Origin of the sequence: Thiothrix subterranea (assembly GCF_016772315.1) — a bacterium.
GTDB classification, from domain to species: Bacteria; Pseudomonadota; Gammaproteobacteria; order Thiotrichales; family Thiotrichaceae; genus Thiothrix; species Thiothrix subterranea.
Genome location: NZ_CP053482.1, coordinates 2,128,091 through 2,358,776, shown reverse-complemented (window position 1 = coordinate 2,358,776; position 230,686 = coordinate 2,128,091). Strand labels below are relative to the sequence as shown.

General features: G+C 52.4%; 225 protein-coding genes, 1 tRNA gene, 3 pseudogenes and 1 riboswitch (2 of these 230 cut by a window edge). Of the genes and pseudogenes, 113 read left to right on the top strand and 116 right to left on the bottom strand.

Annotated elements, in window-relative coordinates; genetic code table 11:
• Positions 1–194, bottom strand: partial view of a TetR/AcrR family transcriptional regulator gene (locus HMY34_RS11585; protein WP_202715649.1) — the 5' portion only. Its footprint begins 472 nt before the window's first position; 194 of the gene's 666 nt are visible here — the first part of the coding sequence; its start codon is at positions 192–194; the stop codon falls past the left edge of the window.
• 241 nt (positions 195–435) lie between these two features.
• On the opposite strand from HMY34_RS11585, the gene HMY34_RS11580 reads away from it, so the two are divergent.
• The 10 genes from HMY34_RS11580 (at position 436) to creD (ending at position 13,428) form a co-directional block, all read left to right on the top strand.
• A complete protein-coding gene (locus HMY34_RS11580; RefSeq protein WP_202715648.1) occupies positions 436–1,158 on the top strand; it encodes an outer membrane protein OmpK in 723 nt (240 codons plus the stop codon).
• 76 nt (positions 1,159–1,234) lie between these two features.
• On the top strand, positions 1,235–2,719 hold the full coding sequence (xdhA, locus tag HMY34_RS11575) for a xanthine dehydrogenase small subunit (RefSeq protein ID WP_228287830.1): 1,485 nt from the start codon (positions 1,235–1,237) through the stop codon (positions 2,717–2,719).
• Positions 2,716–5,022, top strand: coding sequence for a xanthine dehydrogenase molybdopterin binding subunit (gene xdhB / locus HMY34_RS11570; protein ID WP_202715647.1), 2,307 nt, complete (start codon positions 2,716–2,718; stop codon positions 5,020–5,022). Before xdhA ends, xdhB begins: the two co-directional genes overlap by 4 nt.
• Positions 5,019–5,861: a xanthine dehydrogenase accessory protein XdhC gene (gene xdhC / locus HMY34_RS11565; RefSeq protein ID WP_202715646.1), complete on the top strand. Its 843-nt coding sequence runs from the start codon at positions 5,019–5,021 to the stop codon at positions 5,859–5,861. The genes xdhB and xdhC overlap by 4 nt, the downstream gene beginning before the upstream one ends.
• A complete protein-coding gene (locus HMY34_RS11560) occupies positions 5,858–7,393 on the top strand; it encodes an ABC transporter ATP-binding protein (RefSeq protein ID WP_202715645.1) in 1,536 nt (511 codons plus the stop codon). Before xdhC ends, HMY34_RS11560 begins: the two co-directional genes overlap by 4 nt.
• Positions 7,383–8,453 (top strand): ABC transporter permease, encoded by a 1,071-nt coding sequence (locus tag HMY34_RS11555; RefSeq protein WP_202715644.1) that lies wholly within the window; start codon positions 7,383–7,385, stop codon positions 8,451–8,453. The genes HMY34_RS11560 and HMY34_RS11555 overlap by 11 nt, the downstream gene beginning before the upstream one ends.
• Positions 8,450–9,379, top strand: a complete 930-nt coding sequence (locus HMY34_RS11550; protein WP_202715643.1) for an ABC transporter permease — start codon at positions 8,450–8,452, stop codon at positions 9,377–9,379. Before HMY34_RS11555 ends, HMY34_RS11550 begins: the two co-directional genes overlap by 4 nt.
• Before the next feature lie 17 nt (positions 9,380–9,396).
• Positions 9,397–10,500: a BMP family ABC transporter substrate-binding protein gene (locus HMY34_RS11545; protein ID WP_202715642.1), complete on the top strand. Its 1,104-nt coding sequence runs from the start codon at positions 9,397–9,399 to the stop codon at positions 10,498–10,500.
• A 59-nt stretch (positions 10,501–10,559) separates the two neighbouring features.
• Complete coding sequence (gene guaD / locus HMY34_RS11540) at positions 10,560–11,864, top strand: guanine deaminase (RefSeq protein ID WP_202715641.1); 1,305 nt, start codon at positions 10,560–10,562, stop codon at positions 11,862–11,864.
• Positions 11,865–12,006: 142 nt separating this feature from the next.
• The gene (gene creD, locus HMY34_RS11535; protein ID WP_202715640.1) at positions 12,007–13,428 is read left to right on the top strand and encodes a cell envelope integrity protein CreD; all 1,422 of its coding nucleotides are present in this window, start codon (positions 12,007–12,009) and stop codon (positions 13,426–13,428) included.
• On the opposite strand, the gene HMY34_RS11530 is transcribed toward creD, so the two are convergent.
• Both HMY34_RS11530 and HMY34_RS11525 read right to left on the bottom strand, forming a co-directional pair.
• On the bottom strand, positions 13,361–15,145 hold the full coding sequence (locus HMY34_RS11530) for an ABC transporter ATP-binding protein (RefSeq protein ID WP_202715639.1): 1,785 nt from the start codon (positions 15,143–15,145) through the stop codon (positions 13,361–13,363). The genes creD and HMY34_RS11530 overlap by 68 nt on opposite strands.
• 89 nt (positions 15,146–15,234) lie before the next feature.
• On the bottom strand, positions 15,235–16,125 hold the full coding sequence (locus HMY34_RS11525; RefSeq protein WP_228287829.1) for a c-type cytochrome: 891 nt from the start codon (positions 16,123–16,125) through the stop codon (positions 15,235–15,237).
• A 225-nt stretch (positions 16,126–16,350) separates the two neighbouring features.
• On the opposite strand from HMY34_RS11525, the gene HMY34_RS11520 reads away from it, so the two are divergent.
• Together HMY34_RS11520 and HMY34_RS11515 are read left to right on the top strand one after the other, a co-directional pair.
• Positions 16,351–16,426: transfer RNA gene (locus HMY34_RS11520), tRNA-Arg, on the top strand.
• Positions 16,427–16,593: 167 nt separating this feature from the next.
• Positions 16,594–19,749 carry an Eco57I restriction-modification methylase domain-containing protein gene (locus HMY34_RS11515; protein ID WP_202715638.1) on the top strand — a complete coding sequence of 1,052 codons (3,156 nt, stop codon included), beginning with the start codon at positions 16,594–16,596 and terminating at the stop codon, positions 19,747–19,749.
• Positions 19,750–19,818: 69 nt separating this feature from the next.
• Here HMY34_RS11515 and HMY34_RS11510 read toward each other — a convergent pair whose 3' ends face one another.
• The gene (locus HMY34_RS11510) at positions 19,819–20,163 is read right to left on the bottom strand and encodes a metalloregulator ArsR/SmtB family transcription factor (RefSeq protein ID WP_202715637.1); all 345 of its coding nucleotides are present in this window, start codon (positions 20,161–20,163) and stop codon (positions 19,819–19,821) included.
• A 154-nt stretch (positions 20,164–20,317) separates the two neighbouring features.
• Here HMY34_RS11510 and HMY34_RS11505 point away from each other — a divergent pair, with 154 nt between their 5' ends.
• Together HMY34_RS11505 and arsJ are read left to right on the top strand one after the other, a co-directional pair.
• Entirely contained in the window at positions 20,318–21,316 is a 999-nt protein-coding gene (locus HMY34_RS11505; RefSeq protein ID WP_202715636.1) for an ArsJ-associated glyceraldehyde-3-phosphate dehydrogenase, read from the top strand.
• Positions 21,313–22,506: an organoarsenical effux MFS transporter ArsJ gene (arsJ, locus tag HMY34_RS11500; protein ID WP_202715635.1), complete on the top strand. Its 1,194-nt coding sequence runs from the start codon at positions 21,313–21,315 to the stop codon at positions 22,504–22,506. The genes HMY34_RS11505 and arsJ overlap by 4 nt, the downstream gene beginning before the upstream one ends.
• A gap of 7 nt (positions 22,507–22,513) precedes the next feature.
• Here the strand turns inward: arsJ and HMY34_RS11495 are convergent, their stop codons facing one another.
• Entirely contained in the window at positions 22,514–22,978 is a 465-nt protein-coding gene (locus HMY34_RS11495; protein ID WP_202719182.1) for a YaiI/YqxD family protein, read from the bottom strand.
• Positions 22,979–23,077: 99 nt separating this feature from the next.
• On the opposite strand from HMY34_RS11495, the gene HMY34_RS11490 reads away from it, so the two are divergent.
• From HMY34_RS11490 to uvrD, 6 genes are read left to right on the top strand one after another with little or no spacing between them, the layout of a single operon-like run.
• Positions 23,078–23,341: a hypothetical protein gene (locus HMY34_RS11490; RefSeq protein ID WP_202715634.1), complete on the top strand. Its 264-nt coding sequence runs from the start codon at positions 23,078–23,080 to the stop codon at positions 23,339–23,341.
• A complete protein-coding gene (locus tag HMY34_RS11485) occupies positions 23,335–23,688 on the top strand; it encodes a type II toxin-antitoxin system PemK/MazF family toxin (protein WP_202715633.1) in 354 nt (117 codons plus the stop codon). Before HMY34_RS11490 ends, HMY34_RS11485 begins: the two co-directional genes overlap by 7 nt.
• Positions 23,689–24,432: a DNA cytosine methyltransferase gene (locus HMY34_RS11480; RefSeq protein ID WP_202715632.1), complete on the top strand. Its 744-nt coding sequence runs from the start codon at positions 23,689–23,691 to the stop codon at positions 24,430–24,432.
• On the top strand, positions 24,422–24,826 hold the full coding sequence (locus HMY34_RS11475) for a DNA cytosine methyltransferase (RefSeq protein WP_202715631.1): 405 nt from the start codon (positions 24,422–24,424) through the stop codon (positions 24,824–24,826). The genes HMY34_RS11480 and HMY34_RS11475 overlap by 11 nt, the downstream gene beginning before the upstream one ends.
• A complete protein-coding gene (locus HMY34_RS11470; RefSeq protein ID WP_202715630.1) occupies positions 24,819–25,775 on the top strand; it encodes an AvaI/BsoBI family type II restriction endonuclease in 957 nt (318 codons plus the stop codon). The genes HMY34_RS11475 and HMY34_RS11470 overlap by 8 nt, the downstream gene beginning before the upstream one ends.
• Positions 25,772–27,988, top strand: a complete 2,217-nt coding sequence (gene uvrD, locus HMY34_RS11465) for a DNA helicase II (RefSeq protein ID WP_228287828.1) — start codon at positions 25,772–25,774, stop codon at positions 27,986–27,988. Before HMY34_RS11470 ends, uvrD begins: the two co-directional genes overlap by 4 nt.
• A gap of 27 nt (positions 27,989–28,015) precedes the next feature.
• Here the strand turns inward: uvrD and HMY34_RS11460 are convergent, their stop codons facing one another.
• From HMY34_RS11460 to msrA, 7 genes and pseudogenes are all read right to left on the bottom strand, one after another.
• Entirely contained in the window at positions 28,016–28,660 is a 645-nt protein-coding gene (locus HMY34_RS11460) for a precorrin-8X methylmutase (RefSeq protein WP_202715629.1), read from the bottom strand.
• Positions 28,657–29,484, bottom strand: a complete 828-nt coding sequence (locus HMY34_RS11455) for a DUF3298 and DUF4163 domain-containing protein (protein ID WP_202715628.1) — start codon at positions 29,482–29,484, stop codon at positions 28,657–28,659. Before HMY34_RS11455 ends, HMY34_RS11460 begins: the two co-directional genes overlap by 4 nt.
• Positions 29,485–29,493: 9 nt before the next feature.
• Positions 29,494–29,958, bottom strand: coding sequence for a methyltransferase family protein (locus HMY34_RS11450; RefSeq protein ID WP_202715627.1), 465 nt, complete (start codon positions 29,956–29,958; stop codon positions 29,494–29,496).
• The gene (pdxH, locus tag HMY34_RS11445; protein WP_202715626.1) at positions 29,955–30,590 is read right to left on the bottom strand and encodes a pyridoxamine 5'-phosphate oxidase; all 636 of its coding nucleotides are present in this window, start codon (positions 30,588–30,590) and stop codon (positions 29,955–29,957) included. Before pdxH ends, HMY34_RS11450 begins: the two co-directional genes overlap by 4 nt.
• A gap of 190 nt (positions 30,591–30,780) precedes the next feature.
• Positions 30,781–31,077 (bottom strand): hypothetical protein, encoded by a 297-nt coding sequence (locus HMY34_RS11440; RefSeq protein ID WP_202715625.1) that lies wholly within the window; start codon positions 31,075–31,077, stop codon positions 30,781–30,783.
• A 108-nt stretch (positions 31,078–31,185) separates the two neighbouring features.
• Positions 31,186–32,235 (bottom strand): tRNA epoxyqueuosine(34) reductase QueG, encoded by a 1,050-nt coding sequence (gene queG / locus HMY34_RS11435; RefSeq protein WP_202715624.1) that lies wholly within the window; start codon positions 32,233–32,235, stop codon positions 31,186–31,188.
• Positions 32,236–32,723 (bottom strand): annotated as a pseudogene (gene msrA / locus HMY34_RS11430) (peptide-methionine (S)-S-oxide reductase MsrA).
• A 98-nt stretch (positions 32,724–32,821) separates the two neighbouring features.
• Between msrA and hisA the strand changes: the two are divergent.
• The 15 genes from hisA to HMY34_RS11360 are packed head-to-tail and all read left to right on the top strand — an operon-like array spanning position 32,822 to position 44,150.
• Positions 32,822–33,562: a 1-(5-phosphoribosyl)-5-[(5-phosphoribosylamino)methylideneamino]imidazole-4-carboxamide isomerase gene (gene hisA, locus HMY34_RS11425; RefSeq protein WP_202715623.1), complete on the top strand. Its 741-nt coding sequence runs from the start codon at positions 32,822–32,824 to the stop codon at positions 33,560–33,562.
• Positions 33,562–34,434, top strand: coding sequence for a hypothetical protein (locus HMY34_RS11420; protein WP_202715622.1), 873 nt, complete (start codon positions 33,562–33,564; stop codon positions 34,432–34,434). Before hisA ends, HMY34_RS11420 begins: the two co-directional genes overlap by 1 nt.
• Position 34,435: 1 nt before the next feature.
• On the top strand, positions 34,436–35,665 hold the full coding sequence (locus HMY34_RS11415; RefSeq protein WP_202715621.1) for a site-specific DNA-methyltransferase: 1,230 nt from the start codon (positions 34,436–34,438) through the stop codon (positions 35,663–35,665).
• Positions 35,665–36,438: an imidazole glycerol phosphate synthase subunit HisF gene (hisF, locus tag HMY34_RS11410; RefSeq protein ID WP_202715620.1), complete on the top strand. Its 774-nt coding sequence runs from the start codon at positions 35,665–35,667 to the stop codon at positions 36,436–36,438. Before HMY34_RS11415 ends, hisF begins: the two co-directional genes overlap by 1 nt.
• 5 nt (positions 36,439–36,443) lie before the next feature.
• Positions 36,444–36,968: a hypothetical protein gene (locus tag HMY34_RS11405; protein WP_202715619.1), complete on the top strand. Its 525-nt coding sequence runs from the start codon at positions 36,444–36,446 to the stop codon at positions 36,966–36,968.
• An 18-nt stretch (positions 36,969–36,986) separates the two neighbouring features.
• Positions 36,987–37,307 (top strand): phosphoribosyl-ATP diphosphatase, encoded by a 321-nt coding sequence (locus HMY34_RS11400; protein ID WP_202719180.1) that lies wholly within the window; start codon positions 36,987–36,989, stop codon positions 37,305–37,307.
• Between the two features lie 17 nt (positions 37,308–37,324).
• Entirely contained in the window at positions 37,325–37,567 is a 243-nt protein-coding gene (gene tatA, locus HMY34_RS11395) for a twin-arginine translocase TatA/TatE family subunit (protein WP_202715618.1), read from the top strand.
• 23 nt (positions 37,568–37,590) lie between these two features.
• Positions 37,591–37,890: a Sec-independent protein translocase protein TatB gene (tatB, locus tag HMY34_RS11390; protein WP_202715617.1), complete on the top strand. Its 300-nt coding sequence runs from the start codon at positions 37,591–37,593 to the stop codon at positions 37,888–37,890.
• Positions 37,874–38,917 (top strand): twin-arginine translocase subunit TatC, encoded by a 1,044-nt coding sequence (tatC, locus tag HMY34_RS11385; protein WP_202715616.1) that lies wholly within the window; start codon positions 37,874–37,876, stop codon positions 38,915–38,917. Before tatB ends, tatC begins: the two co-directional genes overlap by 17 nt.
• Positions 38,914–40,485 carry a 2,3-bisphosphoglycerate-independent phosphoglycerate mutase gene (gene gpmI / locus HMY34_RS11380; RefSeq protein WP_202715615.1) on the top strand — a complete coding sequence of 524 codons (1,572 nt, stop codon included), beginning with the start codon at positions 38,914–38,916 and terminating at the stop codon, positions 40,483–40,485. The genes tatC and gpmI overlap by 4 nt, the downstream gene beginning before the upstream one ends.
• A 2-nt stretch (positions 40,486–40,487) precedes the next feature.
• The gene (thiS, locus tag HMY34_RS20200) at positions 40,488–40,688 is read left to right on the top strand and encodes a sulfur carrier protein ThiS (RefSeq protein ID WP_228287827.1); all 201 of its coding nucleotides are present in this window, start codon (positions 40,488–40,490) and stop codon (positions 40,686–40,688) included.
• An 18-nt stretch (positions 40,689–40,706) separates the two neighbouring features.
• A complete protein-coding gene (locus tag HMY34_RS11375; protein WP_228287826.1) occupies positions 40,707–41,489 on the top strand; it encodes a thiazole synthase in 783 nt (260 codons plus the stop codon).
• A 14-nt stretch (positions 41,490–41,503) separates the two neighbouring features.
• The gene (trmB, locus tag HMY34_RS11370) at positions 41,504–42,193 is read left to right on the top strand and encodes a tRNA (guanosine(46)-N7)-methyltransferase TrmB (RefSeq protein WP_202715614.1); all 690 of its coding nucleotides are present in this window, start codon (positions 41,504–41,506) and stop codon (positions 42,191–42,193) included.
• 6 nt (positions 42,194–42,199) lie between these two features.
• Entirely contained in the window at positions 42,200–43,063 is an 864-nt protein-coding gene (gene purU / locus HMY34_RS11365) for a formyltetrahydrofolate deformylase (protein WP_202715613.1), read from the top strand.
• A 25-nt stretch (positions 43,064–43,088) separates the two neighbouring features.
• Entirely contained in the window at positions 43,089–44,150 is a 1,062-nt protein-coding gene (locus HMY34_RS11360) for an alkene reductase (protein ID WP_202715612.1), read from the top strand.
• Positions 44,151–44,174: 24 nt separating this feature from the next.
• On the opposite strand, the gene HMY34_RS11355 is transcribed toward HMY34_RS11360, so the two are convergent.
• From HMY34_RS11355 to tkt, 6 genes are all read right to left on the bottom strand, one after another.
• A complete protein-coding gene (locus HMY34_RS11355) occupies positions 44,175–44,693 on the bottom strand; it encodes a hypothetical protein (protein WP_202715611.1) in 519 nt (172 codons plus the stop codon).
• 184 nt (positions 44,694–44,877) lie between these two features.
• Positions 44,878–45,942 carry a class II fructose-bisphosphate aldolase gene (gene fba / locus HMY34_RS11350; RefSeq protein ID WP_202715610.1) on the bottom strand — a complete coding sequence of 355 codons (1,065 nt, stop codon included), beginning with the start codon at positions 45,940–45,942 and terminating at the stop codon, positions 44,878–44,880.
• A gap of 45 nt (positions 45,943–45,987) precedes the next feature.
• Positions 45,988–47,430 (bottom strand): pyruvate kinase, encoded by a 1,443-nt coding sequence (pyk, locus tag HMY34_RS11345; protein WP_202715609.1) that lies wholly within the window; start codon positions 47,428–47,430, stop codon positions 45,988–45,990.
• A gap of 109 nt (positions 47,431–47,539) precedes the next feature.
• Positions 47,540–48,721: a phosphoglycerate kinase gene (locus HMY34_RS11340; protein WP_202715608.1), complete on the bottom strand. Its 1,182-nt coding sequence runs from the start codon at positions 48,719–48,721 to the stop codon at positions 47,540–47,542.
• A 107-nt stretch (positions 48,722–48,828) separates the two neighbouring features.
• A complete protein-coding gene (gene gap / locus HMY34_RS11335; protein ID WP_202715607.1) occupies positions 48,829–49,833 on the bottom strand; it encodes a type I glyceraldehyde-3-phosphate dehydrogenase in 1,005 nt (334 codons plus the stop codon).
• Positions 49,834–49,911: 78 nt separating this feature from the next.
• Positions 49,912–51,909, bottom strand: a complete 1,998-nt coding sequence (tkt, locus tag HMY34_RS11330) for a transketolase (protein WP_202715606.1) — start codon at positions 51,907–51,909, stop codon at positions 49,912–49,914.
• A 256-nt stretch (positions 51,910–52,165) separates the two neighbouring features.
• Positions 52,166–52,243: riboswitch (S-adenosyl-L-homocysteine riboswitch) on the top strand.
• 26 nt (positions 52,244–52,269) lie between these two features.
• On the opposite strand from tkt, the gene metK reads away from it, so the two are divergent.
• The 4 genes from metK to HMY34_RS11310 all read left to right on the top strand — a co-directional run bounded on the left by metK (position 52,270) and on the right by HMY34_RS11310 (position 56,535).
• Positions 52,270–53,433, top strand: coding sequence for a methionine adenosyltransferase (metK, locus tag HMY34_RS11325; protein WP_202715605.1), 1,164 nt, complete (start codon positions 52,270–52,272; stop codon positions 53,431–53,433).
• Between the two features lie 21 nt (positions 53,434–53,454).
• Complete coding sequence (gene ahcY / locus HMY34_RS11320; protein WP_202715604.1) at positions 53,455–54,861, top strand: adenosylhomocysteinase; 1,407 nt, start codon at positions 53,455–53,457, stop codon at positions 54,859–54,861.
• Between the two features lie 70 nt (positions 54,862–54,931).
• Positions 54,932–55,804: a methylenetetrahydrofolate reductase [NAD(P)H] gene (gene metF / locus HMY34_RS11315; RefSeq protein WP_202715603.1), complete on the top strand. Its 873-nt coding sequence runs from the start codon at positions 54,932–54,934 to the stop codon at positions 55,802–55,804.
• Positions 55,804–56,535, top strand: a complete 732-nt coding sequence (locus HMY34_RS11310; RefSeq protein WP_202715602.1) for a 16S rRNA (uracil(1498)-N(3))-methyltransferase — start codon at positions 55,804–55,806, stop codon at positions 56,533–56,535. The genes metF and HMY34_RS11310 overlap by 1 nt, the downstream gene beginning before the upstream one ends.
• 2 nt (positions 56,536–56,537) lie before the next feature.
• Here the strand turns inward: HMY34_RS11310 and HMY34_RS11305 are convergent, their stop codons facing one another.
• From HMY34_RS11305 to hemL, 3 genes are read right to left on the bottom strand one after another with little or no spacing between them, the layout of a single operon-like run.
• A complete protein-coding gene (locus HMY34_RS11305; RefSeq protein ID WP_202715601.1) occupies positions 56,538–57,497 on the bottom strand; it encodes an FHA domain-containing protein in 960 nt (319 codons plus the stop codon).
• Positions 57,485–58,750 (bottom strand): S1 family peptidase, encoded by a 1,266-nt coding sequence (locus HMY34_RS11300; protein ID WP_202715600.1) that lies wholly within the window; start codon positions 58,748–58,750, stop codon positions 57,485–57,487. Before HMY34_RS11300 ends, HMY34_RS11305 begins: the two co-directional genes overlap by 13 nt.
• Positions 58,751–58,768: 18 nt before the next feature.
• On the bottom strand, positions 58,769–60,049 hold the full coding sequence (hemL, locus tag HMY34_RS11295) for a glutamate-1-semialdehyde 2,1-aminomutase (RefSeq protein ID WP_202715599.1): 1,281 nt from the start codon (positions 60,047–60,049) through the stop codon (positions 58,769–58,771).
• Between the two features lie 67 nt (positions 60,050–60,116).
• On the opposite strand from hemL, the gene HMY34_RS11290 reads away from it, so the two are divergent.
• Complete coding sequence (locus HMY34_RS11290; RefSeq protein WP_202715598.1) at positions 60,117–61,616, top strand: hypothetical protein; 1,500 nt, start codon at positions 60,117–60,119, stop codon at positions 61,614–61,616.
• Here HMY34_RS11290 and thiE read toward each other — a convergent pair.
• Positions 61,537–62,166: a thiamine phosphate synthase gene (gene thiE / locus HMY34_RS11285; RefSeq protein ID WP_202715597.1), complete on the bottom strand. Its 630-nt coding sequence runs from the start codon at positions 62,164–62,166 to the stop codon at positions 61,537–61,539. The two genes, HMY34_RS11290 and thiE, sit on opposite strands and share 80 nt — an antisense overlap.
• A gap of 208 nt (positions 62,167–62,374) precedes the next feature.
• Here thiE and HMY34_RS11280 point away from each other — a divergent pair, with 208 nt between their 5' ends.
• Both HMY34_RS11280 and HMY34_RS11275 read left to right on the top strand, forming a co-directional pair.
• Positions 62,375–62,560 carry a hypothetical protein gene (locus tag HMY34_RS11280; protein ID WP_202715596.1) on the top strand — a complete coding sequence of 62 codons (186 nt, stop codon included), beginning with the start codon at positions 62,375–62,377 and terminating at the stop codon, positions 62,558–62,560.
• Entirely contained in the window at positions 62,550–62,966 is a 417-nt protein-coding gene (locus HMY34_RS11275; RefSeq protein ID WP_202715595.1) for a PIN domain-containing protein, read from the top strand. The genes HMY34_RS11280 and HMY34_RS11275 overlap by 11 nt, the downstream gene beginning before the upstream one ends.
• Positions 62,967–62,977: 11 nt before the next feature.
• On the opposite strand, the gene thiD is transcribed toward HMY34_RS11275, so the two are convergent.
• Together thiD and HMY34_RS11265 are read right to left on the bottom strand one after the other, a co-directional pair.
• The gene (thiD, locus tag HMY34_RS11270; RefSeq protein ID WP_202715594.1) at positions 62,978–63,781 is read right to left on the bottom strand and encodes a bifunctional hydroxymethylpyrimidine kinase/phosphomethylpyrimidine kinase; all 804 of its coding nucleotides are present in this window, start codon (positions 63,779–63,781) and stop codon (positions 62,978–62,980) included.
• Positions 63,775–66,486 (bottom strand): bifunctional acetate--CoA ligase family protein/GNAT family N-acetyltransferase, encoded by a 2,712-nt coding sequence (locus HMY34_RS11265; RefSeq protein ID WP_202715593.1) that lies wholly within the window; start codon positions 66,484–66,486, stop codon positions 63,775–63,777. The genes thiD and HMY34_RS11265 overlap by 7 nt, the downstream gene beginning before the upstream one ends.
• A gap of 93 nt (positions 66,487–66,579) precedes the next feature.
• Here HMY34_RS11265 and HMY34_RS11260 point away from each other — a divergent pair, with 93 nt between their 5' ends.
• The 6 genes from HMY34_RS11260 to HMY34_RS11235 all read left to right on the top strand — a co-directional run bounded on the left by HMY34_RS11260 (position 66,580) and on the right by HMY34_RS11235 (position 73,382).
• Positions 66,580–67,509 (top strand): histone deacetylase family protein, encoded by a 930-nt coding sequence (locus HMY34_RS11260; RefSeq protein WP_202715592.1) that lies wholly within the window; start codon positions 66,580–66,582, stop codon positions 67,507–67,509.
• Between the two features lie 253 nt (positions 67,510–67,762).
• Positions 67,763–69,043: a CoB--CoM heterodisulfide reductase iron-sulfur subunit A family protein gene (locus tag HMY34_RS11255; RefSeq protein WP_202715591.1), complete on the top strand. Its 1,281-nt coding sequence runs from the start codon at positions 67,763–67,765 to the stop codon at positions 69,041–69,043.
• A gap of 1 nt (position 69,044) precedes the next feature.
• Positions 69,045–71,261 (top strand): hydrogenase iron-sulfur subunit, encoded by a 2,217-nt coding sequence (locus HMY34_RS11250; RefSeq protein WP_202715590.1) that lies wholly within the window; start codon positions 69,045–69,047, stop codon positions 71,259–71,261.
• 13 nt (positions 71,262–71,274) lie between these two features.
• The gene (locus HMY34_RS11245) at positions 71,275–71,910 is read left to right on the top strand and encodes a 4Fe-4S dicluster domain-containing protein (protein WP_202715589.1); all 636 of its coding nucleotides are present in this window, start codon (positions 71,275–71,277) and stop codon (positions 71,908–71,910) included.
• Positions 71,911–71,926: 16 nt separating this feature from the next.
• A complete protein-coding gene (locus tag HMY34_RS11240) occupies positions 71,927–72,826 on the top strand; it encodes a CoB--CoM heterodisulfide reductase iron-sulfur subunit B family protein (RefSeq protein ID WP_202715588.1) in 900 nt (299 codons plus the stop codon).
• A gap of 79 nt (positions 72,827–72,905) precedes the next feature.
• Positions 72,906–73,382 carry an FKBP-type peptidyl-prolyl cis-trans isomerase gene (locus tag HMY34_RS11235; RefSeq protein ID WP_202715587.1) on the top strand — a complete coding sequence of 159 codons (477 nt, stop codon included), beginning with the start codon at positions 72,906–72,908 and terminating at the stop codon, positions 73,380–73,382.
• Here the strand turns inward: HMY34_RS11235 and HMY34_RS11230 are convergent.
• The 11 genes from HMY34_RS11230 to HMY34_RS11180 all read right to left on the bottom strand — a co-directional run bounded on the left by HMY34_RS11230 (position 73,379) and on the right by HMY34_RS11180 (position 83,657).
• Entirely contained in the window at positions 73,379–73,870 is a 492-nt protein-coding gene (locus HMY34_RS11230; protein ID WP_202715586.1) for a metallophosphoesterase family protein, read from the bottom strand. The two genes, HMY34_RS11235 and HMY34_RS11230, sit on opposite strands and share 4 nt — an antisense overlap.
• Positions 73,871–73,978: 108 nt before the next feature.
• Positions 73,979–74,305, bottom strand: coding sequence for an RNA-binding regulator (gene rbp / locus HMY34_RS11225; protein WP_202715585.1), 327 nt, complete (start codon positions 74,303–74,305; stop codon positions 73,979–73,981).
• A 179-nt stretch (positions 74,306–74,484) separates the two neighbouring features.
• Positions 74,485–75,402: a YkgJ family cysteine cluster protein gene (locus HMY34_RS11220; protein WP_202715584.1), complete on the bottom strand. Its 918-nt coding sequence runs from the start codon at positions 75,400–75,402 to the stop codon at positions 74,485–74,487.
• Positions 75,403–75,499: 97 nt separating this feature from the next.
• On the bottom strand, positions 75,500–76,759 hold the full coding sequence (locus tag HMY34_RS11215; RefSeq protein WP_202715583.1) for a 6-phosphofructokinase: 1,260 nt from the start codon (positions 76,757–76,759) through the stop codon (positions 75,500–75,502).
• Positions 76,760–76,805: 46 nt separating this feature from the next.
• On the bottom strand, positions 76,806–77,159 hold the full coding sequence (locus tag HMY34_RS11210) for a hypothetical protein (protein ID WP_202715582.1): 354 nt from the start codon (positions 77,157–77,159) through the stop codon (positions 76,806–76,808).
• Between the two features lie 18 nt (positions 77,160–77,177).
• Positions 77,178–77,690: an FKBP-type peptidyl-prolyl cis-trans isomerase gene (locus tag HMY34_RS11205; RefSeq protein WP_202715581.1), complete on the bottom strand. Its 513-nt coding sequence runs from the start codon at positions 77,688–77,690 to the stop codon at positions 77,178–77,180.
• Between the two features lie 82 nt (positions 77,691–77,772).
• Entirely contained in the window at positions 77,773–78,426 is a 654-nt protein-coding gene (adk, locus tag HMY34_RS11200; RefSeq protein WP_202715580.1) for an adenylate kinase, read from the bottom strand.
• Positions 78,427–78,541: 115 nt separating this feature from the next.
• Positions 78,542–80,569, bottom strand: coding sequence for an adenylyl-sulfate reductase subunit alpha (gene aprA / locus HMY34_RS11195; RefSeq protein WP_202715579.1), 2,028 nt, complete (start codon positions 80,567–80,569; stop codon positions 78,542–78,544).
• A 41-nt stretch (positions 80,570–80,610) separates the two neighbouring features.
• Positions 80,611–81,081 carry an adenylyl-sulfate reductase subunit beta gene (gene aprB, locus HMY34_RS11190; protein ID WP_202715578.1) on the bottom strand — a complete coding sequence of 157 codons (471 nt, stop codon included), beginning with the start codon at positions 81,079–81,081 and terminating at the stop codon, positions 80,611–80,613.
• A gap of 116 nt (positions 81,082–81,197) precedes the next feature.
• Complete coding sequence (gene sat, locus HMY34_RS11185; RefSeq protein WP_202715577.1) at positions 81,198–82,391, bottom strand: sulfate adenylyltransferase; 1,194 nt, start codon at positions 82,389–82,391, stop codon at positions 81,198–81,200.
• 306 nt (positions 82,392–82,697) lie between these two features.
• On the bottom strand, positions 82,698–83,657 hold the full coding sequence (locus HMY34_RS11180) for an MBL fold metallo-hydrolase (RefSeq protein ID WP_202715576.1): 960 nt from the start codon (positions 83,655–83,657) through the stop codon (positions 82,698–82,700).
• A gap of 132 nt (positions 83,658–83,789) precedes the next feature.
• Between HMY34_RS11180 and HMY34_RS11175 the strand changes: the two genes are divergently transcribed.
• Positions 83,790–84,362, top strand: a complete 573-nt coding sequence (locus tag HMY34_RS11175) for a thioredoxin family protein (protein ID WP_202715575.1) — start codon at positions 83,790–83,792, stop codon at positions 84,360–84,362.
• Positions 84,363–84,377: 15 nt separating this feature from the next.
• Here the strand turns inward: HMY34_RS11175 and HMY34_RS11170 are convergent, their stop codons facing one another.
• From HMY34_RS11170 to HMY34_RS11160, 3 genes are all read right to left on the bottom strand, one after another.
• Positions 84,378–85,211, bottom strand: a complete 834-nt coding sequence (locus tag HMY34_RS11170) for a sigma-54-dependent transcriptional regulator family protein (RefSeq protein WP_202715574.1) — start codon at positions 85,209–85,211, stop codon at positions 84,378–84,380.
• 55 nt (positions 85,212–85,266) lie between these two features.
• Entirely contained in the window at positions 85,267–86,019 is a 753-nt protein-coding gene (locus HMY34_RS11165) for a hypothetical protein (RefSeq protein ID WP_202715573.1), read from the bottom strand.
• A 132-nt stretch (positions 86,020–86,151) separates the two neighbouring features.
• Positions 86,152–87,345 carry a GAF domain-containing protein gene (locus HMY34_RS11160; protein WP_202715572.1) on the bottom strand — a complete coding sequence of 398 codons (1,194 nt, stop codon included), beginning with the start codon at positions 87,343–87,345 and terminating at the stop codon, positions 86,152–86,154.
• Between the two features lie 178 nt (positions 87,346–87,523).
• On the opposite strand from HMY34_RS11160, the gene HMY34_RS11155 reads away from it, so the two are divergent.
• From HMY34_RS11155 to HMY34_RS11140, 4 genes are all read left to right on the top strand, one after another.
• Positions 87,524–89,626: a type I restriction-modification system subunit M gene (locus tag HMY34_RS11155; protein WP_202715571.1), complete on the top strand. Its 2,103-nt coding sequence runs from the start codon at positions 87,524–87,526 to the stop codon at positions 89,624–89,626.
• Positions 89,627–89,634: 8 nt separating this feature from the next.
• Positions 89,635–90,882 (top strand): restriction endonuclease subunit S, encoded by a 1,248-nt coding sequence (locus HMY34_RS11150; protein ID WP_202715570.1) that lies wholly within the window; start codon positions 89,635–89,637, stop codon positions 90,880–90,882.
• A gap of 81 nt (positions 90,883–90,963) precedes the next feature.
• Positions 90,964–91,236, top strand: a complete 273-nt coding sequence (locus HMY34_RS11145) for a hypothetical protein (RefSeq protein WP_202715569.1) — start codon at positions 90,964–90,966, stop codon at positions 91,234–91,236.
• A 66-nt stretch (positions 91,237–91,302) separates the two neighbouring features.
• The gene (locus tag HMY34_RS11140) at positions 91,303–91,545 is read left to right on the top strand and encodes a YhfG family protein (protein WP_202715568.1); all 243 of its coding nucleotides are present in this window, start codon (positions 91,303–91,305) and stop codon (positions 91,543–91,545) included.
• On the opposite strand, the gene HMY34_RS11135 is transcribed toward HMY34_RS11140, so the two are convergent.
• Genes HMY34_RS11135 through HMY34_RS11125 form a run of 3 tightly spaced genes read right to left on the bottom strand, consistent with a single transcriptional unit; the run spans position 91,480 to position 92,579 of the window.
• Positions 91,480–91,716: a FitA-like ribbon-helix-helix domain-containing protein gene (locus HMY34_RS11135; protein ID WP_202715567.1), complete on the bottom strand. Its 237-nt coding sequence runs from the start codon at positions 91,714–91,716 to the stop codon at positions 91,480–91,482. The two genes, HMY34_RS11140 and HMY34_RS11135, sit on opposite strands and share 66 nt — an antisense overlap.
• A gap of 39 nt (positions 91,717–91,755) precedes the next feature.
• Entirely contained in the window at positions 91,756–92,253 is a 498-nt protein-coding gene (locus tag HMY34_RS11130; protein ID WP_202715566.1) for a PIN domain-containing protein, read from the bottom strand.
• Positions 92,250–92,579 carry a UPF0175 family protein gene (locus tag HMY34_RS11125; RefSeq protein ID WP_202715565.1) on the bottom strand — a complete coding sequence of 110 codons (330 nt, stop codon included), beginning with the start codon at positions 92,577–92,579 and terminating at the stop codon, positions 92,250–92,252. The genes HMY34_RS11130 and HMY34_RS11125 overlap by 4 nt, the downstream gene beginning before the upstream one ends.
• A gap of 124 nt (positions 92,580–92,703) precedes the next feature.
• Between HMY34_RS11125 and HMY34_RS11120 the strand changes: the two genes are divergently transcribed.
• Positions 92,704–95,973: a type I restriction endonuclease subunit R gene (locus HMY34_RS11120; RefSeq protein ID WP_202715564.1), complete on the top strand. Its 3,270-nt coding sequence runs from the start codon at positions 92,704–92,706 to the stop codon at positions 95,971–95,973.
• Positions 95,974–96,060: 87 nt separating this feature from the next.
• Positions 96,061–97,416, top strand: coding sequence for a prephenate-dependent tRNA uridine(34) hydroxylase TrhP (gene trhP / locus HMY34_RS11115; protein WP_202715563.1), 1,356 nt, complete (start codon positions 96,061–96,063; stop codon positions 97,414–97,416).
• On the opposite strand, the gene HMY34_RS11110 is transcribed toward trhP, so the two are convergent.
• Positions 97,411–97,740, bottom strand: a complete 330-nt coding sequence (locus tag HMY34_RS11110; RefSeq protein WP_202715562.1) for a DUF3301 domain-containing protein — start codon at positions 97,738–97,740, stop codon at positions 97,411–97,413. The two genes, trhP and HMY34_RS11110, sit on opposite strands and share 6 nt — an antisense overlap.
• Before the next feature lie 74 nt (positions 97,741–97,814).
• Between HMY34_RS11110 and proC the strand changes: the two genes are divergently transcribed.
• The 3 genes from proC to HMY34_RS11095 are packed head-to-tail and all read left to right on the top strand — an operon-like array spanning position 97,815 to position 99,529.
• On the top strand, positions 97,815–98,657 hold the full coding sequence (proC, locus tag HMY34_RS11105; protein ID WP_202715561.1) for a pyrroline-5-carboxylate reductase: 843 nt from the start codon (positions 97,815–97,817) through the stop codon (positions 98,655–98,657).
• A gap of 28 nt (positions 98,658–98,685) precedes the next feature.
• Positions 98,686–99,234, top strand: coding sequence for a YggT family protein (locus HMY34_RS11100; RefSeq protein WP_202715560.1), 549 nt, complete (start codon positions 98,686–98,688; stop codon positions 99,232–99,234).
• Between the two features lie 4 nt (positions 99,235–99,238).
• Positions 99,239–99,529, top strand: coding sequence for a DUF167 family protein (locus HMY34_RS11095; RefSeq protein ID WP_202715559.1), 291 nt, complete (start codon positions 99,239–99,241; stop codon positions 99,527–99,529).
• Positions 99,530–99,564: 35 nt separating this feature from the next.
• On the opposite strand, the gene rbp (HMY34_RS11090) is transcribed toward HMY34_RS11095, so the two are convergent.
• Both rbp (HMY34_RS11090) and gshA read right to left on the bottom strand, forming a co-directional pair.
• On the bottom strand, positions 99,565–100,071 hold the full coding sequence (rbp, locus tag HMY34_RS11090) for an RNA-binding regulator (RefSeq protein ID WP_202715558.1): 507 nt from the start codon (positions 100,069–100,071) through the stop codon (positions 99,565–99,567).
• A gap of 239 nt (positions 100,072–100,310) precedes the next feature.
• Positions 100,311–101,909, bottom strand: coding sequence for a glutamate--cysteine ligase (gene gshA / locus HMY34_RS11085; protein WP_202715557.1), 1,599 nt, complete (start codon positions 101,907–101,909; stop codon positions 100,311–100,313).
• 166 nt (positions 101,910–102,075) lie between these two features.
• Between gshA and HMY34_RS11080 the strand changes: the two genes are divergently transcribed.
• The 12 genes from HMY34_RS11080 to HMY34_RS11025 all read left to right on the top strand — a co-directional run bounded on the left by HMY34_RS11080 (position 102,076) and on the right by HMY34_RS11025 (position 109,967).
• Positions 102,076–103,497, top strand: a complete 1,422-nt coding sequence (locus HMY34_RS11080) for a M48 family metalloprotease (protein WP_202715556.1) — start codon at positions 102,076–102,078, stop codon at positions 103,495–103,497.
• 215 nt (positions 103,498–103,712) lie between these two features.
• Positions 103,713–104,123, top strand: coding sequence for a sulfur oxidation c-type cytochrome SoxX (gene soxX / locus HMY34_RS11075; RefSeq protein WP_202715555.1), 411 nt, complete (start codon positions 103,713–103,715; stop codon positions 104,121–104,123).
• Between the two features lie 35 nt (positions 104,124–104,158).
• Positions 104,159–104,614 (top strand): thiosulfate oxidation carrier protein SoxY, encoded by a 456-nt coding sequence (soxY, locus tag HMY34_RS11070; protein ID WP_202715552.1) that lies wholly within the window; start codon positions 104,159–104,161, stop codon positions 104,612–104,614.
• 17 nt (positions 104,615–104,631) lie between these two features.
• On the top strand, positions 104,632–104,940 hold the full coding sequence (soxZ, locus tag HMY34_RS11065; protein ID WP_202715554.1) for a thiosulfate oxidation carrier complex protein SoxZ: 309 nt from the start codon (positions 104,632–104,634) through the stop codon (positions 104,938–104,940).
• A 12-nt stretch (positions 104,941–104,952) separates the two neighbouring features.
• Entirely contained in the window at positions 104,953–105,810 is an 858-nt protein-coding gene (gene soxA / locus HMY34_RS11060; RefSeq protein WP_202715553.1) for a sulfur oxidation c-type cytochrome SoxA, read from the top strand.
• 154 nt (positions 105,811–105,964) lie between these two features.
• Positions 105,965–106,420 carry a thiosulfate oxidation carrier protein SoxY gene (gene soxY, locus HMY34_RS11055; protein WP_202715552.1) on the top strand — a complete coding sequence of 152 codons (456 nt, stop codon included), beginning with the start codon at positions 105,965–105,967 and terminating at the stop codon, positions 106,418–106,420.
• Between the two features lie 18 nt (positions 106,421–106,438).
• Positions 106,439–106,747: a thiosulfate oxidation carrier complex protein SoxZ gene (gene soxZ / locus HMY34_RS11050; protein WP_093065341.1), complete on the top strand. Its 309-nt coding sequence runs from the start codon at positions 106,439–106,441 to the stop codon at positions 106,745–106,747.
• A gap of 112 nt (positions 106,748–106,859) precedes the next feature.
• Positions 106,860–107,810, top strand: coding sequence for an MBL fold metallo-hydrolase (locus tag HMY34_RS11045; protein ID WP_202715551.1), 951 nt, complete (start codon positions 106,860–106,862; stop codon positions 107,808–107,810).
• A 49-nt stretch (positions 107,811–107,859) separates the two neighbouring features.
• Positions 107,860–108,429 (top strand): DsrE family protein, encoded by a 570-nt coding sequence (locus HMY34_RS11040; protein ID WP_202715550.1) that lies wholly within the window; start codon positions 107,860–107,862, stop codon positions 108,427–108,429.
• A gap of 69 nt (positions 108,430–108,498) precedes the next feature.
• Positions 108,499–109,221, top strand: a complete 723-nt coding sequence (locus tag HMY34_RS11035) for a DUF4395 domain-containing protein (RefSeq protein WP_202715549.1) — start codon at positions 108,499–108,501, stop codon at positions 109,219–109,221.
• Positions 109,222–109,278: 57 nt separating this feature from the next.
• Entirely contained in the window at positions 109,279–109,533 is a 255-nt protein-coding gene (locus tag HMY34_RS11030) for a type II toxin-antitoxin system Phd/YefM family antitoxin (protein ID WP_202715548.1), read from the top strand.
• A complete protein-coding gene (locus tag HMY34_RS11025) occupies positions 109,533–109,967 on the top strand; it encodes a type II toxin-antitoxin system VapC family toxin (protein ID WP_202715547.1) in 435 nt (144 codons plus the stop codon). Before HMY34_RS11030 ends, HMY34_RS11025 begins: the two co-directional genes overlap by 1 nt.
• Here the strand turns inward: HMY34_RS11025 and HMY34_RS11020 are convergent.
• A complete protein-coding gene (locus HMY34_RS11020) occupies positions 109,952–110,647 on the bottom strand; it encodes a hypothetical protein (RefSeq protein ID WP_202715546.1) in 696 nt (231 codons plus the stop codon). The genes HMY34_RS11025 and HMY34_RS11020 overlap by 16 nt on opposite strands.
• Entirely contained in the window at positions 110,644–111,183 is a 540-nt protein-coding gene (locus HMY34_RS11015) for an RNA polymerase sigma factor (protein WP_202715545.1), read from the bottom strand. Before HMY34_RS11015 ends, HMY34_RS11020 begins: the two co-directional genes overlap by 4 nt.
• A gap of 70 nt (positions 111,184–111,253) precedes the next feature.
• Here HMY34_RS11015 and soxB point away from each other — a divergent pair.
• Positions 111,254–113,130: pseudogene (gene soxB, locus HMY34_RS11010) on the top strand (thiosulfohydrolase SoxB); the annotation flags it as partial.
• Here the strand turns inward: soxB and HMY34_RS11005 are convergent.
• A complete protein-coding gene (locus tag HMY34_RS11005; protein ID WP_202715543.1) occupies positions 113,128–113,427 on the bottom strand; it encodes a hypothetical protein in 300 nt (99 codons plus the stop codon). The pseudogene soxB and the gene HMY34_RS11005 overlap by 3 nt on opposite strands.
• A 99-nt stretch (positions 113,428–113,526) precedes the next feature.
• On the opposite strand from HMY34_RS11005, the gene HMY34_RS11000 reads away from it, so the two are divergent.
• The 3 genes from HMY34_RS11000 (at position 113,527) to HMY34_RS10990 (ending at position 116,169) form a co-directional block, all read left to right on the top strand.
• Positions 113,527–114,186, top strand: coding sequence for a protein-L-isoaspartate O-methyltransferase family protein (locus HMY34_RS11000; RefSeq protein WP_202715542.1), 660 nt, complete (start codon positions 113,527–113,529; stop codon positions 114,184–114,186).
• A gap of 2 nt (positions 114,187–114,188) precedes the next feature.
• Positions 114,189–114,503: a rhodanese-like domain-containing protein gene (locus HMY34_RS10995; RefSeq protein WP_202715541.1), complete on the top strand. Its 315-nt coding sequence runs from the start codon at positions 114,189–114,191 to the stop codon at positions 114,501–114,503.
• 82 nt (positions 114,504–114,585) lie between these two features.
• The gene (locus tag HMY34_RS10990) at positions 114,586–116,169 is read left to right on the top strand and encodes a TolC family outer membrane protein (RefSeq protein WP_202715540.1); all 1,584 of its coding nucleotides are present in this window, start codon (positions 114,586–114,588) and stop codon (positions 116,167–116,169) included.
• Positions 116,170–116,172: 3 nt separating this feature from the next.
• Here the strand turns inward: HMY34_RS10990 and HMY34_RS10985 are convergent, their stop codons facing one another.
• Positions 116,173–116,577 carry a hypothetical protein gene (locus HMY34_RS10985; protein ID WP_202715539.1) on the bottom strand — a complete coding sequence of 135 codons (405 nt, stop codon included), beginning with the start codon at positions 116,575–116,577 and terminating at the stop codon, positions 116,173–116,175.
• Between the two features lie 126 nt (positions 116,578–116,703).
• Between HMY34_RS10985 and HMY34_RS10980 the strand changes: the two genes are divergently transcribed.
• The 7 genes from HMY34_RS10980 to HMY34_RS10950 all read left to right on the top strand — a co-directional run bounded on the left by HMY34_RS10980 (position 116,704) and on the right by HMY34_RS10950 (position 130,778).
• A complete protein-coding gene (locus tag HMY34_RS10980) occupies positions 116,704–118,125 on the top strand; it encodes a complex I subunit 4 family protein (protein ID WP_228287825.1) in 1,422 nt (473 codons plus the stop codon).
• A 76-nt stretch (positions 118,126–118,201) separates the two neighbouring features.
• On the top strand, positions 118,202–121,390 hold the full coding sequence (locus tag HMY34_RS10975; RefSeq protein WP_202715538.1) for a DUF2309 domain-containing protein: 3,189 nt from the start codon (positions 118,202–118,204) through the stop codon (positions 121,388–121,390).
• Positions 121,383–122,939: a proton-conducting transporter transmembrane domain-containing protein gene (locus HMY34_RS10970; protein ID WP_202715537.1), complete on the top strand. Its 1,557-nt coding sequence runs from the start codon at positions 121,383–121,385 to the stop codon at positions 122,937–122,939. Before HMY34_RS10975 ends, HMY34_RS10970 begins: the two co-directional genes overlap by 8 nt.
• A 13-nt stretch (positions 122,940–122,952) precedes the next feature.
• A complete protein-coding gene (locus HMY34_RS10965; RefSeq protein WP_202715536.1) occupies positions 122,953–126,192 on the top strand; it encodes a putative inorganic carbon transporter subunit DabA in 3,240 nt (1,079 codons plus the stop codon).
• The gene (locus HMY34_RS10960) at positions 126,185–127,744 is read left to right on the top strand and encodes an NADH-quinone oxidoreductase subunit 5 family protein (protein ID WP_202715535.1); all 1,560 of its coding nucleotides are present in this window, start codon (positions 126,185–126,187) and stop codon (positions 127,742–127,744) included. Before HMY34_RS10965 ends, HMY34_RS10960 begins: the two co-directional genes overlap by 8 nt.
• Positions 127,745–127,749: 5 nt before the next feature.
• Positions 127,750–129,285 carry a complex I subunit 4 family protein gene (locus tag HMY34_RS10955; RefSeq protein ID WP_202715534.1) on the top strand — a complete coding sequence of 512 codons (1,536 nt, stop codon included), beginning with the start codon at positions 127,750–127,752 and terminating at the stop codon, positions 129,283–129,285.
• Positions 129,285–130,778, top strand: coding sequence for a complex I subunit 4 family protein (locus HMY34_RS10950; protein WP_202715533.1), 1,494 nt, complete (start codon positions 129,285–129,287; stop codon positions 130,776–130,778). Before HMY34_RS10955 ends, HMY34_RS10950 begins: the two co-directional genes overlap by 1 nt.
• A 2-nt stretch (positions 130,779–130,780) precedes the next feature.
• Here the strand turns inward: HMY34_RS10950 and HMY34_RS10945 are convergent, their stop codons facing one another.
• Positions 130,781–131,299, bottom strand: a complete 519-nt coding sequence (locus tag HMY34_RS10945) for an Lcl C-terminal domain-containing protein (protein ID WP_202715532.1) — start codon at positions 131,297–131,299, stop codon at positions 130,781–130,783.
• A 285-nt stretch (positions 131,300–131,584) separates the two neighbouring features.
• Here HMY34_RS10945 and bioD point away from each other — a divergent pair, with 285 nt between their 5' ends.
• Positions 131,585–132,244 carry a dethiobiotin synthase gene (gene bioD / locus HMY34_RS10940; protein WP_202715531.1) on the top strand — a complete coding sequence of 220 codons (660 nt, stop codon included), beginning with the start codon at positions 131,585–131,587 and terminating at the stop codon, positions 132,242–132,244.
• Here the strand turns inward: bioD and HMY34_RS10935 are convergent.
• The 3 genes from HMY34_RS10935 to HMY34_RS10925 form a co-directional block, all read right to left on the bottom strand.
• A complete protein-coding gene (locus HMY34_RS10935) occupies positions 132,241–133,371 on the bottom strand; it encodes a PilT/PilU family type 4a pilus ATPase (protein ID WP_202715530.1) in 1,131 nt (376 codons plus the stop codon). The two genes, bioD and HMY34_RS10935, sit on opposite strands and share 4 nt — an antisense overlap.
• On the bottom strand, positions 133,368–134,525 hold the full coding sequence (locus tag HMY34_RS10930) for a PilT/PilU family type 4a pilus ATPase (protein ID WP_202715529.1): 1,158 nt from the start codon (positions 134,523–134,525) through the stop codon (positions 133,368–133,370). Before HMY34_RS10930 ends, HMY34_RS10935 begins: the two co-directional genes overlap by 4 nt.
• 66 nt (positions 134,526–134,591) lie before the next feature.
• Positions 134,592–135,626 (bottom strand): type IV pilus twitching motility protein PilT, encoded by a 1,035-nt coding sequence (locus HMY34_RS10925; protein WP_202715528.1) that lies wholly within the window; start codon positions 135,624–135,626, stop codon positions 134,592–134,594.
• Positions 135,627–135,687: 61 nt separating this feature from the next.
• Here HMY34_RS10925 and HMY34_RS10920 point away from each other — a divergent pair, with 61 nt between their 5' ends.
• Complete coding sequence (locus tag HMY34_RS10920; protein ID WP_202715527.1) at positions 135,688–136,374, top strand: YggS family pyridoxal phosphate-dependent enzyme; 687 nt, start codon at positions 135,688–135,690, stop codon at positions 136,372–136,374.
• On the opposite strand, the gene HMY34_RS10915 is transcribed toward HMY34_RS10920, so the two are convergent.
• The 5 genes from HMY34_RS10915 to HMY34_RS10895 form a co-directional block, all read right to left on the bottom strand.
• Positions 136,375–136,872 carry a DUF4124 domain-containing protein gene (locus tag HMY34_RS10915; RefSeq protein WP_202715526.1) on the bottom strand — a complete coding sequence of 166 codons (498 nt, stop codon included), beginning with the start codon at positions 136,870–136,872 and terminating at the stop codon, positions 136,375–136,377.
• Positions 136,873–136,941: 69 nt separating this feature from the next.
• Complete coding sequence (locus HMY34_RS10910; protein WP_202715525.1) at positions 136,942–139,767, bottom strand: TIR domain-containing protein; 2,826 nt, start codon at positions 139,765–139,767, stop codon at positions 136,942–136,944.
• A gap of 73 nt (positions 139,768–139,840) precedes the next feature.
• A complete protein-coding gene (locus HMY34_RS10905) occupies positions 139,841–140,242 on the bottom strand; it encodes a DUF3037 domain-containing protein (RefSeq protein WP_202715524.1) in 402 nt (133 codons plus the stop codon).
• Complete coding sequence (locus tag HMY34_RS10900) at positions 140,239–140,973, bottom strand: HipA family kinase (RefSeq protein WP_202715523.1); 735 nt, start codon at positions 140,971–140,973, stop codon at positions 140,239–140,241. The genes HMY34_RS10905 and HMY34_RS10900 overlap by 4 nt, the downstream gene beginning before the upstream one ends.
• Positions 140,970–144,143 carry a hypothetical protein gene (locus HMY34_RS10895; protein ID WP_202715522.1) on the bottom strand — a complete coding sequence of 1,058 codons (3,174 nt, stop codon included), beginning with the start codon at positions 144,141–144,143 and terminating at the stop codon, positions 140,970–140,972. Before HMY34_RS10895 ends, HMY34_RS10900 begins: the two co-directional genes overlap by 4 nt.
• A gap of 171 nt (positions 144,144–144,314) precedes the next feature.
• Between HMY34_RS10895 and HMY34_RS10890 the strand changes: the two genes are divergently transcribed.
• The 3 genes from HMY34_RS10890 to HMY34_RS10880 all read left to right on the top strand — a co-directional run bounded on the left by HMY34_RS10890 (position 144,315) and on the right by HMY34_RS10880 (position 146,448).
• Positions 144,315–144,620, top strand: coding sequence for a ribbon-helix-helix domain-containing protein (locus HMY34_RS10890; protein WP_202715521.1), 306 nt, complete (start codon positions 144,315–144,317; stop codon positions 144,618–144,620).
• Positions 144,617–145,033, top strand: coding sequence for a putative toxin-antitoxin system toxin component, PIN family (locus HMY34_RS10885; RefSeq protein WP_202715520.1), 417 nt, complete (start codon positions 144,617–144,619; stop codon positions 145,031–145,033). Before HMY34_RS10890 ends, HMY34_RS10885 begins: the two co-directional genes overlap by 4 nt.
• Before the next feature lie 224 nt (positions 145,034–145,257).
• On the top strand, positions 145,258–146,448 hold the full coding sequence (locus tag HMY34_RS10880; protein ID WP_202715519.1) for an ATP-binding protein: 1,191 nt from the start codon (positions 145,258–145,260) through the stop codon (positions 146,446–146,448).
• Here the strand turns inward: HMY34_RS10880 and glnE are convergent.
• From glnE to HMY34_RS20385, 4 genes are all read right to left on the bottom strand, one after another.
• Positions 146,445–149,099 (bottom strand): bifunctional [glutamate--ammonia ligase]-adenylyl-L-tyrosine phosphorylase/[glutamate--ammonia-ligase] adenylyltransferase, encoded by a 2,655-nt coding sequence (gene glnE, locus HMY34_RS10875; protein ID WP_202715518.1) that lies wholly within the window; start codon positions 149,097–149,099, stop codon positions 146,445–146,447. The two genes, HMY34_RS10880 and glnE, sit on opposite strands and share 4 nt — an antisense overlap.
• 39 nt (positions 149,100–149,138) lie before the next feature.
• A complete protein-coding gene (locus HMY34_RS10870) occupies positions 149,139–150,761 on the bottom strand; it encodes an ATP-binding protein (RefSeq protein ID WP_202715517.1) in 1,623 nt (540 codons plus the stop codon).
• A complete protein-coding gene (locus HMY34_RS10865; protein WP_202715516.1) occupies positions 150,758–151,897 on the bottom strand; it encodes an FIST signal transduction protein in 1,140 nt (379 codons plus the stop codon). Before HMY34_RS10865 ends, HMY34_RS10870 begins: the two co-directional genes overlap by 4 nt.
• Before the next feature lie 206 nt (positions 151,898–152,103).
• Positions 152,104–152,226, bottom strand: coding sequence for a hypothetical protein (locus tag HMY34_RS20385; RefSeq protein ID WP_266096929.1), 123 nt, complete (start codon positions 152,224–152,226; stop codon positions 152,104–152,106).
• Between the two features lie 239 nt (positions 152,227–152,465).
• Between HMY34_RS20385 and hslV the strand changes: the two genes are divergently transcribed.
• The 3 genes from hslV to HMY34_RS10850 are packed head-to-tail and all read left to right on the top strand — an operon-like array spanning position 152,466 to position 154,744.
• Positions 152,466–152,999 carry an ATP-dependent protease subunit HslV gene (gene hslV, locus HMY34_RS10860; RefSeq protein WP_202715515.1) on the top strand — a complete coding sequence of 178 codons (534 nt, stop codon included), beginning with the start codon at positions 152,466–152,468 and terminating at the stop codon, positions 152,997–152,999.
• On the top strand, positions 152,999–154,366 hold the full coding sequence (gene hslU / locus HMY34_RS10855; RefSeq protein ID WP_202715514.1) for an ATP-dependent protease ATPase subunit HslU: 1,368 nt from the start codon (positions 152,999–153,001) through the stop codon (positions 154,364–154,366). Before hslV ends, hslU begins: the two co-directional genes overlap by 1 nt.
• A 12-nt stretch (positions 154,367–154,378) precedes the next feature.
• Positions 154,379–154,744, top strand: coding sequence for a gamma-butyrobetaine hydroxylase family protein (locus HMY34_RS10850; protein ID WP_202715513.1), 366 nt, complete (start codon positions 154,379–154,381; stop codon positions 154,742–154,744).
• Here HMY34_RS10850 and HMY34_RS10845 read toward each other — a convergent pair.
• Both HMY34_RS10845 and HMY34_RS10840 read right to left on the bottom strand, forming a co-directional pair.
• Positions 154,741–156,525, bottom strand: a complete 1,785-nt coding sequence (locus HMY34_RS10845) for an AAA family ATPase (protein ID WP_202715512.1) — start codon at positions 156,523–156,525, stop codon at positions 154,741–154,743. The genes HMY34_RS10850 and HMY34_RS10845 overlap by 4 nt on opposite strands.
• A gap of 52 nt (positions 156,526–156,577) precedes the next feature.
• The gene (locus tag HMY34_RS10840) at positions 156,578–157,246 is read right to left on the bottom strand and encodes a glutathione S-transferase family protein (protein WP_202715511.1); all 669 of its coding nucleotides are present in this window, start codon (positions 157,244–157,246) and stop codon (positions 156,578–156,580) included.
• 94 nt (positions 157,247–157,340) lie between these two features.
• Between HMY34_RS10840 and hisI the strand changes: the two genes are divergently transcribed.
• Both hisI and HMY34_RS10830 read left to right on the top strand, forming a co-directional pair.
• Entirely contained in the window at positions 157,341–157,727 is a 387-nt protein-coding gene (gene hisI, locus HMY34_RS10835) for a phosphoribosyl-AMP cyclohydrolase (RefSeq protein WP_202715510.1), read from the top strand.
• A complete protein-coding gene (locus HMY34_RS10830) occupies positions 157,727–158,461 on the top strand; it encodes a sulfite exporter TauE/SafE family protein (protein WP_202715509.1) in 735 nt (244 codons plus the stop codon). Before hisI ends, HMY34_RS10830 begins: the two co-directional genes overlap by 1 nt.
• Positions 158,462–158,539: 78 nt before the next feature.
• On the opposite strand, the gene HMY34_RS10825 is transcribed toward HMY34_RS10830, so the two are convergent.
• A complete protein-coding gene (locus HMY34_RS10825) occupies positions 158,540–159,007 on the bottom strand; it encodes a Dps family protein (protein ID WP_202715508.1) in 468 nt (155 codons plus the stop codon).
• Positions 159,008–159,099: 92 nt separating this feature from the next.
• Entirely contained in the window at positions 159,100–159,768 is a 669-nt protein-coding gene (locus tag HMY34_RS10820; protein WP_202715507.1) for a response regulator, read from the bottom strand.
• Between the two features lie 166 nt (positions 159,769–159,934).
• On the opposite strand from HMY34_RS10820, the gene HMY34_RS10815 reads away from it, so the two are divergent.
• From HMY34_RS10815 to HMY34_RS10790, 6 genes are all read left to right on the top strand, one after another.
• A complete protein-coding gene (locus HMY34_RS10815) occupies positions 159,935–160,966 on the top strand; it encodes a bifunctional nicotinamide-nucleotide adenylyltransferase/Nudix hydroxylase (RefSeq protein WP_202715506.1) in 1,032 nt (343 codons plus the stop codon).
• A gap of 97 nt (positions 160,967–161,063) precedes the next feature.
• Positions 161,064–162,446, top strand: a complete 1,383-nt coding sequence (locus HMY34_RS10810) for a nicotinate phosphoribosyltransferase (RefSeq protein ID WP_202715505.1) — start codon at positions 161,064–161,066, stop codon at positions 162,444–162,446.
• 71 nt (positions 162,447–162,517) lie between these two features.
• Positions 162,518–163,402 carry an AAA family ATPase gene (locus HMY34_RS10805; protein WP_202715504.1) on the top strand — a complete coding sequence of 295 codons (885 nt, stop codon included), beginning with the start codon at positions 162,518–162,520 and terminating at the stop codon, positions 163,400–163,402.
• Complete coding sequence (locus tag HMY34_RS10800; protein WP_202715503.1) at positions 163,402–163,827, top strand: PIN domain-containing protein; 426 nt, start codon at positions 163,402–163,404, stop codon at positions 163,825–163,827. The genes HMY34_RS10805 and HMY34_RS10800 overlap by 1 nt, the downstream gene beginning before the upstream one ends.
• Positions 163,824–164,078, top strand: a complete 255-nt coding sequence (gene yidD / locus HMY34_RS10795; RefSeq protein WP_202715502.1) for a membrane protein insertion efficiency factor YidD — start codon at positions 163,824–163,826, stop codon at positions 164,076–164,078. The genes HMY34_RS10800 and yidD overlap by 4 nt, the downstream gene beginning before the upstream one ends.
• Before the next feature lie 102 nt (positions 164,079–164,180).
• The gene (locus tag HMY34_RS10790; protein ID WP_202715501.1) at positions 164,181–164,894 is read left to right on the top strand and encodes a hypothetical protein; all 714 of its coding nucleotides are present in this window, start codon (positions 164,181–164,183) and stop codon (positions 164,892–164,894) included.
• A gap of 2 nt (positions 164,895–164,896) precedes the next feature.
• Here HMY34_RS10790 and HMY34_RS10785 read toward each other — a convergent pair whose 3' ends face one another.
• The 3 genes from HMY34_RS10785 to HMY34_RS10775 form a co-directional block, all read right to left on the bottom strand.
• Positions 164,897–165,553, bottom strand: coding sequence for a thiopurine S-methyltransferase (locus HMY34_RS10785; protein ID WP_202715500.1), 657 nt, complete (start codon positions 165,551–165,553; stop codon positions 164,897–164,899).
• On the bottom strand, positions 165,486–165,806 hold the full coding sequence (locus HMY34_RS10780) for a helix-turn-helix domain-containing protein (RefSeq protein WP_202715499.1): 321 nt from the start codon (positions 165,804–165,806) through the stop codon (positions 165,486–165,488). Before HMY34_RS10780 ends, HMY34_RS10785 begins: the two co-directional genes overlap by 68 nt.
• A 112-nt stretch (positions 165,807–165,918) precedes the next feature.
• Positions 165,919–167,103, bottom strand: coding sequence for a ChaN family lipoprotein (locus tag HMY34_RS10775; protein ID WP_202715498.1), 1,185 nt, complete (start codon positions 167,101–167,103; stop codon positions 165,919–165,921).
• Here HMY34_RS10775 and HMY34_RS10770 point away from each other — a divergent pair.
• The 6 genes from HMY34_RS10770 to HMY34_RS10745 all read left to right on the top strand — a co-directional run bounded on the left by HMY34_RS10770 (position 167,086) and on the right by HMY34_RS10745 (position 172,056).
• Positions 167,086–169,077, top strand: a complete 1,992-nt coding sequence (locus HMY34_RS10770) for a M1 family metallopeptidase (protein WP_202715497.1) — start codon at positions 167,086–167,088, stop codon at positions 169,075–169,077. The two genes, HMY34_RS10775 and HMY34_RS10770, sit on opposite strands and share 18 nt — an antisense overlap.
• A gap of 114 nt (positions 169,078–169,191) precedes the next feature.
• Positions 169,192–169,725, top strand: a complete 534-nt coding sequence (locus HMY34_RS10765) for a hypothetical protein (RefSeq protein WP_202715496.1) — start codon at positions 169,192–169,194, stop codon at positions 169,723–169,725.
• Positions 169,710–169,883: an SPOR domain-containing protein gene (locus tag HMY34_RS10760; protein ID WP_202719179.1), complete on the top strand. Its 174-nt coding sequence runs from the start codon at positions 169,710–169,712 to the stop codon at positions 169,881–169,883. The genes HMY34_RS10765 and HMY34_RS10760 overlap by 16 nt, the downstream gene beginning before the upstream one ends.
• Before the next feature lie 48 nt (positions 169,884–169,931).
• On the top strand, positions 169,932–170,648 hold the full coding sequence (locus tag HMY34_RS10755) for a Bax inhibitor-1/YccA family protein (RefSeq protein ID WP_202715495.1): 717 nt from the start codon (positions 169,932–169,934) through the stop codon (positions 170,646–170,648).
• A 90-nt stretch (positions 170,649–170,738) separates the two neighbouring features.
• Entirely contained in the window at positions 170,739–171,575 is an 837-nt protein-coding gene (locus HMY34_RS10750; protein WP_202715494.1) for a symmetrical bis(5'-nucleosyl)-tetraphosphatase, read from the top strand.
• Complete coding sequence (locus HMY34_RS10745) at positions 171,568–172,056, top strand: hypothetical protein (protein WP_202715493.1); 489 nt, start codon at positions 171,568–171,570, stop codon at positions 172,054–172,056. The genes HMY34_RS10750 and HMY34_RS10745 overlap by 8 nt, the downstream gene beginning before the upstream one ends.
• Here HMY34_RS10745 and HMY34_RS10740 read toward each other — a convergent pair.
• From HMY34_RS10740 to HMY34_RS10645, 20 genes are all read right to left on the bottom strand, one after another.
• Positions 172,048–172,545, bottom strand: a complete 498-nt coding sequence (locus HMY34_RS10740; protein ID WP_202715492.1) for a chemotaxis protein CheW — start codon at positions 172,543–172,545, stop codon at positions 172,048–172,050. The genes HMY34_RS10745 and HMY34_RS10740 overlap by 9 nt on opposite strands.
• Positions 172,542–175,766 carry a hybrid sensor histidine kinase/response regulator gene (locus HMY34_RS10735; RefSeq protein ID WP_202715491.1) on the bottom strand — a complete coding sequence of 1,075 codons (3,225 nt, stop codon included), beginning with the start codon at positions 175,764–175,766 and terminating at the stop codon, positions 172,542–172,544. The genes HMY34_RS10740 and HMY34_RS10735 overlap by 4 nt, the downstream gene beginning before the upstream one ends.
• Before the next feature lie 47 nt (positions 175,767–175,813).
• The gene (locus HMY34_RS10730) at positions 175,814–177,634 is read right to left on the bottom strand and encodes a FimL-related protein (RefSeq protein ID WP_202715490.1); all 1,821 of its coding nucleotides are present in this window, start codon (positions 177,632–177,634) and stop codon (positions 175,814–175,816) included.
• Between the two features lie 13 nt (positions 177,635–177,647).
• Positions 177,648–178,787 carry a methyl-accepting chemotaxis protein gene (locus tag HMY34_RS10725; RefSeq protein ID WP_202715489.1) on the bottom strand — a complete coding sequence of 380 codons (1,140 nt, stop codon included), beginning with the start codon at positions 178,785–178,787 and terminating at the stop codon, positions 177,648–177,650.
• The gene (locus HMY34_RS10720) at positions 178,787–179,314 is read right to left on the bottom strand and encodes a chemotaxis protein CheW (RefSeq protein ID WP_202715488.1); all 528 of its coding nucleotides are present in this window, start codon (positions 179,312–179,314) and stop codon (positions 178,787–178,789) included. The genes HMY34_RS10725 and HMY34_RS10720 overlap by 1 nt, the downstream gene beginning before the upstream one ends.
• A complete protein-coding gene (locus HMY34_RS10715) occupies positions 179,307–179,693 on the bottom strand; it encodes a response regulator (RefSeq protein WP_202715487.1) in 387 nt (128 codons plus the stop codon). Before HMY34_RS10715 ends, HMY34_RS10720 begins: the two co-directional genes overlap by 8 nt.
• Before the next feature lie 10 nt (positions 179,694–179,703).
• On the bottom strand, positions 179,704–180,183 hold the full coding sequence (locus HMY34_RS10710; RefSeq protein ID WP_202715486.1) for a response regulator: 480 nt from the start codon (positions 180,181–180,183) through the stop codon (positions 179,704–179,706).
• A gap of 144 nt (positions 180,184–180,327) precedes the next feature.
• Positions 180,328–181,191 (bottom strand): metallophosphoesterase, encoded by an 864-nt coding sequence (locus tag HMY34_RS10705; protein WP_202715485.1) that lies wholly within the window; start codon positions 181,189–181,191, stop codon positions 180,328–180,330.
• Positions 181,192–181,206: 15 nt separating this feature from the next.
• Positions 181,207–181,821, bottom strand: coding sequence for an NAD(P)H-dependent oxidoreductase (locus tag HMY34_RS10700; RefSeq protein WP_202715484.1), 615 nt, complete (start codon positions 181,819–181,821; stop codon positions 181,207–181,209).
• Between the two features lie 71 nt (positions 181,822–181,892).
• Complete coding sequence (gene dsrE2, locus HMY34_RS10695) at positions 181,893–182,357, bottom strand: sulfur carrier protein DsrE2 (RefSeq protein ID WP_202715483.1); 465 nt, start codon at positions 182,355–182,357, stop codon at positions 181,893–181,895.
• A gap of 89 nt (positions 182,358–182,446) precedes the next feature.
• On the bottom strand, positions 182,447–182,779 hold the full coding sequence (locus HMY34_RS10690; RefSeq protein WP_202715482.1) for a rhodanese-like domain-containing protein: 333 nt from the start codon (positions 182,777–182,779) through the stop codon (positions 182,447–182,449).
• 99 nt (positions 182,780–182,878) lie between these two features.
• The gene (gene ppx, locus HMY34_RS10685; RefSeq protein WP_202715481.1) at positions 182,879–184,378 is read right to left on the bottom strand and encodes an exopolyphosphatase; all 1,500 of its coding nucleotides are present in this window, start codon (positions 184,376–184,378) and stop codon (positions 182,879–182,881) included.
• A 3-nt stretch (positions 184,379–184,381) separates the two neighbouring features.
• Positions 184,382–184,765: a deaminase RidA gene (gene ridA / locus HMY34_RS10680; RefSeq protein ID WP_202715480.1), complete on the bottom strand. Its 384-nt coding sequence runs from the start codon at positions 184,763–184,765 to the stop codon at positions 184,382–184,384.
• Positions 184,766–184,773: 8 nt separating this feature from the next.
• A complete protein-coding gene (locus HMY34_RS10675) occupies positions 184,774–186,654 on the bottom strand; it encodes a RelA/SpoT family protein (protein WP_202715479.1) in 1,881 nt (626 codons plus the stop codon).
• A gap of 92 nt (positions 186,655–186,746) precedes the next feature.
• Entirely contained in the window at positions 186,747–186,965 is a 219-nt protein-coding gene (gene rpoZ, locus HMY34_RS10670) for a DNA-directed RNA polymerase subunit omega (RefSeq protein WP_202715478.1), read from the bottom strand.
• A gap of 64 nt (positions 186,966–187,029) precedes the next feature.
• On the bottom strand, positions 187,030–189,207 hold the full coding sequence (locus HMY34_RS10665) for an exonuclease domain-containing protein (RefSeq protein WP_202715477.1): 2,178 nt from the start codon (positions 189,205–189,207) through the stop codon (positions 187,030–187,032).
• Positions 189,204–189,578, bottom strand: a complete 375-nt coding sequence (locus HMY34_RS10660) for a response regulator transcription factor (protein WP_202715476.1) — start codon at positions 189,576–189,578, stop codon at positions 189,204–189,206. The genes HMY34_RS10665 and HMY34_RS10660 overlap by 4 nt, the downstream gene beginning before the upstream one ends.
• A gap of 22 nt (positions 189,579–189,600) precedes the next feature.
• The gene (locus HMY34_RS10655; RefSeq protein ID WP_202715475.1) at positions 189,601–192,252 is read right to left on the bottom strand and encodes a sensor histidine kinase; all 2,652 of its coding nucleotides are present in this window, start codon (positions 192,250–192,252) and stop codon (positions 189,601–189,603) included.
• A gap of 3 nt (positions 192,253–192,255) precedes the next feature.
• Positions 192,256–192,453, bottom strand: coding sequence for a hypothetical protein (locus HMY34_RS10650; protein ID WP_202715474.1), 198 nt, complete (start codon positions 192,451–192,453; stop codon positions 192,256–192,258).
• Positions 192,454–192,477: 24 nt separating this feature from the next.
• Positions 192,478–194,166, bottom strand: a complete 1,689-nt coding sequence (locus HMY34_RS10645; RefSeq protein WP_202715473.1) for an AAA family ATPase — start codon at positions 194,164–194,166, stop codon at positions 192,478–192,480.
• Between the two features lie 119 nt (positions 194,167–194,285).
• On the opposite strand from HMY34_RS10645, the gene HMY34_RS10640 reads away from it, so the two are divergent.
• Positions 194,286–197,693, top strand: a complete 3,408-nt coding sequence (locus tag HMY34_RS10640; RefSeq protein ID WP_202715472.1) for an nSTAND1 domain-containing NTPase — start codon at positions 194,286–194,288, stop codon at positions 197,691–197,693.
• Positions 197,694–197,829: 136 nt separating this feature from the next.
• Here the strand turns inward: HMY34_RS10640 and HMY34_RS10635 are convergent, their stop codons facing one another.
• The 12 genes from HMY34_RS10635 to rplU all read right to left on the bottom strand — a co-directional run bounded on the left by HMY34_RS10635 (position 197,830) and on the right by rplU (position 209,102).
• Positions 197,830–199,062: an ATP-binding protein gene (locus HMY34_RS10635; RefSeq protein ID WP_228287824.1), complete on the bottom strand. Its 1,233-nt coding sequence runs from the start codon at positions 199,060–199,062 to the stop codon at positions 197,830–197,832.
• Positions 199,063–199,200: 138 nt separating this feature from the next.
• Positions 199,201–200,613: a DUF294 nucleotidyltransferase-like domain-containing protein gene (locus tag HMY34_RS10630; protein ID WP_202715471.1), complete on the bottom strand. Its 1,413-nt coding sequence runs from the start codon at positions 200,611–200,613 to the stop codon at positions 199,201–199,203.
• 33 nt (positions 200,614–200,646) lie between these two features.
• A complete protein-coding gene (locus tag HMY34_RS10625; protein ID WP_202715470.1) occupies positions 200,647–202,518 on the bottom strand; it encodes a DUF294 nucleotidyltransferase-like domain-containing protein in 1,872 nt (623 codons plus the stop codon).
• 82 nt (positions 202,519–202,600) lie between these two features.
• A complete protein-coding gene (gene waaF / locus HMY34_RS10620) occupies positions 202,601–203,587 on the bottom strand; it encodes a lipopolysaccharide heptosyltransferase II (protein WP_202715469.1) in 987 nt (328 codons plus the stop codon).
• Between the two features lie 5 nt (positions 203,588–203,592).
• On the bottom strand, positions 203,593–203,799 hold the full coding sequence (locus tag HMY34_RS10615) for a zinc-finger domain-containing protein (protein WP_202715468.1): 207 nt from the start codon (positions 203,797–203,799) through the stop codon (positions 203,593–203,595).
• Positions 203,800–203,819: 20 nt separating this feature from the next.
• Entirely contained in the window at positions 203,820–204,740 is a 921-nt protein-coding gene (locus HMY34_RS10610; protein ID WP_202715467.1) for a branched-chain amino acid transaminase, read from the bottom strand.
• Between the two features lie 110 nt (positions 204,741–204,850).
• A complete protein-coding gene (locus HMY34_RS20485) occupies positions 204,851–205,696 on the bottom strand; it encodes a lytic transglycosylase domain-containing protein (RefSeq protein ID WP_202715466.1) in 846 nt (281 codons plus the stop codon).
• Positions 205,697–205,806: 110 nt separating this feature from the next.
• Positions 205,807–206,190, bottom strand: coding sequence for a Co2+/Mg2+ efflux facilitator ApaG/CorD (gene apaG, locus HMY34_RS10600; protein ID WP_443080396.1), 384 nt, complete (start codon positions 206,188–206,190; stop codon positions 205,807–205,809).
• Between the two features lie 85 nt (positions 206,191–206,275).
• Entirely contained in the window at positions 206,276–207,382 is a 1,107-nt protein-coding gene (proB, locus tag HMY34_RS10595) for a glutamate 5-kinase (RefSeq protein ID WP_407701830.1), read from the bottom strand.
• A gap of 4 nt (positions 207,383–207,386) precedes the next feature.
• Positions 207,387–208,412: an Obg family GTPase CgtA gene (gene cgtA / locus HMY34_RS10590; RefSeq protein ID WP_202715464.1), complete on the bottom strand. Its 1,026-nt coding sequence runs from the start codon at positions 208,410–208,412 to the stop codon at positions 207,387–207,389.
• A 90-nt stretch (positions 208,413–208,502) separates the two neighbouring features.
• Positions 208,503–208,775, bottom strand: a complete 273-nt coding sequence (gene rpmA, locus HMY34_RS10585; RefSeq protein ID WP_202715463.1) for a 50S ribosomal protein L27 — start codon at positions 208,773–208,775, stop codon at positions 208,503–208,505.
• 12 nt (positions 208,776–208,787) lie between these two features.
• Positions 208,788–209,102: a 50S ribosomal protein L21 gene (rplU, locus tag HMY34_RS10580; protein ID WP_202715462.1), complete on the bottom strand. Its 315-nt coding sequence runs from the start codon at positions 209,100–209,102 to the stop codon at positions 208,788–208,790.
• 165 nt (positions 209,103–209,267) lie between these two features.
• On the opposite strand from rplU, the gene ispB reads away from it, so the two are divergent.
• Together ispB and HMY34_RS20480 are read left to right on the top strand one after the other, a co-directional pair.
• Complete coding sequence (gene ispB, locus HMY34_RS10575) at positions 209,268–210,236, top strand: octaprenyl diphosphate synthase (RefSeq protein WP_202715461.1); 969 nt, start codon at positions 209,268–209,270, stop codon at positions 210,234–210,236.
• Positions 210,236–210,730: pseudogene (locus HMY34_RS20480) on the top strand (7TMR-DISMED2 domain-containing protein); the annotation flags it as partial. The gene ispB and the pseudogene HMY34_RS20480, both read left to right, overlap by 1 nt.
• Positions 210,731–210,871: 141 nt before the next feature.
• On the opposite strand, the gene HMY34_RS20190 reads toward HMY34_RS20480, so the two are convergent.
• Together HMY34_RS20190 and HMY34_RS10565 are read right to left on the bottom strand one after the other, a co-directional pair.
• A complete protein-coding gene (locus HMY34_RS20190) occupies positions 210,872–211,567 on the bottom strand; it encodes an IS630 family transposase (protein ID WP_202715967.1) in 696 nt (231 codons plus the stop codon).
• Positions 211,564–212,007 carry a helix-turn-helix domain-containing protein gene (locus HMY34_RS10565; RefSeq protein ID WP_202715459.1) on the bottom strand — a complete coding sequence of 148 codons (444 nt, stop codon included), beginning with the start codon at positions 212,005–212,007 and terminating at the stop codon, positions 211,564–211,566. Before HMY34_RS10565 ends, HMY34_RS20190 begins: the two co-directional genes overlap by 4 nt.
• A gap of 89 nt (positions 212,008–212,096) precedes the next feature.
• Between HMY34_RS10565 and HMY34_RS10560 the strand changes: the two genes are divergently transcribed.
• Complete coding sequence (locus HMY34_RS10560; RefSeq protein WP_228287823.1) at positions 212,097–213,785, top strand: response regulator; 1,689 nt, start codon at positions 212,097–212,099, stop codon at positions 213,783–213,785.
• 3 nt (positions 213,786–213,788) lie between these two features.
• Here the strand turns inward: HMY34_RS10560 and HMY34_RS10555 are convergent, their stop codons facing one another.
• The 3 genes from HMY34_RS10555 to HMY34_RS10545 form a co-directional block, all read right to left on the bottom strand.
• Complete coding sequence (locus tag HMY34_RS10555) at positions 213,789–214,370, bottom strand: DUF3501 family protein (RefSeq protein WP_202715457.1); 582 nt, start codon at positions 214,368–214,370, stop codon at positions 213,789–213,791.
• Between the two features lie 11 nt (positions 214,371–214,381).
• Complete coding sequence (locus tag HMY34_RS10550; RefSeq protein ID WP_202715456.1) at positions 214,382–215,725, bottom strand: (Fe-S)-binding protein; 1,344 nt, start codon at positions 215,723–215,725, stop codon at positions 214,382–214,384.
• 130 nt (positions 215,726–215,855) lie between these two features.
• Positions 215,856–216,275 carry a rubrerythrin family protein gene (locus HMY34_RS10545; protein WP_202715455.1) on the bottom strand — a complete coding sequence of 140 codons (420 nt, stop codon included), beginning with the start codon at positions 216,273–216,275 and terminating at the stop codon, positions 215,856–215,858.
• A 140-nt stretch (positions 216,276–216,415) separates the two neighbouring features.
• On the opposite strand from HMY34_RS10545, the gene HMY34_RS10540 reads away from it, so the two are divergent.
• On the top strand, positions 216,416–217,642 hold the full coding sequence (locus tag HMY34_RS10540; RefSeq protein WP_202715454.1) for a DUF3530 family protein: 1,227 nt from the start codon (positions 216,416–216,418) through the stop codon (positions 217,640–217,642).
• A 58-nt stretch (positions 217,643–217,700) separates the two neighbouring features.
• On the opposite strand, the gene HMY34_RS10535 is transcribed toward HMY34_RS10540, so the two are convergent.
• The 3 genes from HMY34_RS10535 to HMY34_RS10525 all read right to left on the bottom strand — a co-directional run bounded on the left by HMY34_RS10535 (position 217,701) and on the right by HMY34_RS10525 (position 219,940).
• Complete coding sequence (locus tag HMY34_RS10535) at positions 217,701–218,291, bottom strand: C40 family peptidase (protein WP_202715453.1); 591 nt, start codon at positions 218,289–218,291, stop codon at positions 217,701–217,703.
• Positions 218,292–218,586: 295 nt separating this feature from the next.
• The gene (gene speD / locus HMY34_RS10530) at positions 218,587–219,405 is read right to left on the bottom strand and encodes an adenosylmethionine decarboxylase (RefSeq protein WP_202715452.1); all 819 of its coding nucleotides are present in this window, start codon (positions 219,403–219,405) and stop codon (positions 218,587–218,589) included.
• A 115-nt stretch (positions 219,406–219,520) separates the two neighbouring features.
• The gene (locus tag HMY34_RS10525) at positions 219,521–219,940 is read right to left on the bottom strand and encodes an OsmC family protein (protein WP_202715451.1); all 420 of its coding nucleotides are present in this window, start codon (positions 219,938–219,940) and stop codon (positions 219,521–219,523) included.
• A gap of 125 nt (positions 219,941–220,065) precedes the next feature.
• On the opposite strand from HMY34_RS10525, the gene HMY34_RS10520 reads away from it, so the two are divergent.
• Positions 220,066–220,311, top strand: a complete 246-nt coding sequence (locus HMY34_RS10520; protein WP_202715450.1) for an HP1242/YdcH family protein — start codon at positions 220,066–220,068, stop codon at positions 220,309–220,311.
• 10 nt (positions 220,312–220,321) lie between these two features.
• Here HMY34_RS10520 and gshB read toward each other — a convergent pair whose 3' ends face one another.
• From gshB to HMY34_RS10490, 6 genes are all read right to left on the bottom strand, one after another.
• Positions 220,322–221,281 carry a glutathione synthase gene (gene gshB / locus HMY34_RS10515; RefSeq protein WP_202715449.1) on the bottom strand — a complete coding sequence of 320 codons (960 nt, stop codon included), beginning with the start codon at positions 221,279–221,281 and terminating at the stop codon, positions 220,322–220,324.
• 36 nt (positions 221,282–221,317) lie between these two features.
• Positions 221,318–222,325, bottom strand: coding sequence for an NAD(P)H-dependent glycerol-3-phosphate dehydrogenase (locus tag HMY34_RS10510; RefSeq protein WP_202715448.1), 1,008 nt, complete (start codon positions 222,323–222,325; stop codon positions 221,318–221,320).
• Positions 222,322–222,777 carry a protein-export chaperone SecB gene (gene secB / locus HMY34_RS10505; RefSeq protein ID WP_202715447.1) on the bottom strand — a complete coding sequence of 152 codons (456 nt, stop codon included), beginning with the start codon at positions 222,775–222,777 and terminating at the stop codon, positions 222,322–222,324. Before secB ends, HMY34_RS10510 begins: the two co-directional genes overlap by 4 nt.
• Before the next feature lie 20 nt (positions 222,778–222,797).
• Positions 222,798–223,061, bottom strand: coding sequence for a glutaredoxin 3 (gene grxC / locus HMY34_RS10500; RefSeq protein ID WP_202715446.1), 264 nt, complete (start codon positions 223,059–223,061; stop codon positions 222,798–222,800).
• A complete protein-coding gene (locus HMY34_RS10495) occupies positions 223,058–223,483 on the bottom strand; it encodes a rhodanese-like domain-containing protein (RefSeq protein WP_202715445.1) in 426 nt (141 codons plus the stop codon). Before HMY34_RS10495 ends, grxC begins: the two co-directional genes overlap by 4 nt.
• A gap of 99 nt (positions 223,484–223,582) precedes the next feature.
• A complete protein-coding gene (locus tag HMY34_RS10490) occupies positions 223,583–223,927 on the bottom strand; it encodes an ArsR/SmtB family transcription factor (protein WP_093065357.1) in 345 nt (114 codons plus the stop codon).
• 145 nt (positions 223,928–224,072) lie between these two features.
• On the opposite strand from HMY34_RS10490, the gene HMY34_RS10485 reads away from it, so the two are divergent.
• The 4 genes from HMY34_RS10485 (at position 224,073) to HMY34_RS10470 (ending at position 227,950) form a co-directional block, all read left to right on the top strand.
• Positions 224,073–225,314 (top strand): murein hydrolase activator EnvC family protein, encoded by a 1,242-nt coding sequence (locus HMY34_RS10485; protein ID WP_202715444.1) that lies wholly within the window; start codon positions 224,073–224,075, stop codon positions 225,312–225,314.
• A 187-nt stretch (positions 225,315–225,501) separates the two neighbouring features.
• Positions 225,502–226,938: a S41 family peptidase gene (locus HMY34_RS10480; protein WP_202715443.1), complete on the top strand. Its 1,437-nt coding sequence runs from the start codon at positions 225,502–225,504 to the stop codon at positions 226,936–226,938.
• Between the two features lie 14 nt (positions 226,939–226,952).
• Positions 226,953–227,435: a cyclic pyranopterin monophosphate synthase MoaC gene (gene moaC, locus HMY34_RS10475; RefSeq protein ID WP_202715442.1), complete on the top strand. Its 483-nt coding sequence runs from the start codon at positions 226,953–226,955 to the stop codon at positions 227,433–227,435.
• Between the two features lie 236 nt (positions 227,436–227,671).
• The gene (locus tag HMY34_RS10470) at positions 227,672–227,950 is read left to right on the top strand and encodes a hypothetical protein (RefSeq protein WP_202715441.1); all 279 of its coding nucleotides are present in this window, start codon (positions 227,672–227,674) and stop codon (positions 227,948–227,950) included.
• A gap of 53 nt (positions 227,951–228,003) precedes the next feature.
• On the opposite strand, the gene HMY34_RS10465 is transcribed toward HMY34_RS10470, so the two are convergent.
• Positions 228,004–229,767, bottom strand: coding sequence for a SulP family inorganic anion transporter (locus HMY34_RS10465; RefSeq protein ID WP_202715440.1), 1,764 nt, complete (start codon positions 229,765–229,767; stop codon positions 228,004–228,006).
• A gap of 160 nt (positions 229,768–229,927) precedes the next feature.
• Positions 229,928–230,686, bottom strand: partial view of a glutamine--fructose-6-phosphate transaminase (isomerizing) gene (gene glmS, locus HMY34_RS10460; RefSeq protein WP_202715439.1) — the 3' portion only. 1,080 nt of this gene lie beyond the right edge of the window; 759 of the gene's 1,839 nt are visible here — the last part of the coding sequence; the start codon falls outside the window, past its right edge; the stop codon is at positions 229,928–229,930.

Here is a 230,686-nt window from a genome sequence, read left to right as displayed (position 1 = left end):
AATTTAGAACCAAAGTAGTAATGGATATTGGCTTTGGGCAACCCGGCATGGTCGGCAATGCTTTGCATACTTGCGCCTTTGTAGCCGTGGCGGGCAAATTCGGCTTCGGCGGCGGCAATGATTTTGCATTCATTGCCTTTGCGAATACGCCCTGCCAAGCCATTGGGGGTGTGTGAGTCAAGCTCAATAAACATGGAAAGCTAACCTTTTTGCCGATTCGCCATGCACCATGACGATTATGTTACGCACTAATCAAGCGCATTATTTTACAGGGAGTTGCTAGACGATAACGTAAAAACTTACCCAATCTAAGACATATCTAAGGTTATCGGGGAATATTGCACGCTCATGCAAACAGTTGGCGCGATTATTGCTTTTTCATCAAAAGCTGTCCAGTTGGTCAGGTTTTGATGAATAGCAACGAGGTGAAATTTTATGCCAAACAAAGCGTTTTTCAGCGTCGTGGTGACGTGTGGTGTGCTGGCTTCTCCAGCAGTGCTGGCAGAACAATTATGGAGCGATGCCAGCCTGACCTATATTAATGGTCAAAATTACAAAGTCGGCGATGATAAGCGTCAAGTCATGACCTTTGAACACGCCAGTGGTCACAACTGGGGCGACACTTTTTTCTTCGCCGATCATTTGCGTTCCGAAAACGGCACGAAAGAAACCTATTTTGAACTTGCCCCGCGTGTCAGCTTAAGTTACTTGACCGGCAAAGAACTGAAAACCGGCCTTATCAAGGATGTGTATCTGGCGGGAACGCTGGAAGGTTCGCCCAGTTTTGACAACTACCTCGCCGGGGTCGGCGTGGGTTTGAATGTCCCCAAATTCAAATACGTCAACGTCAATCTGTACAAGGTCAATAACGAAAAAATCGCCGATGACGAACAAGCCACGGTTACTTGGGCGTTACCTTTCAAAGTGGGCAAAGCCGAATTCCAATACGACGGTTTTATTGATGCCAGCACCGCACAAGACGACCATGCCGCCGAAACCAACTTCACCTCGCAAATCAAGTGGGATGCAGGCAAGCAATTGTTCAACACCAAAAAGCCGATTTACGTAGGGATTGAACACGCCGAATGGAAAAACAAATTCGGGATTGACGGCGTAAACGAAAGCAACCCGGCGTTCATGATCAAAGCCCATTTCTAAGATGTAGCGTGTAAATTTTTCTTCGAGTCGTTGGGGGCAGAATCTTCTGCCCTCCCTTCTTAGCAGAGGACAGCGGATGAATGCAGGCGAGGTCACAGTCAAACACAGCATCACCTTCATGCTCGATGGGCAAGCGCACACCCCGCCGCCATTCGCCCCCGATACCACTTTGCTCAATTACCTACGTGAACACTTGTACCGCAAAGGGACAAAAGAAGGTTGTGCCGAAGGCGATTGCGGCGCGTGTACCGTCGTGGTCGCCGACCTGCAACACGGGCGTTTGCGTTATCGCGCCTTGAATGCCTGCATTCAGTTGCTGGCAACGCTCGACGGCAAAGCCCTGTTTACGGTCGAAAGCCTGCAACGCGGCAAGCAACTGCATCCGGTGCAACAAGCACTGGTCGATTGCCACGCCTCGCAATGCGGCTTTTGCACACCCGGCTTCGTCATGTCATTGTTTGCCTTGTACCAGAATCAACCCAATGCCAGCCGCCTGCAAATTAGCCAAGCCCTGTCTGGCAATTTGTGCCGCTGCACCGGCTACCGCCCCATTCTGGATGCGGGGGAACGCATGTATGAATACGCCCACGCATTTCCAAACGATGATTTTGCCGAAACAGCATTGATTACCACCCTGACGCAATGGGCGCAACAACCCCACAGCCTGCTACTGGAACACGACGGCAAACGCTTTTGCGCCCCCACCAGCCTTGGCGAACTTGCCATCTTGCTGGAACGCTATCCCGATGCCACCTTACTGGCAGGCGCAACCGATGTTGGCTTGTGGATTACCAAACAACACCGCGATTTACCCACCTTGATTTCCTTGAACAAAGTCGCGGGGCTGGATCAAATCACCACACAAGATGGCTGGCTGGAAATCGCCGCTGCGGTATCGTTGGAAGCCGCTTTTCAAGCCATCGTCGCCCATTACCCGCCTCTGCGCGAATTGCACGAACGCTTTGCCTCATTGCCAATCCGCAATGCCGGTACATTGGTAGGCAATATTGCCAACGGTTCGCCCATCGGTGATTCCATGCCTGCGCTGCTGGTGCTGGGGGCGCGAATCCGCTTGCGCAAAGGTGAGGCAACCCGCGAACTGCCACTGGAAGCGTTTTATCTGGCTTACCAACAAAAAGATTTGGCTGCGGGTGAATTCATAGAAGCGGTACGGATTCCCTTGCCGAATGCGGCAACTGGCTTGCTGCGCTGCTATAAAATCTCCAAACGTTTTGAGCAAGACATTTCCGCCGTGTGCGCCGCGTTCCACATTCAACTCGATGCACAACAACACGTCACTGAAGCCCGTATTGCCTACGGCGGCATGGCAGGCATTCCCAAACGCGCCAGCCATTGCGAAGCGGCATTAAGCGGGCAAGCGTGGGAACAAGCCAGCGTCACCGCAGCGATGAAGGCGCTGGAACACGATTTCCAACCGCTTACCGATATGCGGGCTTCCGCCACCTACCGCATGAGTGTGGCGAAAAACTTGCTGCTGAAATGCCTGCTGGAAACCACCGGCGAATCGCTTTCCCTGTACACAACGGGGGTGCAAGCATGAGCGTTGGCAAACCCATCAAACACGACAGTGCCGAATTGCATGTCACGGGCGCGGCGCATTACACCGATGATTTGCCCGAACCCCGCGATACTTTGTACGCCGCCATCGGTATCAGCCAACAAGCCCATGCCCGTTTGCGCAGCGTGAATCTGGATGCAGTGCGCCAAGCAGCGGGGGTAATCGCCGTCATCACCGCCGCCGATATTCCCGGCGTGAATCACCTTGGTGGGGCGATGCAGGATGAGCCAGTATTTGCCACCGACACCGTGGAATACATCGGGCAAGCCATTTTCGCCGTGGCTGCCACGTCTGTCGAAGCTGCCCGCCGTGCGGCGCGTTTGGCAGTCATTGATTACGACTCCTTGCCGCACAACCTCGATATTCAACACGCCATCGAGCAACAGCAATTCGTCTTGCCTAGCAAACACCTGCAACGCGGGCAACCCGAAACCGCCCTGCAACAAGCCCCCCATCGCCTCAGCGGGCATTTTCAATTGGGCGGGCAGGAACATTTTTATCTGGAAGGCATGATTGCCTTTGCCTTGCCGCGTGAACACGGCGATGTGCTGATCTATAGCTCTACCCAGCACCCGCACCACGACCAAAAAACCCTCGCAAGCGTCTTAGGGCTAACCGAGAAAGACATTGTGCTGGAATGCCGCCGCATGGGTGGCGCATTCGGTGGCAAAGAAAGCCAACCGGCACTGTTTGCCAGCATTGCCGCGCTGCTTGCGCTGAAAACCCAACGCCCAGTGAAACTCCGGCTGGATCGGGACGATGACATGACCATCACTGGCAAACGCCATTGTTATGACATCCATTACGAAGCCGGTTTCGATGACGCAGGTGTGCTGCAAGGCGTAAAGCTGGTGTATGCCTCACGCTGCGGCATTTCCGCTGACCTCTCAGGGCCGGTGAATGACCGCAGCATGTTCCACGCCGACAATGCCTATTACTTGGAGCATGTGGATATTGTTTCGCACCGTTGCAAAACCAACTCGCAATCGAATACCGCGTTTCGTGGCTTTGGTGGCCCGCAAGGCATGATGGCGATTGAATACGTGCTGGATGATGTGGCGCGTTACCTGCAATGCGACCCGTTGGCAGTGCGTCGTGCCAATTTCTACGGCACGAACGGTGTGCGTAGCCAAACACCGTATGGCATGGCGGTCGAAGACAATATTATCCAGCGCATTGTCGATGAACTGGCAAGCAGTGCCGACTACCAACAACGCCGCGCCGACATTATTGCCTTCAACCATAACAGCCCTTGGTTGAAAAAAGGCATGGCGCTCACCCCCGTCAAATTCGGCATTTCCTTTACCGCCACCTTTTTCAATCAGGCAGGCGCATTGCTGCACATTTACAGCGACGGTTCGGTACAGCTCAATCACGGCGGGCTGGAAATGGGGCAAGGCTTGTACACCAAGGTGGCGCAAGTGGTGGCGGAAGAATTGCAAATTCCGCTCAGTCAAATCCGCTGCACCGCTACCCGCACCGATAAAGTGCCGAATGCGTCGGCAACAGCGGCCTCCTCCGGTTCTGACCTCAACGGCATGGCAGCGCAAGATGCAGCACGTACCTTGAAACAACGCCTCACCGAATTTGCCGCCAGCCACTACGGGGTGGATGCTGCCGCCATTGTGTTTCAGGACGGGCAAATCCATCTCGGCACGGCAAACACCGTGAGTTTTGCGCACCTAGCACACGATGCTTGGATCAATCGCATTTCGCTATCAGCCACGGGCTTTTACCGTACCCCGAAAATCCATTACGACCCGCAAACCATGACCGGGCGACCGTTCTATTATTTTGCGTATGGTGCTGCTGTGTCTGAGGTGATTATCGACACCTTGACCGGCGAAAATCGGGTAGTGCGCGTCGATATTCTGCACGATGTGGGCAGTTCACTGAACCCGGCACTGGATACGGGGCAAATCGAAGGCGGTTTCATTCAGGGCATGGGCTGGCTGACCACGGAACAATTGTGGTGGGATAACAGCGGGCGTTTGCGTACTCATGCGCCATCCACCTACAAAATTCCGGTGGCGGGCGATATTCCCGCGCAGTTTACGGTGAAGCTGCTGGACGATAATGCCAATGTGGAACACACCATTTACCGTTCCAAAGCCGTAGGCGAACCGCCGCTCATGCTGGCGATGTCGGTGTTTTTTGCGCTGCGGGATGCGGTTGCCAGCGTCGGCGATTACCGTTGCAGCCCGCCGTTGCAAGCACCGGCAACACCGGAAGCCATTCTGAATGCGGTGCAAGCCGTGCGTGACACCATGCAGGGCAACGCATGATTCCAGCCGCCTTCATTATTGCCCGCATTACCGATACGCAAGGTTCAACCCCGCGTGAAAACGGGGCGTACATGCTGATTGCCGCGCAAGAATTATTGGGCAGTATCGGTGGGGGGAAGCTGGAACAGCAGGTGATGGCAGAAGCGCGGGCGTTGTTAGCAGTAGCAGAACGTGAAGAGGGCGACCGCCGGTCGCCCCTACAGGGGACGGTCTTCGTAGGGGCGACCGGCGGTCGCCCTCTTCAACTCCAACGCGAATTCACTCTCGGCACGACGCTTGGGCAATGCTGCGGCGGGCGCGTCCACATCCACTACGAATACTGCGCTGACCCGCAGCAATGGCAACACCCCGATGCCGTCAACGCCAACCAATTCCCAATTGTGCTATTCGGTGCAGGGCATGTCGGGCAAGCACTTGCGGCAATACTAGCAACCCAACCCTGCCGTTTGTATTGGGTCGATAGTCGTGAGGAGCAGTTCCCCGCCGAATTGCCCACCAATGCCAAAGCCTATATTGCCCCCAATCCTGCCAGCCTGATCGAAGCCTTACCCGCCAACGCCTACCTGCTGGTGATGACGCACGACCACGCGCTGGATTTGGCAATTTGCGATGCCGCCTTGCGCCACAACTGTTTCCGCTTTCTGGGGCTGATCGGTTCGCAAACCAAGCTCGGCAAATTCCGCAAGCACTTGCTGGATAAAGGGCATAGCCATACGGCGCTGGAACGCCTCACCTGCCCCATTGGTATTCCGCAGATTCGCAGCAAGCAGCCCGCCCACATTGCCCTTGCCGTCGCCGCGCAATTGCTGGCATTACACCTACAGGAGAACCCGCTATGACAGCACCCCGCCTCGAATTGCGCGGTATCAGCAAGTATTACCCCTCGGTTATCGCCAACGAAAACGTCAACCTCACGGTCATGCCCGGTGAAATTCACGCCTTGCTGGGTGAAAACGGCGCGGGCAAAAGCACCCTGATGAAAGCGGTGTATGGCGTGGTCAAACCCGATAAGGGCGAGATTCTCTGGAACGGCGAGCCAGTCAATATCCACAGCCCCGCGCAAGCCCGTAAGCTGGGCATTGGCATGGTATTCCAGCATTTTTCGCTGTTTGACACCCTCAGTGTTACCCAAAACATTGCACTGGCAATGGATGCTAAGCAAAACCTGAAAGCACTGGCGCAACAAATCGAAGAAGTATCCGAGAGTTATGGCTTACCCCTCAACCCGCACCGCTTGGTACACGACCTGTCCGTGGGCGAACGTCAGCGAGTGGAAATCGTGCGTTGCCTATTGCAAAACCCGCAATTGCTGATCATGGACGAACCCACCTCCGTGCTCACTCCGCAAGCGGTGCGCAAGCTGTTTGAAACCCTGCGACGACTGTCGGATGAAGGATGCAGCATCCTCTACATCAGCCACAAGCTCGAAGAAATCCGCGAACTCTGCCACAAAGCCACCGTATTACGCATGGGGCGCGTCAGCGGTGAAGCCGATCCGCGTCGGGAAACCGCCAAAAGCCTTGCTGAAATGATGGTCGGCAGAGAGCTTCCCGTGTGCGAACACGCCCCCGCCCGCACCGACGGCGCAGAACGCTTGGTAGTCAAACAACTGTCGCGGGTATCGGAAGATCCGTTTGGCACGGATTTGCACGACATCAACCTCAGTGTGCGAGCCGGGGAAATCTTCGGCATTGCGGGCGTTTCCGGCAATGGTCAGCAGGAATTGCTGTATGCCCTCAGCGGTGAAAAACCCTCGCCACACGCCAACGATATTCTCATCAAAGGTCAACCCGCCGGACGCTTAAACCCCGCGCAACGCCGCAAACTGGGGCTGCGTTTCGTACCGGAAGAACGGCTGGGGCGCGGCGCAGTTCCCGCCATGTCACTGGCTTACAATGCCTTGCTCACTGGGCATGAAGACGGCATGTCGAACACCGGCTTTATCAGTCACAAACGAATGCGGGACTTTTCACGTCATTGCATTGATCGCTTCAGTGTCAAATGCTCAGGCGACCATGCCGAAGCCAAAAGCTTGTCGGGTGGCAATGTGCAGAAATACATAGTGGGGCGCGAATTGCTGCTCAAACCGGAGGTGCTGATTATTGCGCAACCGACATGGGGCGTAGACGTGGGCGCTGCCAGCTTTATCCGTCAAACGTTGGTGAATTTGCGCAAGGACAATGTGGCCATTCTGGTGGTATCCGAAGAGCTGGATGAGTTGTTTGAAATTTGCGACCGCATCGCCGTTATTCACCACGGCAAACTCTCCCCTGCCATGAATGCCCGCAGCTCCACGCTGGAAGACATTGGCATCCTAATGGGCGGGGGCAGTTTGGTTGAGCAAACGGAGGATACTGATCATGCTATTTAAATTACAACCACGCCCGCAGCCGTCCCAACGCATGGTTTGGTTATCGCCATTGCTGGCGATTGCACTGATGTTGTTGGTCGGCATGGTCATTTTCACCTTGCTGGGGCAAAGCCCGCTCAAGGCATTTCATGCGTTTTTCATCGAGCCTATCAATGATATGTACGGCTTGGGCGAATTGCTGATTAAAGCCTCGCCGTTGGCGCTGATTGCCTTGGGATTGTCGGTGGGTTTTCGCGCCAATGTGTGGAATATCGGGGCGGAAGGGCAATTAACTATCGGCGCGATTGCCGCCGGAGGCGTGGCGCTGTGGTTTTACGAAAGTGACAGTGCTTGGGTGTTGCCGCTGATGTTTATGGCAGGCGCATTGGGCGGCATGGTGTGGGCAGCGATTCCGGCGGTGTTGCGTACCCGTTTTCATACCAGCGAAATTTTGGTGAGTTTGATGTTGGTGTATGTGGCGCAACTGTTGCTCAGTTGGTTGGTGCATGGGCCTTGGCGTGACCCGGATGGCTTTGGTTTTCCGCAATCGCGGCAGTTTACTGAATCCGCAATTCTGCCGATTATGTTGGAAGGCACGCGCACCCATGCGGGCATTTGGCTAACGCTAATAGCGCTGGTAATGGTGTTTGTGTTCATGCGTTGGAGTGTGGTGGCGTTTCAAATGCGGGTGGCGGGGCTTGCTCCTAGAGCAGCGGATTATGCCGGGTTCAATGCCAAACGCACCATCTGGATTGGCTTACTCACGGGCGGTGCGGCGGCTGGTATTGCGGGGATGAATGAAATCGCAGGCCCCATTGGACAATTGAGTATGCCGCTGTCTCCGGGCTATGGTTTTGCCGCGATCATTGTGGCGTTTGTAGGGCGCTTGCATCCCATTGGTATTTTGCTGGCAAGCCTGTTAATGGCATTGCTGTACTTGGGCGGTGAATCGGCACAAATGCAATTGGCGCTGCCCGCTGCGGTGAGTGGCGTGTTTCAGGGCTTGCTGCTGTTCTTTTTGCTAGCAACTGATGTGTTAATCCATTTTCGCCTAACACCCACTTGGAGGAGCAAAGCATGAATGCTGATACCGTTATTCTCATTTTGGTGGCGACGATTACCGCCGGTGTGCCGCTGATTTTTGCCGCATTGGGCGAGCTGGTGGTGGAAAAATCCGGTGTCCTGAATTTGGGCGTGGAAGGCATGATGATTGTCGGCGCAATCAGCGGTTTCATGGTGGCTGCCGAATCCGGGCAATTATGGCTGGGCGTGCTGGCTGGCGCTGGGGCGGGTATGTTGATGGCACTGATTTTCGCGTTCATCACCTTGACCTTGATGGCAAATCAGGTGGCTACTGGCTTGGCATTAACCATTTTTGGCATTGGTTTGAGTGCTTACATGGGGCAGGCGTACAGCAGTGTGGCGTTGGAAGGCATCAAATCCCTGCATATTCCGCTGCTGAGTGATTTGCCGGTGTTGGGTCAATTGCTGTTTAGCTATGACCCGCTGGTGTATCTGGCGTTGCTGCTGTTTCCGCTGTTGGTGTGGTTTTTGTATCACAGTCGGGGTGGTTTGGTATTGCGAGCCATTGGTGAATCGCCGACGTCGGCACACGCACTGGGCTATCCGGTGATTCGCATCCGTTATTTAGCGGTGCTGTTTGGCGGGGCAATGGCGGGGATTGGCGGCGCATACTTGTCGCTGGCGTATACTCCACTGTGGTCGGAAGGCATGACCGCTGGGCGCGGCTGGATTGCGCTGGCATTGGTGGTGTTTGCCACTTGGCGACCGGGGCGAGTGCTGTTGGGCGCGTTCCTGTTCGGCGGTGTGACCATTGCTCAGTTTCACGTTCAGGGGCTGGGAGTGGATATTCCCTCGCAGTTCTTATCCATGTTGCCGTATTTGGCAACGATTGCGGTATTGGTGCTGATTTCACGCAATGCCAAGACTATTCGCCTGAATGCCCCCGCGTCATTGGGGCAGGCTTTCCATCGTGAAGTTCATTAACGTACAGGAGATTGATGATGACAAACCCGTTCACTACTCAGCGTAAACCACGACTGAAAACCCTGCTGGGGTCGGTACTGGTTGCCAGTTCGCTGCTGTTGGGCGCGGCACAGGCTGAAGATAAGCTCAAAGTCGGTTTCATTTACGTTAGCCCGATTGGGGATGCTGGCTGGACATACCAGCATGACACCGGGCGCAAAGCACTGGAGGAAAAGTTCGGCGACAAAATCGAAGTCAAGGTTTTGGATACGATCCCTGAAGGTGCTGAAGCGGAACGTGTTACCCGTGAACTCGCCAGCAGCGGTTACAAGATGATTTTCGGCACGTCATTCGGTTACATGAACCCGATGCTCAAAGTTGCCAAGACATTCCCGGATACGCATTTTGAACATGCGACAGGTTACAAAACCACCGATAATCTGGGCAATTACAATGCACGTTTCTACGAAGGCCGTTATCTGGCGGGCATGGTCGCAGGGTCAATGACCAAGGATAACAAGCTGGGTTATGTAGCCGCTTTCCCAATCCCCGAAGTATTGCAGGGGATTAATGCCTACATGCTGGGGGCGCAGAGCGTTAATCCGAAAATCGAGATGAATGTGGTGTGGGTGAACTCATGGTTCGATCCGGGTCGTGAGCGTGAAGCGGCGGATACTCTCATTGACCAAGGTGCAGATGTTATTACGCACCACACCGACTCCACTGCTGCTGTCATTGCCGCGCAGGAAAAGAAGAAGTACGCCATCGCTTACCATTCCGATATGTCCAAGTACGGCAAGGATGCACACCTGACGGCTGTTACCCATCACTGGGGTGACTATTACATCAAGCAAGTGCAAAGCCAATTGGATGGTACGTGGAAACCCGGCAGCATCTGGGGCGGTATCAAGGATGGCATGGTGGATTTAGCGCCCATGAATGACGCGGTTCCTGCCGACGTTAAAGCCAAGGTGGAAGAAGCTAAAGGCAAAATCAAGGATGGCAGTTTGCACCCATTTGCAGGGCCAGTCGTTGATCAAGACGGTAAGGAAATCGTCGCCGCTGGCAGCAATATGTCGGACGAAGATATGTCGAAAATGGCGTTTTACGTCAAAGGGATTACTGGCAAATTGCCGAAATAAGAAGACCCCTCACCCTAACCCTCTCCCTCAAGGGGAGAGGGGATAAGCGAGAAACCACCATGACTCAAATAAAAGCGTTTCGGGCTGCCATTGTTCATCTGCTGGACGATCCGGGGTATGACTTGCACCCTACACCTCCGGCGGTTGAATACTTTGAAGACGGCATTCTGTTGGTGGAAAACGGTCATGTAAGTGCGGTAGGGGCTGCCAGCGCGTTACTGCCACACTTGCCGGAAGGCTGCGAATTGCTGGAGTTCCCTGATCATTTGATCATTCCCGGCATGATCGACACCCATATCCATTATCCGCAAACCGACATGATTGCGTCTTATGGCGAACAATTGTTGGAATGGCTGGAAACTTATACCTTTCCCACCGAACGCCAGTTTTCAGACCCACTCCATGCCCGTGAAGTCGCGGATTTCTTTCTGGGGGAATTACTGCGTAACGGTACGACGACGGCGTGCGTATTCGGTACGGTACACCCCGAATCGGCGGAGGCTTTTTTTGCCGCTGCCGAAACCCGCAACCTACGCATGATTGCCGGAAAGGTGATGATGGATCGCAATTGCCCGGATTATCTGCAAGATACCCCGGAAAGTGCGTATCAGGACAGCAAGGCATTGATTGAAAAGTGGCACGGGCGCGGGCGTTTGTCTTACGCTGTGACGCCGCGTTTTGCCCCTACGTCGACACCGGAGCAACTCAGCAAAGCAGGGCAATTGTTGCAGGAATTTCCTGATGTTTACCTGCATACCCACGTTGCTGAAAATAAAGCGGAAGTGGCATGGGTGCAGGAACTGTTTCCCGACAGCCGCAGCTATCTGGATGTGTATCACCAGCATGGTTTGCTGAAACCGCGTTCCGTGATGGCGCATTGCATTTATCTGGATGAGGCGGATAAGCAGTGCATGGCAGAAACCGGCGCGGCGGTGGCGTTTTGCCCCACGTCCAACCTGTTTATCGGCAGCGGGCTGTTTGATGTGATGGATACCAAGGCGCATGGAATCCGGGTCGGCATGGGTACGGATGTGGGCGGCGGTAGCAGTTTTAGCTTGCTGCAAACCGCGAACGAAGCCTATAAAGTGACCCAGTTGCGCGGCAACAAACTGTCAGCGTTCCAGATGCTGTATCTGGCAACACTGGGTGGAGCAAAGGCGCTGTATCTGGATGACAAGATCGGCAATTTCGCCCCCGGTAAAGAGGCGGATTTTGTATTGCTGAACCCCAAAGCGACACCGTTGTTGGAACGGCGTTTGCGGCATTGTCAGGGTATTGCGGAATTGCTGTTTGTGCTGATGATGTTGGGGGATGATCGGGTGGTGAGTAAGGTGTGGGTTATGGGGGAGGAAGCATCCAATTAACCGGCATTCTGCCGTTTGCCTGCAAAAACGCTGCACCAAACCTGCACCTGCCTACACCCTTTTTCCACACCGCCCGCATCAAACCTCCATTATTCTTATTTATGATGATGCTCAATCCCATCACTAGTTCAAGGAGCATCCCGTGTCGAACCAGCGTTATTACCTCAAACTGGTCATTATTGCCTGCCTGATTTTGTTTTTGCTGATCCCGCAAGCCTTTATGTTGGGGCTGGTCGGCGAACGTGTCAGTTGGCGACATCAAGCTTACAGCAGCATCGAACAAAGTTGGCCGGGGATGCAAACCCTTGCTGGCCCCTTGCTCACCATCCCCTATCAACTCACTTACAATGTCAAAGAACTGGTCAAAGACAAAGATGGCAAAGAACGCGAAATCCTGCGCGAAGTCACCGACCAAGACGCGCTGCACCTGATTCCCAACCAACTTGACATCACCAGCACCTTAGACAGTTTACTGCGTTACCGAGGCATTTACGACGTGCCGGTTTACAGCAGCGGCTTGCAAGTCAGCGGCACATTCAACACCCAACCCTTGCTCGATTTAATCGCTGACACCAAGGGCAAACAAATCCGCTGGGAAAATCCACAACTCGCCGTCATGGTACGCGACCAACGCGGCATTGCTGCCCCACCCAGCCTGCAATGGAACGGCGCAACCGTCAATTTCAAACCCGGCAATAACCTGCCCGGCAGTGCCAGCGCGGGGATGCACGCCAAATTGCCCGCATTCGACCTCAACCAAGCCAGCCGTATCCCGTTTCAATTTGAGCTGGAATTGCGCGGAATGCGCTCCATGAATTTCGCCCTGCTCGCCGAAAACAGCGCGGTAAAACTCGCTGCCAACTGGCCACACCCCAGCTTCAGCGGTGAATTACTGCCCGAAACCCGTGACATCCATGCCAATGGTTTCAATGCCTTGTGGAAAGCGTCGTCATTTTCCTACAACGTCAGCGGGGCGTTAGAGCAATGCCGTGCCGGTGAATGCAGTGGCTTGCTGGAGCGGGCGGTCGGTTTCGAGCTAATCCAGCCGGTGGATGTGTATCAGCAATCCGAACGCAGCATTAAATACGCCGCCCTGTTCATTATTCTCACCTTTGTGGTGCTGATTTTGTTTGAACTGCTGAAAAAACTGCGGGTGCATCCAGTGCAATACACCTTGGTGGGATTTGCGCTGCTGGTGTTCTACCTGTTGCTGATTTCATTGTCAGAACACGTCGATTTCCTGCGAGCGTACACAGCGGCGGCATTCGCCAGCACCGGCTTGCTCACCCTGTATTTTGGGGCAATTTTACACAGCCACAAACTGGGATTGCTGCTGGGCGCGGGACTGGCGGGTTTGTATGCCCTGCTCTACCTGATTTTGCAGGCAGAGGAAAACGCCTTGCTGATGGGTAGTGTGCTGATTTTTGCGGTACTCGCGCTGCTGATGTTAGCCACCCGCCACTTCGACTGGTACGCGCTGACAGCAGGGAATTCGCCTAACCGTACAGTTTTCGGTACAGACCACCCTGTTCCAGCAACTCCTGATGACTCCCCTGTTCGCTGATGCCGCCGTCTTCAAACACGAAAATGTGATCGGCTTGGCGCACCGCACTCAAGCGGTGTGCCACGATCAGGGTGGTGCGCCCTTGCAGGAATTCGCTCATCGCGGCGTGGAGTTTTTGCTCCGTTGCCGTATCCAGCGCCGAAGTCGCTTCATCCAAAATCACCACGCTGGGGTTGGATAAAATCATCCGCGCAATCGCCAGCCGCTGGCGTTGCCCACCGGATAAACGGATGCCTTGCCGCCCTACAATCGTTTCCAAACCTTGCGCCTGTTCACGAATGGTGTCATCCAATTGCGCAATGCGTAAGGCTTCCCACAATTGATCATCCGACGCTTGCCGCCCCAAGGTCAGGTTGGCGCGTACCGTGTCATTGAAGAGCGCGGGTTGTTGCAATACTGTAGCAACGTGTTCGCGCACCACATCCAAACCGATTTCCGTGACGGGTACACCGTCAAAATACAATTGCCCCTGCTGCGGCTGATACAAGCCTAATAACACTTGCACGAAGGTCGATTTGCCACCGCCGCTTGCGCCCACCAGCGCAATTTTCTGCCCCGCCTGAATCGTCAGATTCACATCACGCAAGACCGGCGGCTTGTCACCGTAAGCAAAGGTGATGTGTTCCGCTCGCACGCTGACCGTGGTTTTGCCTGCAAACGGGTTGTGCGTGTGCGGGTAAGCGGGTTCGGGTTGCATTTCCAGCAAGGTATTAATGCGCTGTAACGCGGCTTTTGCGCCGTACCAGCCGTATTGAATCGCCAACACTTCTTGCACCGGCCCCATCATGAACCACAGGTAGCTGAACACCGCGAACATTTCGCCAATGCTAAGATCGGAAAACACCACCATTAACATGCTGACCGCACGAAACAGGTCAAACCCCGCAATGAATACCGTAAAAGACAAGCGGCTGGCGGCATCGCTGCGCCAGGCAAATTGCCCCGCGTGTTGTTTCACCTGTTGCGCGTGTTCGGTGACACGCCCGAAAAAACTGCTGGCGCGGTTACTGGCACGGATTTGTTGGATGGTATCGAGGGTTTCGGTCAAGGCTTGCTGGAATAATTCAAACGCGCTGTTTTCTTGCTTTTTCAAGTCTTTGACATAAGAACCCAGCTTGGTGGTCAGCAAGATGACCAGCGGATTCAGCAGCAAAATGAACAACGCCAATTGCCAATGCAACCACAGCAACACTGCTGTTACCCCGATCAGGGTGAGAACCGCAACAATCGACTTGCTGATACTGATGCCGAGGAAATTGTCGATGGTTTCCACATCCACCACCAACCGCGAGCTGACTGTGCCGCTGCCGAGGGTTTCGTATTCGGTCATTTCCACTGTTTGAATATGCCCGAGCAACCGGCGGCGGATGCTGTAGGTGAGTTCCTTGCTGATCAGGGTAAATTCGCGGTTTTGCCAGACGCCTGCTGCCAGCGCGATTAAACGCATGAGCACGGTTAACACGCTAATGAACGTGATGTACAGCACTGCGCCGTGCCATTCGGTGGGGAATAAACCGTTCATCCACGCGACTAACCAGCCGGGTTTATCGAGCAATACCTCATCAACCAGCAGCGGAATCAATAGCGGAATCGGTACGCTAATGAGTACCGCGAAAATCGCCACGAGGTTGGCAATCACCAGTTCTTTGCGGTGCGTGAGCATCCGCTGAAACAGTTCTTGCCAAGAATAGGTGTGTAAAGTGCTAGGTGTTTTCATGCGGGCATACTACCCGCTATTGCGTGCGTTGCAAAAAAGAAAGGCGCTTTGTAGCGCCTTTCGATAGTGTGCCGATTGGCTGCACGCCATTACTTGCCGTTAGCGACCATGTAATCCACGGCTGCTTTGACTTCAGCATCTGACAGTGCTGGGTTGCCGCCTTTAGCAGGCATCGCACCCTTACCGTTGAGTGAGGAGGCATACAAGGCTTCAGCGCCAGTAGCAATGCGTGGTGCCCATGCAGCCTTGTCACCAAATTTAGGTGAACCGGCAACGCCGACATCGTGGCAAGAGAAGCAAATGCCTTTGTAGACTTTTTCACCGTCGATAGCAGCAACCGGTGCGGCGGCTTGAACCGGGGCAGCTTCAGCAGCAGGCGCGGCGGCTTGAACCGGGGCAGCTTCAGCAGCAGGTGCGGCGGCTTGAACCGGGGCAGCTTCAGCAGCAGGCGCAGCAGCAACGGCGGCGGCGGGTGCTGCACCTGCTGCTGGCTTGGCTTGTGCAGACAAATCATGCCCGGCTTTGTCTGTCATATAAATAATGGCATTGGTCAGCTCTTCATCGGTAATGGACGGATCGCCACCACGCGCAGGCATATTATTGATGCCGTTGACGGCGTTTTTCATCAAACCATCCAAGCCTTGTGCTACCCGTGGATCCCATGCGGCTTTGTCATCAATCTTGGGAGCGCCGAGCACACCAGCCGCGTGACATGAGGTACAAACAGCCGTGTAAACCGCTTCGCCAGAACGTGCTACCTTGACGATAGACTTATCCACGGCGTTAACTTTACCAATGGGTGCAAGATTGGCATCCGCCACCGCTACTTGTGCAGTGGTGTCGATTTCACCTTTGATGGAATTTTTATCAATAGTAGTGAACAAGTTGGAAACCAATACGGCCACTGTTGTGCCGATCAAAACGAGACCACCAATCAGCATTGGTGTAGCCATAGGGTCTTTAGGTGTAGAGTGAGCCACGTGTATCCTCCTGTAGACTGGGCGTTAAGCGCCTAACAATCTGTGAATCTTAAAAGCTAAAAGCATCAGAAAATCATAAACCGACGGATTATATTCAAAATCCCTAATATTCGCTATGTGTCGGCAACGAAAACTTGACCTGAATCATACTAAACAATGCAAGTTTCCGCACTAACCGATGATAGACGTGACGGCGCTCCTTGGGTATGATGCACTCTCTACAACGCACCCGTAGCTCAGGGGATAGAGTATCGGCCTCCGAAGCCGAGGGTCGCTGGTTCGATTCCAGCCGGGTGCGCCAATATTTTCAAAGACTTACCTCAGAAAAATTCAATTAAGAATTAATCAAGTCAGCACTGAGTTACCATTAAAGTGCTTATCTAAAACCATCACAACAAATAAATTCGATTGATTCAGTGCCGTATAAAGTTCAAAATATCGCCACATTAATTGCTGTCATGGTTTGTCATGCCCCTGTTCCAACCGAAGTTACTCGAAAAACACCTGACTATTCCCGCTGTAGTGCCGCCTGAGCATTTGCAGGCCATACGCGAATGGCAGCGTGACATAACCAATGGCAAGTTAGGAAAATTGGGGGAAGTATCCGCCCATAACCTTTTCATCCAGACAATTTTAGTGCGCTTGCTGGGGTATACCGTTGAAGGCGATGAATGGACTGCCTACCATGAATGCCCAGTGCAGCGGGATAGCATCGACGTCGGTTTAGGGAAATTTACCGCCAAAACCACCCGCATTATCGCCCCTTTGGAACTCAAAGGCTTAGACACCGCCAATCTTGATGCGGTCATGCCGAAACGCCACGAAACGCCGGTTCAACAGGCGTGGCGTTACGCGATGAAAGTACCCGGTGCAAAATGGGCATTGGTTAGCAATTACCGTGAACTGCGTTTGTACGCGGTGGGCTACGGGATGCAGGCGTATGAAAGTTGGCAACTTGAAACCTTGCATCAACCCGCCGAATACGCCCGGTTTCATGCGTTATTGTGCGCCGCGCATTTATTGGAGGGCTACACCGAAAACCTGTTGCTGGAAAACGAAAAAGTCGAGAAAGACATTACCAATAGCCTGTATGCCGATTATCGCCGCTTACGGATGAGTCTGATTACGGAATTGCAAGCGAATTATCCCGAACTGGCATCCCACATACTCTTGCAATACGCCCAAACGATTATTGACCGGATACTGTTCATTGCGTTTGCAGAAGACAAGGGCTTATTGCCCGACCGCATCATTGAACGCGCTTACGAACAACAAAATCCGTTCAACCCTTCACCCGTTTGGCACAATTTTAACGGCTTGTTTAGGGCTATCGACAAGGGTAATGCAGCGTTAAAAATTCCGGCGTACAACGGTGGTTTATTCGCCGCTGATGCGGGGCTGGATGCAGTGCAACTCAGTGATGCACTGTGCGAAGGTTTTCGTGATTTGGCGCGTTACGACTTTGCCTCAGAAGTCAGCGTGACGGTACTGGGGCATATTTTCGAGCAATCCATCGCTGATCTGGAACAATTGCAAGAACAGCTTGCCAGCGGCGCGGTGCTGCACGAAGACACCAGCAAAGCACGCGCCACTACTGGCAAACGCAAGCAATACGGCGTGGTTTACACCCCCAACCACATTACCCGTTTTATCGTCGAACAAACACTGGGCAGTTATTTACAACGCGAATTTCAGCAATTAGCCACCGGCTACCAAAAAGTGTTGAAAAGCGGCGAAGTACGCTGGAAAGCGCAGATGGCAGAACGCGCGTTTTGGTATGCGTGGCGTGAACGCTTGAAAAGTTTGCGTATTCTTGACCCGGCGTGTGGTTCTGGGGCGTTTTTGGTGGCGGCGTTCGATTACTTGGTGACGGAATACAAGCGCATTAACGACACTTTACACGATTTGACCGGGGCGTATGATGTCTTCGACCTGAATAAAACCATCCTCAATCACAACTTATACGGGGTTGATTTGAATGCCGAATCGGTGGAAATCACGCGCTTGTCATTGTGGTTAAAAACGGCAGAATGGGGCAAACCACTGGAGAATTTAGACCGTGCCATCCGCTGCGGTAACAGTGTGGTAGCGGACGCGACGGTGGATAGGCAGGCGTTTGACTGGCAGGCTGAATTCCCGCAGGTGTTTGCCGAAGGTGGTTTTGATGTGGTGCTGGGCAACCCGCCGTATGTGCGCATGGAATTGCTCAAGCCGATCAAGCCTTATCTGGAAAAGCATTACGCTGTGGCTTCTGATCGGGCGGATTTATACGCTTACTTCTTCGAGCTGGGGCTAAAATTGCTCAAGCCGAACGGTAAGCTGGGGTACATTTCATCCAGCACGTTTTTCCGCACCGGCAGTGGTGAGCGGCTACGCCAGCATTTGCGGACACAGGCGCGGCTGGACACTATTGTGGATTTTGGGGATACCCAGATTTTTGAAGGGGTAACAACGTATCCCGCCATTTTAGTGATGGAAAAAGCCACGGGCGATAGTGACATACGTTTTCTGAAAGTCAGTGAACAGTTGGGCAGTGAATTAGCCCAGCAATTTAGCGATGCCGCCAAAACCATGCCGCAACACCGTTTAACAGGTGAAAGCTGGCAATTTGAAGACACCGCGCTGGCTGACTTACGCACCAAATTGACCGCAGGCAAACGCACCCTAAAAGACGTTTACGGCTCACCCCTTTACGGCATCAAAACCGGATTAAATGAAGCATTTGTCGTGGATCGTGCTACTCGCGATCGTTTAATTGCCGAAGACCCGCGTTCTGCCGAATTGCTGAAACCTTTCCTTGAAGGCAAAGATTTGAAGCAATGGCGTATTGAACCGCGTGATTTATGGCTTATCTACATCCCGAAAAATGTACTAGATATTGATAATTACCCAGCCATCAAAGCCTACATGCTGCCATTCAAAAACAAACTCGAACAACGTGCTACCAAACAGGCATGGTTCGAGCTACAACAAGCCCAAGCCGCTTATGCCCCATTGATGCAAAAAGATAAAATTATTTACGGTCATTTCTCACCGAATGCCTTGTTTTCCTATGAAAAACAAGGCTTTCATTCCAATGACAAAAGCTATTTCATTCCCAATCCCGATTTTTACTTGCTCGGTTTACTCAATTCAAAACCCTTCTGGTATTTAATCGCTGCCATGTGTCCGGCGGTACGCGGTGGGTTCTATGAAGTGCGAGTTCAGTACATTGAGACATTGCCGATTCCAGAGGCGACGGACGCACAACGCCAAGAAATTGCACGATTGGCGGAAAGCTGCCAACAATTAGCCGAACAACGTTACCGCATTGAAGAACGCATGTGCCGCCGCATCGCTGCCGACCTCTGCACACCCGACCACGAAGCCAAATTGAATCAAAAACTGCAAGCGTGGTGGCAACTCAACTTCACCAACTTCCGTACCGAAGTAAAAAAATGTCTCAAAGCTGAAATTCCACTCAAAGAACGCGACGATTGGGCAGACTTACTCACCGAACGTACCCAACAAGTGCAAGCCTTAAGTGCGGAATTGGCAAGCAAAGAAGCGTTATTGAATCAAGCGGTGTACGCGCTGTTTGAACTGACGCGGGAAGAAATCACCTTGTTAGAAAACAGCAGTTAATCACGCATTTTCCCACTCAAAGCCCACAATATTGCGGTCAGTTTTGCTGAACTCGCCCCCAATCAAACACTACGACATACAACTCGCCACCTGCCGCTCTGCCGCCGACAAACGCTGTTGATCCAACTGAAAAATGGCTTCACCCGCACTCCCGCTTTGCAAACCCGCCAATACCCCCAGCGCCCACGTCGGCAATTCAGGGTGCAAGCAGTAATACACCCACAGCCCTGCTTTCCTATCCTGCAACACACTGGCTTCGCGCAAAATCGCCAAATGCCGCGAAATCTTCGGTTGCGCCAACTCCAGCGCTTGCGTGAGTTCGCACACGCACAACTCGCGCCCATTGGCTAACAACAGCAACAGACGCAAACGGGTTTGATCGGCAAGGGCTTTGGTAAATGTTTCCAATAACATACGCGGCGAATCCTGAAAAACAACGCTGAGTATAGCGCGGATAGCCCTGCTTTAGCAGGCAAGCGCCCGCATGAAGTTTTTGTGACAGGGGTTTCCTTATATTCGCCTTGGCATATACAATCCTCGCCACTGTGCAATAAACGGGAACATCACGATGGCAACGATTGGTATCAACGGCTTCGGGCGCATGGGGCGCCTAGGTCTTCGCGCCGCATGGGGCAACCCAGCGTTTACCTTCACGCAAGTCAATGAAATTGCAGGCAATGCCGCCACTTCCGCCCACCTGCTGAAATTCGACTCTATCCACGGCATCTGGTCGCCAGAATGCAGTGCTGATGGTGACAATATGCTGATTGACGGGCAAACGATTGCCTACACCTCCAACAAAGCCATTGAAGACACCGATTGGTCAGGCTGCGACATCGTGCTGGAATGCAGCGGCAAATTCCGCAAAATCGAGCAATTACAGGCATATTTCGATCAGGGTGTGAAAAAAGTCATTGTTGCCGCTCCCGTCGAAGGCGCGTTGAACATCGTGTACGGAGTGAATGACGACTGGTACAAACCCGAAGAACACCACCTGATTACCGCCGCGTCTTGCACCACTAACTGCTTAGCACCTGTGGTCAAAGTCATGCACGAAAAAGTCGGCATCAAGCACGGCTGCATGACCACGCTGCACAACATCACCAACACCCAAACCATTATCGACAAGGGGCATAAGGATTTACGCCGCGCACGCGCATGTGGCGAATCCATGATCCCCACCACCACAGGTTCTGCCAAAGCCATCACCAAAATCTTCCCCGAACTCGCGGGTAAATTGAACGGTCACGCGGTGCGCATCCCGTTACTGAATGCCTCCCTCACCGACTTCGTGTTTGAAGCCGCACGCGAAGTCACCGCCGAAGAGCTGAACGGTTATTTCAAAGAAGCCTCAGAAACTTACCTGCAAGGCATTTTGGGTTACGAAGAACGCCCGCTGGTGTCGGTGGATTACAAACACGACCCACGTTCGTCGATTATTGACGCACCCTCCACCATGGTCATCGACGGCACACAGGTGAAAATCTATGCTTGGTATGACAATGAATGGGGCTACATGAATCGCATGATGGAACTGGCGGCAAAAGTAGTCGCAAGCCTGCCATGACAACCGACCTGCGCAATTACCTCACCGTCACCTTCGGCTACTGGGCATTCACCCTCACCGATGGCGCAATCCGTATGCTGGTGGTGCTGTATTTTCACCAGCTCGGTTATTCGCCGTTTCAGGTGGCGATGCTGTTTTTGTTCTACGAATTTTTCGGCATTGTGACCAATTTGGTCGGCGGTTGGCTGGCGGCACGATTGGGACTGAATGTCACCATGCACATGGGGATGGTGTTGCAAATCGTGGCGTTGGGGATGCTCGTTCCCACGCATTTGCTCTCGGTGCCGTATGTGATGGCAGCGCAAGCCCTTTCAGGCATTGCCAAAGACTTAAACAAAATGTCGGCGAAAGCCAGTGTCAAAACCCTCGTGCCGAAGGATGCGAATACGCGCTTATTCAAATGGGTGGCAATTCTGACCGGCTCGAAAAATGCGTTGAAAGGCGCGGGCTTTTTCCTCGGTGCAGTGTTGTTGCAAGGCGTTGGCTTCCAAGATGCAATGCTGATCCTCGCGGGTAGTTTGTTTGCCGTGACCTTGATGACGCTGTTGCTGTTGCCCGATGAGATTGGTAAATCCAAATCTAAACCGAAATTTTCGCAGGTATTTTCCAATAATGCGGCGATTAATTGGTTGTCAGCAGCGCGGTTTTTCCTGTTCGGGGCGCGGGATGTGTGGTTTGTGGTTGCCGTGCCGGTGTTTATGTCGGGCGTGTTGGGCTGGAGTTTTACCCAAGTCGGTACTTTCATGGCGGCGTGGGTCATCGGTTACGGCGTGGTGCAAGCCAGTGCGCCCGCTTTATTGCGGTTGAAAGCGCATTCGCTGGGTGCGGGTGCGGCGCAATTTTGGGCATTGGTATTGCTGGTGATTCCGGCAGGCATTGCCATCGCACTCGCGCAAGGTTGGGATGCCGGAACGGTGTTAGTCACCGGCTTGCTGATTTTCGGCGTGGTATTTGCCATCAATTCAGCGCTGCATTCGTACCTGATTCTGGCGTATGCCGATCACGACAAAGTGGCTCTGAAAGTCGGATTTTACTACATGGCAAATGCCGGAGGGCGCTTGGCAGGCACGGTATTATCCGGCTGGGGTTATCAGCAATACGGGTTGGAAGGCTGTTTGTGGTTTTCCACCGCGTTTGTATTCGCCGCATTATTACTCTCATTGCCGCTGACGCGACTGCGCCACGCCTAAAATCCGTTCAAATCTTACGCGGCGTTAAGCCGTGTTTGGTGAGGAAACGGTCTAACTGATTCGCAAACGCCTGCCGATCACTCAAACTCAAGGTCGCAGGCCCGCCGGTCATCACCCCGCTGTTGCGCATTTCTTCCATCGCATTGCGTACCCGCAAACGTTCGCGAATATTTTCCGGGGTGTAAAATTGCCCGCGTGGATTCAGCGCGTGTCCCTGTTTTTCGATCACCTCTGCCGCCAAGGGAATATCGGCGGTAATCACCAAATCGCCTGCTTCCAAATCTTGCACGATGCGGTTATCCGCCACATCAAAGCCCGCCTGCACTTGAATGGTTTTGATGTAGAGTGACGGCGGAATCCGCAGGGGTTGATTTGCCACCAGCGTGGTGCGAATTTGCAAGCGTTCCGCCGCGCGAAATAGGATTTCCTTGATTACATTGGGGCAGGCATCGGCATCGACCCAGATTTGCATGGTGGTTTCCTTGGTAACAGTATTGCCCATAGTATTGACACCAGTATAACCAACGTCAATACTATCAGTGGAATTTGCCCCATTTAAGCAGGTGTTACCGTGTCGACCAGTATCAAAACAGCCATTTCCATCCAACAAGACTTGTTTGATGCCATCAACCAACTGGCGCAAGAATTGCACATTTCCCGCAGCAAACTGTTCATGCTGGCGGTAGAAGACTTCATCGCTAAAAACAAAAATCGCCAATTACTGGCGCAAATCAACGCCGCTTACGACGATGCCGCGTCGGATGCCGAAGAAACACACATACAAACCGCCATGAAACAAAAACAAGCCCGCCGTCTTGAGACAGAGGCATGGTAATCAAGCAAGGTGAGATTTATTGGGTGGATTTAGGCGAACCCGCAGGTTCAGAACCGGGCTACCGCCACCCGCATCTAGTGCTGCAAAATGACGTATTCAATGCCAGCCTGATTAGCACAGTAGTGGTTTGCAGCCTCACCTCTAACCTCAAACGGGCGCAATCCCCCGGCAACGTATTGCTAAAAAAAGGTGAGGCAAACCTCCCCAAAGCCAGTGTGGTGAATGTCTCCCAAATCTACACCGTCAACAAGGACGAACTGACCGAAAAAATCGGTAACGTGTCAGCAGAACGGATGCAGGAAATCATTGCAGGCGTGCAACTATTGATCGAACGACGGATATTATAAATGCCAAACAAAATCATTAGCCTTTTTTCGGGAGCAGGTGGCATGGACATAGGTTTTCACCAAGCCGGGTTCATCACTGCTGTAGCCGTCGAACAAGACAGTTCCTGTTGCGCTACGTTACGCAAAAATATGTCGGATACTCCAATTATCGAAGGCGATATTACAACACTACCCACCCATGCGATTTTGGCTAAAGCAGGTTTACAACCCTTGGAGCCTGCTTTAGTAGTTGGTGGCCCCCCTTGCCAAAGTTTTAGCTTAGCGGGTAAACGCATGGGCTTAGATGACCCTAGAGGTCGTTTGGTTTTAGAATTTCTGCGCGTGGTACGCGAAGCATTACCCGTTGCCTTTGTGATGGAAAATGTTAAGGGCATGATGAATTGGGAAGGCGGGAAAGCACTAAAAGCTATTTTAGATGAAGCCTCCCAACCTATTACGTATCAAAATCAAATCTATCAATACCAAGTATCCTATCAAGTATTGGATGCTGTTGATTTTGGTGCACCCCAATTCAGGGAACGTATTTTTATTATCGGTAATCGCATAGGAAAAAGCTTTACGTTTCCTAAACCAACGCACACAGCCCCTGCCAATCACCAAGCAGACCTATTTGCTAAGCACCATCAAACATGGCAATCGGTCTGGGATGGCATTGGTTCATTACCAAACGCCGACGAACCCTCCGATACCGCGATGAAAGTAGCGGGAACGATAAAAGGAAGGATTGCCCGACATGGTTATTAAAAATCACCAAAAAACGGCACACGCGCCAACGACGTTGGAAAAAATTAAAATTGTCCCTATTGGTGGCAAGCTCAGTCAGATCAAACAAACGTTTGGCTCCACCTATCGGCGGCTTGATCCCACGAAACCTTCACCAACTGTAACCCGTAGCGGTTATCGCGATTTCATCCATCCGTATGAAGATCGAATGCTGACGGTACGTGAGTTGGCTTGCTTACAAACGTTTCCTCTCCATTGGGAATTCATCGGTACACGTTTAGATTCATACAGCAGCAAACGCATTGTCACGATGACGCAATTCGGTCAGGTTGGTAACGCAGTTCCCCCCGTGCTTGCCAAGGCGATTGGTCTTGCGATCAAGACACAAATTTTCGAGGATAACTTAGGTGAATAATATTCACATCACCGCAGCCACTGATTTAGTGACAACGCCCGCCGCCCGCCGCAGTGGTTTTTTGGAATATGCGTTACGTCGAAATAAGGAGTCGATTCCTTTTATTGACCGAGCTAAAGCCCTCAAAGCGGTATTGGAAGTCCATACGCAGTCGCCTAATGATTTATTAACACTCACCAATATTAGGGAGAGTTTATTAGAAGCCTCTGGCATTTCCGTCAAGGCAAAAGTGCACTTGACTGAATCCGATAAACAGGGACTTCTCAATGATTTTATTGAAAAAATCTTATTGCCTAGTGGCAAAGCTTATATTGATGAAGTCGTTTATCGCTATCTTCTGACTTCTGGTGATGCTTTAGGCGGCAAAATGCGTAATATTGTTGGCTCTATCGCCAAAGAAAAATTAACACGCTTTATCATCTCTCAATTGCAAATAGCTGATACCCAATTTTCCTACTTAGACAAAAAGCTCCGATCCACACCCGGAGAACAGCTTGGTGTTGAGGATATTGATACTATCAAAGCTATTCGTTGGTCTAATAAAAATAACCAGCAGCGAATCTTAATCTTTGATACCAATGTGCCTCCTGTTAAAAAGAATATTGATATTGTATTGCTCAATGATGCCATCGTAACCGATGCACCTAAAACGCAGGATTTAAAAAAATTATTGGACAACACCGCACATTACTTGGCTATTGGTGAACTAAAAGGTGGTATTGACCCAGCAGGGGCAGACGAACACTGGAAAACAGCCAATAGTGCGTTAGGTCGAGCCAGAACCGCATTTGCTGGAAAACTGCCCTTATTGTTTGTGGGGGCTGCTATTGAACAAGCAATGGCGGGAGAAATTTTTTCACAATACCAGACAGGCGAGTTGGCGAATTGCGCCAATTTGACTAGCGATGATCAATTAGCTGCCTTATGCGAATGGTTGGTGAGACTATGAATATGAATACCCAATCCCCCATCCTCGCCCCCCTAAACCCGCAGCAACAACTCGCCGTTGCCGCGCCGCCCAAATCCGTCCTCGTCCTCGCAGGCGCAGGCAGCGGTAAAACCCGCGTGCTAGTCCACCGCATTGCCTGGCTAATCGAAGTCGAAAACGTCTCGCCATTAAGCATCCTTGCCGTGACCTTCACCAACAAAGCGGCGGCAGAAATGCGCGGGCGCATCCAAGACCTGCTGCAACTGCCCAGCGGCGGCATGTGGGTTGGCACCTTCCACGGCATTTCGCACCGCTTACTACGCCTGCACTGGCAACAAGCCAAATTGCCGCAAACCTTCCAAATTCTCGATTCCGAAGACCAGATTCGCATGGTCAAGCGCATCCTCAAATCGTTGGAACTCGACGAAACTCGCTTCCCGCCGCGCCAAGTTGCTGGTTTCATCAATGCCCGTAAGGACGAAGGTTCACGCCCGCACCACATTGAAGACAAAGGCGATTTCAACCAACGCCAAATGGTGCAAATTTACAGCGTGTACGAACAAACCTGCCAACGCAACGGCGTGGTGGATTTCGCCGAACTGTTGCTGCGCTCGCTGGAATTGCTGCGCGACAACCCCGACCTGCAACAGCATTACCGCAACCGTTTCCGCCACATTTTGGTGGACGAATTCCAAGATACCAACGCACTGCAATACGCATGGTTGCGCCTGCTGGCGGGGGATAGAAATCCGGTGTTTGCTGTGGGCGATGACGACCAGTCGATTTACGGTTGGCGCGGCGCAAAGATCGAAAACATCCGCAATTTCACCAAACATTTCCCCGATTGCGAAACGGTGCGGCTGGAACAAAACTACCGTTCCACCGCCAATATCCTCAAAGCCGCCAATGCCTTGATTGATAATAACAAAGGGCGTTTGGGCAAAAACTTGTGGACGGATGGGAAAGACGGCGAACGCCTGCACCTCTACGCTGCCTTCAACGAAATCGACGAAGCCCGTTTTGTTGCCGGGCGCATTCAAAAATGGGTAGATCAGGGCGGAATGCGCCGCGACGTTGCCATTTTGTACCGTTCCAACGCGCAATCGCGGGTATTTGAAAGCACGTTTAACGAAAACCGCATTCCCTACCGTGTCTATGGCGGCCTACGCTTCTTTGAACGCGCCGAAATCAAGGACGCGCTGGCGTATTTGCGCCTCACCGTTAACCACCAAGACGATGCCTCGTTTGAACGCATCGTCAATCACCCGCCACGCGGTATTGGCGAACGCACCGTCGACATCCTGCGCAGCCACGCCCGAGCCACCAATCTGTCCTTATGGGAAGCAGCCGCGCAAGCCGCTGACATCGGCGATTTCACCCCACGAGCCAGCAATGGCGTGCTCGGTTTCGTGCAACTGATCAAACGCATGGCAAGCGACATTCATAGCCTGCCCTTGCGCGAACAAGTCGAAATCGTCATCGACCTTGCCGGACTCAAACCGCATTTCCTCGCCAAAGAAAAAGGCGAAGCGGGGCAAGGGCGCGTCGACAACCTCAACGAATTAGTCACCGCCGCACAGGGTTACACCTACGTGCAATCCGAAGAAACCCCGGATATGAGCGAACTTTCCGCTTTCCTCTCGCACGCGGCGTTGGAGGCGGGCGAAGGTCAGGGCGAAGCCGGTGAAGATTGCGTGCAAATGATGACGCTGCACTCTGCCAAAGGGCTAGAATTCCCGCTGGTGTTTTTGTGCGGCTTGGAAGAAGGCTTGTTCCCGCACCAAATGTCCGCCGATGACCCGGCACGGTTGGAAGAAGAACGTCGCCTGTGCTACGTCGGCATTACCCGTGCGGAAAAAGAACTGGTGATGAGTTACGCCGAGGAACGCATGTTACACGGACGTAAGCAATTCAACCCGCCGTCACGTTTCCTGCGCGAATTACCGGCGGAATTGGTGGAAGAAGTGCGTCCGAAAGTGAAAACCTATTCCACCGGCTTTGGCGGCAATAACCAATTCCGCGCCCCAGCCAATGCCCCCAAACCCGTGACGCGCACCACCAACTTCAATGAAACCGGCTATCGGGTCGGGCAACGGGTACGTCATGCCAAGTTTGGCGATGGCGTCATCACCGATTCCGAAGGCGCGGGCGCACATTCGCGGGTACAGGTGAATTTTAAAGCGGTGGGCGTTAAATGGCTGGTGCTGGGTTACGCCAATTTAGAAAAGCTGTAGCGGGTAGAGACGCAAAATTTTGCGTCTCTACGGTGCGGGGGACGCTTGCACCTGCATCATCAACAAGGCATTCAGTGCCGCCGCTGCGAGTACCCCGCCGCCGCGCGTGCCGTCCACCACAATGCATTCCACGCCCAATTCCTGATGCTGTTTCCATAACAGTTTCTTGGCTTCGGTGGCATTCACAAAGCCACGCGGGGACGCAATGATCAGCGCAGGTGGGCGCACACCCTCCTGAAGCAATTCCACCAAATGCAACAATGCCGTTGCCGATTGCCCGATCAGCACAATCCCGCCCGACATATACGGTTTCCAACAATCCACTGCCGTCATCGCACGGGTTTGCTTGGTGCTTTTGGCTTGCGAAATCACCGACGCTCGTCCCATAAACCCCAGCGGCTCTTGATACAGTAAGGATTCTTTCAGCGCGTGCTTAACCAAGTCTGCATCGTACAGTAGATTATTGCGCTGTTTGATCGCCTTGCGGGCAACGCTTACCGCGTTTTCGCTAAAACGAATGTACTTAACCAGTTCAGGGTCGCCATACGCCAACACCATCTGGATAACCACGAGCTGCTGTTCTGGCGTAAACGCACTCAAATCGACTTGCTCACGCAAACGGGCATAATTCTGTTCGTGGATACGCTCCGGGTCACGCAAATACTCGATCATCGCGCCAGCGCCGCTAACAAACTGCCATCCGGTATCAGCGCATTAATCGCGTCATACCCCACGGTAAACTCTGTCGGCCCCAGCGCATACGGCGCGACTTCATACGGGTTAAAGTTAAACACCAAGCCATTGCCCGACACGCCCACATTGGTGTTGACCTTAAACATACCATTGGCAAACCAAAAACCGGCCTCTTCCAAGCTGGTATTAGCCCCCAATCCGCGTTCGCGACGGAACGCTTGTTCACCTGCTGTATTCAGCCCTTCTTCGTAGCCCGCCACCAGCAAATCTTTTAGCGTCAATTGCTGCCCCGTGTTCACATCAAACACCGCGTAACGTTGCCCGCTGAAGGGGTGCGCACCGCCGGTATAACCCGATTCGCGGATAGCCAGGGTAGCCAAATGTTCGGAGGCAAAACTCACCTCCACCTCGCGCACCATTTCCCACAAACCCACCGCTTCCGGCACGTCGTTGTAATCCGCCACGAACATGCTGGCAAGCTCGTCCGCTGTTGCCGGGGGCTTGCCCTCTGCATCCGAGTATTCCAGCAATTGCGCTTGAATATACTGATTCATTGCCGCCGCAGCCGCAGGCGTACCCGCCGCCACAATCTTGGGGTAAATCAGGCGCAAACTGGCACAGCGGATATTCTCCGGCGTTGTACCCGCTACGTCAGGGCATTGAGGCCCCCCTGCTCGCTCAAACGTCACCGTTTCCAGTGTTAATGGCCCGCTGATACTGCTACCACTGAGCAGCGGCAGTTCCAATTTACAGCCCGTCATCAGTAACAGGCTGGCGGCTAACAGCATTGATTTTGCTAACATCATGTATCCTTACCACAACCAACGGCGCACTTGCGCTTTATAGTCACGATACGCGCCACCAAAGGTTTGTTCCAGAATTTTTTCCTCAGGGATAATTTGCATCGCCGTCAAGACCCACACGAACACCGGCAACAGCAAAAATGGGCTAAGACTGCCCAACCAAATTCCCCAACCGCTTAAAATCACCAGCATCCCCACGTACATTGGGTTGCGGGTGTAACGGTAAGGGCCGGTCGTCACCAACGCATGGGTACGTTCGGGGTGAATCGGGTTAAACGTGGTGTGCGCACGAAAAAACAAACCCAACGACCAAAAGTCCACCAACACCGCCGCTGCAATCAACAGCAAGCCTGCCCGATTCCACGGATCAGCAATCACATGCAGCAGCGGCAACCATGCATTGACGCCCCACATCAGCCCTGCAAACGTCAACAAATACACTGGCGGCGGAATTTTCAATTGCAGAAAACTCATGGCGCTAACCTCGCAATGTCCCAGCCATCGGCTTGACGCCGGTATTCAAAGCGATCATGCAAACGGCTGGGGCGACCTTGCCAAAATTCGATGGTATCCGGCACGATGCGGTAGCCACCCCAAAAGTCCGGCAGCGGAATGTCGCCTGCGCTGAATTTGCGCTTCATTTCATCCAGCTTGATTTCTAGCAACGTGCGTGAAGTAATCACCGAACTTTGCGCCGAAACCCATGCACCCAACTGACTCCCACGCGGGCGCGTCACAAAATAACGCAAGGATTCTAAGGTAGGAATTTTTTCAGCGCGTCCGGTAATTTCCACCTGACGCTCCAACTCTTTCCAGAACAGCAATAACGCCACTTGCGGGTTTTCGGTGATTTGTTGGGCTTTTTGACTGTGGTAATTGGTGAAAAACACAAAGCCATTCGCGTCGAAAGATTTCAGCAGCACCGTGCGCAGCGTGGGTTTTCCCGTCGCGGATGCGGTCGCAATCTGCATGGCGGTGGGTTCGATCACTTCGCCGTCTATCGCCTGCTTGAGCCACAGACTGAACTGTTGGTAAGGATCGGGGTCTAGTGTTTGACGGCTTAAGCCTGCTTTGGTGTATTCGTGACGTAATGATGAAATATCCATGCTCTCACTCCCAATAATTATTGTGTGGCTGGCGCGGATTCTACCTGAATTGACACCCAACATAAAAAAGCCAGACCCAAAAAAGTAGGTCTGGCCAAAAAGACACAAAGGAAGGGCTAAGACCTTTGCGTCAAAGTGGAGTCCGCGTTGGACTCCAGGGGCTAACAAATAGGGTTTATAGCATACAATATTATTGTAGTGAGTAATATTGCGAGATAAATTTTGTTTCTTGCTCCGAAACAGTGCGTGAAACATTCAAAAGTGCCGCTGAAACGGTATCTAATGGGTTCGTCATGACTGGACGGTATGGCATCGCGGCATTCATGAACGAGCTGGCAGGCGCTGCGGCTGGCACAGGCATTCCATAAGCACCGTAGGCACGTTCTTCCCACATACTGTATAAATTATTTTCTTTCACGGTCGTGCAGCCGGGCAATACAGCCACTGCTAACAACGTCCACAACACACTCACTATTTTTGTTTTCATCGCGTTGTTTTGGGGTTTGGGTTTGTGATGTGGCTATCATGCCCAAAATCAGTGCCTATGCATAGCGCCTACTGATGTTCGGATTAAAATAATGGATAAGCTGTAAAATCAACCGCTAATCGACTGTTTTTGTTGCTCAATTGCCCATTGAATATGTTCCTTCACCAACACACTGTCCGATACACGGTATTGATGCTGCAACAAAGCCAGTGTACTTCGGCTCGGTGGCGCGTTGCCCAGTGCCACCGCAATATTGCGCAGCCAGCGTTCGTAACCAATCCGGCGAATCGGCGAACCTTCCAGCTTGCGCATAAATTCGCTTTCACTCCACTCGAACAACTCACTTAATCGCGCACTGTCCAAGCCGTTGCGCACTGCAAAATCTGCTTCCGGCGACGTTTGCGCAAAGCGATTCCAAGGGCAAATGAGTTGGCAGTCGTCACAGCCATAAATACGATTGCCCATGAGCGGACGCAACTCAACTGGAATACTGCCGTGGTATTCAATCGTGAGGTAGGAAATGCAGCGCCGTGCATCCAATACATACGGCGCAATAATGGCTTGGGTGGGACATACGTCAATACATGCGGTGCATTGACCGCAATGCTCAGATACGCTGCCCGTTTCCTCTAGGGGCAAATCGGTGTAAATCTCACCAAGGAAAAACCACGAACCCGCGTCACGGCTGAGAATATTGGTGTGCTTACCCATCCATCCCAACCCTGCTTTCACCGCAAGCGGCTTTTCCAGTACCGGAGCGCTGTCGGTGAACACGCGGTAGCCGAATGCACCGATCTCGGTTTGCAACTGTTGCGCAAATTTTTCCAGCCGCTGCCGGATCACCTTGTGATAATCACGCCCTAATGCATAGCGGGAAATGTAAGCGCGTTCGGGGTGGTTGAGGATCGTTACTGCATCCATGCTATCCGGCGGTAAATAATCCATGCGCACACTGATCACGCTCAACGTGCCGGAAACCAATTCGGCGGGACGACTGCGTTTTGTGCCGTGATGCGCCATCCACGCCATGTCACCGTGATAGCCTTCTGCCAACCAATCTAGCAGACGCTGTTCGGCAAGCGACAGGTCGATATTGCTGACACCGACGGCATTAAAACCGAGTGCCTGCCCAATGGCTTGAATACGCGCAATCTCCATTTAGCCGCACGTGACTCCCGTGCCACCCAAGCCGCAATACCCGCGCGGATTTTTCTCTAAATAGCGCTGGTGGTACTCTTCGGCGGGATAAAACGTCGGCGCAGCCAGAATTTCCGTGGTAATTTTGCCTAATCCCGCCGCTGTTAATGCCACCTGATAACGCGCCCGACGCGCTTCCGCCGCAGCTTGCTGCTCAGGGGAATAGGTGTAAATACCAGAACGGTATTGTTCACCCGCATCATTGCCTTGACGCATTCCTTGAGTCGGGTTGTGTGCTTCCCAAAACACTGTCAGCAAAGCATCGTAACTGATTTGTTCTGGATCGAACTCCATCCACACCACTTCATTATGCCCCGTCGTACCGCTGCATACTTGGCGATAAGTGGGATTTTCGGTGCGCCCCCCGCGTAACCGACAGCGGTGCGGATGACGCCCGGTGTTTGCCAAAACTTGCGTTCCACGCCCCAAAAGCACCCCAAACCAAACATTGCCTGCTGCATAACACGCTCCTTTTCTTCTGTTTCAAGGCTGTGACTTGTACACCCGTTTTACGGTAGGATACAGCAACCCAACCAAGGATGTGACTATGCTACTGATTCCCGCGATTGATTTGAAAGACGGCCAATGCGTGCGCCTGCGCCAAGGTCGTATGGATGACACCACCATTTTTGCCAGCAACCCCGTCGATGTTGCCCAACGCTGGGTCGATGCTGGCGCACGCCGCCTGCACCTGGTCGATTTAAACGGTGCATTTGCAGGCAAGCCGGTGAATGGCGACGTGGTTCGTGCAGTCGCGGCTCGTTTTCCCAACGTTCCGGTGCAAATCGGCGGCGGTATCCGCGATGCAGCCACGGTAGCGGCGTATCTGGAAGCAGGCGTACAATATTGCATTATCGGCACAAAAGCGGTGCAAGAACCGCAATTTGTCATCGACCTGTGTCAGCAATTCCCCGGTCACATTATCGTTGGCATTGATGCCAAAAACGGCATGGTGGCAACCGATGGCTGGGCGGAAGTTTCCTCCGTTTCCGCGATTGAGCTTGCCAAACAATTTGAGCAAGCCGGTGTCAGCGCGATTGTTTACACCGACATTGCCCGCGATGGCATGATGAAAGGCGTGAACGTGGAAGAAACCGCGAAACTTGCCGCCAGCATCAAGATTCCCGTCGTCGCTTCCGGTGGCGTGACCAATATGGACGACATTAAAGCCCTGTGCGCGGTGGAAGACCAAGGCATTATGGGCGCAATCCTCGGTCGCTCGATCTACGAAGGCACGATTGATCTGGCAGCCGCGCAACAATACGTCGATTCCAACGGAAACACCTAATGTCGCAAGAACGGGAATTCAGTGACTACCAAAATGAAGCGGCGGTATGGATTACGCTGGCAACAGGCGACTACTATCCAGACATTTTGAATCATGCTTGCCGCTTGTATGAACCCGTGCTGGTTGAATTTGGTCAATTATTGCAACGCGCCCATTCTTCAGAATTTCTGTTTAAATCCATTGCCGCAACGCCTAATCAATGGATGCGTATTCAACTGTGCCGTGTTTTCAAAAAATATGTCAGTCCACAAACCCCTGTTGAAATGCTCAAGGTTAAAAACCAAGCCACTCACATCTGTGAACAGTTTGGAGCAGGCTTTCGCCACATTGCCGAAGTCCAGCAACATTTCAATCAACGCCCTATGCCTGATGAAACGTTATGTGCCTTGCTATGGGAATACAAAGACCGAGGCAAAAAAGGTTACGACCTCACTGAGCGGGCATTCGATTTACTGCGTAGCCAACACCCCGATTGCACTTTGATTGGCCCGGAACGTGCTGGCAAAGACGTGTTGCTAGGCAGCATTTTTGATGATTATCCCAAACCGGATCGCCCGGTGGATTTTGTCATTAGTGAAGGGCTGCGCATTCTCGCGATTGGTTTGGCACGTTATGATTCTGATCGAGGGGGCGCACAAGAAGACGACCGCACCGGGCAGTACCGTGAAGTGGCACAAGAAATTATCAGCTACGCTGATGCTCATGGTATGTCACATATCAAAATTGTGTACGTCAACGATGGCCCCGGATTACTGCTAGGCTCCATGTGGCGCGACTACGCTTATCTGGAAACCCGGTGGACGGGGCGGGTAAAAGTAGTCACTTTACGCATGATCCCTGAACGTATCACCGCTGCATGGTTGAGGAGCTGAGATGGCTGTTGGTATTCCGAAACGCTTGTACCCACTGCAACCACGCCAAACGGGAGAGAGCCTACCCGGTGGCTTTCGCCTCGAATATGCTGGAAAAAAACATCCCATTGAGATTCTTGCGACACCCGCAGGCCATTATCAAACCAGCCGTGAGTATTGCGGGGGAGATAATCGCCTATACCATGCTGACAATTTAGGGGCATTGGCAGCATTGGCTCATGACCCCGCACTGGCGGGAAAAATCCGTTTAGTGTATATCGACCCACCCTTTGCCACGGATTCGGCATTTGAATCACGCCAACAACAACACGCTTACGATGACCATCTAACAGGCACTACTTTTGTGGAAGCATTGCGTGAACGCCTGATTCTCATTCATCGCTTATTGGCAGATGATGGCTCATTGTACTTACATTTGGATAGTCGCATGGTCTTCCATATGCGCTTGATTCTGGACGAAATATTTGGTGAACAACAGTTCCGTAACTGCATTACCCGCAAAAAATGTAACCCTAAAAACTACACACGCAAAACCTACGGCACAACCGCCGATTACATTCTGTTCTATACCAAAACCGACCAGTATGTATGGAATCGTGCCTTAGAACCGTGGGATGAAGCCCGCATTCTCAAAGAATACCCGTGTAGCGATGAACGGGGACGGCGTTATAAAAAAGTCCCTGTTCACGCACCCGGTGTGCGCAACGGTGAAACCGGCAAATTATGGCGCGGTATGCCGCCGCCTCCCGGCAAGCACTGGCAATACACCCCCGATAAACTGGATGAAATGGATGCACGCGGTGAAATTTACTGGTCGCCAACGGGCAACCCACGCCGTAAAGTTTACTTAGAAAACAGTGCCGGTATCCCCGTGCAAGACATCTGGCTGGACATGAAAGATGCCCACAATCAGAATATCCAGATTACCGGTTATCCAACCGAAAAAAACCTTGCTATGCTGGAGCGGATTATTGAAGCATCCTCTAACCCCGGTGACTGGGTACTCGATTGTTATGCCGGTTCTGGTACAACACTCGCCGCCGCTGCCAGCCTGAACCGGCAATGGATTGGCATTGACCGCAGCGATGAAGCCATCAAAACCATCTTGCACCGCTTCGCGAATGGCACAAAACGCATGGGAGACTTTGTGAATACACCAGCCAAAACCAATACATTGCCGCTATTCAATGCCAGCAATACCGACTTTACGCTTTTTGTGGAAAAGAAATAATGGGACTCGCCAAACGCATTATCCCCTGCCTTGACGTGAACAACGGTCGCGTTGTCAAAGGCGTGAACTTCGTCGACATTCGTGACGCGGGCGACCCGGTGGAAATCGCCGCCCGTTACAACCGCGAAGGCGCGGACGAAATTACCTTCCTCGACATCACCGCCAGTTCCGACAACCGCGATACCATCGTGCACATGGTGGAAGCTGTTGCCTCCCAGGTTTTCATTCCGCTCACAGTCGGCGGCGGTATCCGCAAACCCGAAGACGTGCGCCGCATGTTGAATGCCGGGGCGGATAAAGTCGGGATTAACACCGCCGCGATTACCAACCCCGATTTGGTACGCGAATGCACCGACTATTTCGGCTCGCAATGCATCGTGGTCGCGATTGATGCCAAGCGCGTCAATGAACCGGGCAAACCGGATCGCTGGGAAGTCTTCACCCACGGCGGGCGCAACCGCACCGGCATTGATGCAGTGGCATGGGCAGAAAAAATGGCGCAATACGGCGCGGGTGAATTGCTGGTCACGAGCATGGATCGCGATGGCACGAAAGTTGGTTTTGACCTCGGCTTAACCCGTGCAATTACTGACCGCGTAGGTATTCCGCTGATCGCTTCCGGCGGCGTGGGTAATTTGCAGCATTTAGCCGATGGCGTACTCAAAGGCGGGGCGGATGCGGTGCTTGCCGCGAGTATTTTCCACTTTGGGGAATACACCGTGGGCGATGCCAAACGCTACATGGCAGCCCAAGGCATTGAGATGAGGCTGTGAATCTGATGGCAGCAGCACCGGCGCAAATCCAAATTCGCTATATTCAGGAAGAAGATCGCATTCTGATGCGCATCAATACCGTGGCAAGTGAAGAATTTCGCTTCTGGCTAACGCGGCGCTTTCTCATGCGTCTCTGGCCGGTGTTGCAGGATGCCTTAATGTCATCGCCTGCGGTCAAACAGCACAGCGATTACAGTTCCCGCCAAGCGATTGTCGCGTTTGAACACGAACGGGCGCAAAGCAAAGCCGCGTTCAACAACCCGTTTCGCGACGCCGATCATTTGCCGCTGGGCACAAACCCGTTGCTGGTAGTGAAAGCAGGCTTTCGGCACAAAGAGAACGGCGCGTTGCAAATTGCCTTCAAAGACAACCATGACAAAGGTGTCGATCTCAACTTGAGCAACGAGCTGTTGCACTTGCTGTGCAAATTATTGGACGATGCGGCGCAACAATCCGACTGGAAAATGACCGCTTTGTTACCAAACATTACCGAAACCGCTTCACCAGTCGCCGCACACCAATTGAATTAGGTATACTCCAGCCCCATGATGAATGATAACGTACTTGCACAACTTGCCGAGGTGCTGGAAAGCCGTAAACAGGCTGCGCCAGACAGTTCTTATGTTGCCAAACTCTACGCCAAAGGGTTGGATGCGATCCTCAAAAAGATCGGCGAAGAAGCCACCGAAACCGTCATGGCGGCAAAAGACGGTGAGAAAGATAAAATTGTGTATGAAATCGCGGATTTATGGTTTCATACACTGGTATTACTGGCACAACAGGGCTTACACCCCGATGCGGTGCTGGCAGAATTAGCCCGGCGCTCTGGCGTCTCCGGTCTGGTCGAAAAAGCCAGCCGCACACATTAACTTTAAGGAGAAACGAAATGGGTTTAGGTGGCATCAGCCCTTGGTCATTGTTACTGATTCTGGTCATTATTCTGTTATTGTTTGGCACTAAACGCCTGCGCAATATGGGCAGTGACCTCGGTGAAACCTTCAAAAACTTCAAAAAGTCCATGAAAGACGGACAGGAAGAAACCTCTGAACAAGTCTCGCAACAACCACCGCAAAACATTCCCGGTGGGCGCGTGATTGACACGGAAGCCAAAGAAAAAGACAAGGTTTAAGCACCTAACAGGTAACGCAAGCCATGTTTGAATCCAGTTTCCTCGAAATGCTGGTAGTGGGTGTCATTGCCCTGCTGGTGATTGGCCCTGAGCGCCTGCCCGGGCTTGCCCGTAAAGCCGGACGCTTGCTGGGCAAAGCGCGTGCTTTCATTGCGACCACGCGCACTGATATTGAGCGTGAATTACGCACGGAAGAAATGCGTGGAATGCTCAGCCGTCAGGAAGAGGAAATCCGCGAATTGCGCAATTTGATGCAACAAAATACGCAAGACGTTCGCCACAGTATCGAAGACGCCACCAAGCCCCATGACGAAAAAAGCTAATACGTCCGCGCCGGAAGGTGAGGAACTCGGTTTCTTGCAACACCTCGTGGAGTTGCGTGACCGCTTATTGCGCATGGTGCTGGCGATTGGCATTGTGTTTTTGATCCTCATGCCGTTCGCACAGGATTTGTATAACCTGCTCTCTGACCCACTGGTGCGGCATTTACCAGAAGGTCAAAAACTGATTGCGGTTGGGGTGGCTTCACCCTTCTTTATCCCTTACAAGCTCGCCATGATGGTCGCGTTTGTCTTGGCGTTACCTTATGTGTTGTATCAAGTATGGGGATTTATTGCCCCCGGTTTGTACCAGCACGAAAAGAAAATTGTCACACCACTATTACTCTCCAGCGTGGCACTGTTTTATGTCGGCATGGCATTTGCCTATTTCTTAGTGCTGCCAATGATGTTTAGCATCTTGCCGGGCTTCGCCCCTTCCAATGTCGATGTCACCCCGGATATTGCCGAATACCTTGATTTCGTGATGATGATGTTCATGGCATTCGGCATTGGCTTTGAAATGCCAGTTGCGACTATCTTATTAATCACCACCGGCATTGCCAGTCGTGAAACACTTGAACAATCACGTCCTTACGTGATCGTTATTGCCTTTATCGTCGGCATGTTTTTAACGCCACCGGATGTATTATCACAGGTAATGTTAGCCGTACCCATGTGGTTACTGTTTGAAGTGGGTTTGCTTGCCAGCCGCCTGTTTGACCAACACGTAGAGAAAGCGAGTGCGGAAAGAGAAGCTCGCGAGAAACTCGAATACCAGCGTGAAATTAAACCACCGGCAGCGCCCGCTACCACCGCAACAGCAACCGGGGCAGCGGCAGCAGCAGCGACGACTGCTTGGGAAAATGACCAATACATTTTCGAGGAAACCGTGCCAGTACAATCCACGGATGATGACGAATTTCGCCCCTTGACCGACGAAGAAATGGAAGCGGAACTGGAACGCATGGATGAAGAATTCAAGCGCATGGAAGACAACTTCCGTAAACAAGAAGATGGGAACAAGCCATGAAATCAAAACACCCCAACGTGCCGCGCCGCAAAACCATTCTGGTGATTTTGGATGGTGTAGGCGTTAACCCTAGCAAACGCTTTAACGCGGTACACGAAGCCGACACGCCCAATTTTGACCGCTATTTCGGCAGCTACCCGCACACCACCCTGCAAGCCTCCGGGCGGGCAGTCGGGCTACCGGATGGGCAAATGGGCAACTCGGAAGTTGGGCACATGACCATTGGCTGTGGCACGGTGTTGCGTCAGGACTTGGTGCGTATTGAAGATGCGATTGAAGACGGCAGTTTCTACAAAAACCATTCCCTGTTGAATGCACTGGAAAACGCCAAAGCCGACAACCGCCCGCTGCATTTACTCGGTTTAGTGTCAGACGGCGGCGTACACAGCCACACGACACACATTATCGCCTTGCTGAAAGCGTGCATGGAACACGATGTGAAGCCGGTGTTGCATGTCATTACCGACGGGCGTGACACCGCACCTAAAATTGCCAAGCAATTTATCCAGCAAATTCAACGGGTGATGGAAATGACGGGCGGTGAAATTGCCACTGTCACCGGGCGTTTTTACGCGATGGATCGGGATAACCGCTGGGAACGCACCAAACTCGCGTGGGACGCGATGGTACGCGGCATCGGCACACCCGCCAGCAGCGCCTTGCAAGCGGTGGATGATGCGTATGCCGCTGGGGAAACCGACGAATTCATCAAACCGCGCATTATGCCGGGTGCTGAGTTAATCCAAAGCAATGACACCGTGCTGTTTTTCAACTTCCGCAATGACCGCCCCCGCCAAACCGCGAAAGCCTTGGCTGACCCGGACTTTGCCGATTTTGACCGGGGTGATTTCGAGCCAGTCTCGCTCACCACCATGACGGAATACGACAAACGCCTGCTTGCCCCGGTGATTTTTTCACCGGAACGCCCCGCCACCAACTTGGCGCAAACCATTAGCTTAGCGGGCTTGAAACAACTGCATTGTGCGGAAACCGAAAAGTACGCCCACGTCACCTTCTTCTTCAACGGCGGGCGCGAACGCACTTACGCGGGCGAAGACCGTATCGTCATCCCCTCGCCTAAGGTAGAAACTTACGACGATCAGCCGGAAATGAGCGCGAAAGAAGTCGCTGACACCATTATCAGTGCGATTGAGCAGGACAAATATTGCTTCATCGTGGTGAATTTTGCCAATGGTGACATGGTAGGGCACACCGCCGTTCCCGGTGCGGTGATTAAAGCGGTGGAAGCGATGGATCGTGAAGTTGGGCGTTTGTTAGACAGCGCGGTTGCTCACGATTACTCGGTGATTTTGACGGCTGACCACGGTAACTGCGACGAATATATTGACCCGCTGACCGGCGAACCCAATACCCAGCACACCGTTTACCCCGTGCCCTGCCTGATTATGGACAAATCCAACTGGCGGCTATCGACTGAAGGCGGCTTGAGCAATCTTGCGCCGACGGTATTGCACTTAATGGGGCTGCCCAAACCGGATGGCATGAAAGGCAAATCCTTATTGCTGGAAGAACTTCCCAAAGGCCACCGCCCAGTGGGAGCTTACTAAGCATGGAAATACTCGTGAATGGCACACCGCACCTCGTGGCGGAAGGCACGACAGCAGCGCAGTTGTTGGTGATTTTAGACTTACAAGGCAAACGCCTCGCCCTCGAAATCAATCAAACACTGATACCGCGTAGCCAATTTGACAGCTTGGTACTGCAACCCCATGATACGGTTGAAATCGTCCACGCCATCGGTGGCGGTTAATACAATAAGGAATTCATCATGCAACACGACACCCTCACCATTGCAGGCAAGGTCTATTCATCCCGTCTGTTGGTTGGCACTGGCAAATACAAAGACTTAGCAGAAACCCAAGCCGCCACCGAAGCCAGCGGTGCGCAAATTATTACCGTCGCGATTCGCCGCACCAACATCGGTCAGAACAAAGACGAACCCAATCTGCTGGATGTGATTTCCTTGGATAAATACACCCTGCTGCCGAATACCGCAGGCTGTTACAACGTGGATGATGCGGTGCGCACTTGCCGCCTAGCGCGTGAATTGCTGGATGGTCACAAGCTGGTCAAACTCGAAGTGCTGGGCGATGCCAAAACCCTCTACCCTGACACGATTCAAACCCTGAAAGCGGCTGAAATTCTGGTAAAAGATGGCTTTGATGTCATGGTATACACCAGCGACGACCCCTTGATTGCGCGTCAATTGGAAGAAATCGGCTGCGTGGCTGTCATGCCGCTGGCAGCACCGATTGGCTCAGGCTTGGGCATTCGCAACCCTTACAACATTCTCGAAATCATTGAAAACGCTAAGGTTCCAATCATTGTGGATGCGGGCGTAGGCACGGCTTCAGATGCGGCGATTGCGATGGAAATGGGCTGTGACGGCGTGTTAATGAATACCGCCATTGCGGGCGCGAAAAACCCCGTGCTAATGGCGTCTGCCATGAAAAAAGCCATTGAAGCGGGGCGTGAAGCCTTCCTTGCAGGGCGGATGCCACGTAAACGTTACGCTTCTGCCTCCTCACCGCTGGAAGGCACGTTCTTCTAAACACTGGCAGAGTCATGGATACAACAACAGCACCGCATCGCGCCATTAAGAGTTTCGTCTTGCGTCAAGGTCGCGTCACCAAGGCGCAGGAAGAAGCATTAACGAACCTGTGGCCGGTTTTCGGCATCGAACCCAGTGACACGCCGCTCGACTTCCCCAGCCTATTCGGGCGCGTTGCCCCGGTAACGCTAGAAATCGGCTTCGGCAATGGTGATTCCCTCGCGCAAATGGCAGCCGCCGCGCCGGAACGTGATTTCATCGGCATTGAAGTGCATACCCCCGGTGTCGGGCATTTGCTCAAACTGATCGGCGATCAGGGTTTGCAAAATGTGCGGGTGATGAATACCGATGCGGTCGAAATCCTGAAACAACGCATCCCCGCCCATTCACTGGATCGGGTGCAATTGTTTTTTCCTGACCCTTGGCACAAGAAAAAGCACCACAAACGCCGTATCCTGCAATTACCGTTTGTGAGCCTATTAGCCTCGCGCTTGCAAACCGGTGGCGTGTTCCACATGGCCACTGATTGGGAAAACTACGCCGAATACATGGCTGAGGTTATGCAAACCAGCCCGGACTTCGTTAATCTTGCGTCTGAACCACCCTATTCACCCCGCCCAGACACGCGTCCACTAACCAAATTTGAAAACCGTGGGTTAAAATTAGGACATGGCGTTTGGGATTTGCTTTACCAAAAAAATTAATAAGTTATGACAACCGAAGCCAACTACATTCTTACCGTCACCTGCCCCGCCAAAACCGGGATCGTCGCTGCTGTCACCGGCTTTTTAGCGGAATCCCAATGCTACATTACCGAAATGGCGCAATACGATGACGAGATGACCCAGAAATTTTTCTGCCGGATTATGTTCCGCCGCGATAGCCAGTTATCGCCTGCGCTTGACACGCTGCGCCAGCAATTTGCGGTGATTGCCGGAAATTTTGCGATGCACTGGGGCATCACCAATGCCACCCGCGCCACCCGCGTGGTGCTCATGGTCTCCAAAGCGGATCATTGTTTGGTGGATTTGCTGTACCGCAAGAACAAAGGCGATTTGAATATGAACGTCGTCTGCGTGGTTTCCAATCACATGGATTTGCGCTCATTAGTAGAACGTGAAGGCATCCGCTTTGTATGCCTGCCTGTCGACAAAACCAATAAAGCCGAACAAGAAGCGCGAATGTTGGAAATTGTTGCCGACGCCCAAGCCGAATTGGTGGTGCTGGCGCGTTACATGCAAATCCTTTCGGACGACACGTGCCGGAAATTGGCGGGTATGTGCATCAATATTCACCATTCATTCCTGCCCGGATTCAAAGGCGCACGCCCTTACCACCAAGCCTACGACCGTGGGGTGAAACTGATTGGGGCGACCGCGCATTACGTTACCTCCGATTTGGATGAAGGTCCGATCATCGAGCAATCGGTAGAGCGCGTCGACCACACCTACCAACCCGAAGACCTCGCTGCATTGGGGCGCGACCTCGAAAACAGTGCTCTCGCCAAAGCCGTGCGCTTACACATTGAGCGGCGCGTGTTTATGGATGGCAATAAAACCGTGGTATTCAAATAACCACCTCTAGCAGGAACAGATTGCAATGACCACTTTATTCGACTCCGCTCAACTGGGCGATCTTACCTTGCGCAACCGCATTATTATGGCACCGCTGACCCGTTGCCGTGCCAGTAGCGGACGTGTGCCGAATGCACTCATGGCACAGTATTACCAACAACGTGCCAGCGCAGGCTTAATTTTAACCGAAGCCACCTCCGTGACGCCAATGGGCGTGGGCTACCCTGATACGCCGGGGATTTGGTCACAAGAACAAGTCGCAGGCTGGAAACTCATCACCGATGCAGTGCATCAAGTGGGCGGGCTAATTTTCCTGCAACTGTGGCACGTTGGGCGCATTTCTGATTCCAGCTATTTGAATGGCGAGCTGCCCGTTGCCCCCAGCGCGATTGCAGCGCAAGGCCATGTGAGTTTAGTGCGCCCCGAAAAAACCTACGAAGTGCCACGCGCTTTGGAAACGCATGAAATTCCGGGCATTGTCAGCGCTTACCGTTTGGGGGCAGAAAACGCGAAACTGGCAGGCTTTGACGGGGTGGAAATCCACGGGGCGAATGGCTATTTACTCGACCAATTCCTGCAAGACAGCACCAATCAACGCACCGATGCTTACGGTGTAACGCTGGAAAATCGGGCGCGTTTGCTGCTCGAAGTGACCGATGCCGTGATTGAGGTGTGGGGTGCTGCACGGGTCGGCGTGCACCTTGCACCGCGTTGCGATGCGCACACGATGGGCGATTCTAACCCGCTAGAAACGTTCACCTACGTGGCGCAAGCTCTAGGCAAACGCCACATCGCGTTTATTTTCACCCGCGAAGCCGTGGGCGCTGACAGCATTAGCCCCGCGATGAAACAAGCCTTCGGGGGATTTTTCATCACTAACGAAAACTTCGATGCGCAAACGGCGCAACAGATACTAGCAGCAGGCAATGCCGATGCGGTGGCGTTTGGTCAGAAGTTTATTGCTAACCCCGATTTACCACGCCGTTTGCAGGAAAATTTGCCGTTGAATCCGCCCAACTTTGATACATTCTACCCAATGGGCAATCCAGATTTCGCGGTGGGGTATACCGACTATCCGTTTAGTTAACAGAGATTGGCGGCGTTTGGTGCTTCAAATGACCGCCAGTAGCTTTTCGCGTAAATCTTTACCCTGTTTTTGCCCTTGCTGGGTATTGGCAATTTCTTCATGCCACGCTTCAAACAAAGCACGCAATTCGACGTGCGTTTGGCAACGCTCAATATTTCGCACCAAATGGGTTGCGCCATAAGCTCCCTTAAAAGCATTTAGGCTATTCATCATAAAGTTCTTGGCCATACTGAACTTGGCAGGCTCAAAGGTTGCTGGTAACTCACGAAAAAGACGAAAGTCTGCATCAGAGATTTGTTTAGCAGCAGATGGGGTTGCAATATTCGTGGGTGAATTATTGACAGGTGCAATGTAACCGCCCGTTTCCAAAAAGCGTAGAATACCGCTCAAATCATCAACACGCGGCAAGGTTTTCAGCTCTTCAAAGCGGCGTTTGCCGTCCACATAAATCAATACCGAGCGCTCTACTCTGGATAAACCATTCGCTTTGGTTTGAACTTCCTCGAAACCTTTGGGGGTCTTGGAAAAAATTATGTTTATCATGGGTTACTCCTCCTTTTTATCTTGTTTGATCGTTTTTTTAATTTGGAAAATTCACCGATACTCTATCGTAGAAACCATTCGGTTGGCTACCTCAAACAAAAAGGGAGCCGAAGCTCCCTTTTTTACGCGCTATGCAGGCGCTTGCCGTAGAGACGCAAAATCTTGCATCTTTACATTGGCTGGTTTACGACACTTTCGGGTCGAGCTTGCCAGCTTTGTATTCACCGAACATGACTTCCAGTGAAACCGGTTTGATTTTGCTGGCTTGACCGGCACAACCAAACGCTTCAAAGCGGTCTTTGCAGATGCCTGACATCGCTTTAGTGGCTTCTTTCAGGAATTTGCGTGGGTCAAAGTTAGCGGTGTTTTCAGCCAAATGCTTACGGATTGCACCAGTGGATGCCATACGCAAGTCAGTGTCGATATTGACCTTACGCACGCCGTGCTTGATGCCTTCAACGATTTCAGAAACCGGCACGCCGTAGGTTTGACCCATGTCGCCGCCGTAGTTGTTGATGATCGCGAGCCAATCTTCGGGTACAGAAGAAGAGCCGTGCATAACCAAGTGAACGGTCGGGATGCGAGCGTGGATTTCTTTCACACGGTCGATACGCAATACATTGCCGGTAGGCTTCTTAGTGAACTTGTATGCACCATGAGACGTACCAATCGCAATGGCCAGCGCGTCAACGCCGGTCTTGCGCACAAAGTCAGCCGCTTCTTCTGGGTCAGTCAGCAGTTGGGAATGATCCAACACGCCTTCTGCACCGTGACCGTCTTCTTCGCCCATCATGCCGGTTTCGAGTGAACCCAAGCAACCCAGTTCGCCTTCGACAGAAACGCCGCAAGCATGAGCCAGCTCAACCACTTTGCGAGTGGTTTCAACGTTGTATTCGTAGCTGGATGGGGTTTTCGCATCCGCCATCAACGAGCCATCCATCATCACGGATGAGAAGCCGGACTGGATAGAACGGAAGCAAACCGCTGGCTCAGAGCCGTGGTCTTGGTGCATAACCACTGGGATGTGCGGGTACATTTCGACCGCTGCCAGTACCAAATGACGCAGGAACGGTTCGCCTGCGTAAGAACGCGCACCGGCAGAACCTTGCAGGATAACAGGGGAGTTGCACGCATCAGCCGCTTGCATGATGGCGTGGATTTGCTCCATGTTGTTGACGTTGAACGCTGGCATCCCGTAGCCGTTTTCAGCCGCGTGATCCAGTAATTGACGCAAAGAAATCAAAGCCATGTTGTTCTCCTCAAAATGTTATGTAAACTGTTAATGTGTTCTGCCTTAGCCGTTCTGGTGTTCGCCGACACGCAGAATCTTGAGCTGATTGGTGCCGCCTTTCGTACCCATCAGGTCGCCTTTGGTGATAATGACCAGATCACCATTTTCCACGATGCCTTCTTCAATCATTAATTCAACCGCTTGACGGTTAGCTATTTTCGGGTCTTTCAACGGTTCATGCAATTTCACCGGATAAACCCCGCGATACATGCTCACCCGCCGTGCTGCTTCATCACTGGAGGTCAGCGCGTAAATTGGGATACCGGAACGAATCCGCGACATCCACAATGGGGTTGCACCGGATTCGGTCAAAGTAGCAATCGCCCGTACTCCCATGTGGTTGGCGGTGTACATGGTTGCCATCGCAATGCCTTCGTCGATACGCTCAAAACGGTCTTCCATACGATGCCCAGAACGGCGATTTTCGTTGGAATTTTCCGCTTCTTTGCAAATCGCAGCCATCGTTTTCACGACCAGTGCAGGGTGTTTGCCGGTCGCGGTTTCGCCCGATAACATCACTGCATCCGTGCCATCCATGACAGCGTTTGCCACGTCGAAGACTTCCGCCCGCGTCGGGATCGGGTTTTCGGTCATGGTTTCCATCATTTGCGTCGCGGTAATCACCGCACGGTTCAGGGTACGCGCGCGGCTGATCAAGCATTTCTGCGCCTGTGGCAACTTCGCATCGCCGATTTCCACGCCTAAATCGCCGCGAGCAATCATAATCACGTCGGATGCCAGAATGATTTCGTCGCGAATCGCTTCCTGCATGGTTTCAGCCCGTTCCATTTTGGCAACAATAGCGGCTTTGCAACCAGCGTCTAATGCCAAACGGCGGGCTTCGTGAATATCATCAGCCGAGCGCGGGAATGACACAGCGAGGAAATCCACGCCAATGCTGGCAGCAGCAGCAATGTCTTCCCGGTCTTTGTCGGTCAAGGCTTCCGCACTCAAGCCACCGCCGCGCCGATTCAAGCCCTTGTTGTTGGATAAAATACCGCCGTTGATGGCGCGGGTATGGATTTCCTGCCCCCTCACCTCGACGATTTCCAACACAATGCGCCCGTCATCCAACCAAAGTTCGTCTCCGGCACTCACGTCATTGACCAGCTCCTTGTAACCGAGGCCAACGCGCTCTTGCGTTCCGGCATCGCTGGCAAGATCGGCATCCAAAATGAAGGCATCGCCCGCTTTCAGGGTAATTTTGCCATCTTGGAAACGTGAAATGCGTAATTTAGGGCCTTGCAAGTCGCCGAGAATACCGACGATACGTCCCGCTTTGTGCGCTAATTCACGCACCAAAGCCGCACGCGCCGCGTGTTCTGCGTGTGTACCGTGTGAGAAATTCATCCGCACCACGTCCACACCCGCCCGAATAATCGCTTCGATTGCTTCCGGCGTATCGGTAGCAGGCCCCATAGTCGCTACAATTTTTGTCCTTCTCAATGGATTACCTATTAACTGTGTGCTGTAAAGTGCTTAGTTTATGCTTGTTTTATGTCAATTGTGTGGGATTGTAGGGGTGAAATATTTTTCACCCCCTACGGAAGGGTTATTAACCCTTAGCGCGTTCTTCCAACATGGCAACCGCTGGGAGGACTTTGCCTTCGAGGTATTCGAGGAAAGCACCGCCCGCAGTGGAGATGTAGGAGATTTTGTCGTAAATGTCGTACTTCTGGATCGCTGCGATAGTGTCGCCGCCGCCTGCCAATGTGAACGCTTTGGTTTCAGCCATTGCCATTGAAATGGCTTTCGTGCCTTCGCCGAATTGGTCGAACTCGAATACACCGACTGGGCCATTCCAGACGACCGTGCCAGCGTTCATGATAATATCGACCAGTTCTTGTGCAGACTTAGGGCCGATGTCGAAAATCATGTCGTCGTCTGCTACGTCTTTCGCGTCTTTCAGAACCGCTGGTTCGTTAGCGTCGAATTTCTTGCCACACACCACGTCAACCGCGATGGGGATGATTGCGCCGCGAGCAGTCATTTTGGTAATCAGCGCATTGGCGGTGTCAACCAAATCATCTTCACACAACGACTTACCGACGTTGTGGCCTGTGGCTTTCAAGAAGGTGTTGGCAATACCACCGCCGACAACCAACTGTTCGCACTTCTCAGACAAGGCTTCCAACACAGTCAGTTTGGTGGAAACTTTAGAGCCACCAACGATAGCCACCATTGGGCGAGCTGGGTTTGCCAGTGCTTTATCCAACGCCAGCAGTTCTTCAGTCAGCAACATGCCAGCGGCTGCGACTGGGGCAAACATGCCTACGCCGTAAGTTGAAGCTTCGGCACGGTGCGCCGTACCAAACGCATCCATCACGAATACGTCACACAGGGCAGCGTATTTCTTGGCGGTTTCTTCAACGTTTTTCTTTTCGCCTTTATTCACGCGGCAGTTTTCCAGCACGACCAATTCGCCGTCAGCCACGTCAAAACCACCGTCAACCCAATCCTTAATCAAGCGCACATCTGAACCCAAACGCGCTGCAATATTGTCAGCAACCGGCTTCAGGGAAACCGCTTCAGACCACTCGCCTTCGGTCGGACGACCCAAGTGAGACGTCACCATCACTTTTGCACCCGCATCCATTGCGAACTTGATGGTCGCCATTGATGCGGTAATGCGTGCGTCGGAAGTGACTTTGCCGTCTTTGACAGGAACATTCAGGTCGGAACGGATCAGAACACGTTTGCCCTTCAGATCCAGATCGGTCATTTTGATGAAAGCCATGTGGTGGAACTCCTTGCAGAAATCAAATCAGTCAAATAAAGCGCGGGATGATTTATGTGACGGATCTGGGAAGGAGGGCGAGGGATTCCCCGCCCACCTCTTGAACCTTAGTTCGCGGCGACGTGCTCAACGAAACGCAGCATGTTCGCGGTGTAGCCGTATTCGTTGTCGTACCAAGCCACGACTTTCACGAATGTGCCATCCAACGCGATACCGGCTTCAGCATCGAAAATGGAAGAGAAGCCAACGCCACGGAAGTCAGTGGAAACCACTTTCTCGTCGGTGTAGCCCAACGTCTTGCTCATGTCGCCAGTGGTAGCCGCTGCTTTCATCGCTGCACAGATTTCAGCGTAAGTTGCTTCTTTGTTCAGCTCAACCGTCAGGTCAACCACGGAAACGTCAGAAGTAGGCACGCGGAACGCCATACCAGTCAGTTTGCCTTTCAGCTCTGGCAGTACTACGCCAACCGCTTTTGCAGCACCGGTGGATGATGGAATGATGTTTTCCAAAATACCACGGCCACCGCGCCAGTCCTTCATGGAAGGGCCGTCAACGGTTTTCTGAGTAGCAGTTGCAGCATGAACGGTAGTCATCAAACCACGCTTGATTCCCCAGTTGTCGTTCAGGACTTTCGCTACTGGAGCCAAGCAGTTAGTGGTGCAAGAAGCCGCAGAAATGATCGCTTGACCTGCGTAAGTGGTGTGGTTTACGCCGTAAACGAACATTGGGGTGCTGTCTTTGGAAGGAGCAGACATGACCACTTTCTTCGCGCCCGCTTCGATGTGCTTTTGGCAGCCAGCGTCGTCAAGGAAGAAGCCGGTGCATTCCAGCACGATGTCTACGCCGATGTCGCTCCACTTCAGGTTAGCTGGATCGCGTTCAGCAGTCAGGCGTACTGTTTTGCCGTTTACGACCAAGTTGCTGCCGTCAACCGCAACATCACCACCGAAACGACCGTGTACGGAGTCGTATTTCAGCATGTATGCAAGGTAATCAGGGGCGAGCAGGTCATTGATACCGACTACTTCGATACCGGGGAAATCTTTTGCAATAGCGCGGAAAGCCATACGACCGATACGGCCAAAACCATTGATACCAACTTTAATTGTCATGGAAAGCTCCTCTAAAATCATTCAGATAAAATGGTTGGCGGCTCTTCTCCTCAGAAAAGCCGCCGGGTGTAATAGTGCTTACGCGACGCTATTGATAGCGTTCAAAACGTTGTCAACCGTGAAGCCAAACTGCTTGAACAACTGATCCGCCGGTGCAGATTCGCCGAACGTGGTCATGCAAATGACCTTGCCGTTCAGACCCACGTACTTGTACCAAGCATCACCGATGGCTGCTTCAACGGCAACGCGGGCGGTAACGGCTGCTGGCAATACGGATTCTTTGTACGCTGCATCTTGCGCATCGAACACGTCGCAAGAAGGCATGGAAACCACGCGCACTTTTTTATCAGATTTAGCCGCTGCTTGCATTGCCAATTCGACTTCAGAACCGGTAGCAATCACGATCACGTCAGGTGTGCCGTCGGTGTCTTTCAACACGTAGCCGCCTTTAGCGATGTTAGCAATCGTCGCTGCATCACGTACCTGATGCTTCAGGTTTTGGCGCGAGAAGATCAAGGTGCTTGGGCCTTTGTATTCGATGGCGTGTTTCCAAGAAACGGCAGTTTCTACCGCGTCACAGGCACGCCAAACGGACATACGTGGGATCATGCGCAGCGTTGGAATTTGCTCAACCGGCTGATGCGTTGGGCCGTCTTCGCCCAGACCGATGGAGTCGTGGGTGTAAACAAAGATGCTTTGAATTTTCATCAAAGCCGCCATGCGCAGCGCATTACGCGCGTATTCGGAGAACATCAGGAAGGTTGCGCCGTATGGCAGCAAACCGCCGTGCAGTGCCATACCGTTCATGATGGCGCTCATACCGAATTCGCGCACACCGTAAGACAGGTAGTTGCCGCTGAAATCTTGCGCTTTGCCGTGACCTGCACTGATGTGCTTGCTGGACTTGTTGAAGGTGTTGTTGGAAGGCGTTAAGTCAGCCGAGCCGCCGAGGAATTCAGGCAGCAACGGTGCAAACGCATCCAGTGCATTTTTGGAAGCCACGCGCGTTGCAGGTGATTCAGCTTTTGCATCAATCGCTGCAATCGCTGCCGCAGATGCTTCAGCCCAATTAGCAGGCAATTCGCCAGCCATGCGACGCTTAAATTCAGCCGCTTCTGCCGGGTAAGCCGCTGCATAAGCTGCAAACGTACCGTTCCATGCTTCTTCAGCCGCTGCACCCTTGGCTTTAGCATCCCAACCTGCGTAAACATTGTCAGGAATCGCAAACGGTTCAGCGTTAGTCCAACCCAATGCTTGGCGAGTCAACGCGATTTCAGCATCACCCAGTGGTGCGCCGTGGCAATCGTGTGAACCGGCTTTGTTCGGTGAACCAAAACCGATGGTGGTTTTGCAGCAAATCATGGAAGGCTTGCCGGTTTCTGCTTTCGCTGCTTCGGTTGCTGCTTTGATTGCCTCAGGATCGTGACCGTCAATGCTCAGGACGTGCCAACCGTAAGCTTCAAAACGTTTCGGAGTATCGTCCGTGAACCAGCCATCGACTTCGCCGTCGATAGAGATATTGTTGTCGTCATAGAAGCAAATCAGTTTGCCCAAGCCCATTGTGCCAGCAAATGAACACGCTTCATGGGAAATACCTTCCATCAAGCAGCCATCGCCCAAGAACACGTAGCTGTAATGGTCAACAATGGTGTGACCCGGCTTGTTGAATTGCGCGGCGAGGATTTTTTCAGCCAATGCCATACCGACAGCATTGGTAATACCCTGACCCAGTGGGCCTGTGGTAGTTTCAATACCCGGTGCATAGCCATACTCAGGATGGCCTGGGGTTTTGGAATGCAGTTGGCGGAACGCTTTCAGATCGTCCATTGACAGATCGTAGCCAGTCAGGTGCAGCACAGAATACGGCAACATTGAGCCATGCCCGTTGGACATGACGAAACGGTCACGGTTTGCCCAAGCAGGATTCTGTGGGTTATGGGACATGAAATCGTTGAACAGGACTTCGGCAATGTCTGCCATGCCCATCGGTGCGCCCGGATGCCCGGAATTTGCTTTTTGTACGGCATCCATAGCCAATACGCGGATTGCGTTAGCCAGCTCGCGGCGTGTAGTCATTGACGGGTCTCCTGTAGTTTCAAATCGGGAATCATGATGCCTTTTGGGTATTTATTATGCAGGCAGTATAACGTCTTGTATTGTGTCGAACTTCTCTAGCAGGGGCAACTCTCCCTTGTTGGATAGAGAACATTCGCTTTAGGTTAAATTTTTATCATTTTCTTCGATAGGGAATGATGCAACGCCGGATTTTTTTCGTTATTATACCGCCCATCGGATGTTAACTGGGCTAGTTAGCCATCTGAAAAAACCCACGGTATCTGAGGAGCGTTGCGACGGGAACAACCCGCCAGGCTCAGATAGTGGTTGCACATACCAACGGCGCTCAGTCATTTAATTTTTAGTTTTAGGAGAACATTAATGACTGAGAGAAGTTACCTCTTCACGTCCGAATCTGTTTCTGAAGGCCACCCAGACAAAATGGCGGATCAAATTTCCGATGCCATTTTGGATGCGATCATTGCTAAAGACCCGTATGCGCGGGTTGCGTGCGAAACCCTGACCAAGACCGGCATGGTCGTACTGGCAGGCGAAATCACTACCACTGCGGAAATCGACTACGAAGGTATCGTGCGTGGCGTGGTCAATGACATCGGCTACAACAATTCCGAAATCGGTTTCGACGGTCACACTTGCGCTGTAATCAATGCACTCGGCAAGCAATCCCCTGACATCGCGATGGGCGTTGACCGTGCCAAGCCAGAAGATCAAGGCGCGGGCGACCAAGGCTTGATGTTCGGTTACGCCAGCAATGAAACCGACGTGTTGATGCCAGCCGCACTGACTTACGCCCACCGTTTGGTGAAGCAACAAGCGGATATGCGCAAAAACGGCACATTGCCTTGGCTGCGCCCTGATGCAAAATCCCAAGTTACGGTGCGTTACGAAGCAGGCAAAATCGTTGCCATCGACGCAGTGGTTTTGTCCACCCAACACAGCCCAGACATCAGCTTGGATGACCTGCGCATGGGTGTGATGGAACACGTTATTTTCCCTGTCCTGCCACAAGAATGGCTACACAAGAACACCAAATTCCACATCAACCCAACCGGCAACTTCGTGATCGGCGGCCCTGTGGGTGACTGCGGTTTGACGGGGCGTAAAATCATCGTGGACACTTACGGCGGTATGGCACGTCACGGCGGCGGCGCATTCTCCGGCAAAGACCCATCCAAAGTTGACCGTTCTGCGGCGTATGCAGGCCGTTACGTGGCGAAAAACATCGTCGCGGCGGGCTTAGCGGATCGTTGCGAAATTCAAGTCTCCTACGCTATCGGTGTTGCACAACCAACTTCCATCACGGTTGAAACCTTCGGCACCAACAAGGTCGATGAAACCCTGATCGAAAATCTGGTACGCGAACACTTCGACCTGCGTCCTTACGGCATCACCAAAATGCTGGATTTGCTGCGCCCGATTTATCGCGGTACGGCGGCTTATGGTCACTTCGGTCGTGACGACCTTGACCTGCCTTGGGAACGCACCGACCGCGCTGACGCATTACGCGCTGCTGCTGGCCTGTAAAAATATTTAGGAGATTACACTATGACTACTTTTAACGACTATATCGTCGCTGATATGGGCTTGGCTGCTTGGGGCCGTAAAGAACTCAACGTCGCTGAACACGAAATGCCGGGTTTGATGTCTATCCGCCACGAATACGCTGAAACCAAGCCATTGGCTGGGGCACGTATTGCGGGTTCATTGCACATGACCATCCAAACCGGCGTGTTGATTGAAACCCTGAAAGCACTGGGTGCAGACGTGCGTTGGGCTTCTTGCAATATCTTCTCCACGCAAGACCACGCAGCGGCGGCGATTGCTGCGACTGGCACGCCAGTATTCGCGTACAAAGGCGAATCACTGGAAGAATACTGGGATTACACCCACAAAATCTTCGAGTGGCCGAATGGCGAACAAGCGAACATGATTCTGGATGACGGCGGCGATGCTACATTGCTGCTGCATTTGGGCGCACGCGCTGAAGTTGACCCTAGTTTGGTTGCCAAACCTGAGTCTGAAGAAGAAACCTTCCTGTACGCGGCAATTCGCGCACGTCTGGAAACTTCACCAAACTGGTACAGCACCCGTTTGGCTGAAATCCGTGGCGTAACGGAAGAAACCACCACGGGCGTACATCGCTTGTACCAAATGCACGCGCGTGGCGAGCTGAAATTCCCAGCGATCAACGTCAACGATTCCGTTACCAAATCTAAATTCGACAACCTGTACGGCTGCCGCGAATCACTGGTAGACAGCATCAAACGCGCTACCGACGTAATGATTGCGGGCAAAGTGGCATTGGTTTGTGGCTACGGCGATGTGGGCAAGGGTTCTTGCCAAGCATTGCGTGCGCTGTCTGCACAAGTCTGGGTCACAGAAATCGACCCAATTTGCGCACTGCAAGCGGCAATGGAAGGCTACCGCGTCGTTACAATGGAATACGCTGCTGACAAAGCAGACATTTTCGTCACGGCTACTGGCAACTTCCACGTCATCAACCATGACCACATGGCAGCGATGAAAAACGAAGCTATCGTTTGCAATATCGGTCACTTCGATAACGAAATCGACGTAGCCTCACTGGAACAGTACGAGTGGGACGAAATCAAACCACAAGTTGACCACGTAATCTTCCCTGACGGCAAGCGCATCACGCTGCTGGCAAAGGGTCGTTTGGTGAACTTGGGCTGTGCGACAGGTCATCCGTCTTACGTCATGTCCTCTTCGTTTGCGAACCAAACCATTGCGCAAATCGAACTGTGGGCAGAACGCGATTCTGGCAAATACCCACTGGGCATTTACATCCTGCCGAAACATTTGGACGAAAAAGTGGCTCGCTTGCAGTTGAAAACCCTCAACGCGCAACTCAGCACTTTGAGCCAAACACAGGCGGATTACATTAACGTTGCGGTGGAAGGGCCTTACAAGGCTGACCATTACCGTTATTAAGGTGTAAGAACCCCTCACCCCCTAGCCCCCTCTCCCTCAAGGGGAGAGGGGGAACAAGAGCGGAAAGTTTATGACTGACGACCATCAACACGATCACGTAAACCACGATGATCTGATCTTTAGCTTCGAGTTTTTCCCGCCCAAAACCGACAAGGGTGCGGAGAATCTACGCGCAGTACGTAATGAATTAGCGGCATTAAACCCGCGTTTCTTTTCGGTCACTTACGGTGCAGGCGGCTCAACGCAAGCAAATACCTTGAACACCGTGCTAGAAATCCAACGCGATTCTGGCATTGAAGCCGCGCCGCATTTGTCGTGCGTCGGTTCCAGTGCCGAACAAATCCGCGAAATTTTGGATACCTACCGCAATAACGGCATCAAGCACATTGTAGCGTTGCGCGGCGATTTGCCGTCCGGTTCACGCGATTTGGGGCAATTCCGCTACGCCAACGAGCTGGTGGAATTTATCCGCAAGGAAACCGGCGACCATTTCAATATCGAAGTGGCGGCCTACCCGGAGATGCACCCGCAAGCCCCGAACCTCAAAGTCGACATCGACAACTTTGTGCGCAAGGTGCAGGCAGGCGCGAACAGTGCGATTACCCAATACTTCTTCAATGCGGATGCGTATTGGCATTTCGTGGATGAATGCGTGAAAAAGGGCGTGGAAATCCCCATCGTCCCCGGCATTATGCCGATCACCAATTATTCACAACTGGCACGGTTTTCAGATATGTGCGGGGCAGAAATTCCGCGCTGGTTGCGCAAGCAACTGGAAACGTATGCCGATGATGTGGAGGCGATTACCCAATTCGGTGAGGAATTCATCAGCTTGCTGTGTGAAAACTTGCTGGAAACCGGTGCACCGGGGCTGCATTTCTACACCATGAATCGGGTTGAACCGACCATGAGTATTTGGAAAAACATCGGGTTGGCAGACTAATGCGCGTCCCGCGTTTTTACGTCCCGCAACCTGTTGCTGTCGGGCAGGAATGCGTCTTGCCCGACACGACGTTTCGCCACGCCATCCAAGTGTTGCGCTTAAGCGTGGGCGAACCACTCATCCTCTTCAACGGCGAAGGCGGCGAATACCTCGCACAGATAAGCAACGTCAGCAAACGTAGTGCCTCGGTGCTAATCGACAGCTTTTCCGCGATTGACACCGAATCCCCCGTCCACCTCACCCTCGTGCAAGCCGTCATCAAGCCCGACAAAATGGATTTTGCCCTGCAAAAAGCCGTGGAACTCGGTGCAAATACTATCCAGCCGTTGATCACGCAACGTAGCGTCGTGCGCATCGGCAAAGAGCAAGTGGATAAAAAATTGCAGCATTGGGAAGGCATTGTCGTGGCTGCGTGCGAACAATCGGGGCGTACCCGGATGCCGACCGTGCAAGCACCGTTAACGCTGGAACGCTGGCTGGAAACGCCTTTTGTGGGTACGCGGCTGATTCTCGCCCCCGGCGATTTTCCGCGCATTAACGCTCTACCCGCAGATTTACCCACGCCGATTGCGCTTTTGATTGGCCCCGAAGGTGGGTTTACCGATGCAGAAGTGGAAACTTGTGTGCAAGCAGGGGTAATGCCCGTCTCGCTAGGGCCAAGGATATTGCGGGCGGAAACGGCAAGTAGCGCGGCACTGGCCTTGCTCCAGCACCGCTTTGGGGATTTGTAAACTTACTCTTCTTCCAACTGCGAGGGCAGCGCGTCTGCGGCTTGCTGCAAATACGCTTCCAATGACAGCGGCGGATTCGCGTGAATATTCAACGAACTCAATCCCTGATGGTAATACGGCTCGCTGGAAAACTCATTCGCCAGCGTTACTTGATCCAGCACACTAATCGCCCGTAATCCCAAGGGCAAGGCGCTCAAAATCAAAGCGATACCCAAAGCAGGCAAACGTTTCTGACTCAATACCCAATGCAGATAAGCATACAACAACGCCGGTATCAGCACGAAACCACTGACGCCGGTCATGAGCCAGGTAAACGGCGCATCCGAGGTCAGAAAATAACTCAGCCAACCGCTTATTTCTTCCAATACCATCGGCAGGAGATTAAACAATGACACCACACTCAAGGCAGGGGCAAATTCCCAACGGTGTGTAAACAAGCGCGTCATGCCACTAATCACCAAGGTCGCAAACAGCATCCACACCAAGGTCGGCAGCACCCCACTGATGTAAAACAGCGGATCTTTAGCCGTTGTCACATTCAAATAATCGTTCAGCAACAGCGATACCACGGTCAACAACAGCAACAACACTGCCCACAACGGCTTACAAAAAGGCGTAAACAAGCCCCCGCAACGGCTAACGTGTGTGGTTTCCACCGGCATCGCAGTCGACGCTAAGCGCAAACGGCGATTACCCAACAATAGTTGACTCGGAATCGGCGCTTGCACGGGCTGCAAGCCAAGCTGGTGCTTATTCAGGCGCGTACCGTTTTCACTCGACAAATTGTGAACGAATACCTGCCCCTTAGCGTCTTGCTCCAAACGCAAATGGTAGGGCGACACCGAGTTATCGGAGAGAATCACATCATTATCCAGCGCCCGCCCAATCGTTACCGGGAACTGCTCCAAACGGTGGTATTGATTCAAACCGCGTGTTTGAATTTCCAAAATCATGGTTGCCATTTGAAATCCCCCAACATGCGCTGCAACAACGCCATGCCACTCTCAAACGTTGTGCCGGTCATGTCCAAATTAAACAGCATTCCCTGACGCTTATGCCCCACCAACGCCGCCGTCACCAGCAAATCACTCAGCCCGGTATAATTGAGGTAATCACGCCGACACACCGTCATTTTGAATTCTTGCCCGGCAATCAGCGTAAAATCGGTGAAACACTCAAAATTGGTCACATCTTGCTTGCCCGCCCCACTCGCTGACACGCTGGCATTCATAATCTCGTAATAACGGTAAAAGCGTGCCGGAATCGTTTCCCCCGCATCAAACCACACATACTCGTAGTCCAAAGTACCCACTTCCAGCTCATCATCCAGATAAATGCTGCTCTCATTGCTGCACTGGGTGAAATACGAACGCATTAAGGTATCCGGTTTGGGTTTATCGCTGTTATCCCAGCAACGCACCACGCTGGTAACATCCATCGGCACTTTGAAACGCCCCAGTTGCTGAAGCGTCCATTCCCGCTTCTGCAAATTTTGCACATACTTATCGGCGTTGCTTTTCAATTGCTCCGTAATGCGCTGCCCAATATCCGCATCCGCCTGAAATCCGGTCAATTTCAGCCGTTCCAGAATGATTGCCAAATAGTCAGCCGGTACGAGGTAACTCAAGCCATTGCCCGACGTCGCCACGTTGATCCCCACCACGTTTTTGTTCTCATCCAAGGTAGGGCCGCCACTCATCCCAGAATTCAGGCTGCCAGAAAACAGGATATTATTATCATCGCTGGATTTCATCACCCCGTTATTGGTGCCTTCCACAATTGAAAAGCCTTTATCCATCGGATTTCCCAAGGAATATAACCGCGCCCCCTTGGGTGGAATCTTCGCAATTTGCAACGGTGTGCCTAAATTGGTATCGGCTTTCAACACCGCAAGGTCGTGCAACACATCCACCGCCAGCAATTCCAAACGCCCGGTATTGCCGGAAGTCGACAAATAATCCAAAGCAAAATCGCCTTCCGGGTTATTGATGTAGGTGCTGACGACGTGATAATTGGTCGCAATAATATCCGGGCGCATCACCACAAACGCCGAGCCAATCGCGGTTTTTTTGCCGGTTTGCTGATTGATCACCCGCACTTGATAAACCGATGCTTCCACATCGGAATAAATGGAAGAAGAACTGTTTTCCGCCCACGACGGCAAGGCGACCCCTAACCACAGGGTCGCCAACAAAAGCAAAAGTCTTAACGACACTAGGGCATTCCTTACCGCTTATAAGCTGGCAAATACATCTTTGGCAATGGCGATGGTTTCATCCAAATCGGCTTGGCTATGAGCGTTGGATACAAATCCCGCCTCATACGCCGACGGTGCGAGATACACGCCCCGGTCTAACATGCCGTGGAAAAAGCGGTTGAATTGTTGAATATTGCATTGCGTCACTTGCGCGTAAGTGTCAATGCGTGGTTCGGTGGTGAAAAACAAACCGAACATTCCGCCCACTTGCTGGGTGGTAAACGGCACACCGGCAGCATCAGCAACTTGCTGCAAACCTTCCAGTAAATACGTGGTTTTGCTGGTCAATTCCGCGTAAAAATCATCACGGGCAATGATTTCCAGCATTTTCAACCCGGCCGTCATCGCAATCGGGTTGCCGGATAACGTGCCAGCCTGATACACCGCGCCCAACGGCGACAACTGTTCCATAATGTCACGCCTGCCGCCGAACGCGCCGACCGGCATTCCGCCACCAATGATTTTACCCAGCGTGGTAATGTCAGGTTTCACGCCGTACACCTGCTGCGCACCGCCCAGTGCCACGCGAAAGCCGGTCATGACTTCATCGAAAATCAGCACCGCACCGGATTGATCACAGACCTCGCGCAAGGTTTCGAGGAAACCGTCGACAGGCGGGATGCAATTCATATTGCCGGAAACGGGTTCGACGATAATGCAGGCAATTTCATGCCCCCGCGCCGCGAACACTTCGCGCACCTGTGTGCTATTGTTATAGTCAAGCGTCAGGGTGTATTGCGCCAATGCTGCGGGAACACCGGGGGAACTCGGTTGTCCAAACGTCAATGCCCCCGAACCGGCTTTCACCAGCAACGAGTCGCCATGACCATGATAGCCCCCTTCAAACTTGACCAAGAAATCGCGCCCGGTAAAACCACGCGCCAAGCGAATCGCCGACATGGTGGCTTCCGTGCCCGAACTGGTCATGCGTACCATGTCAATCGACGGCATGAGGGCGCAAATGCGCTCTGCCATGGTGATTTCCAACGCGGTGGGCGCACCGTAGCTCAAACCATCCACCGCAGCGGCTTGCACCGCAGCGACGACTTCGGGGTGCGCGTGACCAGCGACCATCGGCCCCCACGAACCGACGTAATCAATCAGGCGATTGCCGTCTGCATCCCACATATACGCCCCTTGAGCACGGGCAATAAAACGGGGAGAACCGCCGACACTGCGAAAGGCACGTACCGGGGAATTAACCCCACCGGGAATGGAATGTTTGGCTTGCTCAAATAACGTTTCAGAACGGGTCACGGCTGGCATCCTTGGCAGAATTGACGATAACAGGGAAGATTTATAATCTTACGCGAGAGGTTTACGCTTGAACAGTTACAAACTGGGTTTCAGCTTATTGATAGCCATTGCTATCACCTTAGCTTACTGGTATGGCAAGCCCGATACACCGGCTACACCCTCGCAATCTGTTGCCACAGTAGCACACCTTGACGCCCCGAATACAGCCGCACGCTTACCTTTTGCAGCAAGTACACCGTTAACAGCAACTGCGCAGAAGGCTACCCAAGGCATTGCCCCGCCAACGCCAACAGCCATCACTGGATTGCTCGCCAAACTTGACCCCTTGCTCAGTGAAATCCACACCATTTTGCTGGAAATTTCCAGCTTGCAACAACTGCTCTACAACCCCTACGACCCTTATCAACAAGCCGATGAAGCAATGCGCGAAGCTTACCAACCTCGGCTTGATGCGTTATCCGAACGCCTCGACACACTCTTTCTGCAAGCTAAAAATATTTCCATTCCGCTGGCGCAACGGGCAGTGTGGGAGCAAGTGCTCAATCTGGGGCTAGACGACCCCGCGAGTTCGCAAGCATTGAGCATCATGAGTAACACACTGGATGATGCGTTATTTAAAGACATGCTCAGCGTATTAGCCGCCGCCGGTGAACATTCTGGGCTGGCGCGTGCCAGCTTAGCCTTCAGCATCTTGCTACCACCGGAAACCCGTTACTACGATGGCAATGTGAACGCCGCAACCGTGCAACGCGCCACACCCCGCCAGCAATACATCAAAGATTTTCTGGAAATGCAATTCCCCCGCGAAACCGACCCCGAAGTGCTCCGCGCCTATTTAGAGATTTACCGCACCATGTCACAAGATTCGCACGGCTTGGTTTCCGCCGAACAATTCGCCCAACAACTGGAAAATTTACGGGTTCATCTCAACCCCGACTACTATTTTAACTTCCGCTTACAGCAACAGAAATTGACTGACCCGAACACCGATGTCGCCGCCTTATTGCGTGACATTAACAGCACCGCCATGCCCCCAGAAGAACGGCGCAGCATAATAACCCTGTTCAGCAATAGCATTTTCATGGAACTCTCCCCCAATGCGGCGGAAGCCAACGTCAACAAAGTGATACCCGAACAACACCGGCAACTACTGTTGCAATACCTCGACAATGCTTTGGCGCAACCCACCTTGCAAGACCGCTACTCACTCTCCGAATACGGGACGCAGCGCTATGCCATGGAATTGCTCAAATACCGTGAACAAGCCGATGCGGTGTACTACCAACGCATTGTCGACAGCAAAACCTTAGCCGAACAGGTGGGCTTGATTTTGGGCGCACAAATGGCAGGCGTTCCAGTGATGGATAAACTGCAAAACAATACGGCATTGCGCCAACGCCTCACCGCTCAATTGCAACAACCCAATTTAAGCGCGGATGCACGCTCGGCATTACAGGACGCGCTTAGCATGATCACGCTAGAAACGCCTATGCCGACTGAGCCAGACTATGTTCCCGAATCAGTGCCTGATAGCGGATCGCCTGTTCTGCAATCGCCTGGCTATTGAATACATCGGTGATGACCGCCAGCATATCTGCGCCGTTTGCCAGCAAATCGGGGGCATTCTCCAACGTAATACCACCGATAGCACAAATGGGTAGCGTGAGTTGCTGACGCGCTTGGTGTAACAATTCCAGCGTAGCGCGGGGTGCATTGGGTTTGGTGGGCGAGGGGAAAAAGCTGCCGAAGGCGATGTAATCTGCACCCTGCTCCGCTGCATTCAGTGCCAGCTCTAGCTGGTTGTAGCAGGATACGCCGATAATCGCGGCTGTTCCCAAGGCTTCCCTTGCAGCAGTTAAAGCGGAATCGTCACGACCGACGTGTACGCCGTCGGCTTGTACCGCTTTTGCTAAGGCCACATCGTCGTTGATGATAAAAAGTGCGTAGTGTTGCTGGCAGAGTGAGCGCAAGGCGGTCGCTTCCTGTTCGCGCCGTGCTTGATCGGTGGTTTTGTCGCGGTATTGCACGATAGCCGCACCGCCGCGTAGGGCTTGTTCGACTTTGTTCAACAGCACGTCGCCGGTTGAGCCGTCGGTGATGACGTAGAGTCCTTGCATGATATTTCCTTTGCTTGTCTTGAACTGGGATTTACAAGATTAAAAGATTTTCAGGATTAAGAGGAGGATGGCATCTTCATCAAGCGAATCCTTGAATCCTAAAAATCCTAGTTCAGATGTAATCGCTATTTGGCTATTGCCACCCGTTTGCGTTATTCAGTGTCCTGCGCTAATCTGACCCCGTACAACACAACCGTAGGATAACACCATGCAAGTACTGCATCTGGATACGCTACCCGAATTTGCCCGCCGCGAATTGGTGGATTTTTATCAATTTTTATTACAAAAATACACCATTCAGCCCGTCCAAACCAGCACCCGCAAGGTCTCTATCGCACCTAGATTAGTGAAGCCATTTAAACCGCTCAGCCGCGAAGAACTGTATGAACGTTGAGTATTTCGTTGACTCCAACGTCTGGCTATATGCGTTTATGGACGAAACCGAGCCAAAACATGCGACCGCCAATGCATTAATTGCACAGGCTGGTATTGTGCTAAGCACTCAAGTCGTCAACGAGGTTTGTAGCAACCTTATCCGCAAATCAGGTTACAACGAGCAGGAAATTCAGCAAACCATCGAAAATCTACGGACAAACCATACTATTCTGGATGTATCGCTGGCTATTATCCAGCGAGCATCCTCATTGCGGGAAGCTTATCGTTTGTCCTATTGGGACAGTTTGATCATTGCCACAGCACAAGATGCAAGCTGTTCAATCGTCTATTCTGAAGACATGCAACACGGCTTGAAAATTGGTAGCCTGACTATTCTCAACCCCTTCAAGCCTCTCAATCCGTAAGGTGATGTACCCTACTTCGTCCAATAAAACCGATCCGGCATCCACTGCCCACGCCCGATCTTCCGCCCCGCCTGCAAGCTACCCCACGTATACGCCTGCGCCGCCGCCACCGCTTTGCTCATTTCCATCCCCTTCGCCAGATTCGCCGCGCACGCCGAAGCCAGCGTACAACCCGAACCGTGGTAAGTTTCCGGCAGCCGTTCCCACAACCAAGTACGCAAGCGCTTACCATCGCCATACAGCGCATTTTCCACGCGCTCAGTTTCGGCATGAGTACCGGTCAGCAACACGTATTCACAACCCTGATCCAGCAAGGAAAAGGCTTGTTCATCCAGCGCCTCACCACGTACCGCCAGTTGCGTAGCTTCCGGCACATTCGGCGTCAGTAACGTGGTAAGGGGCAACAAATACTCACGAATTGCCCCCAACAATTGCGCATTGGCAAAGTCCTTGCCACCCCCAGCCGCCAACACCGGGTCAAGAATCACCGGCACATCCGGCGCTTGCAACAGAATGCGATGCACCGCTTGCACCACTTCCACACTGCCCAGCAAACCGATTTTGAATGCCGCAATTGGCATATCCGCCAACAACGCCTCTGCTTGCTGCTCAATCAAATAATCCGCCAGCGGCTCAATGCGTTGCACATTGCGGGTATCTTGTACGGTCAAACAGGTAATCACACTCACCGCATGACAGCCTTGACTGGCAATCGCCTCACTGTCTGCTTGAATGCCTGCCCCACCCGTGGGGTCATGCCCCGCCAAGGTCATTACCACCGGCACTGCCGATGCAACGCTATGCTCTGTTAGCAACAGGAATCTCCTAACCGTTTACTCACCATCACGACACCATCGTCCATCCCATCCTGATGACGGGTGAACCCCAAACGCTGCATCAATTTCAGCATCCCGTGGTTATGCGGCAATACCTCGCCCTCAATGGTACGCAAGCCTTTTGCCCGTGCCGCATCAATCAAGGTTTGCATCATCAAGCCACCCAAGCCCCGGTTCTGCCAGCCATCGGCAATCACCAGCGCAAATTCGCAACTCATTTTATCGGGGTTAATCGCGTAACGCGCCACCCCCATTTCCACTTCCTGCCCGTCTTGACGGGTCAGCGCCAGAAACGCCATTTCACGGTCATAATCAATTTGCGTAAGACGCACCAACATGTCGGGCGTGAGTTCGCGCAATGCCTGCATGAAACGCATGTAACGCGATTCTTTCGACAAGTTGCGCACGAACTCTTGCTCCATTTCCGCGTCTTCGGGGCGAATCGGGCGAATCACAATATCCGTGCCATCCGGCAACTGCTGACGCTTCACCAAATCATTCGGGTAGGGGTGAATCGCCATGTGATCATAACGCCGCGCCGTGGTTGGCGGGTAGTTGATGATGAAACGCGCATCCACCGCCATTACCCCGTTAGCATCCGCCATCAGTGGATTGATGTCCATTTCCACTATTTCCGGCAATTCACACACCATTTCGGAGACGCGCTGCATCACTTTCCACAAGGAATCGAAATGGATCGGCGGCATATTGCGGAATTTACCCAGCAAACGCGCCACACGGGTACGGCACACGGTTTTCTTAATCATGTAATCGTTCAAGGGTGGCAATGCCACGGCGCGGTCGCGGTGAATTTCCACCGAGGTGCCGCCCATGCCGAAACTTATCACCGGGCCGAATACCGGGTCACGCACCACGCCGATCATCAGTTCCCGCGAGGAATTGCTGTGGTACATGCTTTCCACGGTCACGCCATCAATCCGCGCTTCCGGCAAATTACGGCGGGTGGTCTCCAGCAATTCTTGGTAAACGCTGCGCACCGCGTGGGCGCTGGCAACGTTGAGGCGCACCCCATCCACGTCCGACTTGTGGTGAATATCGGGGGAACTGATTTTCAGCACCACCGGATACCCCAAGGATTCCGCTGCAACCAAAGCTTCTGCTGGGCTACGCACCAAAATAGTGGGTAATGCAGGAATGCGAAACGCCGACAAAATCGCCCGCGATTCGGTGGTAGACAGTGCCCGCCGCCCTTCTGCCAGCACGCTTTCGATGATTAACCGCGCCCCGTCCACGTCCGGCTCGGTTTTTTGCTCCTGCACCGACGGCGGGACTTGCATCAGCAATTTCTGATTACTGCGGTATTGGGTGAGGTAAGCAAACGCCTCCACCGCTGCTTCCGGGGTACGGAAATGCGGCACACCGGCTTCTGCCAAAAGCTTGCGCCCAGCAGCGACCTGTTGTTCACCCATCCAACAAGTGAGAATCGGCTTGCAATGCTTACCTTTTTTATTGGCATCGCATGTGCCGATCACCGTGGCAGCCACACCAGCGGGGTCGGTCATGGCTTGTGGGGTCAACATCACCAGAATGCCGTCGAGGTTGTCATCCTGCATACAAATTTTCAGCGCCGCCGCGTAACGTTCCGGGTCAGCATCACCGAGAATATCCACCGGATTGCCGTGCGACCACGTGAATGGCAATACTTTATTCAATTCTGCCAAAGTAGTGGGGGAAACCTCTGCCATGCGCAAACCCATTTCCACCGCCCGATCCGTCGCCATCACTCCGGGGCCGCCGCCATTGGTGATAATTAGCAAGCGGTCTTGCTGCACGCGAATGCCGGAGGAAAGGATTTGTGCCGCCGAAAACAGTTGCGCAATGGTATTGGCGCGTACCACACCGGCACGTTCCAGCGCGGCATCAAAGGCATCATCGCCGCCCACAATCGCGCCCGTGTGCGACATTACTGCACGAGAACCTTCTTCGTAACGCCCTGCTTTCAACACAATCACCGGCTTCATGCGCGAAGCCGTGCGCAAACCGCTCATGAAGCCGCGTGCATCGTGAATGCCTTCCACATACAGCAAAATGCTGTCGGTTTTGGGGTCAAGCGCCAAATAATCCAGCGTATCACCGAAATCCACATCCGCCGTATCGCCCAAGGTAATCACGGTGGAAAAACCAATACCTTGCGTGGCTGCCCAATCCAAAATCGCGGTACACATCGCGCCGGATTGCGACACCAACGCCAGATTACCGGCTTGCGCCTGATTACGGCTAAACGTGGCATTCAAACCGACGGAGGGACGCATAATGCCCAAACAATTCGGGCCAATGATGTGCATCGCGTATTGGCGGGCAATATCGGTAATGTCTTTTTGCAAACGCTGCCCGCGATTACCCGCTTCGGCAAACCCAGCGGACAGCACCACCACACCCTTGACCCCGTGTTCACCGCATTGGCGAATAATACTAGGGACAGTCGCAGCAGGCGTTGCTACCACTGCTAGGTCAACCGGCTTGTTCAACGCGACTAAAGTCGGATAAGCTGCTTGACCTTGAATCTCCGTGTGCTTGGGGTTGATGGGGTATAATGCCCCTTTAAACCCTGCGGACAATAAATTCTGGAACACCACGGTTCCCACGGCTTTTTCCCGCTCACTCGCACCGAATACCGCGACGCTTTGCGGGGCAAATAATTGATTTAAGTAATGGTGGCTCATGGCCAAAACCTCTATGATGAACAGTTGCAAAAGCGCGAAAACCGGCTTTTGCTGCATTGCAACATATCTTACTCTGATTTGTGTGAAAAGAATATGACCGTCGCTGTAATTACCCATTCGCATTGCCATTTGCACGATAATGGCTCACCTCACCATCCCGAATGTGCGGAACGTCTGGATGCCATTAACAACCGCATGATTATGTCGGGTGTGGACTGGATTTCACGCCATTACGACTCGCATTGTGCTGAGCGCGAACACCTGTTGCGGGTGCATGATGCAGAATACGTGGAGCGCGTGTTTGCTACCGCGCCTGCTTCAGGGCATACCGTGCTGGATGGTGATACGGGCATGAATCCGCATTCGCTGGATGCTGCTTTGCACGCAGCGGGTGCTGCGGTCATGGCGGTCGATTTGGTAATGGCAGGCTCGCACAAACACACGTTTTGCGCGATTCGCCCGCCCGGTCATCATGCTGGGCGCAACCGTGCGGCGGGTTTTTGCATTTTCAACAATGTCGCGGTGGGCGCTGCTCATGCCATTGAGGTGTATGGCATTGAACGGGTGGCGATTATTGATTTCGACGTACACCACGGTGATGGCACGGAAGAAATTTTCAGCGGCAATGACAAGGTAATGTTCTGCTCATCGTTCCAGCACCCGTTTTACCCGTTTAGCGGTGCAGATACCGATGTTCCCAATATTCGCAACCTGCCGCTGCCTGCCGGAACGGGGGGTGCGGCATGGCGTGAAGCGGTGGAAGCCAGTTGGCTGCCCGCCTTGCGTGAGTTTAAACCGGAATTGGTGATGATTTCCGCCGGGTTTGATTCGCATCTGGAAGACGATATGGGCGGCTTTAATCTGGTGGAACGCGATTATATTTGGATCACCAAAGCGTTGTGCCAGATTGCCAAGGAGTTTGCCGCAGGTCGCGTGGTGTCATGCTTGGAAGGTGGCTATGAATTATCACCGCTGGGGCGGGCGGTAACGGCGCATATCAAAGAATTGGCGGAATTTCACTAAGCCAAGTACATGAGAATATGGGAATATAACGAATAATTGATATTTATCACGCTTTCACTATTTCATAAATTTATTTGATTTGCAAATCAATAAAAGCGCGTATCCCTATCAGGGTACACGCTGGAATCAGGCGCATAAAATATAGTATGCTGCTTGCCACTTTAGGAATGCACCACCGCCCAATCTGTACACATTGGGCTAAACAACGGTGCATCTCATAGGATTCCAAAATGTCTTTGACGGAGGAGCCTCAATGACGGATGTCGTTGCAACCAACCAGACCATTATCGTCGTCGGCGGCGGTATCAGTGGCATGACCACTGCACTCGAAGCAGCCGAAACGGGTAAGCAGGTCATTTTGCTAGAAAAACGCCCTTACTTAGGGGGACGTGTTTCCCAGCTTTACAAATACTTCCCTAAAATGTGTCACCCGACCTGCGGTCAAGAAATCAATCAACGCCGCATTAAGATGAACAAAAATCTCACGGTGATTACGCAGGCGGAAGTGTCCAACATCAGCGGAGAAAAGGGCGATTACACGGTTTCCGTGACCATTACCCCGCGTTACGTCAACAGCCATTGCACCGCTTGCGGCGACTGCGCCAAGGCTGCCACGACTGAATTTGACGACGAATTCAACTACAACCTCGGCAAGCGCAAGAGCGTTTACCTGCCCAACGCGATGGCATTCCCGCAGCAATACGTGATTGACCAGCGCATCATTGGCACTGCCGAAGCCGACGCTGCCAAAGCTGCCTGCAAATACGGTGCAATCGAACTGGATCAGCAAGTCGAAATCCTCGACCTGAAAGCCGGTGCGGTGGTATTTGCGACAGGCTGGAAACCTTACGACGCGAACAAGATTCAGGCTTACGGCTACGACCGTTTTGCTAACGTCATTACCAATGTCGAATTTGAACGCTTGATGGATCCACACGGTCCCACGGGCGGCAAATTGCTGCGCCCATCCGACGGTAAAGAAGCGAAAAACATCGCCTTCATTCAGTGCGCGGGTTCGCGGGACAAAAACCATCTGGCACATTGCTCACGCATTTGCTGTATGGCTTCCCTCAAGCAAACCAACTACGTGCAAGAAAAGTTTGGTGACGACGGTAAATCCACGATTTACTACATCGACATGCGGGCGATTGACCGTTTTGACGATTTCTACCAAAACGTGCAAGCCAACCCGAACGTCAGCTTCATCAAGTCCAAAGTGGCAAAGGTTGAAGAAGACAAAGCGACTGGCAACCCCGTGCTGCACGGCGTGGATACCGAAGGTTACAAGCGTTACGCCAACCAGCACGATCTGGTGGTATTGGCAACGGGCATGGAACCCAGCGTGGATTTCAAAGGTTTCCCGATCAAGATTCTGGTCAACGATGAAGGCTTCATCGAACATGACGACAGCAACGGCGGCATTTTTGCGGCTGGGGTTGCCTCCGACGCGCTGGACGTAAACCGCGCCGTGCAACACGCCACAGCCGCCGCGTTGCGTGCGGTGCAAGTCGTCAATCAGGTAGCAGGAGCATAAGATGAAAATTGGTGGTTATCTGTGTACGGGTTGCGGTATTGGCGACCGTCTTGACACTAAATCCCTCGAATCAGTAGCCGTGCGCGAAGGTCGGATTGGCTTCTGCAAGACCCACGACTTCCTGTGCAGTCAGGCAGGCGTGGACATGATCAAAGCCGACATGGCGTTAGAAGGCGACGACCAAGTGACCAAAGCGGTCATTATGGCGTGTTCGCGCCGTGCCAAAACCGAAAGTTTCAACTTCGGCGCAGTGCCGGTTTCCCGCGTGAATTTGCGTGAAGGTGTCATCTGGATTCGTCCCGAAGGCAGCGAACACGACGAAACCACGCAGGAAATGGCAGCCGACTACATCCGCATGGGTTGCGCCGAAGTCAAGGCAATGCACCAAGCCGATGCCAGCGGCGAGCAAAGCAAAAACAACCACATTATGGTGGTCGGTGGCGGTATTACGGGCATGACGGCGGCGCTCGAAGCTTCCAAAGCCGGTTACTACGCCAGCATTATCGAAAAGTCCGACCGTTTGGGCGGTGTGATGGGGCAACTCAAGCAACGCCAGCCTGAACATTCCCCGTTCCAAAACCCGCAAGATACCGGCGTTGCTGCCCTGATCGCGGCGGTGGAAGCGGATGACAAAATCACGGTTTACCTGAGTTCAACCATCGCGAAAACCGCTGGTGCACCGGGTCGTTTCGAGGTGGATATTGCCTCTACCGTAGGCGCAGGCACACACGCTGAGTTTGGCGCGATTGTGCAAGCCACGGGTTTCACCCCTTACGATGCGAATAACCTGCCGGAATTCAGCTACGGCAAATCGCCGAACGTTGTGACCCAACTGGAACTGGAAGCACTGGCTCGCGCCGCAGGCGATGGCCCAATCAAACGTGCTGACGGCAAAGTGGTCGAAAACGTGGTCTTCGTGCAATGCGCGGGTCAACGCAGTACCAAGGAAGGGCATTTGTCCTACTGTTCGGGTCATTGCTGCGCTACCAGCATCAAGCAAGCGATGTATTTCAAAGACAGCAACCCTGACATTGAAACCACCGTATTGTTTGACGACATCCGTACACCGGGTGCAGGCGGCGAAAACTTCTACCGCAGTGCGCAAGATAAATTCGTGACCTTCCGTAAAGGCAAAGTCTCCACTGTTGACGTTAAGGGCAATGAGCTGCAAGTCAATTTCAAAGACTTGATCCTTGACGAAGACGCGCACATGGGTGCAGATCTGGTGGTATTGGCGACCGGCATGTTACCCAACTCCGGTACTGACATCGACACCATGAAGGACAAGGATGCCAGCGGCGAAGTGAAAGTCTCCGTCGAATCCATCCTCAACCTGAACTACCGCCAAGGGCCGGATATGCCGCAATTGGTGAACGGTTTCACCGATTCGCATTTCATCTGCTTCCCGTATGAAACCCGCCGCACAGGTATCTACAGCGCAGGCCCGGTACGTCGCCCGATGGATGCCGCGCAAGCGCAAACCGACGCGATGGGCGCGGTGATGAAAGCCATCCAAGCGATTGAGAACTCGGCGATTGGGCGTGCTGCACATCCACGTTCCGGCGATTTGAGCTTCCCATCGTTCCGTAAAGAAGGCTGTACCCAGTGCAAACGCTGCACCGTGGAATGCCCGTTCGGGGCGATTGACGAAGACGCAAAAGGCTACCCGCAATACAACGAAGCGCGTTGCCGCCGTTGCGGTACATGCATGGGTGCTTGCCCGGTACAGGTTATTTCCTTCAAGAACTACTCCATCGAAACCGTCGGAGCGCAGTTGAAAGCCGTCGATGTGCCGGATGAGTTCCAAGAAAAGCCGCGTATTCTGGTACTGGCGTGTGAAAACGATGCTTACCCCGCACTCGATATGGCAGCGATGAAGCGTAACGAATCCAGCGCGTTTATCCGCGTGATTCCGGTACGTTGCCTCGGTTCAACCAATACCATCTGGATTAAAGATGCGTTGGGTAGCGGTTACGACGGCGTGGTGATGATGGGCTGCAAAAAAGGCGCAGATTATCAGTGCCATTTTGTCAAAGGCTCGGAAATGGCGCATGTTAGGATGGCAAAAATCGGCGACACCCTGTCGACCATGAACCTTGAAGCCGATCGCGTCGCGGTGCATGAAGTCGCCATTACCGACATCGACCGCGCCCCGAAATTGCTCGACGAAATGGTGGCAGTCATCAACCGCGTCGGTCTCAGCCCGTTCAAGTTCTAAGGAGGATGCTGGAATGACTACTGCTGTCAATCAAGCGATGGTTGAAAAATACAAAGGCAACTTCCTCAAAGAAGTGACGGATAACGTCGAGGAAGGCAACTGGGTCAAAATGTGTATGCAGTGTGGCGTGTGTTCCGGTTCGTGCCCGCTGGGGCCGCACTGGGATCACCCGCCGCAAGAGCTGTTCATGATGATCCGCGCCAACAAGCGTGAGGAAGTGTTGTCATCCACCTCAATGTGGATGTGTACGTCCTGCTACAACTGCGTGGCGCGTTGCCCGCGTGGTCTGCCGATTACGCACATCATGCACGGCTTGGCGCACTACGGTAAGCGCATGGGCATGAAACCCAAGAACCAGCCGACAGAAAAGTTCGGGCAAATGTTCTGGGATAACCTGATCAAGAAAGGTCGTGTCAACGAGCTGAAACTGGGTCTGGGCTTGTACTTCAAAGACGGTTTCGCCGAAGGCGTGAAAGTGTCGATGGGCAAGCAAAAGCTAGGGTTAAACATGATGAAAGCCAAGCGTATGTCACCGATGGAAATGCTCGGTGGGCATGGCGTTAAGGATCTTTCTGGCTTCCACGCCATGCTGAAAAAAGCCGAAGAGCTGGAAGCAGCACGTGTCGGCGCAAATACTGACGCGAAATGAGGAGGATGAGGTAACAATGGCAAAGCATGAATATTCTTACTACCCCGGCTGTTCTTCCCAGAAGGGAGCATCGTCTTCCAACTTGGAAAAGTCGGTCGTAACCCTGTGCGAAGAGCTGGACATCAAGCTGAACCCAATCCCGGATTGGAACTGCTGCGGCGCATCCATCGGTTATGCTGGCGGTGGCGAACTGCCACGCATGACGCTTTCCGCACGTAACTTGGCGTTGTCCGAAAAGCATCACCCGGATCAGGACGTGGTAGCCACGTGCGCCGCTTGCTGGCTCAACACCCGCGAAGTGCAGGAACGCTTGAACCACAACCCTGCCCTGAAAGCCGAAACCAATATTGCGCTGCAATCGGTGAAGCTGGAATACAAGGGCAACAAAAAAGTCCGCCACATGGTGGAAGTGTTGATCGAAGACATCGGTTACGACGTGCTGGGTTCTAAGGTCAAAAAGCCGCTGGAAGGTCTGAAAATCGCCGGTTACGTCGGTTGCCAAACCAACCGCCCATTCGGGATTGACGGCGAATCGTTCGAGAACCCGATGTATCTGGATAAGATGGTCGAAACCCTCGGCGCGGAAGCCCTCACCAAGTACGACAAAAAAGTGGCTTGCTGTAGCGGTGCGCTGATGTTCTCCGAACCCGAAAAAGGTCAGGCATTGGTCAAGGACATCATCGAATCCGCTTACGATAGCGGTGCGAACATGATCGTCACCCCTTGCCCACTGTGCCAAGCCAACGTTGAAATCTACCAAGATGACATCAACGCGCGTTACAAGACCAATTTCGATATGCCGGTCATGTACTACAGCCAGTTGATGGACGTGGCGTTTGGGCGTTCCGCGCTGGATGCGGCGCTGAATGGCAATATCATCCAATCCAAGCGACTGCGTGAAATTGCGGACAAATAAGCGCTAACCAACCGTTTATCGCACGTTTAGGGAAAAGGGGGCATAATGCCCCTTTTTTCTTGCCAAGGAATTGATAAACATGAAAACAACCACATTATTAGCACTGGCTGTGGCACTCTCCGGCAGCGTTTTTATGGCAGCATGTTCGGACAAAACTGCCACAACGAGTACCACTGGCACTTCTTCCCCACAAGCAACGGATATTAAAATGGTCGATTTAGTTAAAACGGATGTAAAAGTAGGCGACGGCACGGAAGCTACCGCTGGCAAGATGGTTTCTGTGCATTACACAGGCTGGTTGTACGACGAAAAAGCCGCCGACAAGCACGGCACGAAATTCGATAGCTCCCGTGATCGCGGTCAGCCTTTTGAATTCCCACTCGGCGGTGGGCGTGTTATCAAAGGCTGGGATGACGGCGTACAAGGCATGAAAATCGGCGGGCAACGCACTTTAGTCATTCCTGCGGAAATGGGCTACGGTGCACGTGGCGCGGGCGGCGTGATTCCACCTAACGCCACCCTGATCTTTGACGTTGAGCTGCTCGGCGTTAACTAATCGGCGAAGCGGATTTCCCGCACATCCCACGCTTGATCGTTCGCGGTCAGCACTAAACAGGATGGCCCGCCGTGATTGCGGGTCAGCCCTGCTGCACCGGGGTTCACCACCCACGGCAATGCACTTTTATCTTGCACCATTTTATGGGTATGCCCGTACACGATCATTCGCGCATCAGGGTGTTGCGCCCGTAAGGAATCGTGGCAAGGGGTGTGATGCCCGTGCTCATGCCCATGCTCAATGCAAATTTTGCCACCCGGCAATTCCAGCTCGCTAATGGATGGCAGTGGGAAATCGACCATGCAACGCGGCTCATTGTTACCCGCCACCGCAATCACCATCGCGCTTTTCGGCTGCATTGCCGCGAGAACATTTTCCCCGCAAATATCCCCCGCATGAATGGCGTAATCGCACTCGCGGATAATGTCGATGATACGCTGATCAAGATGACCGTGCGTATCGGAAATAATAGCGACAGAAACAGTCATGGTTATACACCCTATGCCCTAGAACAAAAATTCTATTAAATTATCACAACAACAAAAACCCGGCACAAGGCCGGGTTTTTTGGAATGCTTGGTTAAGCCGAAGGCTTATTACCAGCGACCACCGCGTGAACCACCACCGTTGCCGCCGCCAAAACCACCACCACCGCTGCGATTGTTATCGCGTGGCGCTTGTGGTTTTGCTTCGTTAACTTTCATACCGCGACCGCCCATATCAGCGCCATTCAGACCGTCGATAGCTTTTTGAGCTTCGCCGCTGTTGGACATTTCTACGAACGCAAAGCCTTTGTTTTGCCCGGTATCACGGTCAGTGATAACGCTAACAGAAGTCACTTCGCCGTATGCAGCGAACTTTTCTTCCAGACCTTGTTGAGTAACAGAATAAGGCAAATTGCCAACGTAAAGTTTAGTAGCCATGATAACCTCCATAAGGTTTTCGTAAACCGTTCAAGAGGATGTAGACAGGATGCCCGCAGACTCGAAAGAAACGATGTAAATTGAAGTGCTAAGTATACAGGTTTTCCGGCGGGTAGATAGCCCGCCAGTCGGATAAAACCGAAATAACCCAGAAATTTATGCGCGAAGCTTAGGACTCACTAAACAGCGCCGGGTTCTAAGCCACTGTTCAAGGCAGCTTGGCGTTCTTCTTCAGCACGTTTTAAATGCAATTCAACAGCAGCTTTGTGGCGCAGTTCGATAATGTCCTTGCGCTCTTCCCAACGTTTTTCGAGTACATTTTCATGCGTCGGAATGGTTTGCTCATCAAACAACACTTGGCGCAGCAAACGGAACGCGAATTTTTGCAAGATCACGTCATCTTGAAACGCAGCACGCTCGTCGTCACTGATCATGTAAGCCTTGGCAAATGACGGGCTTTCCACAAAACGGCGGAAACGGTCAATGTCGAAACTTGCCATGAAATACAACTGAAAACTCAGCGGATCGGGCTTGCCAATCGCAGGGCCTGCTGATTTCTTTTTCAGCATCAACTGCATCCATTCGCGGTTGATTTCGTCGTATTCCGGCACGCCTTGCTGCTCGCGGTAATCACGCACGGTGATTACCTGTTCGCTTTTCCAGCCTTCGCAATGCGCTTCCTTGTTGCGGAAATAATATTGCTTGTCTTCTGACGAGCCGGAGGCGCGATGCGACAACAGCCCCAGCCCATAATAACGGCAGGCGGCGGGGCGATCTTCATACACGCTACAGCCTTCTTCACGCACAAACAGACACGTTTTGTTGTCGTCAGTACGCAATTTAATGCCGGGTGTACCGTGTCCATCCGTCTCAAACGGCACGGTATGTTTGTCGAGGAACTCGCTGGATGTCATCCCCAAACGCTTTTTCAGGCGCAAAATATCATACGGTGCAAGCGTCACATCCGCCGCTTTGCAGCAACTGTTGAAACACGAAACACCGGGGTGGCAGTTAAACTGAATGGTGGTGTCATCCGTCAGCAGTTCGGGGACAAGGGAGCTTTGGAATTCCTCAGGAATGTCGAGTTTTTCAGCCATGATCTTTATTACCGGGGTATGTACTGTGAAGGAATCAGTATAAAAAGAACGCCCCTGTTGTGCAAACAGGGGCAGTTTTTATAGGGTGGGCGGGGTGTTACAGCTCGAACGCTGGCAATTTCTTATCCAGCAATACGTGCTTCAATGTCACGTATTTTGGCATACCGTTTTCATAAGGCGGATAATCTTCACCTTCGATCAACGGCAGCAGGTATTCGCGGCAAGCATCGGTAATGCCGTAGCCGTCTTCAGAAATGTATTCCAGCGGCATCATTTTTTCGACATTGGCAATGTCTTTCAACTCGCCCGAACCAATGTGCCAAGTGTACGGATTGTTGGAATCACGGATAACTGCTGGCATGACGGAGTTTTTGCCTTCCAACGCCAGCTCAACCGCCGCCTTACCCAGTGCGTAGGCTTGTTCCACGTCAGACTTAGACGACAAGTGACGCGCCGCACGTTGCAGATAATCCGCAACCGCCCAGTGGAATTTATACCCCAGCGCGTCTTTGATCATATTGGCAACAACCGGCGCAGCACCGCCCAATTGCGCATGACCGAACGAGTCGCGCGTACCTTGTTCTGCAAGGAACGTACCGTCTGGGTAATGGCAACCTTCGGATACCACGATGCTGCAATAGCCGTACTGTTTCACTTTTGCGTCAACGGTCGCAAGGAATTTTTCCTGATTGAACTCGATTTCCGGGAACAAGATAACGACCGGAATATCGTTGTTGGCATCCGTCGCCAAACCGCCCGCTGCGGCAATCCAGCCTGCGTGACGACCCATCACTTCCAACACGAAAATCTTGGTGGAGGTGGCGCACATGGAGGCTACATCGTAGCTCGCTTCACGGGTAGACACCGCGATGTATTTCGCGACTGAACCAAAACCGGGGCAGTTGTCCGTCACAGGCAAATCGTTATCCACAGTCTTAGGAACGTGAATGGCTTGAATCGGGAAGCCCATTGAATCCGCCAATTGCGAAACTTTCAAACAAGTATCCGCTGAGTCACCGCCGCCATTATAGAAGAAGTAACCGATGTTATGCGCTTTGAAGACTTCGATCAGACGATCGTATTCACGCTTGTTCTTTTCCAGACTTTTCATCTTGTAGCGGCAAGAACCGAATGCACCGGATGGGGTGTGGCGTAAAGCTGCAACATCCGCGTCGGAAACCTTGCTGGTATCAATCAGGTTTTCCAGCAATGCGCCGATAATGCCGTTTTGACCCGCGTATACCGTGCCGATCTTGTCACTGTGCTGGCGGGCGGTTTCAATCACGCCGCAGGCTGAAGCGTTGATGACGGCGGTAACACCACCGGACTGTGCGTAAAAAGCATTCTTAACGGTCATAACACAAACTCCTCTATGCAATCTCTCAAACTAACGTGTGGATTCTTCAAGCTGTGGGAAAATTCTTCTTGCGCTCGCTCTCATGGTCTGCCTGCAAACGCAGCAGGAAGAGAACGCAGTCGCCTAAATCGGTGTATTCTTCAATGCCGGTGCTGAATTGTTCTTTGGCAGAGTAGAAAAATTGAGAACGGTAGCGGTTCTCGCCGGTCTTGGCGACGAGGAAAGTACAACCGTCATGTTCCCAATACAGCGCGGGGCAAGCAGTGACTTCGCGGTCGCCTTTGAACAGTCGCAGTTCGACTTCAACTTCTTCAGCGACGATACCGCCTTTGCGCCAACGCTCATTAATGCTTTGTTGGATAATGGATTTTTCGAGGGCGGTCAGATCAGGAATAGCCATAACGTGCTGCCTCTGTTGTTAGTGAATGGTAGTGCTGCCAAAATCGGTCGGTGCACCGGATTCAATGCCGTGCAATAACTCATCCTTGCTGGCATCGCGGATCGCAATCACTTTGACGTGGAACGTCATGGTTTGCCCAGCAAACGGGTGATTGCCATCCAAGGTCACGGATTCTTCAGTCACACTGGTCACGCGGAAGGCTTTGATTTCGCCGTTTTCGGCTTGAAACTGCGCTTCCGCACCGATTTTGCGATAAGGCGGTGGCACATGCTCAATGTCTTGCACCAAAATCAGGTCAGCATCGGCTTCGCCCCACGCACCATCAACGGCTGGAACATCAACAGACACTTCATCACCCACGCGGCAACCCACTAAGGCTTTTTCCACCACGTCATACAAGCGGTTATGGCGCATGAACACCATGCTCAAGGGTAAATCCACTTGCTCCATAATCTCACCATGACGGTCAGCGATGCGGTAAGTGAACTGGACTACCTTGCCAGCAGCCACTTTTTCGGGAGATGCAGTCATTGTTGCTCCTGATATTTTACGTTTAGTGACACAAGACGTAGAGACGCAAAATCTTGCGTCTCTACCCCCCAACACTACCGATTTAACCCAATGCCGCGAAAATATTGTCGCGAATCGAGTCAACCGAACCCACGCCTTCGATACGGATATAACGCGGTGCTTTGGCTTCGCCAGAGGTAGCCCACGCGGAATAGTAGCCGATCAGCGGCGCGGTTTGCGCGTGATACACTTCCAAACGCTTCAATACGGTGTCTTCCGCATCGTCAGCGCGTTGGATTAAGTCTTCGCCAGTTTCGTCGTCTTTGCCTTCAACTTTTGGTGGGTTGAATACGACGTGGTAAGTACGGCCGGATGCCACGTGAACCCGACGACCGCTCATACGGCGCACGATTTCGGCATCGTCAACCGCGATTTCAACGACCGCATCAATATCAACGCCTTGGGTTTTCAGGGATTCAGCTTGCGCCAACGTGCGTGGGAAACCGTCGAATAAGAAACCATTGGCACAATCGGCTTCAGCCGTGCGCTCTTTGACCAGACCGAGGATGATTTCGTCAGAAACCAGACCGCCTGCGTCCATGACTTTTTTGGCAGCAATGCCCATTTCAGTGCCAGCCTTAACCGCAGCACGTAGCATGTCGCCCGTGGAAATTTGTGGAATATTGTATTTTTCTTTGATGAAATTGGCTTGTGTGCCTTTGCCTGCACCAGGGCCGCCTAATAAGATAACTTTCATGTGGTGAACTCCTCCAGAATTTACTACCGTAGATAACAATCAGGGCATCATGAGATGCCCTGATTTGGCCTAAACCCGATAGTAAGGTTTAGCGCTGTAGTCAAGCAACCCCTTCTTAGTGGGCAGCGGCTTTAAACAGCTTGGACTTATCAACCAAGTCTTTGTGAGCGCGTTTGAACACGTTCCAAGTCTTGGTTTCTTTGTCGTAAACAGAGTTTACGAAGCAATGCCAGTTTTCTTCGTCCACGTAGTTGTGGTCCATACGGTAGTAGAAACCAGGGTAACGGCTTTCTTGACGGAATTGGATGTGCTTCATGTGCGCTTCCGCCGTCAGGATACGGTGATAGTTTTCCCATGCGCGGAGCAATTCGTGCAGGTCTTTTGCACGCATTTTCATCGCATCTTCTTTCAACATACCCAGCTTTTCTTCCGCTACTGCCAACATGTGACCGTTGGTAGTGTAGTAAGTCGCAACACCTGCAACATACTCGTCCATGATTTTCTGGAGACGGAACTGCAACATACGTGGAGTGATGTAGTGTGGGTTTACATCAATCGCCGTGGTGTAGTCTTTGTGCTCAAGGAAAGTACGGACTGGCTGGTAGATTTCGTTAACGAGATCGTCAACAGACGTATCCAGTGTAGGCACCCAGTCTTTGTTGTCCATAACGAACTTAACCATAGACTGTGCACACATACGACCTTCAGTGTGTGAACCAGAAGAGAACTTGTGACCAGAAGCACCAACACCGTCACCCGCTGTGAACAGACCACGTACTGTGGTCATGGAGCGGTAGCCCCAGTTCCAGCCTTGTGGCAGGTGAGCAGGGATTTTGTCTGCTTCAGGATGCTCTTCAGTGGTTGGAGCGCCGACGTCTTCTGGACCAGAAGCCCAGATACCGCAGCAGCCTGAGTGTGAACCCAGCAGGTACGGTTCGGTAGGCATCAGTTCGGAGTTTTTCTTTTCTGGCTCGATGTTTTCACCAACCCAGATACCGCACTGACCGATACACATGTCAAGGAAGTCTTCCCACGCTTCTGCTTCCAAGTGCTTTACTTCACGAGGAGACAGTGTTTCACGCAGTTTTGCCAAAGCGGTAACGGTATCCATATAGATTGGACCGCGACCTTCTTTCATTTCCTTGAGCATCAAGTGGTTACGCAAGCAAGATGCCGGAACCGCTGCTTGACCATACGGAGGATAGTCGTTCAGCAATTCTTTGTTCTTGGTCATGTAGACTTCGCCGTAGGCGTTAGTCGCTTGTGCTTTGAACAGCAGGAACCATGCGCCAACCGGGCCGTAGCCGTCTTTGAAACGGGCTGGAACGAAACGGTTTTCCATCATGGTCAGTTCTGCACCGGCTTCAGCAGCCATGGTGTAGGTGGAACCTGCGTTCCATACTGGATACCATGCACGACCTTGGCCTTCACCAACGGAACGTGGACGGAAGATGTTTACGCAACCACCGGCTACCAGCAGGCAAGCCTTGAATTTGTAAACGTATACTTTGTCTTCACGAGTCGAGAAGCCAACAGCACCCGCCACGCGGTTTTTGTCGTTAGCATCATTGACCAGCTTAACGATGAAAACACGTTCCTGAATGTTGTCAGAACCCAGTGCTTTCTTCGCAGCTTCAGCAACGATCCACTTGTAGGATTCGCCGTTGATCATGATCTGCCATTTACCGGAACGGACTGGATCGCCGCCGTCTTTCAACAGCTTGCCGCCTTCTTTCGGCCAAGTAGCACCGTCAAAACGCTCGCCGTTTACCGTTTTCCAGATTGGGAGACCCCATTCTTCAAACAAATGCACGGAATCGTCAACGTTACGGCCTAAGTCGTAAGCCAAGTCGTCACGGGTGATACCCATCAGGTCGTTGGAGACCATGCGAGCGTAGTCCGCTGGGTCTTGGTTTGGACCGATGTAAGTGTTGATTGCAGACAAACCTTGTGCAACTGCGCCGGAACGATCCATTGCTGCTTTGTCAACCAACTTAACGGTGATGTCAACGCCAGCGTCTTTCGCTGCGCCGATCCACGGCATGATTTCATACGCCGCGCCACACGCGGCCATACCGCCACCGATGATCAGGATGTCCACTTCTTCTTGGACAACTTCTGGATTACCAAATGTACCTGCCATTTGTGTTTCCTCAATGCTTAAATGTTAATAACGAAGCGTAATTACTTGCAGATCAGTTCAGCCGGGTTGCCAGCGCGGTAGCCGCCCATGACATCACGAGTCAACAGTGCTTTACCCAAGTTAGCCAGATCAGCTTTAGGCTTGCCGCCGTAGCAATCAATGGAACCTTCTGGGGTAGTGCGGATCGGGAATTTGAAACGCTTCATTACGCCGTTACGGAATTTGATAGACCACATAATGGAGTCTTGACCGCGCAAAGGCTGTACAGAACCACCGAGTGGTACAACGTCAGCATAGTGACGTGCTTCGATTGCGTTAGAAGGGCAGATTTTAACGCAGGAATAGCATTCCCAGCATTGATCCGGCTCTTGGTTATACGCTTTCATCGCGTGACCTGTGGCAGAACCATCAACGTCCAGCTTCATCAGGTTGTGCGGGCAGATGTACATGCAAGCGGTGCGATCGCCGCCCTTGCAGCCATCACATTTGTCAGTACGTACAAACGTAGGCATTGTGTAACTCCTTCAAATTAATTGTATTGCTACATACGGTCACAGAACTCAACCAGTGAAGCCTATTGCCCTTTCCTCAAAGCTCAGGCTGCACCAGAGATACTTTCTAAACAGCCTTAGCCGTTTTCACTTTGGTAATACTCGATCAAAATCTGAGCCACTTCAGGACGAGAAAATTCCTTTGGTGGTGCAATGCCTTGACCCAGCATTTCACGAACTTTGGTACCAGAAAGAAGTACAAAATCTTCCTTCTTATGATCCGGTGCCTCACACATCATCACAACCTTATCCAACTTCTTGGAGTAAGCCGTGTGGTCTGCACGGAAGATTTCGATCGCGAGGGCATCTTTAGGCACTTCATTATCGAAAATTTCCTGAGCATCAAATGCACCGTAATGATCGCCAACACCTGCATGGTCACGACCAATAATGAAATGCGTCGCCCCCATGTTTTGGCGGAATACGGCATGTAATACCGCTTCTTTTGGCCCCGCATACAACATGTCGAAACCGTAACCCGTTACCATCGCGCTGTTCGCTGGGAAGTACAGTTCCACCATCTTGCGGATGGCGGCATCACGGACTGGCGCAGGGATGTCGCCCTTCTTCAGCTTGCCCAGTAACATGTGGATGACCAAGCCATCACAGCCGAGACGATCCATCGCCATGTGGCACAGCTCTTCGTGTGCTAAGTGCATTGGATTACGGGTTTGGAAGGCAACGACCTTTTTCCAGCCGCGCTCGGTAATTTCGTTGCGAATTTCAACCGCAGTACGGAAAGTATCCGGGAATTCGCTTTGGAAGTAGGAGAAGTTCAGGACTTTGATCGGCCCTGACAGGCAAAACTTGCCTTGGGAATTGAATGTATCCGCGCCGATGTGCGCTTCACCTTCAGCAGGACGGTAAATCTGCTGGGTCATGGTAGCCATGTTTTCAGCGCTGAATTCTTCAACAGCTTCGACATCCATGACCGCAAGTACCGGATGCCCTTCGACGTTAGGGTCTCTCAAGGCAATGCGATCACCCGCTTTGAGACTGCCAGCATCTTCAACCAGGTTCAACACTGGCGTTGGCCAAAATAAGCCAGACGTGGTGTGCATCGTGGCAGCAACTGACAGTGCATCAGCCTTGTTCATGTAACCAGTGAGCGGGTTGAAGTAACCACCGCCAAGCATCACAGCATTTGCTGCGGTCGCCGAGCTAACGACGATTGAAGGCAAACCTTCTGCTTCTTTTTGCAGCGCTTCGTTTTCAGCGCTGTCGTATACGAATAATGGATTCAGTTCCTCAGAACCATGAGGCTTGATCATGCCAATCTCCCGTAAGTGTGGTACTCGCCAAAATCTTGTGTCGATTTTTAAGTGACCAACACCAATTCTATCTAGCATAGAAAAATTTCATTAGCCACTTGCTTGAAATTTTGAACCACGCACACTCTATACAATTTTAGTGCATAAACCAATGGGTTTGTTTCTTCGATACGATAAGCAAAATCTATTAAATAAGCCTCTAAATGCTTATATTTAAAGAATATAATTATATTGTTATATAGCAATATGCTTACATTGAATTAGTTGATTTTATTACTAGGTTATTCGCAATTACCTGAATATACATCAGGTTTTGGCTTTTGCGAGCCGTTGCAACCACACATCCAGCCCCTGTGCATTCAGGGTAGCGTCAACACGCAATAGCTCGCGAATATCCCCTTCGGGAAGGTTAACGCCGTGTGTGGCTATCTCTTCAAGCCAGGTCAAAAAAATCTGTTCTTTGAGTGCGTCAACGCGCCCTTCTGGTGCATTTTTCAGGGTTAACGCTAGGTTGCTCAAAGCTTCGATGCTGGCGCGTAGTTTGGGGAATAAACCAGCGACATCCGTCACCTGCCCGTAATGCGTTAGCAGCATCGCGCTGGGTTGCAACGCCTCCAATGTATCGAGGCTTTGTTGCCACTCGCTGGGTGAAAATGCCACAGGTGTTGTCGGGGCAAAGATCCATGCGCCCTTAGCCGTTGCAAACTCGCGGTAACAAATCCCGAACGTGTCGCCGGTGAAACAATAGCGGCTGCTTGCATCAAAAATACAACCGTGGTGATTGGCGTGCCCCGGTGTGTCGTAAAACGTCAAGCACCGTCCATTCAATTCCACCGCATAACCATCGGCGGCGGTGATAACGCGCTCCGCAGACACAGGGATTAATTTGCCATAATCTTTGGCAAAACCTTCCGCACCGTAAACCGCCGTAGCACCCGCTTGCAATTTGGAAGGATCAATCATGTGCGGTGCGCCTTTGGGATGCACAATCATCGTCGCATTCGGGCAACGCGCCATCAGCTCACCCGCCCCGCCCGCGTGATCCAAATGCACATGGGTAGGAATGACGTAACGCACATTGTCAGCACTCAAGCCCAGCTCAGCCAATACCGCCATCAACCAAGGAATGGTGTGATAAGTGCCGGTATCGACAAACGCCACCGCATCGCCTTCGCGGATCAAATAACACGCCGCCATCTGAGCGCGGTAAAGATCGGTATCAATACAATAAACACCGTAACCCAAGTCTTCGTAACGTGCCGCCATACCCATTCCTCCAAGAAATTGCTGTTGCAGTGCAGCAGTATAAACTGAAATGCGCGGAATTTGTCACGTGCGGCAACAATTTGCGTATAATCGAAATGCCCTACCATTACAGTCAGATTCAAGGAGGCGGCTATGGCACGCACCCCATCCACCATGTTAGAACTTGGCACCGATGCACCTGATTTCACACTATTAGAGCCAGCCAGCGGCAATCTCATCAGTAAACAAGATTTTTCAGGCAAACCATTATTGGTTATTTTTATTTGTAACCATTGCCCCTACGTGATTTTAATCCGCGACGTTTTCACGCAATTGGCAAAAGATTATCAAGAACGCGGCGTCGCCGTGGTCGCCATCAATGCTAACGATGTCGACAATTATACCGATGATAGCCCCGAAAAAATGATCGAAGCCGTACACGCACACGGCTACACCTTTCCGTATTTGTATGACGACACTCAAGCGGTGGCTAAAGCGTATAAAGCGGCTTGCACCCCTGACCTCTTCCTCTTCGACGAACACCACCAGTTGTTCTACCGTGGGCAATTTGATGATGCCCGCCCGCGTGGAGATGTACCCGTGACCGGCAATGATTTGCGCCATGCACTGGATCGCTTACTCGACAATATGTACCCGCCCGATGAGCAAAAACCCTCGCTAGGCTGCAATATTAAGTGGAAAGCGGGCAATGAACCGAATTACTAATGTGGAAGAAAGCGTTCACGGGCTGAAACGGCCTGTGGAAGCGCCGTGACGCGCATTGGCGGAACTGACGGCATTGAGGCAATTGCGCCATTCCCGAATCTCTGGCGATTGCGACGCTGGCAATAATTCCCCGCTACGCAAACTGCGGGCTACCTCGTCTTGATGCAGGCGCAAGGCTGTCCACAATTCGACGAAATCGACCCATACCGTACACAACAGGCGGTAAGTACGGGAACTGATAGACCCATCCAGCAAGGTGCGCAAATGGGATAACTCGGCTTTCAAGGTCGTGGTCGCCACCGGCACATCACCGTATAAAGCGGCATGGCAGGCTTCCAAGGTTAGTCCGTCTGGGTTCAGCGCTAGGATGCAGAGGATTTCGACCATGCGGGGAGTGACGTGCAAGATTTTACCGCGAAAACGCACCCAAGGCTGACCCAAGGCATGGATTTCCAATTGCGCACGCGGCACATGGCGTGGCAAATGTTGCGCAATGTCTTGCGCCAATGAGCCAGCCATGAGTTCACCGGCGACAGAATGGCGTTCCCCATTCATGCCCAAACTTAACACGCCATGCAATTCGCCGGATTGCGGATGGAGAATCGGCGCTGAATAACACACCCAATCCGATAAAAGTGTCCAATTGGCTTTGCTGGCGTAAGTCCACAACAGCCGCCCATGCTGATCAGCCAGCGTAATCAGCAATTCGTTGGTATGCACCAATTGGCTGATTTTTTCCAACGATGGCGCGGCTGCCAATTGCAAAGGGGTGGAATCCCAAGGTTGCCAACTATCGTCATATTGCTTGCGATGTGTAACAAGTCCGCTATGGGTTTTGATGACACTCATCAGTGAGAACCTCGCAAATCATTGGCTCATGGTTATGATTAATTTTTATAAAAGCTCAGGAACACTTCAAAGCAGTGCGTAGCTCATCCAACTGTTGTTGCAGATTAGTACGTTGGGTGGAAACACTCAACTTATTGAGCAAGGTAGACAACATTTGAATTTGACGGCTGATTCCGCCCAATTTAGCCGCATTCTTTTCACATGCCGGAATAGCGGAAATAATCGGCTCAGGTAAGGTAGCAGCGGTTCCACACTGCACCGCGCCGCCATAGTTACCGGTATAAGCATTGCCACCCAACCAGCCGACATTGGTAAATTCATTGCCGGGGTTGGTATTGACTGAATTGGGTAACTGGCTGAATGGGTCGCTATTCTCCAACAAAGCCACTCCCGGCACGCACCCGGATGGGCTGGTGAAGGAAAAGATGCGCTGTTCCTTGCCTGCCTGCCAACCGAATGCGGGCGGGCGACCACCGCTGTATAACAACCCGAATGACAAATAATCCGCTTGGCGGTTTTCGGTGGGAGCTTTTACCTGTGAATGGTTAACCCAGCTAATGCCCTTGACAGCACTTTTCAGGCTGTTGATAACAAAACCGTTGCCATCCGTTGAGCGCGGCACGACCAAGCTGACTTGCGCTGACAATACCATGTCGGGCGTGGGTACGGCGTCCGGGGTCATGTAGACCACGTATTCATTACTACTGGTTTCATGGCTAATACGGAACTGGACACCCGCAACCGCTGGTGCGCTTGCTGTCAACGCCAGTGTGATGAGGGTGGCATGGATGGATGTTAGGGGTTTCATGGCATTGCTCCTTGCGACTTTATTAGGATTTGTTATCGGTTGCCGACAGTACCTAATTTACCGGGAAAGGGGTTTAACAAAGGTTGGTAATGGGCGTTTTGTTCACCAACCTTTGTTAAACCTTGGTGGTCATCAGCAGGCCAGCAATTCCAGCAAGCGTTCCCGTACCAACGGGTTACACAGCAGGTTGTTGGCGTGATCGAGCAAGGTTTGAGCATCCTGACAGCGGTATAACAACGCTTCCATACCCGCTTCAAGGTGGTTTCGTGCGTCTTCCAATGCCGGGGCGGTGGAATTCGGTAACAGCGAGCCGTGATACAGCTTGAGCGCGTCTGCAATACGGTTGTTCTGCTGGAGCACCTGTGACAATTCCACGAAATCCGCCCATACGGACATGCCCAAGCGGTAAGGATGGCTGCTGATTTCCCCCTTCAATAGATGGCGCAATGAGGTGAGAATGGTCTTGATGGTGGCGGGATGCGTGTGCGCATGAGGGCATAACGCTTGATACAAGGTTTCTAGGGTGATGCCTTGTGGGTTCAGGGCGAGGATGCAGAGGATTTCAAGCTGACGCTGGTTAAGCTGTAAGCATTGCCCCTGAAACAAGACTTTGGCTTGCCCCAAAGCGTGAATTTCGAGGTCAGCTCTCGGCAAGTAAATCGGCAAACGCCGCGCAATATCATTGGCTATGTGCGCCACTACGCTTTCCGCAAAGGGAACATGCCGCTGCCAATGTGTCGTTAAGTCCAACACCCCCAGCAATTGCCCGGATTGCGGGTGAATAATCGGGGCGGCGTAGCACACAATGTCATGGCAAGCAGGCCAATAATGCTCGGTCGCAAACACCGTGCACGGGCGGCACAAGCTCAATGCCAAACCGACACCGTTCGTGCCGCTGATGGATTCTGCCCATTGACCGCCCGGAATGAAGTTAATGGTTTCGGTAAAGGGCCGCAGGGATGGGTGTTCGGCAGTCCAGAGCAATTTGCCATTGGGGTCGGCGATGGCGGCGACGAAAGTATCTTCCTGCACCAGCCGGTTGAGTTTATCCAGCTCAGGGGATACGGCTTGACGTAAGGGGGATGCTTCCCACATCGCTAAAATACTGTACTCATCTTCGCGTGGCGTAGCGATTGGCTGGGATTGCAAGGCGGCTGGGCTGCGCTGCCAAGATGCAACCGTCGTGGCGTTGACCTGTTGGGCAGATTGCCCTTGGCAAGTTGATTTGCCATGACACAAAGACAAACCTTGAACAAAGCGCTCTTTTTGTATTTCGGCTTGGTCGCGGCGCGAACGCAACGCGGCCTGGTGCTTGGTAAGGGACATGGGGTTATCTCACCATTTATCAGTGTTTTTTATAATTGACGTGTATGCAGCTTAGTGTTTCTCCTTTGGCTATGCAAGGGTTTTGGCGGTGTCATTCGTGCAGGGCGTTTAGTTGAGGAAGATCGGGCGGCTTGGTCTATAATGCGCGGCTCTCCCACTCAGACAAGTAGCCCCACGCATGAATGCCGAACAGCTCAAACAGCTTGAAACCGACCTTTGGTCTGCCGCCGACAACCTCCGTGCCAATACCGGGCTGAAGTCCAGCGAATACGCCACCCCGGTGCTGGGGCTGATTTTCCTCAAGTTTGCCGATAACAAATACCGCCATGCGGAAGCCGATATTGTGGCGGAATACCAGCGTTTGCAAGGCGGGCGGCGCGAGAAATCGCTGGCGGAGATTGCGCGGGAAAAATGCGGCTTTTACCTGCCGGAACAAGCGCGTTACGCGCATTTGCTGAATTTGCCGGGGCAGGAAGACATTGCCAAAGCCATCAAGCTGGCGATGGAGGCGATGGAGCAATACAAGCCGGAACTGGAAGGCGTGTTGCCCAAGGAAGAATACTTTTCCTTCAACCGCACCCCGGAAAGCCGCACGGTATTGTTTGATCTGGTGAAAAGCTTTTCCAACATTCCGCTGGATGCCAGTGGCGATGTGTTCGGCAAAATCTACGAATTTTTCCTCGGCAAGTTTGCCTTGAGTGAGGGGCAAAAGGGCGGCGAGTTCTTCACCCCAACATCGGTGGTCAAGCTAATGGTGGAAATCATCGAGCCGCATCATGGCTCGGTGTATGACCCGGCGTGTGGGTCGGGCGGGATGTTTGTGCAGTCCCAGCATTTTGTGCAGCGGCGGCGGGCGGCGTTGAGCAAGGCAGGCAAGCAGGATGCTGGCGACCAGTTGTTTGTGTACGGTCAGGAAAAGACTCTCGATAGCGTCAAGCTGGCGAAGATGAACCTCGCGGTGAATGGTTTGCGCGGCGACATCCGGCTGGCGAACAGTTACAGCGAAAACCCGTTTGACGGCTTCGGCAAGTTTGATTTCGTGATGGCGAATCCGCCGTTCAATGTCGATGATGTGCCGGTGGCGACGGTGGAAAATGACCCGCGTTTCAACACTTACGGCATCCCGCGCAACAAGACCAAGCTCAAGCAGGTGGATCAGGGCAAGGAAACCGTGCCGAATGCCAATTATTTGTGGATCAGCTTGTTCGCTACTTCGTTGAAAGCCAAGGGGCGGGCTGCGTTGGTCATGGCGAATTCGGCGAGTGATGCGCGGCATTCGGAAGCGGACATGCGCCAGAAACTGGTGGATAACAACCTGATTTACGCGATGTTGACGCTGCCCTCGAATATGTTTTACACCGTGACGCTGCCTGCGACCTTGTGGTTTTTCGACAAGGCGAAGGCGGATAAGCAGATTCTGTTCATTGATGCGCGGAATATTTTTACCCAGATTGACCGGGCGCACCGCGAATTTACCGAGGCGCAAATCCAGAACATTGCGATTATCAGCAAGCTGCACAAGGGCGAACGTGCCGAATTCCTGGGCTTGATTGACGGCTATTTCACCGACGGCATGGCGCGGTTAGCGGAAAACCAGCAGCAGGTTGAACCCGTGAGTGCGCAATTATTGGCGGTGTTGGCAGAGGAACAGGGCAAGCAGGCGGTGCAGGATTTGCTGGCACAATGGCAGGGCTTGGCGGCTTTGGAACAGGCGTATCAGGATTATGTGGAGCGCACCGAAGACATGGCGGGCGATGATGCCGCGCTGGATGAAATGAATGCGTTGCAACACGGGTTGCGGGCGACGTTTGATCCGTTTTTTGTGGGCTTGCACGCGGGTTTGAAAAAGCTCGACAAGATTATCCGCACCCACGAAAAGGCCAAGGCGGAGTTGGCGAAAGCGGAAGGCAAACGGGCAGGGACTGACCGCGACACCAAGCAGCTTAAAGCGGTGTTGGAGCAATTGCACAAGGAAGTCAGCAGCGCGGAAAGCACCTTTCAACACATCCACTGGTTGCAGGAACGGTTTCCGGCGGCGCGTTACGAAGACGTGACTGGGCTGTGCAAACTCGCGTCCCCTGCCGAGGTACGGGAACAGGATTACTCGCTGAATCCGGGGCGGTACGTCGGCGTGGTCATCGAAGAAGACGGCAAGACCGAAGAAGAATTCCTCGCCGACCTCATCGCCATGAACGACGAGTTCAATGTATTGACTTCTGAATCAAGGAAGTTGGAAGAGCTAATAAAGAAGTCTATTTCTAATATCACAGAGTCAGAATGAGCGATTCAATGAAAAAATACGTTAGGCTTAATGATCTGGGATATGTTTCCAGAGGTCGCTCACAGCATAGGCCAAGAAATGCACCGCATCTTTATGACGGAAAATATCCATTTATCCAGACAGCAGATATTACAAAAAGTGATTTGTATATAACAAGCTATTCTCAAACATATACTGAAGCAGGGTTATCACAAAGCCGCCTTTGGGATGCTGGAACGCTATGTATAGCAAATGCGGGTGTTAATACTGGTGATAATGCTATTTTGGGCTTTAAAGCCTGTTTTCCTGATAGTGTTATTGGTTTCATAGCAGATAAGTCAAAATGCAATGTTCTTTTTGTTAAGTATTATCTTGATGTTATTAAGCCCCAGATAAAGTCTATAACTATGGGGGCAACTCAAGATAATCTAAGTGTTTCCAAGTTATTGACGTTTGATATTCCCAATGTATCTTTGGAGATTCAGAACAAAATTGCGGGCATTCTCTCCGCCTACGACGATCTAATCGAGAACAACAATCGGCGTATTGCCTTGCTGGAAAACATGGCGGAAGAACTCTACCGCGAATGGTTTGTGCGCTTCCGTTTCCCCGGCTGGCGTGAGGCTGAGTTTGAGAAGGGGATTCCGAAGGGATGGGAATTGCAACGAGTTGATTCACTCGGAAAGATTATTACGGGAAAAACACCTCTAACCTCTAATGAAAAGTATTACCTTGGCAATATACATTTCATAAAAACACCAGATATGCACGGAAATATGTTCATTTACGAAACAGAAGAGAAGCTTACAGAGGATGGGTTAAAATCACAGCCATCACAAATACTACCTAAAAATGCAATCAGTGTTAGTTGTATCGGGACAGGTGGAATAACAAGCATTACAACGCAACGTTGCTGCACAAATCAACAAATTAATAGTATCGTTTTGAAAAATGAGAATGACTTGGAATGGGCTTTTTATACTGTTAAAGGACTAAAAGAAACCATTTATGCATTTGGCTCCACAGGAACTACAATGACAAATCTTAGTAAAGGAAAATTCTCTGGATTAAAATTTATTTGTGTGCCTAAATATTTAAGAGATGAATACCACATGCTGACATGCCCCATGTTTAAAGAAATCCAACGTCTCACGCAGATAAATAACATGCTGGCGAAGACAAAGAATGCGTTGTTGCCGCGTTTGATTTCGGGGAAGTTGGCGGTGGAGGATTTGGCGGTGCAGTTGCCGCCGTCGATGCATCCAAAGATAGCCTAGATCTAACTCTCCCGCAAAATGGGCGATAGAGAGAAAGATGCGTTACACTTGTTGAGATGATAAACACAGAGGGGAATCGTTATGTTACAAGCAATTGAAGCAGTCATTCATCCTGATGGGACGGTGCATTTGCTGGAAAACCTGAAGGTGACACAGCCCACCCGCGTGATCTTGACCTTACTTCCCGGCAAGCTCAGTGAGCTTCCCCACTCTATTTGGGCAGCGCGTAAAGGTGACGTGGCGGCTGTATTGGCTTTGCTGAAATCGCCACGTTACCAACAGCGTCCGGCTGGAAATCCAGCGGCAATGGAAGAAACTATCCGGGAAAATCGTGATGCTTGGGGTGATGAATGAGCCAGCGCATCTATCTGGATGCTTGTATCGTCATTTACTTGATTGAGAAGCACACAAGGCTATCTGATGCTGACTAAAGAACAAAAAATTATCTACTTCCACGCCACCCGTAACCGCAATTACCAAGCCAGTTTACGGCTGGAAGGCTTCACCACAGTACCTGAAAAAGAAGTCGATCTTGATGCTCTGACACGTCAGCAAATCCTGCAACGCATCCAGCAAATCAAACAATGTTACTCAGATTCATGCGTCGCGGTCTTCCCGCACCAGTTCCGCACTATCGGAAAAGACCTGTTGGCTCGTTTGTAGGTGGGCGCGAATCCTGTTGGCATTTGCCCAGAAGTTGCCGGGTTGTACTTTGGCGGCATTTTCCAGAATCAATTGTACCTCCGCCTGCAATGAGCGGTGATTGACCAATGCCCTGCGTTTCAGGCGGGTCACGGTTTCTTCTTCAAAGTTACGGATCAGTAATTGTGGCATACGCTTTTCCTTTATCTGCTTGCATTATGATAGCACATGTCAGCCAGTATTTTGCTTACTCAACTCATCCCGCACCTGTTGCTGCAACGCAGATGACAAGCGCAAACCATTAGCTACCGCCCATTCCAACAGCTCAAGGGCGGCACTGGCGGTCATAATTTGGCTGCGCGTCGCTTGAATCAGCAAGCCCGCAAACCCCGTGACCCTCAAGCCCAATTGCTGTGCAACCTGCCGCCCTTTACGTTCGTCAATAATGAGAGGCAACTGACGGCAAGCAGCCAATTCAATGGCATTAGCTTCACCGGCATCCAGCAGCAGCAACAGCGAAGCCAGCCGTTTTGAGGGTAATACTTCAACCGTTTCTAAGCAGGGCAAGGTTTGTAAGGTTTGTTTAATGTGCGGTGAACCCACCTGTATTTCAGCCACGACCACCGCAGGTATTAGCACGCGATCAAACAGCTTGCACAACAAATCCATTGCCTGAAGTTTTTCCAGCACAATCAAGCTGGTGGTATCACTGACAATCACGGTTTTCATGCGTTAAACAGAGCCTCCAGCGTTTGCAAATCCTCCTGCAAATCGTAATCGGCAAAGGGAATGTTCAACTCACCGAGTAACGCCAGTGTATCGTGCTTGTTTTTTCCCAGAACCTTACCGAGTTGCCCAAGGCTAATGTCACCTGCTTGAAACGCCTTGAGTGCCACCCAGTTTTTCATGCCATTTTCCAGCAAGGGCAAGCCAAATGGCAGGGCAACCCCCAGCGGTTCGCCGCGACGGGTAATGAGCAGGTATTCATTATGCAACAAGGCATGGCTAAGTTTGCCGGGGTTGGTTTGTAATTCTTTGATGCCGATGGTATTCATGATGCCTCCAAATACTGCGTTGGCGTAGTACCTGATCTTAACACAATACTTATTTTTTGTATTCCTATGCCTCATATCTGCGCTAAACTTCCCCAAATACGGACGCATAAACGGGGCTGGGCAAATGGCAAGAAATTTTATATCCGAAGATGACATCGAGCGGGCTTTGTTGCAAAAGCTGCAACACTTGCACGGTTTCGATGTACTGGTGTGCCACACCGCCAACCCCGACGATCTCAACGACGGTTCGCAACGCCGTGACAAGCGCGATGTGATTCTCGCCGAGCGTTTACGGGAAGCCTGCGAACGCTTGAATCCGCACATTCCCGCCAGCGTTGTCACCGAGGTGGTGGCAACGCTGATGGATCGCCGTATCGCGCTTTCACCGCTCAAAGCCAATCAGGAACTCGATCAGTTTATCCGCGATGGCGTACCCGTCACTTTTGAAGATGCCAAGGGCGTGAAACAACACGACTTCGTGCGCCTGATCGACTTCAACATACCCGCCAATAACCGCTACCTCGCCGTGGCGCAATTATGGATCAAGTCATTGGGGCAAGCCCCGAAAGCCGCGTACCGCCGCCCGGATGTGATTTTGTACGTCAATGGCTTACCGCTGGTGTTCATTGAGTTGAAAAATTCCAACGTCAAATTGCGCAGTGCGTTTGACGACAACCTGACCAATTACCTGCACGATATTCCGCAACTGTTCCACTGCAATGCGTTTTGCATTCTCTCCAACGCGCTAGAAACCCGCGTGGGCAGCTTTACCGCCGGTTGGGAACATTTCTTCCATTGGTTGCGGGTGGCGGATGAAAAAGAAGTGGTCAACCGCCCGCAAATCGAAGCGCAAGGCACGTCCTTGGAATACGCTATCGCGGGTTTGTGTGAGCGCAGCCGCTTGCTGGATTACGTGGAAAACTTCGTGATTTACCACAAGGGCAGCACCAAAATCATTGCGCAAAACCACCAGTTTCTGGGGGTGAACAGTGCCTACCAGCGTTTCCTGCAACGTGAGCAGCACGACGGCAAACTGGGGGTATTTTGGCACACCCAAGGGTCGGGCAAAAGTTTTTCGATGATTTTTTACGTGCGCAAAATCTTCCGCAAGGTCAGCGGCAATTTCAGCTTTGTGGTGGTGACGGATCGGCAGGATTTGGACGGGCAGATTTACCGCAACTTCCTGAATACCGGCACGGTGCAAGAAGAAGATGCCGCGCAACCCAGTAACGCCGAAGAAATGCGCAAGTTTCTGGGGCAGAACAAAAAGGTGATGTTCACCCTGATCCAGAAATTCCGCTACGACAAGGGCAAAGCCTACCCGCGCCTGTTTGACCCCAACGGCGGACGCGAAGTCATTGTGATGGTGGATGAAGCGCACCGCACCCAATACCAAAATCTGGCGGAAAACATGCGTGCCGGACTCAAGGGCGCACATTTCCTCGCTTTCACGGGTACGCCACTGTTGGGCAAAGAACGTAAAACCAGTGCATGGTTCGGCGGTTACGTCTCGGAATACAACTTCCAGCAGGCGATGGACGATAAAGCCACCGTGCCACTGTTCTACGAAAAGCGCGTCCCCAAGGTATTGATTCAGAATGAGGATTTGAGCGAAGAATTCTGTGCCTTGCTGGAAGACGAGGAGCTGGATGCGGCGCAACAGGACAAGCTGGAACGCAAATTCGCCACTGAAATGGAAGTGATCAAACGCGACGACCGGCTGGATATGATTGCGCAAGACATCGTGTACCACTTCCCGCAGCGTGGTTATCTGGGCAAGGGCATGGTGATTACCGTCGATAAATTCACCGCCGTGACCATGTACGACAAAGTGCAGCAGCATTGGAAAGCTGAACTGAAAAACCTGCGCGGGCGCATCAATAGCACCACCAATGAAGTTGAAAAAGCCCGCCTGAAAAAACGGCTGGAATGGATGAAGTCGGTGGAAATGGCAGTGGTTATCAGCGATCCCAAAGCCGATGAAGCGCGTTTCGCCCAGCAAAAGCTCGACATCAAACCGCACATTACGCGACTCGACCAGTTGGATACCAACGGTCACGATATTGAGCACAATTTCAAAGACCCCGAACACCCGCTGCAACTGGTATTTGTGTGCGCTATGTGGCTGACCGGATTTGATGCGCCCACCGTTTCAACGCTGTACCTCGACAAACCAATGAAAGGCCACACCCTGATGCAAACCATCGCCCGTGCCAACCGCGTCGCGTCTTACAGCATTCAGGGTTACAGCGGCAAACCCGTGGAAAAACAGCACGGTGAAATCGTCGATTACTACAACGTGTTCCGCAATATGAAAAAAGCGTTGAAAGACTACGCGCAAGGCGACACTGGCGAAACCGTGCCGGTGCAGGAAAAAACCGAATTGCTGGTGTTGTTGGATGATGCGGTTGCCCAAACGCTGACCTTTTGCCGTGAGCGTGACATTGACCTGAATGCTGTACTGGGTACGCAAGACACTTTCAAAAATATTGCGAAATTCAACGCTTTTACCGACATTTTGCTGGGCAATGAGGAATGGCGCAAAGCCTTCAACGTCTACGACAACACTGTGACTGCCTTGTACGAAGCCTGCAAACCAGAGATTTACCAGCAAGCACCACGGCTGGACATTGCCGCGATCCAATACTTGCGCGGGGTGGTGGATAGCTTGGTGGAAGGTGCAGATATTGAAGCCGTCAGCCAGCGCATTGCCGAATTGCTGGATGAAAGCGTGGTGGTGGATGATGCCGACGAGTTTCGCCAGCGTGAATACAGCGTGGAATACCGCATTATCCAAAAAGGGCGGACGTGGGATTTAAGCAAGATCGACTTCGACAAGCTGCGCGAAGATTTCAGCACAGCGCAATACAAGAATATCGAAATTGCGGATATGCGGGCATTCATTGAAGCCAAATTGCATAACATGATGGCGCAAAACAGCACACGGGTGGCGTTTGCGGCACGCTTGCAGGCGATTATCGAGCGTTACAATGCAGGCAGTTCATCCGCCGACAACTATTTTGACGATTTGGTGCATTTCACCCAAGCGATGCAAACCGAGGATGAACGCCATGTGCGCGAAGGCTTGAGCGAGGATGAGCTGGAGCTTTACGATCTGTTGAAAAAAGACAAGCTCACCCAGACGGAAGAACAGCGGGTGAAACTGGCGGCAAAAGACCTGCTGATCCGCTTGCTCCAAGAACACCCCAAAGTCTTGGTGCAAGATTGGTGGAAAGACAGCCAAACCCAGCTCGCGGTGAAAAACGCAATTGAGGACGTGCTGGATAAGGATTTACCCGACAGCTATGACCGCGTGACCTTTAAAACCAAATGCGACAACGTGTTTGCGTTGGTGCTGGACTTTGCGGCTAATCGGCGTAAGTGGGCTGCCTAAACCGCCCTACCCTCGCAGTAAATTAGCCTAGTGCCACACTTGGGAATATAATCCCCGCTTGAACTCACACACAGCGGATACTCCCCCATGAAACGCCCTGAACTGCTTGCCCCTGCGGGTACACTCAAATCCATGCGCCACGCCTTCGCCTACGGTGCGGATGCGGTCTACGCCGGTCAACCGCGCTACTCGCTGCGGGTGCGCAATAACGAATTCAAAAACGACAACCTCGCACTCGGCATTGCCGAAGCGCATTCGTTGGGCAAGCAATTTTTCGTCGCGGCAAACATTTCCCCGCACAACAGCAAGATCAAAACCTTCATGGAAGACCTTGCCCCGGTGATCGCGATGAATCCCGACGCGCTGATCATGGCAGACCCCGGCTTGATTATGTTGGTACGCGAAAAGTGGCCGGACATGCCCATCCACCTTTCCGTGCAAGCTAACACCGTCAACTACGCCACCGTCAAATTCTGGCAAAGCCTCGGCTTGACCCGTGTGATTTTGTCGCGCGAATTATCGTTGGATGAAATCGCCGAAATCCGCCAAGAATGCCCGGATATGGAGCTGGAAGTCTTCGTCCACGGCGCGTTATGCATTGCCTATTCTGGGCGTTGTCTGCTCTCCGGCTACTTCAACCACCGCGACCCGAATCAAGGTACTTGCACCAATGCCTGCCGCTGGGAATACAAAACCACCGAAGCGGTTGAAGCGGCAGAAGGCAAATTTGTTCCCAAAGAAGCCGTGTTGTCGATGGATTTGTTCAACCAAGCGCAAAGCATGGGCAGTTGCGGCAATCAAGAACGCCATCCACTCGCAGACAAGGTGTACTTCCTCGAAGAAACCAACCGCCCCGGTGAATTGATGCCCGTCATGGAAGATGAACACGGCACGTATATCATGAATTCCAAAGATTTACGCGCCGTCGAACACGTCCAAAAACTCACCGAAATCGGTGTGGATTGCCTGAAAATTGAAGGGCGCACCAAATCGCACTACTACGTGGCGCGGACTGCGCAGACGTATAAACAGGCGATTGATGACGCAATGGCGGGGCGCAGTTTCGACACGAAATTGCTGGGCGTCTTGGAAAATCTGGCGAATCGCGGTTACACCGATGGCTTTTACGAACGCCACCACACCCACGACTACCAAAACTACATCCAAGGCGCGTCGATGGGGCATCAGCAGCAATTCGTTGCCGAAGCCATGCGCGTTGACCGTGACAACGGCTGGATTGAGTTGGATGTGAAAAACCGTTTCAGCGTGGGTGATCGGCTAGAAATAGTGCTACCCAACGGCAATCGTGAACTGGTATTGGAACGTATGGAAACGATGGATGGCATTCCTGTCACCACCGCGCCGGGTAGCGGGCATAAAATGCGTATTCCGCTGCCGGACGGGGTAGATGGGAATATGATTTTGGTCAGCCGGTTTTTATAATTCGTGCTGCTCGATCGTTGTGCCATCATCTTGATCCAACTGCACCTGCTCCAACACGCGCCCGCGCAAGATGGCACGACCATGCCGCCGTTCCACCCCTTGCGCACTGAATTCAAACCCGTAGATGCGTCGCCACACCAAATGTCCCTGGCGATTACGGGTAGGTTTCATGCTTTCCAAGGATACGGTTTGATCTAAAAGCTGCACATCAATCTCCCGACAGGCCCGCATCGCTGCCGTTATCGCACGTTCGCGGGCATTCATCGAATCAATCCAGAACCAAAGACCCAGCCCTAACAACCCCAATAGCAGCAAATTTTCCATTTTTGTCCTTGAAAATAGTAGAATGCACCCATTATTACGGAAATCTGCTAACGGATACACAGTAAAGAGCTTTTATGGACACACCCAAACTCGCCCAAAAACCTACCACCATCACTTTCATTGGCGCAGGCAATATGGCACGTAGCCTAATCGTCGGTCTCTTGCAAGACCAAGCGAATGTCGTATTGCGTGTCGCTGACCCTGACGAACACCAACTCGATGCCATCCGCAAGCATTGGCCGGAAGTCACCACCACCACCGACAATCTCGAAGCCATGCAAGGTGCCGACGTGGTGGTACTCGCTGTCAAACCGCAAATCATGCGCAATGTGACCGAAAACATTGCCAGCCATGCGCAACTCAGCCGCCCGCTGTTTGTTTCCATCGCCGCAGGCATTCGCGAGGAAGCGCTCAACCGCTGGTTGGGTGGCAATCAAGCGATTGTGCGTTGTATGCCCAACACCCCCGCTTTGGTGCAAGCCGGTGCAACGGGTTTATACGCGAATCAGCACGTATCTGACTCGCAACGCAGTGCAGCCGAAAGCCTGTTACGTGCTGTCGGCATTACCGTCTGGTTCGATGATGAAACCAAACTGGATGCCGTCACCGCCATTTCTGGCAGTGGCCCCGCCTACTTCTTTTTGGTCATGGAAGCCATGCAAGCCGCCGCTGAACAGCTCGGTTTACGCCCCGAAGAAGCGCACTTGCTGATTGTGCAAACCGCTCTCGGTGCCGCAAAACTGGCACTGGAAAGTGATGATTTACCCGGTGAATTGCGCCAAAAAGTCACCTCCAAAGGCGGCACCACCGAAGCGGCACTGAACGTACTAACATCCGGCGGCTTGCACGATTTGTTTGCGCAAGCCTTGCAAGCGGCCGCCAGCCGTTCACACGAATTAGCAGCCGCTAACAGCTAAATACACACCAAACAGGGGACAGTGGCTCATGGAAGCACTTCAAAATATCGGCATTCTTTTGGTCGAGGTCTTATTTTCGTTCTATATTGGCGCAATACTGATCCGTTTTTTGCTGGCATTATCGCGGGCTAATTTTTACAACCCACTTTCACAATCGTTAGTGAAAATTACCAACCCGGTACTAGTCCCGCTGCGGCGAATGATTCCGGCGATTGGCAAACTGGATACAGCCTCGATTGTATTAGCGCTGAGTTTGAAAATTATTCAAACCCTACTGCTTGTCGCCTTGCAAGGCAGTGAAGCCAATTTACCGGTGGTGTTTGTGTACGCGATCATTGATTTGTTACGCACAGTGATCTACATCTACATAGCCGCCCTCATCATTCAAGCCGTACTCAGTTGGGTGGGCAATAGCCAAGGCAATCCACTGGCTGACCTACTGCACAGCTTAACCGAACCATTGTTGCGCCCTGTGCGCCAATTTGTACCCGTGGTAGGCATGATGGACTTCGCGCCGATGGTGGCGATGTTGCTACTGTATATTGTATTGATTGTGCTGCAATCGTTCGGATTGTAATGCAATGACTGCGTTTTACCGCTGGGAAGACGATGTGTTGCACCTGTTTGTACGGGTGCAGCCAAAAGCAAGCAAAGATGAATTTGCAGAAGTGCAGGAAGACCGCATTCGCATAAGAATTACTGCCCCGCCCGTGGATGGCAAAGCCAATGCACATCTGCTGAAATTCGTGGCAAAAGCTTGTGGCGTTGCCAAATCCAATGTGCAGATCAAGAACGGCGAAACCGGCAGGAACAAACACTTGTGTGTTGAGTCCCCGGTTTGCTTACCGGCAGGTATTGAAAGAGCAGGCTGATACAGCATCAACCTGCTCCACACAACCGCTAGAGATTAACGGTAGCCGCCGCCGCTATTGCCGCCACGATCACCACCGCGACCGCCGCGATCACCGCCGCCGAAGCCGCCACGATCACCACCACGACCGCCGCCGAAGCCACCACGATCACCGCCGCCGCTGTTGCCGCCGCCGAAGCCACCGCGATCACCGCCGCCGCCGAAGCCGCCACGATCACCACCGCCACCGAAGCCGCCACGACCACCGCCGCTGCCGCCACCGAAGCCGCCACGACCGCCGCCACCTTCACGTGGACGATCTTCGCGTGGTTTTGCTTCGTTAACTTTGATGTTACGGCCTTGAACGGCTTGCTCGTTCAAACCTTGAATAGCTGCATTGCCTTCAGCACCGTCTGGCATGTCAACAAAACCGAAGCCCTTGGATTGCCCCGTCATTTTGTCTTTGATCATGCTAACGCTAGTTACTTCGCCATAAGCGGAGAACAGGTCGCGCAAGTCGTTTTCGGTAATTTTATAGGGCAGGTTGCCAACGTAAATATTCACTGTATGTCATCTCATAAAAGCGTGTGCTGCTTGGGAATTTACGTTATAGATAATCAGTCACACCAAATTACCTGATAACGATCGACCACTGTGGTCAATAGGTTATGCACTGTGAAACCTGCAAGTAAAAACGTGGCATCAAACTAACAAGGCTCACGGAACTTTCAAGTATCAGGCAAGTTATTTGGAGTGTACCCCAGTTTTTCACTGCGGGTAACAAAAATCGGATAATTGTCCGGTTAATTTTTCACATCAGCCAAAGTCCCTGAAAGATAAGCCTTTAGGAAGCTGTCAAAATCCATTTTTTCACCGGCTTCAAGCACTTGCTGGCGGGCTAATGAGGCTTTAGCCTGCTGTTGGAACTCACCGGTCAAAGCCGGGTCAAGCGCCCGTTGCAGAAAATACTCACGGTGTTCTAAGGATTTACGCTGTGCAAACGCGAAAAAGCTCTCGTGGTTAGCCTGCATCTCTTCCAGCATCCGTGCCGATGGGGTGATGTCGGGGTTGTAGGCAAGCTGAATCTGGCTATCCAAACAATCGGTGTAACAGTCTTCTGCGTGTACCGCGTTCAGCATTTCTGCCACGGGGCGCATCGCTTGTAGCAAATCTCTGGCCTGATCGCGCAACAATACGCTCTTACCCAAACAGCTTAAACGCACTTCAGGGTCACGCCCGCGATGCGCTGTCAACATCTGATTCTGATTGATGGCGTGAAACTCATCGGCAGACACCAGCGGGCTTTCCTGTAACAAGCAGAAATGCATAAAGACTTCGAGGAAAAAGAGCTGGCGGCGCGTTAAACCGGCGGGGTGGAAGGCATTCACATCAATTGAGCGCAATTCCACATACGCAATGCCACGCCGATCCAGTGCATCAGTCGGTTTCTCAAAGCCTTGCAGCGGCTGTTTAGGGCGTACCGTGCTGTAATATTCGTTCTCGATTTGCAGAATATTGGCGTTTAATTGGCGGTATTGCCCTGCTACTTTCACCCCGATATTGGCGTATTCCGGGCAAGGCGTGTTAATCGCTTGCCGCAAGCTGCTCACGTAACTGTCAAGATCGTTGTAACACACGCTCACGCCGGTTTTGTTTTCCTTGCTATTGGTATAACCAATATTGCCCATGCGCAACGACGTGCCAAAAGGCTCATACAGCGTGTATTCGTTGAACTCCTCCATGCCGTCCGGTGCTTTTCTGCCACCGAGAAAGCTTTTGCAAATCGCAGGCGACGTACCAAACAGGTAAATAATCAGCCAGCCATAACGCTGCAAATTGCGCACTAAGCCCATGTATTGCGCATCACGGAACGTTCGCAATTCCCTCGCATCCCCCTGCACTTGCTGCCAAGGCTGCCAAAAAGCCTCGTCGATGGAATAGTTGAAGTGAATTCCGGCAATGACCTGCATCGCCTTGCCGTAGCGCCAAGCCAGCCCTTCGCGGTAAATGTGTTTCATGCGCCCCGCATTGGAGCTGCCGTATTCAGCAATCCGAATATCGCGTTCGCCGCTCAGCACACACGGCATACTGGTTGTCCACAGCAATTCATCGTTGAGTTGCTGGTACACAAACGTTTCGATATTGAGCAGAAAATCCAATGCCTCTGCCGCACGTTCCTGCGGTGGGGTAATTAACTCCAGCAACGATTCGGCGTAATCGGTGGTAATCCACGGGTGGGTTAAGGCAGACCCTAGCACTGCCGGATGATCCCGCTGCGATAAGCGCCCCTCAGACGACACCCGCAGGCTTTCTTTTTCCAGCCCGGTACGGGCATTGCGCAGGTAAGGGTGCAAATGGTGGGCATCAATTTCACGTAGGCGTTGTTCCAACAGGTGGTACACAGCGGTCTCCCGATTCAAACGAAACACCGATTACAGCATACAATCGCCAGAATACAAATTTCCTGAGCCTAACGTTGCCCCGCAACCCCAAATACTGGGGGAAAGCATACTTTCGCCCGCATTCCGATTATAGTTAAGCCTTCACACCCACAAACCGACTTGATGAATGAAATACCTGATACACGCCAGCCTGATTGCCCTTAGCTTGAGCCTGACGGCTGCCAGCCACGCCGGGCTGGATCTGGAAGTTCCCAGCATCAATATCCCCGACTTGGGTAATTCTGCCAACAATACGCTCAGCAGCACGCAAGAATCCTTACTTGGCACCAAGCTCATCCGCGAATTGCGTGGCAATAACCCGATAGTGGAAGACCCCGAACTCAGCGGTTGGTTACGCGCCCTTGGCAACCGCCTCGCAACCCACGCACCCGGTGGCGGCAATTATTACTTTCTGATTGTCAAAAACCCGGAAATCAACGCCTACGCCATGCCCGGTGGCGTTATCGTCATTCATTCTGGGTTGATTTTGAATACGCGCTCAGAAAGTGAATTAGCCGCTGTCGTCGCACACGAAATTGCCCACGTTTCCCAGCGCCACATTGCGCGAATGTTAGCCGAACGCAAAGGCAATCCGCTCATGACTGGGCTGGGCGTACTCGCCGGAGCCGCCGCCGCCAGCAAAAGCCCAGAAGCCGCTCAAGCCATTATCACCAGCACCATTGCCACGCAATTGCACCGCCAACTGAGCTTCAGCCGCCAGATGGAAACCGAAGCGGATCGTACCGGCTTACGCATTCTCGCGGGTGCTGGGCTTGACCCACAAGCCATGCCCTTGTTCATGGAAAAACTGGATCGGCGCACCTCGGATTTGCACGGTGACATTACCCAATATTTGCGCACGCACCCGCCGAGCATCGACCGCTTAAGTGACACCCGCGCTCAAGCCAATCAAATGGGCAAACGCGGTGTCCGTGAAGACAGCGATTACGCCTATGCTCGTGAAAAACTTCGCGCCCTCACCGCTCCGAATTCACCCGCCATTACCGATGGCAATCCCCAACTCACGCAATACGCCCAAGCGGTGAGCCAATTGCGGCGCGGCAACCCCAATGCCACCCTGCAAACCCTTGGCACACAATCCCGCCAATTGCCGCTTGCCCTCACGATTGCGGCGGCATTGAATGCGACACGCCGTTACGCTGAAACCGAAGCGCTGCTGACGCCGCTGGCAGACGCCTACCCCAGTCAGGAGGACATTCTCAGTGTGTTGGCGGAAGCCTTGCTTGCCAACCAAAAAGCGTCACAAGCTTGGCAACTGCTGAGCCGTACCCAATTAACCGAACAAACCAGCCTAGAATTCCTCGAAATCCGCCAACGGGTAGCCGAGCAAGCGGGACAAGCGGCTGAAGCTTACCGTTCCGCCGCCGAACGCAGCATTCGCATGGGCGAATACAAACACGCCCGCGCTATTCTGGAACAAGCCGCACGACTTCCGGGCAATCCCGCGACGACCAGCGCCCGTTTGCAAACCATGGCACGCGAAATTGAGCAACTGGAAACCAAAGAAAAACAATTGGATAAATTTTGACATGAACCAAACCTAGAAAATAAGCATATAATAATATACTTATATAAGCTGTTGGTTTTATTAAAGTTTTTTTGCGTGTTTTACCACAATCAGTTAAGCTCCCACTCCGAATGTTGATATTTCTCAATGTTTAGTTAGATATGTTATATCAATCATCTAACAAGCACAGAGAAGCACGTTTCATTGAAATGTTTCGTTTAGGAGAGGAGGTAGTTATGCGGAAACTTTTTCGCACTTTAGCAATGTCAGCAGCGGTTTCCGTGTTGGCTCTAACCACGGGTTTCACATCGGCTTATGCCGCCGATGACAAAAAAGCAGAGGCTGCAAAGCCTGACGCAAAACCCGCTGAAGCTAAAAAAGAAATGACAGGTAAAGACTTGGCATTTGATCGGGATATCGGCAACTGTCTGGCCTGCCACATGATCGCAGGCGGCGAATTGCCCGGTAACATTGGCCCGCCATTGGTTGCCATGGCAGCGCGTTTTCCCGATAAAGAAAAACTCAAAGCCCAAATCTATGATGCACGGGTCGCAAACCCCGACACCATTATGATTCCATTTGGTCCAATGGGAATTTTGAACGACGAACAACTCGATAAAGTTGTCGAATTCATTTCAGGTCTGTAATACCTAGATTTGCTGAATTTTGGAGAGAGGAACTTATGAAACGTAGAACATTTTTGCAAGGCACTTTAGCCGCCAGTGCCGCTGGCCTTGCGGTTAGCGCTGGCCTGCTGACACCCAGCATGGTTATGGCAGAAGGCGGCGGCGCATTTGACGCCAAAACCATGGAAGATGCCCTGAAAACCATGGCATTGACCCCGGAAGATTCCGCTGACATTAAAATCAAAGCCCCTGAAATTGCTGAAAACGGTGCAGTTGTCCCTGTCACTGTCACCTCCGGCGTTGCTGGCACGACTGAAATCAGCATTCTGGTAGATGGCAACCCTACCCCACTGGCGGCAACGTTCATCATGGGTGAAGGCACGCAACCGGAAGCCTCTACCCGTATCAAAATGGGCAAGACCGCTAACGTCGTGGCAATTGCTAAAGCCGGTGACAAATCGTACACCGCCAAGCAAGAAGTTAAAGTCACTATCGGCGGCTGCGGCGGCTAATTCAGAGGAGCACACACATGTCTAGTATTAAACTTAAAGCTGCGGTGAAAGACGGCACTGTCGAAGTCAAAGCACTGATGACACACCCGATGGAAACCGGGCAGCGCAAAGACAAGAAAACCGGCGAACTGGTTCCGGCGCATTTCATTCAGGACATCATCGTCACAGCGGGTGACAAGACTATCCTGACCGCCAAATGGGGCGGCTCTGTCTCCAAAAACCCTTACCTCGCGTTCAACTATGCGGGCAAGGCAGGCGACAAAGTGAAACTCGCTTGGACTGACAACAAAGGCGAGAAAGACTCTGCCGAAGCTGACGTTGCTTAATTGGAGGTTTTCATGAAAAAAGTATTGACCGCAGTAGCCGTTGCGATGTCTTTGTCCGTCGCCGCATTCAGCGCCGTACAAGCAGGCCCTGCCGAAGATTTGACTGCATTCCAAGACCATTTCAAGACAGCATTCAAAGATGTACCGTTTGAAGATTTCAAAGACGGTGCTTATGCCTTGGATGCCAACTTGAAAGCCCAATGGGAAGAAATGGAATCGTCATTCCCTCCTTACGAGCCTGACATTGATGCGGGTAAAACCATTTGGGAAACGCCATTCAAAAATGGCAAAACCTACGCAGATTGCATGGGTGACATCAAATCCATCCGTACCAAATACCCTTACTATGATGCTGAGAAAGACACCATCGTCACGGCAGAAGGCGCGTTAAACGCCTGCAAAACCGACGGTGATGGCGAAGGCTTCGTGGACAAGGAAGGTAAGCCACTGTTAAACAAAGGCAAAATTGCGCAACTGATGGCTTACATTGCGATGGAAAATCGCGGTGGCAAAATCAACGTCGCAACCCCTGAAGGCAAAGCCGTGGATTGGTACGAGAAAGGCAAAAACTACTACTACGCCAAGCGTGGTCAGTTGAATATGTCTTGTGCGGACTGCCATACCAATAATGCTGGTAAAATGATCCGTGCAGACATGCTTAGCCCAGCACTGGGTCATGTGACCCATTGGCCTACTTACCGTTCAGCCGATGGTGAAATTACTACGCTGCACAACCGTTTCATGGGCTGCAACACCATGGTGCGTGCGGCTAACGATAAAGCTCAAGCTGATAGCTATAAAGCACTGGAATATTTCCTGACTTATATGTCTAACGGTCAAGAGTGGAACGGCCCTGGCTCACGTAAGTAAGCAAGCCTTACGTTCGATCTGACAATCGACTTGAACCCGGCCTTTCGCCGGGTTTTTTATGCGAGTTCTTAAAAAAGACGGAATATTTTTAGCGTTCAACACATCATTACCTCTGAATGCTCACACTCACAACACATCTCTGGAGAGAGGAATTATGAAACGCAGAACATTTTTGCAAGGCACTTTAGCCGCCAGTGCCGCTGGCCTTGCGGTTAGCGCTGGCCTGCTGACACCCAGCATGGTTATGGCAGAAGGCGGCGGCGCATTTGACGCCAAAACCATGGAAGATGCCCTGAAAACCATGGCATTGACCCCGGAAGATTCCGCTGACATTAAAATCAAAGCCCCTGAAATTGCTGAAAACGGTGCAGTTGTCCCTGTCACTGTTACTTCCGGCGTTGCTGGAACGACTGAAATCAGCATTCTGGTAGATGGCAACCCTACCCCACTGGCGGCAACGTTCATCATGGGTGAAGGCACGCAACCGGAAGCCTCTACCCGTATCAAAATGGGCAAGACCGCTAACGTCGTGGCAATTGCTAAAGCCGGTGACAAATCGTACACCGCCAAGCAAGAAGTTAAAGTCACCATCGGCGGCTGCGGCGGCTAATTCAGAGGAGAATCGATCATGTCTAGTATTAAACTTAAAGCTGCGGTGAAAGACGGCACTGTCGAAGTCAAAGCACTGATGACACACCCAATGGAAACCGGGCAGCGCAAAGACAAGAAAACCGGCGAACTGGTTCCGGCGCATTTCATTCAGGACATCGTGGTCACGGCGGGTGACAAGACTATCCTGACCGCCAAATGGGGCGGCTCTGTCTCCAAAAACCCTTACCTCGCGTTCAACTATGCGGGCAAGGCAGGCGACAAAGTGAAACTCGCTTGGACTGACAACAAAGGCGAGAAAGACTCTGCCGAAGCTGACGTAGCGTAATCTGCGCTACCGCCCGTAGAGACGCAAAATTTTGCGTCTCTGCCACAACAATCATAACCACTGATCACTGCCCCACACACGCCCCCAACTGTCACGCTTTACCGGAGGACTCATGCGCGTTATCGCTGCATTCTTCACCCTTCTCTGTTTAACCATGGGGTTGAATGCCCGTGCTGATGACAAACTCCCCCCAGTCGTGATGGAACTGATTAAAGTGTCCGAACACGTTTACTACGTGCAAGGCGCACCCGGTGCAGCCACCCAAAACCACGGTTTCATTTCCAACGCTGCGGTGATTGTCACTGACGAAGGTGTAATTTTATTCGATACCCTTGGCACACCAGCGTTAGCGCAATTATTCCTGCAAAAACTCAAAAAAGTGACTGACAAGCCGGTGAAAAAGGTGATTGTCAGCCATTATCACGCCGATCATATTTACGGTTTACAAGTATTCAAAGATTTGGGCGCGGAAATTATCGCCCCTGCCGGTGCTGAGGAATACCTCAATTCTGAAAACGCCGAAACCTTGCTGGCTTCGCGTCGCGAAGAGCTTGCCCCGTGGGTCAATGCTGACACCCGCTTGGTTAAACCCGACCGTTACGTCGATGGCAATGAAGAAATCACCCTTGGTGGTGTTACCCTCAAACTCCTTTTTAACGGCAAAGCGCATTCTGATGGCGACCAAAGCGTGCTGGTCGAGCCGGATGGCGTATTGCTGATTGGCGATTTGATTTTTGAAGGGCGCGTGCCTTTCGTTGGCGATGCCAATACCAAAATCTGGCTGGAACGCTTAAAAGACATGGCGCAAGGCAAGCTCACTGCGATGGTTCCCGGTCACGGCCCGATGTCCAAAAAACCGCAGGAAGTGATTAAAACCACGGTGCAATACATCGAATTCCTGCGTGAAACCATGGGCAAAGCCGTCGAAGACATGACCCCGTTTGACGAAGCTTATGCCGCCACCGACTGGGGCGATTTCATCCACCTGCCTGCATTTGAAGAAGCCAACCGCCGCAATGCTTATCAGGTTTACCTGTCGCTGGAACAGGAAGGAATGCAATAAACAAAATTTGAATTAGAACAATTTTATCAACCGTAGGAGGAGACGACCCATGTTAAAACCAATCATACTGGGTTTATTGATGACTGCCAGCAGCGTTGCTGGTCTTGCAATCGCTGACGATACCAAACCGGCTGAACCGAAAGCAGAAGCTGCCCCGGCTCCGGCTGCTAAGCCCGCCGAAGCCAAGTTTGACCCCGGCGTACCTGCACCCAAAGTCGCTGACGACTATTACGCCGGAGCTGAAAAAGTGGTAGTTCACGTCACAATGGAGGGTGACGAGAAGAAATACCTCGGCGTGCTGGGCAATGTCAGCAATTACATGAAAGCACTGGATCAAACCGGCAAAAAAACCGATGCCGTCATTGTAATGAACGGCGATGGCTTAGGCTTGCTAACCACGGCTAAGCAAGTAGAAATGGACGCCGACGCTAAACTGCCCGGCAAAATTTTGGAACTGAAGGAACAAGGCGTAAAATTCCAAATCTGCTACAACACGCTGACCGGGCGCAAAATCAAGTTTGCTGACTTGTACGATGCCAAACCGGAAGACGTGATTCCCTCCGGTGTGGCGGAAGCAGGCCGCTTGCAATCGCAAGGCTATCAGCTACTGAAACCGTAATCGCAGCACAAGCATGGAGCGAAATTTATTCCGCTCCATGCTGCCCTACCACGCTAGGAATTACCGCCCATGGTCAATTGGATCATCACTTGCTGCAAGGATTTGTGGTTTCGCGACCGCAACGAAGTCAGCCCCTACATTAACGACACCGCCGTGCGTATTCGCGCCGGGCTGTTGCTCGCGATTCCCATCTACATGGCGTTCACGCTGTTTGATGCCATCTTTGGTTCGGATTGGGTCATCACCGGCGAGGTCATTACCGACACGCTCGAAACCGATTTTGATGGGCGCATTATTTACAGCGTCGAAGCCGTCAAGCGCACGTTTGATTACAGCACACAAACATGGGTGTTGTTTTATGCGTTGTTTGAAATGATTTCCGGCATGTTTGTAAGCACTTCGCGGCTTTCCCCCACCATTTTGCTCAGCAGCTTTCTGGCGAAAAACCTGCGCCCGGTGTGGAAACCGTTGCTGCCCAAACGTTTTGCTTGGTCGATTGGCGCAAGTTTTATTGTCACTTGCCTGATTTTCTTCAACCCCGAAATTTTCGCAGGCTGGGTGAATGCCATAGCAGGTAGCGAACAGTTGCCGGAAACGTACAACTACATGCCCTCATGGATTCCACTGGTACTGGTGTGGGTATGCTTTGGGTTTATGTGGATGGAAACAGTGCTGGGTTTCTGTGTGGGCTGCAAAATGCATTCCTTGCTGGTGCGGATGGGTCTGCTGCAAGAAGAATGCGAGGCTTGCAACAATCTGGATTGGGGTGAGGCCACCAGTAAAAAGCTCTAGTAAAAATCCTACTTGAGACTATAATTATCTGAAAAACGTAGTCTCATTAGGTATATCATGCAAATCTCTATCCGTGAACTAAAAGTAAACCCCTCCCATTACATCCGGCAAGCACAGGCGGGGCATACTGTATGGCTGACTTCCCACAAACAGGTGGTAGCACGTCTCGTATCGGTCGCGGCTCCTGCTTCTCAAACATTGCTGGGCAATATTCCCAATGTGCATTGGCTGGGTAAAAAACCCAATCTGAATCGACCACGCCCCACATTACGCGGCAAATCCCTTGCCGATACTGTGTTGGAAATGCGCTAATGCTACTCTATCTGGACACTTCCGCCCTCGTGAAGTTGTATGTGCAGGAAGCCTATTCTGATGTAGTTAACGAACTTCAACAGCAAGCGGACGTTATCGCCTCGCACCAAATTGCCTTTGTTGAATTTCATGCGGCATTAGCACGCCGTCACCGTGAAAATGATGTGGACACGCCCACCTTTGAAGCATTGAAACAGGCATTCGCAGAGGATTGGGTCGATTATTTGCAAGTCGAAACTGACCTGAGCTTACTGCAAAGTGCCGCAGAATTGGCGGAAGCCTTTTCCCTGCGTGCCTATGACAGCGTGCATCTCGCAGCAGCACGGCATTTGCAGCAACAAACGCGATTACCGCTATTGTTTGCTTGTTTCGACAAACGTCTGAACTTAGCCGCCAAAATGCTGGGAATGCAGTCTATTCAAATCGCAATATAACGCCACCCATCGCGCATGTGGTTTACCACAAATTCCACAGCGGATGGGGCAACTTCGGTGTCATCGACCAGTTCAACGAATTCGTTACGTTGTTTGAACAAATACAAGGTATTGCTGCACGCCACAAATTTCAAATGCGGGTATTGCTCGCTCATCTGCAAAATACGCCCTTCGTGCTGGGTTGTGCCAAGGCGTAATAAATCAATGCCTTCCGCGCTGGTCACGACGTAAACGCTGCCGTCTTTGGCTTCAACTTGTTGCGCTAGATTTTCGGCTTTCACCAAGGCTTTTTCCAGTTTGGCTGGCTCGTGCGAGTCCAAAAACACAATGAAACGGTCGTCGTATGCCGCCGCATTTTCCAGCGTCAAGCCTTCAGGTTGCCACAATTTCGGGGCGTAGTGACTGCTGCCTGCGCCAGCAAGAAAGATGAGGCCGAACACCAATAAGTACATCGCCGCTTGTTGCCATACCTGCGAGCGGCGCACGGGCTGACGGGTCAAAGCGGGCAAGGGGTAAGCCGATTTAACCAGATGTTTGATGCGCTGGATTTCACACAATTCTTTTTGCAGCTCAAGGTCAGTTTCCACTTGAGCTAACACGTAACGGGTTTGTTCAGCATCCAATTGCCCATCTGCCAATGCGTGCAGACGATCGTGGATGGTTAGCTGATCGGGATTCATTTCACTCTCCGTAAATAGTGAACGTTGTCAGTTTGACGGATACCTTGCAGGCGTTTTTTCATGGTTTCGCGGGCGCGGCTGAGACGGCTCATCACCGTTCCTACCGGAATATCGAGGATCGCGGCAACTTGTTCGTAGCTGCACCCCTCCAAATCCACCAAGGTCATCACTTGGCACTGATTCACCGGAAGCGATTCCACAGCAGTGCGCACTTGCGTGACCAGTTGATCATCGGCGAAGTGTTTTTCAGGGCAATCCGTACAGGTTAGCTCCATGTCGTCGATGTCCAGCGTCGGCTTTTGGGTACGCAAATGCTCCATCCAGCAGTTGTGGAGGATTTTGTACAGCCACGCGCCTAAACGCGCTTCATCTTTCAGTTGTTCTTGTTTTTCTAGGGCTTTTGCAAGGGTGTCTTGCACCAGATCGTCGGCTAACGCGCTATCGCCACACCATGCCACTGCCATGCGATGCAGCTTGGCGCGGTGTTCCGACAACTGCTGGTCGAGACGGTTAAAACGAAAATACTGACTAAACATGTGGTTTATAAGTTTCTCTTAGCGGTTCTATTGCACATGATGCAGAAAATTGACGAAATATTCCAAAAAGATGGAATATTTTCACCTGCACCCCGTCACTACCCCTGTAGCTAGAATAACTTCAGCCCGTTTGAGGAGAGAAAACGTGAGTCTAACCCGTCGTGAATTTATGCAAATGTTGGCCGCCGCCAGCGTTGCCGGTTTCAGCCTGAATAACGCTTTTGCAGCAGATGCCAGCAAAGAAGGCGACAAAACCGCTGTCAAAGCCCCCAGCAACCCGTATGAACTGCCCGCCTTCGGTAACGTATCGTTGATGCATTACACCGACTGCCACGCACAATTATTGCCGATTTACTTCCGTGAGCCGAACGTCAACTTGGGTATCGGCAGCATGAAAGGTGCAGTGCCGCACTTGGTCGGCGAACATTTCCTGAAAAAGTACGGCATCGAAGCCGGTACGATGGATGCGCACGCTTTCACCTACATTGATTACGTTGAAGCCGCGAAAAAATACGGCAAAGTCGGCGGGTTTGCCCACCTGAAAACCTTGGTTGACCAAGTACGTGCGCAACGCCCCGGTTCATTGCTGCTGGACGGCGGTGATACTTGGCAAGGTTCGTGGACAGCTCTGAAAACCAATGCGCAAGACATGGTGGATGCACAGCTTGCCCTCGGCGTGGACGTGATGACCCCGCACTGGGAAATGACCTTCGGCGCGGATCGTGTTAAAGAAATCGTCGAGAAAGATTTCGCGGGCAAAATTGATTTCGTTGCGCAAAACGTTTTCAGCAACGATTTTGACGAGCGCGTGTTTGAACCGTTCGTGATCAAAGAAATCAACGGCGTACCCGTGGCGATTATTGGACAGGCATTCCCGTATGTGCCAGTTGCTAACCCCAAACACATGGTCGCAGACTGGAGCTTCGGTATCCGTGACGACGACATGCAGCAAGCGGTTGACGATGCGCGTAGCAAAGGTGCGAAAGTCGTCATTATGCTGTCGCACAACGGCATGGACGTTGACCTGAAAATGGCCAGCAAAGTCACCGGCATTGACGCGATCATGGGCGGTCATACGCACGATGGCGTATTCCAGCCGGTGGTTGTTGAAAATGCAGGCGGTAAAACACTGGTCACGAATGCGGGTTCTAACGGCAAATTCCTCGGCGTGCTCGATCTGGATGTGAAAGACGGCAAAGTGGCGGATTTCCGTTACAAATTGCTGCCGGTCTTCTCCAACTTGTTGGAAGCCAACAAGGATATGCAAACCCTGATCGACAAAATCCGCGAACCGTACAAGAAAGAATTGGCGGAAGAACTCGCGGTATGTGATGACGTGCTGTACCGGCGTGGCAATTTCAACGGCACTTTCGACCAACTAATCTGCGACGCGCTGATGCAAGGTTTGGATGCACCGATGGCGTTTTCACCGGGTTTCCGTTGGGGTACAAGCGTACTGCCAGGGCAACCGATCACGTTTGAACACGTTGCTGACCAAACCGCGATTACTTACGGCACGGTCACACGTAACGAAATGACTGGCGAAACCATTAAAACGATCCTCGAAGACGTAGCCGATAACCTCTTCAACGAAGACCCTTACTACCAGCAAGGCGGCGACATGGTGCGCGTGGGTGGTTTGAAATTCACGTTTGACCCAACCGCGAAAATGGGCAACCGCGTCTCTGACATGGAACTTGGCGGCAAACCCTTGGATGCGGCGAAAACTTACCCGGTCGCAGGCTGGGCAAGTGTCCAAGAAGAAGTAAAGCCTAACAAGCAAATCTGGGAAGTCGTCGCCGATTACCTGCGCGACAAAAAGACCATTGGCAAGATCGAGCTGAATACGCCGAAACTCAAAAACGTGGACGGCAACGAAGGCTTAGCCTAACGCCATTCTTAGCCCCTCGTCCCTTGAGGGAGAGGGGTTGGGGTGAGGGGTTCTTACTGACACTGCCCCGGCACAAACCCTTGTACCTGCGGATCAGCACACGCCTTACAATCGTTGACATACGTCGCCTGAAGTGTGGAAGGGCACGGCGCATTCACACAACGAGTCAGCGGGTCGCGCAACTGAGCGCACACTGGCGCAAACACTTCGTAACAAATTTCCGGGCGCGGCTCACGGCATTGTTGAAACGCTGCCATATTTGCCATGCCCTCGGCTGCATTGGAACGGCTACACCCCGATAGGGCTGTCATCAATAACATGCCCGCTAACAGCAGCATTCCCAAGCTTTTCATAAAAACCTCGCCTTAGATTGATTTGGGCAGTACGCAATCACTTGCGACACACAGCGGTAATCCGTACTCTTATCCCATTCTTTGTCTGGAGCCTGCCGCATGAATCTGGAACACGCCCGCTTTAATATGATCGAACAGCAAATACGCCCGTGGGACGTATTGGATCAGACCATTTTGGAAACGTTTGGTTTCATCCAACGTGAGCTGTTTGTGCCTAAAATTCACCAAGCACTGGCGTTTGCGGATGTGGAAATTCCCCTAGGCCATGGTGAACACATGATGTTCCCCCGTGTCGAAGCGCGTATGTTGCAAACACTCAAGATTTCGCCCGATGACACTTGCCTAGAAATTGGCACAGGCAGCGGGTTTGTCACCGCCTGTCTTGCCCATCTTAGCAAACACGTCGACAGTGTGGATATTCATGAAGACTTTACCCGACAAGCGGAAGAACGCCTGTTCAACCTCAAGCTGCGCAACCACACTTTGCATACCGCCGATGCCTTACGCGACAGCGCAAGCACCAAGCAATACGATGTAATTGCGGTAACAGGTTCTATCCCCCGTTATTTACCACACTTTGAAAATCAATTAGCACCCGGTGGACGGCTGTTCATCGTAGTGGGTCAAGGCGCGGCGATGCAAGCGATGCTAATCACCCGCGAAGCAGACGGTGAATTTACCCGCACCAAGCTGTTTGAAACCCATTTGAAAGCATTGGCTGGTGCTAATAGCGACACTGATCGGACATTTATTTTTTAATCATGCGTCACTGGACACCTAATGAACTGGCAGCGCAATTCAGCGCATCATCCCCGCTGCATATACTGGATGTTAGGGAAGAATGGGAATACGATATTGCCCACTTTGAGCCATCAACCCTGATTCCCCTGGGGCAATTAGCGGGGAAAATGGCACACTTGGATAAAACGCACGAGTGGCTGGTGGTGTGCCATCACGGTATCCGCAGCGCCCATGCGTGCTATTATTTGGAACGAAATGGCTTTCAAGTGATCAATCTAACCGGCGGGATTGACCGGTGGGCAAGAGAAATTGACCACGATATGTCACTCTATTAACACGGATTAGGGCTATAATTCGCGTTTGACTAAAACATGCTTAACCCCCATGTGGCTAACAACATACTTGGAATCGTTTTTTATGAAACAACACACACTGGCATTCTTGATAGCAGCCTCCCTGACACTCATCACGCAGCAAGCACAGGCAGAAAACCTGCTTCAGGTTTACCAACAAGCCAAAGGCTACGATGCCCAATTCAAGGCGCTGGAAAGCGATTATCTGGCGATTCTGGAGCGCAAACCGCAAGCACTTGCTGCGCTCAAGCCACAAGTGGGTGTTTCGGGAGCCATTACCCAAAGCCGCCAGCGCACCACACGCGATGCATCGTTATTGGACTCAGATGACGTAGGCGGTAGCACTGCCAGTAGTTACAGCGTGAACGTCAGCAAGTCACTGTATAACAAAGCTCTGAACGCCCAGGTTGACCAAGCCGATTCAGTCATTGCACAAGCCAGTGCCGGTTTGGAAGCTGAACGCGAAGGGCTAATCCTGCGCGTCGCAGAAGCCTACTTCAACTTCCTGTTAGCGCAAGATAATCTCGAATTCGCCCGCACTGAAAAAGACGCCATCAGCCGCCAACTGGAACAAACCCGCGCCTATTTTGATGCTGGTCGTTCCGCGATTACCGACGTGAAAGAAGCTGAGTCGCGCTACGATCTCGCGGTTGCTCAGGAAATCAACGCCGTCAACCAGCTTGACCTCGGTCGTGAACAATTACGGGTGCTAACGGGTGGTTTCTACCAAACGCTGAATGCGCCAGCAGCCAATCTCCCGCTGACGGTGCCGACCCCAGCCGATATTGAACAATGGGTCAAAACCGCCAAAGCCAACAACAAACAACTCATTGCCAGCCAGCACGCGATTCAGGCAGCGCAAACAGCGATTGATATTCAGCGTGCGGCGAAAAAGCCAGTCGTGGATCTGGTTGCCAGACAAACCGGCAACGACACCCAAAGCAGCGCTGAAATAGACCCGCAAAACTACGGCGCCAGCGTGGGCGTGCAAGTAAGTATGCCGCTGTATACCGGCGGCAGCACGGATTCAAAAATCCGCGAAGCGCAACACAACTTCCGTCAGGCGCAACAGCAATTTGAGTTCCAAAACCGCACCACCGAACAACAAGCTCGGAATGCATTTTTGACCGTGCAATCCAGTATCAGCCAAGTAAAAGCCAACCAACGTGCCTTAGCTTCTGCTGAAACAGCGGCTGAAGCCACCCAAGCAGGCTTTGAAGTCGGCACCCGCACAGCGGTGGACGTGCTGACCTCACTGCGCAATGTGTTCAGCGCTCGCCGCGATTATTCACAAACGCGCTACACCTATTTGCTGAATACACTGAAACTGCGCCAAGCCGCCGGGATTCTGACCGACGCCGACATTGCCAATATGAACACTTTCATGACCTCAACGCCTAAGCAATTAGCGGCGGCATTGCAACCCAGCGCCCCCGCTGCGGATATTGAAGACAATGGCAGTTTTGAAAGCTACAGCGCTGCACCAACAGCAGCGGACACCGCCAAAGCCGAAGCGGAAACGCCACCGGTAGCGCAAGCAGCAATGCCTGTGGAACAAATTGCACCTGCCAAACCAGCGCCCGTACAACAAGCCCCTGCTGCGGCGCCGCCATATTTCATCATCCCGCAAGATGTTGGCAAAAAATAAGCCTCAACGCCGGTAAGCGTATTTCCAACGACACCCCGATGCAGCCTCTAACGCACTCAGCAAGGCGGCATCGGGGACGGCTTCCGCCTCATGAATATTGCCAATAATCACCCACTCGCGCACTTGCACCAGCGGCTTGCGAATCAATTGAAAATCCACGATTGCTGCACTGCAAGGTAATTGTATGTAACAAAATGGCTTGCTTTCCTGCGGCACCAATTCAATATCCGGCGAACACCCTAGAAAACACACCAACGACAAAAACGCCTCACCCACCGCAAAATGCCCTGCACCCAAGCGCTCACCTAGCAACCCTAGCGTTTGTAAGCACGGTTCTAAAGAGACGACGGCAGGCGTATCAGCCGCAGCGACGGGAAACAACACCAACTGATGCGTGGAATACTGCATTTATTTACCTCAAAATCCTGTAAAACAGTGTGGGTTAACAGCTTAACGCCTACCCACAGATACGAAACTTATGTATCATCGCCTGCTTATATTCCCCTGACCACCCCTTTTTAAGGCGCATTGGATATGATGGATCACCCGCTCATCCTGCTCTTGCTTCTGCCTGCGGTAGGTGCGTTTATCTTGGCATTATTACCCAGTGAGCGACCGGGCTTAATCCGCAACACCGCTATTGGGGTGGCAGCCGTTACACTGGCCTATGCCGTAAGCCTCACCCAACAAATCGACTTTAGCAACCCCGCGATTCAATTGGCGACCAGTGTGGTCTGGAATCCCAAGCTGGGCACGTCGTTTTCCTTAGGCGTGGATGGATTAGCGTTCCCGATGGTGTTGCTCACCACCGTGCTGGTGCTGATGGCGTTGCTGGCTTCGCACATGATCACGCATCACGTCAAAGGCTATTACCTGCTGATGCTCTTGCTGGAAGCCGCCACCATGGGCGTGTTTATGGCGCAAGATTGGGGCTTATTTTACGTTTTTTGGGAACTGGTGCTGATTCCGCTGTTTTTCCTGATTGACCGCTGGGGTGGCAAAAATCGTCAAACAGCGGCATTGAATTTCGTGTTGTACACCATGGGTGGCTCAATTTTCATGCTGCTGGCATTATTGGTGCTGTTTGACGCGACTCCGGCACACTCTTTCACCTTTGCGGCCATGGCAGAAGGTGCACGGCAATTGAGTACGGCTGAACAAGTGCTGATTTTCAGCGGCTTACTGATTGGTTTCGGGGTAAAAATGCCCCTGTTCCCATTGCACGGCTGGCTACCGTTGGCGCACGTCGAAGCGCCTAGTCCCGTGAGTATTTTGCTCTCCGGCATCCTGTTAAAAATGGGGTCGTATGGCTTATTACGCGCCATTGATATTTTACCCGCCGCCGCGCAAGCGATGCAGGGCTTATTGTTTACTTTGGGTGTGATTGGCTTGCTCTACGGCGGCTTGTTGGCATGGCGGCAAAGCGATATGAAAAAAATGATCGCATACTCCTCCGTGAGTCACATGGGCGTGGTGCTGATTGGAATTTCCACCTTGAACGTCACCGGCATGACGGGCGCGGTATACCAAATGGTGGCGCACGGGCTGGTAGCAGGTGCAACATTCATGCTGATCGGCTTGTTGTATGAGCGTACCCATACCCGCGACATCAATGATTATGGATCGCTGATTAGAGTCACGCCGCGTTTCGCTTTTCTGATTATTTTGGCGTTCGTCGGTGGTGTAGGCTTGCCGAGTACCGCAGGTTTTGTGGCGGAATTGCACGTCTTGATCGGCGGCTTTGAGGCGTGGGGATGGAGCATTGTATTGCTGTCGCTGGGCGTGTTGATCACGGCCACTTACAGCATTCGCACCGTCAAACAGCTTTACACCGGCCCGATGCGGCTGGATATGCAGCAAGTCGAAGACATGCGCCCACTGGAAATGGTCGCCGCCGGAAGCTTGATTACTGGCACGTTATTGCTGGGCTTTTACCCTACCCCCTGCTCGACATGATGGATATGTCGGTGCAACACCTCGTAAGCCGTTTCGCAATGGAAACGGTAACGCAGGTATCGGGGGGAATGATGCCGTGAGTGGGGGTATTTTCCAGCACTTACTGGAACATTTGGAACACGTCTTACCCGGTCAAGCACCCCTGCGGGATTTCGTGCACCACAATACCCTGCACGGTTTTCAACACCTCCCTTTCCCAGCAGCGCTCAAAGCGGCGCATGACATTACCGGCGCTTACGGCTATTTGCCCAGCGAAAAATTCCGCGAGTATTTTCAGCGTGGGCGCATCACCGCAGATGATTTGGACTCGGTATTGCAAGCCGATTCCGGCCTGAATAGCGTAGAAACTGTATTCAATCGCGCCGCTAACGGTGCAGCGGTTACACGCGGCGATATTTACCGCACCGCCCTGATTCACCCCATTAAACCGATTAGCCCCAGCGAATTTGTGTGGCAAGTGGAAGAAAACCGGGTGCTGGAACGTGACGGTGAATTGTGGTCAGCGTGCCTGAGTGCATTGCAACTGGATCATCATCTGCTGCATTCCGAAGACTTACTCAACTTTTCCCCTGAACGTGCCGCCCGTTTGTTTGCCGCCGAACTCGATGCGCAAGGCACGGGCATTCACGAGCGCGTGGCTCAAGACGCACAGCAGCAATTACTCCGCCTCACCCAGCAAGTCGGTGAAACGCTGACCTTACGTGACTTATTGCAAGCGGTGACGGGGGAAGACATCCTCCACGACATCCGCCCCTTATTCCTCCGGCAAGTCGCCTCTTGGCTGGATCAAGGCATGGCGGCTTGGCACAACGGCACGGCGGGCAGCAGCTTTTTCACCGCATGGCGCAATACCAGTGAAGACGACCTTACCAGCACCTTGGAAGGGTTAACCGATTGGAGCGAACACCTCAATTCCCTCCCCGATACGGCTGAAGCCGCGATTATTGCCGAATTGCAACGCATCGGTATTCCCAAAGAACACTGGGAAAGCTACCTGGAACGTCTTGCCTTGGAATTGCCCGGCTGGTCGGGCATGTTCCTGTGGCGCGATCAACACCCCGGTTACGCGGGCATCACCACGCCACACGTCCACATGCTCGACTATTTGGCGGTGCGTTTGAGCATGGAACACCTGTTTGCGCGGCGCTTATGCCGTCAAATTTGGTGGATGGAAGCCAGCCTTAGCGATATTCGCGGGCGATTTCGGCGACATCCCACCGAATTTTGGGTGCGTTACTACACCTTTAACCACCGCCTGCCCGAATATTTGCTCACCCCGGCACAACAATTGATTCGTCACAGCCGCCCGCGTGTTAACGAAGAAGCGCAGTGGGAACAATTGGCGCACCAAATCTGGACGTGGGCGCACAGCCCCGCGAATGCCACCCTGCAAGGCTGGAACGCTTACGCGCACGGCTGGCGCTTATTTCGCTTGGCGCAACATCTGGCGTTGGATGCGGCAACGCTACACCAACTGAACCACACGCAACTTGAAGTTATTTTCACCTGTCTCGACGCACTGGATGCCGAACACAGCGGTTTTCTGTGGCTGCAAGCGTATGAACGCCATTACCGCGAGCAAATCTTCAACGCTATCATTAATAACCACGGGCGTGGCACTTGGCAGCAACGCCACCAACGCCCGCAAGCGCAACTGGTGTTTTGCATGGATGAGCGCGAAGAGGGTATTCGCCGCCATCTGGAAGAACTCAACCCGCACATCGAAACGCTGGGCGCGGCGGCATTTTTCAACCTGCCCATGAACTGGCAAGGGCTGGACGACAAAACCGTCACCAAACTCTGCCCTGTACCCGTTACCCCGGTGCATTTGGTGCGCGAAGTGCCAGCGGATGCAGCAGCAGAATTGCAACGCCAACATGCCCTACGGGTCGGGTGGCGTAAACGGCTGTTTGCCCACTTGCAACACGTTACCCGGCATAACTTGCTGCTTGGCACCGTGAGTCAAATGGCACTCGCACCCGCCTCGTTGGGTGTCATGTTAGGCAAATCCTACCTGCCCTTGGGTTTTGGGCAATGGGTGAAACGCTTGCGCCGCAAAGCCGATCTGCCGATTCCGACCAAGCTAGAGTTTATTGCTTTGCAGCCGGAGCTGACCCGTTCCAGCCAGCAAAACCAGATGGGCTTCACCGACGCGGAACAAACCGAAAAAGTCGGCGGGTTCTTGCGCATGATCGGGCTAACCGATGGCTTCGCGCCGCTGGTGGTGATTATGGGACACGGCTCTACCAGCCAAAACAATCCCCATGCGGCGGCGTATGAATGCGGCGCGTGCAGCGGTCGCCACAGCGGGCCAAATGCACGGGTGTTTGCGGCAATGGCGAATCGCGCTGAAATCCGCACGCTATTGGCAGCGCAAGGCATTCACATCCCCACCGATACCTGGTTTGTGGGCGCAGAACACGATACCTGCGACGAACACATTCCTTGGTTTGACACCGACAAAGTACCCGCCGCGTTGCAGGATGCGTTGCACACCTTGCAAGCCAGTTTGACCGAAGCGGCGCGGCATTCCGCGCACGAACGTTGCCGCAAACTGGCCTCTGCCCCACGTCAACCGACGCTGGCACAAGCGGCGGCGCACATTGCCAGCCGTGCCGTCGATTACAGCCAAGCCCGCCCGGAATTGGGTCATGCCACCAACGCTTGCGCCTTGATCGGGCGACGCGCCGTGACGCGGGGTAGTTTTCTGGATCGGCGCTGTTTCCTGATTTCGTATGACTGCACCCGCGACCCGGATGGCAAGATTCTGGAAAATATTTTGCTGAATGCGGGGCCGGTCGGCGCGGGCATTAACCTCGAATACTATTTTTCCACCGTGAATAACGACCGCTATGGCGCTGGCACGAAAGTTACCCACAACCTCACTGGGCTGTTTGGGGTCATGGAAGGCGTATTCAGCGATTTGCGTACTGGTTTGCCGCAGCAAATGATTGAAATCCACGAGGCGATGCGCTTGCTGGTAATCGTGGAGGCGAAAGCGGCGATAGTTGGTGAGATTTACGCACGGCAAGCGCCGTTACAGGAATTGATTGGTGGCGGGTGGCTGATGGTGGCGGTGAAAGACCCGGATAGTGCGGTGATTGATTTGTTTGTGCAGGGAACGGGGTTTGTGCGCTGGGAGGGAGAATTGCATGAGTTGCCGATGGTGGATAGGTCGGCGGAGTGGTATTCGGGGGATTATGGGCATTTGTCACCGGCGTTGGTGACGGCTAACGCCGTTTCCCCGGAGGTTGCTCATGCCTAACAGCTTACTCCTCCTCATCCCCGGCCTCCCCTTCCTCGCCGCCCTGTGGATTGTCCTCGGCTTTATCTTCGGCTGGAATCGCGGTGAAAAAGGCGAACGCGAAACCGCGCTGGTCGCTGTCACTGCCAACACCCTCAGCTTGCTGGCCATGGTCGCGCTGGCGATTTACGACTTTACCCACGGCGCACCCGGTCATGTGATGTTGTTTCCGTGGCTGCAAAGCGGCGATTACCAAGCCTCGGTCAGCTTGATGCTGGATACGCTCAGCTTAAGCTTTGGCGTGGTAATGGCGACGATTACGTTGGTGGTCACGCGCTTTTCGGTCAACTATTTGCACCGTGAACCCGGTTTTCGGCGCTTTTTCATTGTGATGTCGCTATTTTCCTGCGCCATGTTGCTGATTGTGCTGTCGGGCAGTGCCTTGCTGGGCTTTATTGGCTGGGAAATGGCGGGAATCAGTTCCTACATGCTGATTGCGTATGCCTGGCAGCGCGAAACAGCGGCGGAAGGCGCTACCCGTGCGTTTGTCACCAACCGTTTCGGCGATACCGGTTATTTGTTCGGCATGTTCATTGGCTTTAGCTGGCTGGGCAATGTTGAGTGGAATGTATTGTTTGGCGAAAAACCCGATATGTCCGGCATGGTAGTGGGCTTGATGAGCATGGGTTTCATGCTGGCAGCGCTGGTAAAATCGGCGCAATTTCCGTTCAGTGCGTGGATTACTCGTGCGTTGGAAGGCCCCACCCCATCCAGCGCAGTATTTTACGGCTCGATCATGGTACACGCGGGGATTTACCTGCTGTTACGCCTCGAACCCTTGCTGGAAGAATCCCCCCTGTTGGGCAACGTGCTGATTCTATTAGGCATACTCACGGTGCTGTACGGCTGGTTAGGCGTGCAAGTGCAAACTGACATTAAAAGCTCGCTGATCTTTTCCACCCAACAGCAAACCGGGCTAATGCTGATTGAAATCGGGTTCGGATTTTACACCCTCGCCGCATTCCACATGGGGCTACACGCGATTTGGCGGGCTTACCAATTCCTGCATTCGCCCTCGTTTTTGCAACAAACCGAATGGGAACCCGCCAAACCCGCTCCCGCTTGGCTGCGCAAACGCCGCTGGCTGTATACTGCCGCCCTGCAACGTTTCTGGCTCGTACCACTGGAAAACTGGTTGCTGGTACGCCCGACCCAAGCCCTCGCGCACGAAGTGCAAACCTTGGATAGCCGCGTGATTGACCGCCTCACCGGGACACCGTCGCACAGCAATATGCTCTCCACCTTGGCCGAAATGCAGGACTTCCAACAAGGCAAATTGCGGCTGGAAAGCGGCATCGGCACGGGTTCAGGCTTGCTGGGCAAGCTGATGCAATGGGTGGCAGAACGCTTTGAATGGCTGGAAGACCGGCTGTTATTACAAAAAGGTGGCGGCAAACTGGGGCGCTATTTGCAGCAATTGGGCGAATACCTCGATTTGGTTGAAGAGCTGCTCACCCAACCGCGTTACCTGATTTTATTGATAGCGGCTACCCTCGCCGTTATTTTGTAGGAAACAATAACACATGACGAATCACAGTCAGTCACACGACGCACAACGTGACTATTTGCGTGAAGCCATTGCCGGTCTGAATGCGGTGCTGCCGATTCAAGCGCCGCTGCAAGATTTTGTGCATTTTAATCCGCTGGAAAATTACGAATACCTGCCATTCGCCGAGGCGCTGCGCACCGCTCACGCTCACAGTGGCTCACTGGGCTATTTGCCGAACGGCGAATACCGCCGGTTTTTCCGCGAAGGGCGCATCAATCGCCACGATATTTTCAGCGTACTCGCCACCGAAGCCGATAAAGCGGCTGACCGCGACATTTACCTCACCGCGCTGGCGAATAATATTAAGCCGATTACCTTCCAGCAAATGCGTTGGCAGGTGGAAGAAAACCACGCGCTGGAACGTTTTCAAGCCGATGTTGCCTTTGAGCAGCGCGAAAAATTACTCGAAGCCGCCGGACAAGACGAAGCCGTCGCCATCCGTGCCTTGTGGGAAACCTGCCTGCAAAAGCTGGAACTGCACTACGATTTGCCGCACCCCGAAGCCTTGCTCAACCTGCGCCTCAGCGACATTAACGGCATCTGGGATCAAATCAAGCAACAAGGGCAAATCGGCGCCAGCATCCCCGATGCAGAAAGCTTCATCCACGCCGAAAGCCGCCACCTGCTGCATGATTTGCTGGATCAGGTCGGCGAAACCCTCACCCTGCGTGGCTTACTGAGCAAACTTACCGCTGTTGACGTAATGGATTCGCTGCTGCCGCTGCTGGATCGCCATCTGGCAAGCTGGCTCGACCAAGGCATTGCCGCCTTCCGCTCCCAATCCAACGGATTTTACACGCATTGGCGCGAAGCCACCCTCAACGACCCCACCCTCACCCTCGCTGGCATGGACGATTGGGACGATTACCTGCGTTCTCTGCATCACGACCCGCTGGAAACCATCCACCAAGAAATGATGCGCCTTGGCATCGACAAAGCCCATTGGGGCGGCTACTTGCGGGTATTGGCACTGGAATTGCCGGGCTGGTCAGGCATGTTCAACTGGCGGGCGAAAAACCCCGGCTATTACGGTTTAACCACACCGGTGAGCATGGAAGATTACCTCGCGGTGCGTTTGGTGCTGGAACACATCTTCTGCCGTCACGTTGCCCGCGACAACTGGCAAATCGACGCCAGCACCACCGGCATTCGCGGTTATTTCCATCAGCATCAGGATGAGTTTTTTGTTCGCTACCACGCCTACAACACCACCTTGCCGGAATTCCTGCAACAACTCGCTCAGCAATTCTTAAGCAGCCAAGAAGACATTCAACCCGCTGACTGGCATCAACTCGCGCACCAAATCCTAACTTGGAACCTTGCGCCGGAAACCGTGATCCCCGTCGGCACGGACATTTACCGCAAGGCTTGGCGCTTATTCCACCTTGCCCAACACTTAGGCATGGCCGCGCCGCAAGTGGCGCAATTGGAAACCCCGCGCATCAAACGCCTGCTGGCAATTCTGGAAGAGCTCGACGACCCCAACACCAGTGGCTACTTATGGCTGCGGGCGTATGAACACCATTACCAAGAAGAAATTTTCAGCGCGTTGTTGAACAAACACGCGGAAGAACCCCCGCCTAACCTCTCTTCCCCGCCCAATGCGCAACTGATTTTCTGCATGGATGACCGCGAAGAAAGCGTGCGCCGCCATCTGGAAGAACTCGCCCCCGACCTCGAAACCTTCGGCGCGGCAGGCGTATTCGGCTTACCCAATAACTGGCGCGGGCTGGATGCACCCCGTCCGCTAAAACTGGCACAACCCGTGGTGACGGCGGTTCACGAACTCCGCGAAGTTCCCGCCGCGAACGCCCAACGGCGCTTACCCGCCCACCAACGCCGCCAACGCTGGCTCAATTGGCTGCACAAGCTGAAAAATCACCGGATGCGCCACAGCGTCATCGGCACGACCTTGGCATTACCGTTACTCGCCCCGTTTGCCTTGCTGGAAATGGTCGGGCGCAGCGTCATGCCCGCCGCCTACCAACGCTTCATCAGCAAGGTACAACGCCAAACCAGTGTGCCACTCAAAACCCGCGTGGCTTACACCGCACAAGACGCATTGGAATGCCCCAGCAAAGACCACAACCAACAAGGCTTCAGCGCCGAGGAAAAAGTCACCAAGGTTGCCACTTTCCTCAAACTCACCGGCTTTACCAGCGGCTTTGCGTCCTTGGTAGTGCTCATGGCACACCGTTCGCGCCATTTGAATAACCCGCACATTCTCGGCTACGGTTGCGGCGCGTGCAGCGGGCGCTTCGGCGGCCCCAATGCGCGTGCCTTTACCAGCATGTGCAATGAACCGGAAGTGCGGGCGCAATTGGTCGCGCAACACGGCATTCACATCCCTGACGGCTGCTGGTTCATCGCCAGTGAACACGATACCACCAGCGATGCCATCGACTGGTTTGACACCGATTTGATTCCCGCCAGCCATCGCAGCGTGTTTGCACATGTCCAGCAAGCCACCGAGCAAGCCGTGCGCTTATCCGCGCAAGAACGTTGCCGCAAATTTGCCTCTGCCAGCCCGCACCTGACCCCGCTTCAAGCCAAGCGGCATGTGGAAGGTCGCGCCGCTTCCCCCGATCAGGTACGGGCGGAATTAGGGCATCAAGGTTGTGCGGTCGCCTTCATTGGGCGGCGGGAATTGAGCAAAGGGATTTTCTGGGATCGGCGCTCGTTCCTGATTTCGTATGACCCACACAATGACCCCGATGGCAAAATGTTAGAAGCGCAATTGCAAGGCAATGGCGTGGTCGGGGTCGGGATTCAGATGGACTACTACTTTTCGCGGATGCAAAACGGCTACTTCGGTTCCGGCAGCAAAGCCACCCACAATCTCACTGGCTTGTTTGGGGTCATGGAAGGCGGCGCGAGCGATTTACGCACCGGGCTGGCACAACAGATGGTGGAATTGCACGAGCCGATGCGCTTACTCGCAATTGCCGAAGCCGAGATTGATACCTTGGTGGCGATTTACCAGCGCCATGATTACTTGCGGCGCTTGCTGGACAATGGCTGGGTATTGCTGGCAGCAAAACCGCCGGAGCGTAACGAAATCCATGTGTTCCAACCCGGCAAAGGCTTTGCGCAATGGCAAGGCGAAATTCATCAATTGCCAAGGGTACAGCATTCGCAGGAATGGTACGCGGGGCAACGCGGGTATTTGCCGCCCGCTGCGGTGCGCAATACAGCGGAGGTGACACATGGCTAATGGCTGGTTATTACTGATTCCCGGTTTGCCCTTATTAGCCGCTGTATTGGTGGCGCTGAATCGGGTATTGCGTTGGAATCGCTGCGAAGCGAGCGAACGCCTCAGTTCACAGTTGGTGCTGGGTGCGGGCTTGCTGAGTCTGGTCTTGGTGTTGTGGGCGGATGGGCAATATTTATTGCACGGTAGCCAACACGTCATGGTATTGCCCTGGTTACACAGTGGCGTCTACAACGCCAGCATCAGTTTCATGCTGGATGGTTTGAGTTTGAGCATGTCGACCTTGGTAGCGGTAATTACGCTATTGGTGACACGCTTTTCGGTGAATTATTTGCACCGTGATTGCGGGTTTCAGCGCTTTTTCATGGTGCTGGCACTGTTCACCGCTGCGATGCAATTGATTGCTTTGTCGGGCAGCGCGGTGCTGGCGTTTGTGGGGTGGGAATTGGCCGGTGCGAGTTCTTACCTGTTGATTGCGTATAACTGGCAAAGCAAAACCGCAACCATCAATGCGACGCGGGCGTTCGTCACCAATCGGCTGGGGGATGCGGGCTTTTTGCTGGGCATGTTCATGGCGTTTTTGCTGTTCCGCAGCACCGAATGGAACGTGATGTTAGTGCCGCAAGCCGAGCAGTCGAGTTTGCTGATTGGCGTGGCGGCGTTTGGCTTGATGGGTGCGGCCTTGGTGAAATCGGCGCAATTTCCGTTTTCGGCGTGGATTACCCGTGCGCTGGAAGGGCCTACGCCGTCCAGTACGGTGTTTTACGGGTCATTGATGGTTCATGCGGGCGTGTTTTTATTACTGCGGATTCACCCGCTGCTGGAACAAGCCCCTGCGTTGCAATATTTGCTGCTGGCAGTCGGTGTCCTCACGGTGTTGTATGGCTGGCTGGGTGGCTTGGCACAAACCGATATTAAAACCTCGCTACTATTTTCTACCTTGGCACAAACCGGCTTGATGTTGATCGCGATTGCGCTGGGCTGGTATAGCTTGGCTCTGGTGCATCTGGTGTTGCACGCGGTGTGGCGGGCGTATCAATTTTTGCATTCGCCCTCGTTTGCGCTGCACACCCAATGGCAGGCGGCTCCCGCTGTTCCAGCATGGCTGGGGAAACGGCGCTGGTTGCACAATGCGGCCTTGCAACGTTTCTGGCTCGACCCGCTGGCGGATTGGTTGCTGGTAAAACCCACCGTTGCCCTGTCGCAGGAAGCACAAATCTTTGACGGGCAAATCCTCGACAAACTCAGCGGCACACCGGGACATCACAGCGGCATTGCTACCCTCGCGGATATGCAAGCCATGCAGCAAGGGCGCTTACGGGTAGAAAGCAGTATCGGCATTGGCTCTGGGCTATTCGGTAAGCTCATGCAGTGGATCGCCGAACGGCTGGAATGGTTTGAGCAACGCTTATTGCTGCAACAAGGCGGCGGCAAAGCCAAATCCATTCTGGATACCTTAGGGCGTTATTTGGATAAGATTGAACGCCTGCTCACTCAACCGCGTTATCTGGTGTTGCTGATTTTGGCAACGCTGGTCGTTATTTTTCAGGGGTAATGCCAATGACATTTTCGGAAATTCCGGCAGCATCACCGTTGTTGACCATGTTGCAACTGTTCCCGCTGTTGACCGGGCTGGTGTTAATTAAGATACGCGGCAATGCGGCAGTGGCCTTGGCAGGCATTATGGCGCTGGCGCAAATGTTGCTGGCGGTAAGCTTGTATGCCAAGTTTGATGTGAATCAAGCGGCGGGGGTGATGCAGTTTGCGGAACGTTTCCAGATACTCGGCGCGTTTCACTACCACGCGGCGGTGGATGGCATCGGGGTCATGTTTGTGTTGCTGACCAGCTTGATCAGCCTATTGAGTGTGGCGTTTATTCTGGTGCGGCGTTTGCACGAAAGTTCGATACTGGCAGTGATGATGATGATTCAGTCCGTCATTACCAGTCAGTTTGTAACGGTGGATTTGCTGTGGTTTACCTGTATGTCCTTCCTCGAAGTGGTCATGGTGGCGTATTTGACCAAGCGCTGGCCGACGTTCCACGACATTCAACCGACCTTGGCGCGTTACCTGCAATTCATGGTAGTGGGCTTATTGCTGCTGGTGTTTGGCACGCTGGTGTTGGGCTGGAATTACGCCGATGCGAATGCCGGACGCTGGAGTTTCAGCCTGTATGAGCTGGCAACCCTCGGCTTTGGGGCGCACGATATGGTGGGAACCTTGGTGTTCTTCGCCCTGTTTTATGCAATGGCGGTACGGATTCCGTTATTCCCGTTTCACGGCTGGCTACCTGCGTTTATGTTGCACGGCAATGTGGCGGTCGCACCGATTTACTTGCTGGGCTTGAAAGTGGGGGTCTACGGGCTGTTGCGCTTTGTATTCCCGATTGTGCCTCATGCGGTGTGGGAATGGCACATGGTCGCCACCGTGTTCGCCGCTACCGGGGTGTTTTACGCCGCATTTTTGGCAATGCGTCAGCAAACCTTACGTGAATTGTTGGCGTTTGCGGTCATTAGCCATACCGGAATTTTGACGATTGGTTTATTTAGTTTGCATCGCATGGCGTTTGAAGGCGCTGTCTTGCTGGCGATGAATTTTGGATTGGCGATCACTGGCTTGTTACTGATGACCGGCATGGTGTGGCAACGCACCCGCACCACGCGCTTAACCAAGCTCGGTGGGATGATGGATTACATCCCAATTGTGGGCTTGGCATTTCTGGTGGCAGGCTTGGCGATTGTGGGAATGCCGGGAACACCGGGGTTTGATGCGGTGCATTTCGTGTTGGAAGGCTCGATTAAACGCTTCGGGGCGTTGGTGACAGTCGCTGCGGCTTTGGGCAACTTGGTGGCGGCGGGCTTTTTGTTACGCGCTTTCCAACAGGCGTTTTTAGCCAATCCGGGGGTGGATACCAAACGGTGGGATACCAACCCCACTTACCCGGCGGAAATGCTGATGGCAAGTATTGTGATTGTGGTAACGGTAACGGCGGGGTTCTATTCCGCGCCGTGGATTGCATTGATTGATCAGCCCATCCAAGGTTTGGCGGGGCTGTTTGCAGAATACACGGGCGACGTTCAAGGGGGAGAACATTGATGGATAGCTTAACAAGCATGGATTTTCCTTGGCTCAGCCTGTTACTGCTGATGTTACCGTTGGGCGCAATCTTGACCGCATTCATGCCGGGCAAAGAAGCTCGCTTGGCGGCGTTGACCACGGCGGTACTGACATTGGGGGTGGCGCTCATTATCGTAGCGGGATTTGATCCGCAGCAGGCGGGATTCCAATTTGTGGAAAAAACCCCCTGGATGCCGAGTTTGGGGATTCATTACCTCTTGGGGGTGGATGGGCTATCGGTCTTGTTCCTGCCATTCACCGCGCTGTTGTTCATTGGGGTGATATTGGCGTCCTGGAACGCGATTCGCACCATGACACGCCTGTATTTCGCGCTATTGCTGGTGTTGGAATGCACCATGATGGGCATTTTCACCTCGCTGGATACGATTTTGTTTTTCCTGTTCTGGGAAATGACTTTGCTGCCGCTGTTCTTCCTGATCAGTTTGTGGGGCAGCGGTGCGAATCGGCGTTACGCGGGGGTGAAATACAGCTTGTTTATGTTGGCGGGTGGCTTGCCAATTCTGCTGGGGTTTGTGGTGCTGGCGATGAATAATTCCACGGGGATGAGTTTTGCCTACACCGATTTATTGCAAGGTAGCCGTGAATACGGGGTGCAGGTGACGGTGTTTTTCCTGTTGCTGGTGGGGTTTGGGGTGAAAATTCCGCTGTTCCCGCTGCACACGTGGTTGCCGGTGGTCGCGCAAGAAGGGCCTGCTACCACCGTGGCCTTGCTGACGGGTTTGAAAGTCGGGGCGTATGGGTTATTGCGCTTTGGCTTGCCGCTGGTGCCAGATGCCGCCTTGGAATTCCGCTGGATTCTGGTGGGTTTAGGAATGATTGGGGTGTTGTATGGCGCGGTGGCGGCGTTGAGCCAAACCAGTTTGCGGCGCATGTTGGCGTTTTCATCCTTAAGCCACGTCGGGCTAGTGGTATTGGGGATTGCCGCGTTTAGCCCGCAAGGGATGCAGGGCGCAATCTTCCAGTTGCTGAACTTTACGCTGATTGCGGGTGGCTTGTTTTTGATTACCGGCTTTTTGCATCAACGCACCGGCTCGACGGAATTATTGAGTTTGGGCGGAGTAGCGAAATCCATGCCCTTGCTGGCATCGCTGTTCTTCTTCCTCGGTTTGGCGGGAATCGGAATGCCAGCCACCAGCGGTTTTCCGGCGGAATTTTTGCTGATCGTGAGTATTTTGGAAGTACACACCGGCGCAGGTTTGGTGGTGTTGTTTGTGGTGATTTTGGGGGCGGCGTATTTCCTGAACTTCTACCGCAAAGCCTTTCTGGGTGAAGCGCGTCACGACATTATCCGTGACGCACCTGACTTGAAGCCGCGAGAACTGGGTGTCCTGCTGCTGATAGTTATACTGGTGCTGGTGTTCGGCCTTTATCCACAGGGGATGTTGGATATGACCGAAACCAGCAGCCAGTATTGGGTGAGCTTGATGCTGCCAACGGATACGTCACCGTAACGTTAGCGTAAATTACGCACCAAGCGAATGTACATACCCGCGCCTTTGAGATTTTCATAGGCGCGGCCTTTAGCGAAATCCATGCTCCACGCAAGTGGGTCGACCTGATTCATCGACCACAGCCCAACGGCGGGCATGTGTGGAAATACGTCCAAATTAGCAGCGGGTTCGACACAACGCTGTTCCACAATGCTGTTGAGTTCATCCAACGTCGGTAAACGCCAGCCCGCGTAACCGGCGAAATTATCACTGCCGACCAATTGCGCGAGATTAGCGGCTCTGTCCCATTCCATGCGTAACGCCGACCCGACGCAACGCTCTCCAGTTTGCCCTTCTAAGCATTTTTTCCACATTAAGCCGGTGTTAGTGTCAATTAAAGTGCCATTGCCTTGATCATTGAAGCGTTGCACTGGGGTAGAAGCGGGAATATTTCCCTGACAATTTTGCTGAGCCATCGCCCAATTAGCACAAGAAAGCAGCAAACTGCTGCCCAACACAAGGGTGAGCCTTTTTATCGTCATATTATTATTTACCAAGCAAGTCATTTGTAAAATTTATTGATATACGTCAAAACAGTTTAATAAACAAACTAATAGTCGTGTATTTGATCAAAATGGTTCAACTTTAATTAGTTAAAATTATCACTTTTATAATTGCCGACATAAGTATCATCTGTTGGATACTGCCTAGTATTGCCCCTTAGTCAGGGAAACATTAGTCTAGGCTTAACTTTCAGCAAAAAAACCACCGGCATGACCCTCAAGGTATCATTTGAAATGATACCTTGAGCCAACAAAGGAAACCGCATGGGGATAATTGTTCCAACATTCGCACACTGGCTGACGGCATCTGGCGTGAATACGGCTAGGGGTATTTTCATGACCGGCACGGATACCGGCGTGGGTAAAACCTGGGTCGGCATCCAACTGATTACGTGCTTGCGGGCTTTAGGGCGTGAAGTGATGGTGCGCAAACCCGTGGAATCGGGTTGGGCTGACGACATTCAGCAAACGGATGCTTGGCAATTGGCTCAGGCAGCAGGGCAAGCCTTTGACCAACGCATTTGCCCCTATCACTTTAGCGCCGCGCTTGCCCCGCCACGCGCCGCACAACTTGCCGGAGAAAGCGTGTCACTGCAACAACTGGTAGCCGCTTGCCCCACGCATTGGGAATCCCACCAGTTTTTGCATGTGGAAGGCGCGGGCGGCTTTTATTCACCGATTGCCGACGATGGCCTCAATGCCGATCTTGCCCAAAAGCTGGGCTTACCCGTGATTGTCGTTGCCGAAGACCGTTTGGGTTGCATCAACCATGTGTTACTCACGGTCGCAGCGGTGCAACAACGCGGCCTCACCTTGGCAGGCGTTATTCTCAATGCCCGCACGCCCCGTGTGAACGGCATGGATAATGCTCAAGATATGTGCCAGTACTTGGACGTACCAATCGTCGCCTTCCCGTGTGCTTAAGCCATTTCCGGCAAATCATAATGCGCGGCGTTGTCTTCGGCGTGACCCGCGCCGAAATTGATTTGCCACTCCAAATCATTGCGGGAACCGGCGTACTCCAAGGCCACGGTCTTGCTGATATGGCTGCCGGTGTAAAGCTGGTACAAGGCTTGGTCAAAGGTTTGCATCCCATCCACAGACCCTTTGGCAATAATCTCTTTCAACTCGCCAAATTGTCCGGTACGAATCAGCTCAGCGACATACGGGGTATTCACCAACACCTCTGCCGCCAGATGCAAGCCATCTTTTTCATCAGGAATCAGCCGTTGCGCCACAATCCCGCGCAAATTCAAGGACAAATCCATCAACACCCGGCCTTTATTTTCACTGGGAAACAAATACAACATCCGCTCCAGCGCCTGAATCACGTTAGTCGCGTGCAAGGTCGACAACACCAAATGCCCGGTATCCGCAAAACCCAACACCGCATCCATGGTTTCGGTATCGCGCACCTCCCCCACCATGATCATATCCGGGGCTTCCCGCATGGCTTCGCGCATCGCATTAGCGTAACTCAAGGTGTCAAAACCGACTTCACGCTGCCCAATAATGGATTTACCGTGGCGGAAGGTGTATTCGATCGGATCTTCAATCGTCAAAATATGCCCACAATGGTGCTCATTGCGGTGCTGAATCAAGGATGCCATCGACGTCGACTTCCCCGACCCCGTAGACCCCACGAACAGCAACATCCCCTCTTTTTGCATCACCAGTTTTTTCAGCACTTCCGGCAATTTCAACTCATCCGGCGAGCGAATGTCGGAACGAATATGGCGAATCACCATCGACACTTCCCCGCGCTGAAAATAAAAATTCATGCGGAAACGCCCAATGCCTTTCAGCGAAAATCCCTTGTTTAACTCACGATCGGCAAAGAAAGCTTCAATTTCGGTTGCCGTCAGGATTTCTTCGGCTAATTGGCGAATATTGCCCGGCTTCATCGACTCCCGGCTAATGCGTTTGAGCTGCCCGCGCACCTTAATCGTGGCGTGCGCCCCCGTGGTCAAATACAAATCCGATGCGCTTTGTTTCACCATCACATTCAATAATGGTGTGATGCGCATCTCAGCTTCACTTAAAATGGTCATCGTGTGGCATTCTCCAGCGGCTCAATCGCCAACTCATCCAACCCCTTAAAGAAGTCATTATCTTGCGCAAACCGGCTTTCCAATTTGAGGCGTAAGCGCAAGTCATTCTGCGAATCGGCATGACGCAACGCTTCATGCACGGTGATTTGCCGCGCTTCAATCAAATCAAATAGCGCTTGGTCAAAGGTGCGCATCCCGTGTTCGCGCGATTTCGAGGTCAGAATCTTCATGCCCGGCACATCGCCTTTCAGAATTAAATCTGCCATTAATGGCGTATTAATCACCACTTCCACCGCTGGCAAACGCCCTTCCCCTTTGGCTTTACGCACCAAGCGCTGTGATACCACCGCCTTCAGGTTGAGGGATAAATCCATCAATAACTGGTTGCGGCGTTCTTCGGGGAAAAAGTTGATAATACGGTCGATCGCTTGGTTGGAACTGTTGGCGTGCAAGGTCGACAAGCACAAATGCCCGGTTTCAGCGTAGGCAATCGCGTAATCCATCGCCTCACGATCCCGAATTTCGCCTAACAAAATCACATCAGGGGCTTGGCGCAAGGTATTTTTCATCGCAATCTCATAACTGCTGGTATCGACCCCCACTTCGCGCTGCGTAATCAAGCACCCCTTGTGCTGATGCACAAACTCAATCGGGTCTTCAATCGTGACGATATGCCCTTTGGAATTGGTATTGCGAAAATCGACCATCGACGCCAGTGTGGTCGATTTACCCGAACCCGTCGCCCCCACCATAATCACCAAACCGCGTTTGGTCATGGCAATCTCGCGCAATACCGGCGGCAACCCCAACTCTTTCAAACCGGGAATATGGTTAGGAATATGGCGTAACACCATCCCCGCACAACCGCGTTGCGTGAACGCATTCACCCGGAATCGCGCCTTGCCCGGCAGACTAATGGAAAAGTTGCATTCCATGTCCTCCTCAAACTGTTTGAGCTGGCGGTCGTTCATAATCGCCCGCACCAACATCCGCGCCGTTTGCTCATTCAATGGCTGATTGGTTAACGGCACCATTTCGCTGGCAATTTTGGCAGAAGGGGCAGCCTCGGCGGTGACATACAAGTCGGAAGCTTTCTTTTCCAACATAGTAGCCAATAACTTATGCACATAGCTGACAGCAGCATCGCGATCCATAGTGTCTCCTGTGTTCCCCCTCGCCCCTTGAGGGAGAGGGGGTTAGGGGGTGAGGGGTTCTTTAAATTAAATAGAATCCGGGTTATCGGCTTTGCGCCGCGCCGCTTCACGATCCACCAAACCTTTCATCACCAAGTTTTTCAGTGATTGATCAAGGGTTTGCATCCCGTCACTTTGCCCGGTTTGCATTGCAGAACGCATTTGCGCAATCTTATTTTCGCGAATCAGGTTACGCACCGCCCGATTGCCAATCAGAATTTCGTGTGCTGCCACGCGCCCGCCGCCTTTTTTCTTCAGCAGGGTTTGCGAAATCACCGCCTGCAAGGATTCGGAAAGCATGGAACGCACCATCTCTTTTTCGGCAGCGGGGAACACATCCACAATACGGTCAATGGTTTTGGGTGCGGATGTCGTATGCAACGTGCCAAACACCAAATGCCCGGTTTCCGCCGCCGTCAATGCCAAGCGAATGGTTTCCAAGTCACGCATTTCCCCGACCAGAATGGTATCCGGGTCTTCACGCAAAGCGGAACGGAGAGCGGCTTCAAAGCCTTTGGTGTCGCGATGCACCTCACGTTGGTTGACCAGACTTTTTTTGCTTTCGTGCACGAATTCGATCGGGTCTTCGATGGTAAGAATATGCCCGTAATCGGTGTCATTTTTGTAATCGACCATTGCCGCAAGCGTGGTGGATTTGCCCGAACCGGTCGGCCCTGTTACCAACACCAAGCCGCGTGGGTTTTCCGAAATTTTCCGAAAAATACCGGGCGCACCCAACTGATCGAGTGTTAATACTTTGCTGGGGATGGTACGAAACACCGCACCAGCACCACGGTTTTGGTTAAAGGCATTCACACGAAACCGCGCCACACCGGGAATTTCAAACGAGAAATCGCATTCCCAATGCTCTTCGTAATTTTTGCGTTGGTGATCATTCATGATGTCGTACACCAGCGCGTGTACCTGTTTATGGTCGAGTACCGGCAAGTTGATCTTGCGCATTTCGCCATCGACACGGATCATGGGGGGCATCCCGCCCGACAAGTGCAAGTCGGAGGCATTGTTTTTGACGCTGAACGCCAGCAGTTGGGTAATGTCCATTGTTGTTATAATTCACATTGTGGGTTTAGTTCAGTGATTAATGAGGAAAGTAACACATACCATGACAATCCGTGACAATATCCAGACAATCGGCGAACGCATCCGCGCTGCCGAACAACGCTTTGGGCGCAAACCCGGCAGTGTGCAATTATTGGCAGTGAGCAAGAAACATCCCAGCGCCAGTATTCGCGAAGCCATCGACGCGGGGCAAACCTATTTCGGTGAAAATTACGTGCAAGAAATGGTCGAAAAAGCCGCCGAACTCGCCAATGGCAGCAGCGATCTGGAATGGCATTTCATCGGCCCAATCCAATCCAACAAAACCCGCTTGATCGCCAGCACTGCCCGCTGGGTGCATTCGGTCGACAGTCTCAAAATTGCCCAGCGCTTAAGCGACCAAAAACCAGCGGACGCGCCTGCGATTAATATTTGCTTGCAAGTGAATATCAGCAATGAGCTCAGCAAATCGGGGGTACAACCGGCGGAATTGGCGGCATTGGCAAGCCAGATTGCTGCTTTACCGGGGATTCGCTGGCGGGGTTTGATGGCAATTCCTGCGCCAGAACAGGATTTCGCTCAGCAACGCGCCGTGTTTGCGCAAGTGCGGGCGTTGCAAGAGAATTTGGTGGCGCAAGGTTTCACGCTGGATACGCTGTCAATGGGCATGACCGATGACATGGAAGCCGCGATTGCCGAAGGTGCAACCATCGTGCGCATTGGCACGGCGATTTTCGGCTCGCGGGCTTAGCTATTGCAGGGCTGAATGCCGCAAAACGCTGAATTTCACCGGCTCGGTGTTTTGGATAATGTCACCTGCCGCATTGCTTAATACGGCAAATACGCTGTGTTCGCCGCGCTCGACTTCGGTCAGCGCGAAAGACAGCGATGCGCCGGAACCGACTTGTTTTGAGTCCAAATAGAGCGCCACCCCATCGCCGGGTTTCAATGCCGGTTTCAGGGATACGCTCACCGTCACATTTCCCTCGTTAGCGCGGATAGCTTCATCGGCAGTAGGCGAGGTAATCGCGAAATCGGTATACGCCTCTTCCTCTGCTGCGGGCGCTGCTTCGGGCTTGGCAGCGGGCGCAGGTGCGGGGCTATCTGCCACGGTTAACATCGGCAAATCCACGGGTTTGGCAGCACTTTGTTTCGGTGGGTTATCGCCATACACCGTGTTACCGGCAGCATCCACCCAACGGTAAATTTCCGCCTGCACCGACACGCTCACAAGACCGAATATTAACAATAGCGATAGTAACCTGACACGCATACATAGCCACGATAGTTGGTTGATACGCTCATGATTCTACTCAAATTAATCAGCGACTGGGGAAGTGGGAGGATGGACGGTTGTTTCATGCTTAGCAATGGCTTGCTGCAAGTCTAATAGCGCTTGATCACGGCGGTGGTAGCCGGTTGCGTTGATCAAGCGTTCGGCTTCCGCGATGTGATATTGAAGAGGGCGACCGCCGATCGCCCCTACGTCTGCCTGTAGGGGCAACCGGCGGTTGCCCTCTTTCTCCTCCGCCACCAACAACCGCGCCATCTCCAAATGATAATCCGTCAAATGCAGCCGCATCCCGCTGCCGTCGGCGATGTCGAACACTTCCTGCAAGTCCTGCCGGGCGCGGGCGAAGTCGCGGGTGTGGCGGTGCAGCGCAGCGCGGGCGAGCAGACCGAGTGGTACAAATCGCTGTTCTCCTGCTGCACGCAAACCAGCGACAGCCTGCTCCAGCCAGTGGGCAGCTTGCTCTTGCCTCTCCCCTGATAAGGGGAGGTTGGGAGGGGTTTCTTCAACAATCTTTTGCAGATGGGCGCGTCCGAGGGTGAGTTGATCCAGAGCAATGTCCAGCAGACTGAATTCTTCTGCTGGAAAATCCACAGATTCTTTCGCTAGGTTTAGTACTTTGAAAGTATCACCCTGACTTAGCAATAGATCACAATAGCGAAAAAGTTCAGCACCTTGTAGTAAAAACAAAATTGGATCGTAGTGATGCCATTCCTCTTGCAGTTGTTCTGCCGCATAAAATAGGACAAACGCATCATTAATTTTTCCAGCCTGATGCAGAGTATCTGCGTGAGTAGTTAGCCCAATAATATCTATATAACGATTACCACATTTTTCAGAATAATCAATAATATATTGAGAACTTATAGACGCTTCTGCTATAGCACCCAGAGTAAGCTGTAGCACGCTAAGATTTCTAGCGGCAACGGCTGCATTGCACCAATCCTTTTGCTTCTTGGAGATTTCCATACCAACTTGTATTGGTTCTAATGCCTCACGTAATCTCCCTAATATAACTAGAGAGTATCCTGCCCAATTAAAATTGTTGATTTTAATATGTTCCGGTAGTTCTAACACTGATGTCTGCCAAGGTTTGAGAAAAAAATGAGAGAGCATGATGAGATTTTCATTAACTGCCCCTAATTTATCCCATAAATAACCATTCACTCTAAGTCGCTGAATGCGAAGAATAAAAACCTCTCTCCACACTTTCTCATGCAACCCCGCCGCACACCCATGCGCCACCGCACTGAACAGCGGCTGCATTTCTTCCAGCGTATCGGGAAGTTCCTTCTCCGGCAGGGCTTTGTAGTATTCGTACAGCCGTTCATGTGCCTGTTGCCACGCTTGTGGTTGCTGCGCTTGCAGTTGCCCGCCGAAGTATTCGCGGATCAGCGGGTGGCAGTCGAGGTCGCCGCCACCGTCATGCTGCGACAACAGGTGATGCTCTTCGCGCAAACTGGCGATGGCTTCCAGCCATTCATCTTCATCTATGCCAGCGGTCAGGTGCGGAATCTGCGCATCCCACAGCATTTGCAGCACGTCCTGCCCGATGGGGTGGTCGAACAGCCCCAACAAGTGCAGCAACGCCAGTTCCGGCTCGCCCGCAAACCATTCCGCGTAAGCCTGCATCACCTTGAAGGCGTGGCGGCTGTCGCGGTTGCCCGTCGCTTTGACCAGTGCCTTGAGCGTATCGCGCTTGCGCACGTCGCCCTGATGCCGCAGCCGCAACACATTCCCCAGCAAACTCAACGCCAGCGCATGACCGCCGTATTCACGCACCGCCTTGCCCAGTTCCGCCGCACTGCCTCTCACCCCCAGCGATTGCAACAACTGAATGCCATCCGCCGCCGTCAGGTTTTGCAAATCGTGGCGGATGACAGTGGGCGCGTCGCGGTCACTGAGTTCATGCAGCGCAATCCGCGTGGTGATTATGCACAAACCGCACGGATGGCGGGCAAGCTGGCGCAGCAACTGGCGGATGGCTTTGTCCTTGAGTTCGCCGCGCATCGCCGCGCCGCCGTGTTGCAGCGGTTCCAGCCCATCCAGCACCAGCACGTAGCGTTTGCCGCGCAGCAATTCGGCGAGGTGGTCGCCCTTGTCCTCCTCCGATGCAAACCGCTCGCGGCTCGAACCCAGCTTGGCAAAGGCATGGCTGAAAAACGGCGTGGCGGAAGTCTGCTTGTCTTCGCTTGCCCCTTGCGAATAGAACGACCACGCGATCAGCACCGGGATGTCGGTGGTGTGGTCGAGCCAGTGGCGCAGGAGTTTGGTTTTGCCTGTGCCGCCGGGGGCGATGAATTGGATGATGCGGGTGGTGGTGTTTGCCCATGCGTTGGTGAGAAGTTGCAGTTCGGCGGTGCGTCCGAAGAAGCCACCTTTGACGGTGGGGAGGCGGTCGGAGTGGATGGAGGTTACAGTACTACTTTGCTGCCGGGGTTTTACCCGCTGAAGAATAAATCCGGCAATTTGTTCCGGCGTGTGCCTGCGTAAGTCAATGTAGCCATCAATGCCGTAGAGTCCGGGGATTTCTGTATCATCAAACCGTAGCGGCATGATGTCATTATCTTGACGTTTTTTCAGCAAATCACGGATTGCCCGCCATTCCAACCCACACCATTGTTTTCGCTCATAATCCGCGCACAAAAATGGCACAATCAGTTCTGCATGGTCATGGTAAATGGCTTGTAAGTGGGTATCCATATTCGGACGGGCTAATTCCGCTGTGTACCATTGGTCGTAGAACACCGCATCTTGCCCCAGCTTTTGCCCCAATATCACCGCCACTTGTGACACATAATCACGGTATTCACCGGGAAAGGACAGGGCAACTTGGAAGCGTTTGGTAGTCATGGAGAACCTTGTGGCGATAAGGGTTTACGCCATGAATCATACCGTTTATCGGCGATTTTGTCTGATTTACAAATTACGCCGCCAATGCTTGCTCACGCTGTACATAGCGGCTGAATAACTCGTCTGCGCTGGCTTGCGGGTCATCACCCAAAATCACCCCCGTGTGGGCATAACGGATAATGTCTTCGCGAGGGCGGATGAGTTCTTCATGTAACACGGCGGGGTTTGCCACACTTGGCAACAGCTTTTGCACTCGCTGCAATTCGGTTTGCACCACGGTTAATGCGCCTTGAAAGACGTTTGTATCCAGCGGGTTGAAAAAGCTGGTGATGCGCTGGTGTTGCCAAGGCGCAAGCAGCCGGAAGGCGAGTGTGCGGGCGTCAGGTGCGTAAACGACCACGCCGATGTTAGCGAATTCGCCGGTTTCCACGTCGGGTTGGAAGCGGATCAGGTTGTAGTGGAAGGCTTGTTTCATGGGTGAAAATCTCTCCAGATAGCACCTTGCTGGTCGTGTTCTAGGCGTTGCAATGTGGCGGCATCATCAAACGCGCCAGTGGACTGGTTTTCATCCAGCAAGTCGTCCGGCAGTTGTTGCCATGCTTGCGACCATTGCGACAAAGCGCGTTGCATATTGTGTTCAAACGCTTGCTGCTGTGCCTGCCCGATGGGTTGTGGGAACGCATGGCGGAATACATGGGTTTGCCAGAATAACGCGGCATCGAAGGCTGTCGGTAATATCAGATTGTAGTCAATCGCGTAGAGTTCGGATGTGGCTTTGTTCAGCAACAAATTGGGGTTGCCGCCCAAGTCAGACAAGGTGCGGTCTTCGTTTTGTACCCAGTAGTCAAATAGCAGGATGGCTTGTTGGGTGGCGGTTGGAATCAGGGGAATTTCGTCGTGGCGCAATTCGCTGACGGCTTGTACCTGACGTGAACCGACAGCGTAGCCTTTGCCCAAGTCGCGGGCGGTTTCGCTATCGAGGGATTTGAGCAAGGTGGCGGGAACTTCCAGCAAGCGCATCGACGGTACGGGTAGGCCGAAGGCTTGTGCGAGGTGTGTTCCCATCCATTCGCGGATGCGTTCGCCAGTGGAGGCGGAGTGACCTTTGACGTAATACACGTAGCCGTCAGCGGCACGGCAAATGAAGGGGCGGGTTGCGCCTTGGTCGGTGCGGCGGATGATTTGGGTGATTTGCGGGGTGTTCATGGGCAGCTTTCCTTGGCGAGGGCTTGCTGCAAGTCTAGTAGCTCTTGGTCGCGGCGGTGGTAGCCGGTTTCGTTGATTAGCTTGGCTGCTTCGGCGATGTGGTATTGAAGAGGGCGACCGCCGGTCGCCCCTACGTCTGCCTGTAGGGGCAACCGGCGGTTGCCCTCTTTCTCCTCCGCCACCAACAACCGCGCCATCTCCAAATGATAATCCGTCAAATGCAGCCGCATCCCACTGCCGTCGGCGATGTCGAACACTTCCTGCAAGTCCTGCCGGGCGCGGGCGAAGTCGTGGGTGTGGCGGTGCATATCAGCATGGGCGAGTAAGCCAAGAGGTAAATAGTGTAAACCACCGTATTTACGTAGCTCCCCTACTGCTGTAGTAAGCCAATGATCAGCTTGAGAAAAATCTTTTTGTTGAAGGTAAGCGCACCCAAGAATGTATCGATCAAGTGCAATAGTCAAAGGACTCATATTCCGTTCTAATGCTTGCTTTGATCTCTTAATTACTTCCTCTATATTACCTTGTGTTAATAAAAGATCACAATATCGAGAACCCTCAATTGAAGTTAACTGTAAATGAACTGATGTCGTAACGGGATTCTCAATTTCATGAAATAGCTTAAAAGCATCTGTAGTTTTTCCACACTGATGTACTACATGAGCACGAGTTGCACGTGCCTTAGTAATGATCCAGATTATGTTAGACTTAACAGCGAAATCTATACCACATTCACTAGACAACTTTGCTTCTTTTATTTTCCCCTGAAGAAGTTGCAGTTCGCTAAGGTTATTAGCTGCTATTGCAGCTTCTTTCCAATCTTCTTGCTGGACAGTCATTTCAACATTTGCCTGCATCGGCTCAACCGCCTCGCGTAGCCGTCCCAGTGCTCGTAAACAGAAACCAGCCCAACTCAGTAATGCTGCTTTGTCCGCATCGATCAAATTCACAGCGGGTGTCTGCCACGGAATAACGAAAAAATGAGCTATCGTAGCAAGAGCATCGCTAAATGCACCGAGTTTTTTGACGATGTAAGCCTCATCCTTACGCCGGATACGAAGCCAGTAAACCTCCCTCATCGCTTGCTGATGCAACCCCGCAGCACACCCGTGGGCTACAGCGCTGAAAAGATGCTCCATTTCTTTCAATGTTTTGGGAAGAAATTGATTGTGCAGCTTCTCCGGCAAAGCTTTGTAGTATTCGTACAGCCGTTCATGCGCCTGCGGCCACGCTTGCGGCTGCTGAGTTTGCAGTTGCCCGCCGAAGTATTCGCGGATTAGCGGGTGGCAGTCGAGGTTATCTGGATAATCAGGATTTGGAGCGTTTAACAGTCGTTGTTCACGCAGGTCATCTATTGCATAGCACCAATCGGCATCACCACCCAACTGGTCAGTAAGTTCGGGGATTTTCGCCTCTTTCAAACACTGAATAGCACCGGGTGAAACGGGTCGATCAAACAAACCCAGCAAGTACAACACACTCAATGCGGGTGTCCCCTTGAGATGTGTTTCATAAGCAGCCAACATTTTTTCTGCATGTTTGCCATCATTACGCTCAGCCATCAAGCCCGGAATCTTGTCACGTTGACGAATATCACCACTCAACACCTTTTTGACGTAATTACCCAATAAGTTAAGTGCCAAAGCATGACCCGCGACTTCTTTCACCGCCTTTGTCAGCTCAACATCTGTGCCTTTTACACCAATGGCTCGCAACAGGGCTACGCCGTCTTTTTCTTGTAGTTGTTCAAGATCGTGGGCTAATACCAGTTTTTCTGGCTTACCTTTGAGTTCTTCGACAGTTTGCCGTGACGAAATCAGGCACAAACCCGGATTTTTGACTGCCAATTGTTGCAATAACGCTTTTAAAGCCTGATCTTTAAGCTCACCGTGGAAAATGCCAACGGGATGCTGCAAGGGTTCTAAACCATCCAAGATCAAGAGTGTGCGCTGTGAAGCGACTAATCGGGCTAACTTGATACCGCGTTCATGTGGCGGTGGCAGATTTTGCTCGACATAACCAAAGAACCGCAAAGCAGACTCGAAAAAATCATCGGTAGAAGTCTGCTTATTCTCTGCTGAACCTTGTGAATAGAATGACCATGTAAATACGGCTTCTGCGCCGCGATAGCCACTTGCGACAAATTGATCTAACCAATACTTCAGCAGTGCGGTTTTACCCGTACCGCCCATTGCCTTCAGAATTAGGACATTACACCCTTCAGCCCAAGCTCTATCCAGCATGGCAATTTCCGCTTCACGCCCAAACAGATGGCTGTTGGTATGGGGAAGCTTAGTGATCTGGATTTTATCGGCGGGCGGAGGTTCTGTTGATTCCCCTACAGTTTCAACATCAGATTTCTGTAGGGGTTGAGATTTTGGGAGCACGTCCTCCTTGATGAAAGCCAGCAACGATTTGTAAAGCTGGTCGCCTTTGTTTGCCAGCTTGCAGATGCTGATATGATCTTCAGGCAGTGGAACTGCTATTTCATGTGGTACGTGTGGCTCACTGCTATTAGCATCAACGACAAGGACTTTTATTGGCTTAAAGAATTTCACACCGACTTGCACTGGTTTTCTCTCAGCAAAAGTGCGCACCGCAACACAAGTATCTTGCGCATTGAAATAGGCAAGGAATTGCTGATTGAGTGAACGCAAGTGCGCATCATGATTTTGCATGTTTCCGACCTGCGGGTTAGTACGCAGCAAGAAGGCCATATATTGGGCAAGCGTAGCTAGCTGTGAACCATTATGTGGTGTGGCGACGAAAGAAACGCCTCGAATGCGTTTAACAACACTTTCGTAGCGGGCAACCCCTTTTGTGCGCCCATGATGGATCAAGGTTTTGATGACCAACCCACCCATGCTATGACCAATCAATAATAAGGGACGGTTTTTTAGCCCTTCTTCGGTAGCCAGTGTTTCCAGCACGGAATCGCCTTGGTCGGGTAGTGGCATGGCATTGTCTTGCCAACTACTCAATTTCGCATCGTAGCCAAGCACCCAAACCGAGCAATCAACATCAGATGCCAACCAGCGAGGCCATAACGTGGAATCATCTTTTTCATCCATCATCCAAGTTCCACGGGCATCGCCGTTTAGACCGTGAATGAATATAACGGCAAGATCATCTTTCTTGGTCGAATCAACCAAACATTCTAATTGAGCCATCAAGCCACCGATAACGAGGAATGGGGATAAAATTTACATGGGGAATGATACCGTTTATCCGCCATTTTGTCCGGCTTTATGAACATTTGATAACCGCTTCAATGTGGCGATATTGACAATAATGAGTCAACGTTCAAGACTCTAGGTATCGGCAAATGGGAGAGTCAAATCATGACCACGCTAAACATTTCTTTACCAGACAATATGAAAACATGGATCAGCCAACGAGTAACAGGTGGCGATTACAGCAATATCAGCGATTACATCCGCAGCCTCATCCGCCGTGACCAAGAGCAGCTACAAGCCCAGCGCGAGCAAGATGCCCGCAAGTGGCAACTGATACAGGAAATCGCCCGCAAAAACTTGCAACAGCGTTTGGCGGAACCACCACCCGAAGAATTTGCCAACATGAGCGAAGCAGAGGTGATGCAGATGGTGCGTGAAGAAATCCACGCTTCCCGCAAAGGCAAAGCATGAGGGTTGTCATTGATTGCAACGTCCTGATTTCGGCAGGGCTGACAGCGGGAACATGCCACGCCGTAATCCAAACGTCATTGGCACATTACCAGATTGTGATGTCGCCGGATATTTTGGCTGAATATCAGGACGTGGTATCCCGCCCCAAATTTGCCCGTGTCCGCGACAAACTGGAAGGTTTCATGCTGGACATGGCACGGGTGGCTGAATTTGTTTACCCAGAGCCGGTTGCTTATCCACTCCCAGACCCAAAGGATGTGCCTTATCTGTTAGCAGCACTGGCAAGTGGCGCGAAATATTTGGTAACGGGCAATGGCAACGACTTTCCGGCAGATGTCTGCACCGGTGTTGATGTGGTGACATCAGCGGCATTTCTCCAGCTTGATTTACCGGATGAACCGATTTTACGTTGAGCAGTTTAGCGGCTTAATGAACCACTCTTGAAGAGGGCGACCGCCGGTCGCCCCTACGTCGCCTCCCTGTAGGGGCAACCGGCGGTTGCCCTCTTTGCCGCCCTAGCAAGGGAAGATTTCAATGATCACCACCCAGTATAATCTGAAAGTGATAATTTTCGCTTTCTGCTCTAAACTAGACTTTAGACTAAAGCCACATTTCACCAAAACAGGTTTCACAGACGATGATCTCCCCCATCCTCCGTCAGACATCCGCCTTAATCCTTGCCCGACGGCAACCAGAATACCGCCGTTTCCTGCACAATCGCATCGACTTCGGCGAACAACTGATCGGCATCAAGGGCGCACGCGGTTGTGGCAAGACCACCTTGCTGCTGCAACACGCGCAAACCTGCGGCTTGGAAGCCTCGCGCATCCTGTACATCGCCTGCGACCACCCCGCGATGGTGGATGTGGATTTGTATGCCCTAGCGCAAACCTTTTACCAAGAAGGCGGGCAACTGCTGCTGATCGACGAAATCCACAAGAACAAAGGCTTTGCCGCTCACCTCAAGGCGATCCGCGATACCTTTGATTTGCAGGTGATCTTTTCCGGCTCATCGGCGTTGCGGCTGGAACACGAACTGGCAGATTTGTCACGGCGGGCAGTAGTACACGAATTGCCGGTACTATCATTGCGTGAATTCATGGAAATCGAAACCGGGCAACAGTTCACGGCTTATGCCCTGCCCGACATCCTCGCCAATCACGCCAACCTTGCGGCAAACGTCATGCAAACGCTGCGCCCGATTGAACAGTTCAAGAAATACCTGCGTTACGGCGCTTACCCGTTCTACCGCGAATCGCTGGACAATTACACCAGCAAGCTGCTGGAAGTGATCAACCTGACGATTGATTCTGACCTTGCCAGCCTCTACAGCATCGCCCCCGACAAACTGGATAAGCTGAAAAAGCTGCTGTACATGCTGTGCAGCACTGATCCGGTGGAATTGAACATTTCCAAACTGAGCACCGGGGTGGGTACGTCATGGCCGACGCTTTCGCGCTATCTCGACAGCATGAGCGCGGGCAGTCTGGTACATATCGTGCGCGGTGGCAGCGGAATGCGCACCGTCAACAAGCCGGACAAGCTATTGCTGGACAACACCAACCTGTTTTACGCGCTGTGCGCCAGCCCCAATGTCGGCTCGCTCCGCGAAAGTTTTTTTGTCTCGCAACTGGGTTATCAGCATCAGGTGCATTACCACGACAAAGGCGATTTTGTGGTGGATGAGCGTTGGGTATTTGAAATCGGAGGTGCTGGCAAAACCCTCAAACAGCTTGCCCAGCACCCAGAGGGTTATGCGGTGGTCGATGATGTGGTCATCGGCGATGGCAGGCGGATTCCGTTGTGGTTGTTTGGGATGTTGTATTAAGCTTCCACCAACCCCACCCAAGCCGCCCGCACCGCCTCGCGCTCGCGCACAAATTGCCCCGCGTCCACCACCGCTTTCTGCTCCTGCAACGCCAATTCGTGGATACGGTCACGCAACGTCCGGTAAGCATCCGCCAATACTTCCGCCGTCGCTGCTGGCAAAATCCCCGCCACCTGCAACGATTCCAATTGGCGGATATTGTCGCTCCAGCGCACCAATTCCGGGTATTCATGCGCGTGCGCCAAAATCAGAAACTGCACAATAAATTCAATATCCGTCACCCCACCGGGGTCTTTTTTCAGGTTAAACACACGAGTATCCTTACTCGCCATGCTTTCCCACATTTTCTGGCGCATCGCAATCACCTGCTTGCGCAACTCTGCCCTATCACGCGGCTGACACAAAATCTCATGACGTACTTGCTCAAATTGCGCCCGTAAACGCTCCGTTCCCGTGATCACCCGCGCTCGTAACAACGCCTGATGTTCCCACACCCACGCTTTTTCCTGCTGGTAGGTGCGAAACGCATTCAAACTACTCACCAACAAACCCGAAGCCCCACTAGGGCGCAAGCGCGTATCGGTTTCGTACAAACGTCCCGCTGGCGTAAACGTCGTCAGCGTATGAATAATTTTCTGCGCAAATCGTGCATAAAACACCGCATTTTCCAGCGTCTTTTTGCCGTTGGTTTGCTGCGCTGTACCGTGACTATCGTGCAGAAAAATAATGTCGAGATCCGACCCGTAACCGAGTTCCAACCCGCCGAGTTTGCCGTAAGCGATAATCGCAAACACCGCTTGCTGCGTTTCCCCCGCCTCATCTTGGTAACACGGCACACCCGTTTGCGCCGTCATCGTCGCCCACACATGCCGCTGGGTTTCTTCCAGCACCGCCTCCGCAATCCACGTCAACTGATCCGACACTTTCATCAGCGGCAATACGCCGGTAATATCCGCCGCTGCCACCCGCAGTACTTGCGCTTGCTTGAATTGGCGCAAACGTTCCATCACCTGTTCGGTGTCGCCCTGATCAATGCGCTCCAATTCCAGCCGCAACGCCGTGCCCAATTGCTCACGATCCAGCGGCGTATACAACTGGCGCGAATCCAGCAATTGATCCAGCAAAATCGGGTGATCGGTCAACTGGCTGGTAATCCACAAGCTATCACTGACCAGCCGCACGAATTGTTCCAACGCATTCGGGTGATCCGCCAGCATCGCAATATAGCCGGAACGCGGCGCAATCTTTTGCACAATTCGCAAACACCGTTCCAACGCCTGTTCAGAGTCAGCTAGCGCATGGCACGCATCCCACAACGCAGGCAGCAAGCGGTTTAACCGACTGCGCCCCGTATCCGTCAACGTGTTATACAAACGGCTGTGTAACAACGCTTGAATCGCGGGATGTTCCGGCATCGGCTGCTTTTCCTGCGTTTCAAGCGCAAACACGCGCTGGAAAATCTGCGATACCGCCCGCTGATGACGATTCAGCTCCGCCTCAAAACTCACCCAATCCGCAAAAGCCATCGAGCTGGCGAGACAGGCTTGGCGTTCCGGCGTGGTTGGCAGCGAATGCGTCTGTTCGTCATTCCACATTTGCAGGCGGTTTTCAGTGCGGCGCAGGAAATGGTACGCGGGTTGCAATACCCCGAACTCATCCGCCGTCAGCAATTGTTGCATCAGCAAGGCATCCAGCGTTGGCAGCAAACTACGCCCCCGCAATTCGGGAATGCGCCCGCCGCGCATCAGTTGAAACACTTGCGCAGTAAATTCGATTTCGCGGATACCGCCCGTGCCGAGTTTCACGTCAAGGTATTTACCCCGGCGTTCGGCTTCGCGGTTGATCATGGCTTTCATGTCGCGCAATTGCTCAATCGCGCCGTAATCGAGGTAGCGGCGGAACACAAACGGGCGCAAGCGTGCCATCAATTCCGCCCCGTTGATTTTGTCACCCGCCATCACCCGCGCTTTGATCAGCGCGTAACGTTCCCATTCGCGCCCGTGGGTTTCGTAATAATGCTCCATCGCATCAAACGACAGCGCCAATGCGCCGACCTCACCGAAGGGGCGTAAGCGCATATCGACGCGGTAAACAATGCCCTCCGCCGTGGTTTGCCCCAACACCCCAATCATCCGTTGCCCGATACGGGTGAAAAACGTTTGGTTGTCCAAGTCGCGCTTGCCATCGGTTGCACCCGCTTCGGGGAAGGCGAAAATCATGTCAATGTCAGAGGAAAAGTTGAGTTCTTGCCCGCCGAGTTTGCCCATGCCGATAATCACCATCTGCTGGGGTTCACCGCTGCGGCTGCGCGGGATGCCGTGTTTGGCGGTGAGTTCGGCGTAACACCAGCGGTAAGCGGCATCCACCAAACCGTCGGCGAGGTCGGACGTGGTTTGCAAGGTTTCGGCAAGTTCTGCTTTGCCCAGCAAATCGCGGTAGGCGATGCGCACCATTTCGCGGTTGCGGATGATGCGCACCGTGCGCAATACGCTGTCGTAATCGGGCAGAGCAACCACTTCCGCCGCGATGTTTCGCACCAATTCACCATTGGCATACGGCTGGCTCGTTTCCAGGTAGGCTTGCCATTCAGGGTAGCGTGTCAATTGGTGTTGCAGATAAGGGCTGTGGGTGAAAATAGCGTCAGTCGTCATGGGTATGTCCGCGTGCGAATCAGGCGATGAAACCCCTGATTATAGGCGGGTTACGCATTCCAGCACAGCCAGTAACACCGGCAACTCGAAAGGTTTACTGAGGAAATCATCCATACCGGCTTGCAAGCAACGTTCGCGGTCGCTCGCCAGCACATTCGCCGTCAGCGCAATAATCGGCGTGTGCGTGCCGGTCATTTGCTCATGAGCACGAATCAGCAACGTGGCTTCGACGCCATCCATTACCGGCATTTGCATATCCATCAGAATCACATCCGGGCGCTGCTGTTGCCAGCTTTCCAGCGCTTCACGCCCGTTTACCACCACCGTCACCTGATGCCCGACTTTATTGAGCAATAAGCGCGTAAACATGCCATTGATTTCATTGTCTTCCGCCAACAAAATCGTCAGCGGGCGTGGCACCATGCCCAAGGCATTAGTGACAGGCGCTGCCGGGGTTTGCGTGACTTCGGTTGGCAGCAATAAGGTGAAATGAAAGGTACTGCCCTGTGCAAGCTGGCTCTCAACCTGCAATTGCCCGCCCATCATCGCGACCAATTGGGCGGAAATGGTCAGCCCTAAGCCCGTGCCGCCATAACACCGTGAAATCCGGCTATCCGCTTGCTGGAATGGCTGGAAAATAAGCGCAAGCTGTTCCGCCGCAATCCCAATACCGGTATCGCGCACGCTAAACCTTACCCGCGCATAGCCCGCTGGAGGGTTTGGTTCAGCGCTGATTGCAATCGCGATCTTGCCGTCACTGTTGGTAAATTTAAGCGCATTGCCGACCAAATTGATCAGCACTTGCCGTAAGCGCCCAGCATCGCCTTGCAAAGTTTCCGGCACATCCGCCGCAATGCGCCAATCGAAAGCGATAGCCTTATGACGCGCCGCCATTGCCAGTGGCACTAATGCCGTTTCCAGCAACGCCCGCACATTGAATGGCGCATTGTTTAAACGGGTCGCCCCGGATTCGATCCGCGAAAAATCCAGAATCTCATTGATAATATCCAGCAACGCGCCAGAAGATGCCCGAATCAACTCCACGTATTCGCGTTGCGCAGGCGCAAGTTCGCTGTACCCCAGCAAATCAGTCAGCCCCATCACACTGTTCATCGGGGTACGGATTTCATGGCTGATCATCGCCAAAAATTCGTTTTTTGCCTGATTCGCGCGTTCGGCTTCCTGACGCGCGGCTTCCAAATTGGCGTATTGCACACACGCCAAGCACGCGGTTTCCAAACGCATTAAAACCGGAGTTAGCGCCTGTAACTGAGCCGCCGACAGTGGCGCGTCACGCTGTAACACCAGCATCCCGGATTGACCAATAGGCAGCAGATGACGGTAACTACCATCGGTTTCCACAATATCCAGCGGCTGCGCCAACAACCAAGCGTTATCCGCAATCGGTTGAATCGCCGCCGCGAGGTTTGCGGACTTATCCGCCAGTGGAATTTTCAGCTTAGGGTAACTGAAACAAGGCTCAATGCCGGGAATTGTGTCAAATGGCTCACAGCGGCGTAGCCACAGATAACCACTGCGGCAATTCAGCAGTTTCAAGGCGGGCGGCAGAAACTGGTGCAACATCGTGCGCAAATCCAGACTTTGCCCGACAAGTAACGCCAAGGCGTATTGCACCGATACCAGTTCTAATGTTGTACTCATGCGTCGGCAACAATCCCCAATACCGTGGTTTTATTAAAAAACTCCAGACACGCATTGCCTGCATCCGCAATTTCACCCAGCGACAAGACGCCCAACAGCGGCAAATCAGCGGGTAAATGGGCGCGAATAGTGTCGAGTTCTTCCTGAAAACGGTGGTCGAGAAACAAGGCGCGGCTCACGCAATCAAACAGCAACGCCATGCATGGCGCAGGCTGGGCGCATAACGCCGTTAAGGTGCAATCACGCGCCGCCAGCAATAAATGTTCCGCATCGCCTTTGAGGATGTACAACATGTGATGCGCAGGCACTTCACCAATGCACGTAATCGCATTGTCGCGGCAAAATAACGGGTCACGCACCACCACATCCTTGGTCAAACGCACCAACCCGAACGGGTAAGCCTTGCTCAATTCAAAGAACGGCGTATCCGCAAACGAACGCCCGCTATCCGCTTCCACCACGCGGCGATAAACCTCAAACGCGGGTTGATAGTCCAATGATAATACGGTGTTATGCTGTGAGCCGGTCACGAAAAAAGGCCCTGCAAAGCTATGCCAGCCGTGTTCAATGCCAATGCTAACAGGAAGATTCAACGCGGTCAGTTGGGCGCAATCGCCAACCAAACCTTGATTGCTGAATAAACACGGCTGCTGCTGAAAACTGAGCGAACCGGCACCGCCGCCGATATACGTGCATTCATCGCCGAATTCACCGTAGAGGCTTTCCAGTAAAGCTGAAATCCGCGTGCTCAACCCATCAACCAACACCACCAACGTTTGCGGCGGGTTAACCGTAGCGGTTAAGGCAGCGAGGGCGGAACGGTAATCCGCGCTAGGGTCTGAGAGTTTAGCGACGTATTCGACCGTCACCGCAAACGGCAGGCCACACACCACATAACCCTGTTCCAAGCGGCGCGAACCGACCACAATTTGTGGGAAAATGCCGCCAAAGACTGGTACGGGCAAGGCTTGCAAGCCAACATCCACCGATGCCGGAGTCAAGCCATTGCGCTCACACGCCAGCAATAACAGGCTTTGCGCACCTGCTGCGATTGCGGCTTGCGCATGACAGAATAAATTTTCGCTCTCACATGCCTCATCCACTAACAGGATAAGCGCAGTGTTTTCTTGCCGCATTCGATCAAAATCCCATATAAAAATTGCGCACCATTGACAATAAGCCCTTACGAATGAGCATAGCTCACTCATTCACAAAGCAACAGGTTGGTACACAAAAAATAGGGTGATCAATGAGTAGATAAAACACTGCCCACTTTATGCGGGCAGGTTTAATTAATGGGGTGGTGTTGATTTTTGAAATAGTCTACGTCAAAGAAACTGCTTTACAACAGCTTCTCAATTTCGCGAGGTAAATTTTCACGCCGTGCACCCTGCTGCAAGCAATGAGAGGTATAACAAGCGGCGAGTACAATGATCGCAAAAATGATCAAACCAACTATACTCATGATGCACCTCCTTAAGGCTCAAAAAGCAAACAATGACTGTGGTATCAAAACAACAATGTAGTAAGAATAACTTATTGAAGTTTAAAGTAAAAATACCGAAGTTCAGCCAGCATAATACCTGCATTACGGTAGTTTCTTAAACAATATTTTTTTATGCGCATACGGGTTCGCCCTAGCCCTTGAAATTTACTCACAATACCCACACGCTATAGCCTACCTAAAAGCATCTGGAGCGCATTTTGGAACAATATCGAGGAACCACCATCCTAAGCGTGCGCCGCAACGGCAAAGTTGTCGTGGGTGGCGATGGTCAGGTGACGATGGGCAATACCGTCATGAAAGGCAATGCCCGCAAAGTACGCCGCCTGTACAATGACAAAGTCATTGCAGGCTTCGCTGGCGGCACTGCCGATGCCTTCACCCTGTTTGAACGCTTTGAAAGCAAGCTGCAAGCGCACAACGGCAACCTCACCCGTGCTGCGGTAGAACTCGCCAAGGACTGGCGCACCGACCGCATGTTACGCAAATTAGAAGCGCTGCTGATCGTCGCGGATGCCACCGCCTCCCTGCTAATCACCGGCAACGGCGACGTGATTGAGCAAGAAAACGATTTAATCGCCATCGGCTCAGGCGGCGCATTCGCACAATCTGCTGCTCGCGCCTTGCTGGAGAACACCGAGCTTTCCGCCCGCGAAATCGTCGAAAAAGGCTTACACATTGCCGCTGATATTTGCATTTACAGCAACCACAACCTGACCATTGAGGAACTCTAATGAGCGTCGGTACGATGACCCCCCGCGAAATTGTCCAAGAACTCGACAAGCACGTCATTGGTCAGGACAAGGCCAAGCGTTCCGTCGCCATTGCGCTGCGTAACCGCTGGCGCAGGCAGCAGCTCGATGACGCGCTGCGCCCGGAAGTGACCCCGAAAAATATCCTGATGATTGGCCCCACGGGTGTCGGTAAAACCGAAATTGCCCGCCGCCTCGCCAAACTCGCCAATGCACCGTTCATCAAGGTCGAAGCCACCAAATTCACCGAAGTCGGTTACGTGGGCAAGGAAGTCGATTCCATCATCCGCGACTTGGCGGACATGGCGATGAAAATGATGCGCGAGCAAGAAGTTGCCAAGGTCAACTACCGCGCTCAGGAAGCGGCAGAAGAACGCATCCTCGACATCCTGTTACCTGCACCCCGTAAGGAAACACCCGTCAACGAATGGCTGTCCACAGGTGATGACGAACCCGTCAAACCCGTGCGTGAAGATAATGCCACCCGCCAAAAATTCCGCAAAAAATTGCGCGAAGGCGAACTCGACGATAAAGAAATCGAGCTGGATGTGGCGGTTGGCGGTGCAAGCGTGGAAATCATGACCCCACCGGGCATGGAGGAAATGGCAAGCCAGTTGCAAAGCATGTTCCAAAACATCGGCAGCAACAAAAAGCGCAAGCGCAAGATGAAGATCAAAGACGCGCTCAAAGTCCTGACCGAAGAAGAAGCCCACAAAATGGTCAATGAAGAAGAGCTAAAGCAACGCGCTTTGTTTGCAGTCGAGCAAACCGGCATCGTGTTTCTCGACGAAATCGACAAAGTGGCACGTAGCGGGCAAACCAGCGGCGCAGACGTTTCCCGCGAAGGCGTGCAACGCGATTTGCTGCCATTGATCGAAGGCTGCACCGTCAACACCAAATACGGCATGGTCAAAACCGACCATATTTTGTTCATTGCCTCCGGCGCATTCCACGTCGCTAAACCCTCCGACTTAATACCGGAATTACAGGGTCGGCTGCCAATTCGTGTAGAAATGGATGCCTTGAGCGCGAATGACTTTGAACGCATCCTCACCGAACCGAATGCATCCCTGACCGAACAGTATCAGGGCTTGCTGGCAACCGAAGGCGTAAAGCTGACCTTTGCCCCCGATGCGATTCGGCGGATTGCGGAAATTGCCTTTGAAGTCAACGAACGCACCGAAAACATCGGCGCACGCCGCCTACACACGGTGGTCGAGCGTTTGCTGGAAAATGTGCTGTTTGAAGCGCCCGATTGCGAAGACCAAATGACGGTAGACGCAGCTTACGTCAATCAGATTTTGGGCGAATTGGTCAAAGACGAAGACCTTAGCCGTTATATTTTGTAAAGAGAACCAACGATGACACCACTTGATATTACCCTGAACCAGAAAACCCGTGAATTGCTGATTACTTGGCCGGGCGATGAAGTCCACGCGCTGAGTTGCGAATACTTGCGGGTCAATTCACCGTCGGCTGAAGTGCGCGGGCATGGGCCTGGGCAAGAAAAGCTGCAAATCGGCAAGGAAAACGTGAATATCAAGGGCATTGAGCCAGTGGGACATTACGCTATTCAGTTGACCTTTGATGACAACCACGACAGCGGGATTTACGACTGGAACTTGCTGTATGAGCTGGGCAAAAACATGGAACAGAACTGGGTGGAATATCTGGCGAAGCTAGATGCTGCGGGGTATACGCGCAAATTGCCGGGGCAGGTTATTTAAGCTTCCTGCCAAACCACGCGATCAAAACCCAACGATACCACCGCGAGACAGCGCAAACGTTCCGGCTCGCGGTATTTTTCTGCCAACACGGCGCGGTAGTGCTGCAATTGCTGTAGCGCGTCGTGCAGCGCTGTTTGTACCGCTGGCAGTTGTGCCAAGGTTTCGCGGGATTGGGCGCGTACTTGCTCACCGCTGAGTTTGAGGTCGCTTAGTGATAGGTATTTGAATTCCAGCACAATGTCTTTCAGGGTGGGGTATTGGCGCATACTGGGGCGGATCACCAGTACCAGATCAGCATAGCGGCGTTGCAGCGCGGTTTCGGAATCCACCACATAATAGATGTCGTTGAATAGCAGGGTCAAAAACGCCGTTTTGATGGTGAGTTCATTGCTCCACGCATAATCACGGTTATTGAAAGCGGCGAAGTATTTTTTTTCCAGATAATCTGCCAGCGGCTGGAGTTCAGCGGATTGGTAGAACTTTTCTGCCATAGCCGCCACCGCGTGACGCTCCTTCGGGGCAGGCAGGATGCGCTGACGCAATTCATCCACGTACAACGCGCGGGTCACGAGGTTGGGAATGCCCAGCGTCAGCTTTCCCAGAATATCGGTATCCACAATCGTCAACACCCCGAAGTAGTACAACAGCGACAGCAAATAACTTTCATCCTGTTGCAGATCGGCGAGTTTTTCCACACCGAAACGGGTTTCGAGAATATCCAGCGTGATGGTGCTTTCTTCATCGAGAATACGCTCTACCACACCCGTGCCGCTAGGCTGGCTGGCAAGGTAGCGGATACGTGAGGCATCCATCATCAGATTGCCGTCGAGCATTTGGCGCGGCGCGGTGCAGTGGCGTTGGTAATGGCGCAAAAAATAGAAGCACAGCGTGGGGTTATAGACGCTGGGGTGATTGAGATTACTGCAAAAACGGTAGCCATTGTAAAACTCGCGCAGGGTACTGAGAATTTCTTGGGCTTGTTCGACGCTTTGTCCACACTGCCCGACCACGGTTTGTACCAAGTCTTGTAATTCAGTGGGCGCGATACCGCACAAGTTACTGTAATCTTCGTCATGGGAAATGTCAGTAGCAACGTTATAACCGCTGGTCATATCCGCCAATACTAAGGGCGACACGCCCGTAATGAATACCCGCCCGATTCTGCCCTCGGCAGCACTGCCTTTGATGATTTTGAATACCGATTTGAGGATACCCTCACCTTCCAGCAAGTCCTGATAACGCTGGCTGTTGTGCGGGTCACGTACCAGCACTTCATTGGCGAAATTGTCGTATTCGTCGATCAGCAGGTAAAGCTGTTGACCACTGCTGCTAACGCTATTGCACAGAGACTGGAAAGACGCGAGTGCGTCGGGTTCAACCTCCACTTTCTCCTGCAACAACGCCGCATAATGATGAATAAAGCCTTTTATTGACACATTCAGGTGTTTAAACAAACTGTTTTTAATGTCATCAATGTTGCCCTGCGCGGATACTTTGGAAAAATCCCAGCGCAAGATCAGGTAACGATTGTGTTCGGGAGTTGGGTTACTCCCGACTTCCAGTCCTCCAAACAGGGTTTCAAATTGATCAGCCGTCTTAACATCGTAATAATTCGCCAGCGTAGACAGCAGCAGGGATTTACCAAAACGGCGCGGACGCAGGAAAACCAATTGCTTGCCCGCCGCTTCTAACGAACGGATATGCTGAGTGCGATCAAGGTACAGATTGTCCTCGGTACGGATGCTCTGAAAATTACTGATACCGTAAGGAAAGCGGATCATGGCGAATAAACTCCGGTTAGCAGACCAGACTCAGCATAGCATAATCAGCCTGTTACGCCCCCATCATCCCCCGACACGCCTCATACCACCGCCCAAACGCGGGATTCGTCACAGCGGCAGCTTCCAAAATCCCCATGCCTTGCGCGGAACGCAACACGCCAAACACGCTGGTATCCACCAAACCCGGTTGTTCACCCGCGTAAAAGTCTTTGCCAGCCAAACCCTTATCAACCCAATGCGCTAAAGCAGTCTGAAACTCAGCAGCAGGATTCTGAATACTGTGTTTCAGCTTCATTTTATTGGCGACACGCGGCATCACCATTGCACCGACCAGCCGCACGAAGAAACGCTTAACCGCGCCATCCTTCCCGCCCGTCATCACCAACCCTAAGTTTTTAAAGGATTTGCCGATATTGGGGTGCATCAACGGTGGCAAGTAATGCACCAGCGTGTTATCTACCCACGTCAGCCATTCGTCATCCTGCGGCGCAGGCAACAAATGTGCGTAGTTGTCGTTCAGGTAACGCACAATCGCACTGGATTCGACCACGATTTCCGCGTCATCTTTCAGCACGGGAACTTTTTTGTGATCGGTAAAATCCAGCTCTTTCATCCCAAACGGGGTCACTTCCACCACGTCATACGGGATTTTGGTGTAGTTGAGGAAGGCTTTTACTTTCCAGCAAAACGGGCAGGAATTGAATTGGTACAGGGTTATCATGTGTGGTTTATTTCATCTAAGTCAAGGATGGGTCACATCCTACAACATGCTGGTATACTCGCACCACTAACCGACTGCCGATACAGGAATTCCCATGACGTTAACTGAAACCCTCGACTCCCTCAAATACAACAGCGATGGCTTGATCCCTGCGATTGCCCAGCAATTCGACACCCACGAAGTGCTGATGATGGCGTGGATGAACCGTGAAAGTATCGCAGAAACGCTGGAAACCGGGCGCGTTTGCTATTGGTCACGGTCGCGCAATAAGTTCTGGCGCAAGGGTGAATCGTCGGGGCAGATGCAGGTGTTGAAGGAATTCCGTATCGACTGTGATGCGGACACGATTCTGCTGCTGGTCGATCAGACGGGGCCTGCGTGCCATACCGGACGGCGTTCGTGCTTTTACAATAAAGTGGAAGGCGATCAGGTGATTATTGACCGTGAAGTGTTGATTGACCCTAAGACGCTGTACGCCTGATGGAAGTCTGGCAGTATGCCACTGCGACGGCGATTGTGGTGCTGGCGTATTTTATTCGCGGCATTGCGGGGTTTGGGTCAGGCTTGGTTGCCGTGCCATTGTTGGCGTTATTTTTGCCATTAACGTTTGTTGTGCCGCTGATTTTGCTGCTGGATTTCACTGCGTCGCTGGTGATGGGCGGGTTGGATTTGAAACGGGTGCAATGGCGTGAAGTCGGCATGTTGATTCCGTTTAGCTTAATCGGGGTGATTGTTGGCACGCAATTGTTGGTGAATTTACCGCTTACGCCAATGTTGCTGATCTTGGCGGCGTTTATCTTCGTGTTTGCGGTGCGCAGTTTGTTGAATTTGAAGGGTGAAAAGCCGGTGTCGGCGTGGTGGGCAATACCGGCTTCGTTCACGGGTGGCACGGTGGGCGGGCTGTTTGGTACAGGCGGGCCACCGTATGTGATTTATTTGAATCACCGGATTCAGGATAAGACGCTGTTGCGGGCAACGTTTTCGGCACTGTTTTTCATCGAAGGCGCGGTGCGGATTGCGACATTTTTTATAGCGGGTTTACTGATGGCGCAAACGGTGTGGTGGAATGCGTTGTTTGCGTTGCCTGTGATGTTGGGGGCATTGTGGGTAGGCGGTCATGTGCACACGGGGTTGACGCAAACGCACATGACGCGCCTGATTGGGGTGTTGTTGTTGCTGGCGAGCGTGTCGCTGACATTAAAGGCGTTGAATTAACCCACATCCGTGCCAGTACCCACCACCGTAGAGACGCAAAATTTTGCGTCTCTACACATCGTCATCGCCGTTCACTAATCATTCCAACATGCTGCGTAACATCCACGCATTCTTTTCGTGGATTTGCATCCGCTGGGTCAATAGATCGGCGGTGGGTTCGTCGCCTGCCGCATCGACCAGTGGAAAAATACTGCGAGCAGTACGCACTACCGCCTCCTGACCTTCCACCAATTTGCGGATCATCTCATTCGCTTTGGGTACGCCCTCTTCTTCTTGGATCGAGGAGAGTTTGCTGTAAGCCGCATACGTGCCGGGCGCGGGGTAGCCCAACGCGCGGATGCGCTCTGCCACCAAATCCACCGCGAGTGCGAGTTCGGTGTATTGCGTCTCGAACATGAGATGCAAGGTATTGAACATCGGCCCGGTCACGTTCCAGTGATAATTGTGGGTTTTCAGATACAGGGTGTAAGTGTCTGCTAACAAACGTGAAAGCCCGTCAGCAATCGCTTGGCGTTGGTCGTTGGGGATGCCGATATTGATGTCCATGAGCTGACTCCATTGTGTGTTTGTTGTGTCGATGGAGTGAGTATAGCCCGCCGCAATCATTCCACAAAACGGATTGTCTGACTCATAACAATCTATAAAATCTCAATGCGCGGCGGTTTGCGTTCGACAATATCCAACACCAGATGCAGCAATTCATCGGGGCGATTGGTGATGCCAAATGCGCCCAACGGCACGCCATCCTGCGCATTGAAATTGCCCACGTAAAACAACGCCGGTAGCGCGGGGTAATGATCGTGCAGCGTTTGCAAGGTCGCCAAGCCATTCGCTTGCCCGTCAGGGCGAGCAATATCCGAGATCAGCAAATCGAAATGCCCCATGCGCAAATGCCCTAGCGCATCGCCCACCGCCGTCACCGTTTCGACTTCCACACCCAATTGTTGGAACAAACGGATTTCGTTAGCCAGCGTATCGGGGCGATCATCCAGCCACAGCACGCGCCGTTCGCGCAACACATCCCGATTGCGGCGCAAGCGTTGTACCATTTGGGTTTTATCGGTGTCTGCCACCTCCACATGCCAATGCGGATTTTTGTGTGCAACTTTGAGAACATCCTCAAATGCCCGTTCCACGTAGCGTAAATCGCTCGCCGTATCCTGCCCTTGCTGCGTGTAATAACCCGCCAGCGTTTGGCGTGAATGCAGGTCATACCACAAAAACAGCGCGATAAATGCGCCGATGACCCATAAAAAAGACGGGATGATTTTGACGATTTCCAGCCAAAAGTTCTGATTTTCCAACATGCCCTGCCCCCGCGAGACGTTTTAGCCCTTGTATGTTGAAAATTCTAACATTTAAACGGTGCAAATTGGCAGATATTTGGCATTGACGCGCTGTGACAATGCGCGTTTAATCATAAACAGCTTGGATAGACCAAGCCCAACCATTCTCAGTAAGGAGCTTACTGACATGTTCAAACCTGATTTTGATTTTCTGGTCTTCATTGGTCGGTTTCAGCCATTTCACGCGGGACATCAAGCCGTGGTGGAAACCGCGTTGCAACGTGCCGAGCGCGTGATTGTGCTGGTCGGTTCGAGTTGTCAGCCGCGTACCTTGCGTAATCCTTGGACATTTGCCGAGCGTGAAACGTTTATCCGTGCCACGTTTCCTGACGCAGGCGAACGCTTGATTCTCGCGCCGTTGCTGGATGACACCTACAACGAGCAAGGCTGGATTACCCGTGTGCAACAAACCGTGCATGGCATTACCTGCCGTTTTCCGCCGAAAGTGGGCAGTGCTGCGCCACGCATTGGCTTGATTGGGCACAGCAAAGACCACAGTTCCTATTACCTGTCGATGTTTCCGCAATGGCAATCGGTCGCGGTGGAAAACGTGCGCGGAGTGTCGTCTACACCGTTGCGCGAACAGTATTTCCAACACGGTACGACGCAAGGCGAATTGCCGAATGCGGTGCAAACTTGGCTGGCAACCTTTCGCGAATCTAACACCTTCCAGCACATTGCCAGCGAGTGGGAATTCGTCAACCAATACCGCAAAGGCTGGGAAGCCGCGCCCTACGCACCAACGTTTGTTACCGTCGATGCGGTGGTGGTGCAAGCCGGACACATCTTGCTGATCGAACGCAAAGCTCGCCCCGGCAAAGGGCAATGGGCATTACCCGGTGGTTTCCTTGACCCGCACGAAAAGCTGCGCGATGCGGTAATCCGCGAATTGCGTGAAGAAACCCGCATCAAAGTACCTGCACCCGTGTTGGCGGGTTCGATTGTGAAAGAGCAAGTGTTCGACGATCCGTACCGTTCGGCGCGAGGGCGCACCATTACCCATGCGTTTCTGATCGAACTCAAACCCGATGCGCACGGTTTGCCGAAAGTGAAAGGTGGCGATGATGCGCAACACGCTTTTTGGATGCCGCTGGGCGACCTTGATCCCGAACGCTTGTTTGAAGACCATTTCCAGATTATTAAGACGATGATTGGGTGAAGAACCCCTCACCCCTAGCCCCCTCTCCCTCAAGGGGCGAGGGGTAAAACAGTGGCGGATAGACTGCCACTCATACCACTACACAGGAGGATTTCCTATGTTCACTAACTTGATTCTCAACACTGACAGCTACAAAGCCAGCCACTTTTTGCAATACCCAGCAGGGACGCAAGTGGTGTCATCCTACATCGAATCGCGCGGCGGGCAGTTTCCGCAAACGTTGTTCTTTGGCTTGCAGGCGTTTATCAAGGAATACCTGCTTAAGCCTGTCACTACGGCGGATATTGATGAGGCGGAGGCGTTGTTTGCCGCGCATGGTGTGCCGTTTTTACGCCAAGGCTGGGAACAGATTGTGCAGCAACACGGCGGTTTTTTGCCGATTGAAATCCAAGCGTTGCCCGAAGGTATGATTGTTCCTACCGGCAATGCGTTGGTGCAAATCCGCAACACTGACCCGCAAGCGTTTTGGCTAACCTCGTATCTGGAAACGGCGTTGTTGCGGGCGGTGTGGTATCCCACCACCGTTGCCACGTTGTCGTGGCAGGTGAAGCAAAGCATTCGCCAAGCGCTTGAAACGACTTGCGACAATCCGACGGCGGAGTTGCCGTTCAAGCTGCATGACTTTGGCGCACGCGGGGTGTCTTCGCACGAATCCGCTGCGCTCGGTGGCATGGCGCATTTGGTCAATTTCATGGGTGGCGATACTGTGGTGGCATTGCTGGCGGCGCGTAAGTATTACGGCGCAGACATGGCTGGCTTTTCAATCCCAGCGGCAGAACATTCCACCATCACCGCATGGGGGCGCGATGGTGAGGCGGATGCTTACGCGAATATGCTGCAACAATTTGGGCAGGCGGGGAAATTGCTCGCTGTAGTGTCCGATTCCTACGACATTTACCACGCCGTTTCTGAGATTTGGGGCAAGCAATTGCGGGCGCAAGTCGAAAACAGCGGCGCAACCGTGGTGATTCGCCCCGATTCCGGCGTGCCGGAAGAGATCGTGCCGGAAGTGCTGGAGCGTTTGTATGCCGAATTCGGTGGTCGCGTAAACAGCAAGGGCTACAAAGTGTTGAGCGATTGCGTGCGCGTGATTCAGGGCGATGGGGTGGATGTGGATTCCATCGGCGTGATTTTGCAACGCATTCAACAGGCTGGCTTTTCGACCGAAAATGTCGCGTTTGGCATGGGTGGCGGGCTGTTGCAGAAGGTTAATCGCGATACCTTGCGCTTTGCGATGAAGGCTTCCGCGATGCAAATCAATGGCGCATGGCGCGATGTGTATAAGCAGCCGGTCACAGATTCCGGCAAGCATTCCAAGCGTGGGCGGCTGGCGGTGATTAGGGATGCGGGCGTGATCAAAACCATCCGCGAGGATGCACTGTCGTGGGAAAGCAATTTGCTGCGCCCCGTGTTCCGTAATGGCGAGTTGTTGGTGGATGATAGTTTTGATTCCATCAGAGCCAGAAGCAACCAACACTAAGCACCTGATTACCGACACTGAACCATTTCTGCTACAGTAGCGGAAATGGTTCTACCGATGGAGCAACGACAATGCTGGATTTAACCCACTTACGACTAGACGACGTGCAAGGTGTTGGCACAATCGAGCTTGACCTCGACCCCAGCAAGCAAGCATACGTCTTCATCGGTGCAAATGGCGTTGGTAAAACTAAACTACTCGAAACAATTTTTGATTTCCTTATCTTGGATAGCAAAGATAATGCCTATACTTTAATTAATACAGAGAGTAGAGGTCAATTTAAAGATGGTAGCAAAAACAGTGATTTTTTACGTAAATGGATAAAAGAAAGTGTAGCACTCTCAAGCATATTTCAGCGTACAAAAAATAATCGACAACATTACTTAATGACAATCCTGCATTGCCTGCATGAAATTGATCCTCAATATGATAGCAACTTTCTTGAAATGGATGAAAAAGAGAATATTTTCATCCGAGTTAATAGCAAAGAAAAAGAACTATCCGAACTTAGTACTGGTTTTGTATCCATTTTCAAAATACTTACTGAAATGATTTCAGCTTATGGAAATATCTCGCAAGAAAAAGAGCTTCAAAAGACCAAAGGTATTGTCCTAATCGACGAAATCGAGAGCCACCTCCATTTGGAATGGCAGGTTAAGATCATTCCAACACTCAAAAAGTTGTTTCCCAACACCACATTTTTCATTGCTACGCATTCCCCGTTGGTATTGAGCCAACTTGAAGATGGCGAAGCCTATGAGCTACGGCGCGATGCCGATGACATCGTGCGTACCTACAAAATCAAAAATCCGGGTAACACCGCCATGATTGACTTGCTGAAGCAAGCTTTCCACATAGACTTAAATCGTTTAGCACTTGATCGCCCCGTTAGCAATGCACAAAAAGAAGCCAAGAAAAAGCTACTGAAATACTTGCGTGAAAGGAAAGCATCATAATGCGAAATGTATTACTGGATGCCAACCTATTGATTGGCGTGTTCGATACACACGATTCAAAAACCGAAGCTCACTTTGAACGTTTGCTAGAAGAGGAAGCTAATTTGGCAGTGACACCACTCATTCGTTACGAGGTCTTATGTGGAATAAAGTGGCACAAACAAGATGACTATCAATTTATTAATGAACAATTAGCAACATTCGGACTTTTTCAAATAACGTCCGAAGTTGCTGAATTGGCAGAAAATCTATTTCGCTTTTCACAGTACAAAAACATCAAAGTACCGGATAAGAAAAAATACAAATTTGATATTTTTCACTTCGCGGCTGCCAAATACTATGTCCTTGAAATCGAGACGTTCGATGGTGACTTTGAGCAGTTAGAGCGTTTATATGCGGATTATCAGCAGGAAGTTGCGGCATGAAACACCTCCTCATCGCCATCATCCGCTTCTACCAATTGTTCCTCAGCCCGCTGCTGGGGAACAGTTGCCGTTTCTACCCCACCTGTTCGCATTACGCCAAAGAAGCGATTGAAACCCACGGCGCACTCAAAGGCAGTTGGTTGGCGATTCGGCGTATCGGACGTTGCAACCCTTGGCACGAAGGCGGTCTTGACCCCGTTCCCGAAGCGTGTGAATGCGGCAAACCGCACCGCAAATCGTCTGATCAATAGCACGTTTATCTGCTCACTGTTTACATCCTGTCCGGCTACTTATACCCTTTGCCCAAGATTGCCTTGCGTAGGCACACAATAAAAAACACAGGACAAAACGCCATGTCAGAATCACAAGCCATTGAAATTCAGGAACTGTTCGATCTGGTCGTCACCGGACACCGTTCTGAAAAGTCAGTCGAAGCCTTGGTACGCGATGTGCTGGATTTGCTGGACGATCACAGCCCTTACCTCGAATTCAAATTATCCGATGCGCTGCTGTTCAACAACGGCATGGTATCAATTCGTGAAAACATCACCGAAGCCGACGCACAAGCGCTCAGCGAACAACTCAAAACGCTGGCGATTCACTGCGCCATTCGCCCCACCCTGCAACTCGTCCCCAAAGACGACGAAATCAGCCAGCCCACCGCCGCGTTGTATAAGTGCCCTGCCTGCAAACACACCCAAGTGCAAACCAAGGAAATCAATGAAAAATGTGAAGCCTGTGGCGTAATTGGCGATCACTTTCTACGCTCTCAACGCATGAAGGAAGCCGTCGAGATGGAACGCCAAAAATACGACAACGAATTGGCGAAAAGCATTAAAGAAGCGCACCAACGCGCCCAACAAGAAGAATCCGACGCCCTTTACCGCGAAGCTCGGCGTCAATTAGGCACAGACGAGGCCAGCAACAGTGACCCCAAACTGAAAATCGCCGCTGTGATTGCTGCCATCGGTATCGGCATTGCCGCGCTGTATATGTTCAATAAGCCCGCAACTGAAACCCCCGACCCGTCAGCGATTGCTGCCACAGAAGCAGCGGCTGCTAAATAAGCTTAACGCGGGGTCAATACGTACACCTTTTCATCCAGCCGGGTCAGCCCGCGCTGGCGGAAACCGGGTTCATCCGCTAACACATCCAGCGCCTGCAAACGCTCCACCGCGTAGCGCTCTTCATAAAAATCGCGCACTTCCGCCTCGTGCACCGAAAACGGCGGCCCTTTCATTTCGCGCTGATCGTATTCCATGGTAATCAACAGTATCTGCACCGCAGGCGGTAAAATATTCGTCAAATGTTGCGCATAGCGGGTACGCATCTCCGGCGGCAACGCAATCAGCGAAGCGCGGTCAAACACACCGGCACAATCCGCCACATCCGCCGCACTCAGGTCGAAGAAATCGCCCTGCAAAATCACCAGCCCGTCACATTCCCAGCGCTCAAATGCGCCCTGTTGCGTGACGATCGGCTCTAAACCGTTTTCAGCAAAAAAATCATGCACCGCAATCGGGCTGATTTCCACGCCCGTTACCAACAAGTTTTGCGAACGCAACCACAGCATATCGCGGCTTTTGCCACACAATGGTACGAAAATGCGGCTATCGGCGGGTACGCGCATTTGCCCCCAGAATGCCTGTAAGTGGCTATTAATTTCCGCTTGATGAAACCCGATTTGCTGGTGTTCCCAACGTTCGTGCCAAAAATCCGCCTGCATCGTTGCTTGCTCCGTTAAGTGGTGTGGTTGTCTGCCCCTCACCCAAATACAAACACAATAAGTGCAAGGGGGGAGTTTCCAGCGCTTCTGCCAAGCGCATGATGGTGGACAGTTTGGCATCCGTCAGATCAGCGCTCAAGAGCCGATACCAGGTTTGCCGCGATATATCGGCGCGACGCGCCACTTCCGAGCGCGAAATACCCAACATTGCCACGCGCTGTTCCAAATAATCAGCCAAATCTCTGCTTGACATAAGAGCCCCTCCAGTTGTTTTTCGCTATAAACTTTAGAGGTGGGTCGCATTATCCGCAGCAAATGTTCATTTGAATTATAGCAAAAATAGATTTTTCTGATCATTTTAAGATTTACTGTAATACCACCGTGTATGCCAATAGGTCTGTTGAACCAGCACGTTCCACGGTCATTTTCACCGCATTGCCCACTTGGTGTTGCAATAACGCCAATTTCAGATCACTCATGTTTTTCAGCGCCACGCCTTCCAAGGTCGCGAGACGGTCGCCTTTTTGCAGCCCTGCTTTAGCCGCCGCACTGTTTTTATCCAAGGCGGAAATGCTCAACCCCTTACCCTGCGTATCCAACAATACACCCAATTTACCAGTCGGCGGTAAATCCACCGCTGCGGTAAGCAGGGTATAATCCACCGCCGGAGCCGCGTCTTGGCTGTCACTGCTGGCAACGGTCGCCACTTTACTGCCCGGTAATTGCCGCGCCAAATCCGCCGGAATGCCCACGCCATCACTGATATGCCCCACGCCTGCCAATACCACCAGTTGATGTTCGGGGTTAGCGTTCAAATACTTTGCCGCATTATACGCCATGGTTTCATCCCAAATCCGCTGCACCAGCATAAAGCGCTCGAATTGCTGCGGGTCTTGCGAGTGCGCCTCGAATACCTTACGCAAGCGTGCTTGGTAATCTGCATCCGCCGGGTGAATCGTCGGTGGCAATTGCGCCCGCTCGTCTTTGCTCAACGCTTCCAAACCGCCTTCTGACACTTTGCGGGTCAACTCAACTTGGGCATTCAACGCCAGCACCGGCAAGCCATTGGCTTTGGCGTATGCCAGAATCGGGCGTAATTGACGGTAATCGTAGCCCCAACGCTCGAAATATTCGCTGCGGCGCAAAAACTCCACCTCGGTCAGTTTGCCCGCCAAATAATCATTCAACACCGGCTGAAACGATTGCTGAAACCATTCCACCCCGATAGCAAGCTTCGGGTTACGCTGATGCAAGCCTTGCAATACCGCCAATTGATGCAGGTGATGATCATAACGATCGTGAATTTCACCCACAAACACCACACGGTTTTGTGCCAAGCTCGCCATTAAGGTAGAAAATGGCAACGCTTTACCTTGCATCACGCCGGTGGGCACATGTTCACCGATGTGCGCCAATGCCTCATCCAGCGTCGCGTGTTCCACCGTTGCCGCGATGCTGCTGATGGGTAATACGCCAATGACCACCACGCACGCTGCCAATAACGTGCGCCGCATCAAATCAGGAAATAGTGTATGTCGATTGTGAAACATGTTGTGATCCTATTGCTGTTATGGCTGCCAAGCGTGAGCGCTGCCGCCGCGTTGCCGGTGTTACACCACGATTTACGGGTAACGCCTGATATTAAAACAGGCGAATTGCAGGTGGAAGATACCCTGCGCATCCCCGCCGAATTGCGGCAAAACGGGCAATTTAGCTTCATGCTCAACCCACAATTTACGCTTAACGTCGACGGTTCGCCGCAGCCCACGCAAGCGGCTGGTATTTACAGTATTCCACTTAGCGCCGCGCAAGGGGAAATCACCCTCAAATACCGTGGTAAGCTGACCTCTACGCCGGATTGCGCATGGTTGACCGAAGCCTGCATTTTATTGAATGAACGCGGTATTTATTTGGACGCCAACAGCCAATGGTATCCGCAAACCGCTAACGCACAACACACCTTTAGCCTGCAAGTCAGCTTGCCGGACGGCTGGGTGAGCCTAAGCCAAGGCAAGCAAACCAGCGCTGGCTGGGCAGAAACCCAACCACAAGACAGCCTTTACCTGCTGGCGGGACGCTTCCACGTCTACCAACAAGCAGGCAAACACGCGAATGCGATGGTCTATTTGCAAGCACCGGATGAAGCCTTGGCAAAACGCTACCTGCAAGCCACCGAACAGTATTTAACCGAATATTCCGAACTTCTCGGTGATTACCCCTACGCCAAATTTGCCACGGTGGAAAGCTTTTGGGAAACCGGCTGGGGAATGCCGTCGTTCACGCTATTGGGGTCACGGGTGATCCGCTTGCCATTCATTTTGCACTCGTCGTTTCCGCACGAAATTTTGCACAACTGGTGGGGCAATAGCGTGTACGTGGATGCCAGCGAAGGCAATTGGTCGGAAGGTTTGACCGCTTACTTAGCCGATCAGCGCATCAAACAGCAGATGGGTGAAGGCGCGGAATACCGGCGCACCAGCTTGCAAAAATACGCCACCTTTGTCGGGCAGCAAGACGATTTTCCGCTGATGAATTTCCGCAGCCGTCACGATGAAGCCACCCAAGCCATTGGCTATGGCAAGTCGCTGATGCTGTTTCACATGTTACGCCAACAGGTCGGGGATCAGGCGTTTTTTGACGGGTTAAAGCGTTTTTACCAGCAATACCGCTTTCAAACCGCCACGTTCGGACAATTGTTGGATAGTTGGCAAACCGATAAAACATTCCGCCAAACTTGGCTCGCGGGTACGGGCGCACCCAGTTTGCGAATTGCTGAACACACTTTAACGCCAGCAGACAAGGGCTACCGCTTGCAACTCACGCTCAAGCAACAGGCGCAAGCGGACAAAGTTTACCCGCTGGCATTGCCGCTGCGGATTCGTTTTGCGGAGGGGCAAGCGGAACAGGTCGACACCTTGCAGATGACGCAAGCAAGCCAAACGTTCACGCTATCCTTGCCTGCCAAACCGCTGCAAATCGCGCTTGACCCGGAGTTTGATGTGTTTCGCTTGCCGGATGCGGCAGAAATGCCTGCATCAATTGGCGTGCTGAACGGCAAAAGTGACAAAACTTATGTGCTGTCACGCAAGACCGATGCGGCGATGCAGGTGGCGTGGGAAAGCTGGCTGGATACCCTGAAAGCGCGTGACCCGCAATTGCGGGTGCAATACGACGATGCACCCTTGCCGGATACCGGCACGGTCATTCTGCTGGGTGGGGATAATGCCGCGTTACAAGGCTTGCTGGAACGTGCCAAAGAACCGTTTCGCATGACCGAAGCGGCGTATACGCTGAATAGTGTCAATTACACCTGCGGCTTGCATACCTTGGCGTTGGGGCTGCGGGCGGGTGAACAGGCGATTGTGTTGTTGGATGCCTCCAGCCCCGACGGTTTGGATGCGATGTTGGCAAAATTGCCGCATTACGGCAAATACAGCTATTTGGTGTTCAGTAGCGTGACGGGCGAAAACGTGGCTAAAGGGCAGTGGGAGGTGACGGATTCGCCGTTGATCGTGGATTTTTAACCCGCTAATCATAAATCTAGGCAGATTGAAAGTGAAAAGTGTGACCTATAAGTGATTCATTCTTCAAGTTTTCGCTATAATCACCAGACACCCTAACTATCGAGACACCACACCATGACCAAAGATTTCAAAAAACAGGCAGCGTCTGGCAGTGCTTTTGGGCAATACGGTTTGGGCTGGATGGTCGGCGGCGTGGCTATCGGACTCATTATCGGCGCAGGCATGTACGCTCTTGCCAACAAAGGCAATGCGCCAGATACGAACGCCACCAACCCACCCGGCATCAGCAACACCACCAGCCTCGGTGATAGCGCCACTTCACCCGATTCCACCCTGATCGCCAGCAATACGCCGAATGCGGCGGATAATTTGCCAGAACCAGCCCCCGATGAAGCCCCCGGCTTCAGCTATCACGCGGTATTGCCGCAACTGGAAATAGACGTACCATTGGCGGTGCAGGTTGAACAAGCCGCTGTTCCGCCCAAACCCGCTGCGGACAAAAAACCCGCTCTGGCAGATACCCAAACAGCAGCCCCCCCAAACCAGAAACCAAGAAACCCACTCCGGCAGCCATTAGCGGCTCCAACGCTTTCCAGATTGGTTCTTACAAAACCCAAGACCAAGCCGCCGACATGCAAAGCCGTTTAAAGAAAAAAGGGCTGAGCAGCCGCATCGAAACCGCCAATATTCAGGGCGCAACTTGGTTTCGGGTGCGCGTAGGGCCTGCGACTTCCCCTGAAATGCTGCAACAATGGCAACAAACTTTATCTGGAATGGGAATTAGCCCCATGGCCATTCGTATGTAATGATTACTACCATTTCATTGACTTAACGAAAACAAGGGAGACACTAACATGGCATACTTGGATATGAATTCGGGTACACTGGTTGCCAATGCCAGTGAAACCGAGCGAGCGGGCTTCATTCGCCGCACTTACCTGCATCTAGGCGGCGCAATTGCAGCTTACGCGGCACTCACCACGTTACTGATCCAATCTGGCGTCGCGAAACCGCTGATGCAACTGATGCAAGGCAGTATGTGGAGCTGGGTGATTGTGATGGCGCTATTCATGGGCGCATCGTATTTCGCAGACAAATGGGCGCATTCAGCGATTTCCAAAGAAATGCAGTACGCCGGTTTGGGGATGTACGTTGCTGCCTTCTCACTGATTTCCACGCCGCTGATTTACGGCGCGTTGAATTTCGCCCCTAACCCCAATGTGCTGCCCAGTGCGGCGCTGCTGACTTTGATGCTGGCGGGCGGTATTACCTTCACTGCATTCACTACCCGTAAGAACTTTTCGTTTTTAGCGCCGTTTATTACCGTCGGTAGCTTTATCGCACTGGGTGTGATCTTAGCCAGTATGCTGTTTGGGTTTACCTTAGGGTTGGTGTTTTTTGGCATTATGATTGTGTTTGCGGGTGCGGTGATGTTGTATCAGACTTCGCAAATGATTCACGAATACCATACTGATCAGCATGTTGGCGCTTCATTGGGGTTATTTTCCAGTGTCGGTTTAATGTTCTGGTATATTGTACAATTCATGATGAGCTTGACAGGCAACGACTAAGCCTCACGCCTTCGGTGAATTTGAATGGGGCGTCCTGCGGGACGCCTTTTTATTGTGCGTAATAAACAGGTAAATTAAACAGGTAAACACATGGCGACTTACGCAATCGGTGATTTACAAGGGTGTTACAACCCACTCATGCGCCTTTTGGACAAACTGCGCTTTGACCCTCGGCAAGATACGCTGTGGTTTGCCGGGGATTTGGTGAATCGTGGCAAACAATCGCTGGAAACCTTACGCTTTGTGCGCTCCCTGCGGGATGCTGCCGTGTGTGTCTTGGGCAACCATGACATCAGTTTGCTGGCGGCACATTATGGGCTACGCAAAGCGCACAAAAGTCTGAAACTATTGCTGGATGCGCCCGATTACCCCGAACTGATTACTTGGTTAGCGCAACGCCCGCTATTGCACGTCGATGCCCAACTGGGGTACGCCATGAGTCATGCAGGCATTCCCCCGCAGTGGGATTTAGCCACCGCGCAAGCGTGCGCCCGTGAAGTCGAAGCCGAGCTTAGCAGCCCTCGCGCTGCCAAATGGTTAGCACAAGTTTACGGCGATCAACCGGATACCTGGAATCCGGCAGACAGTCAGCCAGACCGCCACCGTTACATCCTCAACGCCTTCACCCGAATGCGTTATTGCCGAGCGGATGGCAGCCTCGAATTTGAAGCGAAAGGCAATCCGTTTGAGGCGAATAAATCACCGATTGTAACAACGACGGAACTTATTCCGTGGTTTAACACTCCAACCAAACAATCGCTGGGTGTAACCGTGTTATTTGGACATTGGTCTACTTTGGGATACCATAATGGAAATGATGTCATTGCGCTGGACACGGGCTGTGTATGGGGCGGTCAACTCAGCGCTATTAGAATCGATATAAAAAACCAACAACCTACCTGCATTCGATGTGACGACTATGGCTGATGAAAAGAAAGACACTGAACCCAGCAGCTACGCTGGCACTGTAAAAGTAGCAATCCGTGGACGCGATTATTACGTGCATATTTCCGCGCCCATGCCAATGATGTCCTTGGAAGATTTGCAAAAAGGGCTGGAACGTAACCGCGCCATTATCAAAGCAAGCCAAGAAACCATGCGCGACATGTTCACGCGGGAAGCGTTTGAGTACGCCGCACCTTGGCTATTGAATTATGATGGCCCCACCCAAGACGCCATTCAAGCGCATATCAATATCAATATGTTAGTGCCACTGATCAACCTCAAAGGCGGCGCTGCCAACTACGAAAAGCCCGAAACCTTTCCGGTCAAACAACGTATCGAAATGATGCGCAACGTTGCTGAAAAAAGCGTATTCGTGGATAGAATGCTCAACCAAAACACCATGAACACCGCCATTACCATGACGTTTATGCTCGCGGTGATTTTAGGGCTGGTGCTACTCTAGCAGCGCGGCATCGGGCTGTTCCGCCGTCAGTTGCAATACTTCGGCGACGACCGCTTCAATCGTCGGCAAATCAGGGATGAAACACAGCAAATGTGAGGCGCGTACTTGGCGTGCCACATACGGGCAACGCTGCACATTGCCGCTGTGATCATCGCGCAAGGTATCCGGCAAAATATCCAAGGTGTTCAAGCCGCCCTGCACCCGCAATGCAATAAACGGCAAGGCGGGCAAAGCGGAGACCGTGTGCAAAATTAAGCACTTACCTTCATCCGACTCACCTGCCGCGTCTTGCATACACAGGGATTCCAGCGATACCACTGGGATTTGCCGGTTACGCCACTGTAACCAGCCTTCCAAACCCGGATGCTCCGATGGCGTTAGTTCGCCCCCCGTTACCAATTCTGCCATCAAATTGACTGGCAAGATCAAACTGCCGTGATGCAGGCGCACGATCAGGCTTTTGATCGCGGGTTGTAGTGCGGGGTTCATGCGGGTTGATCCTCCCATTCGTGAGTATTGTTGGCTTCATGCCCACTGGCTAATACCTCTTGCAAAGCATCCAGCAGCACGTCGTTTTGGTAAGGTTTGCCGAGGAAGCCCGTAGCGCCCAACGACCCGGCATGTTCGCGGTGTTTTTGCGCAGTACGCGAACTGATCATAATCACCGGCAACCGCGCCCATTGCGGGTCACGTCGCAGATGCCCCAGCAATTCAAAGCCATCCATGCGCGGCATTTCAATATCCAGCAACACCACATTCGGCTGGAATTCGGCAATGCGTTCCAGCGCCTCCATGCCGTCTTTCGCCGTCAACACCGTGTATTCACGGCTATTGAGGAATTTTTCCGTGACGCGACGTACCGTAATCGAATCATCCACCACCAACACCCGTGGCGGCCCGCTGGGTTCTGCCGGTGCAGGCATTTCTTCAACGGCAAGTACCGGCGGCAAAGCGGAAGCGGTTTCCGCCAAGCGTGCCAATTCTGCCATATCCGGCACCAGGTATACGCTGCCATCCGGTGCTACCGTCGCTGCCGAATACAAACGGCAACTTTTGAACAAGGTTCCCAAAGGTTGCAACACCACTTCGCGCCGCCCGCGAATGTGATCAATAATCCACGCCAAAGCGCGTCCCTGCCACTGAATAAACACCACCGGGAAACGCTCATCGGCCGCGAACACCGGCTCCACCCGTTGCCCACCCAAGACCTCCGCCAAATGATGCAAAGCGTAAGCTTCCCCCGCAAACATCAGTTTGTCAGCATCCGCTTGCAGCGCGGCGTGAAGCTGTTGCCCAGACAAACGCGCCAGCCCTTGCACTCCCGTAATCGGCAAGGCATACACTTGGGTTTGCACTTCAACCAACAACACCGGGTTCACCACCAACGTAAACGGCAAATGCATCGCAAACGTGGTGCCTTCACCGGGCGTCGAACTGATTTGCAAACTGCCGCCCAAGGCTTTGAGTTCGGAATGCACCACATCCATGCCGATGCCACGCCCTGAAATTTGGCTGATGGTTTCGGCGGTCGAAAAACCGGGGCGCAAAATCAGCCGATCCAATTCCGCTTCGGGTAATTCTAACCCTTTGCCGACCAAACCCATTTCAATGGCACGCTGCCGCAAACGCTCACGATTCAAACCCCGCCCGTCATCCCGGAAACGGATCACGATTTCATTGTCATCGCGGCTAATGGTCAAGGTAATGTTGCCGGTAGGCGCTTTGCCCGCCTGTTCGCGCTCTTCTGGGGTTTCCAAACCGTGCGAAATGGCGTTACGGATCAAATGCTCCAGCGGTGCTGTCATGTTTTGCAACAAATTACGGTCGAGTTCGCAGTCTTCGCCTTGCACTTCCAGCGCGACTTGCTTGCCCAATTCACTCGCCACTTGCCGGGTCAAACGGCGTAAGCGCGGCACTAACATGGTGACAGCCACCAAGCGCGTATCCAGCAAATCGCGCTGAAGTTTGCGAGTGGTGCGCATATCGGCTTGCAATAATTGCTCACCTTTGCGCACTTGAGCGGCTAAATCCGCTTCCAAATTCACTAGGTCGTTCAAGCTTTCTGCCAAAGAGCGCGAAATGCGTTGGACTTCGGCGTATTGATCCATTTCCAGCGGGTCAAAATCGGCAGCGTTAGCATTGGCGCTCGTTTTGCTGGCTTGCAAGCGTTTGCTGCGCCCATCGTGAATGCGGGCTTCGCTTTCCACTTCCAAAGTACGGATTTGCTGACGCAAACGTGCCACGGTGCGTACCAATTCATCCACGTCCATCCCCATGCTGCTGAGGTGTTCGGACATGTGTACTTGTTGCACATTGAGTTCCACCACACGGTCGATCAGGTTATCCACAAACAAAGCGGGCAAACGGATGGTTTCGTGCGGGTTACTGATATTGGCGCTGCTGGAGGGGGTCGCATCCGGGGCAGGTGTGGCGCGAGAAGTGCTATCCAGCACACTAATATCGGGCAAACTGTCCGCTTGTTCTTGCAACAAACGCTCCAGCAAACTACCGGATTCGGCCTGTGCGGTACGTTGCCGCACCCAAGCATCCGCTAGTGGCGCAGGCATTGGTGCAACAAGCGGCGCTACTGCTGCGAGATTTGGCGGTTCTGCCACAACTGGCGTTGCCGGTATCATGCTGATGGGCGGCGTATTGACGGGTGCATTCGGTTGATTCAAGGCTTCGGTCAAGGTGTGCAAGCGATCAACCGCCACTTGCAAATGCTCAATATCCGCATCCGACACCCGTCCAACCCCGTGCAAATGGCTTAACAAGGTTTCAGCGTCATGGCTGACATCGGCTAGTGAAGCCAATTGCGCCATGCGTGCGCCCCCTTTGAGGGTGTGAAATTCGCGTTCGAGTTCGCGGATAATGTCGCGCTCTTCCGGGGATTCGCGCAAATTTTCCAGATTACGGTCGAGCGCCTGAAGCTGTTCGGGGACTTCTTCCCAGAACAATTGCCAAATCATCCGCGATTCGGCATCGGCTTCCGCTGCATCATCGACTTCCGGTGCGGATTCTGGCGCTGGTTCCAGCGTCGTCACAAAATCAAATACAGGTTCGGAAGCAGGTGTAGGAACACTTTCCGGCTTACTATCCGTGACGAAATCAAACACAAACTCACCAGCGCTTTCCGGCTCAATATCACTAATGAAATCAAGTACTGATTCGGGTTCGGGCGCAGGAACGCTTTCCGGCTCAATATCACTAATGAAATCAAGCACAGGTTCAGGTAGCAGTTCAGGCAACGGCGCGGGTTTTACGATAGGTTCTGCGGCGGAAAAATCCCACGTTTCCAGTGGCGCGGCTTCCGGTGGGAGTAAGACCGTTTCGGCTTCAGCAATGATGCGTTCAACCCGTGCATCTTTTTGTGAGGCGTTCAGGAAAAAATCGAGTCGCGCCCGCAATTCCTGCACCGCTTTGCCAATTTGCACGGAAACGCGCTCATCGGCTTTCAATTGCCCGCTCATGACATGATTCAATAAATCTTCGTGAATCCACGCGAAATCACCCAGTGCAAATGCTCCCGCCATCCGCCCACTGCCTTTCAGGGTGTGAAAAGCACGGCGAATTTCCACCAAAGCTTCGCGATTGGTTCGCGCCTTGTCCCATTGCGGGTAAAGCGTTTCCAGATTCTCACTGATTTCGGTCACTTCTTCGCTGAAAATCTCGAAGATGTCTTCCCCCAACGCTTCCCGCAACGCTGACATGGCGGGGAGTGCGGGCGGCGGCGGTAACGTGACCGCCGTTTCAGCGTCTACGCGGGAACTAATGTCGGCTGGATCGGCATCCGTAAGCGTTGCAGTAAAGTCGATGGTGTGCGCTGTTGCGCTTTTTTTTTTGCCTCAACGTCCGCTTCCAGCGCGTCAAGATTCACATCATTCAACAGATTCAAATCGCTGGAATGATCCAACTCTCGCAGTTTGGCAAACCCAGTCGGTAACAACGACAAATAATCTTCCTGATGCAACCGTGCCGATACTGACGCTTCAAACAGGGTCAGAATGTCCGCAAACGTCGACAATTCATCCAAGGATGGCTGACGCTGGTGTGCTAATAAATCTTCGCGCACGTAGCGCACTGCCGTATCCACCAGCGGTAACAATTCGCTCGTTCCCGCAATCGTCAATGCGCCGCTGATGTTTTCCAACAAGGTCGCCACATCTTCCAAGCACACGAATGCCCAGCCTTCTTTGTAGAACGCCACCATGCGGGTTTGCGCACGGCTCAATTCTGTCAGCGTTGAGCGCAACAGGCTGCGTTCATCCGAAGGGTCGGGAGTATCATTGTCTGGGCTGAAAATGGTTTCGGTTAAATCGTGTCCGGTTTCGGCGTATTCGCTGAGAACCTTTTCCAAACGGGCGTAGTGAGTACTAATCCCCAACATGGCTTCTAAATCTTGCGCCGTGCCGCTGGCTAAACGCTCTTTTAACGCTGTGGCTAACCCAGAAGTCAGGTTGCCTGCTTGCCCCAAGCCCAACATTGCCAAGGTGCTGGCAAGATTTTCGGTTTTATCCGCGAGTTTACCCAGCAATTCGGGTTGACGTTCTTGGTCTTGCATCGCATCGAGAATGCTTTGCAAGTTACGCAATTCTTCGGTGACAGAAGCAGCCACCGCCCGCCACATATCACGCCCCGGTGTGGTGTAATAATGGCGCAATTCATCCAAGGTTTCGCCTTGTGGCAAATACAAATCCAAGTGGTATGCCGCTTTGACTTTATCGGCAATCGCGGCACCAGGCTCGGCTAACCCAATGTAGTACAACAGGTTTTTAATGAATTCGTCCGAAAGCACGCGGTCATAACGGGCTTCACCCATTTCGGCAAAGCGGCGGATTTCACGTTCCAGCCGCCCCACCAACATTTTGACAGCAGTGCCCTGTTCCAAGCGCCCGTGTTCCAGCGCATCGGTCAAACCGGAGGCAATCCACCACAACGAACGCAAGCGCTGACTGCGATTGAGCTTAATCATATTGTCAGTGACTTTTCCCGCCGCCTGCAACATGCGTTCGGGTTGTTCCTGACGAAACCAGCCCAGCAAGGCTTTTTGTAAGAAAAAGCGTAATTTGGTACTGACCTGCTGTAATTTTTCCAGCGGCAATGCCACGTATTCACTCGTGCCAATCACCGCATCACTGGCATGACCGTCTTCTGGCAGGAAAATCAAATGCTCCGACAACAATTCCGCATCGCGAGAGGCGCGTAAATTATTCAGCGTTGGCAACACAATCACCGGCAAGTCGGCATAGCCTTCCTGCAAATGTTTGAGGTATTCCGACAATTGCAGCAAACCTTCGGCAACCGCATCTTGCGCCGCACGCAGGTTTTCCACCCGATCTTGAATCAGGGCATCCAGCAACAGCACGAGTTCGCGGCTGAGCATGGAGACACCGCTGGCATCCAGTATTTCTAACACCCCATTCAAGTGGCGGCAAGTTTCGCGGCTGGCACTTAATTCACTCTTGTCCGTCGTCTCGGTGTAACGCCCAAAGGACTGCCGTGCTTGCTCAATTGCCAGCTCCGTGTCTTTGATGATCCACCCAAGACGGCTTGCCAAACTTGATTTATCCGAAATCATATTGCACCTGTCATTATTGTTTTTCTTCGGCGAGATTGAAATCCGCGATAGCACCGCGCAAATCAGCCGCTGTCGCATTCAGATCCGTGACCAGATCTCTGGTTTCTTCACTGTAACGGGCGGTTTGCTGGGTGATTTCCTGAATCGCACTCATGGTATTCACCACTTGACCCGCCATATTCGCCTGTTTGCCTGCTGCCTCGGAGATATTACCGATCAAACGTGCCAGACCCACGGTAACATCTTCCACTTCATCGAGCGCAGCACCGGCTAATTCGGCATTCCGAGCGCCGTCCACCACTTTTGCCGTGGTTTCTTCCATCGACGCCATTACTTCGCTGGTATCGGCTTGCATGGTACGAATCAGCACATCAATCTTGCGGGAAGCCTCCCCCGCTTGTTGCGCCAATTGCTGCATTTCATCCGCCAAGCGCCGAAAACCCGCATTGCCTTGGGCGCTGCCGCTCATCGCTTGGCTGGAGCTGGTTTGAATCGACGCATTCAGTGCCAGAATATTCGTCTGTTCCGCAATGTCATTCATCAGGCGCACAATGTCGCCCACTTCTTGCGAACTTTCCCCCAAGCGTTTCAGGCGTTTGGAGGTTGCTTGGATTTTTTCGCGAATCGCGCCCATATCCGCAATCGTGGCACGCACGGTATGCGCCCCTGCTTGGGAAATATCCAAGGATTTGCGGGCAACGTCGGTGGAACTGGATGCGTTACGCGATACTTTTTGAATGGATTTCGTCATGGTCGCAATCGCGGCGGTAACAACCCCAATTTCCTGCGCTTGGCGAGCCGTTGCCCCTGCTAAACTGTTGATGCGCGTATCGGCATCCTTTGCAAAGCCTGTCAAACGGTGCGAAGTCATATCCACCCGCAATACCAACGCCTGCAATGCATCCACCGCGTAGTTGACCGCATCGGCAATAGCGCCGGTCACGTCCTCCGTCACCGTCGCCCGCATGGTCAAATCACCATCCGCCAGTGAACTCATTTCATCCAGCAACCGTAATACCGCTTGTTGTTGCTGGCGAGCTTCACCCGCTGACTGCGTATGCATTTGGCGTTTTAAGTGCAGTAATAACACCCCCATCACCAACAATAGCAGCAGCAATACCGCAATAATAATCTGGTAAACCAGCAGACTCATTAGCGCATCTCCCCACTTTCCAGTGCGGCCACCAATTTGAATGCCTCCAGCACCGCGACGGGCTGATCATCCAACAGCAACCATTGGCGCGTAAAGCGTAGCCAATCAGCCGCTAACGCAGGCGGCGCATCACACACCGGGGTATCCGACCAAATATGCCGCACGCCTTCAAAATTACCCGCTTGTAAGCCGAACCACTCTTGCGAACCCCGCACCACAAACGCCCGCCCTAAGGTGGTCGTGCGCTCTTTTCCCAGCAATAAACCCGCCACATCCACCAGCGTCACCAGTTGAGCACGGCAATAAATCACCCCATTAACCCACGCAGGCACACCCCGCACGCCCGCAACACTGGCTGGAGTCACCACCTCTTCGACTTGATCACAAGGAATCAGGCACAACAAATCACCCACGTGCACCTGAAAGCCCGACCATTCCTGCAATTCTTGCGCGTGATGTTGGCGTGAGCGGCGTTTTTTTTCGCGCAATAAGGCCAAGCCCGCCAGTAATTCGTAAGGATTAGCCATGTTTGCCAGCCTTAATTGCAAACTGCGCAATGGTTTCCAGCAAGACTTTGGGTTCGACCGGCTTGACCAAGTAAGCTTTCGCCCCTTGCCGCAATGCCCATACCCGATCGGTTTCGGTGGATTTGGAACTGCATACCACAATAGGAATGTGCGCCGTTTCAGGGGAACGGGTTAATTCGCGCGTGGCCTGAAACCCATTCAGCAAGGGCATCACCACATCCATCAGGATCACATCCGGCTGACGTGCTTTGGCAACATCAATCCCTTCCTGACCGTTGCAGGCAACACTGACTTGGTAGCCTTTTTTTTCCAACAATGCGGTAAAAATACGGGATTCAGTCAACGAATCGTCGATGATCAGTACATGCAGCCCAGACATAACATTCCCCTTACTCGTCAATCAGATCAATGAAGGGAGGTTCTGGCGTTTCTGCTGGCGTTACCGCTGGTTTGGATGCTTCCGGTAACTTGACGTGCGTGTAAATAGCTGCCAGCAAATCATCTTTGGTGAACGGTTTGGTTAGGTACTTATCAGAACCCGCCAATCGCCCTCGCGCCATATCAAAAATGCTGTCTTTGCTCGACAAGAGAATAACCGGGGTATCACGGTACTGGCGATTTGCCTTGATGAGTGAACAGGTTTGATAGCCATCTAAGCGTGGCATCATAATATCCACGAAAATAACATCCGGTTTAAAAGACGCTATTTTTGACAAGGACTCAAAGCCATCACCGGCAGTCACCACCCAACACCCCTGCTCAGTGAGTAACACCTCAGCAGTGCGCAGAATGGTTTTGCTGTCATCCACGACGACAACTTTCAGGCCGGTCAGGTCGCGTTCAGGCGTATTATTTAGGGTATCAGGCATATTCACACTTTAACCTAGTTCGTTGTTTTTGTAATTATTACAGACTAACCGACCTACTGAGCAAGCGTGCGCTTACCAAAGGACTTTATGCTCAACAGTTTACCCAACGCAGCGCCCGAATACCCAAGCTTTTCAGACAAACTGTCATGCCGCTAAGGAATAATAATCGCCAGCCACCAAGGTAACATGGGTAATTTCAGGCGAACAATTCCGACGAATCGGCAAGCCAGTAGAGCCAATCCCGCGACTGGTATAAACCCACGACTCATTCACCCGATACAGCCCCTGCACGTATTTACGCCCCAAGTACGGACGGATAAACGGCTTACCCGGTTTGAGTTGCACTTGTCCGCCGTGCGTATGCCCGGATAATTGCAACGAGATACGGGTATCATCCGCGTACCAATCCAGCATATCCGGCTCATGTGCCAGCAATACCACCGGCTTGTTACCGCGTAATTTATCCAATGTCGCCTTAATGTCAGGTTTACCGAGCCAACCATCGTCAATGCCCGCCAGATGAAACACGCCGCCACTGTGCTGAATATCCAAGCCTTCATTGCGCAATACCGGAATCCCGTGCTTGGCGAAAGTGGCTTCAATCAATACCGGGTCAGTTTTAATATCGTGGTTGCCCATGACCGCAAACACGCCGTAACGCGCATTCAATCGCGCCAACACGGGTACAAGGTCGAGAATATCTTCGCCGTCATGCCACACGTAATCGCCTGTTAATACGACCAAATCCGGTTTGAGGGCGTTGGTTTTTTCCACCGCCCGCTCAATGTGTTCGACCTGTGTGTAGGGGCGCAAATGCATGTCGGTGAGCTGCACAATCGTGAAACCCTCCAACGCTGGCGGCAAATTTTTCACCGGAATTTCCACGAATTCTTCCACCAGCCAACGAATTTCATTGGTGCGTTCCGCGTGGCGATCATCGTGGAAATAATTCATGCGCCCGATGCGGTTAAGTACCCGCTGGGGTGTCATTGCCGCTGCTTTCAACATGCTAGTAGCCTCTGGTTACATGCCGAAACGGAACACATCCGTTTCAGTCACACCGGATTCGCGCACACTTTTCAGTGCCGTTGCATAAGCGCAGAGGATTCCCCCGGCATACACAATACGCTCACGGAAATAAGTGTCCGCTTCCGGTTGGTTTTGTGTCGGATCCGCATTGAGGACAGATTCCACATTGCGCACAATTAATTGTTCAGGAATGTAGCAAATACGGTTATTTTTGTAACTGCTCATCCGCAATTCTGCTACGGGGTAAGCGCCACCATCGGATGAGGAAACCGCCACAATCAAGGCCGGTTTATGCGCGAGTTCACCCGCTCCCCACAGCAAAAAGAAATTCTTTAGCCCCGCCGGTACTTGCCCGTGCCATTCCGGGGCAATGATGACAAACCCATCACTGGCTGCCAGTTTTTCCGATAAAGGGTTGAGTAATGCCTGCCAGTTGGCATCGCCGTTCCAAATGCCTTCATCCCACAGCGGTAACGGATTGCCTGCCAAGGAAAACACTTCCGTCGCGGTTGCTTGCTTATTATCCAGCAACGCTTGCGCGATGTGATGCGCTACTTTGTCGCTTTGCGAATGGTTGCGATGGCTGCCGCTAATAATCATAATTTTCATACTACGCCTTCTCCAAGTAAAAAGCCGGGATATACCCGGCTTTTTAGTGACTGTCTAATAACCTTCGGAAATCAGATGTACAAGCAAATGTCGGCATCACCCGCGAAATCGAAGAACATCGCCGCACCCGCGTATTCCACATCGCCAATGAAGTCTTTGGTCTCCATCTCGAACAGGTCAACCGTCATTTGGCACGCGATGAATTTGACATCCGCTTCCTGACACAGTTCACGCAATTCCGCCAAATCCGCCACGCCCTTGTCCGCCATTTTCTTTTTCATCATGGAGGTCATCATGGCCTGCATACCCGGCAACGCCTGCATCAGGACTGGCACAGGGAACGGCATTGGCATACCCGGATTCCCCAATGGGCTAACTTGCAGATTCAGGTCTTTCTTCAGCAATTGCAAGCCGTAGAACGTGAAGAAAATCTGTACGTCATAACCGAGTGCAGCCGCAGTGGATGCTAAAATGAACGGAGGGTAGCCCCAATCCAATGTACCTTTCGTTGCGATGATCGCCAGCTTTTTGCTCATGCTTGATGTCTCATGATAAATTGTAACTCACAGGTCAATAAGACCCACCTCTCTCAAATACCCTTCCGACTATAACAGAATTCTCTTATTTAGGCAGCGTTTGGTAACACAACTTTCATACCTGATTGATACCACGCGATAATTCCACCGCGTAAGTTCACCGCTTCGATGCCGGTGTTCTGTGCTAAAAACATACAGGCTTGTGCCGAACGTGCGCCGCTACGGCAATAAAACACGAGCGTTTCATCTTTGGGGAGGTCATTCATGCGCAAGGGCAGGGTGTGCAAGGGCATGAATTCTGAGCCTTCGATAATGCCCTGCGCCACTTCCGAGGCGGAACGCACATCAATTAAGCGGACTTTTTCACCGGAATCCAACATTTTTTGCAAACCAGCAGCGTCAACTTCACGAATTCCAAACATAAACAACCCTACATCCAAAGAAATATTAAAACTTACTGATATTCTAATGGAGATAGGGGCGCTGTCAAGTTATGCGCCGCAAAATTCAGCGATTACGGCTCAAAACACCAGCTCAACCTTCACCGCTTTCAAAAACACCTGCTCGCGTTCCAAATCCGCCAGCAATAACGGCTTTTTGGCGCGGATGTCATCAGCAAAGCGCAGCTCAACCCGGTTTTTACCCACGCGAAGCCGCTCAATACGCGGCGCCATTTCCTTATGCGAACGGTGCAACAACACCGCCAAACGCAGCAATACGCACAGATACAGCGCATTCTGGTGATCTTCCGCGTTCAACAAACCAAACAATTTGCTGGAAATTTTCTGCCGGTGGGTGCGCACTAACACGCTCAACCAGCGTTGTTCCTCATTGGAAAACCCCGGCAAGTCGGCATATTCCAGCAAATAGCCACCGTGTTTGTGATAGCTAGAATGCGACACTGCCAGCCCCAATTCGTGCAAATCCGCCGCCCAACCCAGCAATTCCGCCAAATGGCTTGGCAGTTTCCAATCATCACGGCAACGGTTGAACAATTTAAGCGCAGTCAAATGCACTGCCGTCGCATAGCCCTGATCAACTTGAAAACGCTGTTGCCAAGCCCGCACCGTTTTATCACGAATATCATCGTGCTGGTAACGTTCCAGCCGGTCGTACACCAAGCCTTCACGCAATGCCCCATCAGAGACCAACATCCGGTCAATTTTCAGCGCCTCAAATACCGCAATCAGCACCGCCAAACCACCGGCAAACACCGGCTTGCGCTCCTCACTCAACCCCGGCAATTTCAGTTTGTCGATATGCCCCGCCTCGATCATCATGTCACGCACGCGGTACATGTGCTCCAAGGTAATGCCGTAAGGCGCAAGCCCGGTTTGCTGAATGACTTTTTTTACCGCCCGAATGGTGCCAGATGCGCCGGTTGCCGATTCCCAGCCAATTGCCCGGTAAGCCGCTTTGATCGGGCGCAACTCCAACAAGGCTGCCGTAACCGCTTTATCCCAACACGCTTTCACCAGCTTGCCATCGGGGAAGAATGCCAAGGTGCTGCTGACACACCCCATGCGCAAACTTTCCAGATGCAATGGCTCGAAACCCTGCCCAATGATCAGCTCGGTGCTGCCACCGCCAATGTCCATCACAAAGCGCTTGCCTTGCTGATCTTTAGCGAGGGAATGTGACACACCGAGGTAGATCAAACGCGCCTCTTCACGCCCGCTGATCACCGCAATCGGATGCCCCAACGCCGCTTCCGCCCGATGCAAAAACTCGCGGGAATTTTTGGTCAGGCGCAAGGTATTCGTGCCAACGGCTGCTACATTCTCGGAAGGAAAATCCCGAATTCGTTCACCAAAACGCCGCAGGCAATCGACCGCCCGCTGTTGCGCCTCCAAACTCAAATTGCCTTTCGCATCCAGCCCGCCGCCCAAACGCACCGGCTCACGCAAGCGATCGAGGATAGTGACTTGCCCAAATGCATCAATCTGCACCACGATCATGTGGAAACTGTTCGACCCCAAGTCAATGGTTGCCAGCTTGTACGGCATTTGCCCGTTTGTCATGGCTTAGCCCAAGACCATAATGGCATCGACTTCCACGTCTGCACCGCGCGGCAATGCGGCGACGCCAATCGCGGCACGAGCGGGGTAGGGTTCCACAAAATATTCTGCCATCACCTGATTCACGACGGGGAAATTCACCAAATCGGTCAGAAAGACATGCACTTTCACGCAATCATTCAGCGAACCACCCGCTGCTTTCGCCACAGCAGACAAATTGTCAAACACTTGACGCACTTGCGCGGCAATATCACCCGCCACCATTTGCATGGTGGCGGGAACTAAGGGAATTTGCCCGGACAAATAAACGGTATCGCCCGCCCGTACTGCTTGCGAATACGTGCCAATCGCCTGTGGCGCGTCAGGTGTAGAAATGATGCTCTTGTTCATGAAGTTCCTTATTTCGTCAATTTGCTTACATCCAATACATTCGGTATATGTTTTAGCTGACGAATGACTTCTTGTAAATGCCCTTGATCATCGACTTGGATGGTAAAAGCATCTTGCTTGATACGCCCCTCGCCACTGATCTTCAGATCAACGATATTCACATCCAAACCGTCCAAGCATTTGGTAATTTGGCGTAACATGCCTTTCACATCACGCACTTCCACCACAATACCGGCTAACAGCTTCTGCCCCTCGCCATTTTCGCCCCATTCGGGCAACGCATTGTGCTGACGCAACCAACTGCGAATCGCATATAACGCCTTGCTCGTCTTCACGAAATTCAGCCAATTCACCTCTGGACTCGGCTTGTCACCGCAGATAATTTCAATCGTCGCCATATTATTCGGCACACGGCTGCGCAAGGAACGTTCCACGCCATCGACCTTGGCTTTCACGCAACGATGCCCTAATTCGGTGTGCACCGCGTAAGCAAAATCCACCAAGGTCGCACCACGCGGCAATTCTTTGACATCGCCTTCCGGGGTGTAGGCGTAAATCTCGGTCTGGAACATATCGCCTTGCATCGCCGCATAGAATTCGTCCGAATTCTGCGCCTGACTATCGAACGCCTTAACCTGTTCGACCCAGCCATCGAATACCCCTTGGGTGTAAGCGCGTGTCCCTGACGCATGATTCCAACGCGCGGCAACGCCCAATTGCGCCACCTGATACATTTCGCGGGTTTGGATTTGGAAACGCACCACCTGCCCATTGGATGCCGTCACCGTGGTTTGCAATGACTGAAAACCATACGCTCTGGGTGCGGCAATAAAATCCCTGACCATCCCCATGCGCGGCTTGAATAAACTGTGAATAATGCCTAAAGCGCGGTAGCACTCTTCCACTTCAGCGACTTGGACGCTGATTTCCAGCAAATCCCACTGTTGGCGGAAACCGACCTTTTTGCGACGACACTGCTCATACACCCGGAACAGATTTTTTTCCCAGACCAGCACGCTGCTCCCCGGAATGCTGACATCCAGCGCATCGGCGGTACTTTTGAAGATTTGCTCATGCTTCTCTTCATTTTCTTGCAGATACTTCTCCAGCGCCCGCTCCATAATGCTGCTGCGCCAAGGGTACAAACCTTGAAACGAGAGCCACTGCAATTCACGGCGGATAATATTCATCCCCATGCGCCGCGCCAAGGTCACGTAGGTCGTGGAAGTTTCCCGTGCCACTCGCCGCCGCTTGTCTGGCTCAACATTGCCCAAAGTTTTCATATTGTGTAAACGATCGGCCAATTTAACCAGCACCACCCGAAAATCCTGGGTCATCGCTTGCATCATTTTACGGTAACTGGCAATCGTCACCGCCTGTTTGGTCGGCAATTCATCGTTACGCTTTAACTTGGTAACACCGCCAACCAAATGCCCTACCGTAGACCCAAATTTCTCCACGATTTCTTCATTGGTACAGTCGGTATCTTCAGGAACATCGTGTAACAAGGCCGCACAAACGGTATCCACATCCAAATACCACAATGCCAAGGTACGGGCGACTTCTAGGGGGTGGGTAATATAAGGGGTGACTTTATCTGCCCGCATCTGACCTTCGTGCTTTTCCGCAGCCAACAGAAAAGCATCGTAAACTTTGGCCGAATCGGTCGGCGTCATATAACGCTCAACCAATTGCATCAAATTATAGACACGGAAGACATTGTGCGAAAAATTAGGTTTGGGAGCAGGTGCAGGCGGCTCGGCGGGTGGTTCAGCAGGCGGCTCAAACGACGGCTCATTGAATTCATGGAAGCCATCCCCCCTATTATTGCCCGATTCATCCCCGCGCTCGTCTGGCGCAGCCCCACGGTATGCATCATCATCTGACATAAAACATCCTCACCGAGCGTATCAGGTCAGGTCGCATTATTAACTTCAAAAAAATACCCACTCAAGGTAGCAGTGGGTATTCTTTATCCGTCTTAATCGTCGATTGCGGCAGTGGCAATCACCACCGGTTTCTGCACCAGCAAGCCTTCCGCAATTTCGCGCAGGGCAATGACAGTCGGCTTATCGCCTTCATCTGCCACCAGCGGTTGTGCACCGTGGGAAATGTCACGGGCGCGTTTTGCCGCCTTCAATACCAGTGCAAAATTGTTATCAACATGCTGTAGGCAATCTTCAACCGTAATACGTGCCATCTTGGTTTCGCTCTAAAATTTGATTAATCAGATAAGCTAAGCTGAATCCAAGCCAAGGTCAACCCTAATATTTCAACCGCGCATAATACGTCTTCTGCGCCGCTTCCCGCGCCTGCCCCAGCGTATAAATCCCCATTTCAGCCAGCAATGGAATCAAGCGCATAAACACTTCCGCCGTTGCCATCGCATCCCCCAGCGCGGTATGCCGCCCCAAAATATTGATATTAAAGCGCTCGGTAATCGCCTCCAAGCGATGTGATTCCTGATTCGGATGCACCACCGCCGACAACAGCAAGGTATCCATCACCGGATGATCAAACACCATCCCCGTGACTTTTTCCTTCACCTGCAAACAGCGCATATCAAACGCCGCATTGTGTGCCACCAACACCGTGTCTTGCGCAAACTGATGAAACGCCGGTAACACCTTGTCAATCGTTGGCTGCCCGCGCACCATTTCCGGCGTAATCCCATGAATCGGAATCGTAATCGCTGGAATATTGCGCTTCGGGTCAACCAATTGATCAAAGTTTTCATGGCGCAACAGCTTGCCATTCACAATGCGCACTGCCGCAATCTGAATGATTTCATCGCCATTCGCTGGGTCTAGCCCCGTGGTTTCGGTATCAAATACCGTGAACGACAATTCGCTCAACTTACTGTCTTCCAAGGAACGCGATTGCGCCGAGGCTTGGAACAAGTCGAAGTCGTAGTATTCCGGGCGGCTTTCATTGCGCACCACGCTGCTGGTTTCCAACTGTTCCTGCGGCGCTGCCAACGGCAATAAGAAGCGGAAAAATACCGTACCCGTCTCCGCTTCGCGTTCAAACCAGAACGCCCCGCCGTGGCGTTCCACCACATCCTGAATCGTCAGCGAGGTATCTTCGCCCCCCGAACGCATCGGATCATGTTCCCACCCCGGCACGACTTTATCGGTCAACTTCGCGGCACTCGGTGTCCAGCACAAATCCAATTGCGCTCGACCCGTTCCCATGCTCAAGCGCAATTGCACCGTATTAATCACGCATTCTTGGCGCAAACGTTCCGCCAAATACGACAAGGCTTGCAACAACGAAAAACTTTCCACCTTCAGCCACAAAGAATCATCAATCTCGGTCGCCACTACAGACAACCCACCCAAGGCTTCGATACGGCGAATCGCGGCTGCCACCAAATCCGCGCCCAGCATGTCTTCCAGCGGCCAGCGCAACACCGTGCTATCCAACGCCGACGACTTGAGTTCACGCAAGCGCGTTCCCAAGCCTTCGGTTTCCTCGCGCAATACCGTCAGCAAGCGCTCGCGCATGTCTGGCTCTACATCGGGGTATTCCAGAATATCCAGCGCCGCCTGCATATTACCCAGCGCGGCACGGCTACGTTCCGTCAGTGTATGCAAAATATGATCTTGGCGAGATTGCGCCTCAAATTCGCGGGTAATATTATCGAGCATTAGCACAAAACCCGTCATTTGTACCGGCTCACCCGCCACTGTTTGCACCGAACGTACCGGAGCCATTTGCGCCCGCAATAACTGCCCCGTTTGCGTCGTGGTAATAAACTGCGCGGAAGGTGCAGATGCACCGCGTTGCAAACGGTGCTGGATATTTTCCAGCGCGTGCATCACCAATTTGCGGTCAAACACGCCGTAAACCGACCGCCCCAAGCCAATCAATTCGCCGCCACCCGCCACACCGGGCGCTTGCGACAACGCCCTAAACTGCATCCGCGCTCGATTGTTGTACAGTAAAATCCGCCCATCCAGATTGCACACCACCACGCTTTTAGTCAGTTCCGACATCAACGCCGCCAGACGGTTTTTTTCCTGTTCGGTATTGCGTGCCGCCTCTTGCACCCGCGCATCCATTTCATCGCGCAAGGCTTCGCGCTGTTGCACCAATTGGTTAAACAAATCCGCCAAGCGCCGGTTTTCAATACTGCCCGTCGGCACAAGCTGACGCTTCACATCCGTTCCCAGCAATACCTGCGCCTCTTCCGCCAAGCGTGCCGGAGCCGTCATAAAATACGACACCAAGAAACGTAATGCCGAACCCACCGCAATCAACGACACTGCCCACATCAACAGCAGCAGCATAATGCGCTCGCCCAGCGTATTTTTGAGAATGGTGCGCCCCGCGTCATCCAAGGTTGACCAGATCAAACCGCCCGTTGCCCCCAACCACAGCAAGCAAATCAACCCAATCAGCGCAATGCCGAGCGCAACCCGTTTATCAAAACGCCTCATGCTTGCGCCCCCAACAAGTCACGCACTTTTTGCGCCAATTCCTTGGTGGAAAACGGTTTGGTCATGTAATCATTCGCCCCCATCGCCAGACCTTTAGCGACATCGGTATCGCGCCCTTTCGCGGTCAGCAACACAATCGGCATCGCCTTAAACGTCTCATTGGCACGGATTTCATGGCAAACATCAAAGCCGGTTTTTTTCGGCATCATCACATCCAGCAACACCAGATCGGGGTGTTCGCGCTCAATCAACTCACACGCCTCCTGCCCATCGTGCGCAACGACCACGCGATAGCCTTCGCGCTTCATCAAATATTCGAGCGAAATCAAAATATTCGGCTCATCGTCCGCAATCAGTACGGTTTTTGTCATGTTATGCTCCTCTCTCCAGTCTTTACCTCGGCAAGAAAAAGCCGAAACACGCGCCTTTGCCTTCCTCCGACTCCAGCCACATGCGCCCACCAAAATGCTCCACAATCTGGCGGCTAATCGGCAAACCCAGCCCCGTGCCTTGCACCGAACCCGCTTCATTATCCACTTGCCTAAATTTTTCAAACACCAGTGCGTGTTTATCCGGGGCAATGCCAACCCCATTATCCGCCACCGTCACCGTGACACCCGCAGGTGCATCTAGCAAACGCACCACAATTTCACCCTGCGACACCGGCACAAATTTCAGCGCATTCGACAGCAGATTCAGCACCACTTGCACCAAACGATCCGCATCCGCCCGCAACAGCGCAACACTCGCTGGCAATTCGGTATACAAGGCAATCTGGCGTTCGCGGCACGTCCCCGCCACGCTATTCACCGCTTGTTGCACCACGTCACGCATGTCCACATCGCTGTTGTGCCATTCGGCATGACCTGCTTCAATCTTCGCCATATCCAGCACTTGATTCACCAAGCGGCTGAGGCGTTCGGTTTCCGCCACCACAATCCCAAGGAATTGCTGGCGTTGCTCCACTTCCATTTCCGGGTCATCCTGCATCATCTCGGAAAGCGCACGGATCGAAGTCAGCGGGGTGCGCAATTCATGGGTAACGGATGACATAAAATCATCCTTCAAATGATCCAGACTTTTGAGCTTTTCGAGCGCGATCCGCAACTCGGAAGCTTCCTCCAAAATCCGCATCACATCATCCAACTCCAGCGCCTCCTCTTCCACCACCGAAGCCACCATCACCCGTGCCGACGCGCTGCCAATCGCGCCGGTTAACTGCGTCTCCACGAAGTGTACCAGCTTCGCATCAGCGGGTATTTGCCCTATGTCATGCACACCCACTTGTTGCGCATACTGGGTGAATAATTGTTCCGCACGGGTTTCGCCCAAAAAACGCCCCATCAAATGCAATAAATCAGTGACTTTCGCCTGCCCCTGCCAAAACACCGGATGCGTGGTGTTGGTACGATGAAACACATCCACAAACAGCAAGGCTTGGCTGGCTTCACGCGCCGCTGGACGTTGCCACAACGATACCCACACATACGCCGTCACGTTCGCAAACAAGCTCCAAAACAGCGAATGCGTCAGGTAATCCAAGCCACTCAGCCCCAAAAACGCTTCCGGTTTCAGCCACGCAATGCCCCACGGCCCTTGCTGCAAAAAGTCCGTCGATACCCAACCGGATTTGGCTAAGGAGGGCAACATTAAGGTATACACCCACAACACAAAACCCAGCAATAAACCCGCCAATGCGCCATTGCGCGTCCCGCCTTTCCAATACATTCCGCCCAACACTGCCGGAGCAAACTGCGCCACCGCCGCAAAGCTAATCAGCCCGATACTCACCAGCGCATAGGCTTCGCCCGCCAGATGAAAATACAAATACCCCAGCAACAAAATCAGAATAATCGCCACACGGCGGATGCCCAAAATCAACCCCGTCAAATCCCCGCCGGAACGTTCCCCAAAACGCCGCGTGCGCAATAACAACGGCATTACCAAGTCATTGCACACCATCGTCGATACCGCGATGGCTTCCACAATCACCATGCCCGTTGCCGCCGACACGCCACCGACAAACGCCACCAACGCCAGCCAACCAACCCCCTGTGACAACGGCAAGGAAAGCACAAACGTTTCCGGGTTCACCGTCCCCACCCCAAAGTACAGCAAGCCGCCCAATGCAATCGGCAACACAAACAGATTGATCAGCAATAAATACAGCGGAAACACCCACACCGCACGGCGCAAATGGCGTTCATCCACATTTTCCACCACCATCACCTGAAATTGGCGCGGCAAAAACACCACCGACAACATCGCCAGCAACGTCAACGCAAACCACTGCGAATACGCAAACGGCTTACCCTGATCCAACGCCAACAACGGCTTCAGGTCAGCGTTTGCCAAGGCTTGACTAAAAATATCGCCCATGCCATTAAACATGCCGTAAGTGACAAATAGCCCCACCAGCAAAAATGCCAGCAATTTCACCACCGACTCAAACGCAATCGCCGCCACCATACCCTCGTGGCGTTCGCTGCTATCCAAATGGCGCGTCCCAAACAGGATAATGAAACCCGCCAACGCCAACGCTAGGTACAAGGTACTGTCTTCCCACCACTGCGCCGGAGCGTGCAATGTTTCGCCCAACGGCAAGGTCAACACCGCATAGCCGCTGGCAATCGCCTTCAATTGCAGCGCGATGTACGGCACAATGCCCACCACCGTAATCAACGTCACCAAACCTGCCAGCAACGGGCTTTTGCCGTAACGACTCGCCACAAAGTCTGCAATCGAGGTAATCCGGTAGGTTTTCGCGATGCGAATCATTTTACGCACCACCACCCACGCCAAGATCATCGCCAACATCGGCCCCAAATAAATCGGCAGAAACCACACCCCCGCACTCGCGGCTCGCCCCACACTGCCAAAATATGTCCACGCCGTGCAATACACCGCCATCGACAGCGCATACACCCACGGGCTGGCAATGATCGAACGCCCCGCTTCGGCGCGTTTATCGCCGAGATAGGCCACGGCGAAGAGGGTCAGTAAATAGGCGAATGTGACACCGATGACTAAGATGGGGGTTAGCATGAATTAATCCTCACCGGTTTCCATAATCCATGCGAGGGCAGCGATTAGGATCAGCCATACGCTGAATAATCCTAGTGGGAAAAGGGGGATACCCCAGACTTGCACGTCGTGATCCCATAACGCTAGTAGCGGAAAATTGAATAGGGCAACGCCTGCCATGAAGAGGGCGAATAGGCGTTGGGGTTTGATGCCTTTTAGCATGGAAGTTTCTCCTTAACGAACAGTTCAAAACCTGATTACTTCAACTTTCTCACTATCGGTCAACATCAACCACGCGCTGAGCTTGGGCAAAGCGGCAATCGTAGGCAATTGCAGATAACCTTGCACCTGTGCAATACCCTCCTGCTTTTTGGCCTCCCAACCTGCTGCACCGTCACCCTTCTTAGCGTATTTCAGCTCAATCAAATGCTGGTGTTTGACGGCAAACGGGCTACGTTCCAGTAACAATACGTCGGGGTACTTCTTGTCCATTTCGCGTTCGCTATGGATGAAATAAATCGGAAATTGGTAAAGCAGCGTTAATAGCAGGGTTTTAATGTGCTTTTCATCTAACTTGATCAAATCTCGGTTGGAAAGCCCTTGCAACACCCGTTGCATTTCCACTGCCAACGGTTGCAAATCCCCTTGCAACGCCAGCGTTTCAATGGCAGCCGCCAGCGTTTGGTTGGGTAGCGTTAGTTGGTTGCGCTGTTCCAATTCCACCTTGAAATACTGGAAATACAGTTCACGGATGACGTGGTTGGGAATAGCAAAACGGGTCTGGGTCATGGTTTCGCCACTGATCGTGACAAAGCCCATGTATGCCAGCAAGCTGATGAAATCGTTGCGGTCGAAGTGTTTATCCAGTTCAAACTTGCGTTGCTGTACTGCTAATACGTCGCCAATATTGATCAGATCATCCAGCACTTGGTAGTTGGCTTCGCGATTGCCAATCTGGAACAGCGCCATGATTTTGCGATAATCGGAGGCAATATTCTCATCCAGCATCCGTTTGGGGTAGTTGCAGTTGTCGCGATCAAAATGCTTGGCGAAATACAGCACCATGTCTGAATTGAATACCGTTTCCTTGGCATCAGCATGGAAACGGTAGCCGTTGTACCAATCCGTAACATCCGCCATCAAGGTATCCGTTTCCAAACCACATTGATCGGCTAATGGTTGCAGTAGACCTTGCGTTTCTACGTGGGTGAAGCCCATCGCCGCATTGAAACCGGCGTGAATGGACAGGTTTTCCGCAATATTGAAACCGCTGGTGAGGCTATCCAACATCAACGGTGTCACCCCGGTGACGAACAGCCTGTCCAGCACCCCCGTCATGGTGGCACTTTTCAGCACTTCGTAGAAGCTGCGCACGAAACCACCCTTACCCATGATGCTTTGGAATAATGAGAGGTCTTCCGCCAGCAGGGTGTTGGCGAAATGGTCGTATTCGTCGATCAGCAGCAGGATTTTTTGCTCCCCAAGCAGCTCCGTGAATTGCTGCATCTTATCCGCAGGAGAAACCTTTTCACGCAGTGCCTGAATGTAGCTATCCGGGTAAGCATAACGGCGCAGGTAAGTTTGCAAATGCATTTCCACCTTGCTGGTGAAACGCTGCAAAATGGCATCGTGACCACCATCGGTATCAATCCCACTGAAATCCATGAACAGCACTTGGTAGCTGTTTTTCAGTGGTGTGGGGTATTGCCCAATGTGGAGCTTGCCAAATAGTGCTTCAAATTCATGCTGGTGCGCGACATCGTAATAGTGCCACAGCGTTGACACAAAAAGGCTTTTCCCAAAGCGGCGCGGGCGCAACAGGAAATGATAGCTGCCCGTTGTTTCGAGTTTGGCAATGTAGTCAGTCTTGTCGATGTAGACATAACCACCCGTGATGACTTTTTTGAAATTGCTTTCGCCGTAGGGGATTTTCATGCTGTTTCTTTCCGTCAGATGACTGTCTTGTCAGTGTAGCGGATTCTAGCAACTTACTGGACTTCACAGCCCGTTACGGCTATAAAAAAGCCATCCCCCAACCACACAAGAGCTTGCTTGTGGCAAAAATCTTCATCAGCCATTCCAGCAAAGACAAGCTGGAAGCCGTACAGCTCATGCATTGGCTGAAAAGCCACGGCTTTGAATCGCTGTTCCTCGATTCTGACGCACGGCATGGCATTGCGGCGGGCAGCGAGTGGGAAAAAGTGCTGTACCGTGAAATCCAGCGTTCCCACGCGCTCATTTGCCTGCTGAGTGAGCATTGGCTGGCTTCGCAGTGGTGCGGGTTTGAATTCATGCAGGCGCGGGCATTGGGCAAAACCATTTTCCCGCTGCGCATCCAATCCGGTTTGCAGACCACGGTGGCGGCAGATCTCCAGCACCTTGACCTGACAAAACACCGTGATGATGCGCTGCAACGCTTGCACGCCCAGCTTACCGAACTGACCCTCACCCTTCAGCAACGCTTTGACTGGGACAAAACCCGCCCGCCGTACCCCGGTATGCTGGCGTTTGAGGCCGAAGATGCGCCGGTATTTTTCGGGCGTGACCACGAAACCAACCAGTTGCGCGAACGTCTCAACCAGCACCGCACCCTCGGCAATGCCAGTGTGTTGCTGATGCTGGCGGCTTCCGGTGCGGGCAAATCCTCATTGCTGAAAGCCGGGTTATTGCCGCGTTTGCGCCGCGATACCCGCCACTGGCTGGTACTGGAAGCCTTGCGCCCGGAACGCGAACCGCTGCGCAAACTGGCGCAAGTGCTGGCAACCGCTAACGGCACACCGCAACACGCCGCCGAGCTTTACGCCCAATTGCAGGGTGAACAGGCATTGCCTGCCCTGCGTGATTACCTTGAGCAATTGCGCACCCCGAATGCTCAATGGGATGCCACGCTGCTACTGAGCATTGACCAAGCCGAAGAATTGTTCACCACCGCAGAACCGCCACAAACCCAAGCTCTGTTTCAGCTTTTGCTGGCGGCGCAACAGGCAAAACTGCCGCTGCTGACCCTAATGGCAATGCGCAGCGACTATCTGGCAGCTTTGCAAGCCCACGTGAGTGAAACGGGCGCACTAGAAACCAGCCTGTTCGCACTTGACCCCTTGCCGCTGGAGCGGGTTAGCGACCTGATCCGTGGCCCGGCGGGGGTGGTGGGGTTGACGGTCGAAGACGGTTTGGTGACTGCTGCCACCCGCGATGCGGCGACCGCTGACGCATTGCCGCTGCTGGCGTTTGCCTTACGCGAACTGTACGAACGCTTTGGCGCGGATGGCGACCTGACGCTGGACGAATACCACCGCCTCGGTTCTGAGCACCTCAACCCGCTGGAAAATGCCGTGCAGCACAAAGCCAGTGCTGCCATTCAGCCCGACCGTTTGAATGAGGCAGCACAGCAAGCCTTGCGTGATGCCTTCATCCCGCATCTGGTGCGGGTCAATGACGCGGGCGACTACGTGCGCCAAGCGGCGGATTGGGAAGCCCTGCCTGCCACTGCCCACCCGCTACTGGACAAACTCACCAACGCCCGCCTGCTGGTACAACGCAGTGCCAACGGCATCAAGCGGGTGGAAGTGGCGCACGAAGCCCTGTTGCGCCACTGGCAACTGCTCAACGGCTGGCTGCGCGAAGAACACGACTTCCTGCTCGGCAAGCAACAACTCGAACACAGCCTGCGCGAGTGGCAACACCTGCCCGACACGCACAAAGACAAGGGGCTGTTGCAGGGCATTGCGCTGGAAAGGGCGCGGGAATGGCTGTTTGCCAACCGCTCCGGCTTGAGCGCGGACGAACGCGCCTACATCCAGCACAGCCATCAAGCCGAAGAGCGGCGGCGTAAGGGGCAACGCAACCGCCTGATCGGATTCATCGCCACCCTGAGCGTGGTTGCCGCCATTGCGGTGTGGCAAGCCATCAGTGCGCGGGCTGCCGAACAACGCGCCGAACACGAACAGCAACAAACCGCCCAAGCCCTCAACGAAGCCAACACTCTGATCAGCTTCATCAACTTCGACCTGCGCGACAAGCTCAAACCCATCGGGCGGCTCGACATCATGCAGGACATCCAGTCACGGGTAACGGCTTATTACAACAACCTCGGCGATAGCGTCCAAGGCGATGATCTGGAACGCCAACGCGCTGTTGGTCTTTATCAGCAAGCCGACACACTGGCAGCCCAAGGCAAGCTACCGGAAGCCGAAAAGCTGTACCGCGAAGCCAGCCAATCCTTCCAGCAACGTGCCGACAACGACTCCAGCAATACCGACTGGCAACGCGACCTCTCCGTCAGCCTTAACAAGATCGGCAACATCCTCACCGCGCAGGGCAAGCTCGACGACGCCAAAGCCGTGTTTGAGAAAAGCCAGAACATTTTCCAAACCCTCGCGGACAACGACCCCAGCAATACCGAATGGCAACGCGACCTCTCCGTCAGCCTAGAAAAGATCGGCGACATCCTCACAGCGCAGGGCAAGCTCGACGACGCCAAAGCCGTGTTTGAGAAAAGCCAGAACATTTTCCAAACGCTGGCGGACAACGACCCCAGCAATGCCGGATGGCAACGCGACCTCTCCGTCAGCCTAGAAAAGATCGGCGACATCCTCACAGCGCAGGGCAAGCTCGACGACGCCAAAGCCGTGTTTGAGAAAAGCATGAACATCCGCCAAACGCTGGCGGACAACGACCCCAGCAATGCCGGATGGCAACGCGGCCTCTCCGTCAGCCTTATCAAGATCGGCGACATCCTCACCGCGCAGGGCAAGCTCGACGACGCCAAAGCCGTGTTTGAGAAAAGCCGTGACATTGCCCAAACGCTAGCGGACAACGACCCCAGCAATGCCGGATGGCAACGCGACCTCTCCGTCAGCCTTAACAAGATCGGCGACATCCTCACCGCGCAGGGCAAGCTCGACGACGCCAAAGCCGTGTTTGAGAAAAGCATGAACATCCGCCAAACGCTGGCGGACAACGACCCCAGCAATGCCGGATGGCAACGCGACCTCTCCGTCAGCCTTGAGAGGATCGGCGACATCCTCAAAGCGCAGGGCAAGCTCGACGACGCCAAAGCCGTGTTTGAGAAAGATTTGGCTATTGCCCAAACGCTGGCGGACAACGACCCCAGCAATGCCGGATGGCAACGCGACCTCTCCGTCAGCCTTGAGAGGATCGGCGACATCCTCAAAGCGCAGGGCAAGCTCGACGACGCCAAAGCCGTGTTTGAGAAAAGCATGAACATCCGCCAAACGCTGGCGGACAACGACCCCAGCAATGCCGGTTGGCAGGCGGATTTGGTGATTTCACATCAAAAGCTGATGACTATTGCGCTTGAAAAAGGCGATAAGGAGGAAGCGCGAAAACACGTCAAAGCGGCACTGCTGGTATTGGAGCCACTGGAAAAAGCAGGCTTGTTGAACGCTTCCCAGCAAGATTGGCCGGATGATATGAGAAGGCGATTGAAGGAACTGGAGTGATTGCCTGAACCTGGCTTCGACTCCGCTCAGCCAGCGGACGTGCCGTTGCCTGAGTGGAGTCGAAGGCAACATTCTCTTGATCAGGCGGAGCGTATAGCCAGATTTGTGAGGGTAATCGGATTTTTTCCGATTATTCCTACAAATCCGTCTTGGTTATATTTTCCGGCATCAGGTATTGCGCTATCCCCTTCAAAAACGTAACAACCGGAATCACCTTAATCCCGTCCACCTCCAACACGTCATCACCGCCATAGAGCAGATACGGCGTAACTTGCGGATAATCCTCACGGAAACTTTTCAGCCCGCTCAAGTGTTTGCTGGAAACCTGCCGGGTACGCTTAATCTCAAGCGCATAAAACCCGTTTTCACCGTAACAGATAATATCCACCTCAATCCCCGTCGCCGTGCGCCAAAACGACAAGTCATAACCCCAGTCACGGTAGGCATTCATGGCGCGAATTTCCTGCAACACCAACGATTCCAAACACACCCCTTCCAGTTCTTCCGGGCTATCCAACACCCCTTTGGGGCGCACCTGGTAGTAAATGCCGGTGTCGAACAGGTAAAACTTGCGGTGCTGGGTCAGCTTGCGTTTGGCACGTTTGCTGAAGACCGGCAGGCGGTAGGCAATCAGCAAATCTTCGAGGATGGTGAAATAGTTTTCCGCCACCTTACGGTTGATATTGGCTTCGCGAGCCACTTCGGTGATGTTCAGCGATTCGCCTTGGGAAAAGCTGGCAATCTCCAGAAAGCGGCTGAATGCGCCGATATTGCGGGTCAAGCCTTCTTGCTGCACCTCCTGTTCCAAATAGGTTTGGAGATAGGCTTGCAAGTAGTGTTTAGGATTTTCTTCGCTGAATACCGAGGGCAGCATCCCGTAGCGCAAGGCTCGCTCCAGCACGAAATCATTGCCCACTTCCTGCACGGTCAGCGGGAAAAAGTGGTATTGCAAAGCTCGCCCCGCCAGCAGATTGACATTGCTGCGGCGCAATTTGCGGGCGCTCGAACCCGTCAGCACAAAGTACAGATCCTTACGTTCCTCAATCAAGCGGTGGACTTCATCCAACAGATTGGGAATTTTCTGCACTTCATCCAACACCACCCAACCGCTGTAATCGGACGGAATGTATTCCTCCAGCCGGTTTTCCGACCCCAGCAGGCGTTGGTATAACGCTGGGCGCAGGAAATCCAGATAGATAGCATCCTTAAAATGCGTTTTCAGCCAAGTGGTTTTGCCCGTGCCGCGTGGCCCGAACAGGAAAAAACTCTTGTTGTTGGGCGGGGTAAACAGTCGGTTGTACATCCGTATCACCGTAAAATGGAGTTCGTAACGCCATTTTACAATATTTTTGGGCGTTAGCGACTCCATTTTTCATCTTGAACTAGGATTTTCAAGATATAAGGATTAGCAGGATGGACACCCACAGACATCTTCTCTTAATCCTAAAATCCCACGAATCCTAAAAATCCCAGTTCAAGACAGATACACTACCAAATCTATCAACAATCACCCCCCACTCCGATACGCCCGAAACATTCCCTGCTGCAACCGCGCCACCACCTTACAAGCACCCTTCAAATGATTACGCTCCAACGCCGACAAACTCGCCAGTGGTAACGCATTATCTGGCTTCACCCCCGCGAGCACCTGCCGTGCCTGATGCTGCAAACGCAAGCGACTAATCACTTCCAACGCTTCCAACAATTCCCCCACATCAGCACGGTTCAACGCCCCCGCCTCTGCCAAGGCTTGCAAACGTTCCACCGTATTCACGGGCGGCAAACCGTGTGCCAGTGCATACACCCGCGCCAAATCAATCACTGGCACAACCCCGCGTTTTTTCAAGTCGATGATTTTTTCGCCCACCGTATTGCGCTCACTGACAAGCCCACCCCAAAAGTTCAGCGGCGGCTGAAACGTTTGCGCATTGTCTACCAGCAAGCGTTGAAACAGGCTGCTGGCACGAGTACGCCCCAACAAATCATCACGCAACCTCAGCCACAGACCATCATCCCCATAGGTGCAGCGCAGGTCGAAAAAGATAGTGGCATTCACCAAAGCTTGCGGTTCGGGGGTATCAATCCACTGGCGGAAATACTCGCGCCAAACATGCAGCGGTTGCCGCCATTGCGGATTGCTTGCCATGATATTGCCAGGGCAATACACATACCCACACGCCGCCAGCCCGTCACTGACAAAGTGCGCCACTTGCTGGAAATAGCCGTCGTGCAGTTCCGCCACGAAACTATCATCCAGAATCATCGCGTTATCTTGATCGGTGTGGATGGTTTGCTCATGCCGCCCCATCGAACCGGCAACGATAAAAGCGTAGGGAATGGGCGGTGCGCCAAAACGGTTTTCCGCGAGAGTCAGCAGGCGATGCACGATTTCCTGCCCGACCAGACTGAGAGAATGTGCAATATCGCGGGCAGGCGTGCCGTTTTGCACCATGCGCACCAAGGCAGGCGGCAAATGCTGGCTGAGGCGTGACAAGGTTGCCACATCCGCAGCGACGTGGATGTCGCCAATCAGCCAAGCTGCGTTGTAATCGTATTGCCGCAACAGGTCGAACGCCGACACAATCCCAAAGCTGCCATCCGCCAGCCGCACCAGAATATGGCGGATATTGCGCCGCGCCATCAGCAGCAGCGCATCAGATGCGGTTTCCGAAGCCGCCACCACCAACGGTTGATGCGTCATGATCTCGCCCACCGGGGTTGCCGGATCAAGCCCGGCAGCCAACGCCCGTGTGCGCAAATCCATATCCGTGACCACGCCTTGCAAGTTGCCAGATGCGTCCAACACCAGCGCAGCACGGCTTGCCACCTGCGTCATGCGGGCAGCCACCGTGCGAATCGTGTCGTTGCCTGCCACCGTCAGCGCAGGGCAAGCAAACTCAGTCAGGTGGGCATGTAACACACCAGCGGCTCTCCTCCAGCGGTTTCTTCGTATTTATCTAAACTTATCCGCCTGATAGCGGGTCGCCATGCTGTCTTGCATGGTAGAAATCACCTCAAACGCATCTTTCAAATGGCGACGCTCCAACGCCGACAACTCTTCGGGCGGCATGTGATTATTGGGTTTTTGCCCATTTTCGATTTGCTTGGCTTGATGCTGCAAGCGCACCATGCTGATGAACTCGAAGGCATCGCGCACATCTTCCACGGTAGAACGGGTGATCGTCCCCGCTTCCGCAATCGCTTCCAACCGTTCCCAGGTATTGATCGGCGTAAGCCCCGCCGCCAAACTATACAAGCGTGCCATGTCGATCACAGGTACAACGCCGCGCTTCTTCATGTCCATGCCTTTTTCGGCACTGCTATCTTTACTGTCTTTATCGAGCACGAAACCACGGAAGAAACCAATCGGCGGTTTGTGGCTCAAGGCATTGCCTGCCATAAACGCTTGGAACAGGGTGCTGGCTTTGGTTTTGCTGAGGATTTCTTCCTGCAAACGGGTTAGCAAACTGGCATCCCCGTGCAAGCAGCGCAGGTCGAAGAAAATGCTGGCATACATCAACGCCATCGGTTCTGGCTTATTGATCCATGTCTCAAAATAGCCACGCCACACCGCCAACGGTTGCCGCCACTGGTCATTGGTCGCCATCACATTACCGGGGCAGTAAATGTAGCCGCACGCATCCAAACCGTCGCTCACGTATTTCGCTATCTGCCGGAAATACTCGCCGTGTTGCGCTTCGTTGTAGTCATCCGACACAATCATGCCATTATCTTGATCAGAATGCGCAGTCTGTTCACGCCGCGCCATCGAACCCGCTACAATGAAGGCATACGGCACGGGTGGTGCGCCGAATTTTTCTTCTGCCATCACCAATAAACGCCGCGCAATCGCTTGCCCAACAGCGGTGACGGACTGCCCAATATCGTTGGCAGGCAGGCTTTGTTTCACCAAGCTCACTAACATTTGCGGCAAGTTTTTGCTGAGTTCTGCCAAGCGTGCCACATCTTTGGCAGCGAAAATATCCCCGACCAAATACACGGCGCTATTGCTTTGGGTGCGCAATAAATCGCTGGCAGAGACGACGCCGACTACATCGCCATTATCCACCACCGGCAAGTGGCGAATATTACGCCGTGACATCAGCAATAAGGCTTCGGAAGCCTGATCACGAGGAGTCAACGTCAGCGGGTTCAAGGTCATAATGTCCGCAATCGGCGCATTCACGCTGCGCCCTTCTGCCACCACGCGCTTGCGGAAATCCACGTCAGTGACGATGCCGCATAAACCGCCGTCATCGCCCGTCACCATCACGGTTTGGGTATCAAATTCGTTCATTTGCTGGGCAACTTGCTGAATACTATCGCTCTTACCCACCAACATCGGCAACTTCATCAAATCGCGCACATGCATGGCAACCAGTGCTAAGCCGTCACTGCCACGGATTTCCTGAAGTGCATTGCGTAAACGTTCGGGCTTGCGCTCGGCAAAATAGTGACGTACCCGCTCAAAGCGTTCCAGTAAGGACAAAAACAACTCACCCGGCACAGCATACAGCAAGGTGTCTTCAATCGCCCGCACCGTCATGCTGACCTTGCCGCCGCGCATCACCGAACGGTAGCCGACCCAATCGCCATCGCCGAAACGCCCGTACCAATCGCCGCTTTCCAGCAATACATCCACAGCCCCAGCGCGGATTAGGAACGCGACAGTATTGTCTGCGCCGATGGTCAATACATCATCACCTTGAGGCACACGCTGAATCACAATGGCTTGCGCAAGCACTTCCAGCTCGGCGATAGGAAGTTCAGTTAACGGGGGGCATTTCGCCAGATAATCACGGATTGCAAGTTGTTCAACATCCATTACGCCAGTCCTCAAAGCATTAATTTGTGCAAAGCAGCATAACACGGCGGCAGCGAGCTTTTTTTGATTTATAGCAAGGATGTTATAGCAAGGAAATGACCTGTTGCGGGGTAATCTTTTTCAGGCAATCCAGATGCCCCAGCGGGCATTCGCGTTTGAAGCATGGGCTACAAGGCAAGCCAAGGTAGAGAATTTGCGCTTTGTCACTCAACGGCGGGGTATAGGTGGGGTCAGAAGAGCCATACACCGCAATCACGGGTGTGCCGAGTGCGGCAGCGACGTGCATCAAGCCAGAGTCATTGCTGACCACCTGATCAGCTTGCGCGAGTAATACCAACACTTCCTGAATACTGGTTTTGCCTGCAAGGTCTTGGCAAGCGGGGGAATTTACAGCGGCGGCGATTTGCGCGGTGACGGTGGCATCTTTGGCGGAACCGAGTAGGATCACTTGACCGCCTTGGGCGATGTAATGCTGGGCGACTTCGGCGTAATAGTCGGCAGGCCAGCGTTTGGCAGCGCCGTATTCTGCGCCGGGGCAGAGAGCAAGCGTGGAAGAAGTTGGAGATGAAGAGGAGGTTCCTTCCACCACCAATCGCGGCGGCTGAATTTCCGGCGGCAACGAGGCATCCTTCGGCAACCCCAACGCCACAAAGCGCTGCACCGTCATGGTCAGCACGGCTTTGTCCAGCGGACGAATATCGTTCAGCAAGCCGTAACGCATTTCCCCCTTAAACCCCGTGCGCACCGGAATATTTGCCCAAAACGGCACGAGTGCGGCTTTCAGCGAACGCGGCAACACAATTGCCCAATCATACGCATTCGCCCGCAAACGTTTGCCCAATTGGTAACGCTTGCCCAATGCCAATTCGCCATGCTGCAACGGCATTTCAATGGCCGCGCGGACTTCGGGCATTGCCGCCAAAATCGGCTTGCTCCACGCGGGTGCAAGCACATCAATTTGCAAATCGGGGAAACGCTGTTTAAGTGCCATGAACAGGCTTTGTGCCATCACCATATCGCCGACCCACGAAGGGCCGACGATCAGGCAACGTTGGGGGGAAAACGCCATTGCGTTTAGTCGATCAAACGGTAAAGCGTGCTGCAATACGGGCAACGCGCCGTTTTATCCGCACTAGCATCAATCGCCAATGACACACGCGGGTGCGAACACCACAGCGCGGTAGCATCGGTGGGGCAACTCAAGGGTAAATCCTGACGCTTCACCACCACTTCGCGGGTGTCATTCAAACGTTTGTAATCAGCAATGCTCGGTGCAGACATACAACCTCCAACGCAATCGGTTAAACAAGGGTCAGCCAGTCGCGGTATTTGTCAGAACGACCGTGCACAATATCCAAGTACAAGGATTGCAATTGCGCGGTAATCGGGCCGCGTGTGCCTGAACCAATCGCGCGACGATCCAGTTCACGAATCGGGGTAACTTCCGCTGCTGTCCCAGTGAAGAACGCTTCATCTGCTACATACACTTCGTCACGGGTAATGCGCTTTTCGCGGACTTCAAAGCCCAGATCCTGCGCCAGTGTGATCACGGTTTTACGGGTAATGCCATCCAATGCCGCCGTCAGTTCAGGGGTGTACAGGACACCTTCTTTGATCAAAAAGAAGTTTTCCGCGCTGCCTTCAGACACAAAACCGTCCACGTCCAGCAACAAGGCTTCGTCATAACCGTCATCCAAGGCTTCACGCAACGCCAGCATGGAATTCATGTAGTTACCGTTGGCTTTCGCCTTGCACATGGTGACATTGACGTGATGGCGGTTGAAGGAAGAGGTCTTGATGCGGATACCTTTTTCCATGTTTTCCGCGCCGAGGTAAGAACCCCATGTCCACGCCGCCACCATTGCGTGGGTTTCCAGATTATCGGCACGTAAGCCCATGCCTTCCGACCCGTAGAAACACATGGGGCGGATGTAGGCGGAATCCAGATTATTGTCACGCACGGCGGCACGTTGCGCGTCGTTGAGTTGCTCTTTGCTGTAAGGCATCGGCATCCGCATGATTTTTGCGGAATTAAACAGGCGATTGGTGTGATCTTGCAAGCGGAAAATTGCCGTGCCTTGGTCAGTCTTATACGCTCGCACGCCTTCAAAAACGCCCATGCCATAGTGCAGGGTATGGGTTAAGACGTGGGTTTTGGCTTCGCGCCAAGGCACCATTTCGCCGTCCAGCCAGATCAGGCCATCGCGGTCAGACATCGACATCGCTCATCTCCACAGGTCAAAATCAAACGTCAAAGCATACACTTCACGTTTCATTGTTGCCAGTCTGTGCAGCCTACTGCGATGCAAAAAGAAGCCGCACGCTTACCGCGTTAGGATAAACCTCTGAAAACCGTGAAATCTTGCACCGGTTTCGCCCAACCTTGCCCACGCGAAATACCTGACGGTACACGCGCATTACGCTGATAACCCACCGCTTGTGGGGCTGCCTGCGCTTGCTGAACCGGGTATGCCTGCGCCCCCCGGTAATCACGCATGATTTTCGCCACATAATTCTGCGTTTCTTTATACGGCGGAATGCCTTTGTGCTTATGCACCGCTCCGGGGCCTGCATTATAAGCCGCTAATGCCAACGCCACATTTCCGTTGAAGGTGCGCAACTGTTCAGCCAAATATTTCACGCCACCTTGGATATTCTGATGCGGGTCCCAAGCGTTAGCGACGCCCATCATATCCGCCGTGCCGGGCATCAATTGCATTAAACCCATTGCCCCCACCCGTGAACGCGCACCGGGATTAAAGCAGGATTCTTGCTTCATCAGCGCAATCACCAGATTTTCATCCACACCGTAAGCACGCGCATGAGTGCGGATAGAATCCAGATGGGGCAACATTTTACGTTCTAATTGCGCAGCGTTTTGCGCCCCACAATGCCCTCTGGAACTTCCCATGCTAACCGGCACTGGCGTATTAGCCGAGTAATTGGCAACTTTTGGCAAAGCCGATGATTTAGGTGATTTTTTTTGTGGCGCACCGTATTTGGCAACTAATTTATATTTATTGCCTTTTTTGGGCGTATTGGTTAGCCAACGTGTGCCATCTTTATCGACGTAAGTGTAAACAGCCGCCTCAGCCGACTCACTGTGTACCGCTGCACCGCATAGTACAGACAGCACAACCAGACCACTGACTTGGTTTGATTTGCTTGGGGTTTTCATTGTTACCACTTTTTGTTTTTATAGACACTATAGGAGAAATCTATTTCACTATACCCCGCTGTTTTCAGGCGTGTCTAGCGGGGTGTGACGAGTGGTAATATCGAGAAGATTTAATGCAAAACGCGCGGATCCACTAAACGAAACGGGGCAATAACTGCGTCAAAATGTTCACCATCATCGGCTACCATTTGATAAGCACCCTGCATCACACCCAGTGGCGTATCCAAAATGGTGCCGCTGGTGTAACGAAACCCCTCGCCCGGTTGCAAGTAAGGTTGCTCGCCGACAACACCCTCACCGCGCACTTCTTGAGTACGGCCTTCGGCATCCGAAATCACCCAGTGCCGGGTCAACAATTTGGCAGGAATACTGCCTTGATTCACCATCGTCACGGTGTACGCAAACACGTAACGCGACTGTTCTGGGTTCGATTCTTTTTCGATGAAATGAGACTCCACCGACACTTGAATATTGTAACGCTCGCTATCCATCATTAACTCCCTTTGTATACCACGCTGCCAGAACATATCCCACCGACCACGCACACCACAATAAAATCCGACTAAAGCAAGCTTTTCACTATAACAAGACCAAATTATCACGGTGGATCAGCTCCAGCGCATCCACATAGCCTAGTACTTGCTCAATGGATTTGCTCGGCTGACGTTTAATCCGGTTCGCTTCTTCACTCGAATAATTCACCAATCCCTTGGCAATCAAGCGCCCGTCATCAGTGACACAACTCACCACCTCACCCCGGTCAAACACGCCTTCGACCCGTGTTACCCCCACGGGCAACAAGCTTTTTCCCGTTTTGAGAACGGCTTCTGCTGCGCCAGCATCAAGCCATAACGTGCCTTTGGCTGCCAATTGCCCCGCAATCCACTGTTTGCGTGCTGCAATCGGTGCAGCATCCGGCAATAACAGCGTGCCTAACAACTCACCTGTGCGTAAACGCTCCAACACCAGCGGTTCACGCCCAGAAGCAATCACCGTCGCACAGCCCGAACGCGCTGCCCGTTGCGCAGCAATAACCTTGGTACGCATTCCGCCGCTGCCAATCAGCGTGCCCGCCCCGCCCGCAAATTCCACGTAATCGGGGTTATTGGCACGCCCCTCAACAATCATCTGCGCATCCGCAAACTTACGCGGGTCTTTGTCAAACAAGCCGGATTGATCGGTGAGAATCACCAACACATCCGCCTCCACCAGATTCGCGACCATTGCGCCCAACGTGTCGTTATCACCGAGGCGAATTTCCTCAAACGCCACCGTGTCATTCTCATTGATCACCGGAATCACCTTGAGGTCAATCAAAGTGGTCAGGGTGCTACGCGCATTAAGGTAACGGCGGCGATTGGCGAGGTCATCATGGGTGAGCAACACTTGCGCGGCGTGGAAACCGTGTTGCTGGAAAACCATTTCGTAGGCATGAATCAGGCTCATTTGCCCAATCGCTGCCGCCGCCTGCTTTTCAAACAAGGCTTTGGGCTTGGTTTTCCAACCCATGCGACTCATGCCTTCCGCGACCGCCCCCGAAGACACCAACACGATCTCCACACCGGACTGATGCAGGCGAGCCATTTGCCCCGCCCAATCTGCCAGTGCTTCGCGATCCAAGCCTTCACCATCACGGGTGAGCAGGGCGCTGCCAATCTTGACGACCCAACGCTGGGTCTTGGGCATGAATTCAGTTCGAGTGGTCTGCATGTTCGTCCAAATACTGCATAATGTGGAAACACAGGTCTTGCGTGCCTGCACTGGTGGCGGCGGAAATTTGGAAAACACGCCCTGTCCAACCGAGTGCATCCACAATTTCCTGACAACGAGTCGCACGTTCTTCCGGCGGCAAAATGTCGATTTTGTTCAGCACCAACCAACGCGGGTAATTCGCCAGCTCTTCGCTGTATTGCTCCAACTCGCCTTCGATGGTACGCACCGCCCGCACTGGCTCATTTTCCTCCGCCATCGGTGCTACGTCTACCACGTGCAGCAATAAACTGGTACGCGATAAATGCCGCAGGAACTGAATACCAAGACCCGCGCCTTCCGCAGCCCCTTCGATCAAACCGGGAATATCCGCCATCACGAAACTTTGCGTCACGCCAACACTGACCACGCCCAAATTCGGGTACAAGGTCGTGAACGGGTAATCGGCGACTTTTGGACGTGCCGACGATACCGCGCTAATCAACGTCGATTTTCCCGCATTCGGCAAACCCAGCAAACCCACATCGGCCAGCAGCTTCAGCTCCATGCGCAACACGCGCAATTCGCCCACCGTCCCCGGTTTCGATTGACGCGGCGCACGGTTGACCGAGCTTTTGTAACGCAAATTACCCAAGCCATGCCAACCGCCTTTTGCCACCAGCAAGCGTTGACCGGGTTCGATCAAATCGCCGATCATCTCGCCGGTTTCTTCGTCGTAAGCGACTGTGCCAACCGGAACGCTGATCTCTTGATCATCGCCACGCCTGCCGGTCATATTATTGCCTGCGCCGTTTTCACCGCGCTGCGCTTCGTAATAACGCTGGTGGCGGAAGTCAATCAGTGTATTTAAGTTGCGCTCGGCAACCAGATACACATCGCCACCATCGCCACCATCGCCACCGTTGGGGCCACCGAATTCAATGTACTTTTCGCGGCGGAAGCTCACGCATCCATTGCCACCATCACCCGCTTTCACGCGGATTACTACTTCATCAACAAACTGCATAGTGTTTCTACTCTTGGGCAATCCTGCCCATATACGCGAAAAGCCCCGACAGGCGGGGCTTTTACGCAAATCGTCCTAAGACGGAAGTTTTTAAGCTGAGCAACCTTCAACAGGTTGAATGCTTACAAACTTACGGTTTTCAGCGCCTTTTTGCTTGAAAACCACGATGCCGTCTGCCTTGGCGAACAAGGTATGGTCTTTACCAAGACCTACGTTGTCACCAGCGTGGAAGCGTGTACCACGCTGGCGAACCAGAATGTTACCGGCCAGAACGAATTGACCACCAAAGCGCTTAACGCCAAGGCGTTTCGATTCTGAGTCGCGACCGTTGCGGGTACTACCGCCTGCTTTCTTATGTGCCATTGCTGTCTCCCCTTACGCTGCTGAAATGCCAGTGATTTCGATTTGTGTCAGGTACTGGCGGTGACCAGTACATTTCTGATGGTGCTTACGGCGGCGGAATTTCATGATCCGCACTTTGACGCCGCGAGTCTGGGCCACAACGTTTGCAGTTACTTTCGCGCCTGCAACGTAAGGTGCACCGATTTGCACGGTATCACCTTCCCCGACCATCAGGACATTATCGAAATCAATGTCTGCGCCTTCTACTGCATCCAGTTTTTCAACAAAGATGCTGTCGCCTAAAGCGACGCGGTACTGTTTACCGCCGGTTACGATGACCGCATACATGATTCGATTCTCCAAAAAATGTCCTGTTAAAGAGCCGCAGGATTATACCGTTTACGCACCTTCAGGTCAAACGGGAAATAAAATATTTCAAGGAGTTGCGCGTATCGCTTGACATAACGGGGGGGGCTTCCTAGCATTCGGTGCTTTACCGCAGCCTGCATAATCATGGATTTCAATACAATTCGCCAACTTGCCGATACCGACATGCAGGCAGTCAATGCTCTCATTCAGCGTCGCCTGCATTCCGATGTCGTGCTTATCAACCAACTCAGCCATTACATTATCGGCAGTGGGGGTAAACGCTTGCGCCCATTGCTGGCGTTACTGGTCGCTCGCGCCTGTGGGTATCAGGGGGAACGGCATGTCGATATTGCCGCGATTGTGGAATTTATCCACACCGCGACGCTGCTGCATGACGACGTGGTGGATGAATCCGACATGCGCCGTGGCAAGGAAACCGCCAACAATGTGTGGGGCAATCAAGCCGCTGTGTTGGTGGGCGATTTCCTGTATTCACGCTCGTTTGAAATGATGGTGGATGTGGGCAGTATGCGGGTGATGGAAATCTTATCCACCACCACCAACGTGATTGCGGAAGGCGAAGTCTTGCAATTGCTCAACTGCCACGATCCCGATACGTCCGAAGAACGTTACATGGAAGTGATTCACTCCAAAACCGCGAAACTGTTTGAAGCAGCGTGTCAGTTGGGCGCAGTGCTGACGGGCTTGAGTGCGGAACACGAACAAGCGATGGCGAAATACGGAATGCACTTGGGCACAGCGTTCCAATTGGTCGATGACGTGCTGGATTACACCGCTGATGCCGATGAAATGGGCAAAAATGTGGGCGATGATTTAGCCGAAGGCAAGCCGACGTTGCCGCTGATTATTGCGATACAGCGCAGCGATGCGGCGACGGCTACCATCCTCCGCAGTGCGATTGAGCAAGGTGGGTTGGATCAAATTGATGCCATTATGCAGGCGATTACCAACACCAAGGCGATTGATTACACGCTGGAACGCGCCAAGGGTGAAACGGAAAGTGCGATTGCCAGCCTGCAATGCCTGCCAGATAGTGACTATCGACAGGCGCTGGAATCACTCGCGTGGTTTGCGATTAACCGTAGCCATTGATGAAACACGCCACGCCATTGTCTTGGTTGGCGGGCTTGTTGCTGTTTTTTCTCAGCCATGTAGTGGCGGCTGACACCTCAACATTAATCCTCACGGATAGCCAAGACACGGTTTCCGCCGCGCCCTTTATGGCAGTTTTGGAAGACCCATCACGGCAACTAACCCTGCAACAGATTACATCAGCGGCGTTTAACGAACAGTTTATTGCGCACACCACCCAGAATGCCCCCAGCTTCGGCAGAACCCATTCCGCATACTGGGTACGTTTTAATCTGGTCAACCAATCCAGCTTAAAATGGTACGCCTTATCTGATGCATTACTGGAGGATGCATACGACTTCTATCTGCTGTCCGAAGGGCAGGAAGTAACCGCACAATACGCCGCCCCCGTGACCGACTACCGCCGCCCTGCCTGGTCGCTGGCACTCCCCCAAGCCATGCCTTTGCAAATCTACGTGCGAGCAACCAATGGCGATTCCGCGTTTCGCTTGCCGGTGGAATTGGTGACAGCGGATGCGATGTTGGAGCGCAGCAAACAAAGCTATCGCCTCTATGCCACTATTTACGGGGCGATGTTGGCGTTGGCGGCTTACAACTTGTTTTTGTTTTTCGCGCTGCGTGAACCTAGTGCATCGTCATTCCTTAGATTTGGGATAAATGGATTTGAGTTTACAGCGTGCATCGCTGATGTTCATCTGCCAATCCACCCCACGCTGCTGGCTATTCACGTCGGTAGACCATGCTGCAATTTCTTTCTGTAAGGTTTCAATATCGCCAATACGGCGACCTGATACACACTGGCGCGTCATGGAACTCAATTCATTTTCAGCGATGTTGAGCCAACTGCCATGTTTAGGGGTATGGCAGAACTCAATCCGACGTACCAATGCCCGCGCCCGTTCCGGTTCAAAGGCTTCATAAAATGCACCCTTGGTGTGGGTGTTAAGGTTGTCGCTAACCAAGGTGATTTTGTCACACTCCGCGTAACGCCCTTCCAGCAGCTCGGCAACTTCAATCGCCCAGTCCACTTTCGTCCGGCGTGGTCGGGCATGGGCTTCGCGCCAACCCGATAGCGGTTCGGTGAACATAAAGATGCTGGCTGTACCCGCCCGTTCGTATTCGTAATCCACCCGACGGGGATGGATTTGGGTCGCTGCAATCGGTTGACGGGTTTCTTTGGTGAGCTGCACGGGTTGCTCATCCATGCAAATCACCGGATGCTGGGCATCATAGGGTTTCGCATAGGTTTCAAGCACTTCCTCCATATTAGCCACAAACTCGGCATCACTGTCCGGTGGGATAACCCAATATTGGAGCTTGCGCGAGGTCATACCGTTTTTTTTAGCATCTTCCGTAGGGTTTCGTGGCTAACCGACTCCACGATCGCCAATTCAATCACGTGGCGGGTGAGCAGGCGCAATGACCAGTTGGCATAACCCGCTGGCGGCGAACCTAAGCGCAACGCGATAATCTTCGCCTCTTGTTCGCCATCCAGTATTGTTGGGATGGGTGGGTGTTCACGTCGCTTGCCGTCCAATGCCTGCTGAAAACCGTGCTGCACCAACTGTTGGCGAATATTTTCAACGGTCTTTGTCCGGCAGTTGAAGGCTTCAGCTATCTGACGGTCTGTCCAGTTGGCTCCTTCTACATCAGCTTTCAGCAAAATCTGTGCACGGCGGACTCTTTGTCCACTGCCACGGAGTTTCTTGATGGTTTCTTCAAGGAGCTGACGCTCTTCATCGCTTAAGCGGACAATGTATTTCTTTTGCATGGGCTAACCTTTCGTGTGTTGCCCATAGCATCTACCTAAATCAGGTGACTTAAAACCCTAATTTCTGAATTTGGCAATGCACTAGCTATTTGTCACTGGTCGCGCATATCCTCGCCATGGCGATGGTTACACACCTTTCCAACCCAGTATTTGAGGGCATTAAATTCCTGCACGACACTGGCTCGCATTTTTTCATCACACCCCTGTACCTTGCCAGTATGTCCGCTTGCCTATTCACCCAACAATTGCTGCAAACCAAACAACACACACCGCGCCATCACCGGCTGTTAAGCGGGATTATCTTGACGTGTTTGCCGTTGATCCTAGTCACTGGCTGGATTCCTAGCGGCACACTGATTGCCAATAGCATGGCATTTATTGCCACGCTGGCACTGTTCAGCACCAGTATCGCCGCCTTACGTACCGGCAACCGCATTGCACGTTACTTTTTTGGTATTTTCTTCCTCGTGCTATTTTTGGTCTCACCCAGTGGATTAGTACTGATTTTCAATGTGACACACTGGAATGTACAAGCGTTTTACGTCACTGCGATGCCAATAGGACACCTGATTTTTTTGCTGTTGCTATCCGTTGTCCAAATGGAAAAAGTCAGGTTATTGCGTGAAGCCATGCAGCATACCGCCGCCGCGAATCAAGCCAAAAGCAGTTTTCTGGCAACCATTAACCATGAATTGCGCACCCCGCTCAACGCCATCACCAGCTTAGGCACGCTGTTACGCCTCACCGCGCTCACCCCCAAGCAAGCGGAATACGTCACGCAACTGGAGCAAACCTCCCAACACATGTCGCGCTTAATGGGCAATGTGTTAGACATCGCCAAAATTGAAAGCAATAGTCTGGAACTACAGCAAGAACCCTTTCAACTGAGCATTGTGATGCGTCAAGTGCATGATTTAACGCTTAATCAGGCACAGAAAAAAGGCTTGTCGTTGGTATTTGTCGGGCATAATGCCATCACGGAAACGTTACTGGGCGACCGCTTACGCTTAACGCAAATCCTGACCAATTTATTGCAAAATGCACTGCGTTACACACTCGAAGGCTCTATTACTTGCACGGTGCAACGTCATGCGACACCCAAACCCCAGCAATTGCGCCTGTCTTTTTCAGTGCGTGATACTGGGATTGGCATTGCCGCTGAAAAATTATCGACGATTTTTGATGAATTTACCCAAGCCAAACCCACCTCCAACCTTTCACAGGACGGCATCGGCTTAGGGCTGGCAATTAGCAGCCGCCTTGTCACCTGTTTGGGCGGAACATTAGCGGTTGAAAGCACCGTGGGTCAAGGCAGCCATTTTTTCTTCACATTGCCGTTTTACATCGCCCATACCGAAGCCTCAGCAGCGCATCAACCCCTGTGCCAACTGCCGCAGGGCATCCGCATTTTATTGGTCGATGACGAATTTATGAACCGTTTGCTGGGTTATGAGCTATTGAGTGCTCAGGGCGGCAAAGTGGAAGTCGCCGCAGACGGGCAAAGTGCATTGCTGTACTTGCAACAGCACGCATTTGATGTGGTATTACTCGATATTAACCTGCCCGACATGAACGGCTTTGACGTGTTGCAATGGATACGCCAACATTCCCCCAACCCCAACATTCCCGTCATTGCCTTGACCGCGCACACGAGTGCTGAAGTTAGGCAACAATGCCTAGCGGCGGGGATGAACAGCTTTTTACACAAACCGTCGGACTGGCAACGGTTGTGTCAAATCATCCTCAAGGTGGTTAACCGTGAGGATGATGCTGGTTAAGGTTTAACCCAAATCTGCTGCGAGTGACGCACGCGACGCTTCAGCCAAAGTCACGCTATACGCATAATTCGGGTGCTCAATCCCTATCTGAATCGCTGCACCTTCCTTCACCGAAGCCACCATAATCGGGGTCAACTCAAAGCGCGTAAAATGCACTGCCGAGGTTTTCTCCTCGGTTTCGCGCTCCAAATCCTCATTGGCAATCGCGTAAACCTTGTCGAAACCCGCCACCTGCACCCACGTATGCCGTTCGATTCCAATCAGCCGCCCCAGTTGCACCTTGCGCTCTTCCACATCGGAAAACTCCACCATGAAAGTCGCTTTCCAATTCGAGCCATTGGGAATCAACGGGTTATACGATTCCAGCTCCTCATTAATGCCAGCGGACTCGAAAATTTTCTCGATCCGCAGCATTTCCTGAATCTGGTATTGCATGGTCAGGCGGTCTTCAAAATACAGCGTCGCATTCGGGCCAATGTGTATTTTGCGGTCAGCTTTGTGCGCCATCACCTTCTCGCGGAAGGCTTTGCGCTCGATTGAATACTGTTCCAGACTCAGCAAGTCTGTACGGGTCAACTTTTCCATCATCACTCTCCTTACAAACCGTAAGCAATGCGTAACATGGTCAGCGGGTGGGTTGGCGGAGGCATACCCTCTTCCAACCCACTCTCGATTTGATGCCCTGCCATCGGGCAATCGCTACCGTAATAATCCGGCTTAGCCTGATTCACCTTACCGAACAGCGGACGGCAAATTTTTATGGAAATATCGTGAAATTCGCTTTTCACCGCATACGTACCGTCATGCCCGGAACAGCGTTCCAGCAATTCCAACTTGGTATCCGGCACGAGTTCCAGCAATTCGCGGGTTTTGTAGCCGATGTTTTGCACCCGCAAATGGCAAGCCGTGTGGTAACTGACTTTACCCAATGGCTTTTTGAAATCGGTATTCAACTTGCCTTCCTTGTGACGCAGCATCAGGTACTCGAACGGGTCGAAAATACGCCCTTTCACCGTTTGCACATCCGCATCATCGGGGAACATCAGCGGCAATTCCTGCTTGAACATCAACACACACGATGGCACGGGGCCGACAATATCCCAGCCTTCGTTGATGAGTTTCATCATCGCTGGAATATTGGCTTCTTTCGCCGCCGCTACTGATTCCAGATCACCCAGTTCCAGCTTCGGCATTCCACAGCATTGTTCTTTATCCAGCAACGTCACTGGAATACCGTTGATTTCAAACACCTTACGCAAATCATCGACGATGTGCGGCTCGTTGTAATTGCCGTAGCAAGTTGCAAAAATCGCCACTTTGCCGGTAGTACGCCCTGCCGCCACAGCCTTGGATTCATCTAAATTTTTGTAACGTGCTACACGGTCACGCCCTTTATCGCTGTGATACGACGGGATTTTCGCATTCGGATGCACACCCAGCACTTTATCCAGTTGTTTGCGGAATGCGGGGCTTTGATTCATTTTATTGACCACACCCGCAACCACCGGAATGCCCGCCAGCTTGCCGACCATATCAGTGGAACTCAGCACTTTATCGCGGAATTTGGTTTCACCCTTCTTAAACTTCACCGCTTTGGCACGCAGCATCAGGTGCGGGAAGTCGATATTCCACTCATGCGGCGGAATATAGGGGCATTTGGTCATGTAACACAGGTCGCACAGATAGCAATGATCCACGACCTTCCAATAATCTTTTTTATCAACGCCATCCACTTCCATTGTGGAGGACTCATCCACCAAATCGAATAAGGTGGGGAAGGAATTGCACAGGCTGACGCAACGGCGGCAACCGTGACAAAGATCGAAAACGCGCTCCATTTCGTGCAGGACAGCATCTTCGTTATAAAATTCGGGGTTTTTCCAGTCCAGCGCGTGACGGGTGGGGGCTTGTAGGCTGCCTTCGCGGGTCGGGGTTGCCATGATTGTTGTTCTCCGGTGAAGAACCCCTCACCCCCAGCCCCTCTCCCTCAAGGGGCGAGGGGAGCAAGAAAGATGCTCTCTTAGCCCCTCTCCCCTTGAGGGAGAGGGTTAGGGTGAGGGGTAATCTTAATTAAGCGTCCAGATTATCCAGTGCTTTCTGGAAACGGTTAGCGTGGGAACGCTCCGCTTTTGCCAGTGTCTCGAACCAATCCGCGATTTCGTCGAAACCTTCTTCACGTGCGTCTTTTGCCATACCAGGGTACATGTCAGTGTACTCGTGGGTTTCGCCAGCGATAGAAGCTTTCAGGTTAGCAGCCGTCGGGCCGATGGGCAGACCTGTTGCTGGGTCGCCAGAGGCTTCCAAGTATTCCAAGTGACCGTGCGCGTGACCGGTTTCACCTTCCGCAGTGGAGCGGAATACAGTCGCAACGTCGTTGTAGCCTTCCACGTCGGCTTTGGCTGCGAAGTACAAATAACGGCGGTTGGCCTGTGATTCACCAGCAAAGGCATCTTTCAGATGCTGTTCTGTCTTACTTCCCTTCAGTTCCATAGTGGACTCCTCGGTTGCATGGTTGATTAAACTTCTTGGAGCATTATACTCTAAGTGAAATTACCACCCACTTCCAATCGTATATTTTGAATGTTTCATTCGATTTAACCAAACACGAACCCGTCGAGGAGATGAGGAACATGAAAGTTGCCGCAGCCGTTTACACGCTTGCCTCCGTTGTGGTGTTGGCCTTAATGGTCATGCGCCCTGCTGTGAATATTGCCAGCCCTGCTCCAGAAGCAGCCAACACCCCAACACCTGAAGCGGTGGCAAGCGAAACCATGCCAGTGACCATGCCAAGTGTTGCGCCTACTGCGGATGCGGCATTGCCCGGTGCACAGCCAGCACCTGCGATAGCACCTGTGCCAATGGCTGAACCTGCACCAGCGGCTGTAGCCCCTGTGCCACTGGCGCAACCCGCCCCGGCAGTTGTAGCGCCTGCACCACTGACTGAACCCCTACCAGCAGTTGTAGCGCCTGCACCACTGGCGCAACCGGTCGCACCGCCAATGATGCCGCCGCCACCGCAGGCTGTTCCAATGCCTGCCGCTCCCCCGGCGCCTGTTCCCACCCCTTCCGAGCCAAATGCCTTGGAAGAAAAAAAAAATGATGTAACCCCACCGGCTGCAACCAAACCGGCACCGGATGCTAACGCCACCCCTGATTACGCCCGCGAGCAACGCCTTGCGAGCGAAATCAGCGACACGATCATGGAAGGCGAAGTCATTAGCCTGAATGACGGCGCGCAAAATTTCATGGGTATTCTTACATCAGCGGAACAGCCGCGTGGGGCGGTTATTATTTTGCACGGGCGCGGCTATCACCCTGACTGGGAAGATGTTGCGCACCCTTTACGGGTAGGTTTGGTGGCAAAAGGCTGGACAACCCTGTCCTTGCAAATGCCGGTTCTGGAAAAAGAAGCCAAGTATTATGATTACGTGCCACTGTTTGCCAATGCAGACAAACGCATTAACGCCGGTGTCGCTTTTTTGAAACAACAGGGCATTACCAAAATTGTGCTGGCTGCTCACAGTTGTGGCGCACACATGGCGATGAATTGGGTAGACACGACGGGCGGGCGTGACCTTGCTGCTTACGTGGGGCTAGGCATGGGGGCGACCGATTATGAACAGGAACTGCTACACCCTTTCCCGCTGGATAAATTATCTGTACCGGTACTGGACATATACGGTGAAAAAGACTTTCCGCAAGTACTCAGCCTTGCCCCAGAACGTCAGGCCCTGATGCAGAAAGCAGGCAATACCCATTCCAAACAAATGGTGTTACCCGATGCTGATCATTATTACAAAGACAAGGGTGATGCGCTCACAGCCGTGGTCGCTAACTGGCTCAACAGCTTGCCGTAATGACACCCACTCAAATGAAAAAGGCCGCAGTTAATGGCGGCCTTTTTGGAGGAACACGTTAGGAATAAGCAGGTTTGCAAGCACCCGGAACACGTCCGAAGCCCACCAGCTTATTAGCCCAATAGCCTTGCAGCTTGTCGGTGGTGATGGCTTTACCGGTACGCGGTGCATGGACAAACTTATCATCCCCCAAATAAATACCGACATGACTGATGCGCTTACCACTGGTTTTGAAGAAAACCAAGTCGCCTTTGCTGGCTTCATGCTTCGCAATTTTGACCGATGATGCGTATTGATCGGCAGCGGTACGTGGCAGGGAAACCCCAGCGCCTTGCTCAAATGCAAACTGCGTCAAACCACTGCAATCAAAACCCGTTTTAGGGCTTTCGCCGCCGTAGCGATACATCTTGCCTTTTTGCTTTTCAGCGTTCCAGACTACCCGATCCAACAAAGTGGTATCACGTGAGGCTTGAACAGGTATTCTGGTCACACTTGCCGAAGTATTTTCAGAATGGGCAAATTGCGCGGTGTATACCTTGGCTTGTTCTGCTTCCGCAGTTTTAACAGTTTCAGAATTACAGCCAGCCAGTAACAACGCCACTGCCCCCAGACTCAACAGGGTCAATGACTTTACACTAACACTACTCATAATCTCTTGTATAACCTTTCTTGCGTTCTTTCGTATAGAACAATAATTTTTTGTGGCGTTTTCACACACTATAAAACCCCACGAAGTGAACGTTAGCAGAGTCTATACACCAGAGACAACCATGGTGAGCAATATTAGCTCATATCTACTATTGAATGTTTCAATTGTTCGGAACTTGCCAATATGTTGCTGAATTACAACATATTGGCCTCAAATGATAATAAAAATCAACTAATCATCAAGCGAATCAGCGGTCATTACTAACACGTTTGCGACGCAATTTCTGTGATAGCAATCACAAACTGCCGGTGTTTCTGCCGTAGAAAATCTCTTTCATTTCCTTGCGTAATTGCGTTTCAATCTGCTTGATGTCTTTTTCAAAATAATCATTTTTACCCAAACCAAACAAGTAGTTATCCAGATCAAATTCTTTCAACATCATTTTGGTATGAAAGATATTCTCTTGATAAACATTAACGTCTAGCATGGAATAATTACGTTTTGTTTCGGGTGACAAGAAGTTTTGGATAGAGTTGATCTTATGGTCGATGAAGTGCTTTTTACCCTTCACATCACGGGTAAAACCACGCACCCGATAGTCCATAATGACAATATCGGACTCTAAACTGTGTATTAAGTAATTCAATGCTTTCAACGGCGAGATGCGCCCACAGGTGGATACATCAATGTCCGCACGGAACGTACTGATGCCATTATCGGGGTGACTTTCCGGGTAAGTGTGTACCGTCAAATGGCTTTTATCCAAATGTGCCACCACGTCTTCCGGGTAAGGGCCGGGGCGAGCGGAAGCGGACGCGGTGATCTTTTCTTCCGACAACACAGGCTCTTCCGAGACCAGAATGGTGACGCTTGCGCCTTGTGGATCATAATCTTGGCGTGCCACGTTCAAAATATTAGCGCCGATAATGTCTGCCACATCCGTAAGGATTTTGGTCAAACGGTCAGCATTGTATTCTTCATCAATGTACGCGAGGTATTCTTCACGGTGAGCCGGACTCCTTGCGTAGCAGATGTCGTAAATGTTAAAACTTAAGGTTTTAGTCAGGTTATTAAACCCGTGCAGGCGAATCTGCTTTTGATGACGCTCAACCAATTCTGATCATCCTCTTTATCAGGCGTAGCATAAAAAAATCAGCCAGTTGACCGACAACTGGCATGGGAGTGAACTATGCAAAACTATGCCCCCGCGTGCAAGTGAAATAAATGCTTCACAATGCCTCAAGGACTTCAAAATCGTGGGTAATCTCAGCGGTTTTACCCAGCATAATGGATGCGGAGCAATATTTTTCAGCCGATAATTTCACCGCACGCTCAACTTTATCAGCAGCAAGGTTGCGTCCGCTGACCACAAAATGCAGGTGGATACGGGTGAAAACTTTGGGATCTTTGTCGGCACGTTCGGCTTCCATCAGCACTTCACAATCCACCACCTGCTGTTTGGATTTTTGCAGAATCAGCACCACGTCGAAAGACGAACAACCGCCCAAGCCCAGCAATAGCATTTCCATCGGGCGCATTCCGAGGTTACGCCCACCGAATTCGGGCGCACCGTCCATCACCACTGAATGCCCACTGCCGGACTCGCCAACGAAACTCATATTATCCAACCATTTGACTCTGGCTTTCACGCTTGACTCCTGTTACTAAATAATACGGATGCTAACACAGCGAGGAACTTGATTTAACTCACGCCACACCCGCACACACTGTGGTAGCCTGAACTGGCACGTTAATAAATAAAGGAAGGTAACGAATGTTTGGAGAATCTCATAACCTCGCAACGGAATTCCCTGAGTACAAAGAGCAAATTCACCAGCTAAAAATGGAAGATCGCCATTTTGCTCGCCTGTTCGACGAGTATCACGAGGTCGATGACCAACTACACCGCATTGAACAAGGGATCGAAGTTCATGCGGATGAATTTGTCGAAACCCTGAAACTGCGGCGCTTGCATCTCAAAGACGAGCTATTCGATATGCTGAAAAAAGTATCCGATTGATCTAAAACGGCTACGCCAGCCTGCACTCAACCGCATCCCATAGCAGGCTGGCAATATTAGCCGCATAAATCGTATCCAATTCGCGAATGCAGGTCGGGCTAGTGACATTAATCTCAGTCACGTAATCGCCGATCACATCCAGCCCTACAAACAGCAAACCCATCTCCCGCAATACCGGCGCAATACCGGCGCAAATCGTAAATTCGCGTTCCGTCAAATCCACACCCACGCCCGTACCGCCCGCCGCCAAATTCGCCCGCCCCTCGCCTTCCGCCGGAATTCGTGCCAGTGCATGAGGGAACGGCTCACCGTCGATCAGCAAAATGCGCTTATCGCCCTGTTTGTATTCCGGCAAAAAGCGCTGTGCCATCACCGTGCGCGTGCCGTGCGCGGTAATCGCTTCCAGAATCACATTGCTGTTCGGATCGCCTTGCTTAATCTGGAAAATCATTGAACCGCCCATGCCATCCAAGGGTTTCACCACAATGTGTTGCTGTTGCGCCAAAAATTCGCGGATACGTGCCATATCGCGGGTCACGCGAGTCGGTGGGCAATAGTCAGGAAACCACGCGGCAAACAATTTTTCATTGGCACTGCGAATACTTTCTGGGCGATTCACCACCAGCGTGCCGCGTTTTTGCACCAATTCCAGCAAATACGTGCTGTAAATGTATTCCATGTCAAACGGCGGATCTTTGCGCATTAACACCACCGGCAATTCATGCAGCGGTTTTACCAGCGCTTCACCGAACGTAAACCAAGCACTGGGATCGTCTTTAACCGTCACCGGGTTCATTTTGGCAAACACCACACCATCATCCATAAACAAGTCGCCTTGCAGAATATGGAATAAAGGGCAACCTCGGCGCTGGGCTTCCAGCATCATCGCGAAGGTACTGTCTTTTTTAATGGTAATGCTGCTGATCGGATCCATCACGATGCCGATAGCGTAGGCGGGAATGGTGTTCATGGGCGAACTCCCAATAAATAAACGTAAATTAAACGCTCAGAATTCCGCTTTCAAATCACGCGAAAGCAGTTCGTTGACCGCCTGTTTGGGCGGTAAATGTTCGTAAAGAATGCGGTAAACTTGCTGGCAAATCGGCATTTCCACCCCGGCACGTTCGGCTAATTTACCAATGGAAAGCGCTGATTTCGCCCCTTCTACCGCCTGACCGATTTCCGCAAGCGCCGCATCCCGGCTTTTGCCTTGACCGAGTGCCAAGCCTAAGCGCCGGTTGCGCGATTGGTTATCGGTGCAAGTCAGCACCAAATCGCCGACACCAGCTAAGCCCATCAAGGTTTCAGGTTGTGCGCCGAGCTTTGCGCCCAAACGCATGATTTCCGCCAAGCCGCGTGTGACAATCGCCACCCGCGCATTCGCACCGAAACCCAAACCGTCGGAAATGCCTGCCGCAATTGCCAAGACATTTTTTACCGCCCCGCCCAATTCCACGCCTAACACATCGTTACTGATGTAAGCGCGGTAATTCGCTGCACTAAACGCCGCAGCAACGGCTTGTGCTAAAGCAGGCTGGTTGGCTGCCACGGTCATAGCTGTGGGCAGACCACGTGCCACTTCAGCCGCAAAGGTGGGGCCAGACACCACACCATAAGCGCGACATTGCGGCAATTCCTCTTCCAATACCTGATGCAGCAACTTGCCGGTTTCCAGCTCCAACCCTTTGGTCGCCCACAGAACCGCATCAGCAGCGTTCAATAAGGGAGCCAATTTCCGCAACATTTCACGGAAAACATGGCTTGGAACGACGACCAAATGGTAATCCGCAAACGCTGCCACCGTTGGCAAATCAGCGGAACACTGGAGTTTGTCAGGAAAAGCAATACCCGGCAGGTAATGCGCGTTTTCACGTTGCCGATTCAAATTGGCAACGTGCTCAGGGTTAATATCCCACAACAACACATCCAGCCCATTACGCGCCAATTGCAACGCTAACGCGGTTCCCCACGAGCCTGCGCCGTAAACCGCGATGGACTGGATGCGTTCACTCATGCCGCGCCAGCTTTCGCTTGCTCTTCCTGCAAACGGCGAGCGTACAAGGCATCAAAATTGATCGGGGATAAGTGCAGTTCTGGGAAGCTGCCTTTAGAAACCATCCCCGCAATCACTTCCCGCGCATACGGGAACAGAATGTTAGGACAATAAGCCGCCAGTAAATGATTCAGTTGCTCTTGCGCGTAACCTTGGATAAAGAACACCCCAGCCTGTTTGACTTCCACCAAAAAGGCGGTTTTGTCATCACTTTTGACGGTAATGGTAATGAACAACTCCACTTCGTAATTATCATTAGCCAAGGTATTAACCTTGGTATTCAAGTCCAGATTGGTGTTGGGATTCCACTCTTGGGTGAAAATAGCCGGTGAGTTGGGCGCTTCAAACGAAACATCCTTGATATAAATACGCTGAATAATAAATTGTTGTTCTTGTGGTTGAGCGTCGCTCATAGCATACCCCTCTAATGGATTTAAGGTTCAAACAGCAAGGCATCAAGCTTGCCAGCACGGTCTAACGCCGCCATGTCATCATAGCCACCGATGGATAAATCACCGATGAATATTTGTGGCACCGTGTCACGTTGACTGAGACGTTCCATCTCTGCCCACAGCGTTGCATCGCTGCCGACACTGATTTCTTCGTACTGAATGCCCTTGCGTTTGAGCAACATCCGCGCGCGTAAACAATAGGGGCAAAATAGCGTGGCGTACATGCGTACCGGGCGTTGGTTCATCGTTTAGTAACCGGAAGATTGGCGGACTCCCATGCCATGATGCCACCCGCCAGATTACTGACGTTCGCAAAACCTTCTTTGGTCATGACACTGCAAGCGTGCGCAGAACGGCTACCGCTGCGACAATACACCAAAACAGGTTTATTTTTAGCCTGTTCCAGCTCAACCAAGCGTTTTTTCAATTGCCCCAGTGGAATGTGTTTCGCACCTTTGATTTTTCCGGCGTTTACTTCGCCATCTTCGCGGACGTCAATGACCACTGAACCATCCTGATTCAGGATTTGCACCGCCTGAGTCGTGTTAACTTGTTTGTATTTACGAGTGAGGCGACTGAACTCTGTCCAGACGATCATGCCAATGATAGCAACCAATCCCATCAGCAATACGGGGTGATTACGGGCGAAAACAATATATTCTTCCACATTAGACCCTTCAGCAACGAACAGTGGCTAAAGATATACATCACCAAGAACCAGGTAAACCCCTAAACACAGATTTTTTGGTAATAGGCAGGTAGATATTCAGTGTGGGGCACTGCAAAAAACTTCCTGCATCATGCTGATCAAGCGCAGTGTGCGATAATCACCCACCCGATAATAAACACGATTAGCATCTTTACGTGAAGCAAGAATTCCTTTATCACGCAAAATAGCGAGATGCTGGGAAATATTGCTTTGTGATGTGCCGACATTATCCACAATATCTTGCACGCTGACTTCTTTATCCCCCAGTACGCACAAAATTTTCAGACGCAAGGGATGCGAAATCGCTTTTAATGAACGGGAAGCACGGTCAATGTCTTCTTCCTTGACCAACATATCTTCAATCGTGAAGTCACACTTACTGCCGAGAGCAATGCTACCCATAGATTTCCTCATCGAAAATGGTATTTTTAAGTAACTAAGTATATTAGTATAGACAAATACAATAATATACCCTATTACATTCCGTGTCATCCATTTCTTATGGTAGACTCCTTATTACTATAGGCATTCAGAACCCTGACAAACGGTGAAATCTTACTTACCTCTACTCGCTTTATTGCTACTTTCGTGGAGTGGCATAAGTATTGCTGACACCCAAAAACAGCAGCAGCTACAACGTGATATTCGCCAACTCTCCAATAGTCTGCAAACGCAGAAAGGCGAATCCCGCGAATTGCAGGGCGAAGTGACGCAGCTTGAAAAAAAACTGGGCGACATTTCTGACAAGTATTATCAAACTGAAAAAAAGATCGAAGCCGCCCTCGTCAAATTAGAAGAATCTGTCCGCAAACAACAGAAATTGGATGCGGAGCTTGCCGCCCAGAAAAACGGGCTGGCTCAACAATTACAAGCCCTGTATACCGCTGGGGAACAATCGCATTTGCGCCTATTGTTGCGTCAAGACGAGCCGTCTGACATCAGCCGTACCATCCGTTACTTTGAATACTTGAACGACAACCGGGTTGCACGGATTCAAGGCATCCAAAAAATCCTAAAAGAAAGTGATGCAGTACGTACCACGATTGAGAAAGACAACACCGAGCTTCAGCAACTCAACAAAACCCTGCTACAACAAAAAGTGGATATTGAAAGCACGCTCAAAGCGCGTTCAGTTGCACTGGGTACGATCAAAAGCGATATTCGCGCCTCTGAAAAAAAGCTGGGCAAACTCAAAACCGAAGAAGCCGGTCTACAAAGCGTCGTTGACCGTTTAGCTGCACGCAAAGCCGAAGCCGACCAAAAGGCACAGGAAACCCCATCCGCCAAAGCCGAAGCGCCTCAAGAAAAAACCACTACCAAAAAAACGACCGCCACCAATGAGAAAAAAGCACAGCCAGTAAACAGTGCGCCAACCAGCAGCCGCAGTACTTCCGGCAAAGCATTCTCCAGTTTGCGGGGGCAATTGCCATGGCCGGTTAATGGGCGCATCATCCACAGCTACGGTTCGGCACGTAATGAGAAACAACGCTGGCGTGGTGTAGTACTAGCCGCTCCCGGTGGCAGCAAAGTTAAAGCGATTGCCAAAGGTCGGGTGGCTTTTTCCGGCTGGATGGATGGTTACGGACACTTAATTATCATCGAACACGACAATAATTACATGAGCCTTTACGGGTACAACCGAGCAGTATACAAAAAGGAAGGGGCGACGGTTAACGCCAATGAAACCATTGCTGCTGTCGGCAATTCCAGTGGACAAAGCCAAGATGCCCTGTATTTTGAAATCAGGAGCGGCACTACCCCACAAAATCCGGCGCGTTGGTGTCGCTGACACGTGTATTGAGCACTTCACCTCCACACGCAATAAAGCCATTATAAATGCATCATTTTTACAACAACTAAAGTGCATTTTCGCCACACGGTGGTAAACTGTGGCAGTTTTGCAAACTGTAAACGCCACCACAAAACAACTCTGCTGACAAGGATGTAAGCAGCCAAAACATTGGAGAGATACGATTATGCATACACGTTACCGCGTTCTGGCTGGCACTATGGCTGGCGTTTTGATTGGTGTCACTACCAGCATCAGCCTCAATGTGTTCGCCTTCCGGCAAACCATTGAAAACTCCCCGCCGTTGGATGAGCTGCAACAATTTTCCGAGGTCTACACCCGCATCAAGGAAAATTATGTTGAAGAGGTCAAAGACAAAGACCTGATGACCAACGCGATTCGCGGGATGCTTAGCAACCTTGATCCGCACTCCGCTTATCTGGATGAAGAAGAATTCAAGGAACTGCAAGTCGGCACTAGCGGTGAATTCGGTGGTTTGGGTATCGAAGTCGGCATGGAAGACGGCTTCGTCAAAGTAATCTCCCCGATTGACGATACTCCCGCGCAAAAAGCCGGTTTGCAAGCAGGCGACTTAATCATTCGTCTCGATGAAACCCCCGTGAAAGGCATGACGCTCAACGATGCTGTCAAACTGATGCGCGGCAAACCGGGTAGCAATATTGACCTCATGATCGTGCGTGAAGGCAAAGACAAACCGTTCAAAGTGAGCCTGAAGCGCGACATTATTCAGGTTAAAAGCGTCAAGCAACGCCTGTTAGAACCGGGTTATGGTTATGTGCGCATCACCAGCTTCCAAGCCAAAACCACGGAATCTTTATTAGAAGGTATCGAAACCCTCAAAAAGGAAAACAAAGATAAGCTACGCGGCTTAGTACTTGACCTGCGCAATAACCCCGGTGGCGTTTTGAATGCAGCCGTGGGCGTATCCGATGCCTTTTTGGAATCCGGTAAAATTGTTTACACCGAAGGGCGCGTGGAAGATGCCAAAATGGAATACAGCGCCAACAAAGGCGACGCCATTGATAACGCCCCAATCGTGGTGCTGGTTAACCAAGGCTCTGCTTCCGCTTCCGAAATTGTGGCGGGTGCGCTGAAAGATCACAAACGCGCGTTGATTGTCGGGCAAAAAACCTTTGGGAAAGGTTCCGTGCAAACCGTGCTGCAATTGGATGAAAAAACAGCGGTAAAACTCACCACCGCACGCTATTTCACCCCATCCGGGCGTTCCATTCAAGCGGAAGGCATTATGCCTGACATTGAACTCAAAGCCCTGAAAGTCAAAGGCGAAGAAGAAACCGACGACACACTTGATCCGGTATCCGAAGCCAATTTGAGCAAACACCTCAGCAACCCCAACGGCACAGACAAAACCGAGAGCAAACCTGCTGAAAAAGCAAGCGAATCAGCACCAGCGAAAACCGACGAAAAAGCTGACGAGAAAACCGATAAAGCCATTGAAGCCGATAAAGCGAAATCACCGCTGGCTGAAGATGACTATCAACTCTTTGAAGCCTTGAATATCCTAAAAGGCATGGATTTGGTGCAAACCCGCCTCAAGCCTGAAGCCACGACGGTAGAAGCTGACAAAGGCAAGGTCATGTAATGCCGAGCGATGCCATGAATGAGCAGCAGCTCACGCATTTCAACGCCCAAGGCCAAGCGCACATGGTTGATGTCGGTGAAAAAAATCTCACTCACCGCATCGCCATTGCCGAGGGGCGCATTACCATGCAGCCCCGTACTTTGGAAAAAATCCTGCAAGGCGACCACAAAAAAGGCGATGTACTCGGCATCGCCCGCATCGCAGGCATTATGGCAGCCAAAAAAACAGCCGATTTGATTCCGCTGTGTCACCCATTGGCCTTGACCAAAGTTGACATTGCATTAACCCCGCACCTTGAAACAGCTTCTGTCCACTGTCAGGTCAGCGTCGAAACACGCGGGCAAACCGGTGTTGAGATGGAAGCCTTAACTGCCGTGAATATTACCCTGCTCACCATCTACGATATGTGCAAAGCCATTGATAAAGGTATGTGCATGGAAAGCATCCGCCTGCTCCTAAAATCCGGTGGAAAATCCGGCGAATGGACGCGAACCTGATTTATCAAAGCCGCTCACCTAGTGAAAATACTGGGTTAAACGCTGTGAAACCCTAGTGCAACTGCCTAAAAATTGCATTACACTACTGTTAGTGGTAATTTTTTATACCCTAAAGTAGCATTTTATAGCAACAACTCAACCGCTTATTTCCTAGGAAGTGTCATATGTCTTCGCACTCACGTATTGCTTACCCAAGCATAACAACCCTTAGCGCTATCACTGTCGGAGCTATCCTCATGGTGATCGCAGGCTCAGCCTCTGCTAATCGCGTGACCTTGGTCGCAACCGCTAACAATCAATCCATCCTGCTGCCGGTTTCTTGGTCGGTCTTCAAGCTTGATGATAACAAATCACCGCCCACACCCGTCGCGGAGCTGGCACAGCGCCACAGCGGAACGGTGTATTTACCTGCCGGGCGTTACCGGGCTACCGTCACGCAGGAAAAAATCATCAAAGAAGCCATTTTCAAAGTCGAAGCCAATGTTGATAAAACCGTCACCATTGCCTTGGATTAACGCATAAAAAAGGCCACATTAGGTGGCCTTTTTTATGCTGCGATACAGTCTTGTTACGCTGGCATATAGTGCTTAAACGGCTCAATGTCGATGGCATCGCCGAACTGTTCTTTCGCATAATCAATGGCATACTTACGCTCACGGAAGAAGCGCTCTTCCCCAATGTGCTTCGCCAACCCAGAACGCTGGAATGCCTCGTATACCCGCAATTTTGTCCGCGCAATGTAGAACTCGATACCCGCAAATTTCAAGCGATCCGCCAATTTTTCGAGCATCTCTTCCCCGGTAGAATCCACTTGGTCAATGGATTCCATGTCCAGAATCAATACTTTCAACCCTGGTTTTTTCGCCACATTGTTCAGCAATTTGCCTTCCAAATAACCGGTATTCGCAAAATACAAATCCCCGTCAAAACGGTAAACTGCTACGGTATCACTGGTTTTCAAACCATGAGCCGCTGCATCACGCATTGAACCATCCTCATGACGCGCCACCTCCACTAAATTTGGACTCATGGTGCGGTACAAGAACAAGCCCAATGACAACACCACGCCTAACAAAATACCTTTATCCAAATGCGGTGCAAATGCCAAAGTCGCAATAAACGTCACCACGGCGACCACGCCATCGTGCGGCTCGACTTTCCAAGCGTGCTTAATCGGCGCAACTTTAATCAAATTAACCACCGCCATAATAATCACCGCCGCCAAGGTCGCTTGAGGCAAGTGATACAACAACGGGGTCAAAAACAACAATGTCAGCGCCACCAGCAAACCCGTAACCACCGAGGAGAATCCCGTCAGTGCGCCAGAAGCAAAGTTCACCGCCGAACGCGAGAACGAACCCGAAACCGCATAGCCGCTGGAAAAACCCGACACGATATTCGACAAGCCTTGCCCGACCAGTTCCTGATTCGCTGACAAACGCTGACGGGTTTGGGAAGCCATTGCTTTAGCAATCGAAATAGCTTCAACGAAACCGATCAAACCAATCACAACCGCCGTCATCATCATGGAACTCAAGGTTTTGAAATCCAGACTGACATTCGGCATGGAAAACGTTGGCAAACCTTGCGGGATAATTCCAATCACACTACCGCCCATGCCCTCATAATCCACAGCCCACGACAGCACCGTGGTAATCACTACCGTAATTAGCACCCCTGGCAAGCGTGGTGCGTATTTTTTCAAAACCATCAGCGTCGTCAACGCAAACACGCCAATCATCAACGTCGTCATCTTGGTGTCAGTCAATGACGTTACGGTTGCCCACCAAAACTCATACGCATGTTCAAACTGATCGGCTTTCACATTCAGCCCAAAAATCTTCGGCAACTGCGAGGTAGCAATGATCAACGCCCCCGCATTGGTAAACCCGACCACCACCGGATGTGACAAGAAGTCGACCAATACCCCTAAGCGCAATAAGCCCAGCGACATCTGGAAAACACCGATCATCAACGCCAACATCGCCGAGTAAGCAATCATCGTTTCCGGCCCTAAAGCCGCATAGGGTTGCATCGCCGCCGCCGACATCAACGACACCACCGCCACCGGCCCCGTTCCCAACTGCCGTGAAGAACCAAAAATCGCCGCCACCATGACCGGCAAAAAGGAAGCATACAAGCCAATATAAGGCGGCAAACCTGCTAATTGCGCGTATGCCATTGACTGCGGAATCAATACCAGTGCCACGGTCAAACCCGCCATGGCATCGGCTTTCAATACCGCCGGATTCTTTAACTCGCCGATCCAGTCTTTGTATGGCGTGAAACGGTCTTTCCAGTCGCTTAACAGCGACACTAGCCAGCTACCCATTGTGGTGTATACCTCCACCTAAATTCATACACATTACCTAAAAAGAAACCAGCGATCATGCCGCTGGTTCATTAGAATATAAGAGTGTACTAAAATTACCACAAAACTGACAGTGAAGGGATTCAATACTGAACCCTCTTTACCATAGGATTCTTCAATACTATTCGACGGTCACGGATTTCGCCAAATTGCGCGGCTTGTCCACATCCGTGCCTTTCAACACGGCAACGTGGTAGGACAACAATTGCAACGGAATCGTGTACACAATCGGTGCCAGCATTTCAGGGACGTGTGGCATTTCCAACACATGCAAATTATCCGCTGCCACAATATGCGCCTCGCGGTCGGCAAATACATACAACTCACCACCGCGCGAACGCACTTCTTCCAAGTTGGACTTTAGTTTCTCCAACAAGGCAGTGTTAGGCGCTACCGTGACAATCGGCATCTCGCTGTCGACCAACGCAAGTGGCCCATGCTTGAGTTCACCGGCAGGATAGGCTTCGGCGTGGATATAGGAAATTTCCTTGAGCTTGAGCGCCCCTTCCATCGCAATCGGGTAGAGTTCGCCACGCCCTAAGAACAGCGCGTGATTTTTCTCGATGAAACGTTCTGCCAGCGTTTCGATTTTCGGGTTCAAATCCAACGCTTGCTCGATCAGCGCAGGCAATTTGCGTAAATCCGCCACCATTTGCGCGACTTTCGCTTTATCCGCACCCTTGGCCTGCATCAGCAATACCATTAGCAATTGCAACGCCACCAATTGCGTCGTAAACGCTTTGGTCGAAGCCACGCCGATTTCCGGCCCCGCCATTGTCATCAATGACATATCGGATTCGCGCGTCAAGGAACTTTCTGCCACGTTGCAAATGGTCAACGTTGCCAATGCACCGTTATTTTCCTTGATCTTTTCCAATGC

Coding starts and splice junctions, on each gene's coding strand:
- HMY34_RS10760 (WP_202719179.1), top strand. CDS start 169,710: ATGCAAAGCCGTTTAAAGAAAAAAGGGCTGAGCAGCCGCATCGAAACC.
- secB (WP_202715447.1), bottom strand. CDS start 222,777: ATGAGCGACGCTCAACCACAAGAACAACAATTTATTATTCAGCGTATT.
- soxY (WP_202715552.1), top strand. CDS start 104,159: ATGAAACGTAGAACATTTTTGCAAGGCACTTTAGCCGCCAGTGCCGCT.
- HMY34_RS10710 (WP_202715486.1), bottom strand. CDS start 180,183: ATGCCTGATACCCTAAATAATACGCCTGAACGCGACCTGACCGGCCTG.
- HMY34_RS10470 (WP_202715441.1), top strand. CDS start 227,672: ATGGTGATCGCAGGCTCAGCCTCTGCTAATCGCGTGACCTTGGTCGCA.
- HMY34_RS10945 (WP_202715532.1), bottom strand. CDS start 131,299: ATGACGATAAAAAGGCTCACCCTTGTGTTGGGCAGCAGTTTGCTGCTT.
- HMY34_RS10895 (WP_202715522.1), bottom strand. CDS start 144,143: ATGGCTCAATTAGAATGTTTGGTTGATTCGACCAAGAAAGATGATCTT.
- aprA (WP_202715579.1), bottom strand. CDS start 80,569: ATGGCAGGTACATTTGGTAATCCAGAAGTTGTCCAAGAAGAAGTGGAC.
- HMY34_RS10955 (WP_202715534.1), top strand. CDS start 127,750: ATGACATTTTCGGAAATTCCGGCAGCATCACCGTTGTTGACCATGTTG.
- rplU (WP_202715462.1), bottom strand. CDS start 209,102: ATGTATGCGGTCATCGTAACCGGCGGTAAACAGTACCGCGTCGCTTTA.
- HMY34_RS11505 (WP_202715636.1), top strand. CDS start 20,318: ATGGCAACGATTGGTATCAACGGCTTCGGGCGCATGGGGCGCCTAGGT.
- HMY34_RS10790 (WP_202715501.1), top strand. CDS start 164,181: ATGTCAGAATCACAAGCCATTGAAATTCAGGAACTGTTCGATCTGGTC.
- HMY34_RS11310 (WP_202715602.1), top strand. CDS start 55,804: ATGCGCGTCCCGCGTTTTTACGTCCCGCAACCTGTTGCTGTCGGGCAG.
- moaC (WP_202715442.1), top strand. CDS start 226,953: ATGAATGAGCAGCAGCTCACGCATTTCAACGCCCAAGGCCAAGCGCAC.
- HMY34_RS11095 (WP_202715559.1), top strand. CDS start 99,239: ATGACTGCGTTTTACCGCTGGGAAGACGATGTGTTGCACCTGTTTGTA.
- HMY34_RS11420 (WP_202715622.1), top strand. CDS start 33,562: ATGTCGCAAGAACGGGAATTCAGTGACTACCAAAATGAAGCGGCGGTA.
- ahcY (WP_202715604.1), top strand. CDS start 53,455: ATGACTACTTTTAACGACTATATCGTCGCTGATATGGGCTTGGCTGCT.
- HMY34_RS10745 (WP_202715493.1), top strand. CDS start 171,568: ATGGCTGATGAAAAGAAAGACACTGAACCCAGCAGCTACGCTGGCACT.
- HMY34_RS11355 (WP_202715611.1), bottom strand. CDS start 44,693: ATGATAAACATAATTTTTTCCAAGACCCCCAAAGGTTTCGAGGAAGTT.
- gpmI (WP_202715615.1), top strand. CDS start 38,914: ATGAAATCAAAACACCCCAACGTGCCGCGCCGCAAAACCATTCTGGTG.
- HMY34_RS10625 (WP_202715470.1), bottom strand. CDS start 202,518: ATGGATGTTGAACAACTTGCAATCCGTGATTATCTGGCGAAATGCCCC.
- HMY34_RS11560 (WP_202715645.1), top strand. CDS start 5,858: ATGACAGCACCCCGCCTCGAATTGCGCGGTATCAGCAAGTATTACCCC.
- HMY34_RS11340 (WP_202715608.1), bottom strand. CDS start 48,721: ATGGCTTTCATCAAAATGACCGATCTGGATCTGAAGGGCAAACGTGTT.
- HMY34_RS10720 (WP_202715488.1), bottom strand. CDS start 179,314: ATGGCTAATCCTTACGAATTACTGGCGGGCTTGGCCTTATTGCGCGAA.
- soxA (WP_202715553.1), top strand. CDS start 104,953: ATGAAAAAAGTATTGACCGCAGTAGCCGTTGCGATGTCTTTGTCCGTC.
- HMY34_RS10920 (WP_202715527.1), top strand. CDS start 135,688: ATGACAATCCGTGACAATATCCAGACAATCGGCGAACGCATCCGCGCT.
- tatB (WP_202715617.1), top strand. CDS start 37,591: ATGTTTGAATCCAGTTTCCTCGAAATGCTGGTAGTGGGTGTCATTGCC.
- HMY34_RS11120 (WP_202715564.1), top strand. CDS start 92,704: ATGGCAAGAAATTTTATATCCGAAGATGACATCGAGCGGGCTTTGTTG.
- HMY34_RS10900 (WP_202715523.1), bottom strand. CDS start 140,973: ATGAACACCCCGCAAATCACCCAAATCATCCGCCGCACCGACCAAGGC.
- HMY34_RS11180 (WP_202715576.1), bottom strand. CDS start 83,657: ATGGCGGCACGTTACGAAGACTTGGGTTACGGTGTTTATTGTATTGAT.
- thiE (WP_202715597.1), bottom strand. CDS start 62,166: ATGCAAGGACTCTACGTCATCACCGACGGCTCAACCGGCGACGTGCTG.
- HMY34_RS10850 (WP_202715513.1), top strand. CDS start 154,379: ATGACACCACTTGATATTACCCTGAACCAGAAAACCCGTGAATTGCTG.
- HMY34_RS11250 (WP_202715590.1), top strand. CDS start 69,045: ATGAAAATTGGTGGTTATCTGTGTACGGGTTGCGGTATTGGCGACCGT.
- HMY34_RS11530 (WP_202715639.1), bottom strand. CDS start 15,145: ATGAAAACACCTAGCACTTTACACACCTATTCTTGGCAAGAACTGTTT.
- HMY34_RS11515 (WP_202715638.1), top strand. CDS start 16,594: ATGCCCCTGTTCCAACCGAAGTTACTCGAAAAACACCTGACTATTCCC.
- HMY34_RS11045 (WP_202715551.1), top strand. CDS start 106,860: ATGCGCGTTATCGCTGCATTCTTCACCCTTCTCTGTTTAACCATGGGG.
- thiS (WP_228287827.1), top strand. CDS start 40,488: ATGGAAATACTCGTGAATGGCACACCGCACCTCGTGGCGGAAGGCACG.
- queG (WP_202715624.1), bottom strand. CDS start 32,235: ATGGAGATTGCGCGTATTCAAGCCATTGGGCAGGCACTCGGTTTTAAT.
- HMY34_RS11215 (WP_202715583.1), bottom strand. CDS start 76,759: ATGACCGTTAAGAATGCTTTTTACGCACAGTCCGGTGGTGTTACCGCC.
- HMY34_RS11140 (WP_202715568.1), top strand. CDS start 91,303: ATGCTGACTAAAGAACAAAAAATTATCTACTTCCACGCCACCCGTAAC.
- HMY34_RS10925 (WP_202715528.1), bottom strand. CDS start 135,626: ATGGACATTACCCAACTGCTGGCGTTCAGCGTCAAAAACAATGCCTCC.
- soxZ (WP_093065341.1), top strand. CDS start 106,439: ATGTCTAGTATTAAACTTAAAGCTGCGGTGAAAGACGGCACTGTCGAA.
- pdxH (WP_202715626.1), bottom strand. CDS start 30,590: ATGGATATTTCATCATTACGTCACGAATACACCAAAGCAGGCTTAAGC.
- HMY34_RS11160 (WP_202715572.1), bottom strand. CDS start 87,345: ATGTCCCTTACCAAGCACCAGGCCGCGTTGCGTTCGCGCCGCGACCAA.
- gshB (WP_202715449.1), bottom strand. CDS start 221,281: ATGAACACCATTCCCGCCTACGCTATCGGCATCGTGATGGATCCGATC.
- HMY34_RS11145 (WP_202715569.1), top strand. CDS start 90,964: ATGTTACAAGCAATTGAAGCAGTCATTCATCCTGATGGGACGGTGCAT.
- HMY34_RS10480 (WP_202715443.1), top strand. CDS start 225,502: ATGCATACACGTTACCGCGTTCTGGCTGGCACTATGGCTGGCGTTTTG.
- HMY34_RS11485 (WP_202715633.1), top strand. CDS start 23,335: ATGGTAATCAAGCAAGGTGAGATTTATTGGGTGGATTTAGGCGAACCC.
- HMY34_RS10690 (WP_202715482.1), bottom strand. CDS start 182,779: ATGTTTGGAATTCGTGAAGTTGACGCTGCTGGTTTGCAAAAAATGTTG.
- tkt (WP_202715606.1), bottom strand. CDS start 51,909: ATGACTACACGCCGCGAGCTGGCTAACGCAATCCGCGTATTGGCTATG.
- arsJ (WP_202715635.1), top strand. CDS start 21,313: ATGACAACCGACCTGCGCAATTACCTCACCGTCACCTTCGGCTACTGG.
- HMY34_RS11155 (WP_202715571.1), top strand. CDS start 87,524: ATGAATGCCGAACAGCTCAAACAGCTTGAAACCGACCTTTGGTCTGCC.
- ispB (WP_202715461.1), top strand. CDS start 209,268: ATGGATTTCAATACAATTCGCCAACTTGCCGATACCGACATGCAGGCA.
- HMY34_RS10675 (WP_202715479.1), bottom strand. CDS start 186,654: ATGTCAGATGATGATGCATACCGTGGGGCTGCGCCAGACGAGCGCGGG.
- trhP (WP_202715563.1), top strand. CDS start 96,061: ATGAAACGCCCTGAACTGCTTGCCCCTGCGGGTACACTCAAATCCATG.
- HMY34_RS11455 (WP_202715628.1), bottom strand. CDS start 29,484: ATGTTAGCAAAATCAATGCTGTTAGCCGCCAGCCTGTTACTGATGACG.
- HMY34_RS11000 (WP_202715542.1), top strand. CDS start 113,527: ATGAATCTGGAACACGCCCGCTTTAATATGATCGAACAGCAAATACGC.
- HMY34_RS10565 (WP_202715459.1), bottom strand. CDS start 212,007: ATGCAAAAGAAATACATTGTCCGCTTAAGCGATGAAGAGCGTCAGCTC.
- soxZ (WP_202715554.1), top strand. CDS start 104,632: ATGTCTAGTATTAAACTTAAAGCTGCGGTGAAAGACGGCACTGTCGAA.
- HMY34_RS10810 (WP_202715505.1), top strand. CDS start 161,064: ATGTTCACTAACTTGATTCTCAACACTGACAGCTACAAAGCCAGCCAC.
- HMY34_RS10535 (WP_202715453.1), bottom strand. CDS start 218,291: ATGAGTAGTGTTAGTGTAAAGTCATTGACCCTGTTGAGTCTGGGGGCA.
- HMY34_RS10785 (WP_202715500.1), bottom strand. CDS start 165,553: ATGCAGGCGGATTTTTGGCACGAACGTTGGGAACACCAGCAAATCGGG.
- HMY34_RS11125 (WP_202715565.1), bottom strand. CDS start 92,579: ATGAATACCATCGGCATCAAAGAATTACAAACCAACCCCGGCAAACTT.
- HMY34_RS11040 (WP_202715550.1), top strand. CDS start 107,860: ATGTTAAAACCAATCATACTGGGTTTATTGATGACTGCCAGCAGCGTT.
- HMY34_RS11150 (WP_202715570.1), top strand. CDS start 89,635: ATGAAAAAATACGTTAGGCTTAATGATCTGGGATATGTTTCCAGAGGT.
- HMY34_RS11450 (WP_202715627.1), bottom strand. CDS start 29,958: ATGAGTTTTCTGCAATTGAAAATTCCGCCGCCAGTGTATTTGTTGACG.
- HMY34_RS10755 (WP_202715495.1), top strand. CDS start 169,932: ATGGCATACTTGGATATGAATTCGGGTACACTGGTTGCCAATGCCAGT.
- HMY34_RS11220 (WP_202715584.1), bottom strand. CDS start 75,402: ATGGCTGAAAAACTCGACATTCCTGAGGAATTCCAAAGCTCCCTTGTC.
- metK (WP_202715605.1), top strand. CDS start 52,270: ATGACTGAGAGAAGTTACCTCTTCACGTCCGAATCTGTTTCTGAAGGC.
- HMY34_RS10840 (WP_202715511.1), bottom strand. CDS start 157,246: ATGATAACCCTGTACCAATTCAATTCCTGCCCGTTTTGCTGGAAAGTA.
- HMY34_RS11130 (WP_202715566.1), bottom strand. CDS start 92,253: ATGAAAACCGTGATTGTCAGTGATACCACCAGCTTGATTGTGCTGGAA.
- yidD (WP_202715502.1), top strand. CDS start 163,824: ATGAAACACCTCCTCATCGCCATCATCCGCTTCTACCAATTGTTCCTC.
- HMY34_RS10965 (WP_202715536.1), top strand. CDS start 122,953: ATGACGAATCACAGTCAGTCACACGACGCACAACGTGACTATTTGCGT.
- adk (WP_202715580.1), bottom strand. CDS start 78,426: ATGAAAGTTATCTTATTAGGCGGCCCTGGTGCAGGCAAAGGCACACAA.
- bioD (WP_202715531.1), top strand. CDS start 131,585: ATGGGGATAATTGTTCCAACATTCGCACACTGGCTGACGGCATCTGGC.
- HMY34_RS11275 (WP_202715595.1), top strand. CDS start 62,550: ATGAACGTTGAGTATTTCGTTGACTCCAACGTCTGGCTATATGCGTTT.
- HMY34_RS11080 (WP_202715556.1), top strand. CDS start 102,076: ATGAAATACCTGATACACGCCAGCCTGATTGCCCTTAGCTTGAGCCTG.
- HMY34_RS11020 (WP_202715546.1), bottom strand. CDS start 110,647: ATGAATCCCGATCAGCTAACCATCCACGATCGTCTGCACGCATTGGCA.
- HMY34_RS10800 (WP_202715503.1), top strand. CDS start 163,402: ATGCGAAATGTATTACTGGATGCCAACCTATTGATTGGCGTGTTCGAT.
- soxY (WP_202715552.1), top strand. CDS start 105,965: ATGAAACGCAGAACATTTTTGCAAGGCACTTTAGCCGCCAGTGCCGCT.
- HMY34_RS10740 (WP_202715492.1), bottom strand. CDS start 172,545: ATGAACCCCGCACTACAACCCGCGATCAAAAGCCTGATCGTGCGCCTG.
- HMY34_RS20385 (WP_266096929.1), bottom strand. CDS start 152,226: ATGAGTATAGTTGGTTTGATCATTTTTGCGATCATTGTACTCGCCGCT.
- HMY34_RS10660 (WP_202715476.1), bottom strand. CDS start 189,578: ATGACAAAAACCGTACTGATTGCGGACGATGAGCCGAATATTTTGATT.
- trmB (WP_202715614.1), top strand. CDS start 41,504: ATGGATACAACAACAGCACCGCATCGCGCCATTAAGAGTTTCGTCTTG.
- HMY34_RS10825 (WP_202715508.1), bottom strand. CDS start 159,007: ATGGACATCAATATCGGCATCCCCAACGACCAACGCCAAGCGATTGCT.
- HMY34_RS10550 (WP_202715456.1), bottom strand. CDS start 215,725: ATGGCAACCCCGACCCGCGAAGGCAGCCTACAAGCCCCCACCCGTCAC.
- HMY34_RS10950 (WP_202715533.1), top strand. CDS start 129,285: ATGGATAGCTTAACAAGCATGGATTTTCCTTGGCTCAGCCTGTTACTG.
- tatA (WP_202715618.1), top strand. CDS start 37,325: ATGGGTTTAGGTGGCATCAGCCCTTGGTCATTGTTACTGATTCTGGTC.
- HMY34_RS11230 (WP_202715586.1), bottom strand. CDS start 73,870: ATGACTGTTTCTGTCGCTATTATTTCCGATACGCACGGTCATCTTGAT.
- proC (WP_202715561.1), top strand. CDS start 97,815: ATGGACACACCCAAACTCGCCCAAAAACCTACCACCATCACTTTCATT.
- HMY34_RS10735 (WP_202715491.1), bottom strand. CDS start 175,766: ATGTCAGCGTTGCGGGAAGCGTTGGGGGAAGACATCTTCGAGATTTTC.
- xdhC (WP_202715646.1), top strand. CDS start 5,019: ATGATTCCAGCCGCCTTCATTATTGCCCGCATTACCGATACGCAAGGT.
- ppx (WP_202715481.1), bottom strand. CDS start 184,378: ATGACAAACGGGCAAATGCCGTACAAGCTGGCAACCATTGACTTGGGG.
- HMY34_RS11175 (WP_202715575.1), top strand. CDS start 83,790: ATGGCACGCACCCCATCCACCATGTTAGAACTTGGCACCGATGCACCT.
- xdhB (WP_202715647.1), top strand. CDS start 2,716: ATGAGCGTTGGCAAACCCATCAAACACGACAGTGCCGAATTGCATGTC.
- glnE (WP_202715518.1), bottom strand. CDS start 149,099: ATGACGACTGACGCTATTTTCACCCACAGCCCTTATCTGCAACACCAA.
- HMY34_RS10885 (WP_202715520.1), top strand. CDS start 144,617: ATGAGGGTTGTCATTGATTGCAACGTCCTGATTTCGGCAGGGCTGACA.
- HMY34_RS10765 (WP_202715496.1), top strand. CDS start 169,192: ATGACCAAAGATTTCAAAAAACAGGCAGCGTCTGGCAGTGCTTTTGGG.
- HMY34_RS11360 (WP_202715612.1), top strand. CDS start 43,089: ATGACCACTTTATTCGACTCCGCTCAACTGGGCGATCTTACCTTGCGC.
- HMY34_RS11210 (WP_202715582.1), bottom strand. CDS start 77,159: ATGGCTATTCCTGATCTGACCGCCCTCGAAAAATCCATTATCCAACAA.
- tatC (WP_202715616.1), top strand. CDS start 37,874: ATGACGAAAAAAGCTAATACGTCCGCGCCGGAAGGTGAGGAACTCGGT.
- sat (WP_202715577.1), bottom strand. CDS start 82,391: ATGATCAAGCCTCATGGTTCTGAGGAACTGAATCCATTATTCGTATAC.
- HMY34_RS10510 (WP_202715448.1), bottom strand. CDS start 222,325: ATGAGTGAACGCATCCAGTCCATCGCGGTTTACGGCGCAGGCTCGTGG.
- HMY34_RS11245 (WP_202715589.1), top strand. CDS start 71,275: ATGACTACTGCTGTCAATCAAGCGATGGTTGAAAAATACAAAGGCAAC.
- HMY34_RS10770 (WP_202715497.1), top strand. CDS start 167,086: ATGTCGATTGTGAAACATGTTGTGATCCTATTGCTGTTATGGCTGCCA.
- HMY34_RS10990 (WP_202715540.1), top strand. CDS start 114,586: ATGAAACAACACACACTGGCATTCTTGATAGCAGCCTCCCTGACACTC.
- HMY34_RS10830 (WP_202715509.1), top strand. CDS start 157,727: ATGGAAGTCTGGCAGTATGCCACTGCGACGGCGATTGTGGTGCTGGCG.
- HMY34_RS11135 (WP_202715567.1), bottom strand. CDS start 91,716: ATGCCACAATTACTGATCCGTAACTTTGAAGAAGAAACCGTGACCCGC.
- HMY34_RS11550 (WP_202715643.1), top strand. CDS start 8,450: ATGAATGCTGATACCGTTATTCTCATTTTGGTGGCGACGATTACCGCC.
- HMY34_RS10780 (WP_202715499.1), bottom strand. CDS start 165,806: ATGTCAAGCAGAGATTTGGCTGATTATTTGGAACAGCGCGTGGCAATG.
- HMY34_RS10905 (WP_202715524.1), bottom strand. CDS start 140,242: ATGAAACAAGCCTTCCACTACAACCTGATCCGCTTCCAACCCGACGTG.
- rbp (WP_202715585.1), bottom strand. CDS start 74,305: ATGGCTACTAAACTTTACGTTGGCAATTTGCCTTATTCTGTTACTCAA.
- HMY34_RS10815 (WP_202715506.1), top strand. CDS start 159,935: ATGTTCAAACCTGATTTTGATTTTCTGGTCTTCATTGGTCGGTTTCAG.
- HMY34_RS11165 (WP_202715573.1), bottom strand. CDS start 86,019: ATGAAACCCCTAACATCCATCCATGCCACCCTCATCACACTGGCGTTG.
- HMY34_RS10870 (WP_202715517.1), bottom strand. CDS start 150,761: ATGAGTACAACATTAGAACTGGTATCGGTGCAATACGCCTTGGCGTTA.
- hisA (WP_202715623.1), top strand. CDS start 32,822: ATGCTACTGATTCCCGCGATTGATTTGAAAGACGGCCAATGCGTGCGC.
- gap (WP_202715607.1), bottom strand. CDS start 49,833: ATGACAATTAAAGTTGGTATCAATGGTTTTGGCCGTATCGGTCGTATG.
- HMY34_RS11025 (WP_202715547.1), top strand. CDS start 109,533: ATGCTACTCTATCTGGACACTTCCGCCCTCGTGAAGTTGTATGTGCAG.
- hisI (WP_202715510.1), top strand. CDS start 157,341: ATGACGTTAACTGAAACCCTCGACTCCCTCAAATACAACAGCGATGGC.
- HMY34_RS11260 (WP_202715592.1), top strand. CDS start 66,580: ATGACCGTCGCTGTAATTACCCATTCGCATTGCCATTTGCACGATAAT.
- HMY34_RS10930 (WP_202715529.1), bottom strand. CDS start 134,525: ATGGATCGCGATGCTGCTGTCAGCTATGTGCATAAGTTATTGGCTACT.
- HMY34_RS10665 (WP_202715477.1), bottom strand. CDS start 189,207: ATGAGGCGTTTTGATAAACGGGTTGCGCTCGGCATTGCGCTGATTGGG.
- HMY34_RS10715 (WP_202715487.1), bottom strand. CDS start 179,693: ATGTCTGGGCTGCATGTACTGATCATCGACGATTCGTTGACTGAATCC.
- uvrD (WP_228287828.1), top strand. CDS start 25,772: ATGAATATGAATACCCAATCCCCCATCCTCGCCCCCCTAAACCCGCAG.
- HMY34_RS10650 (WP_202715474.1), bottom strand. CDS start 192,453: ATGCTAAAAGGCATCAAACCCCAACGCCTATTCGCCCTCTTCATGGCA.
- HMY34_RS10705 (WP_202715485.1), bottom strand. CDS start 181,191: ATGTTGAAAGCAGCGGCAATGACACCCCAGCGGGTACTTAACCGCATC.
- HMY34_RS11235 (WP_202715587.1), top strand. CDS start 72,906: ATGAAAACAACCACATTATTAGCACTGGCTGTGGCACTCTCCGGCAGC.
- xdhA (WP_228287830.1), top strand. CDS start 1,235: ATGAATGCAGGCGAGGTCACAGTCAAACACAGCATCACCTTCATGCTC.
- HMY34_RS11400 (WP_202719180.1), top strand. CDS start 36,987: ATGAATGATAACGTACTTGCACAACTTGCCGAGGTGCTGGAAAGCCGT.
- HMY34_RS11375 (WP_228287826.1), top strand. CDS start 40,707: ATGCAACACGACACCCTCACCATTGCAGGCAAGGTCTATTCATCCCGT.
- fba (WP_202715610.1), bottom strand. CDS start 45,942: ATGGCTTTGATTTCTTTGCGTCAATTACTGGATCACGCGGCTGAAAAC.
- cgtA (WP_202715464.1), bottom strand. CDS start 208,412: ATGCAGTTTGTTGATGAAGTAGTAATCCGCGTGAAAGCGGGTGATGGT.
- hisF (WP_202715620.1), top strand. CDS start 35,665: ATGGGACTCGCCAAACGCATTATCCCCTGCCTTGACGTGAACAACGGT.
- HMY34_RS10890 (WP_202715521.1), top strand. CDS start 144,315: ATGACCACGCTAAACATTTCTTTACCAGACAATATGAAAACATGGATC.
- HMY34_RS10725 (WP_202715489.1), bottom strand. CDS start 178,787: ATGAGTCTGCTGGTTTACCAGATTATTATTGCGGTATTGCTGCTGCTA.
- HMY34_RS11415 (WP_202715621.1), top strand. CDS start 34,436: ATGGCTGTTGGTATTCCGAAACGCTTGTACCCACTGCAACCACGCCAA.
- apaG (WP_443080396.1), bottom strand. CDS start 206,190: ATGATGGATAGCGAGCGTTACAATATTCAAGTGTCGGTGGAGTCTCAT.
- dsrE2 (WP_202715483.1), bottom strand. CDS start 182,357: ATGAGCAAAAAGCTGGCGATCATCGCAACGAAAGGTACATTGGATTGG.
- HMY34_RS10465 (WP_202715440.1), bottom strand. CDS start 229,767: ATGGGTAGCTGGCTAGTGTCGCTGTTAAGCGACTGGAAAGACCGTTTC.
- HMY34_RS10820 (WP_202715507.1), bottom strand. CDS start 159,768: ATGTTGGAAAATCAGAACTTTTGGCTGGAAATCGTCAAAATCATCCCG.
- HMY34_RS10730 (WP_202715490.1), bottom strand. CDS start 177,634: ATGATTTCGGATAAATCAAGTTTGGCAAGCCGTCTTGGGTGGATCATC.
- HMY34_RS10700 (WP_202715484.1), bottom strand. CDS start 181,821: ATGAAAATTATGATTATTAGCGGCAGCCATCGCAACCATTCGCAAAGC.
- HMY34_RS11035 (WP_202715549.1), top strand. CDS start 108,499: ATGGTCAATTGGATCATCACTTGCTGCAAGGATTTGTGGTTTCGCGAC.
- HMY34_RS10985 (WP_202715539.1), bottom strand. CDS start 116,577: ATGCAGTATTCCACGCATCAGTTGGTGTTGTTTCCCGTCGCTGCGGCT.
- HMY34_RS10935 (WP_202715530.1), bottom strand. CDS start 133,371: ATGACCATTTTAAGTGAAGCTGAGATGCGCATCACACCATTATTGAAT.
- HMY34_RS10520 (WP_202715450.1), top strand. CDS start 220,066: ATGTTTGGAGAATCTCATAACCTCGCAACGGAATTCCCTGAGTACAAA.
- HMY34_RS11265 (WP_202715593.1), bottom strand. CDS start 66,486: ATGAGCCACCATTACTTAAATCAATTATTTGCCCCGCAAAGCGTCGCG.
- ridA (WP_202715480.1), bottom strand. CDS start 184,765: ATGAACAAGAGCATCATTTCTACACCTGACGCGCCACAGGCGATTGGC.
- HMY34_RS11580 (WP_202715648.1), top strand. CDS start 436: ATGCCAAACAAAGCGTTTTTCAGCGTCGTGGTGACGTGTGGTGTGCTG.
- rpoZ (WP_202715478.1), bottom strand. CDS start 186,965: ATGGCACGTATTACGGTTGAAGATTGCCTACAGCATGTTGATAACAAT.
- proB (WP_407701830.1), bottom strand. CDS start 207,382: ATGCCCAAGACCCAGCGTTGGGTCGTCAAGATTGGCAGCGCCCTGCTC.
- HMY34_RS10635 (WP_228287824.1), bottom strand. CDS start 199,062: ATGGAGTCGCTAACGCCCAAAAATATTGTAAAATGGCGTTACGAACTC.
- HMY34_RS11280 (WP_202715596.1), top strand. CDS start 62,375: ATGCAAGTACTGCATCTGGATACGCTACCCGAATTTGCCCGCCGCGAA.
- HMY34_RS10555 (WP_202715457.1), bottom strand. CDS start 214,370: ATGGAAAAGTTGACCCGTACAGACTTGCTGAGTCTGGAACAGTATTCA.
- HMY34_RS11205 (WP_202715581.1), bottom strand. CDS start 77,690: ATGACTGCATCTCCCGAAAAAGTGGCTGCTGGCAAGGTAGTCCAGTTC.
- HMY34_RS11495 (WP_202719182.1), bottom strand. CDS start 22,978: ATGCAAATCTGGGTCGATGCCGATGCCTGCCCCAATGTAATCAAGGAA.
- soxX (WP_202715555.1), top strand. CDS start 103,713: ATGCGGAAACTTTTTCGCACTTTAGCAATGTCAGCAGCGGTTTCCGTG.
- HMY34_RS10655 (WP_202715475.1), bottom strand. CDS start 192,252: ATGCTAACCCCCATCTTAGTCATCGGTGTCACATTCGCCTATTTACTG.
- HMY34_RS11015 (WP_202715545.1), bottom strand. CDS start 111,183: ATGTTTAGTCAGTATTTTCGTTTTAACCGTCTCGACCAGCAGTTGTCG.
- HMY34_RS11480 (WP_202715632.1), top strand. CDS start 23,689: ATGCCAAACAAAATCATTAGCCTTTTTTCGGGAGCAGGTGGCATGGAC.
- grxC (WP_202715446.1), bottom strand. CDS start 223,061: ATGAACCAACGCCCGGTACGCATGTACGCCACGCTATTTTGCCCCTAT.
- HMY34_RS10645 (WP_202715473.1), bottom strand. CDS start 194,166: ATGAAAATCCCCTACGGCGAAAGCAATTTCAAAAAAGTCATCACGGGT.
- HMY34_RS10910 (WP_202715525.1), bottom strand. CDS start 139,767: ATGACTACCAAACGCTTCCAAGTTGCCCTGTCCTTTCCCGGTGAATAC.
- purU (WP_202715613.1), top strand. CDS start 42,200: ATGACAACCGAAGCCAACTACATTCTTACCGTCACCTGCCCCGCCAAA.
- HMY34_RS10775 (WP_202715498.1), bottom strand. CDS start 167,103: ATGTTTCACAATCGACATACACTATTTCCTGATTTGATGCGGCGCACG.
- rpmA (WP_202715463.1), bottom strand. CDS start 208,775: ATGGCACATAAGAAAGCAGGCGGTAGTACCCGCAACGGTCGCGACTCA.
- HMY34_RS10865 (WP_202715516.1), bottom strand. CDS start 151,897: ATGCGGCAAGAAAACACTGCGCTTATCCTGTTAGTGGATGAGGCATGT.
- hslU (WP_202715514.1), top strand. CDS start 152,999: ATGAGCGTCGGTACGATGACCCCCCGCGAAATTGTCCAAGAACTCGAC.
- HMY34_RS11405 (WP_202715619.1), top strand. CDS start 36,444: ATGGCAGCAGCACCGGCGCAAATCCAAATTCGCTATATTCAGGAAGAA.
- HMY34_RS20190 (WP_202715967.1), bottom strand. CDS start 211,567: ATGACCTCGCGCAAGCTCCAATATTGGGTTATCCCACCGGACAGTGAT.
- HMY34_RS10845 (WP_202715512.1), bottom strand. CDS start 156,525: ATGATCCGCTTTCCTTACGGTATCAGTAATTTTCAGAGCATCCGTACC.
- HMY34_RS11240 (WP_202715588.1), top strand. CDS start 71,927: ATGGCAAAGCATGAATATTCTTACTACCCCGGCTGTTCTTCCCAGAAG.
- HMY34_RS11170 (WP_202715574.1), bottom strand. CDS start 85,211: ATGAGTGTCATCAAAACCCATAGCGGACTTGTTACACATCGCAAGCAA.
- HMY34_RS11460 (WP_202715629.1), bottom strand. CDS start 28,660: ATGATCGAGTATTTGCGTGACCCGGAGCGTATCCACGAACAGAATTAT.
- HMY34_RS10610 (WP_202715467.1), bottom strand. CDS start 204,740: ATGTCGATGTCTGACCGCGATGGCCTGATCTGGCTGGACGGCGAAATG.
- HMY34_RS11305 (WP_202715601.1), bottom strand. CDS start 57,497: ATGGCAACCATGATTTTGGAAATTCAAACACGCGGTTTGAATCAATAC.
- HMY34_RS11005 (WP_202715543.1), bottom strand. CDS start 113,427: ATGAAAAGCTTGGGAATGCTGCTGTTAGCGGGCATGTTATTGATGACA.
- HMY34_RS11545 (WP_202715642.1), top strand. CDS start 9,397: ATGACAAACCCGTTCACTACTCAGCGTAAACCACGACTGAAAACCCTG.
- HMY34_RS11475 (WP_202715631.1), top strand. CDS start 24,422: ATGGTTATTAAAAATCACCAAAAAACGGCACACGCGCCAACGACGTTG.
- guaD (WP_202715641.1), top strand. CDS start 10,560: ATGACTCAAATAAAAGCGTTTCGGGCTGCCATTGTTCATCTGCTGGAC.
- HMY34_RS10750 (WP_202715494.1), top strand. CDS start 170,739: ATGGCGACTTACGCAATCGGTGATTTACAAGGGTGTTACAACCCACTC.
- HMY34_RS20485 (WP_202715466.1), bottom strand. CDS start 205,696: ATGAAAACCCCAAGCAAATCAAACCAAGTCAGTGGTCTGGTTGTGCTG.
- HMY34_RS11440 (WP_202715625.1), bottom strand. CDS start 31,077: ATGAAAACAAAAATAGTGAGTGTGTTGTGGACGTTGTTAGCAGTGGCT.
- HMY34_RS10545 (WP_202715455.1), bottom strand. CDS start 216,275: ATGGAACTGAAGGGAAGTAAGACAGAACAGCATCTGAAAGATGCCTTT.
- HMY34_RS10805 (WP_202715504.1), top strand. CDS start 162,518: ATGCTGGATTTAACCCACTTACGACTAGACGACGTGCAAGGTGTTGGC.
- HMY34_RS11030 (WP_202715548.1), top strand. CDS start 109,279: ATGCAAATCTCTATCCGTGAACTAAAAGTAAACCCCTCCCATTACATC.
- HMY34_RS10980 (WP_228287825.1), top strand. CDS start 116,704: ATGATGGATCACCCGCTCATCCTGCTCTTGCTTCTGCCTGCGGTAGGT.
- HMY34_RS11255 (WP_202715591.1), top strand. CDS start 67,763: ATGACGGATGTCGTTGCAACCAACCAGACCATTATCGTCGTCGGCGGC.
- HMY34_RS10540 (WP_202715454.1), top strand. CDS start 216,416: ATGAAAGTTGCCGCAGCCGTTTACACGCTTGCCTCCGTTGTGGTGTTG.
- HMY34_RS11555 (WP_202715644.1), top strand. CDS start 7,383: ATGCTATTTAAATTACAACCACGCCCGCAGCCGTCCCAACGCATGGTT.
- HMY34_RS11510 (WP_202715637.1), bottom strand. CDS start 20,163: ATGTTATTGGAAACATTTACCAAAGCCCTTGCCGATCAAACCCGTTTG.
- HMY34_RS10615 (WP_202715468.1), bottom strand. CDS start 203,799: ATGTCTGCACCGAGCATTGCTGATTACAAACGTTTGAATGACACCCGC.
- HMY34_RS10880 (WP_202715519.1), top strand. CDS start 145,258: ATGATCTCCCCCATCCTCCGTCAGACATCCGCCTTAATCCTTGCCCGA.
- aprB (WP_202715578.1), bottom strand. CDS start 81,081: ATGCCTACGTTTGTACGTACTGACAAATGTGATGGCTGCAAGGGCGGC.
- HMY34_RS10960 (WP_202715535.1), top strand. CDS start 126,185: ATGGCTAATGGCTGGTTATTACTGATTCCCGGTTTGCCCTTATTAGCC.
- HMY34_RS11100 (WP_202715560.1), top strand. CDS start 98,686: ATGGAAGCACTTCAAAATATCGGCATTCTTTTGGTCGAGGTCTTATTT.
- metF (WP_202715603.1), top strand. CDS start 54,932: ATGACTGACGACCATCAACACGATCACGTAAACCACGATGATCTGATC.
- HMY34_RS11110 (WP_202715562.1), bottom strand. CDS start 97,740: ATGGAAAATTTGCTGCTATTGGGGTTGTTAGGGCTGGGTCTTTGGTTC.
- waaF (WP_202715469.1), bottom strand. CDS start 203,587: ATGGCGTTTTCCCCCCAACGTTGCCTGATCGTCGGCCCTTCGTGGGTC.
- HMY34_RS10970 (WP_202715537.1), top strand. CDS start 121,383: ATGCCTAACAGCTTACTCCTCCTCATCCCCGGCCTCCCCTTCCTCGCC.
- HMY34_RS10995 (WP_202715541.1), top strand. CDS start 114,189: ATGCGTCACTGGACACCTAATGAACTGGCAGCGCAATTCAGCGCATCA.
- HMY34_RS10490 (WP_093065357.1), bottom strand. CDS start 223,927: ATGGGTAGCATTGCTCTCGGCAGTAAGTGTGACTTCACGATTGAAGAT.